Here is a 225817-nt window from a genome sequence, read left to right as displayed (position 1 = left end):
TCTTTACCTGCTCAACCAGAAGCGCGGCACCATCGTCGACTACGAACAGCGCTTCGGCGTTTCGATCGTCGTGGAAGCCGATCATACCGATCACAGCGGGACGCACCACTTCACCATCGAACGTGGCGAAGCCGTGCCGAACCCGGTGAAGATCGAAAGCCTGCTGTCGCTGCTGCCGGAACCGGAAGAAGACGAGTACGTTCCGGAGCCCGAGGATGAAGATGACGAAGAAGTCGTGGCTGCACCGGTTGCAGCTGCAACCGCTGCGGCTCCGCAAGCCGACGCATCGGCCAATGGCGATGAACAGGGCAATCGCAAGCGCAAGCGCCGTCGTCGCCGTCGCGGCAAGAACGGCCAGAATGGCGAAACCAACGGCACCCAGGCTTCCGGCATGGAAGACGAGGGTGACGAGGACGAAGGCGACGAGGGTGACGACGACGCTGCCGAAGGCGGCAGCGAAGCTGTTGCTGCAGACGCCGATGCCAATGGTGACGACGCCCAGAAGCGCAAGCGCCGCCGTCGCGGCAAGCGCGGTGGCCGTCGCAACCGTCCGGGCGAAGAAGGCTCGCTCGAGGCCGGCGATGAAAATGGCGAAGAAGGCGACGACGCCGAAGAGACTGACGGCGTGACCGAAACCGCTGAGGAAGCGGCTGACGAACGCGTCGTCGAAATCTCTCCGTCGATGGCGGCCGTCGATGCGACGGAAGAGGCCCCTGCGGCCCCTGCCCCGAAAGCGCGCCGGACCCGCAAGGCCAAGGTGACGCCAGAGACGGTCGAGCCGGCTATGACTGAAGCCGCTGCGGCGGCCGTGGTTGCCGAAACGATTGCTGCCGAAGTCGCGGCGCCGGTTGTTGCCGAAGTCGTTGAACCTGCTGCTGCGCCGATCGCCGCGCCGACTGAGACGCCGGCTGCCGACCTTGTCTCCGAGGAGACTGTCGTCGAGGATAGCAAACCTGCTCGTGCCAACCGCGAGTCGAACGTCACATCGTCCGAGCCCGTCATCACGTCGGTCAAGACGTCCGACGAGAATGGCGAAGCGGCCAAGCCCAAGAAGGGTGGCTGGTGGCAGAAGCGTGGTTTCTTCTGAGCCGCAGCTGACAATCAAGACTGAAAAAGGCCCCGTCTCGGGGCCTTTTTTATGTCGTCGATACAGCGTTCGTGGGCCGTCAGGCGTGACGGGTACGCTGCATGACCAGCGTCGGCTTCTCGAGGAAGATTGCGTCGTGACTGCGGACATATCCGCATTTTTCGGCCACCCGAACAGAGCCCTCATGCGTCGGATCGAAGATCGCGACCGTGTGTTCGCCGAGGAAATTCCGATCGGCCCAATGGTGCGCCGCTTTGACGATTTCCGTGGCCAGACCCTTGCCATGGGCGCTGGACACCAGCGCCCATCCGGCTTCGGGCACATTGCCCAGCGGCGGGCTGATTTCACGCTGATAATCGGCAAAACCGGTGTCACCCAGATATTCCCCGGTTTCCCGGTCCTCGACGGCCCAGTAGCCAAAGCCGAGGGCTTGCCAGTGGCCCATGTAGCGCAGCAGTCTCGACCAGGTCTCAGACGGTGCGGACGGTCTGCCGAGGATGAAGCGCACAACCGCCTCCTCGGCCCACATGGCGGTCATCGCTGCGAAATCCTCAACCCGATGTGCGCGCATCCGCGTCCGTTCGGTCAGAATTTCCGGCGCGACGATCAACGGTCGCGCGACGAGATGCTGAAACAACAGCCTGCTCCTTTCCGCGAGGATGGCTTGCTGGAAGTCTTCCTCAGATCTTGATTCAACACATTGGTAAACTGATTCCGCAAATGGGCCGAAGTCCCTGATGCAGAATCTTTTTCGCTCATTGCCTAAATACTCAACCAAGCCACGCAGCGAGGCGATCCGTCGCCTCGACCATCTCCGCCATGGTGCCCGCATAAGACAGCCGCAGCGCCAGATGCCCGTCGACCGGATCGAAATCCATGCCCGGCGTCGTCGCGACATCGATCTCGGCCAGCATGCGTCTGGCAAAGGCCATGCTGTCATTGGTGTAGCGGGTGGCATCGACATAGGCATAGAAGGCGCCATCCATCGGCGACAGCAGCGGCAGGCCGAGTTCCGGCAACCGGCGCATGAGGAAGTCGCGATTGGCGCGGCAGCTTTCCTTGTAGTGCTCCAGTTCCTCGGTTGCACCCAAGGCGGCAATCGCGGCGATCTGCGACAGTTCGGGCGCGGAGATGTAGAGGCTCTGGGCAAGGCATTCGATCGGCCGCACAAGCTCTTCCGGCAGCACCATCCAGCCGATCCGCCAGCCGGTCATGCAATAATACTTGGAGAAGGAGTTGATCACCACGGCTTGGGTACCGATCGTGAGGGCTGAGGCCTCCTCGGCGCCATAGGTCAGGCCATGATAGATCTCGTCGGAAATCAGCGTGATCGCGTGGCTCTCGCAATAATCATAGACGGCCCGGAGCTGGGCGGCCGTGGTCACCGTTCCGGTCGGATTGGCGGGGCTGGCGAGCAGCACCCCCTTCAGCCGCAGACCCGCTGCCGATTGGGCCCGCTCCAGGCTTTCCGGCGTCAGGGTATAACCCGTCTCGGCGCTGACCGGCACTTCGACAACGACGAGGCCCAGGGCCGAGAGGATGCTGCGATAGGCTGGATAGCCGGGGCGGGCAATGGCGACCGCATCGCCGACATCGAAGAGCGACAGGAAGGCGAGATTGAAACCGGCGGACGAGCCGGTGGTGATCATGATACGGCCGGCATCGACATCGATGCCGTGACGGTTGCGATAGTCATCGGCCAGCCCCTGGCGCAATGCACCGAGCCCCAAGGCATCCGTATAGCCGATCCTGCCCTCGATCAGGGCCGCCTGGGCAGCGGTCAGGGCAGCCCTGGGTGCCGGATGGCCGGGCTGGCCGACCGCCATGGAGATGACCGGCTTGCCGGCCTGGCGACGCCGTGTCGCCTCGGCGAGGATATCCATGGCATGAAAAGGCTCGACTGCGCTGCGTTTTGAAATGGAAAGCACGGAATGGACGCTCCTGTCATCGAAATGCGCCTGACATTTGCCGCAAAGCTGCGGCCTTCACAATGGCGAGAGGGACAAAGCGCCGGCGATTTTGCGATTTCGCTTGCCTGAGGCAAGGGTTAGGTTACCCATGCCCACCGCCCGATATCGCCTGGGCCGATTGCCTGCTGGCAGAATTCAAGACGAGGAAAGACATGGCTCTGAATTTCAAGACGATCGCCGCCACGGCACTGGTTCTCCTTCCGGCCATGCTGCCCAACCCGGCCAACGCGCTCGACGAGACGCAGAAGAAGGAAATCGGCGAATTCGTCCGCGAATACCTGATCGAAAATCCGGAGATCATGCTCGACGTGCAGGATGCGCTGCAGAAGAAGCAGGAAGAGGCACGGCTGAAAAAGGCTTCCTCCGCCGTCGCCGACCACAAGGATGCGCTGTTCTCCTCGGAACATGACATCGCCATCGGCAATCCGAAGGGCGACGTGACGCTGGTCGAGTTCTTCGACTACAATTGCGGCTATTGCCGCCGCGCGCATGACGACATGAGCGCGCTCCTGGAGAAGGACAAGAACATCCGTTTCGTGCTGAAGGAATTCCCGATCCTCGGTCCGGAATCGGTCGCCGCGCACAAGGTATCCGACGCGGTGCGCAAGCTTTCGCCGGAGACCTATCCGGACTTCTTCCATGCGATGATGACGTCGGAAGGCCGCGCCTCGGAAGAGAGCGCCATTGCGATCGCGGTCGGCCTTGGCCTGACCGAAGAGGCCCTGCGGGCGAAGATGAAGGACAGCCCGAACGAGGCTTCGGTGCAGGAGGCCTATCAGCTGGCCACCAGTCTCGGCATCACCGGAACGCCATCCTATATCCTCGGAAACGAGGCCGTGTTCGGTGCTGTCGGCTCCGAGGCGCTGGAAGCCAAGGTTGCCAATATGCGCTCCTGCGGCAAGGCCACCTGCTGACGCTCGATCGGCTCGGCCCGGCGACAGCCGTTCCCGCCTTAACCCTAGTGGCATTTTCCGGGGAAGGTCCTTCGCTATTGTGGCAAAGGGCTTTCCCTGCAAGGCCGCGCGGTCTATAGGAGGCGGTTGAAAACCGACGGAACTGTAGATGACAAAGACCATTTTTGTTCTGAATGGCCCCAACCTGAATGCCCTCGGCAAGCGGGAACCGGGGATCTATGGCGGCAAGACGCTCGCCGATATCGAGGCGGACTGCAAGGCAGCCGGCCTGGAACTCGGGCTAGAGGTTGATTTCCGCCAGTCGAACCATGAAGGCGTGCTGATCGACTGGCTGCACGAGGCCGGCGAAAAGGCTGGCGGCGTGGCCTTCAATGCGGGCGCCTATACGCATACGTCCGTGGGCCTGCATGACGCGATCCGCGCCATCTCCGTGCCGGTGATCGAAGTGCATATCTCGAACGTGCATGCACGCGAGGAATTCCGCCACAAATCGATGATAGCGCCCGCCGTCAAAGGGGTTATCTGCGGTTTTGGCCCCTTAAGTTACATCCTGGCGCTGCAGGCGCTGAAAAACATCACGCAATAACAAGAATACAGGACATCATCCATGGCTGAGAAGAAATCGGGTATCGATCAGGCGCTGATCCGTGATCTGGCGAACATCCTCAACGAAACGGATCTGACCGAGATTGAAGTCGAGCAGGACGCGCTGCGCATCCGCGTTTCGCGCAACGGCACGCAGGTGATGATGCCGCAGATGCAGGCCTATGCACAGCCGGTTGCTGCTGCACCGGCCGCCGCTGCCGCAGCCCCGGTTGCCGCGGCCCGCGACCTGTCCAAGGCCCTGACCGCGCCGATGGTCGGCACCGTCTATCTTTCGCCGGCTCCGGGCGCCCGCGCCTTCGTTGAAGTCGGCGCGACCGTCAAGGAAGGCCAGACCCTCCTGATCATCGAAGCGATGAAGACGATGAACCAGATCCCGGCCCCGCGTTCGGGCAAGGTTGTCGAAATCCTGGTCGAAGACGGCAGCCCGGTAGAGTACGGCGAGCCCCTCGTCGTCATCGAGTAAGCTGATGACCGCTATTTCAAAGATCCTCATCGCCAATCGCGGCGAAATCGCCCTGCGCGTGCTGCGCGCCTGCAAGGAACTCGGCATCGCAACCGTTGCCGTGCATTCCACCGCTGACGCCAATGCCATGCATGTGCGCCTGGCCGACGAAAGCGTGTGCATCGGCCCGCCGCCGTCGCGCGACAGCTATCTCAACATTCACCAGATCGTTGCTGCCTGCGAGATCACCGGCGCCGACGCAGTCCACCCGGGCTACGGCTTCCTGTCGGAAAATGCCAAGTTCGCCGATATCCTCGACGCGCATGGCATCACCTTCATCGGACCGACCGCCGAACATATCCGCCTGATGGGCGACAAGATCACGGCGAAGAAGACCGCGGTCGAGCTTGGCATTCCCGTGGTTCCGGGCTCTGACGGCGAAGTCCTGCCGGAGAACGCCCTGGAAATCGCCCGCCAGATCGGCTTCCCGGTTCTGATCAAGGCGACCGCCGGTGGCGGTGGCCGCGGCATGAAGGTGGCAAAGACCGAAGACGAGCTGGAAGAGGCCGTTTCGACCGCCCGCTCCGAGGCGCTCGCCGCCTTCGGCAACGATGCCGTCTACATGGAAAAATATCTCGGCAAGCCGCGCCATATCGAAGTGCAGGTGGTCGGTGACGGCGCCGGCAACGCGATCCATCTCGGCGAACGCGATTGCTCGCTGCAGCGCCGCCACCAGAAGGTCTGGGAAGAAGCCAATTCCCCTGCCCTCAATGTCGAGCAGCGGATGAATATCGGCCAGATCTGCGCCGATGCGATGAAGAAGATGAAGTACCGGGGCGCCGGCACGATCGAATTCCTCTACGAAAACGGCGAGTTCTTCTTCATCGAGATGAACACCCGCCTGCAGGTCGAGCATCCGATCACCGAAGCGATCACCGGCATCGACCTCGTGCACGAACAGATCCGCGTTGCATCCGGCGCCGGCCTCTCGGTCACGCAAGACCAGGTGGTCTTCTCAGGCCATGCCATCGAATGCCGCATCAATGCCGAGGACCCGCGTACCTTCGTGCCGTCGCCCGGCACGATCACGCATTTCCATGCACCGGGTGGTCTGGGCGTTCGCGTCGACAGTGGCGTCTATGCCGGCTACAAGATCCCGCCCTACTATGACAGCCTGATCGGCAAGCTGATCGTGCATGGACGCACGCGCGTCGAATGCATGATGCGCCTGCGCCGCGTGCTCGACGAATTTGTCGTCGACGGCATCAAGACGACATTGCCGCTGTTCCAGGACCTCGTGTCCAACCAGGACATCGCCAATGGCGACTACGACATCCACTGGCTGGAAAACTATCTGGCCGAAACATCGGCCTGATCGACTATGGCTGGGCGGCGCAGCAGGGACCAAGGGATCACACCGGAGCTCCTGCTGCGCGCCTACTCCATCGGGCTCTTCCCGATGTCGGATTCGGCCGACGATCCCGAATTGTTCTGGGTCGAGCCCGAGATCCGGGGGATCATTCCCCTCGATGATTTCCACGTTTCCAAAAGCCTCGCCAAGGCGATCCGCCGAAAGCCGTTCGACATCCGCTTCGACACGGTGTTCGACACGGTGGTGGAAAAATGTGCCGAAGAGGCGGACGACCGCCCGAGCACCTGGATCAACCAGCAAATTCGCGAGCTCTACGGCGCCCTGCACCGGCTCGGCCATGCCCACAGCGTCGAAGCGTGGGAGGGCGACGACCTGGTCGGCGGGCTTTACGGCGTCTCGCTGGGCTCGGCCTTTTTCGGCGAGAGCATGTTTTCCAGGCGCACCAATGCATCGAAGATCTGCCTCGTGGCGCTGGTGGAGCGGCTGAAGGAACGCGGGTTCACGCTGCTCGATACGCAGTTCACCACGGAGCATTTGAAGACGTTTGGGGCGGTGGATATTTCGAAGGCCGCGTATGGGCTGTTGCTGGAGAAGGCGATGGAGGGTGGGACGGTTGGGTTTTGAGGGGTCAGATCAAGACAAGACTTCACGAATAAAGGCTGCAGAGGGTGTCGGAAAACTCGTACCCGACGACACTATCAACCTACCCAGTTCAATACCGGCCTACAGATTTCTTCAATCAGCGCTACGGCTCTATCCACGTCAGTTCCGATTCTATTTTTCTTTTCAAGCTCACCAACTCCTTCCCAGATATCCGCTATCAGTTCCTCAGTCAGCGCTCTATCAATTTGGTCATGATCAGTAGCCCATTTTACCAAGAGTGAGGACGATACCCTCACCCTGTGAAGGGCTTCTTGCAAAAGTAAAAAAGCTTCTTCAGCTTTCGGCCCAAAATGAGCGTGACATGTAGTTCGTCTCGCAAAGAATGCGCTTATAAACTCGTTCTCGGTATTCAATCGCTCTGTCGGAACATAGTAGGTATCACGAAGTCGCTTTATCTGCTCTTCTTCACCTCCTTGTTGAACGCGAGTACTCCCCTCGTCTCCGAAGGCCGCACCATTCCGGACATACTTCAGGAGCGACCTAAACCGGTAAGCATCGGCTAGAAATTGTTCCGCGATATCGAACCGACGTTTGAAAACCGCCTGCTGTTTATCGTACTCGAATTTTTGGCGTGCCAGCACTTGGTCTGACTCTATTTTTTCACGGTGAAGGCCAATTGTGGTCGATCGCGCTACGAGCATACCAATGACCGTGATTACCCCGGAAACACCAGCGGCAACTACCGCCGGGCCGATCAAAGCCCCAAATTCCATCTTTCACCTCAGCGTTTTATAAATTAGCCATCCTTCTCCCTCACCCCCGCCGCGCCGCATCAATCTTCGCCACGTCAATCTTGCCCATCTCCATCATCGCCTCGAACGCCCGCTTGGCCTCGTCTCCACCCGCCGCCATGGCTTCGGTCAGGGTGCGGGGCGTGATCTGCCAGTTGATGCCCCATTTGTCCTTGCACCAGCCACAGGCGCTTGTCCGTCCGCCATTGCCGACGATGGCGTTCCAGTAGCGGTCGGTCTCTTCCTGGTCGTCGGTCGCGATCTGGAAGGAAAAGGCTTCCGAGTGCTGGAAGGCGGGGCCGCCGTTCAGGCCCATGCAGGGGATGCCGGCGACAGTGAAGTCGACGGTCAGCACGTCGCCTGCCTTGCCGGAGGGATAGTCGCTTGGTGCGCGGTGGACGGCCAATACTTCCGAGTCGGGGAAGACCTCGGCATAGAAGCGGGCGGCGGCTTCGGCGTCCTTGTCGTACCAGATGCAGATGGTGTTCTTGGGGATTTTCATGGTGTTTCCTCCCGGGATACAGACATGCCTGCATTGCATGCCGGTCGGGCGGATGCGTCAAGGGGGAAATGGCAGGGGAATGGGCGTCGTGTTGGGGGTACCCCCCTCTGCCCTGCCGGGCATCTCCCCCACAAGGAGGGAGATCGGACTGCGGAACGCCTCAGTTGGTCGTCAAATCCGCCGTCTCGCCGAAGGCGATGATCAGCTTGGGGCTGGTCATGTCGCCGCTTTCCTCGTCGACCTGGATCGAATAGGCGGCGACGCCGAGGTGGCGGGCGGACATGGCGGTGGCGATCTTTTCGGCCGAGGCGGCGCTCGAGGCCTGGCGCATCTCGCCGGGCACGACATTGCCGCGGTTCTTCTTGAAGGGAAGGACGATGAATTTTTCGGAGAGGGACATGGTGGGAGAACTCCTGTTCGTTCTCTTCCTGTTCTCTATTGCCGGTTATGTCAATCGTTAAGCGTCGGAGCAGGCACTGCCCCGCACCCGCGCTTGCCGATCGGCGGGCATCTGCCCGAGAGCGGAGCGGCAGCGGATGAAACTGCGCCATCGGCCTTCTAGCCTGCCGGTCATTCCTCCCCGACACGATGTGCGGGCGGAGAGTGCTGCGGCCTAGTAGAGCCCGGCACCTGCGGGCGGTGTCAGGACAGGAGGCTGCGGCGCCTGCCCCTGCGACCCGGGATCGTACAACCCGGGATCGCTGTCCTGCGGGACATCGGCTGGTGGCAGGGTTTCGCCGAAGGTCTCCTCGGGGATCTCCTGCGGCGCTTCGAGCGGCGGGACAGCGGTGGGTGCGGGCTCTGCTGGTGCGACCGGTGCTGCTACGCTCGGATCGCCGGCGGGCTGCGTGGCGGCTGGAACTGTCGCCGGCGTTTCGGCAGCCTTGACCGGTTCGGGCGCCGCCTGAACGGCCTTCACGCCGAGGGGAGCAGGAACCTCCGAACTCGCCTTGCAGCCGGTCAGCCAGACGTCATAGATCGCGTGCTCGACGGCGTTCAGCGCCGGGCTGTCGGCAAACATCCAGCCGGAAAAGATGCGGCGGATCTTGCGGTCGAGGGTGATTTCGTCGACCTCGATGAAGGCGTCGATCTTCTGGGCTTCGGTCTCGTCGCGCGAATAGCAGACCTTCGGCGTGACCTGAAGGGCGCCGAACTGCACCGTCTCGTTGACATAGACGTCGAAGCTGGTGATGCGGCCGGTGATCTTGTCGATGCCGGCGAATTCGGCAACGGGATTTTCGAGGCGCGCGGCATGGGCGGGTGTCGAGACGCAGACGGCGGTCAGGAGTGCAGCGCCCAGGGCCGAAAGCGCCATAGCAGGCAAACCGCTGTTTCGTTCCGGACGCTTCATCTGCCGCTCTTTCACAGTCAATTCATCTCAGGCCCAGATACGACAAGGGCCTCACGAAAGAGGCCCTAACGGCGAATTATGGCCAAATCGGGTAATCGTCGCCGGCTGATCAGTTGCCGGGCGTCCAGGCGTCGTAGTCGCCGGTGACGCGCGGACGCTCGCCGGCAACGGCGATCGAACCCGGCGGACGGTAAGCGGCAGAGGTGCCGGTCAGGTTTTCGCGATGCGGGAGCTGCCATTCGGCGGCCTTGTAACTGTCCTTCGGCGGGGCGACGTCGGTGCGATAATGCATCCAACCGTGCCAGCCGGGCGGGATCTTCGACGCGTCGGCATAACCCTTGTAGATCACCCAACGGCGCGGGAGGCCGAACGATGTCGTGCCGCCCTCATAGTAGACATTGCCTGCTTCGTCTTCGCCGACGCGCTTGCCGTTGCGCCAGGTGAAGAAGCGGGTACCCATGGTCTGACCATTCCACCAGGTGAAAATTTGCAACAGAAACTGCTTCATGTCGTGTCCTTGGATTCAAGCCGAAGCCCTTCATACGGATGCACGGACGATAGTCGGCACCGTATAATATCTTCTTGCTTATGCCGCCTTGCCTTCTGCTTGTCCAGTGATTCGCGGTCGCACCCCCGTCATTTCAGCTTCAACTTGAAGCCCAGATGACTGGGCGCAAAACCGAGCCGCTGGTAGAAGCGATGCGCATCGGTGCGCGCGGCATTGGAGGTGAGCTGGACAAGCCTTGCCCCCTCGGCACGGGCGCGCTCGACGGCAAAACCGATCATGAGGGCGCCGATCCCCTGCCCGCGGCAGTCGGCCCGTGTCTGGACCGCCTCGATGATCATCGAGGATGATCCGCGCGCGGTCATCGTGGTGGTGATCATCGTCTGGAACGTGCCGACGATTTCGCCGTGTTTCTCGGCCACATAGAGAGTTTCATTCGGCGAGGCCGCGATGCGGGCAAAGGCAGACAGATAGTCCGGCAGCGCCTTCGGGTCGGTGGTGTCGCCATGACCGCCCAGCGCGTCATCGGCAAACAGCGCGGCGATCTGTGCGACGTCTTCCGGCCGCGCGACGCGTATCCGCACATCTGTATCCTGCATGCAAAGCCTCTCCCGATCTCTTCAAGACGCGCAGAGCTACAGTGCGGTTCGCGACAGTTTGATGACGGCCAAGAGCCGAAAGCCCATTAGAGAAGCGGCTTTTCCATGATGAGCGCTTCGATGCCACTGTTGGGGCCGCCGCAGTTCTTCGTCCTGTCAACTTCAACGAAGCCATGCGCCTCGTAGAAGGCGACGGCGCCTGCGTTCTTCGGCTCGACTTCGAGCCGCATGATCTCGGCATCGGGAAAGCAGCTCTCGATCTCGGCGAACAGATCGCGGCCGATGCCCTGGCGCTGGCAATCGGGATGCACGTAGAGCTGGTAGAGCATCGCCGTCTTGGCGAGCTTGTCCGACATGGCGGCAAAGGCCATGCCGCCGATGCGCTTGCCATTGTCGGCGACGAGAAACTCGCCGCCCTTCTGGTGCACCCGCGCCTTGAGCGCCACCGGCGAATGCCAGCTGTCGATCAGTTCCTTGACCTTTGCCGGCCCGTAGAGCGCGTCATAGGTCGCGTGGAACGTCGTTGCGAGCAGCGACCGAAGCTGCTGGATATCGCCTTCACCTGCGGTGCGGACGAAATACAAGAGCCTACTCCTCGACGATGCCGAGCTTGGCCTTGACCAGCGCCTGGACGGCCTGCGGGTTGGCCTTGCCACCGGTGGACTTCATCACCTGGCCGACAAACCAGCCGGCGAGTGTCGGCTTGGCCAACACCTTGGCGACCTGATCCGGGTTGGCGGCGATGATCTCGTCGACGGCACGCTCGATGGCGCCGGTGTCGGTGACCTGCTTCATGCCGCGGGTCTCGACGATTTCGGCCGGATCGCCGCCTTCGTTGAAGATGATCTCGAACAGGTCCTTGGCGATCTTGCCGGAAATGGTCTCGGCCTTGATCAGGTCAATGATGCCACCGAGCTGGGCGGGGGAAACTGGAGTCTCTTCAATGCCTTTGCCGGCTTTGTTCAAGGCGCCCAGCAGGTCGTTGATGACCCAATTGGCGGCGATCTTGCCATCGCGGCCTTCGGCCACGGCTTCGAAATAGTCGGCGATTGCCTTCTCAGACACCAGAACCGAGGCATCATAGATCGACAGGCCAAGCTCGGCGACGAAGCGGGCCTTCTTGTCGTCCGGCAGTTCCGGCAGATCCTTCTTCAGGTTCTCGATGAAGGCATCGTCGAATTCGAGCGGCAAGAGGTCCGGATCGGGGAAGTAGCGATAGTCATGCGCGTCTTCCTTCGAGCGCATCGAGCGCGTCTCGCCCTTGCCCGGATCGAAGAGGCGGGTTTCCTGGTCGATCGTGCCGCCATCCTCGATGATGGCGATCTGGCGACGGGCTTCGTATTCGATCGCCTGGCCGATGAAACGGATCGAGTTGACGTTCTTGATCTCGCAGCGCGTGCCGAATTCGCCGCCGGGCTTGCGCACGGAGACGTTGACGTCGGCGCGCATCGAGCCCTCATCCATGTTGCCGTCGCAGGTGCCGAGATAGCGCACGATCGAGCGCAGCTTGGTCATATAGGCCTTGGCTTCGTCCGAGGAGCGCATGTCGGGCTTGGAGACGATTTCCATCAGGGCGACGCCGGAACGGTTCAGGTCGACATAAGACATGGTCGGATGCTGGTCATGCATCGACTTTCCGGCATCCTGTTCGAGATGCAGGCGCTCGATGCCGATCTCGATATCCTCGAACTGGCCCTGGCGATCGGGACCGAGCGAGATCACGATCTTGCCCTCGCCGACGATCGGGTCCTTGAACTGCGAGATCTGGTAGCCCTGCGGCAGGTCGGGATAGAAATAGTTCTTGCGGTCGAAGATCGAGCGCTTGTTGATCTGGGCCTTCAGGCCGAGACCCGTGCGCACGGCCTGGGCCACGCATTCCTCGTTGATGACGGGCAGCATGCCGGGCATGGCGGCATCGACCAGCGAGACGTTGGAGTTCGGCGCATTGCCGAACACCGTCGACGCACCCGAAAACAGCTTGGAATTGCTCGTCACCTGGGCATGGACTTCCATGCCGATGACGATTTCCCAGTCGCCTGTGGCGCCGGGGATGAAGCGTTTGGGATCGGGTGTGCGCGTGTCTACCAGGGTCATCGGATGCTCGTGTCATGCGTGGGTTTATAGGCTCGTGAGGTAGAACAAATGGGCCGGCGGTGCAAGGCTTGTGACGTCCGGCCTGTCTCAGGGTCGTGGCAAGGCCTACGGAGGAAATCGCTTAACCGGGATGGAATAAGCTGCCGGCCATGGCAAGCGAAACAATCCTCACCGTGGCCGCGCTTGCGGCGCTCTACAATGTCTTCGTGTTTGGCATCTACGCCTTCGACAAGCTTGCCGCACGCAAGGGCAGTTGGCGGGTCAGGGAAAGCACGCTGATCTTCCTCGCCGTGCTCGGCGGCGGGACCGGGGCCTTTTTCTGTCAGCGCCTGTTGCGACACAAGACGCGCAAACCACCATTTCGCCTGTTGTTGCCGATCCTGTTCGTCCTGCAGTCCACAACCGGGCTGATCCTGCTGCTGGTGCCGGACCAGGTGTTTGCGGCAGCAGGATACCTGGGTGCTCTCACGCCGCTGCACTAGAACTCCTGCCCATACCCCAGTGGCTCAACCGCCACCAACTGCTTCGACAGACCGACGGACTGGACGTCGCGATCGAGCTTCGGGTTGTAAGCAATGGTCAGCCAGTTTACGGCATAGCCGTGTTTCTCGAAGAAGCCGATCGCTTCGCTGTTCATGGCATGGGTCTGCAGGCTGGCCTTGTCGAAGCCCTGCCGCACGATCTCGGCCTCTATCGCCTCCAGCAGCGCGGATCCCAGCCCCAGGCGCTGCTGGTCCGGATCGATCCAGAAGTCTGTGATGTTCTCGTCGAGATCCTCGCGGGCAGCCCATCCGGCAGCAAAGCCGCCCCGGTCGGCCACCATGATCGTCACCCATCCCTGATGGGTAAAATGACGGAAGGAGGCACGAGCATTGTCCACCATCGACCGTGTGTCGCCTACCGGGATCATCGCCTTTTCCCAGGCGCGGACACCGATCTCGGCCAGCAAATCCGCTTCTTCGAGCCTTCCGCTCCGGATGGTGATCATCGACGCTCCACTTGTTGACGACAGTAGACCATCCCGTGTGAGGTTTTTCCAGTGGTGCGCCGCGGCACAAATTTAACTCCGGATAAATCTCAGATAGTTCAACCACATAGAGAATTCCGCTCAGAGCTTGATTCACACTTTTGGCACCGGACCGCACACATCTGGATGAACGCTGATTCGCCTGCGCTGTCGGGAGAATGCACCTAAAGCGGTCGCTCCAGCCGAACCTTCTCGACATCCATCTGCATCGCCTGCGATCGCTCCATGCCGCGCCAGACAAGACGGAAGCCGCAGCGTTCATACAGGCGGATGGCGCCGCTGTTGCCAGCATGGGTGGCGATGCGCGCCATCTCGATGCCCTCACGCTTCATCAGAGCGAAGGCGTGTTCGAGCAGGGCCTGTCCAACGCCCTGCCCTTGACGGTCAGGCGCAACCCACAAATCGGAAATGTAATCGGGATCGCCGTCGCGAGCCGTCCAGCCGACGATTTTGCCGCCTGTTTCAGCGACAACTATTGCCGCGACATTGTCTGCCGGGAAGTCATGGAAGGCTTGGCGAACCTGTTCCGAGATCGCGACGCCGAAGCTGTTCAGAACCGGATTGGCGGACCAGGCGGCAAATCCGGTTTCGCCGACGCTTTGGGCGTCGGCGACGGTCATTGGTCGAATGTGAAACTGGATTACCACCACTTCGCCGGTGTGAACGTGCCGGCGGCCTGCTCGATGACATGGGCGGTCCTGAACAGGGTTTCTTCGTCGAACGGCTTGCCGATGACCTGGAGGCCGAGCGGCAGGCCCTTGGAGTCGAGACCGGCGGGAACGGAGATGCCCGGCAGGCCGGCCATGTTCAAGGTGATGGTGAAAACGTCCTGCAAATACATCTTGACCGGATCGGCTGCCAGTTCCTTGTCGCCGATAGCGAAGGCCGACGACGGGGTGATCGGGGCGAGAATGGCATCGACGCCGGCATTGAAGACAGTTTCGAAGTCGCGCTTGATCAGCGTGCGGACCTTCTGGGCCTTGAGGTAATAGGCGTCATAATAACCGGCCGACAGGACATAGGTGCCGACCATGATGCGGCGCTTGACTTCCTTGCCGAAGCCTTCGGCGCGGGTCTTCTCGTACATGTCGGCAATGTCCTTGCCGTCGACGCGCAGGCCGTAACGCACGCCATCGTAACGGGCGAGGTTGGACGAGGCTTCGGCAGGCGCGACGATGTAGTAAGCCGGCAGGGCGTATTTGGTGTGCGGCAGCGAGATATCGACGATCTCGGCGCCGGCATCCTTCAGCCAGGCGATGCCCTGGGCCCAGAGCTTTTCGATCTCGTCCGACATGCCGTCGACGCGGTATTCCTTCGGAATGCCGATCTTCATGCCCTTCAGGGATTGGCCGAGGGCTGCTTCGTAGTCCGGCACCGGCAGATCGACCGAGGTCGTATCCTTGGCATCGACGTTGGCCATCGACTTCAGCAGGATTGCGGCATCACGCACGTCGCGGGCGATCGGGCCGGCCTGATCCAGCGACGACGCATAGGCGACGACGCCCCAGCGCGACACGCGGCCATAGGTCGGTTTGATGCCGACGGTGCCGGTGAAGGCGGCAGGCTGGCGGATCGAACCGCCGGTATCGGTCGCGGTGGCCCCGGCACACAGATGGGCGGCAACGGCTGCGGCCGAGCCACCGGACGAGCCGCCGGGCACCAGCTTTTCATCCGAGCCCTTGGCCTTCCATGGATTGACCACCGGGCCGTAATAGGAGCTCTCGTTCGACGAACCCATGGCGAATTCGTCCATGTTGAGCTTGCCGAGCATCACAGCGCCAGCGTCCCAGAGGTTCTGGGTGACGGTCGATTCGTATTCCGGCTTGAATCCGTCGAGGATGTGGCTGCAGGCCTGGGTGTGCACACCCTTGGTGGCGAACAAATCCTTGACGCCGAGCGGGATGCCTTCCAGCACGCCGGCCTTGCCGTCGGCGATGCGGGCATCCGAGGCCTTGGCCATGTCGAGCGCGATCTCGGGCGTCACGGCGACATAGGCGTTGATTTCAGGGTTGGCGGCCTCGATTGCCTGGATATAGGCCTGGGTCAGTTCGACGGCCTTGATCTCCTTCGCGGCCAGTTTGGCGCGGGCTTCGGCGATGGTGAGGCTGGTCAGTTCGGTCATGGTCGGTTCACTTCAGACTGTCAGCGCCTTTGACAGGCGCAATAGGGAGAGGATGCGGCAGCGGACAAGCGGCAGGCGAGGCCCGCGCTTATTCGACGACCTTCGGCACCATGAAGAAATTGCGGTCGGTCTGTGGCGCATTGGCGACGATGGCGTCTGCCTTGTTGCCGTCGGTGACGACGTCATGACGCTTTTTCATCGCCATCGGCGTCACCGATGTCATCGGCTCGATACCGGTGACATCGACTTCGGACAATTGCTCGACGAAACCGAGAATGCCGTTCAGTTCGCCGGTCATGCGCTCTGCCTCCTCCTCGCTGACAGCGATGCGGGCAAGGCGCGCGACGCGCTTGACGGTTGCGAGATCAACGGACATCGGCATTCTCCAGATAAGCTGTTTTCTTCGCTATAATGGCCGTCAAGCGCGGGTGCAACGGGGATTTGTCAGAGCTGCAGGGCAAGACCGGCCGAAGGGGTGACAACCTTGGTGCGCGTGCCCTCCATTCCCGCGACGAATTTCTCCGGCGTCTGGTCGATAATCGGGAAGCTGCCATAGTGACAGGGAATGGCCGTCTTGAAGTCGAAGAAGCGCTGGCAGGCGAGCGCTGCAACCGCGCCGCCCATGGTGAAACGATCGCCGATCGGAACCAGACCGATGTCGGGCTGATGCAGTTCGTGGATCAGCTTCATGTCGGAAAAAATGTCGGTGTCGCCCATATGCAGCAGCGAGGCATCGCCGTCGAAATGCAGCATCAGACCATTGGCACTGCCGAGCGAATGTGAAACGCCGTCCTCGGTCAGTTGTGCCGACGAGTGCAGGGCGTTGGTGAAGGTAGCGGAAAAGCCCTCGAAATGCACGGTGCCGCCGGTGTTGCCCATCTCCAGCTTCTCGACGCCCTTGGAGCCCAGCCAGGCGGCCAGATCGGCATTGGCGAGCACAGTCGCGCCGGTGTCCTTTGCCAGGCGGATCGTATCGCCGACATGGTCGCCGTGACCGTGTGTGAGGAGAATATGGGTAATGCCGGACGCCGTGTCCTTGGCATCAAGGCCGGCGAAGCCCGGATTGCCGGTCAGAAACGGATCGATCAAGATGCTCGCCTTGGAGGTGTCGAGCCGGAAGGCGGAATGGCCGAGCCAGGTGATCTTCATGAATAACTCCTAGAATAACGTCGAAAGGGTAACGGGTTCCCTCGCCATCAGATATGGCATATGCGCGTGACGGATAGTAGGCACGAGCGAGAAAGACCGGAAAACAGAAATGACGACGCTGACCCTCGAGGAACTCGCCGAACAACTGCTGCCGAACCAGGCGATTGCCGGTCTCGATCTCGGCACCAAGACGATCGGGCTCTCTGCATCGGACCTTGGCCGGCGCTTTGCCACGCCCCGCCCTGTCATTCACCGGACCAAATTCACCCAGGATGCGGTGGTGTTGCTGGCATTTGCCGAGAAAGAAAAGATTGCAGCCTTCGTCATCGGCCTGCCGACAAACATGGACGGATCGGCGGGGCCGCGCGTCCAGGCAACACGCGCCTTTGTCCGCACGATGTCGGAAAAGACCGACATACCTTTCATCTACTGGGATGAACGGCTGTCGACCGTTGCCGCCCAACGGGCGCTTCTGGAAATGGATGTGTCACGCGCCAAGCGCAAGGAGCGGATCGATTCGGCGGCGGCCAGCTTCATTCTTCAGGGTGCACTGGACAGGCTGTCCATGCTGGCACGCGCCTCGGATGAGACCGGCTCAGACTTTTCCTGACGCGCCTTCCACCATGCGATGATCTTCTTGCGGCGGCGAAAGCCGATGATGGCAAAGAGGACGGCGCTGTCGACCACGATCGCGCGCATGACCAGCGGCGGAATGGTTTCCGGCGGAATGCCCAGAACATTGCCATAGATCTGGAAGACCAATTCATGGGCCTGGCGGGTCAGCATGAAGATGCCGAAGCTCATGTCGTAATAGGACAGACTGTACCAGGTGCCGAGAAGCACAATGGGCGTCGCCCATAAAAGCAGGAAAGTCTTCATGCCGTTTCTGCCTTTCGCACAGACGGCGAATCATTCGCCGCCGGCCAGTTTTCCACCAGCCATTTCAATGCCGCCATCAACGTCAGCGCGACCGCAGGAACGGCAATATCGAGCGCCAATCCCGCAAAGAAGACCATCATCATGATGGTCAAGATCAGTCGTACCGACGCGTCACCCGTCACTGCCCTGCCCTTTAACGTCTGTCCCATGGCAAAGTTGCAGCGTTCGGTCCTACGACGCAACGTAAACCCTTTGTTAAGGTTAACGGCGATTGGGGATAAGTCAGAGCAAGGCGTTGGCGCACGAGCGCCCATCCCCTGTTTCAGCAGTTGCCAGCCTGCGGCCCGCCCTTTAACGGTTGCGCTGCCAATTCGCGCGTCCGGACATTTTTCATGCTGATCATCTTCGAAAGCATCCTGCCGATCTTCCTGCTGGTCCTGATCGGTGTCGTGCTCAAGCGGACGCCGCTGATCAACGACAGCTTCTGGGGCGGGCTGGAGCAGTTCGGCTATTATGTGCTGTTTCCAGCACTTCTGTTCGAGACATTGGCGACAACCAATTTTTCCGCGATGAACAGCGGCAGCGTCAGCCTTGTCTCGCTGCTCGCGGTGGGTATCATGTCGGGCGTTTGTCTGGCACTCTGGCCGCTTCTTCGCAACAGAGGCATGGGCGCCCCTGCCTATACCTCGATCTTCCAGACGGCGACGCGCTGGAACGGCTTCATGGCACTGGCGATTGGCGAAAAGCTCGCCGGCCCGGAAGGCCTTGCGGTCATCGCCGTGATCATGGCGGCAATCATCGTTCCGCTCAATCTGATCAATGTCGGCATCATGGTTTGGTTTTCCGGCCGGGGTCGCAGCTTCAAGGCGTTTGCCCTCCGAATCATCACCAATCCGATCATCATCGGCTCGGCGCTCGGCGTTGTCGTCAATGTGCTTGGCATCGGGATCTACGATCCGTTGATGACCACGGTCGAGCTTGTCGCCGCCTCATCGCTCAGCCTGGGCCTGATCAATGTCGGCGCGGGACTGCGCATCCAGGATGCGCTGAAGCCGCAGCCGGCCATTATCCTTTCGGTCTTCCTCAAGCTGATCCTGTTTCCGGTGGTTTCCGTCGGACTGGCGCTCACCTTTGGTCTGAGCGGCGAAACCGTGGTGATGATGGCTCTCGGTGCCGCCGTACCGACGGCGATGAACGGCTATGTGCTGGCCAAACAGATGGGCGGCGATGCCGAGCTTTATGCGGCAGCGGCCACCGTACAGACGGTCGCCGCCTTCTTCACCATTCCAGCCGTACTTTACCTCGCCGCTCAGGTGGCGGCGGGATAAAGCAGGTCCAGCACGTAGCGGGCGTCGAAACGGGCGTCGAGAACGCCATAGGTATGGCGCCACCCGCCCGCCAGGCGGGTTTCCAGGAAGGCATCGGCGATCTTGCCGGCGCCGAGCCGGTAAAGTTCAGCGGCACCGGCGGCAAGCGCCAGCTGCTCGATCAGAAGGCGACCGGCGCCCTCGTCGCGTTCAGCCAGAGCCGTCGCTGCACGCAGGACTTCGACGGTCTTCTTGCCGGATGCGCCGAGATCACGCTCAAGCCCGGCAAACAGAGTCTCGAAGAGATCCTTGCCGCGGTTGAGCACACGCAGCACGTCGAGCGCCATGACATTGCCGGAGCCTTCCCAGATCGCGTTGACCGGCGCCTCGCGGTAGTGGCGGGCAATCGGACGCTCTTCGACATAACCGCTGCCGCCGATCGATTCCATCGCTTCATAGATCAGGCCGGGGGCGATCTTGCAGATCCAGTATTTGACCACAGGCGTCATAACACGGGCATAGGCCGCATCCACCGGATTTTCGCGAGCACGGTCGAAGCTGTCGGCAAGGCGGAAGGCGAGCGCTGTCGCTGCTGCCACATCCAAAGCCATGTCGGCCAAGACCCGTGTCATCAGCGGCTGGTCGATCAGCTTCTTGCCGAAAACGGTACGACCGCGCACATGATGAACCGCTTCGGCCATCGAGGCGCGCATCATGCCGGCAGAGGCCAAGGCGCAATCGAGACGGGTCAGCGTCACCATGTCGAGAATGGTGCGTACGCCATCGCCAGGCGTGCCGAGAAGGAAGCCGAAGGCCTCGTCGAACTCGACCTCGGAGGACGCATTGGAGCGATTGCCGATCTTGTCCTTCAGGCGCTGGAATTCCAGGCCATTGGCAGAACCGTCCTCCAGCAGGCGCGGCACGAGGAAGCAGCCCATGCCATCCTTGGTCTGGGCCAGCATGACGAAGGCATCGCTCATCGGCGCTGACATGAACCACTTGTGGCCCGAGAGGCGGTAGATGCCCTCGCCTACCCGTTCGCCGCTCGTCGTGTTGGCACGCACATCGGTGCCACCCTGCTTTTCTGTCATACCCATGCCGATGGTGACGGCACTTTTCTGCATCGGCGGCTTGTTGGCCGAATCGTATTTGCGCGACAGGATCTTCGGCGTCCATTCCTTCTGCACAGCCGGCGACGCGACAAGCGCTGCCACCGAGGCGCTGGTCATGGTCAGCGGGCAAAGATGGCCGCTTTCGAGCTGGGCGGTGAGGAAGAAGCGGACGGCGCGTGCCTTATGTTCGTGGCCGCGGGCGTCCGTCTGGTTCTCCCAGACGGAGCAATGCAGGCCCGACGACATGGAGCGGCGCATCAACGCGTGATAGGCCGGATGATATTCGGTGACGTCCAGCCGCTCGCCGCGCACGCCATGGGTGCGCAATTGCGGTGGGCTGGCATTGGCCATGCGGGCCAGTTCCTGCGCCTCGGGCGAGGTGACGTATTTGCCGACCACATCATATTCGTCCCGAAGCGAGCGGGCGAGCGTTGAGGTCAGATCGACGAGAAGCGGATCGGATCGGTAGGCATTGACACCGGACCAGGGCTTGGGCTGGTTCAGGGCGGCGAGTTTTTCTTCAGTCCGGTTCATTATGGTCATGCCGTTCTACTAGCGCAAAGAATTTCGTTTAACATGGGGAACGCGCCGCAATCCACATAGCATATGCTTGCCCGGCCGCCTGCCAGTCATTATAGACCGCGTGACATCTACGGAGGGCGTCCATGGTCTTCTTTCCCCACCGCCATCTCATCGGCATCAAAGGCCTTACCGAACAGGACATCACGTTCCTGCTCGACAAGGCGGACGAAGCCGTGAAAATCAGCCGCCAGCGGGAGAAGAAGACCTCCACCTTGCGCGGTCTTACCCAGATCAATCTGTTTTTTGAAGCCTCTACCCGGACGCAAGCCTCATTCGAGCTCGCCGGAAAGCGGCTTGGCGCCGATGTGATGAACATGTCGGTCGGCAATTCGTCGGTGAAAAAGGGCGAGACGCTGATCGACACGGCGATGACGCTGAACGCCATGCGGCCGGACGTGCTGGTGGTGCGCCACTCGTCGGCCGGGGCTGCTGCCCTGCTCGCCCAGAAGGTCGCCTGCTCGGTGGTCAATGCCGGCGACGGCCAGCATGAGCATCCGACCCAGGCGCTGCTCGACGCGCTGACCATCCGCCGTGCCAAGGGCAAGCTTTCGCGTATCATCGTTGCGATCTGCGGCGATGTGCTGCATTCGCGCGTGGCGCGCTCCAACATTCTTCTTCTCAACGCCATGGGTGCCCGCGTCCGGGTCGTGGCTCCGGCGACATTGCTGCCGGCCGGCATTGCCGACATGAGCGTGGAAGTGTTCCACGACATGAAGGAAGGCCTGAAAGACGCCGACGTCGTGATGATGCTGCGCCTGCAGCGCGAGCGCATGGCCGGCGCCTTCGTGCCGTCGGTGCGGGAATATTTCCACTTCTACGGCCTCGACGCCGAAAAGCTGAAATATGCCAAGGAGGACGCCCTGGTCATGCATCCCGGCCCGATGAACCGCGGTGTCGAAATCGCGTCAGAAGTGGCCGACGGCCCGCAGAGCGTCATCGAGCAGCAGGTGGAAATGGGAGTTGCCGTGCGTATGGCCGTCATGGAGACATTGCTGCTGTCGCAAAACCACGGTCCGCGCAGCGAGGGAATGGGCGCATGATGAAACCGCTCGTCTTGAAGAATGTCCGGGTTCTCGATCCTTCGCGCAAGCTTGACGAGACCGGCACGATCGTCGTCGGTGCCGACGGCAAGATCCTGGCAGCCGGCGCTGACGCGCTGAACCAGGGCGCGCCTGGCGGCGCCGAGATCCGCGACTGCAGTGGCCTCACCGCCATTCCGGGCCTTGTCGATGCACGGGTCTTTGTCGGCGAACCCGGCCATGAACATCGCGAGACGATTGCGTCTGCCAGCCGCGCCGCGGCGGCCGGCGGCGTGACGTCCTTCATCATGATGCCGGAAACCGACCCCGTTATCGACGACATCGCCCTGGTCGAGTTCGTCAAGAAGACGGCGCGGGATACGGCGATCGTCAATGTCTATCCGGCAGCGGCCCTGACCAAGGGCATGATCAGCGCCGAGATGACCGAGATGGGCCTGCTGCAACTGGCCGGTGCCGTCGCATTCACCAATGGCCGCCACGGCCTGAACGACAGCCAGGTGCTGCGCCGGGCGATGACCTATGCACGCGAATTCGATGCCGTGATCGCGCTCGAGACGCGCGAGAAATATCTGGCAGCCAATGGCGTGATGAACGAAGGGCTGTTTGCCAGCTGGCTCGGCCTGTCCGGCATCCCGAAGGAAACCGAAATCATTCCGCTGGAGCGCGATCTGCGCATCGCCGCCCTGACCAGGGCGAAATATCACGCTGCCCAGATTTCGGTGCCGGAATCGGTCGAAGCCATTCAGGTCGCGCGCAAGCGTGGCGCCAGGGTCACCTGCGCAATCTCGATCAATCATCTGTCGCTGAACGAAAACGACATCGGCGAATATCGCAGCTTCTTCAAGCTCTATCCGCCGCTGCGCTCGGAAGACGACCGCATGGGCATGGTGCAGGCGATTGCCGACGGCAGCATCGACATCATCGTCTCGTCGCACGATCCGCAGGATGTGGATACCAAGCGCCTGCCGTTTGGCGAGGCTGCCGACGGGGCGAGCGGACTTGAGACCATGCTGTCGGCGGCATTGCGCCTTCATCACGCTGGCCATGTGCCGCTGATGCGGCTGATCGATGCCATGTCGACAAGGCCGGCCGAAATCTTCGACCTTCCGGCCGGCACGCTGAAGCCGGGCGCAAGCGCCGATATTGCCCTGATCGATCTCGACGAGCCGTGGCTTGTGTCGAAGGATCAACTGGTGGGGCGTTCGAAGAATACGCCGTTTGAGGATGCGCGCTTCTCGGGCCGTGCGGTCGCGACCTATGTCGCCGGGCGCTGCGTGCACGCACTCGCATAAGATAAGACAGTCAGGGGGAAACACGGTGCCTAGCGTCAATTATCTTGCCATCGGCTGGCCGGCGCTTATCGCCGTGCTCTCACTGGGATACCTGCTCGGATCCATCCCCTTCGGCCTGTTGCTGACCCGAATGGCCGGTCTTGGCGATCTGCGCTCGATCGGCTCCGGCAATATCGGCGCGACCAATGTGCTGCGCACCGGCAACAAGAAACTTGCTGCCGTCACGCTGCTCCTCGATGCATTGAAAGCCACAGCTGCGGCTGTGATCGCGCAGATGCTGTTCGGCCAGAATGCCGGGCTGCTGGCGGGCTTTGCCGCCTTCATCGGCCATCTCTTTCCGATCTGGCTCGGCTTCAAGGGCGGCAAGGGCGTGGCAACCTATATCGGTACGCTGCTCGGCGTCGCGCCGATGATGGTTCTGGTCTTTGCGGCGGTCTGGCTCGCGGTTGCCTTCATCAGCCGCTACTCATCGCTGTCCGCTCTCATCGCCACACTTGTCATTCCGGTTGTGTTGTGGATACTTGGGGTTGAAGAGGCTGCACTTGTGACCGCGGCCATGACCGCCATAACCTTCTGGCGCCACAGACCGAATATCGAACGGCTGATCGCCGGAACCGAAAGCAAGATCGGACACAAGGGCTAGGAGAGCCATGCCGGACGATAGCGCAAGACGAAAAGGGATTGCGCTGACGGACCGGCAGAGGATCGCCTGGCTGAGACTGATCCGCAGCGACAATGTCGGGCCCGCCACCTTTCGCGATCTGATCAACCATTTCGGCTCTGCCGAATCCGCCCTCGAAGCCCTGCCGGAACTGTCGCGGCGGGGCGGTTCGTCCAGAACCATCCGGATCGCCAGCATCTCCGATGCGGAGCGCGAACTGGACATTGCGCATCGTTTCGGTGCCCGCTTCATCGGCATCGGCGAGCCGGACTATCCCCAAGCTCTGCGCCAGATCGATGGTGCCCCTCCCCTGATCGCGGCAAAGGGCGACCTTGCCGCCGCAGAACTTCCGGCGGTCGGCATTGTCGGTTCTCGCAATGCCTCGATCAGCGGCGCGAAATTTGCCGCGATGATGGCGCGCGATATCGGCCAGGCCGGATACGCGATCGTCTCCGGCCTGGCACGCGGGATCGATGCCTCCGCCCATCGGGCAAGCCTCGATACCGGAACAATCGCGGCCATGGCCGGCGGTCTCGACCAGCCCTATCCACCGGAAAACATCGATCTGCTGCGCGCCATCTGCGACGGGCGCGGACTGGCGATTTCGGAGATGCCATTTGGCTGGGAACCACGAGCCCGCGATTTCCCGCGGCGCAACCGGCTGATTGCCGGCACGGCTCTCGGCGTGGTCGTCATCGAGGCGGCCGCCCGGTCCGGCTCGTTGATCACCGCACGACTGGCTGGCGAATTCGGCCGACTGGTGTTTGCCGTTCCCGGCTCACCCCTCGATCCTCGCTGCGAAGGCACCAACGGCCTGCTGAAGGACGGCGCTACCGTGACGACACGGTCTTCGGATGTACTTCAGGCGCTGGCACCTTTGTCGCGGATCGATCTGTTCCGGCAGCCGGAAGCGGATGAACCTGGCGATGAAGATGGCAGCAAACGGGCCATGGCGGCGCCGCCGAATGACGATGAACGCTCGATCATCGTCGATGCACTTGGGCCGACACCTGTCGAGATTGACGACATCATCCGGCATACGGGCCTGCCGGCATCGTCCGTCTATCTGGTCCTCTTGGAACTGGACATCGCCGGTCGGCTAGATCGGCACGCCGGGGGATTTGTTTCGCTGACCATGGCCGAGTGACAACGCACGACGTCCCGATTGCACGTCACCGGCTTCGACGTAAGCCATTTCGATCAGGTAACACAGCATCTCGGCACCTTCGCTTTCGGCGACGCCGCGCAACTCGCCCAGCATCTGCCGGATGTAGGCAATGTTCGCCATCGTGCTGGGTTCGCGACCATTTATACCGATCGGCTCTCTTGCCATCCTACATTGCTCACAGTTGCAGACGCTGTCGCTGACAGGCCGTCTTCGTTCCCATAGATGCACGATAGCGCAATTCTTAAAAATTGCAAATTACTGCAAAACTCTCATTGGTTGCATCACGTTGCAAACGCGGAAAATCGACTTTGCCCCTTGACCGCAGCGCTTTCGACCTCCATGTCGGAAAATCGGTATTCCAAAGCCGAGGCACTGTGCTGCCGATTGAGAGCACTGATGAAGGCGCAAAGAAGCAATGAACGTCGTAGTTGTAGAATCCCCGGCCAAAGCCAAGACGATCAACAAATACCTCGGACCGGGGTATAAGGTGCTCGCTTCGTTCGGCCATGTGCGCGATCTGCCGGCCAAGGACGGATCGGTACTTCCCGACAACGACTTCGAAATGCTTTGGGAGGTCGACACGGCGTCGGCCAAGCGGATGAAGGACATCGCCGATGCGGTCAAGTCCGCCGACGGACTGTTTCTCGCAACCGACCCGGATCGCGAAGGTGAGGCGATTTCCTGGCATGTGCTCGACCTTCTGAAAAAGAAGAAGGTGATCGGCGACAAGCCGGTCAAGCGCGTCGTTTTCAACGCGATCACGAAAAAGGCCGTGCTCGATGCCATGGCCAATCCGCGCGATATCGATACACCGCTGGTCGATGCCTATCTGGCCCGCCGCGCGCTCGACTATCTCGTCGGCTTCAATCTGTCTCCGGTTCTCTGGCGCAAGCTGCCAGGCGCCCGTTCGGCCGGCCGCGTGCAGTCGGTGGCGCTGCGCCTGGTCTGCGATCGTGAAAACGAGATCGAACGGTTTGTTGCCGAAGAATACTGGAACATATCTGCTCTCTTGAAGACGCCGCGCGGCGATGAATTCGAGGCCAAGCTGGTTTCTCATCTCGGCAAGCGCATCCAGCGCAATTCGGTGACCAATGGCGATCAGGCCGCGACGATCAAGGCGCTGCTCGAGGGCGCGCGCTACGCCGTGGACAGCGTCGAAGCCAAACCGGTCAAGCGCAATCCGGGCGCTCCGTTTACGACCTCGACCCTGCAGCAGGCCGCCTCATCTAAGCTCGGCTACTCGGCCTCGCGAACGATGCAGATTGCGCAGAAGCTCTATGAGGGCATCGACATCGGCGGCGAGACCGTCGGTCTGATCACCTATATGCGTACCGATGGCGTGCAGATGGCGCCGGAGGCGATCGATGCCGCCCGCGCCGCCGTTGCCGACCAATTCGGCCCGCGTTACGTGCCGGAAAAGCCGCGTTTGTATTCAACCAAGGCAAAAAATGCCCAGGAAGCGCACGAAGCCATCCGTCCGACCGAGTTCAGCCGGTCGCCGGACAAGGTCCGTCGTTTCCTCGATGCCGACCAGTTGAAGCTCTATGACCTGATCTGGAAGCGCGGCATCGCCAGCCAGATGGCGTCGGCTGAAATCGAGCGCACCACCGTCGAGATCCTTGCCGACAACAATGGCGAAAAGGCCGGCCTGCGCGCCGTCGGTTCCGTCATTCGTTTCGATGGCTTCATCGCCGCCTATACCGACCAAAAAGAAGAGGGCGAACCCGTCGAGGATGGCGACGACGAGGATGGCCGCCTGCCGGAGATCAATGCGCGCGAGGCCTTGGCCAAGCAGAAGGTCAATGCCAGCCAGCACTTTACCGAACCGCCGCCGCGTTATTCGGAAGCCTCGCTGATCAAGAAGATGGAAGAACTCGGCATCGGCCGTCCGTCCACCTATGCCGCGACGCTGAAGACACTTTCCGACCGCGAATATGTCATCATCGACAAGCGCAAGCTGATCCCGCATTCCAAGGGCCGGCTGGTGACGGCTTTCCTCGAAAGCTTCTTCACGCGCTATGTCGAATACGACTTCACGGCGGATCTGGAAGAGAAGCTCGACAAGATTTCAGCCGGCGAGCTCAACTGGAAGGACGTTCTGCGCGACTTCTGGACGAATTTCTTCGGCCAGATCGAAGACACCAAGGAACTGCGTGTCACCAATGTTCTGGATGCGCTGAACGAAGCGCTGGCGCCTCTGGTGTTCCCGAAGCGCGAGGACGGCTCGGATCCGCGTATCTGCCAGGTCTGCGGCACAGGGAACCTTTCGCTCAAGCTCGGCAAGTACGGCGCCTTTGTCGGCTGCTCGAACTATCCGGAATGCAACTTCACCCGCCAGCTTTCCTCCGAAAACGGCGCGGAAGCGGAAGCCGGCAGCAACGAGCCGAAGGCTCTCGGCAAGGATCCCGTCACCGAAGAAGAGATTTCGCTGCGGTCCGGCCGGTTTGGGCCCTATGTCCAGCGCGGCGACGGCAAGGAAGCCAAACGCTCCTCGCTGCCCAAGGGCTGGTCTCCGGCAGACATCGATTTCGACAAGGCGCAGTCACTGCTTGCCCTGCCGCGCGAGGTGGGCCTGCATCCGGAAAGCGGCAAGTTGATTTCGGCCGGCCTCGGCCGCTACGGGCCGTTCATCCTGCATGAAGGCACCTATGCCAATGTCGAGAGCATCGAGGACGTGTTCACCATCGGCCTCAATCGTGCGGTCACAGTTCTGGCTGAAAAGCAGAGTAAGGGACCGGGCGGACGAGCCGCCGCCGTCGCCCTGAAGGAACTGGGCGACCATCCCGATGGCGGCGCGATGACGGTTCGCGAGGGACGTTATGGTCCTTACGTGAACTGGGGCAAGGTCAACGCCACGCTGCCGAAGGGTAAGGAGCCGCAGGCGGTCACGGTCGAAGAAGCGCTGCTTCTGATCGCCGAACGCATCGCCAAGGATGGTGGCGGCAAGGCCAAGGCAAAGAAGGCACCGGCCAAAGCGGGTACCAAGACCGCAGCAAAAACGACAAAAACCACCAAGGCGAAGGCTGCCGATGGCGCCGAGACCAAGCCGAAGAAGACATCTGCCGCCAAGCCGAAGGCCAAGGCGGCCAGCAAAACGAAGAAGAGCTGACATTGACCAAACTGCCGCCTGAACATGGCCACTCGACCGGTCCCGCCAATCGCAAGGCTCGGCGGGCGGCCAATGCGGCAGCTGGAGCCGTGCCGGACAAGCCGGTGATCATCCATGGCGAGGTGCCGCCACGCGATATTCTGATGCAGTTCATCACCGACAATCCTGACCGGGCCTCCAAGCGCGAGATCGCCAAGGCATTCGGCTTGAAGGGTGAACAACGCGTCGAGTTGAAACAGGCGCTGAAGGACCTCGAAAACGACGGCATGCTGACCAAGAACCGCAAGACGCTGGCGCGTCCCGGTGCCCTGCCACCCGTGACTGTCCTCGACATCACCACCCGCGACAAGGATGGAGACCTGATCGGCCGTCCGGCGGAATGGCCGGAAGAGCTTGGCGCCGCACCAGCGGTGTCCATCCGACAGTCGAGCAGCGACCGCTCCAAGGGCAAGTCACCCGTCGGCGGACTTGGTGATCGGGTGCTGGCGAAGATCTTCCCGTCCAAGGACCGGGCCGGGCCTGCCTATACAGCCCGTGTCATCAAGATCATCGACAAACAGCGCGGAGCCCTGCTCGGTGTCTTGCGTGCCATGGCAGACGGCGGCGCGCGCCTGATGCCGATCGAACGGCGTGGCGAAGAGCTGCAGATCGATGCGGCGGATCTTGGCGAGGCCAAGGACGGCGATCTGGTCGAAGTCGAGGTCGCGCGCTCCAGCCGGCTTGGCCTGACGCGCGCGCGCGTGCTGAACGTGGTGGGTTCGGTCGCCACGGAAAAGGCGATCTCGATGATCGCCATCCATGCGCATGGCATTCCCTATATCTTCCCGCAGTCGGTCATTGCCGAGGCGGAAGAGGCAAAACCCGCCTCGATGTCGCATCGCGAGGACTGGCGCGATGTGCCGCTGATCACCATCGATCCGGCCGACGCCAAGGACCACGACGATGCCGTTTATGCCGAGCCGGATCCTTCACCGGACAATCCAGGCGGCGTGATCGTCACGGTGGCGATTGCCGATGTTTCCTATTACGTACGGCCGAAATCGGCGCTCGACCGCGAGGCGCTGAAGCGCGGCAATTCGGTCTATTTTCCCGATCGCGTCGTGCCGATGCTGCCCGAGCGCATTTCCAACGATCTCTGCTCGCTGCGCGAAGGCGTCGATCGTCCGGCGCTTGCGGTGCGCATGGTCTTTTCGCACGAGGGCCGCAAGGCGGGCCATACGTTCCATCGCATCATGATGAAGAGCGCCGCCAAGCTCTCCTACCAGCAGGCGCAGGCAGCGATCGATGGGAAGCCTGATGATAAGGCCGGGCCGCTGCTCGAACCTATCCTGAAGCCGCTCTGGGCGGCCTATGCGACGCTGAAACGCGGGCGAGACCGGCGCCAGCCGCTCGAACTCGACATGCCGGAGCGCAAGATCATCCTCAAGGAAGACGGCACCGTCGACCGTGTGCATGTTCCCGAACGGCTCGATGCGCACAAGCTGATCGAAGAAATGATGATCCAGGCGAATGTTGCGGCGGCAGAAACGCTGGAAACAAAGCGCCAGCCGCTTGTCTACCGCATCCATGACGCGCCGACGCTCTCCAAGCAGGAGGTGCTGCGCGAGTTCCTGGCGACGATCGGCTTCTCGCTGGTGAAGGGCGGCAATCTGCGCTCCAACTCGTTCAACGGCATCCTGGCCAAGGCGGTCGATACGCCACACCAGATCATGGTCAACGAGATGGTGCTGCGCAGCCAGAGCCAGGCGATCTATAGCCCTGAGAATATCGGCCATTTTGGTCTCAACCTGCTGAAATACGCCCACTTCACCTCGCCGATCCGCCGCTATGCCGACTTGATCGTGCATCGGGCGCTGGTCGGGTCGCTGGGCCTTGGCGAAGGCGGCATCACACCGGAGGAAGAGGCAAGTCTCGACGATATCGCCGCCGAGATCTCGACCTTCGAGCGTCGTGCCATGGCGGCCGAGCGCGACACGATCAACCGACTGATCGCGCATCATCTCGCCGGCCGGATCGGCGAAGAATTCGATGGCCGGGTTTCTGGCGTGACCAAGGCGGGCCTGTTCATCAGCCTGCCGCAATTTGGCGCGGACGGCTTCGTGCCGGTGTCCACGCTGGGCCGCGACTACTATATCTACGATGAAGCGCATCAGGCGCTGGTCGGCGAAAGGACCAGTCTCGGCTACCAGCTCGGCGACAGCGTCGAAGTCAAGCTGGCGGAAGCAGCGCCGCTTGCCGGCGCCTTGCGGTTCGAAATGCTGAGCGAAGGCCGAAAGCTGCCGGTCGGCACCCGGTCTTTCCACAAGTCAGGCCAGAGATCCGGCCGCCCGGGCGGGAAAAAACCCGGAACACGACCCAATCGCCCCAGACGGTGACAGCTGTCACCACGGAGATGACGGACATGACATTGAACCCACTGGATGCGGCCCAGGCGAATGGCAAGCCGACGGAGGGCGCAGCCCAATACGGGGGTGGCGCTCAGGTTGAGCGGCCGCTCGGCCGCTCGATCAAACGCGGCATGCTGAACAGTTGTCCGGCTTGCGGTTCGGGAAAGCTGTTTCGCAAGTATCTGAAGGTCGTGGACAATTGCGCTGCCTGTGGCGAGGCCTATCATCATCACCGAGCAGACGACCTGCCTGCCTATCTGGTGATCCTGGTACTCGGCCACGTGCTGGTCGGTGGTTTCATGCTGACAGATCTCGCGTTTCCAGCGCCCGGTTGGGTGCATTTCGCCATCTGGGCCCCTATCGGGGTGATTGCCTCGCTGCTCAGCCTGCAGCCGATCAAGGGCGGAGTTGTCGGCCTGCAATGGGCGCTGAAGATGCACGGGTTCAGCGGACGCGAGGACGAAGTCGAAGAGATCGGTCCGGCGCACGGGGATTGAAGGTCCCTCAGCCGCGTCGTCACATTAGCTTTAATCTTATGCCTGTGTTTACCGATAGAAACAAAACTCGCCGCCGTCTGAACCCGATTCGCTCTGGCGGACGGGGTTTCGGCCACTTGACTTGCGCGCGATTTGCAGTCTGAACATGTCGCAGTCCTTATGGACATCCTGGGAGATAGATACGCACCAATGCCATTCGACATGCCCCATTCCCTGTTGCCCAACCCGGACATTCCTTCGTATTCCTGCCGCGCAGTCTGCTGTTTTTGCCTGAGGGCGCTGCATGTCTGAGCAGACGAACGGGCTAAACGGCCATCGCGACGATATTCACTGGCCGTCGCTGTTTGCTGCAATCTCCGCAATTTCGGCCGTCGGCATCGCCATTGGACTGGGTCTGCCACTGCTCAGCATCATCCTGGAAAAACGTGGCATCTCCTCAACGATGATCGGGTTCAACTCGGCCATGGCCGGCATTGCGGCGATGATCGCTGCGCCGATCTCGACCAAGATGGCACATGCGTTCGGCGTCGCGCGGACCATGCTCTGGGCCGTCGTGCTGGCCGCCATCAGCGCCGTCGGCTTCTATTATGCCGAACAGTTCTGGATGTGGTTCCCTCTGCGGCTGGTCTTCCATGGTACGACGACGACACTGTTCATCCTGTCGGAATTCTGGATCAACGCCGCCGCCCCGCAGAGGCGCCGTGGGCTGGTTCTCGGCATCTATGCAACAGTTCTCGCCGTTGGCTTTGCATCAGGCCCCCTGCTCTTCTCTGTGATCGGCAGCGATGGTCTGCTGCCCTTCCTCATCGGCGCGATAGCCATCCTGGCGGCGGCAATCCCGATCTACATCGCCCGTAACGAAAGCCCCATCCTGGACGAAAAACCCGAGCGCCATTTCCTGCGCTATATCTTCCTGGTGCCGAGCGCGACGGTGGCGGTCTTCGTCTTTGGCGCTGTCGAAGCAGGCGGGCTATCCTTGTTTCCGATCTACGCCACGCGCACCGGCTTCACAGAGACCCAGGCCGCGCTATTGCTGACCGTCATGGGTATCGGCAACATGGTGTTCCAGATCCCGCTCGGCCTTCTGTCAGACCGGATGAAGGATCGCCGGCTGTTGCTGTCGGCGCTGGCCATGATCGGCCTTGCCGGGTCGCTCGCCCTCCCCTGGTTGTCATCAAACTGGCAGTTGATGGCCGTAGTCCTCCTTTTCTGGGGCGGCAGCGTGTCGGGGCTCTACACAATCGGTCTCAGTCATCTCGGTTCACGACTCACCGGCGCAGACCTTGCGGCGGCCAATGCCGCCTTCGTTTTCTGCTACGCGGTGGGGACCGTCGCCGGTCCACAGGCAATCGGTGCGGCGATCGATATCTCCGGCAATGACGGTTTTGCCTGGGCAATAGCGGGTTTCTTTGCCCTCTATGTCGTTGTTTCCCTGGGGCGTTGGCTTTTTAGCCCGAAATAGACTTGACTTTTCGGGCGCGATTTGTAGTTTCGCGCCAGATTTGCCGGGGGCCTCGTTCAGTCGTCCACGGCTTAGTTTATTAGAGGCAGGACGACCATGGCCAAGGCTACAACCATCAAGATCAAGCTTCTGTCGACGGCCGACACGGGTTTCTTCTACGTTACCACGAAGAACAGCCGTACGATGACGGATAAGATGAACAAGACGAAGTATGACCCGATCGCGCGCAAGCACGTCGAGTTCAAGGAAACCAAGATCAAGTAAGCCTTGATCTTTTCCTTTCAAAAAGGCGTGTCACGCGAGTGACGCGCCTTTTTCTTTTGGGGCTGACTGGCGACCGCCGATTGATCATGTGCTGAAAATAAAAACACCGGCCTCCTCACGGAGACCGGTGTTTTTAGATAAGGGGGTCGGTCGGCACACAAACACGGCACGAGGAACCGTTTTGGACGTTGCATACCAACCGACCGACCCCACGACCCAGGAGATGCGGCGGACCTGAGCATCATGGGGTATCAAGAACCTCTTCGAGAGGTTTTGTTCCACACAGTCAAAATCACTCAACTAGAGAAAAAAATCAACACTTTATTAACCGCGGGACAGTCAGCGATTCAATTATGGTTAAATTAACTATCAAGGATTGCGCATAGACTGGGCGAAAGACAATTAAAGTAAAATTTTTACTTGGCATTGACCAAGGTTTCCCTGAGTATAGGTGAAGTTAAATCCCGCAGAAACGCGATTAACAACATACTCCCGACGCGGAGCGGCCGTATACACACCAATTTTTATAATATGTTTGAGCTGGAACGCGGAACAAGGCGCGCGGGAGTGTGTCCTTGAGGACACTATGGGCAAATTAATAGTTGTCGGCCTTCAGAAAGTAGGCTTTGTAACTGCTCAAAATCCCATCAGCATTCGAAATGTCTGCTCAGTTGAACGGCAGACCACAAAGCTGTGAACAAGCACATAATCGACGACCCGCAGGGCCAACGCAACACCCTGATTTTAGTAATGGATTTTCCGCCCTCCGCGATCTGCTCAAGCAGCGGCGGCGACTACCCGATTGCGGCCCGAGTTCTTTGCCTCGTAAAGCGCCCGGTCTGCCTGTTTCAAGAGCTGTTCAGGCGTGACGATGCCTGGCCCCATCGTTGCGATACCCATCGACGCGGTCAGCATCAGGGACTTCTCGCCGGATCGAAGCTGGAAGGGCCGCGCTTCGATCATGCCGCGCAAGCGCTCGGCGACCACGGTTGCGACTTCGGCCGATGTGTCCGGCATGACAACGACAAATTCCTCGCCTCCGTAGCGGCAGGCGAGATCGGCGCCCCGCACAGTGCCTCGGATACGTCCGGCAAATTCCTTCAGGACTTCATCGCCCGCATCGTGGCCGTGAACATCATTGACCTGTTTGAAGCGGTCGATATCCGTGATGCAAAGCGTCAGCGGCCTTCCACGCGCCATGGCGCGGGCAAACAGCGTCCGCAGGTGGTTGTCGAGATACCGTCGATTGTGAAGGCCCGTGAGCCCGTCCGTGACGGCCAGCTCCACAGTCTGGCGCACGCTGTTGCGTAGCTGATCATTGATGCGCTTGCGGCGTACCTGGGTCAGCGTGCGGGCAACCAGTTCATTCGGATCAAGCGGCCTGACGATATAGTCATTCACGCCCAGATCGAGCGCCCGGATGATCATCTGCTCGTCCCCCTGCTCGGTGATCAGCAGGATCGGAATGAAACGCGTGCGCTCCAGCGACCGCAGTTGCGAGCAAAGCCGCAACGGATCGTAGTCATCGAGATTGCAGTTGACGATGACAAGGTCAAAGACGTTTTCGGACGCCTCAAACACGGCAGCCTGAGGATCCGACATGGCGCTGACCATCGCGATCGGCTTCAGGGATTTGATGATGCGCTCCTGAGAGGCGCCGCGGCTGTCGACCAGCAAGATCTGCGCAGGTTCGTCCAGACGCCCGTCATGCAGACGCAGTGCGTCCTCGATGCCGGCGTGGCGGGTCTCGTCGGAACGGATCCGCAATTCGTCGGCGAGTGTCTTCAGGCGGACGAGACTTTTCACCCGTGAGATCAGTTGCAGGTCGTTGACCGGCTTGGTCAAGAAATCGTCGGCACCCGCTTTCAAGCCGCGGACCCGGTCGGAAGGCTGATCGAGTGCCGTCACCATGACGACAGGGATATGGGCGGTGCGCGGATTGGACTTCAATCGTTCGCAGACCTCGAACCCATCCATTTCCGGCATCATGATATCGAGCAGGATAACGTCCACCTGCGTGCTGTCGCAGATATTGAGCGCGTCACGACCATTGTCCGCGGTCAGCACTTCGAAATACTCAGCCATCAGCCGAGCCTCGAGCAGCTTCACATTGGCAGGGATATCGTCGACAACAAGGATACGCGCGGTCATGGCTGGTTTCCTTACGCGTCCCCAAGATAGGTCTTGATGGTCTCGATGAATTTCGGCACCGAGATAGGCTTTGACACATAGGCCTCGCAACCACCCTGGCGGATACGCTCCTCGTCACCTTTCATGGCAAAGGCGGTGACAGCAATGACCGGGATCACATGCAGGTCCGGATCTTCCTTCAGCCACTTCGTCACTTCAAGGCCGGAGACTTCCGGCAACTGGATGTCCATGAGAATCAGATCCGGCTTATGCCGACGGGCCAGATCCATGGCTTCCATGCCGTTACGCGTCTGCACGGTCTCATAGCCGGAGGCTTCGATAAGATCGCGGAAGAGCTTCATGTTCAGCTCGTTGTCTTCGACAATCATTACCTTTTTCGGCATTCACCCGGTCCCTTATCCCGCACCCTTCAGATCTTCAACGCGAGATCCGGCGGCGGGTTGCATCTTCCGTCATCACGCATGGTAGTGCTATTTGGTTTCGAAATCGGTAATTCGACAGGCAGACAGGAAAAGACTTCATGAAAAACAGGCATATAAACCAGGATGCCGAAGCAACGGCCGTGGCTGTTCTGGGCTGGCTCGCCAGCGAGCCCGAGATGCTGTCGCGTTTTCTGGCGCTTTCCGGCGTGCGGCCGGACCAGATGCGCCAGGCCATCAATGATCCCGGCTTTCTCGCCGGGATGCTGGATTTCCTGATGGCACATGAACCGACGCTGATGGCCTTCTGCGCGGCAACAGAGACGAAGCCGGAGACCGTCATTGAGGCTGCACAGCACTATTCCCAGCCGTCCCTCGATTCCGGGCAATACTGATGCTTGCCAAGATCTCGGAGATCCATCTCACCGATAGACCACTGATCGTCTGTGATGTCGATGATGTCGTGCTGCAATTTGCGACGCCATTCGAAGCCTTCCTTGGAAGCCGCGGTCATCGCCTCCTGCCGCGCTCCTTCAAACTTGCCGGAAACATCGTCTCCCTGCTCGATGAGAGCATTCTGGATACGACCGCCGTCCAGGCGCTCATCGATGATTTCTTCATTGCCCAGGAACGCTGGCAGACACCCTTTGCCGAAGCGATCGATACCCTGCATGCCCTGGCCGGCAACGCGGATCTGGTCTTTCTGACAGCCATGCCGCCGCGGCACGCGGATGCACGCCGCCGGCTGCTCGACCAACTCACCCTCAGCTTTCCGCTGATTGCTGCCGATGAAGCCAAGGGTCCGCTGGTGGCGGCACTGCATGCGGACCGTTCCCTGCCCGTCGCCTTCATCGACGACATGGCGCATAACCTGCGGTCGGTCGGCGATCATGTGCCCAATTGCCTGCTCGTTTACATGCCGCCACCGGTCGAGATCCACAAATTCGCGCCACCACCGCCAGAGCATGTGCGCCGGGCGGCTGGCTGGATCGACGCGAAGGACATGATCGCCCTCCATTTCGGCATCTGAGCCTCGTCTCGTGGCAACCAAAGGAAAATGGTGGCTGACGGGAGATCGTTTCCCGACATGACTTGTGTGATGAGAAACATGCGCTACTGTGGCCATGTTCAATATTTGTTCCTGTCATGACCCACACCGAACCACAGTTTCCGGGCTTTTGCCGTGACTGCCTCAAGGGGCAGCCGGACGGCCGCAAGCGATGTCACGCCTGCGGAAGCCCGAGGCTTGTCTATCATCCGGAACTGCATCAGCTGACGCTGGCCCATGTCGACTGCGATGCGTTCTATGCCTCGATCGAGAAACGCGACAATCCGGAGTTGGTCGACAAACCGGTGATCATCGGTGGCGGAAAGCGCGGCGTGGTCTCGACGGCCTGCTATGTCGCACGCATTCACGGCGTGCGCTCGGCCATGCCGATGTTCAAGGCGCTGGAAGCCTGCCCGCAGGCCGTCGTGATCCGTCCGGACATGGAGAAATATGTTCGGGTCGGCCGCGAAGTGCGGGCGCTGATGGAGGAACTGACGCCGCTGGTTCAGCCGATCTCGATCGACGAGGCATTTCTGGAGCTGAAGGGCACGCAACTCCTGCATCACGAGCCGCCGGCCATGGTGCTGGCCCGCTTTGCCCGACGGGTCGAGCAGGAAATCGGCATCACCATTTCTGTCGGGCTATCTTACTGCAAGTTTCTGGCCAAGGTGGCTTCCGACCTGCAGAAACCGCGCGGCTTTTCGGTGATCGGCGAGGAGGAAGCCGTGCGGTTTTTGTCCGACAAGCCCGTGACGATGATCTGGGGCGTCGGCAAGGCCTTTGCCACCACGCTGGCGCAGGACGGCATCCGTAGCATCGGCCAGTTGCAGACCATGGACGAAACCGACCTGATGCGGCGCTACGGCGTCATGGGTCAGCGGCTGTCGCGGCTGTCGCGCGGGATCGATGATCGCGACGTGCATGCCAACGAGGCGGCCAAGAGCGTATCGGCGGAAACGACGTTTTTCGAGGATATCAGCCGGGCGGACGACCTGATCAAACACCTGCGGGAACTGTCGGAAAAGGTGGCGTGGCGCTTGAAGCGTCACGGCATCGCCGGACAGACCGTCGTCCTGAAATTGAAGACATCGGATTTCAAGACGCGAACGCGAAACAGAAAGCTGGATGATCCGACGCAGCTCGCCGACCGGATCTTCCGCACCGGCCTGTCCCTGCTGGAAAAGGAAACCGACGGGACGCGCTTTCGCCTGATCGGCATCGGGGTCAGCGATCTCCAGGACCCCTCGGTCGCCGATCCGCCCGACCTGGTCGATGCGCAGGCGTCACGACGGGCAGCAGCCGAGGCGGCGATGGACAAATTGCGGGACAAGTTCGGCAAGGGTACTGTGCAGACCGGCTATACCTTCCCGTCCAAACGATCCTAGGACAAGTCCATTGCAGAGTGCTTCGCAAAGCCAGATTGTCAGACCCAAGCGCGCACCACTTGCACGGCGCAAATCGCTGCGGATCTTTCGCATGGCGGCGTCGCATCGGCGCAATATGCCCAATGACGTCATGCTCGGCGTGGTGCTGTCCTTCGTTGCCGGTGCGATCAATGCCGGCGGATTTCTGGCGATCGGCCAGTATACATCGCATATGACCGGCGTGGTTTCATCGATCGCGGACAATCTGGCGCTTGGCCTTGTCGGACTTGTCGGTGTCGGTCTGACGGCGCTGATCTTCTTCACCGCCGGTGCCGCCTGCGCAGCGATCCTGATCAACTGGGCCAGACGCCACGCGAGGCGCCAGCAATATGCTTATCCACTGGCGCTCGAATCAGCCCTGCTGATCACCTTTGGTGCCATCGGGGCTACCCTGCCACATGCACCGATCATGGTGATGGTCATTGCGCCGTTGCTGTGCTTCATCATGGGCCTGCAGAACGCGACCATCACCAAGATCTCCGGCGCCCGTATCCGCACGACACACCTCACTGGCATGGTGACCGATATCGGCATCGAGCTTGGCAAACTCGGCTACCGAAAGGTCGCGAGGCTTGCGCACCATGCCCCTGTGATCGCCGACGGCAAAAAGCTCGGAGTGCTGGTCCCGATCGTGCTGGCTTTCTTTCTCGGCGGTCTCGTCGGTGCCGTCGGTTTCAAGCATCTGGGCTACGGCTTTTCCCTACCGCTGGCGGCACTGCTTCTGGCGCTGGCCTCGCCGCAACTTCGGCCTCGCATGTCCCGCGCCGTCTGACACCCCTCCCCCACTGTGGACAAATCGTGCAGCAAAGTCACAGTCGCGTGTTTGCGCATTTGGAAACGTCCGGACGAAACTTTTCTTAAACTTCACGACATAGGATCGGCGCCATCCAGTATTGCGTATCAACGGTCGGTCCATGTTCCAGCGTTTTGTCTTCACCTTCGCTCTCTGCCTTGCCACCAGCACGGCGCTCGTCTCGCCAAGCCTTGCGAATGGATCGGGCCCGCTGCAGATTTATGTGTCGAAGGCCGACCAGATGCTCACAGTCTATGACGGAGACCAGATCGTTGCCACCTCCAAGGTCTCGACCGGAAAAGCCGGACATACAACGCCTTCCGGCGTGTTTTCGATCCTCGAGAAGCGCAAATATCACGAGTCGAATCTCTATTCGAACGCGCCGATGCCGTTCATGCAGCGACTGACCTGGTCCGGCATCGCCCTGCACGAGGGCAAGGTGCCGAACTATCCCGCCTCGCATGGCTGCGTGCGCCTGCCGGCCGGGTTTGCCAAGTCGCTTTTTTCCATGACCGAACGCGGTGCGCATGTGATCATCACCGATGATCCGGTGGCGCCGCGCCCGCTGTCACATTCGACGCTGTTCGTGCCGCGCATACCGGTTGCCGACGGCCAGTTGCTGTCGGATGTTCAACTGCGGCCCACGACGATCGACGCATCGCTGAAGCCGGTCGAAGTGGCGATGAACCAGCTGCCTCCTAAAGCGGGTGCATCCGCCTCGCTGATCCTTGAGGAAGACGAGCCGGCCCTCAGGATCCTGATCACCCGGCGCAGCCAGCGCGAACAAGTGTTCGACGTGCAACGCCTGCTTGCCGATCTCGGCTTCGATATCGGCATTCCAGACGGACTGATGGGCTCAAAGACCATGGCGGCGGTCAAGGGCTACAAACGATGGAAGTCGATCGAGAAGGATGGTGCCATCCTGTCGCCGGTCTTCCTCGAAGCGCTCTACACGTCCGCCGGAAAAGGCACGCCGCCGGCCGGCCAGATCATGATCCGCCAACAATTCAAGCCGCTGTTCGAAGCGCCAATTTCGATCGCCAATCCGGAGCTTGCGCTCGGCACGCATTTCATCGAGGCGACCTCAGTCGACCGCTTCAAGGGCAAGGCCGAATGGCGCTCGGTCACGCTGGAAAACCATCTACCCGCCCAGGCGATGAAGCGGTTGGGCATTACGACACCGGCCGACGATCAGTCTGTCTTCAGCGTCGAAGCTGCACTCGCCCGGATCAATATGCCCGGCGACATCCGCGCCAAGATCGAGACCATGCTCAGCGAGGGCACGTCGATCACCATTTCGGACATGGGTCTCGGCATGGAAACAGGGGACGGAACCGATTTCATTACCGTGACACGGCCGGTGCCCAGAGGCTGAGCGTCAGCTCACCAATTCCACGTCCAGCACGCCCGGTGTCGAGCGCATCGCGGCGGCGATCTCCGGCGAGATTCGGAACTTTTCCGTCAGTTCGACCTCGATCTCGCGCATGCCGTCATCCTTGATGACAATGAAAGAGACAAGGCCATCACCGCGGGCGTTCAGATGGGCAGCGACCGCGCGCAAAGGCCCGGAATCACGAACGTAGACGCGCATCGCCTTCTGCATGCGGATCGATTGTTCCTCCAGCGACTGCGCCGTCTGGATGCGCAGACCGATGCCTTCCGGGCGCTCCTCGGCTGCCACCAGGATGACCAAGGATTTGCCGGATTCCAGCAGGTCGCGATATTGATTGAGGCCTTCCGAGAACAGCACGGCTTCGTATTGGCCCGACGCATCGGAGAAGGTGACGATGCCCATCTTGTTGCCGGTGCGGGTCTTGCGCTCCTGCTTGGAGATCACGGTGCCGGCAAGCCGGCCGGCCGTTGCGCCCTGTTTTACCGCGACGGAGAAATCGGCAAAATTCTGCACCCGCAGCTTGTCGAGCAGCGAACGGTAGGCATCAAGCGGGTGGGCCGAGAGATAGAAGCCGAGCACCTGGAACTCGCGCATCAGCTTTTCCGACGACAGATACGGCGTATAGGGCGCAAAGGCGATGCGTTCCGGGCCGCTCGCACCGCCTGAGCCGAACATGTCGGACTGGCCGCTGACGGCATTTTCCTGGGCGCGCTGGGCATAACCCATGATCCGGTCGAGACTGCCGCTCATTTCGGCCCGGTCATGGCCGAAACAATCGAAAGCGCCGGCGGAAATCAGGCTTTCGAAGACGCGGCGATTGACCTGCTTGGGATCGATGCGCAGGCAGAAATCCTCGATATCGGCAAAAGGCGTGTCGCCCCTCACCTCTACGATATGATCGACGGCCGCTTCGCCGACGCCCTTGATCGCGGCCAGCGCGTAGAAGATCCTGTTCGGACCGGTCTGGAAATGGCGGAACGAGGTCTGCACCGACGGCGGCACGACCTCGATGCCGAGGCGCCCGGCATCCTGGCGGAAATCCACCAGCTTTTCGGTGTTGGACATATCGAGCGTCATCGACGCGGCCAGGAACTCAACCGGGTAATGCGCCTTCATGAAGGCGGTCTGGTAGGAAACGATCGCGTAGGCTGCGGCGTGCGACTTGTTGAAGCCGTAATTGGCGAACTTGGCCAGCAGTTCGAAGATGTTGCTTGCCTGCGGCTTGGAGACGCCGTTCTTCACCGCGCCGTCGACAAAACGGGCGCTCTGCTGGTCCATCTCCGCCTTGATCTTCTTGCCCATGGCGCGGCGCAGAAGATCGGCCTCGCCGAGCGAATAGCCTGACAGGACCTGGGCGATCTGCATGACCTGTTCCTGGTAGACGATAACGCCCTGGGTTTCCTTCAGCAGATAATCGATCGACGGATGGACCGATTCGATTTCCTCTTCACCGTGCTTGCGGGCGTTGTAGGTCGGGATATTTTCCATCGGGCCTGGGCGATAAAGCGCGACCAGCGCAATGATATCCTCGATACAGTCGGGCCGCATGCCGATCAGCGCCTTGCGCATGCCGGCACTTTCCACCTGGAACACGCCGACGGTTTCGCCACGCGACAGCATTTCGTAGGTCGGCTGGTCGTCGAGCGGGATCGCCGCCAGATCGACCTTGTGGCCGCGCTGCTCGACGACGAAATCGACCGCGGTCTTCAGAACCGTCAAGGTCTTCAGGCCGAGAAAGTCGAACTTGACGAGGCCCGCCTGCTCGACCCATTTCATGTTGAATTGGGTGACTGGCATGTCCGAGCGCGGATCGCGATACATCGGGACCAGCTTCGACAATGGCCGGTCGCCGATAACGATGCCGGCGGCATGGGTCGAGGCGTGGCGATAGAGGCCTTCGATCTTCTGGGCGATATCGAGCAATCGGCCGACAACCGGCTCCTTGTCGATTTCCTCCTGGAATTTCGGCTCTTCCTCGATGGCCTTGGACAAAGGCGTCGGATTGGCCGGGTTGTTGGGAACCAGCTTGCAGATACGGTCGACCTGGCCGTAAGGCATTTCCAGCACACGGCCGACATCGCGCAGAGCCGCACGGGCCTGCAAGGACCCGAAGGTGATGATCTGTGCCACCTGCTCGCGGCCGTATTTCTGCTGGACGTAGCGAATTACCTCTTCGCGGCGATCCTGGCAGAAGTCGATGTCGAAGTCGGGCATCGAGACGCGATCCGGATTGAGGAAGCGTTCGAACAGAAGAGAGAAGCGCAGTGGATCGACGTCGGTGATGGTCAATGCATAGGCGACCAGCGAGCCTGCACCGGAACCACGGCCTGGCCCGACCGGAATATCGTGCTGCTTGGCCCATTTGATAAAGTCGGCAACGATAAGGAAGTAGCCGGGAAACTTCATGCGCTCGATAACGGACAATTCGAAATCGAGCCGCTCGCGATATTCGTTCTCCGCGTAGCCCTTGGCCATGCCGAGCGTTGCCAGACGCATGTCAAGGCCTTCGACTGCCTGCCGCCTAAGTTCGAGGGCTTCCTCGCGCTCCGCCTCCTGCGGATCATCACTGCCGCCGGTGAAGCGCGGCAGGATCGGCTTGCGCGTGTCGAGGATGAAAGAGCAACGCCGTGCAATCTCGATCGTATTGTCGAGCGCTTCCGGCAGATCGGAAAAAAGCTCAACCATTTCGGCCCGGCTCTTCAGATAATGATCCGGGGTCAGGCGAAACCGGTTGTCGTCCGAGACGATGGCGTTGTGGGCCACCGCCATCAGGGCGTCATGGGCATCGTAGTCGGCACGCGAAGGGAAGAAGGCCTCGTTGGTCGCGACCAGGGGCAAATCATGATCATAGGCCAGTTGCACCATGCGGCGCTCATGGCTGCGGTCGTAGTTGCCATGACGCTGCAGCTCGACATAAAGCCGATCGCCAAACAGCGCCTTCAGCGCCAGAAGCCGGTTCTCGGCCTGCGCCTTGTGGCCGTCCTTCAACATCAGGTCCACAGGGCCGTCGGATGCGCCGGTTAGCGCAATCAGCCCTTCGGTGCCCGCCTCTTCGAGCCAGGACATCTTCACATGCACCGCGTGACCGGCATCGCCGCCGAGATAGGCGCGACTGACGATATCGACCAGACGCTCATAGCCTGCCGGATTGGCAGCCAGAACGACAAGCGAAGGCAATTTGGCCACATGGCCATTGCGCTTCTCGCCCGACGCGTCCTCCATATCGATCGACAGCTGACAGCCAATGATCGGCTGTACGCCGTCGCCGATCGCCTTCTGGGAAAATTCGAGCGCAACGAAGAGATTGTTGGTGTCGGTGATCGCAATGGCAGGCTGGCTGTCGGAAACCGCTTTACCCAGGATCTTTTTCAGCGGCAAAGCGCCTTCCAGGAGCGAATAAGCCGAGTGCACCCGAAGATGAACAAAACCGGGGCTTCCACCCAAGAGATCGGAAGCGTCCTTGCCGCCGCTTGCTTCGCCCATCGGGTCTATCCTCACGCATTCTGAATCGGCGCGATTTTCAACGTTCCAAGATGCGAAGTCCAGCGGAGTTTGCTCCGGCAAAGCCTCTCTCTACAGCTTTGCCGGAAGAGTTGTCAGAGCGCCAACATGATCAGCGACATGCTGCCAACGAACATGGCTAGGGAGGCGAATGCAGCAACGTCACGAAGTATTTCGGTCATGTCTGTCTCCTGTCTCTTTATGTTTTTAATTTGTTCTCTTTCTGTTCTGTTGTCAACCAAAAAAAAGCCCATTGCAAGCGGAACAAAATCCACCTCGCAATGGGCCTGGTCTGCATCCTGATGGATCAGGGGTGGAATTCGACAATCTTTCCGTCGACCAATGTCACGCAGCGATCCATGCGGCGGGCGATCTCGTGGTTGTGGGTTGCGATCATCGCCGACAGGCCAGACTGGCGCACCAGCGCCTCCAGCGCCGAGAAGACATAGGATGCCGTTTCCGGATCGAGATTGCCGGTCGGCTCGTCGGCCAGGAGAACCAGAGGTGCGTTGGCAACCGCACGCGCGATTGCGACGCGCTGTTGTTCGCCGCCCGAAAGTTCGGCCGGACGATGCTCCGCCCGCGGGCCGATGCGCATGTAGTCGAGAAGCTGCTTGCCGCGCTCCTTGGCTTCGGCATGCGGCAGACCGGCAATCAGCTGCGGCATCATCACATTTTCAAGCGCGGTAAATTCCGGCAGCAGGTGATGAAACTGATAGACGAAGCCGACGGAATTGCGCCGGATCGTCGTGCGCTGTTCATCGCCAAGGTCATGGCAGGCGATACCACCCACTGTCACCTCGCCTGCATCGGGATGCTCCAGCAGGCCTGCGATATGCAAAAGTGTCGACTTGCCTGTGCCTGATGGCGCCACCAGCGCCACCGTTTCACCGGTTCTCAAGGTGAAATCGGCCCCCTTCAGAATGGAAAGCACGGTTTCGCCCTGGCCATAATGGCGGTCGATGCCGGCAAGCGAAAGAACAACGTCGTTGGCCATCGGGTTCGGCATCCTTATTCGTAGCGCAATGCCTGCACCGGATCGAGGCGCGAGGCCCGCCAGGCAGGGAGGATGGTCGCGAGGAACGACAGGCTGAGCGCCATGACCACCACCGAAATCGTCTCGCCGACATTCATGTCGGCGGGCAGCTGGCTGAGAAAATAGAGTTCCGGATCAAACAGCACCGTGCCCGAGACCCAGGAAAAGAACTGGCGGATCGATTCGATGTTCAGACAGACCAGTACACCGAGCAGGACACCGGCAAACGTGCCTGTCGTGCCAATGGCAGCACCCGTCATGAAAAAGATGCGCATGATCGCGCCGGACGTTGCCCCCATGGTGCGCAGGATGGCGATGTCGCTCGCCTTGTCCTTGACCAGCATGATCAGGCCGGAAATGATGTTGAGCGCGGCGACGAGCACGATCAATGTCAGGATCATGAACATGACGTTGCGTTCGACCTGCAGCGCCGAGAAGAAGGTCTGGTTGCGCTGGCGCCAGTCGGTGATGAAGATCTGGCGGCCGGCCGCCTGCTCGATCAGCGGGCGCAGGTCATCGACGGCGTCCGGATCTGAAATGAACAGCTCGATCGACTGGACGATGCCTTCGACGTTGAAATAAAGCTGCGACTCCTCAAGCGGCATGTAGATGATCGACGCGTCGTATTCCGACATGCCGATCTCGAAGATGCCTGACACCGGATAGGACTTGACCCGCGGGTTGACACCCATCGGCGTCACGTCACCCTCCGGTGAAACAAGCGTGATCGTGTCGCCGGCGCTCAGGCCCAACTGGGCTGCCATGCGCGAGCCGATCAGCACGCCCTCGCCGGCATTGAAACCGGCCATGTCGCCGGAGCGGATATTGCTGGCGACAACGGTGAGCTTGGCAAGATCCTCGGGACGGATGCCACGAACCAAGGCGCCGGTACCTGCCCCTTCCCGCCCCGAGGCCAGCGTCTGGCCTTCGACAAGCGGCAGAGCCATGGTCACGCCTTCAACCGCCGAAAAGCGGCTGGCAAGATCGGCATAGTCGTTCAGCGGCTGATCGATCGGTTGTACGACCATATGGCCGTTGATGCCGAGAATGCGTGAGACCAGTTCGGTGCGGAATCCGTTCATCACCGCCATGACAATGATCAGCGTCGCCACGCCGAGCATGATGCCGACGAAGGAAAAGCCGGCGATCACCGAAATGAACGCCTCCTTGCGCCGCGCTCTCAGGTAGCGCCAGGCGACCATGCGTTCAAAGGCGGAAAAAGCCCTCGCGGCGGTGCCCTTTTGGGCTGTGCCCGTCTCGTTGCCAGCGGCTTTGCTCGCCATGGTGTCTCCCTGCTTTCGCCCTTAGGCAGTCAGCTTGTTGATCGCCGCTTCGATCGTCATCGTCTCGCGCGCTCCGGTCTTGCGGTCCTTGAGCTCGATTTCGCCAGAGGCGACCGAGCGAGGACCGGCAATGATCTGCACCGGCACGCCAATCAGGTCTGCCGTGGCGAACTTGGTGCCTGCGCGATCATCGGTATCGTCGAGCAGAACATCCTTGCCGGCCTTGAGCAGGGCGGCGTAGAGCGTTTCGCATGCGGCGTCGCAAGCCTCATCGCCTGCCTTCATGTTGATCACGGCAGCATCGAACGGCGCAACAGATGCCGGCCAGATGATTCCGTTGTCGTCATGCGAGGCTTCGATGATGGCGGGAACAAGGCGTGACGGACCAATGCCATAGGAACCCATGTGGACAAGGTGTTCCTTGCCGTCCGGACCCTGGACCTTGGCGCCCATCGGTTCGGAATATTTGGTGCCGAAGTAGAAGATGTGACCGACCTCGATGCCGCGGGCGGACAGACGATCGCTGTCGGGGATCGCGTTGAACGCCGCCTCGTCATGCATTTCGGATGTCGCGGCATAGACCGAGGTCCACTTGTCGAAGATCGCCTGCAGGCCGGCAACGTCGTCGAAATCGGTATCCTCCGGCGGGATGTCGAAATCGACGAAAGCCTTGTGCGAGAACACTTCCGACTCGCCGGTATCGGCCAGAATAATGAATTCATGGCTGTGATTGCCACCGATCGGGCCGGTATCGGCGCGCATCGGGATCGCGCGCATGCCGAGACGGGCGAATGTGCGCAGATAGGCGGCGAACATCTTGTTGTAGGAATGGATCGCATCGGCCTGGGTCAGGTCGAAGGAATAGGCATCCTTCATCAGGAATTCGCGCGAGCGCATGGTGCCGAAACGCGGACGGATCTCGTCGCGGAACTTCAACTGGATATGATAGAGGTTGAGCGGCAGGCTCTTGTAGGACTTGACCGATGAGCGGAAAATGTCGGTGATCATTTCCTCGTTGGTCGGGCCGTACAACATCGGGCGGTCCTGCCGGTCCTTGATGCGCAGCATTTCCTTGCCGTAGTCCTCGTAGCGTCCGCTCTCCTGCCAGAGTTCGGCCGACTGCAGCGTCGGCATCGAAAGCTCGATGGCGCCGGCGCGGTTCTGCTCTTCACGAATGATCTTGTTGACCTTGTCGAGCACGCGCTTGCCAAGCGGCAGCCAGGAATAGATCCCCTGGCTCTGCTGACGGATCATTCCGGCCCGCAGCATCAGACGGTGGGAGACGATTTCGGCTTCCTTCGGGTTTTCCTTCAGGATCGGCATGAAATAGCGCGACAGACGCATAACAATTTCCAGCTGGTTGAAGATCCCGGCCAAATGGCGGAATCAGCGATTGAATTGGGATATCCGGATGCGTTCATAGCCGTTTCAGCATCCGATGAAAACCCGCAAGCGGCATCGCGCTCTTTCACCCACAAGCGGTCGTCAGAGCCACAAAAAAGCCAGAGGCGCAGTGGCGAATGCTGGAGTTTCATGGCAGTTCTGCGACATTTCAGGCCAATGCGATTTTTTTCGGTGACTGTAGCATTTATGCAAATTTTAGGGGTGACAACGTCCATGGATTGGGCTAGTTTCAGCCCATAAAAGAGGCAGGGAGTTCAAATTCTTGCCATTGTCGCGGTAAAGTCTTGGGAGGATCAGATCTTAGGCGCGCTTGTCGCAGCCCCTTAATTGGTGAAGGATCACGCGATTATTTGAACAAGGTCTTCACAGACCTTGTTTTTTTTTGGCCTGTTGAAAGAGCATGAAATGCGGCAGGCGTCGCTGCCACTCTTCAAAAGGACCACTCTAAAACCCAGACTGTTACTTGCCGAATTCCGGGAGAATTCTGGGCAAGTCGTTGACGCTGATGCCGAAATACGTGCTCGCCACGTACCAGCCGCCATAGATCAGTGCCGAGACGATGGTCGTCGTCATCATGACCCGAAGGCCGCGAAAGCGGGTCGGCGCACTGGCAACGGTGCCCGGAACCACATTCCCATCTTCCGCTTGCGTGCGAAGGCCGATCGGCAGGACGACAAACAGCGTTAGCCACCAAATGACGAAATAGACCGCCAGCGCTGAAATGATCGCCATATGCCTGTTCTCCACTAGCCGCGCGTGCGGCCCATCTTGCATGTGGGCCCAGTATGAGCCCGATACCGGACACGCCGGTTGCTATAATGCCTTGGAGCCCGCGGCACAAAGGACAAAGCGACGCATCAGACCTGTTCGAGCTCGATCAAGGTTCCGTGGAAATCCTTCGGGTGAAGGAAAAGAACCGGCTTGCCATGGGCGCCGGTCTTCGGATCGCCGGATCCGAGGACCCTTGCGCCGGCTTCGATCAGTTGATCGCGCGCGACCAGAATGTCATCGACCTCATAACAGATATGATGCATGCCGCCATCGGGATTTCTGGCGAGGAAGGCCGCTATCGGCGAGCCTGTGCCCAATGGCTCGAGCAGTTCCACTTTGGTGTTTGGCAGCTCGACAAAAACCACAGTCACCCCGTGCTCCGGCAAGGCCTGCGCCTGTGAAACCTTCGCCCCCAGCGTATCCCGATAGCTTGCGGTGGCGCGCGCGAGATCGGGAACGGCGATGGCGATGTGATTGACCCGACCGAGCATACTGCTTCTCCTCGAAAATCGATGCGGGGACACTAAAGTGGTTGCCCCCGCGCCGTCCCTCAAACTTTGGTCAGGAAGACAGTGACGATCGGCTTCTTGCCCCAAGCTTCATTGGCAGCAGAGCGCACAGCGCGCCGGACGGCTTCACGAACCATTTCGAGTTCCTTGCGGCGGGTGCGCGGAATGCTCTCGACGGCGCCGAGAACGGCGTCATACAGCGTATCCTCCATATCTTCGCCCTCATGGTCGAGTTCGGGAAGACCGAACGCCACGACATCAGGGTCACCGACAAAGTCGTAACGGCTATCGAGAAGAACATTGATTGCCACATGACCGGCAAAGGAAAGACGCTTGCGATCCGCAATGCCCATTTCTTCGAGGTCGCCAACCAGTCTCCCGTCCTTGTAGACGCGACCGAACGGGGCTTTTCCGATCACTTCGACGTCACCTGGCGCAAGACGCAGGATGTCGCCGTTGCGCACTTTCGGCACCGTCTCGATACCGGCCTGACGGGCAAGTTCGCCCTGGGCAACCAGATGCGCCGCCTCGCCATGAACCGGCACAAGGATCTTCGGCCTGGTCCACTCATACATCTTCAGCAACTCGTTGCGGCGGGGATGTCCCGACACATGCACCAGCGCCTCGCTATCGGTGACGATATGCACGCCCTGCTCGACCAGACCATTCTTGATGTCCTGAATGGCCTTTTCGTTGCCCGGGATTGCGCGAGACGAAAAGACGACCGTATCGCCTGAGGCAAGAGCGACATTGCGCATCTCATCACGCGACAGCTTTGCCAGCGCTGCGCGCGATTCACCCTGGCTACCGGTCAGGATGACGACAACCTTGTCGCGCGGAATAAAGCCGAATTCATCCTCGGCGATGAATGGACGCAGTCCTTCCATGATGCCGATATCCTGGGCGACAGCCGTGACGCGCTTCAGCGAACTGCCGAGCAGCAGCACTTCGCGACCCGCGGCTTCTGCCGCCAGGGCGATCGAGCGGATACGCCCGACATTCGACGAGAAGGTGGTAATCGCAACGCGGCCTTCGGCGGCCTCGATAATCTTGCGCAGGCCCTCGGACACTTCCTCTTCCGAGGGCGAAACGCCATCGCGCAACGCGTTGGTCGAATCGCACATGACAGCCAGCACGCCTTCATCGCCGACGGCGCGGAAGCGCTGCTCATCGGTGATCGGGCCGAGCGACGGATTGTGGTCGATCTTCCAGTCGCCGGTATGCACCAGATTGCCAAGTGGCGTGCGGATGATCAGCGACATCGGCTCCGGGATCGAGTGATTGACGCCGATCGCCTCGATCGAGAAAGGACCAACATTGATCGTATCGCCGGCCTTGAACGGCGTGATCGGAATTTCGGCACGGCTGCCCTCGTAGGCGCGCTTGGCTTCGAGCATGCCGGCGGTGAAGCCCGAAGCATAGACCGGGACGTTCAGGCCCGGCCACAAATCGTTCAAGGCGCCGTAGTGGTCCTCGTGCGCATGGGTGATGATGATGGCCTTGAGGTTCTTCTTCTGCTTCTTGATGAAGCTGATATCGGGGAAGACCAGATCGACACCGGGCAGTTCGGGACCGGCAAAGGTCACGCCGCAATCGACCATGATCCATTGACGGTTTGCGGCCGGGCCGTAGCCGTAAAGCGCGAGGTTCATCCCGATTTCACCCACGCCGCCAAGCGGCAGGAAAACCAGTTCGTCGTTGTTAGCCATTCTTTTTCCTGATCCAGTTTACCCGAAAAACACATCACCTGCGGCGATGGACATGGTTCCATCAGCACCGCGGTCGAGCAATAGAACTCCCTTATCATCGATTCCGGCAAAGGTCCCGGGAATCGAGCGATCCGGCAGATTGACAGTTATTTTCTCGCCAAGGCCGCATGCGACAGCGCGCCAACGTTTGACGATCACAGCAATGCCCCTGCCCTGATCCCAGATGGAGATGGCGTCCGTCATCTCGGCAAACAGGTGGGCAAAGACTTCCTCTGGCGAGATCGAAACACCTTCGTCCGCAAGCGACGTCACCGGATAAAGCGTATGGTCGGGACGGGCGACGATGTTGATGCCGATGCCGATCACCAATGCGGTGCGTCCATCGGCAAGCTTTTCCGCTTCCATCAGGATGCCGGACGTCTTGCGCCGACCGATCAGCACATCGTTCGGCCATTTGATTTCGACCGGAGCCGAGCCAAACGGCATGACGGCGCGAATGGATGCATGAACGGCTGTGGCCACGGCAAGCGGTAGGGATGCGAGATCCTCCATCGGCGCCGGATCGATCAGCAGCAGCGACGCATAGAGATTGCCACGCTCGGAAACCCAGGCCCGTCCGCGGCGGCCACGACCACCGGTCTGGCATTTCGCCGTCACCCAGAGGAAACCAGAATCGCCCGCGCGAGCGCGGGCGAGACATTCAACATTGGTGGACGAAACTTCGTCCAACTGCTCGTGCCGGAAGCTATCGATCGACAACCGGCGTGATCGGTCGACGCCTGTCAATTAAACAGCGTCTTTGCAGCCGCTTCAGCCGCCGTGCCGAGCGGTCCGCCGAAGACGACATAACCGACGACAAACAGACCGGAGAGACCGAAGACCAGACGAAGTTCACCAGCCGTGCGGGCGAACTCACCCTTGGCTTCATCGAACCACATGACCTTGATGATGCGCAGGTAGTAGTAGGCGCCGATGACCGAAGCCAGCACACCGATGATCGCCAGCGCATAAAGCTTGGCTTCGATCGCCGCGACGAAGACGAAGTACTTGGCGAAGAAGCCTGCCAGCGGCGGAATGCCGGCCAGCGAGAACATCAGCGCCGTGAGGACGAAGGCCATGAACGGACGTGTGGTCGACAGACCGGCGAGATCGTCGATGTTCTCGACATTGCCGCCTTCCTTCTGGCGCATCGCCATGATGCAGGCGAAGGTGCCGAGCGTCATGACGAGATAGATCGCCATGTAGAGCAGCACGCCGGACACGCCGCCGGCGGTGCCGGCTGCCAGACCAACGAGCGCATAGCCCATGTGGCCGATCGAGGAATAGGCCATCAGACGCTTGATGTTGCGCTGGCCGATGGCCGCGACCGAACCCAGAACCATCGAAGCGATCGAGATGAACACGACGATCTGCTGCCATTCTGCGAAGATCGGCAGGAAGGCGTCGATGACGATACGGACGAAGATCGCCATGGCGCCGATCTTCGGTGCGGCTGCCAGAAAAGCGGTGACCGGGGTCGGTGCGCCTTCATAGACGTCCGGCGTCCACATGTGGAACGGAACGGCGGAGATCTTGAAGGCAAGGCCGGCCATGATGAAGACCAGACCGAAGATCAGGCCGAGCTGCGGTTCGCCTGCCGACAGGACAGCCGCGATTTCGTCGAAGCCGGTATTGCCGGTAAAGCCATAGACCAGCGACATGCCATAGAGCAGCATGCCCGACGACAGTGCACCGAGAACGAAATACTTGAGGCCGGCTTCGGTGGAGCGCAGGCTGTCGCGATTGATGGCGGCCACGACATAAAGTGCAAGCGACTGAAGTTCGAGTGCCAGATAGACCGAGATCAGGTCATTGGCCGAGATCATCAGCATGATACCAAGGGTCGCCAGAACCAGAAGGACCGGGAATTCGAACTTGTCGAGATGATCGTTCTTGGCATGGCCGACAGCCATGATCATGGCGGTGATCGAACCGATCAGGGCCAGGATCTTCATGAAGCGCGCGAAGCCATCGGCGATATAGGCACCGTTGAAGGCTTCGCCCTCGCCCGAGAACCAGATGACGCAGACGCCGGCCGCGAGCAGCAGCGCGACGGCCAGGCCCGTGACGGTACCGGTCGCCCGATCGCCCGAAAACACGCCGATCATGAGCAACGCAAGCGCGCCGAGGGCGAGGATCAGTTCCGGCGTGACCAGATGCAGGCTTGCGATGAGAGTTTCAACGGTCATATCCAAAGGATCCTGTCGTCAGTTCGCAGTCAGCGCCAGGGACTGGGCTGCTTGCAAGGCTGCGGAATAATTGTTCACCAAGTTGTCGACCGAAGCGCGCGTCACATCCATGATCGGAGCCGGATAGACACCGAAGAAGATGGTCAGCACGATCAGCGGGTAGAGAATGAGCTTCTCACGACCTGACAGATCGAGCATGGCCTTGACGCTTTCCTTCTCCAGCGCACCGAAGACGACCCGGCGATAGAGCCAGAGCGAATAGCCGGCCGAGAGAATAACACCGGTGGCGGCAAACAGCGCGACCCATGTATTGGCGCGGAAGACGCCGATCAGGGTGAGGAATTCACCGACGAAGCCGGACGTGCCCGGAAGGCCGACATTGGCCATGGTGAAGACCATGAAGGCAACGGCATATTTCGGCATGTTGGTGGCCAGGCCACCATAGGCGGTGATCTCGCGGGTATGCAGACGGTCATAGATGACGCCGACGCAGAAGAAGAGCGCGGCCGAGACGAAGCCGTGGCTGATCATCTGGAAGATCGCGCCCTGGATGCCCTGCGCATTAGCGGCAAACGTGCCCATGGTGACGTAGCCCATGTGGGCGACGGACGAATAGGCAATGACCTTCTTCATGTCGTCCTGCATCATGGCCACCAGCGAGGTGTAGATGATGGCGATGACCGACAGGGTGAAGACGAGCGGCGCGAAATAGTCGGAGGCCAGCGGGAACATCGGCACCGAGAAGCGCAGCAGGCCGTAGCCGCCAAGTTTCAGGAGGATGCCGGCCAGGATCATCGAGCCGGCGGTCGGCGCCTGCACGTGGGCATCGGGAAGCCAGGTATGCACCGGCCACATCGGCATCTTCACCGCGAACGAGGCGAAGAAGGCAAGCCATAGCCATGTCTGCATCTGCGGCGGGAAGTCATGGGCCAGCAGCTGGGAAATATCGGTCGTGCCGGCATCCCAGTACATCGCCATGATCGCGAGCAGCATCAGCACCGAGCCGAGCAGCGTGTAGAGGAAGAACTTGTAGGAGGCGTAGACGCGGTCCTTGCCACCCCAGACACCGATGATGATGAACATCGGGATCAGGCCTGCTTCGAAGAAGACGTAGAACAGCACGATGTCGAGCGACACGAAGACGCCGATCATCAGCGTTTCGAGCAGCAAGAAGGCGATCATGTATTCCTTGAGGCGCTTCTGGACCGAATTCCAGCTCGCCAGGATGCAGAACGGCATCAACAGCGTCGTCAGCACGACGAAGAGCATCGAGATGCCGTCGACGCCGACATGGTAGGCGATGCCGGTGCCGAGCCAGTCATGCTTTTCGACCATCTGGAAGCCGGTATTCGCATTGTCGAAGCCGATCCAGATGAACAGCGAGACGACAAAGGTGAAGACCGTCGTCAGCAGCGAGACATTGAGAATGTTGCGCCGACCAAGGGAAGTGTCACCGCGGGTGAGCAGCAGCAGCGCCACGCCAACCAGCGGCAGAAAGGTGACCGTCGAGAGAATTGGCCAGTCGGTCATCAGAAGGAACTCCCGAGCATCATCCAGGTAATAAGGGCGGCGACACCGATCAGCATCGCGAAGGCATAATGATAGAGGTAGCCGGACTGCAGGCGGACAACCCTCTGGGTCAGACCGGCAACAGAGGCAGCAACGCCGTTCGGGCCGTAAGCATCGATGGTGGCTACGTCACCCTTCTTCCACAGGAAGCGGCCGAGCGCCTTGGACGAGCGAACGAAGAGGAAGTCGTAAAGCTCGTCGAAATACCACTTGTTGAGCAGGAACTGGTAGAGCATCCACTGCTGCTCGGCGAGCTTCTTCGGTGCCGACGGGTTCTTGATATACATGTACCAGGCGGTGACGAAGCCGATGAGCATCGCGACGAACGGGCTGAGGGCAACCCAGGCCGGCACGTGATGGAACTCGTCCACCAGCTCGTTTTCCGGCAGGGTGAACAGCGCGCCCTTCCAGAAGTCGGCATAGTGGTGGCCGAAGAAATAGCCTTCGAACACGACACCGGCAAAGATCGCACCAATGGCGAGCAGGACCAGCGGCAGAAGCATCACCGTCGGCGATTCATGCACGTGATGCATGACGTCGGCCGATGCGCGCGGCTTGCCGAAGAAGGTCATGAACATCAGGCGCCACGAGTAGAAGCTGGTGAACAGAGCAGCAATCACCAGCATGGCGAAGGCAAAGCCCGCGATCGGCGAATGCGATGCATAGGTCGCTTCGATGATCACGTCCTTGGAGAAGAAGCCGGCAAAACCGATCGGCGTGAAGGGAATGCCGACGCCGGTAATGGCGAGCGTGCCCAGCAGCATCATGGCAAAGGTGACTTTGATATGCGGACGCAGGCCACCCATGTAGCGCATGTCCTGCTCGCCATCGACGGCATGGATGACCGAGCCGGCGCATAGGAACAGGAGCGCCTTGAAGAAGGCATGGGTGAACAGGTGGAAGATGGCGGCGCCGTAGGCACCGACGCCGAGCGCGACGAACATGTAGCCGAGCTGTGAGCAGGTCGAATAGGCGATGACGCGCTTGATGTCGTTCTGCACCAGACCGACCGTCGCGGCGAAGAAGGCGGTGATCGCACCGACCAGCGTGACAACGGTCAGCGCATCCGGCGACAGTTCGAACAGCGGCGACATGCGGGCGACGAGGAAGACGCCGGCAGTGACCATGGTCGCGGCATGGATCAGCGCCGAAACCGGGGTCGGGCCTTCCATGGCGTCCGGCAGCCAAGTGTGGAGAAGGAACTGGGCCGACTTGCCCATAGCGCCCATGAACAGCAGCAGGCAGGCGCCGGTCAGGGCGTGACTGCGGTCAAGCTGCATGCCGAAGAGGTTCATAACCACTTCCGGCGAGCCTGCACCTTCGGGCGGCAGATAGGTCTGGGCAGCGGCAAAGATCGTTTCGAAATTGATCGAACCGAACATGACGAAGACGCAGCCGATGCCGAGGATGAAGCCAAAGTCTCCGACGCGGTTGACGATGAAGGCTTTCATCGCGGCAGCCGATGCAGACGGCTTCTTGAACCAGAAGCCGATCAGCAGATAGGAGGCCAGACCCACGCCTTCCCAGCCGAAGAACATCTGCAGCAGGTTGTCGGAGGTGACCAGCATCAGCATCGCGAAGGTGAACAGCGACAGATAGGCAAAGAAACGCGGACGATGCGGATCGTGATGCATGTAGCCGATCGAATAGACGTGAACCAGGGTCGAGACCGAGTTCACCACGATCAGCATGACTGCCGTCAGCGTGTCGACGCGCAGCGCCCATTCGACATCGATGCCGCCGGACTGGATCCAGCGCAGGACAGGTACCTTGATGACTTCATGTGCTTCGTGGCTCATCGCCACGTTGAAGAAGACGATCCAGGACAGGAGCGCGACAATGATCATCAATCCTGTGGTGACGTATTCCGAAGCCTTGGCGCCGATCTGGCGACCAAACAGGCCGGCGATGAGCGCACCGATAAGGGGGAGAAAGACGATAGCCTTGTAGATCAGCATAGCCGTATCAGCCCTTCATCACGTTGACGTCTTCGACGGCGATCGAGCCGCGATTACGATAGAAGACCACCAGGATCGCAAGGCCGATCGCAGCTTCCGCCGCTGCCACCGTCAGGATGAACAGCGCGAAGACCTGGCCGACGATGTCGCCGAGGAAGGCAGAGAAGGCCACCATGTTGAGGTTGACGGCCAGAAGGATGAGTTCGACCGACATCAGGATGATGATGACGTTCTTGCGGTTCAGGAAGATGCCGAAGACCCCGAGGGTAAAGAGAATGGCACTGACCGTCAGGTAGTGGGAAAGACCGATTTCCATGATTTACGTTCCTTGACCTCGTGCTCGGCTCAGACGCCCTGGCCCGGCTTGACCTTGACCACCTTGACGGCGGTCTCGGGCGAGCGGGCAACCTGGCGGGAAATATCCTGCCGCTTGATGTTTTCGCGGTGACGCAGGGTCAGGACGATCGCCCCGATCATTGCCACCAGCAGCACCAAGCCGGCGATCTGGAAATAGAAGATGTAATGTGTGTAGAGCACGTCACCGAGCGCCTGGGTGTTCTGCCGTTCCGACAGAGCCGGGATCGGCAATGTAATTGCATCCTTGGCCGCAGGGCTGATGACGCTGCCGCCGATCACGAAGACCAGCTGGGCTGCGACGATCAGACCGATCAGCGATGCCATCGGCGCGTATTTTGCGGCACCTGCGCGCAGCTCGGTGAAATCGATATCGAGCATCATGACGACAAACAGGAAGAGAACCGCCACGGCGCCGACATAAACGACAAGGAGGATCATCGCCAGGAATTCAGCGCCCGTCAGCAGGAAGAGACCCGCCGCATTGACGAAGGTGAGAATGAGGAACAGGACCGAATGGACCGGATTCCGAGCCGATATCACCATGAAGGCCGAAGCCACGGCGACAATGGCGAAGAGATAGAAAAAGAGAGCCTGAAGACCCATGTTGGTGCCTTTTCATCTTCCCCCGGACGAGGGCCCTGCCCCGCCGCCCGATAAGACATGACCGATATCCCCACCGGCATGCCCGTTACAAACATCAATGCTCTGGCGGGGCCCAATGCCTCGCCCGAGCGACTTGATCCTAAAGGATCAGCGATACGGAGCGTCGAGCGCCAGGTTGCGCGCGATTTCACGCTCCCAGCGGTCGCCGTTGTCCAACAGCCGTGCCTTGTCGAAATAGAGTTCCTCGCGGGTCTCGGTGGCGAACTCGAAGTTCGGACCTTCGACGATCGCGTCGACCGGGCAGGCTTCCTGGCAGAAACCACAATAGATGCACTTCACCATGTCGATATCGTAACGCACCGTGCGGCGGGTGCCGTCGTTGCGGCGCGGGCCAGCCTCGATGGTGATAGCCTGGGCAGGACAGATCGCCTCGCACAGCTTGCAGGCGATGCAGCGTTCTTCGCCGTTCGGATAACGGCGCAGCGCATGCTCACCACGGAAGCGCGGGGAGATCGGCCCCTTTTCGAAGGGGTAGTTAATCGTCGCCTTCTGCCGGAAGAAGTAACGCATCGAGAGGAAAAACGCCCCGACAAATTCCTTCAGGAAAAGTGCGTTGATAGCCTGTGAAAGAGCAGCCATCCTAATCTCCTAATCAGCCGAGTTTCCGGGTGGACATGATCATGCCCAACCCATCAGCTTCAGCACGAATGCAACGATGACGACCATGGCGAGCGAGAGCGGCAGGAATACCTTCCAGCCCAGACGCATCAGCTGGTCGTAGCGGTAACGCGGAACGAAGGCTTTCACCATGGCGAACATGAAAAAGACCATGGATGCCTTGAGCACGAACCAGATGATACCCGGGACCCAGTTGAGGAACCAGACGTCGACCGGCGGCAGCCAGCCTCCGAGGAAGAGGATCGTGGTCAGCGAGCACATCAGCACGATGGCTGCATATTCGCCGAGCATGAACATCATGTAGGGGGTCGAGCCGTATTCGACCATAAAGCCGGCGACGAGTTCGGATTCGGCTTCAGGAAGGTCGAAGGGCGGGCGATTGGTTTCCGCCAGTGCCGAGATGAAGAAGATCACGAACATCGGGAACAGCGACAGCCAGTGCCAGTCGAGGAAGGATGCCGGGAGCCCCATCATCGTGCCAAGGCCGTCATGCTGCGCCATGACGATGTCGGTCAGGTTCAGCGAGCCGACGCAGAGCAGTACGGTGACGATGACGAAGCCGATCGAGACTTCGTAGGACACCATCTGCGCCGCAGAGCGCAGCGCACCGAGGAATGGGTATTTCGAGTTCGAAGCCCAGCCGCCCATGATGATGCCGTAGACTTCGAGCGACGAGATGGCGAAGACGTAAAGAATGCCGACATTGATATTGGCAATCACCCAGCCATCCGCGACCGGGACAACCGCCCAGGTGGCCAGAGCCAGCGTCACGGCAACCAGCGGCGCGAGAAGGAAGACGCCCTTGTTGGCGCCGGCCGGAATGACCGGCTCCTTGAAGACGAACTTCAGCAGATCGGCGAAAGACTGGAACAGACCCCAGGGGCCAACGACGTTCGGGCCGCGACGTAGCTGAACGGCCGCCCAGATCTTGCGGTCTGCGAGAAGGATATAGGCAATGAAGACGAGCAGGCAGACCAGCAGCAGAAGCGACTGGCCGATCATGATGGCCGCCGGCCACACATAAGTGGAAACGAAATTATCCATGGTCCCCTGCCCTTACTCTGCCGCAGCCTTGAAATTGTTGCGGGCCAATGCCGAGCACTCGGCCATGACGGCCGAAGCGCGCGCGATCGGGTTCGTCAAATAGAAGTCTTTGATCGGCGACGCAAACAGAGACTTGCCCATCTTCCCGGCTTTTTTCGCCAGTGCAGCAATATCGGCCGAAGAGCCCGGCGCGACTTCGTCGATCTCGGCGAAATGCGGGTAGGCCTCATAGAGCTTTGCACGGAGCTGGGACAGCGAATCGAACGGCAGCTTCTTGCCGAGCACGTCGGAAAGCGCACGCAGGATCGCCCAGTCTTCGCGGGCCTCGCCCGGTGCGAAGCCGGCGCGGTTGCCGATCTGGACGCGGCCTTCGGTGTTGACCCAGGTGCCGGACTTTTCGGTGTATGTCGCGCCCGGCAGAATGATGTCTGCGTTGTGAGCACCATTGTCGCCGTGGCTGCCGATGTAGACGACACATTTGGCGGTCTTGGCGGAAAAGTCGAGTTCGTCGGCGCCGAGCAGGAAGACGACGTCGAGCGACGACAGCATGGCGCCGGCGGCAACAGCGCCTTCGCCCGGCACGAAGCCGAGGTCGAGGCCACCGACACGTGCGGCGGCGGTGTGCAGGACGGAGAAACCGTTCCACTCGTCGGTCAGCGCACCAACGGCATTGGCAAGCTTTGCGGCATTGGCGAGAACGGCCGCACCCTCGGCACCGATCAAGGCGCCCTGGCCGATGATGATCAGGGGGTTCTTGGCAGCGGTCAGCTTTTCGACAAAGCTGTTCTTGCCGGAGACCAGTTCGGCCAGCGTCTCGGTGCCGGCACCGAGATACTCATACGGATAGCGCAGATCGCCAGCTTCGCCGATCACCGCGATCGGCAGGCCGCCACGACGCCAGCGCTTGCGGATGCGGGCATTGAGCACGGAAGCTTCGTAGCGCGGATTGGCACCGACGATGAGGATCGCATCGGCGGCTTCGATGCCTTCGATGCTGGCATTGAAGATGTAGCTGGAGCGGCCACGCGACGGATCAAGTGCCGCCCCATCCTGGCGACAGTCGGTATTGGCCGAGCCGAGCGAGGTGAGCAGCGACTTCAGCGCATACATTTCTTCAACGGACGCCAGATCGCCGGCAACGGCGCCGATCTTGTCCGCCGATGTGGAGGCAACAGCCGACTTGACCGCCGCAAAGGCTTCCGCCCAGCTGACCGGCTGCAGACGGCCATCCTTCTTCACGTAAGGACGGTCGAGACGCTGGGTCTTCAGACCATCCCAGATGAAGCGGCTCTTGTCGGAGATCCACTCTTCGTTGACCTGTTCGTTGACACGCGGCATGACGCGCATGACTTCGCGGCCGCGGGTATCGACGCGGATCGCCGAACCGAGGGCGTCCATGACGTCGATGGATTCGGTCTTGCCGAGTTCCCACGGACGGGCGGTGAAAGCGAACGGCTTGGAGGTCAGCGCGCCGACCGGGCAGAGGTCAACGACGTTGCCTTGAAGCTCGGACGTCATCGCCTGCTCGAGATAGGTGGTGATTTCGGCGTCTTCGCCACGGCCGATCAGGCCGAGTTCGGCAATGCCGGCGACTTCGGTGGTGAAGCGGACGCAGCGCGTGCAGTGAATGCAGCGGTTCATCACGGTCTTGACCAACGGCCCGATATACTTGTCTTCGACGGCGCGCTTGTTCTCGGTATAGCGCGAGCTGTCGATACCAAACGCCATGGCCTGGTCCTGCAGATCGCATTCGCCACCCTGGTCGCAGATCGGGCAATCCAGCGGGTGGTTGATCAGCAGGAATTCCATCACGCCTTCGCGGGCCTTCTTGACCATCGGCGTGTTGGTAAAGACTTCCGCCAGTTCGCCGTTCGGGCCACCGCGGATATCGCGCACGCCCATGGCGCAGGAGGCTGCCGGCTTCGGCGGGCCGCCCTTCACCTCGACAAGGCACATCCGGCAATTGCCGGCGACCGACAGACGTTCATGGAAACAAAAGCGCGGGACTTCAGCGCCGGCTTCCTCACACGCCTGCAACAGCGTGAAATGATCCGGAACCTCGATCTCTTTGCCGTCGATCTTCAGCTTTGCCATATTCGCCTTCCTGCCTCACGCGCACCGCGCACTTTGCCGGAGATTTCTCTTCCGACCGGCTCAGCGCCCATCCGCAGATGTTGCGCCCTCGCCCGTTCATTTCCCCCGGTCAGCCCCGTCGCCACCGCGCCGTCCGACCGTAACCTTATTTGCCTGAGCGGACCTTGCCGCCCGAAAGACGGCGGGCCTGCCCCGCCCAATCATCCCGCAGCACACGGCCGTCGAGACCAATATCCTTGTCCAAGGCGGAAAGCGCCTCTTCGCCGAGATCTGCAATCTGGGCAAACCGGCTGATGCCCCTGCCGATCAGAACCTGCTCGAGCTTCGGGCCAATGCCTTCGATCTTCTTCAGATCGTCTGCCTTGCCAGAGGCTTTTGCCTTGGCTTTCGCCACTGGCGCCGGAGCCGGCTTGTCACCGGCCGAAACCTTGGCAACCGGTGTTTTCACCGCAACCGGCTTGGACGGCGCCGGCTTCGCCACAACACGCTTCGCGACCTTGACCGGAGCCGCTTTGGTTTTCGCCTGCGGCTTGACCGACGGCTTGGCCGCTACAGGCCCTGTCGCTTCAGTCGAAACCTGCGGCTCGGATTCCTCGGCAGCCTTGCGATCTTCCTCGATCTTGCGCGCCAGTTTGCCGGACGCATCCATGGCGCCCTGCAGCGAGCCGAAGAACAGGTTTGTCATATGCGTCGCAAGTCCGAAGCCAATCGCGGTTGCTGCCGCCATGGCTGCTGCCGGATTGCTCATCAGCGGGTTCAGTGTTTCTGCCAGACGCGCGGCATCGACCGGATCAACCGGCTTGCCTTCCCCCGTCTTGTCAGAACCGCTGACCATCGCTCCAGACCCTTCGTTCGCCTTACTCGGCGGCTTCCATGACGACGCCATGTGCAATGGCGTTGCGTGTATACTGATCGATGCGCGCCTCGATTTCCGGACGGAAATTGCGGATCAGCCCCTGGATCGGCCATGCGGCCGCATCGCCAAGCGCACAGATGGTGTGCCCTTCGATCTGTTTGGTCACCTGGAACAGCATGTCGATTTCGCGCTTCTGGGCATTGCCCCTCACCATGCGTTCCATCACCCGCATCATCCAGCCTGTGCCTTCGCGGCATGGCGTGCACTGGCCGCAGCTCTCGTGCTTGAAGAAGGCCGAGATACGCCAGATCGCCTTGATGATATCGGTCGACTTGTCCATGACGATCATACCGCCGGTGCCGAACGAAGACTTCACTTCGCGAAGACCGTCGAAGTCGAGCACGACATCCATCATGTCCTCAGCCTTGACGACCGGGCAGGATGCGCCGCCGGGAATTACAGCGAGAAGGTTGTCCCAGCCGCCGCGGATGCCGCCGCCGTGTTTCTCGATCATTTCGCGGAAGGTGATGCCCATGCTTTCCTCAACCGTGCAGGGACGGTTGACGTGGCCGGAGATCATGAAAAGCTTGGTGCCGACATTGTTGGCGCGGCCGAACGAAGAGAACCAACCGGCACCGCGGCGCAGGATCGTAGGGGTTACCGCGATCGACTCGACGTTGTTGACCGTTGTCGGGCAGCCGTAGAGGCCCATATTGGCCGGGAACGGCGGTTTCAGGCGCGGCTGGCCCTTCTTGCCTTCCAGGCTCTCGAGAAGTGCCGTTTCCTCGCCGCAGATATAGGCGCCGGCGCCGTGATGGACGTAGATGTCGATGTCGTAGCCGAGCTTGTTGTTCTTGCCGAGCAGGCCAGCGTCATAGCACTCATCGATCGCCGCCTGCAGTGCTTCACGCTCGCGCATGAACTCGCCACGGACATAGATATAGGCCGCATTGGCGCCCATGGCGAAAGACGCGATCACGCAGCCTTCGATCAGCGTATGCGGATCATGGCGCAGGATGTCGCGGTCCTTGCAGGTGCCGGGCTCGGATTCGTCGGCATTGACGACGAGGTAATGCGGACGACCGTCCGATTCCTTCGGCATGAACGACCACTTGAGGCCGGTCGGGAAGCCGGCGCCACCGCGGCCGCGCAGACCCGAGTTCTTGACCTCGTTGATGATCCAGTCACGACCCTTTTCGAGGATCTGCTTGGTTCCATCCCAATGGCCACGTGCCATGGCACCCTTCAGGGACTTGTCCTTGAGGCCATAGATATTGGTAAAGATGCGATCCTGATCTTTCAACATATCACTTTACCTCTCAGCGCGGCTTCTTGCCGAAGACTTTGATGTATTCGGCTTCGCCGCCCTTGGCGAGCGCCTTGGCCTGCTTGACCCAGTCGTCACGCTCGATGCGTCCGGAGAACTTCAGATAACCATCGACCCATTCGCGCTCGGCCTTCTTCCACTTGGAAATCTGCTCGAACTTGTAGATGCCGAGACCGTTCAGCGTCGCCTCGATCTTCGGACCGACGCCCGAAATCATCTTCAGGTCATCGACTGCGTCCGGCTTTTCGATGCCGGCCGGGCGGTTCTTGTCTTCCAGCGAAGGCTTTTCGCTACGAGCCGTATCGGCATTGTCGCCCTTGACCTTGATGTTTTCCGCTGCAGCCTTCTTGTCGGTTGCGGGGGTCTTCAGCTTGGCATCGGTTTCCGGAGCATCGGTGACCGGCTTGGCAGCATTGGCCGGCGGCACGGATGCAGTCACGGCAGGTGCCGGTGCGGCTTCGACTTGTGCGGCCGGTGAATCCTGAAAACGGATCGGCTCGATCGGCTCGATCAGCGCGGTCGGACCGCCTGCTGCGGCGGAGAAGACGCGATCGATCTGCGGGCCGGGCTTGATATCGGAGCCCTTGCCTGCATCAAAACGGTCGATGATGTGCTCGAGCTGGGTCGGCGTCAGGTCTTCGTAGCTATCCTTGAAGATCATGATCATCGGTGCGTTGACGCAGGCGCCCTGACACTCGACCTCTTCCCAGGACAGCGTTCCCGATTCATTCAGTTCGAACGGATCGTGATGGATCTTCGACTTGCAGACCTTGATCAGGTCTTCTGCGCCGCGCAGCATGCACGGCGTGGTGCCACAGACCTGGATGTGTGCACGGGTGCCGATCGGCCGCAGCTGGAACTGGGTGTAGAAGGTCGCGACCTCCAGCACCCGGATATACGGCATGTCGAGCTTTTCAGCGACGAATTCAATCGCCGCCTTCGTCACCCAGCCATCCTGCTCCTGCGCCCGCATCAACAGCGGGATGACCGCCGATTGCTGGCGGCCTTCCGGGTATTTGCGGATGGTGGCGTCAGCCCAAACGGCATTTTCCGCATTGAAGGAAAAGCCTGCCGGCTGAAATTGCTCTTCGGCTAGTCGACGAACGGACATACTTCCTCACGCCTTGTATCAGTTTATGGAACCACACCGCGTATTCGTCACATTGGCGAATTCGCAGGCATAGGCCGACTTATCTTTCTGCAGGAACACGAACAGCTTCGAGCCGGTCCAGGACGAGCTCTTGATTTCATATCCCTGCTTGATGAGATTTGCCATCGATGCCGATGACTTGCTCGCCGTCACGTCGCTTTCCTGCGCCACCGCAGCGGAGGCACAGACAAAAGCAGCGATCGCGACAAGGGTCTTCAGCATCAGCGGTCAACTTCCCCGAACACGATGTCCAGCGAACCCAGGATGGCGGATACGTCCGCCAGCTGGTGGCCGCGGCAAATGAAATCCATCGCCTGGAGATGGGCATAGCCCGGGGCGCGGATCTTGCAGCGATACGGTTTGTTGCTGCCATCGGAGACGAGATAGACGCCGAATTCGCCCTTGGGCGCTTCAACGGCCGCATAAACCTCGCCCTCGGGCACATGGTAGCCTTCGGTGTAGAGCTTGAAGTGATGGATCAGGGCTTCCATCGACCGCTTCATCTCGCCGCGCTTGGGCGGAACGACCTTGCCGTCCAGCGCCGAGATCGGGCCGACCCTGGCATCGCCGAGCAGACGATTGACGCATTGCTTCATGATCTTCACCGATTCGCGCATTTCGAACATGCGGATCAGATAACGGTCGTAGCAGTCGCCATTCTTGCCGACCATCAGGTCGAAGTCGAGATCGGCGTAACATTCGTAAGGCTGGGACTTGCGCAGGTCCCAGGCGGCACCGGACCCACGGACCATGACACCGGAAAAGCCCCAGGCCCAGCAATCATCAAGGGTGACAACGCCGATATCGACATTGCGCTGCTTGAAGATGCGGTTGCCGGTCAGAAGATCGTCGATATCGTCGAGGGTCTTCAGGAACGGATCGCACCATTTGCCGATATCCTCGACCAGTTCGTGCGGCAGATCCTGGTGAATGCCGCCGGGACGGATATAGGCCGAGTGCATGCGGGCGCCACAGGCGCGCTCATAGAACACCATCAGCTTTTCGCGCTCTTCGAAACCCCAGAGCGGCGGCGTCAGCGCACCGACGTCCATCGCCTGCGTGGTGACGTTCAAAAGATGCGACAGGATACGGCCGATTTCCGAGTAGAGAACGCGGATCAGCTGGCCGCGGATCGGGATCTGCAGACCGAGCAGCTTCTCGACGGCCATCGAATAGGCGTGTTCCTGATTCATCGGCGCGACATAGTCGAGACGATCGAAATACGGCAGCGCCTGGAGATAGGTCTTGGTCTCGATCAGCTTTTCGGTGCCGCGATGCAGCAGGCCGATATGCGGGTCGACGCGCTCGACGATTTCACCGTCGAGTTCCAGCACGAGGCGCAAGACCCCGTGTGCGGCCGGATGCTGCGGACCGAAATTGATGTTGAAGTTGCGGACGTTGTGTTCTGTCATGGCCCAAACCTTCCGCTTAACTGGTCGCCTTCTCATCGCCCGGCAGCACGTAATCCGTGCCTTCCCATGGCGAGAGAAAGTCGAAATTCCGGAATTCCTGCTTCAGTTCGACCGGCTCGTAGACAACGCGCTTGGCATTGTCATCGTAGCGGACTTCAACAAAGCCGGTGGTCGGGAAGTCCTTGCGCAGCGGATGCCCCTCGAAACCGTAATCGGTGAGGATGCGGCGCAGGTCCGGATGGTCGGTAAACAGGATGCCGTACATGTCCCAGGTCTCGCGCTCGAACCAGTCGGCGCCCGGGAACACAGGACAGGCCGACGGAACCGGCTTGAACTCGCCGGTCGCGACCTTGATGCGGATGCGCTGATTCTGGCGCGGCGACAGCAGGTGATAGACCACCTCGAAGCGGTCTTCGCGCTTCGGATAGTCGACGCCGCAGATGTCGATCAGGTTGACGAACCCGCACTGGACATCGTCGCGCAGGAAAGTCAGCAGCGAGATGATGTTTTCCGCCTTGGCGGTCAGCGTCAATTCGCCATAGGTGATTTCGCTCGTCGCGATCAACGCGCCGCGCATTTCCTTGAGGTAGGATGCCAGCTCGTTCAGGGCTTCAGTCATTCTCTTGTCCCTTCGCCTTACCGCTCGATCGTTCCGGTGCGCCGGATCTTCTTCTGCAGCAGCAGCACTCCGTAAAGAAGCGCCTCTGCCGTGGGGGGACAGCCTGGCACATAGATATCGACCGGCACGACGCGGTCGCAACCACGCACGACGGAATAGGAATAGTGGTAATAGCCGCCGCCATTGGCACAGGAACCCATGGAGATGACGTAGCGCGGCTCCGGCATCTGGTCATAGACCTTGCGCAGCGCAGGCGCCATCTTGTTGGTCAGCGTGCCGGCAACGATCATCACGTCCGACTGGCGCGGCGAGGCGCGCGGCGCAAAGCCGAAGCGCTCGACGTCGTAGCGTGGCATAGACAGCTGCATCATTTCGACGGCGCAGCAGGCGAGACCGAAGGTCATCCACATCAGCGAGCCGGTACGGGCCCAATTGATCAGCTCGTCGGTCGACGTAACCAGAAAGCCCTTGTCGGCGAGCTCATTGTTGATCTCGCCGAAGAAGGCATCATCGCTGCCGATGGGCTTGCCGGTATTGGGGTCAATGATGCCCTTGGGCTGCTGGGCGACCAGCGTGTTGGACTGGATCACTCCCATTCGAGCGCCCCCTTCTTCCATTCGTAGATAAAGCCGATGGTGAGCACAAAGAGAAAGGCCATCATCGACCAGAGACCAAACCAACCGATTTCACTGAAGGACACGGCCCATGGAAACAGGAAGGCCACTTCGAGATCGAAGATGATGAAGAGGATCGACACCAGATAAAATCGGATATCGAACTTCATGCGCGCATCATCGAAGGCGTTGAAGCCGCATTCATAGGCCGAAAGCTTTTCCGAATCAGGCGCCTTGTAGGCAACGGCAAATGGCGCGATCAACAGCGCCAGGCCGATGACAAGGGCTATACCGATGAAGATGGCGATCGGAAGGTAGGAACTGAGAAGTTCAGTCATCATATCACCCTGCTTGTCTCTAATGCCGGGAAGCATCTGGGGCGGAGCCGACAAGCCGAAAGAGAGTTGTAACGAGCCGTGGTTAGCGCAGCCTGTCGGTCAGCGCAAGTCCAACCAAAGCCTTTTCACCCGATACCCGAGCACACCTTACCAGCGGGTAAAATGGGTGTCGCGCGAAATCCGCTTTAGATATGATTGAAAACAAATTTAATTCGGGAAAGAGGAGGAGTGGCGCGAGTGACGGGGCTCGAACCCGCGACCTCCGGCGTGACAGGCCGGCACTCTAACCAACTGAGCTACACCCGCGCATTTTGGATACCTTGATATCCGATCTCCTCGGCAGCCAAGTGACTGCCCTGCTTTTGCTTTTTCTGGGAATGGCGCGAGTGACGGGGCTCGAACCCGCGACCTCCGGCGTGACAGGCCGGCACTCTAACCAACTGAGCTACACCCGCGTATTTCCAGATGAGGAGTAAAGCGCTCCTCGCCGAGCGGGCTAACCCGTTCGATGAGCGGCTAACTAAGGCGTTCGTCTGGGAGTGTCAAGCAGCTTTCAAGACAAAACTGCGAGCAAGTCATTTTTATCCAAAGCCCCCTTCCCGACCCCGATCATGCATTCGGGTTCGCGACAACGGGACGCAGGGCAAGGCTCCCAATTTTCCGGGCTTTTTCACAAGAGCCCGATGAACCGCCAGTAAAAAAAACAAAAAAACTTCACAAACGCTCTTGCGGATTTTCGCCGATCCGCATAGATCACGGCCACCGACGCGGCGGACATGATCCGGTCAGCGAGCGGGCGATTAGCTCAGTTGGTAGAGCGCCTCGTTTACACCGAGGATGTCGGCGGTTCGAGTCCGTCATCGCCCACCATTTCTCACCCTAGTTTAATTTGATTGCTTGACGTTTTGCTTCTTGAGCAACCGTATTCGCATTGGGCCGGGCGGGTATCGCTCCACTTCAAAGGCACCTGCCTTTTTCACCAACTCGCTCAGTTTCTTGTATCCGTAGGTTCGCGGATCAAAGTCGGATTTCAAGTTGGAGAGTTGCGTGCCTAAAGCACCCAGATGGACCCAACCGTCCTCGCTCTCCATGTTTGCTAGTATCTTCTTGATAATCGGGGTCGCCGCGCTCGGTGGCTTCAGCGGCAACGCCGGCTTCGAATCGCTATCGGAGACCACCTGTTCCACGAGATTTTCTGTATAAATGAACCGGCGGCACGCCTGCCTGAAACTTTCGGGTGTCTTTTGTTCGCCGAAACCGAAGACATCGATGCCCTGCTCTCGAATCCTTGCTGCTAAACGCGTGAAATCGCTGTCGGATGACACGAGGCAGAAGCCGTCGAGCCGACCGCTTAGCAGCAGATCCATCGCGTCGATCACCAATGTGATGTCCGAGGCGTTTTTGCCCGAAGTGTAAGCGAATTGCTGTTGGGGGATGATCGCGTGCCGCGTGAGGACGTCCGTCCACCCCTTCGACCTCGCATGGGAAAAGTCACCATAGATTCGCCGGACGCTTGCCTCGCCGATTTGCGCTATTTCTTCAAACAGTCGATCGGCAATTTTTGATGATGTATTGTCGGCGTCGATCAGGACAGCCAGGCGCGGCAGACGAATATTTGCGGCCAATTCCATAAGCTCCTTTGTCTCTGAGACTTACCTCAGATAATCAGCCTATGGTGCATTTAGTGACGGCGCATGCAAAGCAGAGTTGTTTTTCTCGGTAAACAACTGGTCATCAAACGAGCGGTCAGAAAAAAGCCCGCCGGAGCGATCCGACGGGCTTTCGACTTGTCTGCGCCTCAAACCCTCAAGCAAACGGCTCGGCCGGCCCCCTCGCCGGGTCGGTGAACCAGTGGGCACCGGCATCGCTCATGTAGATGTGATCCTCGAGCCGGATGCCGTAGCGGTCGGGGAAGACGATCATCGGCTCGTTGGAGAAACACATGCCGGGCGCGAGCCGGGTCTGGTTGCCGCGCACGATATAGGGTTCCTCATGGATCTCGAGGCCGAGGCCATGGCCGGCGCGATGCGGCAGGCCGGGCAGCCGGTAGTCCGGGCCGAGACCATGGCTGGCGATCAGCGCACGGGCGGCATCGTCGAGGCTGCCGCAGGTGGCACCGAGCTTTGCCGCATCGAACACCGCCTGCTGGGCTGCGCGCTCGATCGCCCAGTTGCGGGCAAAATCGGCATCGGGCGTATCCAGCACATAGGTGCGGGTCAGGTCTGAGTGGTAGCCGTCGAGCCGGCAGCCGGTATCGACGAGGATAACGTCGCCGGACTGGTAGGTCTGCTCTCCGTCTGCGCCATGCGGGAGCGAGGTCGCCGCCCCGAAAGAGACGATGCAGAAGCTGGAGCCGCCGGCAGCGCCCAATTCACGGTGCTGGTCGTCAATGAAGCGCACGACCTCGGAGGCGCGTATGCCGGGGCGAATGAAGGCATAGGCCCGGCGATGCACTTCGAGGGTGAGGTTCATCGCATACTGAATGATGGCGATCTCGGCATCGGACTTGCACAGGCGGATATCGCGAATCAGCCGTCCACCGTCCAGGAGCCGGTCAGGGCCAAGTTTCGAAGCCAGCGCATGATAGATAAACAAAGGCATGGCATCGTCGAGTGCCAGCCGATCGCCCTGCCCCAGCAGCCGTGCCACGCATTCTGCGCCGCTTTCGTCTTCCTGCCAAAGAGCGATATCGCCATCGAGCTTGGCGAGCGTCTCGACCTTGCTCTGCTCGAAGCCGGGAACGATGTAGGTGAGCCCGGTCTGCGTCACCAGCGCGCCGACCAGGCGCTCGCTGGCGTGCCAGACCATGCCGGTGAAGTAGCGCAGGCTTTCGGTCGAGCCGAGCAGAAGCGCATGGACATTGGCCGCCTGCATGGCAGCGCGAAGCCGGGTCAGCCGCTGCTCCCGCTCAAAATTGGCGATCGGGGCGGGACGAAGGGAGGCAGTCATGGCAATTCCTTGGAGAATATCAAAGATGGTGGCGTCAGAGGCGCGGCATGGACACGGCGTTGCCATAGGCGCGGGAGACGTATTCCTGGATCTGGTGGACGATCTGGGCGGCATGGGCGGTCGCCAATTCATCGGCGCGCTCGACATCGCCGCTGACGATCGCCCGGATCATGTCCTCGTGCTCATCGACGTATTGGCGCGGCAGGCGATCGTCGAAAGTCGAGTAATACAGACGCAGGATTCGCCGTCCCTCGTCGAGCAGCCGGGCGAAGAAACTGGTGTAGTAGCCATTGCCCGCACGCTCTGCGATGGCGACATGAAATTCGCGATTGGCCTCGATCATGGCAAAGGCGTCCTGGGCAGCGACAGCCTCGGTGAATTCGCGCTGGCGCCTGTGGATCATGTCCATGCCGGCCTTGCCGCTCTTTTGCGCAGCACCTCGGGTGGTTACCCGGTACATCAGCGTCAGAGCCTCGAAATAGGTCGGCAGGGTGGAAAAATCGATGACGGCGACGATCGTGCTGCGATTGGGCAGCGTCGTGACCAGGCCCTCCGAGGCCAGCCGCAACAGAGCTTCGCGCACCGGCGTCCTCGACATGCCGAAATGTTCGGCCAGCGTCACCTCGTCGAGCGGGCTTCCCGGCGCCCGGGCCATGGCCAGAATGTCCTGGCGCAAGGTGCTGTACACCGTCTGGCTGCCGGAGCCGCGTGCACGCGCTCCTTCGACCACATTGCCATCCTTGATCTCTTCCATCGCACCCATCCGCTTCGTCGCACCTTACCCGGCGCCATGAGCCGCCGGATGTGGATCAAGCTCATCCGGCTTCCCGGGAGAAAGTCAAGGTCGGGACGAAGCGCAAGCCGACTGCCTGGTGTCAGGGTTGCGGTAGATCGAGCGTATGGCGAAGACGCCGGTGCTCTGCTTCATCGAGCGAAAAGCGCCACATGATGGCAATGGCGGCAAGTTTGGGCATGATCGGCAGCCATGCGTAAAGACCGCCGAGGACCGACAGCGCCGGACCGGTCTGGGTGGCGTTCAGGTCGCCGACGAAGCCTGCCAGATCGAGAAGCGGAAAAACGACGCCGGCCGAAAGGGCGACGGCCAGCTTGGTGATAAAGCTCCAGGCAGCGAAGTAAAGACCCGATCGCTGTTCGCCGGACCGGGCCGTATCATTGTCGATCACGTCTGCCTGGATGGCCGGCGGCAAGGTCAGGTCGAAGCCGAGCAAGAGGCCCGTCGAAACGCAGACGACGGTGAAAAGAATGACGTCCCCCTCCCCGAGGAAGCCGGCGGCGGAAAAGATCAGGCAGGCAGCGAGCATGGCGAGAGACCAGGCACGATGTTTGCCCAGCCGCGCCGCGCACCAGACAGCCAGCGGAATACCGGCAATCGCACTTAGGAAATAGGCAAATAGCAAAGGGCCTTGCAGTGCCGGCACACCAAGCCGCTCGCCGACAAAGTAGATGAACAGCGACGCCGGCACGGCATTGGCAAAGCTGTTGAGGAGGAACGCTGCCGCTAGGCGGAGAAAGGGGCGATTGCCGGCCAGGTGCTTCAGGCTTTCACGTAGCGACAGACGACGTCGGGAGACGTCGGTCGGTTCGGGGACCATCGCCACGGTCGTCAGGCCGGCAAGCGGCAGGACGATCGCAATGAAGACGGCGATCCACGCCAATCCGTGAAAACCCTGTGCCGTATCGAGGCCACCGATGAAAGGCAGCGAAATGGCGAGCAGCGAGCCGATCAGCGTTGCCCCTTCCCGGAATGCCGACAGCCGGACGCGCGCCTGATATCCCGTCGCCAGTTCGGCGCCCCAGGCGGTATACGGCAGAAGCGTCCAGGTGGCGCCGATCGACAGCGCCGTGCCCCAAAGCCCGAGATAGGCGAGGCCCGCATCCTGCGGCGGCCAGAACAGCATGAAGGCGGCAAGCGCGGTCAGCGGCAGCGACAGGGCGAAAAAGATACGCCGGCGACCGTGGCGATGGGCAAAACGATCGGAGAGCCAGCCGAAAAGCGGATCGGTCACCGCATCGACCAGCCGGATCGCCAGCAGCACCGCGCCGATGGCGGCAAGTGAGATACCGAAGTTTCCGGCATAGAATGTGGGAACGACAATATAGAACGGCAGGGCAATGGCGGCGAGCGGCACTGCGGGCAACGCATAGAGCGCCAACAGACGCTTTGCGGGCATAACCTCATCTTGGGAAGAAGTCATCGAGATCGTCATGGAGGCCTCGCCAGTGCGGTCGCAAGACCGAGTTCTGCAAGGCAATACGGTCTGGACGTTGATCCGGTTTTCAGCCGATCACGGCGAGGCCCCGTTCGACCGGCTCAGATGACCGATGCAAGCTTGAACACGGGCTGCAACTGACGGCGGAACGGGAAGAGCAAAAGTTTGATCACCTGACGGATGGCAAACAGCGCAAGGCTTGCGGCAAGGCCCGCCAGTGCTGCAGTGAGCGCGTAGAGTTCCCAGCCGATCGTCAGCAGGCTGCGGCCGAGAAATTTCATCACCGCCGTGGTGCCATCGCCGAAATGCAGCCCGACACGCTGCAGCCGGCGCAGGTCGGACGGTCCGTCCGCCAGCGACAGCGCCTGGAACGCCGCGCGCGGGCCACCGGCCGTGCCGATTTCCCCCAGAGCGCGCGCGTCATCGACGAGGCTGCTCGCCGCTTTCGGGTCGATGACACGAGCGGCGATCGTGCGGGCGCGCGACAGGCCCAGGGCGCCCTCGTCGGCAGCCGTGGCAATCTCCCGGCGCAGGAGCTTGGTATCGACCACCCGGCCGGCGGTTTTCGTCAGATAGGCTGCGAACGGACGGCTCATCCGGCCGGCACGGCGGACATTCTTGACGACGGCAAGTCCGGCATCGGCGACACCGGCTGCGCCCGCCGTGCCGTAGGTCGCAGCCGTCAGACCAAGCCCGACACCCGACAAGGTGAGCAGGACCGGATCATAGTCGCCACCGCCGACAAGTTTCAAACCTTCGACGGAAAAGTCGCGCAGATCGCCAAAGCCGATGAGATCGCTGGTGACCGAGCCGGCAATCTCTGAACCGCTGTCTATCGAACCAAAGACAAAGCCGTTTGCCACGCCACTGCCGGTGACGAATGCCCGGCGCAAAAGCGTACCCTCGGCACGTTCGCCCAGATCCATCGGCAGATGGTGCCCCTCCTGAACGGCCAGTTTGTAGAGACTTCCGGCATAGTCATAGTCATCCGCGGCAACGGCAGTCTCGATCTCGTTCCGGAACGCGTCCGTCGAGGCGAATGCCAGCCGGTACTGCGCGAGCGAGACGGGATCGACAAGGCCAAGCGCGAGGCTGCTGCGATAGACGGGCAAGGCCGCCTCCCAAACGGCAAAGCCCGCGATGCAAAAGGCCGCCAATCTTGCGAGGCGCAGGAGTGCATAAACAGGCATCATATCTCGTCGATCCGGCCGGAGCGTTCCACAGTGTAAGCGCCTACCCCCCGTTCACGGTGTTTTTGCGACGTGACACGGTGTTCGCCGTTGACCCATGCCCGCCCCTGCGCCAATTGGTAGCCGCAACGACATTTCAGGGAGATATTCATGAGACAACATGCTTTTGGCCGCACAGAATTTACGGTGAGCGATATCGGTTTCGGCGCCTGGCAGATCGGCGGGTCCTGGGGAGAGGTCTCCGAGGCGGATGGTCGTGCCGCGCTTAATGCAGCGCTTGATGCTGGCATGACGTTCATCGACACCGCCGACGTCTATGGCGACGGCCGGTCGGAGCGGATCATTGCCGACGTGCTGAAGGCGCGCGGCGGTAAACGGCCGATGGTGGCATCCAAGGCAGGACGTCGGCTCAATCCGCATGTGGCGGACGGCTATACCAAGGCCAATATCGAAGCCTTCATCGATCGCTCGCTGCAGAACCTCGAGATCGACAGCCTCGACCTGGTGCAGTTGCACTGCCCGCCAACCGAGGTCTACTACCGTCCCGAGATGTTCGAGGGTCTTGAAGAGATCCGCAAGGCCGGCAAGATCAAGCATTACGGCGTGTCGGTCGAAAAGGTCGAGGAAGCGCTGAAGGCGATCGAATATCCGGGTGTCGTCAGCGTCCAGATCATCTTCAACATGTTCCGCCAGCGCGCCGCCGGGCTGTTTTTCCAGGAAGCCAAGCGCCGCAACGTTGCGGTGATCGCGCGCGTGCCGCTGGCAAGCGGACTTCTTTCGGGCAAGATCACCGCTGCCACGCAGTTTGCCGCCGAAGACCATCGCAACTTCAACCGCAATGGCGAAGCCTTCGATGTCGGCGAAACCTTTGCCGGCGTGCCGTTCGAGACCGCGCTTGCCGCTGTCGAGGAAATCCGAAAGCTGGTGCCGGCCGGCAGCACCATGGCTGCATTCGCGCTGCGCTGGATCCTCATGCACGAGGCGGTCACGGTCGTGATCCCCGGTGCGCGCAACGGTGAACAGGCCAAGGCCAATGCCGCAGCGTCAGACCTTGCCGCGCTTTCCGCAGACGTCATGGCGGCCGCCAAGGACACCTATGATCGGCTGATCGCACCGCATGTGCATCATCGCTGGTAGTCGCAGGGCCAAGACCTGAACGAAAAAGAGGCCGGGTGAGCGATCACCCGGCCTCTTCTGATTCAGATGGTGGCAGATCCGCGAGGGATCAGTTGGTGCCCTTGAGGTTGACCTGCCAGAACAGGGTCTCGCCGGACGAATCATCGACGCCGTCGTTGTCGGTCACGGCAAAGGCATTGCCAGCCGCGTCGAAGGCGAAGCCTTCCAGCTTGTCGACGACATAACCGTTGGTGGCCGCCTTCAGGTCGGGCAGGAAGTCATGCGCTTCCTGCTTGGTGACGAGCGGCAGCTTTTCGCCGAGCTTGGCCGGCTTCAGGTCGGCGATGGCTACGGTGTAGAGCTTCTTCAGCTTGGCATTGTCGCCAACCTGGTTGTCGCGCTCGACGATGTAGAGCTTGCCGTCATGCGCGGTGATCTCGGACAGGCCGACCCAACCGGCTTCGGTCTTGTCGAGCGGGTAGCTGACAGCGCCCCATTCCTTGGCCTTGATGTTGTAGGAAACGAGCTTGGCAGTGCCCTTCTCGTCGTCCTTCCATTCGCGCTGCACGGCCATCCACAGGGTCTGGTCGTCGCCTTCGCCAACGGAAGTGATGCCTTCGAGGCCGAAGCGGGTCTGGCCTGCCAGAAGTTCGACTGGGAAGCCGATCTCCGACTTGATCTCGCCCTTGGCATCGACATTGTAGATGCCGTGGCCGACAAGCTTGGCCGGATCACCTTCGGAGGCGAGCCAGAAGCCGCCCTTGCCGTCCAGTGTGATGCCTTCGATGTCCAGCTTCTGGGCTGCCTGGCCACCACGGGTGACCGGCAGGGCTGCGGTGATGACGGCAGGCTTCTGCGTTGCGTCGACCGTGAAGATGGTCGGTTGCGCCGAATAGAAGCTGTCGTTGACGGCGTAGAGCGTTCCCGCCTTTTCGGCATCGCCGACGAGACCGGACAAGGCACCCCATCCGATCGGCGCACCGTCGACGATATCGGAGCGGATCATCGGATAAGCGGGCGTGCCCTCGGCCAGTTCATACAGCATCACATGCGAGCGTGGGCCCCCGTCTTCGCCAAGGTCCACTTCATTGGCGGTGGCGAGCAGGTTGCGACCCGGGATGGCGACAGCGCCTTCCGGAGAGACGCCCGACGGCAGCAACTGCACAAGTTCCGGCTCGGCACCGGTGTCCTTGTAGACGCCGACGACAGAAGCGCGCTCGGACAGCACGAAGAAATACTTCTGGTCGCCGAAGGTGGCTGCTTCCAGGCCTTCGAGCTCGACGCCCTTGGACTTGGCGCGCTTGTCTGGGAAGTGGCCGATCTGGGCAATGGCCAGCTCCAGCGAAGCGCCGGATTCGTAAGCAACTTTGCCGGTCTTGTCGAAGATGGTGAAGCTGCGCGATCCGCCTTCATAGTCGCCTTCGTTGGCAACGACGAAACGGTTGTCGTCGAGCCACTTCAGGGCGTCAGGCTCGCGAAGCACGCCTTCCTTCTTACCGGTGAACTTCAGTGCGCCATCCGACTTGGTGTCGATGCCGTCGAGGTCAACAGTACCTGCGGTGAAATGGGTCTTCACTTCGCCGGTCTTGCCGTCGACGATGACGATCTCGTTGTTTTCCTGCAGCGTCACGGCGATTTCGCCGAGGCTGTTGATCGAGACGAATTCCGGCTCCGGATCATCACCGGCAATGCCAGCGAGACCGGTCATGACAACATGCTTCAGCGACGCGCAATCGACCGTGCCGTCCTTCAGGCCGACGATGACAAGATCACCGGCTGGCATCTGCGGCAACTTGCCTTCGTTCAGCTCTTCGTCACGCTCGTTCTCGATCGCGACGACGGCGAATGTCTTGTCCGGGGAGATCGCAACCGAATCCGGCTGACCGCCGAGATCGCAGGTCAGGTCGATCGCCTTGGACGCGATATCGACGACGGCCAGGCGGCCCGACGGCTTGACCTTGCTCTCGGATGTATTGACGGCCACCAGGACCTTGTTGCCGATGGCCGAAACCGATGTCGGCTCGCCATCCATCATCAGGGCGCCAGCGGCCTTGGGGGCCTTGGCGTCGGTGATGTCGACGAAGCCGATGCCGCCGAGCGGGCTGTCGGAATAGACCAGCGTCATGCCGTCTTCCGAAGCTGTGATGATTTCGGCCGACGTGGTCGAGAGCTTGTCCTTGTCGGCCGGCAGATTGGTGGCGACCGGGAAGGCGGCAATACGGTTGAAGACCTGTTCAGCTGAGGCGGGCAGCGCCACGGATGCGAGAAGAGCCGCCGTCAGGGCGACACGGGAAATACCAAACGTCATGGGGAAACCTCCTGTTTCCGAAAAATGGGAACAGGAGGCTTTTGCGTCATGTGAATGACAGGCGGATGACAATAGCCGTCGCTGCGGACACCAACGCTGAGTTTAGTTCGATCGCGCCTCGCGACCGGCTTCGCGCAACATCAGGAAGAGCGATGCGCAGAGAATCAGCAGAGCCCCAATCCACAGATAACCGCTTGGGGCATAGCCGAAGACCAGCCAGCCGGCGAAGACATTCAACGGCAGCTTCAGATCGTCGAAAGGCTGAACATAGGCGGCATCCGCAGCATTGTAGGCCAGCGTCAACAGATATTGGCCGATCGCGGTCAAAAGGCCCGCCGCCAGCAGCAGCCATAAAGCCAAACCTTCCGGGATGACGAAGCCGGAGGCCATGGCGAGGCCGGCGTTGATTGGCGTCAACAGAACTAGGAGCCAGACCGTGATGGTTTCCGGCGCTTCGAACTGCGTCAGGTTCTTCATCAGCAATGAAGATCCACCCCATAGGAGGGCGGAGAGGACAGGCAGCAGAGCAGGCAGCGAAAAGCTGTCGGACCAGGGCTGGAGAATGATCATGGCGCCAACGAAACCAACAAAGGTTGCGAGCCAGCGGTCAGGGCCGACGATTTCCCCCAGAAAGAGACGGGCGCCGATGATGATGAAGAAGGGCGACGTCATCACCAGTGCGATTGCCTGCCAGATCGGCACGGTGGCAAGACCCATGACCCAGGCCTGAACGCCGAAGGCGGCCAGCAAAACGCGAAAGGCGTGGCGCAACGGATAGTCGGTGCGCATGGCCTTCAGACCGAGGCGAAACAACAGCGGCAGGGAGAGAACGAGGGCAAAGCCATATTGCCAGAACGCCGTCGAGGCGGCCGGGAAGCCGAGCGTCATGGCAAGCCACTGGGTCACGACATTGAGCACGGCAAAGGCGATGCCCGCCAGAACCATGAAGGCGGCGCCGGTGAAGGCGCGGGAGCGGAAGAGCGACAAGGAGCTCTGATTCATGTCCGTTTTCCTTTTGCGAAGGACCAACACAAATCAGGACAGATGAGGTGACGACAGAACCGCCCGAAACCGGGCGACAAGACGGCAAATCGCGTTCACCCGGCAAGCCGGACGAGACCGCGATCGATGACCTCATTCTCTTTCATCCGGACTATACCGTCGGCTCCGGAATCACACCGGATCTGCTGACCCTGCCCTTCCGACGCTGCCGTGAAAGAAACAGGCGCTCGCGGGCTTGGGGATCCCCTTACCGCCGGTGGGGAGTTGCACCCCGCCCTGAGAACGAATGCCGGCAAACCGGCTCGCAAGGAATATGGCAAGGTTTGCTGCAACGCAAGACGGGCAAAAGAAAGCCCGGCACAATGGCCGGGCTCAAGTCTTGTCTGCGACCACCGTAAAACACGGGGCGGCTTACCGTTCTCCCTTAGGAGTTGACGGCGTCCTTCAGGCCCTTGCCGGCCGTGAACTTCGGAACGTTGCGAGCCGGAATATCGACTTCAGCACCGGTGGACGGGTTGCGGCCCTTGGAGGCTTCGCGACGAGCCACGGTGAACGCGCCGAAACCGGCGAGACGGATGTCACCGCCGCTCTTCAGTTCAGCCTGGACCGTTTCAAAAACGGCATCGACGGCAGAGGCCGCATCGGCCTTAGTCAGGCCAGCCTTCTCGGCAACCGCGGATACGAGTTCGTTCTTGTTCATGTTTCCACCCTTTCTGATTGGTATGAAACGACTCAATGGATAAGTCGGGCGGAGAATACGAATGCTTCTGCCCTGCGCAACTCAAAAGCACCCGAATACCCCGGAAAACAAGCCATTCCCGAGACTTTTCACAAAAAAGGCTGGCATAAATGCCAGCCTTTTTCGTTGTTTTTCGCCTTTATGGCGCAAGCATGGCAGAAATGCCTCAGTGAGCGATCGCCGCACCGGTTTCATCGACGCCTTCGACGGTGCCGATGGCAGGCGTTTCAACGGTGCCATCCCACTCGATTGGGTCGGGCACACGCAGCAGCGCATGGCGAATAACCTCGCCCATGCGCGACACCGGAACGATCTCGAGATTGTTCTTCACATTGTCCGGAATGTCCGCCAAGTCCTTGGCGTTTTCTTCCGGGATCAGAACCTTCTTGATGCCGCCACGAAGCGCTGCGAGCAGCTTTTCCTTCAGGCCACCGATCGGAAGCACGCGGCCGCGCAGGGTGATTTCACCCGTCATCGCCACGTCCTTGTTGACCGGAATACCGGTCATGATCGAGACGATCGCCGTTGCCATCGCCACACCGGCCGACGGACCATCCTTCGGCGTCGCACCTTCCGGCACGTGCACGTGGATATCCGACTTGTCGAAGCGCGGCGGCTCGATGCCGAAATCGACGGCGCGCGAGCGGACATAGGATGCCGCTGCCGAAATCGATTCCTTCATCACTTCCTTCAGGTTGCCGGTTACGGTCATGCGCCCCTTGCCCGGCATCATCACGCCTTCAATGGTCAGCAGTTCGCCGCCCACTTCCGTCCAGGCCAGACCCGTGACGACACCAACCTGATCCTCGCCTTCCGCTTCGCCGTGGCGATAGCGCGGAACGCCGAGATATTCGTTGATGTTGGCACCGGTCACGGCAACCGAGGTCACCTTGCCCTTGATGATCTCGGTGACCGCCTTGCGGGCGAGCTTCATCAATTCGCGTTCGAACGAACGCACACCGGCTTCGCGGGTGTACTGCTGGATGATCGCCATGATCGCACTGTCTGCAACGGAGAATTCCTCCGGGCGCAGGGCGTGTTCCCTGATCGCCTTCGGCAGAAGGTGACGCTTGGCGATTTCCAGCTTTTCATCCTCGGTGTAGCCGGCGATGCGGATGATCTCCATGCGGTCCATCAGGGGGCCGGGAATATTCAGCGTATTCGCGGTCGTGACGAACATCACGTTGGACAGGTCGTATTCGACTTCCAGGTAGTGGTCCATGAAGGTCGAGTTCTGTTCCGGATCCAGCACCTCGAGCAGCGCCGAAGACGGGTCGCCGCGGAAATCCATGCCCATCTTGTCGATCTCGTCGAGCAGGAAGAGCGGGTTGGATTTCTTCGCCTTCTTCATCGACTGCACGATTTTGCCGGGCATCGAACCGATATAGGTCCGACGGTGACCGCGGATTTCCGCTTCGTCACGAACGCCGCCCAGCGCCATGCGCACATATTCGCGGCCGGTCGCCTTGGCGATCGACTTGGCAAGCGACGTCTTACCAACGCCCGGAGGTCCGACGAGGCACAGGATCGGTCCCTTGAGCTTGGTCGCACGGGCCTGCACCGCCAGATACTCGACAATGCGTTCCTTGACCTTGTCGAGGCCGAAATGGTCCTCATCGAGGGTCTTTTCAGCAAGGTTGAGATCAACCTTGACCTTGGACTTCTTGTTCCATGGCAGACCGAGCAGCCAGTCGAGGTAGTTGCGAACAACCGTTGCCTCGGCTGACATCGGGCTCATGTGGCGCAGCTTCTTCAGCTCGGCGTCGGCCTTTTCCTTGGCTTCCTTGGAAAGCTTGGTCTTGGCGATGCGCTCTTCCAGTTCGGCCATCTCATCGCGACCGTCTTCGCCGTCGCCGAGTTCCTTCTGGATCGCCTTCATCTGTTCGTTGAGGTAGTATTCGCGCTGGGTCTTCTCCATCTGGCGCTTGACGCGCGAACGGATGCGCTTCTCGACCTGGAGAACCGAAATCTCGCCTTCCATGAAGCCAAGGGCCTTTTCAAGGCGCGTCTTGACGCTCACCGTTTCGAGCATTTCCTGCTTTTCGGTGATCTTGATGGACAGGTGCGAAGCGACCGTGTCGGCGAGCTTCGAGTAATCCTCGATCTGGCTCGCGGCACCCACGACTTCCGGCGAGATTTTCTTGTTCAGCTTGACGTAGTTTTCGAATTCGGAGACCACCGAGCGCGAAAGCGCTTCGATCTCGACGGCATCTTCTTCCGGCTCGGCTAGAACATGGGCGGACGCCTCATAATAATCTTCACGAGCGGTGTACGATTCGATCTTGGCGCGCGCGCGGCCTTCGATCAGCACCTTGACGGTGCCATCGGGCAGCTTCAGCAGTTGCAGGACATTGGCGACCGTACCGACCTCGTAAATGGCGGAGGGCGACGGATCGTCGTCACTGGCGTTGATCTGTGTGGCCAGCATGATCTGCTTGTCGGAACCCATCACCTCTTCAAGAGCGCGGATGGATTTTTCACGGCCGACGAACAAAGGCACGATCATGTGCGGGAAGACCACGATGTCGCGCAAAGGCAGCACCGGATAGGTATTGCTCTCGTGTGCAGCAGACGTTTTCGGCATTTCACTTCCTTTCCGAGGTCCCGATGTAACCCGGGACTTGATGCCTGCCCCCGAAGGCGACCGGCATATTTCTTGCTCCCCCAACAAGTGGAGTGGCGGCATGCGTTATTCAAGCCTGACCGAAGGTGCGGTCGCGAATCTGTGACGACAGCATGACAGAGTGCGTCGAACTTTTACACTAATCACTTAGGCTGGTCCGAACCATGCGTGCATGTCTGAATGCGCTGTGGATTAAAGCGAAGAAGATAAGGGATAACGCGGGCGAAAATCGGACGCATACGTCCGAGCAAGACCACGCTGACTACCGATTCCAATCCAAGCCTATCGCAAGCGACATCCATCGCGCGCGCATGCACGATAGAATTCCCCGCAAATTCATGACGATACAAAAAAGGCCCGCCAACATGGCGAGCCTTTTGTGATTGTGTCAGCTCAACTTGCCTACGCGGAAGCGTTGGCTTTTTCTTCCTGCCGATCCGCATAGATGTACAGCGGGCGCGAGGAGCCCTTGACCACATCGTCGGAGATGACGACTTCGCGGACACCTTCGAGTTCCGGCAGTTCGAACATGGTGTCGAGAAGGATCTTCTCCATGATCGAGCGCAGGCCGCGGGCACCGGTCTTGCGGGTGATCGCCCTCAGCGCGATCTCACGCAGTGCGTCCTCGTGGAACGTCAGTTCGACGTCTTCCATCTCGAACAGGCGCTGATACTGCTTGACGAGCGCATTCTTCGGCTCGGACAGGATCTGGATCAAGGCGTCGGCGTCCAGATCTTCGAGCGTTGCCAAAACGGGCAGACGACCGATGAATTCCGGGATCAGGCCGAACTTGACCAGGTCTTCCGGCTCAAGTTCACGCAGCACTTCGCCAACGCGACGATCTTCCGGCGAAGTGACCGTCGCGCCGAAGCCGATCGAGGTCTTTTCGCCGCGGGCCGAGATGATCTTGTCGAGACCGGCAAAGGCGCCGCCGCAGATAAACAGGATGTTCGTCGTGTCGACCTGCAGGAATTCCTGCTGCGGATGCTTGCGGCCACCCTGCGGCGGGACTGAAGCAACCGTGCCTTCCATGATCTTCAGCAGCGCCTGCTGCACGCCCTCGCCCGAGACGTCGCGGGTGATGGACGGGTTGTCAGACTTGCGGCTGATCTTGTCGACCTCGTCGATATAAACGATGCCGCGCTGGGCGCGCTCGACATTGTAGTCGGCCGACTGCAGCAGCTTGAGGATGATGTTCTCTACGTCTTCACCCACGTAACCGGCTTCGGTCAGAGTCGTGGCATCCGCCATGGTGAAGGGAACGTCGATGATGCGGGCGAGCGTCTGGGCAAGATAGGTCTTGCCGCAGCCGGTCGGACCGACCAGCAGGATGTTCGACTTCGCAAGCTCGACATCGCCACCCTTGGAGGCATGCGACAGACGCTTGTAATGGTTGTGGACCGCGACGGACAGGATCTTCTTGGCCTGCTTCTGGCCGATCACGTATTCGTCGAGGATCTTGATGATGTCCTGCGGCGTGGGAACGCCCTCGCGGGACTTGACCATCGAAGACTTGTTCTCTTCGCGGATGATATCCATGCAGAGTTCGACGCATTCATCGCAGATGAATACCGTCGGTCCGGCAATCAGCTTCCGGACCTCGTGCTGGCTCTTGCCGCAGAAGGAACAATAAAGGGTATTCTTGGAGTCACCGCCGTTGCTTCCGCTGACTTTGCTCATGTCTTTATCCTTCCAGCACGCCGCGCCACCGCGTTGTTGCGGCAGGGCGATCACTCAAACCGTCCGGCTCCGACCACCACCGATGGCCGAAACCCTTTCCGATCAGGAGCTACTAGCCGATCCGAGCAAGACCCGGAACGGCGGCAACGAAAACCCCTTAACGCGGCAGACTATGTCATAAGAATTCAACATAGCCTTAATTCTACTATTAGCGCTTTCGCGCCGACTTTAAACCCCTCGGCTGTTCACATCCTGCGGCGCCTCATGGCGCTGGAGGATAAGCCGCAATGGTATCAGGCCGACGGAGCTGCACCTTCAACTTCAACACGCGACGTCAGAATACGGTCAATCAGACCCCATTCCTGCGCTTCGCTTGCTTCCATGAAATGGTCACGGTCAAGCGTGTTTTCCACTTCTTCGAGCGTGCGACCCGTGTGCTTCACGTAGATCTCATTGAGGCGACGCTTCATCTTAATGATGTCACGAGCATGGCGCTCAATGTCGGACGCCTGCCCCTGGAAGCCGCCCGAAGGCTGATGCACCATGACACGGGCGTTGGGCGTCGCAAAGCGCATGCCCTTTTCGCCGGCTGCCAGAAGCAGCGAACCCATCGACGCCGCCTGACCGACGCACAGCGTCGATACGGCCGGACGGATGAACTGCATCGTGTCGTAAATTGCCATGCCTGCGGTGACGATGCCGCCCGGCGAATTGATGTAGATGGCAATTTCCTTCTTGGGGTTTTCGGCCTCAAGGAAGAGCAACTGGGCACAGACCAGCGACGCCATGTTGTCCTCGACCGGACCGGTCAAGAAGATGATCCGCTCCTTCAGCAGTCGGGAGAAGATATCGTAGGAGCGTTCGCCGCGATTGGTCTGCTCCACGACCATCGGCACCAGAGCCAGGGCGGTATCAACGGGATTTCTCATGTCGGTCCTTTATCAGCTTCTCCCCGGCACCGATCGGCGGCGGGAATCACATAAAATCTGTCAACCCCTACATAGAGTGTCCGCACCCTGACATTCAAGACGCGAGAGAGGGATATCCTTAATGGTGCCACACAGACCACAGCCACCCGACTAGCGGGTTTGCGAGGCTTTTGCCAATGGCAAGGCAAAGCATCGGCGGCGGTTCACAAGAAAGGGCTAACATGGTGAATCTTCGGTAATTCCTGGTCTCTGCGAAAATGCCACAGCCCCTCAATTCTGCGGTTTTTCGTAGCGACTGCTTAACGCATCTGGATCATTTTAGCATGGAAACTGCTTGGACTAATTTTAGGATTGTTCGCCGTGCTCGATGTGAAGACGGCGTTTCTGCTCTGGGTTACCCAGACCGGAACGTTTTCGATTCTCTTGATCGCGATCTGGCGGCATGCTCCCAACCAAAGACATTACCTGTGGTTTGGCCTCGGATTTGCCGCTCACGCGCTTGGCCTCGGTCTTGTTGCAACCCGCAACGAGATTCCCGATTTCATGTCGATTCAAGTTGCCAATTTCATCTCGCTCCTGTCCTTCAGCTGCTGGGCGGTGGGCTTGGCGAGTTTTGACAGACGGCGGCCACCGCGCCTGTTTCTGCTTCCGCCGCTGCTGTGGACGGCGGCAAACCTGCTACCCTTCATTCGCGCAGAGTTTGCCTACCGCTTTGCGGTTTACGACATCGCCTCCAGCGTGGGCTTTGGCATCATGGCCTACACCGTCAGCAAATCGGCCTTCAGCACCGCTTTCTACCGGCAGAAGCTGGCTGCGGTCTGGATCCTGCAGGCGATCAGCGGCATCGTGTTTGCCGGTCTCGTCGTCACGCGCATGCCGAACGGTTTTCAGGACCTGACCATCAAGGCTTATGTGGGCATGGTCGCAATTGTCGGCTTCGTCACAGCCACCGTCATCCTCGCCAAGATGCTGATGGATCAATCCGAAGCAAAACTTCAGGAACTGGTCCGCACCGATCCCCTTACCGGAGCCCTCAATGGGCGGGGTGTGAACGAGGCGTTCGATGAGATGATGACACGGGCAGAAAAGCCGGCCATTGCACTGCTGCTGTTTGATCTCGATCATTTCAAGCAGATCAACGACCAATATGGCCACCAGACAGGCGACCTGGTGTTGTGCGAGTTTACGCGGCTGTGCACGTCTCTCTTGCCGCAAGGTTCCGCCTTCGGGAGGACCGGCGGTGAAGAGTTCGCGGCCGTGCTGTCCGTCACCGGCGCCCGAGATGCGGCACTTGTCGCCGAGACCACTCGTCTTGCACTGGCGGAGAAACGAATTCCGGCCGGAGCTGTCTCAACGGCGGTCACAGTCAGCATCGGCATCGCGGTATCGGCGATGGCCGACGCCAATCTCGATAAGCTGATGACAAATGCCGACAAGGCGCTCTACAAGGCCAAGGGTAAGGGGCGTAACCGCACAGCGGTCACGAACGGCGAGCGTGTCGTAACCGTACCGCACGGACGCACGGATGCACTCGACGACCAAGCGGACCGGCACGTCGCGATTCTCAAGCGCCTTGCTGCTTTTGCCGCGCCGGATGATCACTAATTCGCCGCCACCATACCCTTTGCCCTTCCTCTTCTTTGCGCTAGACAACCTCCATGACCGAGCTTTCATTTCTCTCGATAGATCCAGCGACCCGCACCGTGTCCCTTGATGCCCAGGATCCTTGCTTCTACAGCGACCCAAATCGCGCCTACGCCGCACTGCACGCCGCATGTCCAACCTTTTACTGGGCAGAACAGAAAGCATGGTTCTTCACCGGCTACGATCACGTGAATGCCCTGCTGCGCGACCGGCGATTCGGTCGGCAGATTCTGCATGTGGCCACGCGCGAAGAGCTCGGCATGCCGGAGCCTGCGCCACACACCGCGCATTTCGACAAGGCGGAGCTGCATTCCCTGCTAGAACTGGAACCTCCCGAACACACCCGGCTTCGCACCTTGGTCAACCGCGCCTTTGTCTCGCGCCATGTCGAGAAGATGACACCGGAAATTGCCGAACTGGCCAATCAACTGATCGACCGCTTCGAAAAAGACGGCGAAACGGAGTTGCTGTCATCGTTCGCCGACATCATTCCGGTGACGATGATCGCGCGGATGCTGGGCATTCCCGAGGAGATGGGACCACAGCTGCTGAAATGGTCGCATGACTATGTCGGCATGTATATGTTCAAACGCACCCGCGCCGACGAAGACGCTGCCGACCGCTCATCAAAGGAATTTGCAGATTATATACGCGGCGTCATCGCCGAACGGCGAGCGACACCCGAGGACGATCTGCTCAGCCACATGATCCATACGGAGCACAAGGGCCAGTATCTGACCGAGGACGAGTTGATCTCGACCACGATCGTGCTGCTGAACGCGGGCCACGAGGCGACCGTGCATCAGATCGGCAATTCGGTCAGGATCATTCTCGAAAGCGGGCTGGATCCCAAGGACCTGTTTGCGGATGCCAAGGCAACCGAGCGGACCGTCGAGGAAACGCTGCGCATCTGCGCGCCCGTGCATATCTTCCAGCGTTACTGCCTCGAGCCATGCGAAATCGACGGCGTATCGCTCAACCGAGGCGACAAGGTCAGTCTGATTCTGGCCGCGGCCAATCTCGACCCGCACAAGTTCAGCGATCCGCTGCGCTTCAAGCCTGCGCGCGACGACGGCGCCAACCTTTCGTTTGGCGCAGGCATCCATTTCTGCATCGGCGCGCCGCTGGCTCGACTGGAGCTGAACATCGTGCTGCCGCTGCTCTTCAAGCGCCTACCCGGCGTCAAAATCGCAGCCAAGCCCGTGGTCAAGGATGTCTATCATTTTCACGGTCTGGAGCGTCTCGATCTGGCCTGGTAGGCGCTAGACAGCCGACCTCAAGCACGGGTGCCATATCGCTCTGCGGGCAGACGATGCGAGAGATGCGGGCCGAGAGCCGCGCGGCCGGCATTGAATGTCGAGAGAAGCGATACGTCAGCCAAGGACGGAATTGTCACCAGTTCTCCCTGGTCGAGGCCGGCCAGCGCTGCAGAAACCATGTCATCGACATCCATGACGCGCTCTGGATCAATATGGTCGAAACTGCTGCCGACACGGTCGAAGATTTCGGTACGCGTCAGGCCGGGTAGGACCGCCTGAATACGCACGCCGCTGTCCGCCAGTTCATGGGCGAGCGCCTGGGTCAGCGCCAGCACAAAGGCCTTGGACGCTCCGTAGGTACCGTTGAAGATTTCCGGCGCCAAAGCGACAACCGAGGCAATGTTGATGATGGAGCCCCTGCCCCGCGCCTTAAAGGCCTGCGCTGCGGCCACAGCCAATCGGTTGGCCGCAGTGACGTTGATGGCGATCATCCGGTCGAGATAGTCGATGTCACCGTCGAGCAAATTTCCATTCGGGCCGATACCGGCATTGTTCGCCAGAAGCGTGATCGTCGTGTCCTGACGCAGCCGCTCTTCAACCTTACGCACGTCACCTGCGATGGTGAGGTCGGCGGGCAGCACATCGGCGGCAACGCCGAAGGCGGCCTTGAGCTCAGTTGCCAAGGTGTTCAGCCGGTCCTTGTCACGGGCAACGAGCACCAAATCATAGCCACGCGCAGCAAGCTTGCGGGCATAGGTGGCACCAATGCCCGACGAGGCACCGGTTACGAGGCCGGTTCCGGGCGCAGTTGAACGTGCTGTTTCGGAGGTCGATGTCATGGCTTTGTCCTTACCGTTGGAAATTACTGGTATATACCACTATATATGTGGGAGACGTTTCAACGATGCAAGGGATCGCCGAAAAAACTTTCATTTTTCGAGACAGCAACCTAGATCGTCAGCAGGCAATATTGGCCCGCAGGCGGCGGAAAGACGATCATGACCAAGGACGACGGCATCTGGAATCACTGCACAAACAGCGCGATCAGGCGAACGGCACGACGTCTGGGCCAATTCTATGATGAAATCATCAGCCAATCAGGCCTCAAAAGCACGCAATTCTCGCTGATGTCGCAGATATCCCTCAGCGGCGAGCCATCGCTCAAAACGCTAGCCGACGCACTGATCATGGATTTGTCGGCGCTCGGCCACACTTTGAAACCGTTGATCCGGGACGGACTTGTCGAACTGGTCGCCGACGACAAGGACAGGCGGGTCAAGCGTGCGCGCCTGACGGCCGTGGGACAAACGAAACACGCGACGGCGCTCGCCATGTGGAGAGATGCGCAAGGCCGCTTCGATCAGACCTTTGGCTCGGAGGAATCCGCCAGATTGCGCCAGACCTTGGCCGCAATCTCATCGATGGACCTTGCCCCCAAAACTCAGCCCGAAAAATAACGTGACGGGTTACATCCAGCTGGTGCCATCGCCGGCATGGCAACCGTATGGCGGCAAAGTGTTGGCAAAGGTTTCATGCAAACGGTCACATCCCCATTTACGGATCGGCTCCGGCATGCGGCTGTTCAGTTCGATGCCGACCTCCTGGTAGGGGCTTTCGGTGTTGGTGATGTAGCGATACCACTGGAAGCCGGCGAGCATGAACCCGACAAAAGCGACGATAAAGACGAGTCGGAGAATTCTCATGGCAACACCTCTTCGGAGAAGCGGCGACATCTATCCCTGCGGTCGCTGCCTGGGTAGCGCGCTATGGCTGTTTCCACAGATAGACGCGGATCCCGGCAACGCAGCCAGCCTCACAGGCGAATGACATAGTCCTTGCGAGTCGTTTCAATGACTTCCCAGCTTCCCTTGAAGCCCGGCCTGAGGATCAGGCGGTCACCGGCCTTCAGGTGGATCGGCTCTCCTCCATCTTCAGTGACGATCGAATAGCCTTCGAGCATGTGGAAATACTCCCATTCGTCATAGACGATGCGCCACTTGCCCGGGGTCGACTGCCAGATACCGGAATAGATCCCGCCTGCGGCCTCCTCGACGTTCCAGGTGGTAAAGCGGGGATTGCCGGACAGCAGCCGATCGGCTGCCGGCGCGCCCTCCTCCGGCTCGATTGCCGACGTGTCGAACGACTGGACATGGTTCATGCTGGGCTCCGAACTGCCGAGGAGAATGCGAGCGGCATCGGATGATGCCGCTCCTGTTGGGTCTTTAGATCGCCGCCAGGGACTGCTGCAGGTCGGCGACAATATCGTCCGCATCCTCGATGCCGATCGAAAGGCGCACCACATCCGGACCGGCACCGGCGGCGACCTGCTGCTCTTCGGTCAACTGCGCATGGGTCGTCGAGGCCGGATGGATGATCAGCGATCGGGTATCGCCGATATTGGCCAGGTGCGAAAATAGCTGCAGACCACCCACCAGCGCCTTGCCGGCCTCCAGGCCGCCCTTGATGCCGAAGGTGAAAACGGCGCCCGCGCCTTTCGGTGCATAACGCTTCTGCAGCGCATTGTTCGGATCATCCGCAAGGCCCGAATAGTTGACCCAGGCGATCTTCGGATGGCTCTTCAGCCAAGTCGCGACCTTGAGCGCATTGTCGCAGTGGCGTTGCATCCTGAGCGGCAGCGTTTCGATGCCGGTCAGCAGAAGGAAGGCGTTCATCGGCGCAATTGCTGGGCCGAGGTCACGCAGACCGAGTACGCGGCAGGCTATGGCGAAGGCGAAATTACCAAAAGCCTGGTGCAGGACCAGACCGGAATATTCCGGACGAGGCGTCGACAGCATCGGATATTTGCCTGGAATCGCCGACCAGTCGAACGTGCCGCCATCAACGATGACACCGCCCATCGAGTTGCCATGGCCACCGAGGAATTTGGTGGCCGAATGCACGATGATGTCGGCACCGTGCTCCAGCGGACGTACGAGATAGGGGCTCGCCATGGTGTTGTCGACGATCAATGGCAGGCCGTGACGATGGGCCACCTCGGCAATTGCCGCGATATCGACAAACGTACCGCCCGGATTGGCAAGACTTTCAATGAAGATTGCCTTGGTCTTGTCGTCGATCAGAGCGGCGAAACTCTCCGGATCGGCCGGATCGGCCCAGCGCACCTGCCAGTCGAAATTCTGGAACGCGTGGCCGAACTGGTTGATAGAGCCACCGTAAAGCTTCCTTGCCGCGACAAAGTTTTCGCCCGGCTGCATCAGGCTGTGGAAGATCAGCAACTGCGCTGCGTGGCCGGAGGCCACGGCAAGGGCGGCCGTGCCGCCTTCGAGCGCCGCAACACGCTCTTCAAGCACGGCCTGCGTCGGGTTCATGATACGGGTATAGATATTGCCGAACTGCTTGAGGCCGAAAAGGGCAGCGGCATGGTCCGAATCGTTGAAGACGAAAGCGGTCGTCTGATAGATCGGCGTGATGCGCGCACCGGTGGTCGGATCCGGCTGGGCACCGGCGTGAACGGCGAGCGTGGCAAATCCCGGATTGTTGTCGGACATCGTTTTACCCTCCCTTATTGGTGATGCGGATCATAGAGCCTCGCCGAGGCTTGTCAGCCAGCAAAATTCCAATCTCAACGTTTGGTGGAGAAAATTCCTCCTTGATCGAGGTCAAGGCGGATCGACGCGGCCGATGGGACCATCACTTCAGATGATGGAGACAGCCATGACCCTTGCTATTGCAGATCCGATCCGCCACTCACTCGTCCAGGTCTTATCCTGGTTTGCCAGGGGTTGGGAGGCAACAGCCGAGGCCGATATCCTGGCGGCCTTGAGCGAGCGTGAGCTTGAGGCACTGGCCCAGGATTGCGGCCTATCAACCCGCCAGCTCGTCGCTTTGGTCAAAGCCGGCCCGCACGGGACCGACGAAATGCCGCAGATGATGCGGGCGCTCAACATCGATCCGACCGAAGTCGAATTGCGCATGAGGAGGGTGTTTCGCCAGATGCAGACGACATGTGCTGCCTGTGGCGCCAAGGATCGCTGTCGGCGCGACCTGGCGGATGCCGTCGCTGAGCAATCCTTCTTGGATTATTGCGGCAATGCCGAAACATTGAACGCGCTTCGGGCGGACCCTGACCTTCAGCCGGAACCCTGACGAATTCAAAGACCGAGGCGCGGAATTTCGATCGCCGGGCAACGATCCATGACCACCTTGATACCCGCCGCCTCGGCGGGTTCCACGGCAGCGTCATCGCGCACGGAAAGCTGGCCCCAGATCACCTTGGGCCGCGACGATAGCGCCAGCGCATCGGAGACGACCTCACCCAGATATTCCGGCGCCCGGAAGACGTCGATCATGTCGATCTCATCCGGGATGTCCGCAAGGCTCGCATAGACCTTCTGCCCCAGTATCTCCTTGCCGGCTTGGCCCGGATTGACCGGGATCACCGTGTATCCTTTCGACAGGAGATACTGCATGACTCCGAAACTCGGTCTATCCGCCTTGGGAGACGCTCCGACCAGAGCGATTGTGCGGGTCTCGTCGAGGATCGCAGCGATGTAGTCGTCTTCGTAGTTGTCATGATCGGCCATGGCATGCTCCTGAACTGGTTGTGACGCTCTGGTCGCGGCTTCCTTGAGCACTACATGGGTAGAGCGCAACACAAGGGCAAGGCAAACGGTTCATGTCGATATGGGCAAGGGTGGCTGAAACCGCATGGCGCGCTCGCAATGACAAGGAGTTAGGCATGATCATGAAACGTTTCGCTGTGGCGCTTCTGGCGATCAGTTCAGCCTCGCCGGCGTTGGCGATTTCCCGCTACAATTCACTATCGCTGACCTGCGACGCGGCGCGACAAAAAGTGATCAACGAGGGCGCTGCGGTCCTGCGCTATCCATCGACACGGGTGAAGGGCATGACGCTCTATGATCGCTACGTGACACGCAATGAGCAATGCGACGCCCACGAATACGCCGAACGGTCCTATGTCCCGACGCGCGACAATCCGCGTTGCCCCGTTCTCAATTGCCAGACCTATGATCCGGTGGACGGCAACGGCATATTCGGCAAGCCAAGGATCCGCTTCTAAGCGGCACAAAGGCGCTCGTCGTCACGCGGCACGCGCCGGAAGCTTGCCTCCGCCGTGAGGTTGATGGGTGATCTCGTATACCAGCGGATATTCACTGACCAGGGAACGGTTCATAACCATTCTGATCCCCACCGCTTCCGCTCTTGCAGCTGCCGCGTCATGGCGCACGCCCAGTTGCCCCCAAATCGCTTTCGGTTGCACGGTCAGCGCGAGCACCTGATCGACGACCGTGTCCAGATGCTCTGAGCGGCGGAACACATCCACCAGATCGATGGGATCCGGGATGTCGCTCAAAGCCGCATAGACCCTTTGCCCGAGGAGCATTTCTCCCGCGTGATTGGGATTGACCGGAAAGACATGGTAGCCCTTGCCGAGCAGGAAGCCGCAGATCCAGTGGCTTGGGCGATGATCACCGGTCGAGGCGCCGACAACCGCGACATTGCGCGATGTGGCGAGAATATCGGACAGATAGGCATTCTCATAGGTGTCGTGGTTCATGGCTCATTCCTCCCGACCCATGCGTGGGCCTGCCAATGTACCGTTCCCGTGCTCCCATGACTGTTATAGTCCTGCTTCGTTAAGCGGACCTCGCTGTGATCGATAAAATGCCGACGATCAGTCCGGCAAGACCACGTGGCCATGTTCATCGAATGGGAAGAAGGGATTGTGGGCAATTTCCCAGAGATGGCCGTCGGGGTCGGCGATGTAGGCAGAATAACCGCCCCAAAACACCTTTTCAGGCGCCTTCACCACGGTCGCCCCGCAAGACACGGCGAATTTCACCACAGCATCGACGCCAATGTCGCTGGCGACGTTGTAGGCCAGCGTCACCCCGGAAAATCCGACCGGTGTGTTTTCGACACGCGCATCGTCGGCCAAAGCCTGACGTGAAAAAAGGCCGAGCACCGTTCCCTTCAGCTGTATAAATGTGACGTCCTCGTTGGATGCCGACGATTTCGACCAGCCGAGCCGTTGATAGAATTCTGTGCTGCGCGCCACATCGGCAACGCCGAGGGTAATGAGTGAAATTCGACGTTCAAGCGACATGCACATCTCCGCAAAATGTCGCCTGCCGATACGTTCGGTTTATGTTTTCATTATGTTCATGCAAATATTAGCGTCATCACAGGTTGCGACTTTGTATGTAGTACAATCTTTCATAATTCAGTCAGATTTTGTGCATTTGCATTTGCAATGAACATTTTCCGGTCTCCAGCATGTAAAAAAAATGATTGGCGGCGAACGCTCCATGGACAAAATGCAACGGTAGCGCGGCGAAAATGTTCGTCACAGCATCGCGTTCTGGGCCTTTCGTCCGCCGAAACACTCAAAAAAACACGTCGCAGCATGGGGTAAAATAACACCACACAACTAAGTCATTGATTTTGTTCGCGCAGACGCTGGAGCCAGCATGCGCAACAGCTTGACCGCGTTTTCGTTGCAGATTATACACCGCCACAGATCGCGGCCCCTCGGGACCGCTTTCTTTTTGCATTCTTCGGAATGCGACCCAAGCAACAAGAAACGCCCGATCGTTCGCCATAAGGACGATCAGGGATCAAGCTGAAAGAGACCTCAATGTCTACCTTCGTTCAGAAGCCTGCAGAGGTGGAGAAGAAGTGGATCATCATCGACGCCGAAGGGCTCGTTGTTGGTCGCCTCGCCACCATTATCGCCACGCACCTGCGCGGCAAGCACAAGGCCACCTATACACCTCACGTTGATGATGGCGACAACGTCATCGTGGTCAACGCCGAGAAGGTTGTTCTTACCGGCAAGAAGTATTCGGACAAGACCTACTACTGGCACACCGGTTATCCGGGTGGCATCAAGGAACGTACTGCCCGCCAGATCATCGAAGGCCGCTTCCCGGAGCGCCTTCTCGAGAAGGCTGTCGAGCGCATGATCCCGCGCGGCCCGCTCGGCCGTCGCCAGATGAAGAACCTGCGCGTCTACGCCGGCTCCAACCATCCGCATGAAGCCCAGCAGCCCGTCGCTCTCGACGTCGCCTCGCTGAACAGCAAGAACACAAGGAGCGCCTGATAATGGCCGATCTTTCTTCCCTGAAGGACCTTGCCCCGGCACAGGACGCAGCTCCGGCTCACGTCCGCAAGGTCGACTCGCTGGGTCGCTCCTACGCCACCGGCAAGCGCAAGAACGCCGTCGCCCGCGTCTGGGTCAAACCGGGCACCGGCAAGATCACGATCAACGGTCGCGAATTCCGCACCTATTTCGCCCGTCCGGTTCTGCAGATGGTTCTGCAGCAGCCGATCGTCGCAGCTGCCCGTGATGGCCAGTTCGACATCGTCGCGACCGTCGCCGGCGGCGGCCTGTCCGGCCAGGCCGGTGCAGTTCGTCACGGTCTCTCGAAGGCCCTCACCTACTTCGAACCGGGCCTGCGTCCGGTCCTGAAGAAGGGTGGCTTCCTGACCCGCGACAGCCGCGTCGTCGAGCGTAAGAAGTACGGCAAGGCGAAGGCCCGTCGTTCGTTCCAGTTCTCCAAGCGTTAATCGCTGGACAACCGGAAACGGAAAACAAGGCGGGGCTTCGGCTCCGCCTTTTTTCGTTCGGAGGGATTGCAACAGCGGCACTGTCGCCGTCCTTCCCGTTGCACCCCGACGCGCCACATTCTAGCTTGTGCCCAAACACCGCAGTTGGAGAGACTTTCGCATGGCGAGCAAATCGATAGACAATGCCTTTACCGCCAAAGCCGTGCGCGGTGCCGCGACCGATCCCACCTATGCGGGTGCTCTCTCCTTCATGCGCCGTCCCTATTCCAAGGCAGTGGAGGGCGTCGATGCCGTGGTGCTCGGCATTCCTTTCGACGCCGCGGTGTCCAATCGTCCCGGTGCCCGCTTCGGACCGCAGGCAATCCGCCGCGCCTCGGCAATCTTCGACAATGATCCGCAATATCCGTTTGCCCGAGACCTGTTCGAGCAGATGGCGGTGGTCGATTACGGCGATGTTCTGCTCGACTACGGCAATCACCAGGAGACGCCCGGCCTGATCGAACAGGAAGCGGCCACGATTCTTGCCTCCGGCGCCTATCTGCTCGGCCTCGGCGGCGATCATTTCGTCACCTGGCCGCTGCTCAAGGCCCATGCCGCAAAGCATGGGCCGCTGGCGCTGGTGCATTTCGATGCGCACCAGGACACCTGGGACGACGACGGCAAGCGGATCGACCACGGCTCGTTCGTTTGCCGGGCGGTCCGCGAGGGCGTTATAGACCCGGCCCATTCGATCCAGATCGGTATCCGCACGGAAGCGCCGGAGGATTTCGGCATCAAGATCCTGCATGGCTACACGGTCGAAGACCTGTCCGCCCAGCAGATCGCCGACCAGATCCTTACCCATGTCGGCGATCGGCCGGTCTATCTGACCTTCGACATCGATTGCCTCGATCCTGCCTTTGCGCCCGGAACAGGAACACCGGTTGCGGGGGGCCCCTCCTCGGCCAAAATGCTGTCGGTCTTGCGCAAGCTCGGCAGCCTCGACATTCGCGGCTCCGACATCGTCGAGGTGGCGCCAGCTTACGACCATGCCGATATCACCGCCATTGCCGGTGCAACGGTGGCGATGTATATGCTGGGACTTAAGGCCGAACGACTGGCTGCATGCCGTTAACAAACTGAATCAAACGGCGGATAAAGTGATTCTGCCTGTTATCGTAACCTTCTGATTTTGTGGACAAAGACATGAGCGCGAAAATCTTCATCGATGGCGAACACGGAACCACCGGGCTGCAGATCCGCACCCGCATGGCCGGCCGCCGCGATGTGACGCTGCTGTCGATCCCGGAAGCCGAACGCCGCAACGCCGCCATGCGCGAAGACCTGCTGAACGGCGCTGATATCGCCATCCTGTGCCTGCCGGACGATGCTTCCAAGGAGGCTGTCGCCATGCTGTCGGGCAATAACAAGGTGCGGATCATCGACACGTCGACGGCCTACCGGGTTGCGCCGGACTGGGCCTACGGCTTTGCCGAAATGGACAAGGCGCAGGGCGACAGGATCAAGTCGGCGCGCTACGTCGCCAATCCGGGCTGCTACCCGACCGGCGCCATCGGCCTGATCCGGCCGCTGCGCGCAGCCGGCATTCTGCCGGACGGCTATCCGGTCTCTGTCAATGCCGTGTCCGGCTATACCGGCGGCGGCAAACAGATGATCGCGCAGATGGAGGACGTGAACCATCCCGAGCACCTGGCGGCCAACAATTTTCTCTATGGCCTGCCGCTCAAGCACAAGCATGTGCCCGAGATGACCATCCATGGCCAGCTCGACCGTGCTCCCCTCTTTGCGCCTTCGGTCGGCCGCTTTGCCCAGGGCATGATCGTCCAGGTGCCGCTGTTCGTCGAAGACCTCGCAGACGCTATGTCGCTGGAGAGCATCCATGCGGCACTAGTGGAACATTATGCCGGCCAGACCGTCGTCACGGTCGTGCCGCTTGCAGACAGCGCCAAGCTTGCCCGCGTCGACGCCGAAGAACTGGTCGGCCAGGATACGATGAAGCTTTACGTCTTCGGCACGCCGGGCGGCGCGCATGTCAACCTCGTTGCCGTGCTCGACAACCTCGGCAAGGGCGCGTCGGGCGCTGCTGTACAGAACATGGACCTGATGCTCTCGGCCTGAGATCGTCTATCGCGCTCAGACTTTAGATTTGGCTGAGATTCAATCCCTGACTTCCAGCGCCAGCGGTTTGGGCAGTTCGCCGTAGAAGCCACGCCAGTGCGCTATGGCGAAGGCAAGCACCACCAGCGCACCGCCCTGATGGGTGAGACCGGCATGGAGCGGGACCTGCGTGATCAGGGTGACGATACCGATGACGGCCTGGATGCTCACGAGGGCAAACAGGACGACACTGCGGCGCGCATGGGTGGTTTCGGCATCGGCCTTTAGCGACTGTGTCATGTGGAGGAGAGCCGCGGCAAACAGCAGATAGGCGCCGATACGATGGACGAACTGCACCGTCTTCGGGTTTTCGAAGAGGTTGATCCACCACGGCTGCTGAATGAAAAGGTCAGTCGGGATCAAGGCTCCGTCCATCAACGGCCAGGTGTTGTAGGAGTATCCTGCATCGAGACCAGCCACCAGGGCACCCAGATAGATCTGGAAGATGGTCAGTGCGACCAGGATGCCGGCGAAACGGCGTGATCCGGCGGTCGGTGCAGCATCATTGCTGTGCGGCGTCAGGCTCCGCATGATCCAGACGCAACCGGAGAAGATCAGACAGGCGATGATCAGATGCGTGGCAAGCCGGTACTGGCTGACATCGACGCGCACGCTGAGGCCGGACGAGACCATCCACCAACCGATGAAGCCCTGAAATCCGCCCAATGCCAGAAGGCCGACCAACGGCAGACGCAATTGGCGCTCGATGCGCCCGGTGAGCCAGAAAAACATCAGCGGCAAGGCAAACACGAGGCCGATCAGGCGTGCGAGAAGACGGTGCGCCCATTCCCACCAGAAGATGGTCTTGAACTCGTCCAGCGTCATGCCCTGATTGATCTGCTGATATTCCGGGATCTGTTGGTAAAGCTGAAATTCCTCTTGCCATTCGGCAACGGAAAGCGGCGGAATGGCGCCGTGGATCGGTTTCCACTCCGTGATCGACAGGCCGGAATCGGTCAGGCGCGTGGCACCGCCGACCAGGACAAGACAGAAGAGCGTTGCGATCACGACGCCGAGCCAGATCCGGATCGTCCGGCGATTGGCATCAACCCGCTTTATTTCCCGGCGGACATCCATCTCGTTTCCGCTCATCGCAACTGTCATTCGTCAAAACCCCTTTTCGAGACTTGCTCTTCAGAAGAGTTGATTTGCATCACTTGGGTGTGCAAAACAACCCCGACCGTTTGCGGCAAGCGGTCGCGTCACCGCGCGCCCTGCCGCGATATCGACGGAAGCAAAAGGATATGCCATGCCCATCAGACTGCGCAAATTCATCGGCACTGTTCTGATCATCATCCTGGTTCTTGTCTACGCGCTGCTGGCGACCACAATCGCGACTGCAACGCTCGCCGCGTCGCCGTGGTGGGTTCATGTGCTCTACTTCACGCTGACCGGTGTCCTGTGGATTCTACCGGCAATGCTGATCATCAGGTGGATGGCCGGCCCGATCCGCAAATAGGTTCGCGCACCCACTTTAACCCTCTGTTCACCGCATTCACCGGCAATTCAAACGTCGGTCAGCTGCGCTAACCGAATTTTGCCAATCGGCGGCTAGCCTCGTCCCGGCGTATTCGTTCGGACGGGAGATCGCGCGTGCAAGCATTACGACCAGAGACAAAGGCAACAGCGGGGACCGTTGCGGTTGACGCAGCCTCTGTGCGGCTGACGCTTCGCGCGCACGATACCATGTCCGTTGTGCAACACGACTGGCGCCTTCTCGAGGCCGATCCTCGCAATTCCTTGCATCAAGGCTATGACTGGTGCTGCGCGTGGGTCAAGACCCACGGCCATCCGCTCGCCATCGTCGAGGGCCGCGTTGATGGTGTGCTGGCGTTTCTGCTGCCACTGGAAATCCAGCGCCTGAACATGGTTCGTTGCGCCCAGTTCATCGCGACACGTTTCACCAATTTCAACAGTGGACTGTTCTCCGCCGATTTCCGCGCCAAGGCTCCGGGTATTCCGGCGGCCGAAATGACCAAGGCTCTGCGCGAAGCGCTGTCAGGCCGGGCCGATTTGATCAGCCTCTGCAACATCCCCTTGGAATGGTGTGGCGAACGTCACCCTCTGGCGGAACTGGCAACGGTCGAGAACCAGAACCATTCCTTCCAGTTGTCGCTGGGTGCGGACATGGACCAGACCATTGCGCCGCTCAACGCCAAGCGACGCCGGAAGAAATATCGGGGACAGGTCCGCAAAATGGAAAGTGCGGGCGGTTTCGAGCATGTGCGAGCCATATCCTCGGCGGACAAGGCTCGCTTTCTGGAACTGTTCTTTGCCCAGAAGTCCGCGCGTTTCAAAGCTTTCGGCCTGCCGAATGTATTTCAGGCGCCCGAGACTCAGGCATTCTTTCACATGCTGCTCGACCTCGATCGCGGTGGCTTGGATGTTCCGCTCGAACTGCATGCGATCCGTCTCAAAGGAGAGAACGACGGAAAGATTGCCGCCATTGCAGGGCTGTCACGCAAGGGAGACCATGTCATCTGCCAATTCGGCTCGATCGACGACACGCTGGTTCCCGAGGCCAGCCCAGGCGAGCTGTTGTTCTGGCTGATGATCGAACGCAGTTGCCACAATGGCGCTGCACTCTTCGATTTCGGCATCGGCGATCAGGAATACAAGCGGAGCTGGTGCACGCAGGAAACCGTGCAGCACGATATCCTGCTGCCGCTGACAGCATCTGGGCGTCTGGCGGCGTTCACCCAAAGAGGCGTGACGCGAACCAAGGCGGCGATCAAGGGCAATGCACATCTCTATGCGCTGCTGCAGCGTTTGCGGGCACAGGCGACGACGGCCTCGGGCAAACCCACAGCCGTCGACGGTTGATCAAACGGAAGATCAGGCCGCGTCGCGGTCACGATCATCGGGCGTGGGCACACTTGCGGCCATCAGAACCAGATCCGAATAGCCGGCGCTTTCGAACGCCGCCATGATTTCGGCAAGCTCCTCCGGATTGGGCTCGGGGGCGGAGAGAATGATTTCATGCGTGCCGCTGCGGCTGAGACGTGCAACGCCTTCGGCATTGGCCGGACCGCATTCGACAAGAACCATGTCATAGGCGTCAGCGAGCGCATCGACGATCATCGACAACCGATCCGCGCCGCGCATCGCCTGACGAATATCCGAATTGCCCTGCGGAATGATATCCGCACCCGACAGGCGATCCGGATGGATCGTATCGGCAAAGGCGGCGTCGCCGCACAAGAGATCGGTGACACCGGCCAGATCCGGATTGGGTGCCATCAGCAATGTCGGGCAGGCAGACCCGGTCATGTCGACGAGAACCACCCTGACGCCGCGGGCAGACAGTTCACGTGCCAAGAGGACAGTACCCGTCGAACCATCATCGCCCGAAGGCGATATCGCAAAGGCAATTCGGGTCTGCTCGTCGATCAGATAGGTCGCAACGGCAGACACCGAGAATTCGTCTTCCTCTTCGGCTGCGGTGGCAACCGGCGCATCGTCATCATCGCGGTTTTCCGGTTCAAGATCGAGAAACTGCTCCATCTCCTCCGCCAAGGCATTGTCGGCAGGCGTTTCGATCTCGTTTGCGGACACCGCAACCGGAGCCGGAAAAACAGGAGACGATGGGTTTGTCAACGGTGGGTCGAAGGTATCACCGGGCTCGCGATCTTCTGCGCGGTTGTCCGTCGGCCTCAATGCCCGACCACTGAAGAGCTCCAGCATCATGACCAGAACCGCGCTCAGGATGAGCGTTGCCAGGGCGGCGACGATGGTGATCGGGATAACCTTGGGGAAATTCTGTTCGGAGGGCTCGATCGCGCTCGAGACAACACGCGCATCCGCAGGGCTTGCCCCCTCCCCGAGACGGCTTGAAGCCTCGCGATAGCGCGCAAGATAGGTTTCCAGCAACTGGCGCTGGGCCGCAGCCTCCCGTTCGAGGGCATTCATACCCACCTCGTCTTCGCCCGCCCGGGCGCTGTCTGCCTTGACGGAGTTCAACTGGGCGATCAACTGGGTTTCGCGTTCGCGGGCAACCGCCGCGTCATTCTCAAGGCTGGCGGCAATCTTGGAGGATTCGGCCGCAATCTGCTCGCGGATGCCGGAAAGCTGCGCGCGCAATGCCTTCATCTGCGGGTGGCCATCCAGCAAGGTGGTCGACAGATCGGATATCTGGCCGCGTATCTGGGATTCCGTCGTCTTCAACCGCTGGACCGATTCCGATCCGGCGACGGCGTCCAGCGTATCTGTCGGCCTGCCGCTTTTCACGGCGGCCAAGACGTTCTGTGCCTTGGCCTCCGCATCGGCCCGTTCGCCGCGCACACGTGCCAGTTCGGACGATATATCCGACAACTGCTTGGCGCTGAACGAAGACGAATCGGTGCCCAGCGGCATCAGCCCGGCAGAGGAGCGATATTCGGCAACCTTCTGCTCGGCATCGCGAACTTTCTCGCGCAGATTGGCAATCTCGGTCTCCAGCCAGCGAACCGCGTCGGAATTACTGTCGAGTTTCGCGCCGCTCTGCAGCGAGCGATAGACGTCGATGATCGCATTCGGAACAGCTGCCGCCAGCGCCGGATCCTTCGAGGTGAACTCGATACCGATCACGCGCGACTTTTCGACCTGGTAGACCTGCAGCTTTTCCTTGAAGGCCTTGAGCACTCTCTGCTCCGGCGGCAGTTCGAGCGGGTTGCTCTTCAGGCCAAACAGGACAAGAAAATCGGATATGGCCGACGGCTTGGTGTCCGGGTCGAATTCCTCGCGCTCATAGAGCTTCAGATCGCGGGCGACCTGCTTCATCAAGTCGACAGACTGTAAAAGCTGGACCTGGCTGACGATATTAAGTTCGTCCGACGGCGGCTCGCTTGTGCCCGAGGCCGTGCCCGGCGATGAAAATGTCGGCTGTTGCGGCTCGATCAAAACCCGCGCGTCGGCCTCATAAGTCGGATCCATCAGGCTCGCGCCGACAAAGGCCAGCGCTCCGGTGAGTGCGGTTGCGGCCAGGATCGTTCCCTTCCGCGACCAGACGGCACGGAAAAGCTGCGCGAGATCGATATCCACGTCCTGATGACCGTTGCCTAAACTCGACATGCCCAACTCCCGGTACAAATTCGGGCCAAACGTAAATGAACATGGTAACTCAACCGTTAATAGTTGCGGCTGGCTGTCGATCCGGCCGAGACTGAGCGATCGACGCGTCCTTCTTTACCCGGTGTTAACCCTAACCGATTGATAACGGGGCAACGAATTGAATGATCGGGAGCGCGTCGGCGCATGGCAAGGGCTGGTACAAACGGGATATTGTTGCTCGCGGCAGCAGTTCTGTCCGCGGGACTTGCTGGTTGTGCGGGATATCGCCCGGCGCCGAAAGTCTTTCATGAGGCGACCATCCAGCCTTACCGGCTGGACAGTGGCGACCGTCTGCGCGTCACCGTGTTCGAGCAACCAAGTCTCAGCAATACATATACCGTCGACCAAGCCGGCTATATCGCCTTCCCGCTTGTCGGGCAGGTCCCGGCCCGCGGTGCGTCTCTGACCCAGCTCGAAGGCGCCCTCGCCCAGAAGCTCAAGCAGGGCTACCTGCGCGATCCGGATGTCACCATCGAGATCGACCGCTATCGCTCGATCTTCATTATGGGTGAAGTTGGCCAGGCCGGGCAATATGCCTATGTGCCCGGCATGACCATCATCAACGCCATCGCTGTCTCCGGTGGCTTTTCCAGCCGCGCCAACCAGCAGGATGTCGATGTCACCCGCAAGATCAATGGACAGATCCTGACCGGACGCGTGCCGATCACCGATCCGATCCTCGCCGGCGACACGATCTACGTTCGTGAGCGGCTGTTCTGATCTATGCAGGAGACGGGATCACTTCGCATCGTTCACTGCTTCAGATCGCCCATCGGTGGAATTTTTCGCCATGTGCGCGATCTGGCTGAATACCATAGCCGGGCCGGACACCAGGTCGGTATCGTGTGCGACAGCTCCACCGGCAGCGAGCATGAAGACAAACTTTTCGCGCAGATCGCTCCCTATCTCTCGCTTGGCCTCACCCGGATGCCCATTCGGCGCTCGGTCAGCCCCGGAGATCTCGCTGCGCTGATCAAAAGTTACAAGAAAATCGAGGAATTGCGGCCTGACATTTTGCATGGGCACGGCGCCAAAGGCGGTGTGCTTGCGCGGGTCATCGGCTCAGCCTTGCGGGTTAAAAGGTATCGCGTTTCCCGCTTCTATTCGCCCCACGGGGGCAGCCTGCACTTTTCCAGCACCAAGCTTTCAGGCAAAGCGGTGTTTACGATCGAGCGGGTGCTTGAGCATATGACGGAAGCGATTTCCTTTGTCTGTGACTACGAGCGCAATACCTACGAGACCAAGATCGGCAAACCGCGCTGCGACGCGGCACGTATCTATAACGGCATCCGGGACGACGACTTCGAGCCGATCCCGACGGGTGCCGACGGGGTCGATTTGCTCTATGTCGGGATGCTGCGCGATATGAAGGGACCCGATGTCTTCATCGAGGCTTTTGCCCAAGCCGAAAAACTCGTCGGTCGGCCGCTGAAGGGACTGGTTGTCGGCGATGGTCCCGACAAGGCACGATACCAGATCATGCTTGAACGAATGGGGCTTTCCGCCCGCGTCGACGTGTTGCCCGCCATGCCGGTGAAGCAGGCCTTTGCAAAATCCGACATCATCGTTGTGCCGTCGCGGGCAGAAGCCATGCCCTACATAGTGCTGGAGGCTCTGGCTGCCGAAAAAACCGTGATCGCATCCCGCGTCGGCGGCATTCCGGAGGTCCTCGGCGCAACCAGCGAAGCGCTGGTGGAGCCCGGCGATGCCACGGCTTTGGCCCGGATCATGGCAAAAGCCATCCTCACCCCTGCCTGGGGGGCCGACACGATGCCTAAGCGCCAGCAATTCCAGTCGCGCTTCTCCGCGTCGGTGATGGCCAATGAAATCGAAGCCCTCTATCGCAGACACTTGATCGTGTCTTAACCGGCGGAGACCGCACTGCGCCAGATTGGCACAGAATGTCGTCATTTGACCGCAAAGCCTCAAACGTTTCTTAGGACCTTGCTGCTAGCGTTCGCGCACCCACATGCGAGAGCGAGCAATGAACAAGGTTGATAAGCCAGACGCATTCGACCTCGGCGCCATGCGCCAGAGGGCGAGCGAGGCAGCCAGGGATCCTGACGCTGCCAAGGGCCCGACAGAACCGGTCGAGATCAGCGCACTTGCACGGCAGATCGCCGGCCAATACAGCGACGTCAATTATTCGCCGTCAATCATCATCGGTCAGCTTCGCTTCCTCGAATTTTTCAGCCTGTTTGCCATAGCGCTCGCCGCCAATTTCTTCTTCGCGCTCGAGCCCTACGATCATCTCATGAGCTCGGCGGTCAACGGCGTTGTGATTGCGGCTCTGGCGCTGGTGCTGATGCAGGCTGCCGATTGCTACGATGTCTCCATCGTGCGGACACCGATGCGATTCATGGGCCGTGTGCTGGCCAGTTGGATGGCCGCGGTCGCCATGACTGCGTTGGTCAACCTGCTTTTCCTGACCAATGACGCCCATTACCGCACCATCCTCGCGGCCTGCTTCGTGCTCGGCGCAGCCTATCTGTTCATCGAGCGCAACCTCATTGGTTTTGGCATCCGCCGATGGGCAAGAAACGGCGTGATGGAGCGTCGGGCAGTGATTATCGGCGGTGGCAAACCGGCAAAGGACCTGATCCGTGCGCTGGAGCAGCAGCCGGAAAATGACATCCGCATTTGCGGCATCTTCGATGATCGCAATGCCCAGCGATCGCCGGACATGATCGCCGGATATCCAAAGCTCGGCACGGTGGCCGAACTGGTCGAGTTTGCCCGGCTTGCGCATATCGACATGCTGATCATTTCTCTGCCGCTCAGCGCCGAAGCGCGCATCATGCAGTTGCTGAAAATGCTCTGGGTATTGCCCGTCGATATTCGATTGGCGGCGCATTCGAACAATCTGCGCTTTCGCCCGCGTGCCTATTCGCATGTCGGCGCAGTGCCGCTGCTCGACATTCTCGACAAGCCGATCCGCGACTGGGATTCTGTGGCGAAACGGGCTTTCGACATCTTTTTCAGCATTCTAGCTCTGCTGTTGCTCTGGCCGGTGTTCATCGGCGCAGCACTTGCCGTGAAATTGAACTCGAAAGGCCCGGTCTTCTTTGTTCAGAAACGCCATGGCTTCAACAACGAGATCATCAACGTCCTCAAGTTCCGCTCGATGTATACCGAGATGAGCGATCCGACGGCGCGCAACGCGGTGACCAAGAATGACCCGCGTGTCACCTCTGTCGGCCGGTTTATCCGCAAGACATCGATCGACGAATTGCCGCAGATCTTCAACGTTCTGCGCGGTGACCTTTCCCTCGTCGGTCCGCGCCCGCATGCCATTCTCGGCCAGACACGCGACAAGCTCTATGGCGACGTCGTCGAGGGCTACTTCGCCCGCCACCGGGTCAAGCCGGGCGTGACCGGCTGGGCGCAGATCAACGGATGGCGCGGCGAGATCGATACCGATGACAAGATCAAGTTTCGCACGGCCTATGACCTCTACTATATCGAGAACTGGTCATTGCTTTTCGATCTCAAGATCCTGTTCCTGACGCCGATCCGTCTGCTCAACACGGAAAATGCCTATTGAGCTCGATCGCCGCCCATCCGCCGGCTGCATTCAGGCCGCAGGCAGCGGCCATGCAGATCATCGCGTCATCTCTGATTGCGTTCGGCGTGTTCCTCTCCGGATTCGTGATCTCCGAACCGGCGCCATATGAATTGCTGATGGTCGTACAGGTGGCGTTATGGTTCCTGCTCGGGCTGAAAATCTCGCGCGCGGTCGCCCCGCTGCTTGCGCTTCTCCTGACCTTCAATGTGGGCGGCATGCTGTCGCTGACCGTGTTGCGCGATATCGTCACGGACCAGGTCCTTTATGTCGCCGTATCGATTTTCCTGGCCATCACCGCCGTTTTCTATGCCGCGATCATCGAAGACCGCCATCAGCGGCTGAAGCTGATCTTCCAGGCCTGGGTGGCTGCGGCCGTGATCACCGGCATGCTTGGCATCCTGGGATATTTCCATGCTTTCCCGGGTGCCGAGATCTTTACCCGATACGACCGCGCCATGGGCGCATTCCAGGACCCGAACGTGTTCGGCCCGTTTCTGGTCGGTCCCATGCTCTACCTGATGCATGGTCTCCTGACCGGGCGCCTTGTTGACGCACCCTTGCGCATTGTCGGCATGCTGATCATCGCCTTTGCCGTCTTCTTGTCATTCTCCCGCGCAGCCTGGGGACTGTTCCTGTTTGCGGCACTGGCGCTTGTCTTCATCATGCTGCTGAAGGAACGCACCAATGCATTTCGGCTGAAGATCCTGATGCTGTCGCTGGCGGCCGTCGCGATGATCGTACTCGCCCTGGTCGTCGCGTTGCAGTTCGAGAAGGTCCGAGACCTGTTTCTTGCGCGAACGCAACTGGTCCAGGATTACGATGGCGGTCATCTCGGCCGGTTCGCCCGCCACAGGCTCGGGTTCGAAATGGCGATGGAGCGGCCACTCGGCATCGGGCCGATGATGTTCAGCAAGATCTTTCCGGAAGACGAACACAATATCTGGCTCAAATCGCTGATGACCTATGGCTGGCTGGGCTTTGTATCGTATGTGACGATGATCCTCTGGACCTTCGCGATGGGCTTTCGCTACCTGCTCCGCGACCGGCCATGGCAGCCCTACCTGATGGTGTCCTGGATCGTCCTGGTCGGACACATGCTGATCGGCAACGTCATCGACACCGATCACTGGCGGCATTTCTATCTCATCCTAGGAATCGTCTGGGGGTGCGGCGCATTGGAATGGCGTTACCAGAGGCAAAAGCGGACGAGCCGGAGAGCCATCACCTAAAATCACGGTGAGGATTTGATTCTGGCGCCACCTGCGCCATATTAGATCTTATGATCTCAGCCGCTCAAATTCGCGCAGCCCGCGCCTTTATCGATCTGACCATAGACAAGCTGTCTGCAGCAAGCGGCGTTTCGGCGCTGATGATCCTGCAGATCGAAACCGAGCGTGCCTATGATGCCGGACCGGAAGCCTACGGGCTTCTCCAGTCGGCACTTGAAGAGATGGGCATCGCGTTTCTGGAAGCAGGACAAGGGGGCGAAGGCGGAGAAGGCATCCGCCTGAACCGTCGCCCGCACGAAGTGGATGGCATTCGGCCGGAGAACCTCAACGCCACGAACGACGATTAATTTCATGATGGATGGAACAAAGCAATGTTCCATCACTTACCTGCCTGAAAGACACAGACAGGAGAATTTCATGAATCGAAGCAATGGCCTCTACCTCATCATCGGTGCACTCGTCGTGGCCGTCGTCGGCCTGGGTGCCTACGTCTATCGCGAGGAAAGCAAGCCGCAGGGCGTTGAACTCCGCATCGGCGAAAACGGCGTATCGGTGGAAGAAAACTGAGCGCTAGAACTTGAGCTACACCGGCTTGATAAAGCTTCGATAGAACTGCACGGGGGCGCTTACGGCGCCCTCAAGCATATAGGGCTGGCGCTCGCTCGTCCCTGCCCGGCGCGTCACCGGGAGTCCATGATCAAGACCGTCGATCATCCGAAACTCGACCAGCACCCTGCCATCGCCATCCTTCCAGATGCGTGACTTTCCGTTGGCGGTCGCCACTTCAACGCCGTGCTGTTCCGTGAGACCATAGAGATCAAGCCACTGTGACAGGCTTGCCTCAGCGTTCACCGGCGCGACCACCTTATCTGCGCTGCCGTGCCATATGGAGACCGCCGGCTGGGCCTGCGTGTCCGGGCGAACCTGGCGGATGAGATCGCCCCACTCCGAAGCGCTGCGATTGGCTCCTGATTTCATCACGGACAGGGCGGTCATTGCATCCCGGGCAGATCCATAGGGCAAACCACCAACGATCTGACCGGCGGCAAACAGGTCCGGATAGGTGGACAACAAGGCGACCGTCATCGCGGCGCCCGCAGACAAGCCCTGAATGAATATGCGATCCGGCATGATGCCGTGCCGCTTTGCCGAATGCTCGATCATCTGGCGGATCGACATGAGCTCGCCGCGGTCCCTGGCAACAGCACTCGGGCGAAACCAATTGAAACAGAGGTTCTGATTATTTTGCTTGGTCTGTTCCGGGTAGAGAAGGACAAACCCCTTCTCGCGCGCAAGACGGCTCCAGCCGCTGCCGTGATCAAAGCCCGCGGCTGTCTGCAGACAGCCGTGCAGCACGACCACGAGCGTCGCGCGTTCAGCCTTGGCGGCGGCAGCCGGGGCGAATTCCAGCATGCGCAGACGGCCTGGATTGGTGCCAAAGGAAGGCACTTCGACCAGCCCGGACCGGCCCGCCCGGGCGCGCGGCGCAGGCTTGGGCGTGTCTGCTGTCGGCAAGACACGCATGGCAGCGGTCAGCTTTCGGCCCCACTTGCGCTGTTCCCGCAGGATCGACGATAGCGGCATAGGGATCTTGAAGCGCATCGGGCTCTCGCTCTTTGTCAGTCTCTATCATCGCATATAATGCTGCATTGCAGCAAACACAGGACACGAGGCGAGAAAAAATGGTTCTTACGGGCAGAGCCCGCATTTCTATCTGTGACGAAAATGGAAAACTACTGGGATATCAAGGAGTAAATGGTCGGGGCGGCCGGATTTGAACCGACGACCCCTTGACCCCCAGTCAAGTGCGCTACCGGGCTGCGCTACGCCCCGACCCGCCTATAAGGCAAGTTTTCTTTAGACAGTCAGTCGGAGCGGTGCAAGGGGAAACTCGGAAACGGCTGAAAAAATCGCAGCAGCTATCATTACTTCAATCGGGCCATCAGGGCCTGAACCTCCAGCAGACGGCGACGATCTTCTTGATCCTCGCTGTCGATCGCATAGCAGGTGCTGTCCATGCAGAATCGCGTCACCTTGAGCGGCTGGGCGTCCGGATCGAACTGGCATTCGATCTCCTGGTCAAGCTCGGTGTCTTTCGCATCCAGCTTGGTCGAATAAGTCAGCCTGGCGCCTGGCGGGCTCAATTCAGGAAAGGATTGGACCACACCAATCCTCAACTCCTTCACCATGAGCATACTTTTCGCGACGAAGACGCATGCATCTTCAACTGTCTTTGGTGCCGGCGTCGATGTCTGGGCAAATACGGGCACAACAGAAGCCGAGTGTGCGAGCAGAGCTGCAGCGAAAAAATATGATTTCATGATACCTCGCATGTGACGCTAATGGTCGTAAACGAGGAAGAGCCCGAGAGGTTCCCTGGCACCCTGCGGAAAGGCACCCGCGGCCAGAGATGGCCGATCTGTTCGGCGTTATCGAACCTGATCGAGCAGGCGTTTGCATTCGAGCAGATCGAACAGCGCCTCTTGCAGCAACGCGCGATCTTCCTTGCCGATAGCGCCCTTGCCCACGGAGATTTCCGATGCGTCGTCGCTGCCGCTGCCAAATCCAAAGAAACGACCGCTTGCGCGGATCTTCGGACGTCCGACGAGTTGATCCTCATCCAAGCCGCCGCCGAGCTTAGGGTCTTCACCCTTGGCAGCATTTGCGGCCACAAGGGCTTCCATCGTCGCCACATCGCCGGTGGCGACAGCCATGACAAACTTGTTGCCATTGGTCTTCAGCAGCTTCTGGACGCCTTTGATCGTATAACCCTGATCGTAGAGCAGGTTGCGGATGCCCTTCAGCAGTTCGACGTCATCGGGTCGGTAGTACCGTCGGCCACCGCCGCGCTTCAGCGGCTTGATCTGGGGAAAGCGGGTTTCCCAGAAGCGCAAGACATGCTGCGGCAGATCGAGATCATCAGCCACTTCGCTGATGGTGCGGAAAGCATCCGGGCTCTTGTCCAATTGCATTTCACCGCTCCTCATGCGTCAGGCTAACGACCTGCCTCGCTCATCGCTGCGCAGTTCAACGACTTACCGCAACTCTTCTCAAGCGTTGCGCGATGGCGGACGAAATGCGCCGCCAAGATTGCCTATGCGGCGGGGTTCACCGGCTTCTGCTTGGCCTTGCGGGAAATATGAGCGCGCAAAATACGCTGTTTCAGGACATTCGACGCCTTGAAAGTCATAACCCGGCGTGGGGAGATCGGAACCTCCTCGCCGGTCTTGGGATTGCGGCCGATACGCTCGTTCTTGCTGCGCACCTGAAAGGTGGCAAAGGACGAAAGCTTGACCATTTCGCCCCGCACGATCGCGTTGCAGATTTCGTCGATCACCGTTTCGACAAGCTCAGCCGATTCTGTGCGTGACAGGCCTACTTTCCGGAAGACCGATTCAGCCAAATCCGCACGCGTCACTGTCTTCCCGGCCATAGTTCTCGCCCGCCTAAATCAATGATCTTGTTGAATTCCGTAAAGACTATTGTCCTTAACGGCGACGGTCAAGCGCTTGTTGATGCCCAATTTTTGGCATTTGACTACCAGCGCAGCAGGACGGCGCCCCAAGTGAAGCCGCCACCCATCGCTTCGAGCATCACAAGGTCGCCCTGCTTGATGCGACCGTCACCGGCAGCGGTTGCCAGTGCCAAGGGAATCGATGCTGCCGAGGTGTTGCCGTGGAGATCAACCGTGATCACGACTTTTTCGGACGGGATGCCCAATTTCTTCGCCGACGCGTCGATGATGCGCTTGTTGGCCTGGTGCGGAACCAGCCAGTCGATATCGCCGGCTGTCGTGCCTGTCGCATGAAATGCGGCCTCGATCACATCGGTGATCATGCCGACGGCATGCTTGAAGACTTCGCGGCCTTCCATGCGCAGATGGCCGACAGTGCCTGTGGTGGACGGGCCGCCATCGACATAGAGTTTCTCACGATGGACGCCATCCGAGCGCAGATTGGTGGTCAGAACGCCGCGGTCCGCTGTCGTGCCTGCCCCTTCTGCCGCTTCCAGTACAATGGCACCCGCGCCATCACCGAATAGCACGCAGGTGGTTCGATCGTGCCAGTCGAGAATTCGGGAGAATGTTTCGGCGCCGATCACCAGAACGCGCTTGGCCATGCCACCGCGAATGTAGAGGTCGGCGGTCGACAGCGCGTAGATAAAGCCCGAACAGACTGCCTGTACGTCAAACGCAAAGCCATGATGCATACCGAGCCGGTTTTGAATGTTCACCGCCGTTGCCGGGAATGTATTGTCCGGCGTCGACGTCGCGCAAATGATCAGATCGATGTCGGCCGAGGTCAGCCCAGCACGATCAAGCGCCTGCTGTGCGGCTGCGGCGCCCAGCGATGCTGTGGTCTCGCCTTCGCCGGCAATGTAGCGCTGGCGAATGCCCGTGCGCTGCACGATCCATTCATCAGACGTTTCCACCAAACCCTCAAGCTCGCCATTGGTCATCACCCGCTTCGGGAGCGACGCTCCGAAACCGCGAACAACAGAACGAATCATTATGTTTCCTACCTAGTGTTCATGCGGCTTCGGGGCCCGCTGGAGACGGGTGCCGGGCATGATATTTTTTCAAATCGTTTTCGATCTTTTGCGTCAGCCCGTTGCGGGCCATGTCATAGCCGACGTCGATGGCTGCTGCAAAGCCCTCAGCATCCGTGCCGCCATGGCTCTTGATGACGATGCCGTTCAGACCGAGGAACACGCCGCCATTGACCTTGCGCGGGTCCATCTTGTCGCGCAGGCGGTCAAAGGCGCCCTTGGCCAGCAGATAGCCCAGCTTGGCCACCAGTGTCCTCGACATCGCCGCGCGCAGGTATTCGGCGATCTGGCGGGCCGTGCCCTCTGCGGTCTTCAAGGCGATATTGCCTGTGAAGCCTTCTGTCACGACCACATCGACGGTGCCCTTGCCGAGATCGTCGCCTTCGACAAAACCATAATAATCAATCGTGTCGAGCCCGGCTTCGCGGATCAGACGACCGGCCTCCTTCACTTCTTCCTGTCCCTTGATCTCTTCCACGCCGACATTGAGCAGGCCGACCAAAGGACGCTCGATTTCGAACAAAGCGCGCGCCATGGCGCCCCCCATAAGGGCAAAATCAAGCAATTGCTGGGCGTCGGCACCAATCGTCGCGCCGACATCGAGGACGATGCTTTCGCCGGAGAGCGTTGGCCAAATCGCTGCGATCGCCGGACGTTCGATGGTCGCCATCGTGCGCAGGCAGAACTTTGCCATCGCCATCAACGCGCCGGTATTGCCAGCCGACACGACCACATCCGCCTGCCCGCTCTTCACCGCTTCGATCGAGCGCCACATGCTGGAGATGTAGCGGCCACGACGCAAAGCCTGGCTCGGCTTCTCGTCCATGCCGACAGACACTTCGCAGTGGTGGAAGACCGATTTCGCCTGGAGCTTCGGATACTGCGCCAGAATCGGCAAACAGCGTTCCTGCTGCCCGTACAGGATGAAACTCACATCCGGGTGACGATCAAGCGCCTTGGCAGCGCCGGGTATGACGACTTCGGGACCAAAGTCGCCGCCCATGACGTCGAGAGAAATTCTGATCACTGAAACCTGACCCTTCTTCTTCGCTGCCTAGCGAAATTTCGGCCAAAATACCGCTTTTGTGTCCATGCACAACCCACCCAAGGGAGCAGATGGGGCCTGATCAGTCCTTTTTCCAGTCTTTCAGCACAGCAAACGGAGACGGCTTGCGGTCCACGTCCTCAGCACTCTCAATATGCGCCGCAAACTCGGCACCCGGCTTTTTCGGATAGGGATCAATGCCCAGCGCGGCAAATTCGGCAACCAGTTCACCAGCATCGATCGTATCGCCGACAAAGGTTTCCGGCAGGTCGGGACCATCCGGATCCAGCACCATCTCGCCGGCACCATCGGCAACGATTCGGGCAAGCTTGGAGCCTTCCGGGACGAAGATCTGGTCAATTTCCTGATCGACCGTCGATACAACCGGTTCCAGTGTCACGACGCAAGCCTGGACGATTTCACCGGAGACACGTCCGGTGATGCGAACGCCGTCCTTCTTCCAGCGCGCGATCTGGAGTTCGGCGGACAGGCTGTTGACACCTTCGATATTCCAGACGTTCGCCAGTGCCTGGCGCTCGCGCTCATCCGCCGCGAGGCGAACCCGCACGGGGTTTGCCGACACATGACCGACCTTGACCAGGTAACTGAATGCTGCGGCTTCGCCGCTTTTGTTTGAGCTCATATCAATTCAATCCTTCCGCCGATGCGGCGGGTACGGCAATTGGCGCATGTCCCGTTTCAATCTGCACTTCCTCAATCCCGGCCAAGGCGCGCTCCGCAGCAAACATCCAATCGGCGACGGACCGCATGGACGGTGCGGCATCGCCGGCCTCCGGATGCAGGTTGCGGCGCAGAGCCGCTTCGAGCGCGGTGGCGTTGTTTTTATCGAGCGCTGCGGCATAGGATTCAAGACGACCGTAGTACATGCCGGCCAGCTTCTTCATGCGTTTTGGCACGCCCTGATCACCAACGCCTAGCTCTCGAATGGAGTGATCGACGTCCTCAAAAAAGGCGTCGATGATCTCCTGCGCAATCTCCTGTCCGCTACGATCAGACTTTGCCGTGCGACGGAAATAGAGAATCAACATGATCGACAGCATCTCGAAGCGGCCCATGACCGTATCGGGCACATGCATGTCGAGATAGAAGGCCGGTGCTCGCGCAGCCGATGTCAGCGCCGCATATTGGCGCTCAACGATCGCCCTGTTGTTTCTTTTCTTCCGAAAGAAGCCGAATACCATCCAATTCCACCAAAAAGAGCCTGCCGAACGGGTCGGCCCGCACGTGGTCGTGTTGCATGATTGCGAAAGCTGGTTTACCGAAGCAGACGTGAATTGCAATGCCGTTCTGGAACGCCTTTGCCGCATCCTGCGGCAGTATGGCGCTGAAAAGTGCGGAAAACCATGGTGTTGGCTTCGTCTTTTCCCCGGAAAGGACACAATGCTATGCGCAGAAGCGATGCGGCACTCAAGGGTGCCATCGACAGTCATGGGAGACGTGCGTGGAAATTCGGATTTTCAGATCGGACAGCAAGGTTCTGAGCTCGACGGCCCTTGCCGTGGCGCTCGCCATCAGCGGCCTTTCCGGTTGCCAAACCTCCGAAGTCTTCCACAACGGCTATGTGGTTGATCAGGCAGCACTCGACCTCGTTCCCGTCGGCTCGAGCCGCGAACAGGTTCTGCTGTCGCTCGGCACGCCATCGACCACCGCGACCTTCGAAGGCGAGGTCTTCTACTACATCTCGCAGAAGCGCACACGCTCGGTTGCGTTCATGAAGCAGAAGCTGGTCGAGCAGCAGATCCTGGCGATCTATTTCGACAAGGACGGCATCGTCACGCAGCTTGCCAATTACACCCTGCAGGATGGCAAGGTCTTCGATTCGATCTCGCGCACCACGCCGACCGGCGGCAAGGACCTCACATTCATCCAGCAGCTGCTTTCGGGCGGCGGCAGCGCGGCCAACAGCATCAAGAACGTGCTGGGTGCCGGCGGCGGCCTGGACGGCAGGTAAGTCTCATCGCATTTCCAGAATACAGAAAACCGCGGAAGACCATTCCGCGGTTTTCTTTTGTGTGCAATGTGGATCAGTGGGCGAGGACGGCCAGCAGCAACAATGCGACAATGTTGGTGATCTTGATGGCCGGGTTGACGGCAGGACCTGCCGTATCCTTGTAGGGATCGCCGACGGTATCACCGGTAACGGACGCCTTGTGGGCATCCGATCCCTTCAGGTGGCGGACGCCATCCTTGTCGATGAAACCGTCCTCGAAGCTCTTCTTGGCATTGTCCCAGGCGCCGCCGCCCGATGTCATGGAGATCGCCACGAACAGGCCGTTCACGATGACGCCAAGCAGCGAGGCGCCGAGGGCGGCAAAGGCGGACGCCTTGGAGCCCGAGATCAGCAATACGCCGAAATAGACGACCAGAGGCGCCAGCACCGGCAGCAGTGACGGGATGATCATCTCGCGGATCGCCGCCCGGGTCAGGATATCGACGGCGCGGCCATAGTCCGGCTTCTCGGTGCCCTGCATGATGCCCGGCTTTTCGCGGAACTGCCGGCGGACTTCCTCGACGATCGAACCGGCGGCACGACCGACGGCCGTCATGGCGATGCCGCCGAAGAGATAAGGGATGAGGCCGCCGAAGATCAGGCCGGCGACGACATAAGGGTTCGACAGGTCGAAGGAGATCACGCCCATATCGGCAAAGTAGGGATATTGGGCGCTGTTGGCGGCAAAATACTGCAGGTCGTTCGAATAGGCGGCAAAAAGCACCAGGGCGCCGAGACCGGCCGAGCCGATCGCATACCCCTTGGTCACGGCCTTGGTTGTATTGCCCACGGCATCCAGCGCATCGGTCGACTTGCGGACTTCCGGCGGCAGGCCGGCCATTTCGGCAATACCGCCGGCATTGTCAGTGACAGGTCCAAAGGCGTCAAGTGCGACGATCATGCCGGCAAGGCCAAGCATGGTGGTGACGGCGATGGCCGTGCCGAACAGGCCGGCGAGCTGATAGGTGGCAATGATGCCGCCGACGATGACGATGGCCGGCAGAGCGGTCGATTCCAGCGAAACGGCAAGGCCCTGGATGACGTTGGTGCCATGGCCGGTGACCGAGGCCTGGGCGATCGAATTGACCGGGCGCTTGTTGGTGCCGGTGTAATATTCGGTGATCACCACGATCAGCGCGGTGACGACAAGACCGAGGATGCCGCAGAAAAAGAGATTGAGGCCGGTGATGTCCATGCCGGCAACGGTGCCGATCGAGCCCCAGCCGATTGTCAGAGACGTGGCAAGCGCCAGACCGCCGATCGACAGAAGGCCGGTGACGATCAACCCCTTGTACAGTGCACCCATGATCGAACCGTTGGTGCCGAGCTTGACGAAGAAAGTACCGATGATCGAGGTGATGATGCAGGCGCCGCAAATGGCCAGCGGATAGATCATGGTGATATCAAGCGCTGCGGATCCGGCAAAGAAGATCGCGGCCAGAACCATGGTCGCCACGACGGAAACCGCATAGGTTTCGAAAAGGTCGGCCGCCATGCCGGCGCAGTCACCGACATTGTCGCCGACATTGTCGGCAATGGTTGCCGGGTTGCGCGGATCGTCTTCGGGAATACCCGCTTCGACCTTGCCGACGAGGTCACCGCCGACATCAGCGCCCTTGGTAAAGATACCGCCGCCCAAACGGGCAAAGATGGAAATCAGCGATGCGCCAAAGCCAAGCGCGACAAGCGAGTCGATGACCTCGCGCGATCCGCTTTCATGACCGAGCATGGCCGTCAGGATATAGAAATAGATGGAGACGCCGAGCAGGGCGAGACCGGCAACAAGCATGCCGGTGATTGCGCCGGACTTGAAGGCGATGTCGAGGCCGGCAGCCAGGCTGTGCGACGACGCCTGCGCCGTGCGCACATTGGCGCGAACAGAGACATGCATGCCGATGAAGCCGGCAGCGCCCGACAATACGGCACCGATCAGGAAGCCGATGGCTGCCAGACCGGACAAAAGGAACCACGTGGCAACGAACACCACGGCACCGACGATCGCGATGGTCAGGTATTGACGAGCGAGATAGGCCTGCGCACCTTCGCGAATATAGCCTGCGATTTCCTGCATCCGGGCATTGCCCTGGTCAGCCGCCAGCACTGAGCGCGTCGCCCAGACTGCGTAGACCACCGACAATAACCCGCATAAAATTACGCCTAAAAGAACCGTCATTCGCAATACCCTCCCGTATTGCCCGCGCCTCACTCTTCGCGGGCGGTGTCACGCAGAATCAAGACCCCTCCTCCGAGACCTCGTCGACGCGAGGCGAGATTGCGTTGCACTTTCCTTTGCGTCAAGTGCGCATCTCTTGCGGGAGAAATGGCTCAGGCGGGTTTGCGGGAGGCGGCACGCATCTGCAGCAGGACCAGAACGAGGCAGAGAATTGTCACAGGCCAGATGACCAGGTTCATCACAGACCAGCCAAAGGCGGTGAAGACCTTACCGGACGAGAAGGAGGACAGGGCGACGGTCGAAAACAGGATGATGTCGTGGAAACCCTGGACCTTGTCTGCTTCGGCCGGACGGTAGCTCGATGCGACGATGGCCGTTGCGCCGATGAAGCCGAAGTTCCAGCCGATGCCAAGCAGCACCAGGGCACCCCAGAAGTTCCACAGCTCGATGCCCCAATGGGCCACCACCGCACAGGACATCAGTATCAACAGGCCGGCCGCGACGATCTTTTCAGGCCCGAAGCGGGAAATCAGCATGCCGGTGAAAAAGCTCGGGGCGAACATGGCAATGACGTGCCACTGGATGCCGAGCGTGGCGAGTTCGGTTGAAAAACCACAACCTATGACCATGGCGAGCGGCGCGCCGGTCATCATGAAGGTCATCAGGGCGTAGGAGCCGATGCCACAAACCATGCCGGTCATGAAACGCTGGGTCATGACGATTTCGCGCAGCGAGCGCGTGGGCTCAGAGGCTGCGGAGGTTTTCGCGCTGAGGACCGGCAGTTTCAAGAAGTAGAGAAAACCAATTGCAGTCAGCAGCAGCGGCACAAGACCGAGGAAGGCACCGGCAAACGTGACCGGTGCGAGGCTGTCCTTTAGCCAGATGGCGATCTGCGGGCCGACAATGGCCGATACGATGCCAGCCGCCAGTATCCAGGAAATTGCCTTGCCCTTGTAGAAACTCGGCGAGGCATCGGCAGCAGCAAAACGGATCTTCTGGGTAAAACCGGCAGACAGTCCCATCAAGACCAAGGCGACGACAAAAAGCCAGAAGTTCGCCTGTACGAGCGCAAAAGCAGCCAGTGCACTGCCCGTCGCGCCCGTCAGGGCGCCAATCATGAAGCTTTCGCGCCGACCGAGGAGGCGCGATGCTGCCGCCACGGCAATGGCACCCAGGGCGATACCGACATTGAAGCCCGTCAGTGGAGCCGTGGATAGGGACTTGTCGGCACCGAGCATCTGGAAGCCGGCAAGGCCGCCCACCGAAAAAGCCAGCGGTGGAGCGGCACCCAGGATCGCCTGGGTCACAGCCAGAAGGGTGACGTTCCGCTTGGCCGTCGCAAGTTGACCGTCCAGCCCCGCGTTCGACGTCCCGTCCATGCCCTGCCCTGCCTTATTTTTGCGCCGGTGCGCGCACCTGCTTTGCAATGCGATCAAGCACGGCATTGACCAGCTTCGGCTCGTCGTCCGAGAAGAAGGCCTGCGCGATCTCGACATATTCCGTTACGATAACCGCAATGGGCACGTCCTTGCGCTCGATCAATTCGAACGTACCGGCACGCAGGATTGCGCGTACCGTGCTGTCGATGCGCGACAGCATCCAGTCGTCCTGCAGGGCTGAACGGATCATCGGGTCGATCTTGGTCTGGTCACGCACAACGCCGGCCACGATGGAACGAAACCAGGATGCGTCGGCCTTGAGATAGGTATCGCCGTCGACTTCCTGGCCGAGGCGATGTGTCTCGTATTCCGCGACGACTTCGAGCACCCCGGTGCCGCCGATATCCATCTGGTAGAGTGCCTGCACGGCCGCAAGCCGGGCTGCGCCGCGCTGGTTTGCCGTCTTGGCCGGCTGCTTGTCTTCGGTCGTCATCGATCAGCTACCCAGTTTGTTCTTCAGCGCGATCATGGTCAGCGCTGCACGGGCAGCAAAACCGCCCTTGTCCTTTTCCGAACGCTTGACGCGCGCCCAGGCCTGCTCTTCGTTTTCGACCGTCATGATGCCATTGCCGATGGGAAGCGATTCCGAGACGGCAAGGTCCATGAGGGCACGAGAGGACTCGTTGGACACGATGTCAAAATGATATGTTTCGCCACGAATGACCATGCCCAGCGCAACGAAGCCGTCATAGACGGTGCCTTCATCGTCCGAAGCATCCAGCGCCATGGCGATCGCCGGCGGAATTTCGAGTGCGCCAGGCACCGTGATGATGTCGTAAGTGGCGCCGGCTTCTTCGAGCGCTACGCGTGCACCATCCAGGAGTGCATCAGACATATCGTCGTAGAAACGTGCCTCGACGATCAGCAAATGCGGCGAAGCCGTCTTCTTTCCCATAACCTGATCCGATCTTGAATGTGATTGTGGCCCACGGCCAAACAGAAACGCGGTCAAACCACGCTGTTTCACGGAAGGCAAGTGTTTTTCGGCCAGCACGCCTCTCCGAAATCTGTGGCCTTATCGACGGGTTGCGGGCCAATGGCGCAACCGCACGTTTCGGCACGCGCTAATGCGGGCAAAAACGTGTCGAAGATCATGACAAATCTTTAATGGAATTCAGTGCCTTACCGGCTGGATTTTGCCGCAATCCGATCCCAGCTTCAACCTTGCAAGCGAGCGACGGAATTCCCCGCCATCGCAGCTTCCCTTGAAAGGATGAGGACAATGAATCGCTTTGCATCCGCACTCAGCGCATCGGCCATCTCGGCACTCGCCTTTGGTGGCGACAGCTATGCTGCCATGCCGGCCACCAGCATCACCACTGGCACCCCTGGCCCGCAACAAATCGAACAGACGATCACCGGACTGACCGCCAACCATTTCGATATCATTCGGCTCGATGAATTGGACAAGGAAGATCCCCTTCTGCAAAAGTTCGAGACCGTCGCGCCAGGCTCGCAGGAAGCCAGAATGATCCAGGCTTCGGTGATTGCCAACAAGTCGCTGTCCCGGAGACTCGAGTCGGAAAGGGTGGAACTGACCAATATCGTCGGCGCCGAACGCGCCAACGACGGTACCGTCACCTTCTATCTCCGCTAGCTGACCCCTCCTCTCCCCGTGCCGTTCTCCATCCCCCGCGCTCCCGGCGCGGGGGTGCATGTTGCCATAGGCGGAACAAAAACGGCCAACTGCGTGTTGTCTGAGTGCCGAGACGGAAAAATGCTCCGGCGGATGCAGTCATATAAAACAGGAGGTCATCATGGGACGCAGTATTCTTCTCTGGCTGGTTGGGGTGCCGATCCCGATCATCATTCTGATCATGCTGTTCTGGCGCTAAGGCGTCAGAGCCAAGCCGAGGCCGGAAGGCGCTCGAACACCAACAGCTGATCGGAGCCAAAAGTCTCCGATCGCTGCAAGGAAAATCCCGCCGGAGGTCGATCGCCGAGAATTGGCGAGGCTATGCCTTCCCCAAGGTTTCCAGTACCGCGATACAGATGAATGTGGTCGACCAGCCCTTGGCTGAGGAAATTCGCGGCGACGCGCGCGCCACCCTCAACCATCAGCGAAGACACGCCCCTGTCTGCCAGCCGAAGCAACAGGTCTTCGATGCCATCTACCTCAACAATCTCCACACCCAGCGCCTCAAGCGCCTGACGATTGCCGACGGCTCCCACGCTTGCGGCCAGAAGTACGGGCACCTCGTGTGCCGTCTGCGCAAGCCTGGACGAGGGCGAAAGTTCGAGATTGCGATCCAGCACGATCCGCAGAGGCGACGTATGCTCAAGACCCGGCAGCCTGACCGTCAGGTCGGGATCGTCGGCATTGGCAGTCCCGATACCCACCAGGATCGCATCGCTTTTCGAACGCAGCCGATGAACCTCGGCGCGAGCTTCGGGGCCCGTGATCGCAACCTGCCCGGCACCGACCTTGCCCAACATGCCATCGGCAGAAACCGCAAGCTTGAGAGTCACTTGCGGCCGTCCCTTTGTCTGACGTGTGAGATAACCGGACATTGCCTCGCGCGCCTCGCGCTGGAGAATGCCCGTGGTCACCTCGATACCGGCATCCGCCAATATCTGCAGACCCCGCCCGGAAACCCGGGGGTCAGGATCGGCCACGGCGACAACCACACGCGATATTCCAGCCGCGATCAGCACGCCCGCGCAAGGCGGGGTCATTCCATGATGAGAACAGGGCTCAAGGGTGACATAGGCTGTCGCCCCCCTCGCCCGTTCACCCGCATCGGCGATTGCCTGGGGCTCGGCATGCGGCCGTCCGCCCGGGGCTGTGACGCCGCGGCCGACAATCTCGTCATTGCTGACAATAATGCAGCCAACGGAGGGATTGGATGCCGTCTGGCCAAGATGGGTCAGCGACAGGCTGATCGCCTCCCGCATGAACACCTCATCCTTTGCCGTGACGGACAAGGGATCAGTCCACCCCGTTGTCGCGCGAGATCTTTGCGTTGATCTCGGCGATCACATTCTCGAAGTCTTCGGCATGAGAGAAATCGCGATAGACGGAGGCGTAGCGGACGAAGCCGACGTCATCGAGGCTCTTCAGGGCCTCGAGCACCTGAAGGCCGATTGCCTCCGAAGAGATTTCGGTCTCACCGGAGCTTTCCAGTCGGCGAACGATGCCGGATACGGCACGTTCGATACGGTCGCGGTCCACAGGACGCTTGCGCAGCGCGATCTCGAAAGACCGCACCAGCTTGTCGCGATCGAAGGGCGCCTTGCGGCCCGTCTTCTTGGCAACCATCAACTCACGCAGTTGCACCCGCTCGAACGTGGTGAACCGACCACCGCAATCCGGACAAATGCGACGCCGACGGATGGACGTATTGTCCTCCGCCGGTCGCGAATCTTTCACCTGTGTTTCATCCGAGCCGCAGAAGGGGCAACGCATCAGCCTTTGGCCTTACATGTAGGGGTACATCGGGAAACGGCCGCTGAGAGCGACGATCTTTTCGCGGACACCTGCCTCGACAGCAGCATTGCCTTCGTCTGAATTGGCAACCTTCAGGCCGTCCAGAACCTCGACGATGAGGTTGCCGATTTCCCTGAATTCCGCTTCCTTGAAACCGCGTGTCGTACCGGCCGGCGTACCGAGGCGGACGCCCGAAGTGACAAAGGGCTTTTCCGGATCGAACGGAATGCCGTTCTTGTTGCACGTGATGTAGGCACGACCGAGTGCCGTTTCGGCGCGCTTGCCGGTGGCGTTCTTCTTGCGCAAGTCGACCAGCATCAGGTGGTTGTCAGTGCCGCCAGAGACGATATCGAGGCCGCCGGCGACCAGCGTTTCCGACAGGGCCTTGGCGTTCTTGACGATCTGGGCGGCGTAGTCCTGGAATTCCGGCTGCAGCGCTTCACCAAAGGCAACGGCCTTGGCGGCGATCACATGCATCAGCGGTCCACCCTGGAGACCGGGGAAGACGGCCGAATTGAACTTCTTTGCCAGATCCTCGTCATTGGTCAGGATCATGCCGCCGCGTGGGCCGCGCAGCGACTTGTGGGTCGTGGTGGTGGCAACATGGCAATGCGGGAATGGCGACGGATGCTGGTTGCCGGCGACGAGACCGGCGATATGGGCCATGTCGACCATGAGATAGGCGCCGACTTCGTCAGCAATCTCGCGGAAGCGCTTCCAGTCCCAGATGCGGGAATAGGCGGTGCCGCCGGCGATGATCAGCTTCGGCTTGGTCTTGCGGGCCGATTCGGCAACCGCGTCCATGTCGAGCAAGTTGTCGCCTTCGCGGACGCCATAAGAGACAACGTTGAACCACTTGCCGGACATATTGACCGGCGAACCGTGGGTCAGGTGACCGCCCGAATTGAGATCGAGGCCCATGAAGGTGTCGCCCGGCTGCAGGAGCGCCAGGAACACGGCCTGGTTCATCTGGCTACCAGAGTTCGGCTGGACGTTGGCGAAGTTGACGCCGAACAGCTTCTTGGCGCGCTCGATGGCCAGCTCCTCGGCGATATCGACGAACTGGCAGCCACCGTAGTAGCGCTTGCCCGGATAGCCTTCGGCATATTTGTTGGTCATGATCGAGCCCTGTGCTTCCAGCACCGCACGCGAGACGATGTTCTCGGATGCAATCAGCTCGATCTCGTGGCGTTGGCGACCAAGTTCTTTCTCGATCGCACCAAAAATCTCCGGATCGGACTCGGCTAGGGGGCGAGAGAAGAAGGCATCGGTATTCGACATGATCGCAGGCTCCTCAAAGAGTTTGATGCAGTGGGGTATTAACGTTCCGCAGGGCCGAGGGCAATACGATCAGCGACATTTGCGCATCAAATGACGCGGCTCCAAAGATCACGGGTGGAGGCCGGCCGCTCGGGACGAAAAAAGCCGCGTCCTGAACGGACGCGGCGATAATTTTCCGTCATGCAAACCGGCTTATTGCGGCAGCATATCGTCTTCCAGAGATCCGGATACCTGCTCGACGCCGATATTGGCCTGCAGGGCCAGCTGCGCATCGCCATCCTTCTGGTAAATGTCGTCACGGAACTGCACCACCTGGTCCTTGGCAGACCACGCCGTGATGTAGACGATATAGACAGGCACTTCCTGGGCAAGCTTGATCGGATTGTTCTGGCGGGTCGAGATGACCCGTTCGATTTCCTGACGCGACCAGCCAGGCGTATCGCGCAACAGCCAGGTAACCAGGTCGCGAACGTTCTGAACGCGCATGCAGCCCGAAGACTCGAAGCGCATCAGCTTGTTGAACAGGCCCTGCTGGGGCGTGTCGTGCATGTATTCGTTGTTCGGGTTGTGGAAGTTGATCTTCGTCGAGGACATCGCGTTGATCTTGCCCGGGTCCTGACGGAACATCAAATTCGGTGCCTTGGGGGCGTGCCAATCCACGCTTTCCGGCGACACTTCGTTGCCCTGACCGTCAATCAACCGAATGTTGTTGCGCGTCAGGTAGGTCGGATCCTTCTGCATCAGCGGCACGATGTCCTTTTCGACGATCGAGCGTGGCGCGGTCCAGTAAGGGTTCAGAATGACTTCGTAAATCTTGGAATTGATCGTGTGGGTCGGACGGTCGATACGGCCGACGACTGCCGTGTTGCGCAGCGCGACGCTGTCATTTTCCACCGCTTCGACATAAGCGGCCGGAATGTTGACCATCAGGTAACGCGGACCGAGATCTCCCGACATCGACTGCAGGCGGATAAGATTGGTGTTCAACTGGTTGAGGCGAACATCCGCGCTGACGTTCAGAGCCTTGACGGTAAACTCGCCAAGAACGCCATCTTCCGGCAAGCCGTGACGTGCCTGGAAGCGCTTGACGGCACCGTCGACATAGCTGTCGAAGGAGTTGGACATGCCCGCTTCCTGGGCCAGATCGCCCGAAATCATCAGACGCTGGCGAAGGGCCTGCACCGACGGATCGGTGACGCCGAGACGTAGCTTGACCTGCGGATTGACCGCCGGCCAGCCGCCATTCGACACGATCGATTGGTATTGGGCAATTGCCTGCTGCATGTTGGTGGCACTGTTGCCGCTGATCATCGGCGTATTGGATGCCACGGCCGTGACTGTGCGCGAAGCCTGGGCATCGAACTGGTCATCCCAGTTGCCGCGGCGCGGCGCATTGATCAATTCGTCGATAGCCGTCTGGGCCAAAGCCTGCCCTGCAATCGCCGCGACACCGACAGCGCCAGCGCCCCGCAGCAGCGATCGGCGCGAAAGATCAACAATTCCAGACTTTTTGGACATATTTCCTACCGTTTCGTTCTGACACACATGGAAACGCATAGCGCGCCATGGTTAACAAAGAGACGCTTTTTATGCAGATCAGGACGAGCCACAGCGTCGGGCGGAGGCATGGAAGCACTCCAATTCACTACCTTGGCGGTCCCATAGCAATATGGCCAATTCGTGTCAGGGCAGCGGGCTGTCACAACACTGTGTTCGCGTCAGACTTTGCGTGATCGGCAAACGGCAAAACGGATGCTTCACTGGAAGCATCCGTGTTTGGCGGTGGATCGCGTGACTGGAGGTGCCGGAAACAGCGGCGTCCTAGAGGCGGTAGGCGATCGAGTCGTTCCAGAAGCGGTCGAGGCGCTGCAGGAGCTTGTTCATTTCGGAGAATTCATCCGCCCCGATACCGCCGACCTTCTGGATCGAGCCCATGTGACGCTCATAAAGCTTGGCGACGGTTTCAGCGATTTCCTGGCCGGCGTCGGTCAGGCTGATGCGGACCGAGCGACGGTCGACACGCGAACGCTGGTGATTGATGAAGCCGAGGTCGACGAGCTTCTTGACGTTGTAGGAGACGTTCGAGCCAAGGTAGTAGCCACGCGAGCGCAACTCGCCGGCGGTCAGCTCGGAATTGCCGATGTTGAACAGGAGAAGAGCCTGGACAGCGTTGATGTCGCTGCGACCCTTGCGGTCGAACTCATCCTTGATAACATCGAGAAGGCGGCGGTGGAGACGTTCCACCAGATGCAGGGACTCCAGATAGAGCGAGCGGATTGCTTCTTCCTGCGGATCGAGAGTTGTCGGCTGCGGCTTGAGCTTCGTGTTCATATCGGTCTGCCTCACTGTTTTGTTTGGCGGTGTTGGTTTTTTCTCCCGCCTTAGTGAGGACCATATCCAATGCGCATAAAATTCTATTTAAAACGCAGGCTTAACAGAGGCTTACCAAAGCCAGTGATGCAATCAGAGTAAATCAACCGTTACGCTATCCTGCTTGTGTCTGCTTTCGAGCCACAACGCCAGGCGGAACGCCATGTACACCAGCGCGACAACGCTGTGCAGGACAATGGCAAGAGGATTGCGGCCGAAGATCTCTGGCCAGACACCGAACATCAGGATCTGCCCACCGGCTGCGAGAACCCAGATGACAGGGCCCCAGGAACCACCCAACCACAGACCGAGTGCGGCCACAGGAAAAACCACGGCGAGCCCGGCTGCCGCGACGCGCCATGGCAAGTTCAAGAGATCGAAGCGGCCTGAACCGGCGTGACTGTAGCCGACAAGCATCGACCAGTATTGCAGACCGAACCAGAGGCAGGCGACGGCAACGACGCGCAGGAAGATCACGAAGATGGTCTCCGTCAGGCTGCGTTTGGGCGAATTCGGCGAATCAGGTTCCATCGGCGCAGGATAGGCGCTGGAGCCTTCGGCCGCCAACTGGATTGCCCTGCCCTCCCCAGACCTTTCCATCCGCGCGCCCTTCCCGGCAAAATTGACGCCCCTGCGTGCCGATGCTCCGCGGTGGGACAATTCGTCCGCCCCAAAATGGACCATGGACGGCCTACAACGGTTTTGCTGGCGGCAGCGACATGATATCAGCGGCAGACGACAAGACGAGGACATCCCATGCATGACAAGACACATCTGGTCGATGACGTAACCGGGCACCGGCGCATGCGACGCAATCGCAAGGCGGACTGGACGCGCCGTCTGGTGCTGGAAAACCGGCTGACCGTCGACGACCTGATCTGGCCGATCTTCGTTGTCCCGGGCGATGGCATCCTCGAGCCGATCGCGGCCATGCCGGGCGTCAACCGGATGAGCGTGGACAAGGCCGTCGAAGCCGCGAGAGAGGCCGCCGATCTCGGTATTCCTGCGCTGGCAACCTTTCCAAATGTCGGGATGGACCTGCGCGATCAAACCGGCTCGCAGATCCTTGAGGCCAACAACCTGCTCAACCAGGTCACAGCCGCGATCAAAAAAGCCGTCCCGAATATCGGTGTGATTACCGATGTCGCACTTGATCCCTTCACCAGCCACGGCCATGACGGCATCCTGCGCGATGGCGTCATCGTCAATGACGAGACGGTCGAGCAATTGGTCAAGGCGGCTATCCTGCAGGCCGATGCCGGATCCGACATCATCGCCCCATCGGACATGATGGACGGCCGCATCGGCGCGATCCGCCGTGGCCTTGACGCCGCCGGTCACCAGGATGTCGGCATCATGTCCTATGCGACGAAATTCGCGTCCTGTTACTATGGCCCCTACCGCGAGGCGATCTCGACCAGTGGCCTGCTGAAGGGCGATAAGAAGACCTATTACATCGATCCGGCCAACGGCACCGAAGCGCTGCGCGACGCCGCCCTTGATGTCGAAGAAGGGGCCGACATGCTGATGGTTAAGCCTGGCCTGCCCTATCTCGACATCTGCTGGCGGATGAAGGAAGCCTTCGGCCTTCCGGTTTTTGCCTATCAGGTCTCTGGCGAATACAGCCAGATCAAGGCCGCCGCCGCGAACGGCTGGATCGACGGCGAGCGGGCGATGCTGGAAACGCTGCTTTCGTTCAAGCGCGCCGGCTGCGATGGCATCCTCACCTATTTTGCCGTAGAGGTTGCCCGGCATCTGGCGAAAAAAGGCTGATGTTCTCAGCAATATTGTATTTGGGCTGCCTCTCACCATATTTGAGAGGCAACCCACAAGGAGCCCACCATGAGCCTCGATAGCAACCCGATTTATGCCGCCCCCGAAGACTGGCGTGCCTATAGCGGCGTGTTGTCTCGGCGTGTCTTCGCCTTCATCATCGACTATGTGCTGGTGGCACTGCTGTGGATCCCGGCGGCCGTTGTCGTTTTCTTTCTCGGCATCCTGACTCTTGGTCTTGGCTGGCTTCTTTACCCGATCCTGTTCTTCGTCGTTGCCGGTCTCTATTTCGGCATGTCGCTGGCCGGCATCGCGCAGGCAACGCCGGGTATGCGTGCCATGGGCATTGCCATGGTGCGCCTCGACGGTCGCAAGATCGATTTCGTCACCGCCATTGCGCATCTCGCGCTGTTCTGGATCCTCAACTCGATCCTGACGCCGCTGATCCTGCTGGCCGGTCTGTTTATCGAGCGGTCGCGGCTGGTGCATGATCTGCTGCTTGGTACGGCGACGATCCGTACGGCTTGAACCCGTCATTCCAGGCCTGGCCCAAGAATACACTCCGGCAAAACACACCGGAGTGTTGACCTTTTTCAATCTTGCGCCATCCTAGCCAAATCATGACAGGCACGAGGATTCTCTACAGCGTCAGATGAATACCCAAACCTCTCCATCTCCCCAGTTCTATCTCACGGCTCCGGCGCCGTGTCCCTATCTGGCGGGAGAAATGGAGCGGAAGGTTTTTACCCATCTGGTTGGACAGCGGGCCACGGAAATGAACGACCTTCTCACACAGGGCGGGTTCCGACGGTCGCAGAACATTGCCTATCGACCGGCCTGCGAAAGCTGCCGCGCCTGCGTGTCCGTCCGCATCCTCGTCAACGAATTTGCGCCCAGCCGTGCCTTCCGCAGGGTCGCGGCGAACAACCAGGACGTGGTCGCAACCATCTTTCCGGCCCAGCCGTCGACCGAGCAATTCTCGCTGTTTCGCGCCTATCTCGATGACCGGCACCCGCGTGGCGGCATGTCGGACATGTCGGCGCTCGATTACGCGATCATGATCGAAGACAGCCACGTGCAAACGCGGGTGATCGAATATCGTTTGCGCAGTCCGGGTGACGGTCTATCGCCGCACCCGAAGGGCGAGTTGATCGCCGTTGCCCTCACCGACCTGATGAGTGACGGGTTGTCGATGGTCTATTCCTTCTTCAACCCGACTATGGACCGACGCTCGCTCGGCACGATGATGGTGCTGGACCATATTGCCCGTGCCAAAGCGCTGGGGCTGCCGCATGTGTATCTCGGCTATTGGGTGCAGGGGTCACACAAGATGGGCTACAAGACCCGTTTCCAGCCGCAAGAGCATCTGCTCAATCAGGGCTGGACACGGTTTGATCCCGAGGCGGATATCGAGAGATAAGCCGATCAATTTCCATCTACCGGCCGTCTCGTTTCGTAACGGTTCGCCCCTCCGCCGCCGAAATTGCGACGGAGGGGCGTATCGTTTCAGGACAGTTTGCGGATGATGCCGTACACAATGTTCCGGTTCTGACCGAAGCGTAGTGAGCACTCGACATCAAGACCTTCCGTCGCTGCGCGCATGATCCGCCACATATCTTCTTCCGAGCGCAGCAAGAGGGCCCAGTTCATGAAGGTTTCCATGTAGCCGTCGTCTGGGACTTCCTCCGAAAAGTTCGCGAACAGGAAGGTACCATTGGGCTTCAGCATCTGCAGGCAACGCTGCGAAAGCTTGATAGCAACTTCGTCGGCAAGGTAGTCATAGAGACCGGCGGCGTAGACGAAGTCGAAGGTGCCGAGGGTCTGTGCGCGGGTCAAGACGGTGCGAACGGAACCGTTGACCGATTCAACCGCCGTTCCGGCGAATTCGCTGGCAACGGCACCGACGCTCAAGGGGTCTTGATCCAGTGCAAGCCAACGTTTGATCGCCTTGTCTTTCAGCGCCTGAGACATACTGCCTTCGCGCAGATGGCCAGACGCAATCGTCAGGATTTCGGCCTCGCCACCCCGGGACGACGCGACATCGTCGACAAACTGGGCCAGTAGATCCCGGCGTTCACGTACGGCGACGCAGGCTGGCGACTGGCTGGTGAAGGCGTGAACCTCCTTGCCCATCGGGCTTGCCGCATCCAGCATCGGCTGGACAGACGGGTGACCATAGATGAAGTCGAGAAGGCCGGCATCGCCCGAATAGCCGCGCGGCTTCTCGAACGACCAGCGGGTGAACGGATCCTCGTGGAAATGGCGCGCAATGGCGTGGCGCTGCACCAAGGGAATGAGTTGCTCCCAAACCTTGGGAGAATAGCGGCTGCGCACCCCGTGTAGGCCCGTCAGCAAACGGAGCATGATCTGGCCGACCGGCGTTTCCTGTTCGAACTGCTGCTCCGCCATCCGAAGGTGCAGTGCCGTTTCGGCACGCGCTTCCGTCAGTTCCTTGTCCGTGACAGTTGTCGAAGTTGAAAACACCGTCGCCGCAATGGAGTGGGGCGTGATGAGGCTCTGCCCGTCGAATGCAATTTTCACGTCGCTCACATTTCGCTCCTTTTTAAGTCAAATCTGATATTAATTGTTTGTAAACCATAATCGGATAAGCCGATAAGTGCACTCCGAATTTAGTCAGACTTTAAAACATAGTTAACACTTGAGCGAGCTAGTGTATCATAGCGCCCGGCTTGCGCCTGACGATGGAGTCATGATGAATCGGGTCATCAAGAGCCCAACACACGGAAATCGCGATAAAAATTCGCAGATGCAGGGCGCGCAGGAGCCAGGCGCGAATTGGGCTGACCGTCAGAGATACAGCCCACCGGCAGTCGATGCGAAGAAGCTTCCAGCTTCGGCCCTTAAAGCGCTCTATCACACACATCGCAGCAAGATTCAGCTGAGGCAGACCCAACAAGGGCTCTACTTCGCGGTCCTCGTATATCTTCTCTTCGGTGCAGCCGATGTACTATTGATTCCCGACGTAGCCATGCAGACGGTCACGGCCCGCCTGATCGTTGCCATATCATCCATGGCGGTCATGGGTGTCTTGGTAGCGCGGCATGTCGATCTCAAATGGATCGATCTCAGCTGCGCAGCGACAGTCGTGATGGGCTATCTGGCGTGGCTGATCCCCTCGACTCAGACGACGGCAGAGGACGCCTTCCGCTATTACATGCTCTTCGGCACGATTTTCATGATGAGTGCCAACCTGTTCTTCAACCTCGTGTTCCGTTTGTCGGTCCTGACTTCCGCCACCATTCTCGTCATCTTCCTATGCAGCATGCTGTTCTCGCCCCCGCTCTCGCTCGGTGGGAGCACGGTGGTGGTCCTGTTCTACATTTCCTGCTTCCTGTTCACGTCCTATGTAAACTGGAAACTCAACAAAGAGCGCTACAACGTCTTCCTTAATGCGATAGAAGCCGCGCACCAGCACAACGAGGCTCAGAAACGCGGAGAAGCGCTGGAACGGCTTTCGAATACGGATTACCTGACCGGTATCGAGAATCGGCGCGCCATTGACAGACGATTGCGGGACTACTGGGGCGCCTGGACCAACGAAGGCACCGGCTTTGCCGCGATCCTGGTCGATGTCGACTTCTTCAAGAAATACAACGATTTCTACGGTCACCAGGCGGGTGACCGTTGTCTTATTCTGGTTGCCAATGCACTTCAGGAAGCACTGACGCCGTTCAACGCGTCGCTTGGCCGCTACGGCGGCGAGGAATTCATTGTCCTGGCGCAACTGGCCAAGCGCGACCAGGTCTCCACGCTTGCGGAAGTCATTCGCAGCACTGTCGAAAGACTTAACCTGGTGCATGACCAGCGTCGCGACGGACAGGCGGTGGTTACGGTCAGCGTCGGCGCGTCCTATACGAGACCGAACTCCGGACCAAAGCTCGAACGCATCATCGACGAGGCGGACCGGGCGCTTTATTCCGCCAAGGCCAACGGACGCAACTGTATCCGGCTTTTCAATCCCGACGATCCGCTCAGCAGCGACGACAACGAGAATATCGCGTCGCTCTTGCGAATGGCCGTCAAGAAGGATCTGGTCAAGCTGGTTTATCAGCCAATCCAGAATCTTCGCACCGGCAAGCTTGAGGCGGTCGAGGCCCTGATGCGCCTGCAAATGATCGACGGAACGCCGATTTCACCGGGGCAATTCATTCCGATCGCCGAGCGCACCGGCTCGATACTGGAACTCGGCCTCTGGGCAATCCGCAGGGTTTGCACCGAAATGCTGGCACCCGGCCATATTCCGCTGTCGAGCGTCAACGTCTCCGCCATCCAGCTCAAGTCACGCGGGTTTGCCCTCGCTGTGTCGACGATCCTCGAGGAGACCGGCGTCAAGGGTGAGCGGCTTGCCTTCGAGATTACCGAGGGTATCGACATGGAAGGCCAGTCGGATGTCATCCGCTGCATCAAGGACCTTGAAGCCCTTGGCATCCGGATATGGCTGGACGACTTCGGCACCGGATTTGCCGGCCTTTCCTGGCTTCGACTTTTTCCTTTCGACACGGTCAAGATCGACCGCTCCTTCCTGCAGGATACCGATCAGCCGCATGGACGCTCGATGCTGGAAGACATCATCCGCCTCGTGCGCAATCGCGGCCATAAGATCCTGATCGAAGGACTTGAAACACCGGAACACGTGGCGCTGATGCATGAGCTTGGCATCGAGCATGGACAAGGTTTCTATCTCGGACGGCCGGCGCCGGTAGCGGATTTCAAGGACTTGGCGAAGCTGCCTGCAGCCGTCGGACGCTGAACCCGGCGGTCGAACTCAAGTCAAAGCCTGACAATGCAAAAAGCCGGTCGTGATGCGACCGGCTTCAATTCTCTATACTGTTCCTGGCGATCAACCGGCGAACTTGCCACTGCGCGGGAAACCCTTCGGCACCGTGCGGCCGGCCGTGGCACGGTCGGCCAGCCATTCGACCAACTCATCCTTGGTCTTGGTAAAGGTGCGGCCAGCCGAATCTTCCCAGGTCAGGCCGTCCGCGATGGCAAAACACTTCACGTCGGAAATGCCGCCATCCTTGTAGCGCTGCAGGCGCACACCCTTGCCGCGGGTCATTTCCGGGATCTGGGCGAGCGGGAACACAACCATCTTGCGATTTTCGCCGACGACAGCGATATGATCGCCCGTGACGGTGACAACCAGCTTTGTCTCATCGGGCATGCCGACATTCATGATCTGCTTGCCCTTGCGGGTATTGGCGACCATCTCGCCCTCTTGCACGATGAAGCCATTGCCGGCTGTCGAGGCGAGGAGCAGCTTGCGGGCCGGATCATGGACGAAGGCCGTCAATACATCCTGGTCATTTTCCATGTCGACGATGATGCGCAGCGGCTCGCCGTGTCCTCGGCCGCCCGGCAATTTGTCACCGCCGAGGGTGTAGACCTTGCCGCCGGTGGTCACCAGCAGGATCTTGTCGGTGGTCTGGGCCGGGAAGGCCACGCGCAGCCCGTCGCCTTCCTTGAAGGTCAACGACGACGTATCGGAAATGTGGCCCTTCAGCGCACGAATCCATCCCTTTTCGGAGATGACAACGGTGATCGGTTCCTTCTCGATCATCGCCTGCTGGATGGCTTCGATATCGGCTTGCGGCGCATTCGAAAACAACGTGCGGCGGCGACCGAGCTCGGTTGCCTTGGCATACTTCTTCTTGACCTCGCCGATCTCCCAGGCAACCGTTTGCCACAGCTTTTCGGTCGAGGCGAGCAGAGCTTCAATCTCGGCTTTTTCGGCCGAGAGTGCGTCGTGTTCCTTGCGGATCTCGAATTCCTCGAGCTTGCGCAAGTTGCGCAGACGCATGTTGAGGATGGCTTCGGCCTGAACGTCGCTCAGATCCCACTTGGCGACCATCACCGGCTTCGGCTCGTCTTCCTCGCGGATGATGCGGATCACCTCATCGAGGTTGAGATAGGCGATCAGCAGGCCACCGAGAATTTCCAGACGCCGGTCGATCGCCGCCAAGCGGAAGCTCGAACGACGAACCAGCACGTCCTTGCGGTGGTCGAGCCACTCGGTCAGCACTTCGTTGAGCGCCATGACCCTGGGCACCTTGCCCATGGACAGAACGTTCATATTGAGCGGAATGCGGCTTTCGAGTTCGGTCAGCTTGAACAGCGATTCCATCAGAATGGTCGGATCGACGGTGCGGCTCTTCGGCACCAGAACGACCCGCACATCTTCGGCCGATTCATCGCGAATGTCTTCGAGAAGCGGCAGGCGTCGGGCGATCAGCAGTTCGGCAATCTTTTCGATCAGGCGCGATTTCTGCACCTGGAACGGGATCTGGGTGATGATGATCTGATAACCGCCGCGGCCGAGATCCTCCGTCTCCCACTTGGCGCGGACACGGAAACCGCCGCGACCGGTGCGATAGGTTTCCAGCATGCTTTCGCGGCTTTCGACGATGATGCCGCCGGTGGGGAAATCCGGACCCTCGATGCCACCTTTTTGTGGATTGGCCGGATCGGCCAGCAGTTCCTCGACGGATGCGCCGGGGTTCTTGATCAGGTAGAGTGCCGCGTCGCAGAGTTCATGCGCGTTGTGCGGCGGGATCGACGTCGCCATGCCGACCGCGATGCCGGACGAGCCATTGGCAAGAAGGTTCGGGAAGGCTCCCGGCATGACGACGGGTTCGTCGTCTTCCTCGTTGTAGGTCGGGCGGAAGTCGACAGCGTCCTGATCGATGCCTTCGAGCAGCAGCGCCGCAACGTCGGTCATGCGGGCTTCGGTGTAACGATAGGCAGCCGCACTGTCGCCATCAATATTGCCGAAATTGCCCTGGCCGTCGACGATCGGATAACGCTGGGAGAAGTCCTGCGCCAGGCGGACCAGCGCGTCATAAACCGACTGGTCGCCATGCGGGTGGAATTTACCGATGACGTCACCGACGATACGGGCGCATTTCTTGAAGGCCGAGTTCGGGCGGATGCCCATCTCGCTCATCGCGTGAATGATGCGGCGATGGACCGGCTTGAGGCCGTCGCGCACGTCGGGCAGCGCCCGGTGCATGATTGTCGACAGCGCATAGGCAAGGTAGCGTTCTTCGAGCGCTGCCTTCAGGTCCACTGGCTGGATGTGATCGCCCCCGTCGCCGGGCGGAATTAGATTTGTCCCCATGCTCCCTGCCTAGCCGAGATATCGCGCAACGGCAAGGAATCCGGGGATTCTGGCTGTGGATTAAGGGCATGTGATCCATGTCACGAAACAAAGTCCGCTTCTCGCTTGCCGCGGAAAAGCGATGGAACTTTTTACAATCCCTCATATAAATGACACGGATTTCATGCCCAGTGTCGAAACACCGGCCATTCTTACAGAGGAACACTCTATGACGATCTATCGCTCCACCCGGATCCTGCTCGCCGGAGCCGCCCTGAGCGCCCTTTCCAGCCAGGCCTTTGCCCTAGACGGCCAGGACCTGCTGAAAAAGCTCAATGCCGCATTTGCGACCGGCGGCACGGTCATTTCCGCTGATTCGGTTGAAGTGAGCGGAGAAGACGTCCTGCTGAAGGGTGTGAAATTCACCGTCAACGGCTCGACCGACAGCCCGTTGAAGCTTGAGCAACTGACGCTCGAGGGCGTCAGCGAAGAAGATGGCGGCGCCTATTACATCGACCGCGTCGAATTCCCAGAGGTCGACATGACCGAGGAAAAATCGACGTTCTCGATCTCGGACCTCTACCTTGCCGGCGTGTTCATTCCGGGCGACGTCAATGCCACCGGCATCGACTCGATGATGTTCTACGAGGAAGCCCATAGCGGTCCCGTCAATGTCACCGTCGATGGCAAGCAGGTGTTCTCGATGAACGAGGCGACCGGCACCATGAGCCTGTCGGAAGACGAAAAGACAATCTCGTTCGAAGGGTCGGCCACCGCGATCAAGGCAGACCTGACCGTGGTCGAAGATCCGAAGAGCAAGGAAACCATCGACGCGCTCGGACTGCAGACGCTCGACGGCAATCTGAGCATGTCGGGCAGTTGGGAGATCGACAGCGGCACGATCGATATCGAAGACTATTCGGTCGATTTCGCCAATATCGGCAAGCTCAGCCTGTCCTTCGGCATGTCCGGTTATACGCTTGATCTGGTCAAGCAGATGCAGGAACAGGCGCGCACCATGCAAACCGATCCGAAGAACGAGCAGGCGCAGCAGGCCGCAGGCCTTGCCATGCTCGGCCTGGTGCAGCAACTGTCGCTGATCAACGCCAAGGTCCGCTTCGAAGATGCCGGCATCACCAAGCGGGGCCTCGACTATGCCGGCAAGACCCAGGGCACCGACGGTGCGCAGATGGGCCAGATGATCAAGGGCATGCTGCCGATCCTGCTGGCGCAGGCCAAGCTTGGCGCTCTGCAGAATGAGGTCTCCACCGCCGTCAACGCCTATATCGACGATCCGAAGGCACTGACAATTCTGGCGCAGCCGGCCAATCCGGTCGCCTTCCCGATGATCATCGGTGCCGCCATGGGCGCACCGGAAAGCATTCCGGCCCTGATCGGCGTCAAGGTCACCGCGAACGACTGAAGTCGCTCATCGCCAAGGTCAATATTGAAATCCCGGATGTCCGTATCCGGGCTTTTTCCTTGAAACGTACCAAAGAAAAAGGCCTCGGATCATCAATCCGAGGCCTCTTCAGTTCAACGCTCCATCAGAGCAATCAGTCCTTCTTCGGCTGCGGCACGACGCGCAGCGCGAGTTCGCGCAACTGGGTCGGCGTTGCCGGCGACGGGGCGCCCATCAGCAGGTCCTGGGCCTGCTGGTTCATCGGGAAGATCGAGATCTCACGCAGGTTCTTCGCGCCAACGAGCAGCATGATCACGCGGTCGACACCGAAGGCACAACCACCGTGCGGCGGTGCGCCATACTGGAAGGCGCGGTAGAGGCCGCCGAAGCGCTCTTCCACGTCCTGCTGGCTGAGGCCAACCTTTTCGAAGGCCTTGACCATCAATTCCGGCGACTGGTTACGGATCGAGCCCGAGGCGATTTCGAAGCCGTTGCAGACCGCGTCATACTGATAGGCCTTGAGCGTCAGCGGATCCTGGCTGTCGAGCGCCTCCATGCCGCCCTGCGGCATCGAGAAGGGGTTGTGGGCGAAGTCGATCTTCTTGTCTTCCTCGCTCCATTCATAGAACGGGAAGTCGACGATCCAGCACATTTCGAAACGGTCACGGTCGACGAGGTTCAGTTCCTCGCCGGCGCGGGTGCGGGCTTCACCGGCAAACTTGTAGAATTTCGACGGTTCACCCGCGACGAAGAAGCAGGCGTCGCCGGCTTCGAGGCCAAGCTGGGTGCGGACAGCTTCGGTGCGCTCTTCGCCGATATTCTTGGCGAGCGGGCCGGAGCCGACGATCTTGCCGTCCTCTTCCTTCCAGAAGATGTAGCCGAGGCCCGGCTGACCGGTCCCTTGCGCCCAGGCGTTCATGCGGTCGCAGAACGCACGGCTACCACCGGTCTTGGCCGGGATCGCCCAGATCTCGACCTTCGGGTTGGAGGCGATCATGCCGGCGAACACCTTAAAGCCCGAGTCGCGGAAGTGGTCGGTGACCTCTTCCATGACGATCGGGTTGCGCAGGTCCGGCTTGTCGGAACCATATTTGCGGATCGCGACGTCATAAGGAATGCGCGGCCACTTCTGGGTTACCGGCTTGCCTTCGGCAAACTGTTCGAAGACCGAGGTCATCATCGGCTCCATGGTCTCCCAGACATCTTCCTGGGTGACGAAGCTCATCTCGACGTCGAGCTGGTAGAATTCGCCCGGCAGACGGTCGGCGCGCGGGTCTTCATCGCGGAAGCAAGGCGCGATCTGGAAATAGCGATCGAAACCAGCGACCATCAGCAACTGCTTGTACTGCTGCGGCGCCTGCGGCAGCGCGAAGAACTGGCCTTCGTGAATGCGCGAAGGCACGAGGAAGTCGCGCGCGCCTTCCGGCGACGAGGCGGTCAGGATCGGCGTGGTGTACTCGGCAAAGCCGGCCTCGCCCATGCCCTTGCGCATGGCAGAGACAATCTGGGTGCGCTTGACGATGTTCTTGTGCAGCGTCTCGCGGCGCAGGTCGAGGAAGCGGTACTTCAGGCGCACGTCTTCCGGATAGTCGGGTTCGCCGAAGACCGGCAGCGGCAATTCCTTGGCTGCACCGAGAACTTCGATTTCCTGCGCGTAGAGTTCGATCTCGCCGGTCGCCATCGTCTTGTTGGTGGTGTCTTCCGAGCGGGCCTTGACGAGGCCGTCGATGCGGATGACCCATTCGCCGCGCACGGTCTCGGCCATCTTGAACGCCGGGCTGTCCGGGTCGGCGACGACCTGGGTGATGCCGTAATGATCGCGCAGGTCGATGAACAGAACGCCGCCATGGTCACGGACGCGATGGACCCAGCCGGAGAGACGGACGGTCGAGCCGACGTCGGACTTGCGGAGTGCGGCACAGGTGTGGCTGCGGTAACGATGCATGGTCAGGTTTCCCGATGTATGACGGCCAAAAAGGCGCTTCTTTGAGCAGCACGCGGCCGATAGAAAATCGGGCGGAAAAGCGCATGGTGCGCCTGATTTGTCAAGGCTGAAGGCAAAATGCCCCGGTGTCCTTTGGCGCCAACCGGCTCAACGGCTCGGCGCCTTCCCATCGGTTTCGTTGATGTGCCCATTCAATGCTTTTGCTGTTGTCCGAGGCGCAGGCGACTTATTGTCGGCCAATTGATCCGGGATAGACCGTCTGATTCCCCCACCGCTCGCGCAGAAAAAACCAGTTCATGTATGACATCCGTCCGCTCATCCCCCTTCTTCTCACAGCTGGCATTCTGATCGGGGGCAATGGCCTGCAGGGTACCTTCATATCGCTGAGAGCACTCGAAGAGGGGTTTTCGCCTTCGGTGATCGGCATGATCGGCACCGGCTATTTCATCGGTTTCGTGATCGGTTGCATCTACGTCACCAAGATCATGCGCTCGATCGGCCATATCCGCACCTTCTCGGCGCTCGCCGCCATCGCATCCGCCGCATCGATCATGATGGTGATGGTGATTGATCCGGTCTCCTGGTTTGCCATGCGCCTGATCCAGGGCATCTGTTTTGCCGGGCTGTTTGCCGTCGTCGAAAGCTGGCTGAACGCGCGCGTGACCAATTCCACAAGAGCACGCACGCTGTCGATCTACCGTTTCGTCGACCTCGGCTCGGTCACGGCAGCGCAATACCTGATTCCGGTCTTTGGCCTGAGCGGCTTCGACCTTTTTGCCATCATCTCGATGGCGCTGACACTCTCGCTGGTGCCGATCTCGTTTGCCGATCGCACCAGCCCTGCCCCGCCGCAGGACGTGAAATTTGATATCAAGGTGCTGTGGTCGGTCTCGCCGCTGGCCACCGTCGGCTGCATCATCGTCGGCCTGACCAATTCCAGCTTCCGGTCGCTCGGCCCGATCTATGCCGACGGCATCGGCATGTCGGTCACCGGCATTGCCACCTTCATGAGCATCGGCATCTTTGCCGGCATCGTGTTGCAGTATCCGCTCGGACATTATTCCGACAAGCTCGACCGGCGTGTCGTGATGCTGATCGCCACGTTCGGGGCGCTCGCGGCCTGCATCTTCCTCGCCTTCTTCGCTGGCGAAAGCGAGCTTTTCAATTTCATCGGCATCTTTGCATTCGGCGCATTCGCCATGCCGCTCTATTCCCTGTGTTCCGCCCATGCCAATGACCATGCCGCACCGGGGCAGCATGCACTGGTATCGGCCGGCACCCTGTTCTTCTGGTCGGTCGGTGCCGTCATCGGGCCGCTGTTTGCATCCTTCCTGATCGATGCCTTCGGACCACATGCGCTGTTTACCTACATGATCGTCGTGCTGGCCTTCTTCATGGGCTATACATTCTTCCGGATCACCGCGCGCGAAGGCGTGCCTACGGAACAGCGGCGCATGCGCTTTCGCAATCTTCTGCGCACCTCGACCTATTTCACCAAGCTTGCCGCGCCGCCGTCCGAAAGAGACGACTGACGACCTGCGACAGCATGGTCGTGTCTGCTCTATTGCTGAAATCACGCCTCAACTTTAGAACAGCGGAAACCATTCGGAGGCTCCCGTGTTTCGTCCCTCGCGCCGCACCCTCTTGAAATCCGCGGCCGTCGCCGGTGCCTATGGTGCCGGCATGGCCTTTCTGCCGCGCATCCATGCGGCGCTTGCGGCACCCGATCCGATCCGGCTCGAAGCCCGCGGTATCGAAGCAATGCTCGATGGCAAGGCACCGACGCGCCAGGTGATGAGCTACAGCGACGGCCGATCAATCGATGCCGCGCCCCCGGTCCTGCGCGTCCAGCGCGGTGAAAAATTCGCCGCCACGCTGATCAACACCCTTGACGAGCCGACCACCGTGCACTGGCACGGCATCCGCCTGCCGAACGACCAGGACGGCGTGCCCTTCCTCAGCCAGCCTTATGTCTATCCGGGCGACCGGTTCGACTACGCTTTCAGCCCTCCCGATGCCGGCACCTTCTGGTACCACCCGCATTGCAATACCTTGACGCAGATGGGCCGGGGGCTGGCCGGCATGCTGATCGTCGAGGACAGGAACGATCCGGTGTTCGACGGCGAAGTGGCGCTCAACCTGCGTGACTGGCGGCTGGGTGGCGACAGCCAGTTCATCGACCAGTTCAAGCCGCGCGATGCGGCCAAGACCGGCACATTCGGCACCGTTCGCACCGCCAACTGGCAGCTCACGCCGACCTATGACGCGCCAGCGGGCGGACTGGTGCGCCTGCGCATTGTCGCCTCGGACGTTACCCGTATCTTTAATCTCAAGCTTGACGGCGCCGAAGCCGACATCATCGCCATCGACGGCCATCCGGTACCGGAACGCCTACCGCTCGACATGGTGGTGATCTCGCCCGGACAGCGGCTCGATCTGGCGGTTCGCATGCCGGATCATGAAGGTAGCCTTGCCACGTTGACGGACATCCGGCCGTCCTCGCCGAAAGTGGTGGCGAGCCTGCGCTCCGTCGGCCCGTCGCTGAAGCGCAACCTGGGCGACCTTGGTCCGCTTTCGGCCAATGCCGGTATCGAGATCGACATGGCCAGCGCCACCGAAATCCCGCTTCTGCTCAGTGCCACGGCCGAAAACGCCGCCCGGGACAGCATTTGCGGAACGCTGGGCTATTCCTTCTGGGCGATCAACAAGAAGCCATGGCCCGGCGACAGCGCCGATCCGATGGACCCGATCGCGGAGCTGAAACTCGGAAAAAGCTACATTTTCAATGTCGAGAACGTCACGCCGCATGCGCATCCGATCCATCTGCACGGGATGAATTTCAAGGTCATCGCCTCGAACAAGGGCAGCATTCAACAACCGCTGGTCTCCGACACCTATCTGATGTTGCCGGACGAGAAGGTGCGACTGGCTTTGGTCGCCGACAACCTTGGCGACTGGGTCTTCCATTGCCATATCATCGAACATCAAAAGACCGGGATGACCGGCTATATGAGGGTGGTTTAAGGTCATGGATTCTTCGACGGACATGTCGGCGACAATGCGCATCCACCAGCCCTATCCGGGTCTGTTTGCCTATTACGACGGGCGCATCGCCGGAAAGCGGCTGCATTCTCCGGAACCGAACTGGCTCGACGACGGCGCCTATAGCCTCGGCGTCGCCAGCTTCGCCCTTGTGTCGGGCCATGAGGCGCTGGTCTATGACACCCATATCTCGCTCGATCATGCGCGCGCCATCCGCCGCCATCTCAAAAGCCTGGGCGTCACGTCGATCCGGGTGGTGATGAGCCACTGGCACACCGACCATGTTGCGGGCAACGGGGGCTTTGCCGACTGTCCGATCCTCGCCAACAGCCTGACGATCGAGACGCTGAAGGCCAAGCGCGAGGTTCTGGAAAACAAGACACCGCCGATCATGCCGGTGGTGATGCCGACAGAGAGTTTCGACAGGCAACTGTCCCTGACCATCGGAAGCTGGACCGTTGAACTGCTGCAATTCGATATCCATAGCGCCGACGGCACCGTGCTGTTCATCCCGGCGATGGGCGTGCTGCTGGCGGGCGACACGTTGGAAGACACGGTCACCTATATTTCCGAGCCGGAGCATATCCATCGGCATATCCACGACCTGAAACGGATGGCCGAACTGCCGATCCGGCGCATCCTGCCCAATCACGGTGCGGAAGAGATCATTGCCGCCGGCGGTTATCCGCCCTCGCTGATCGAGGCGAACCGCCTCTATCTCGAGCGTCTGCTTTCCCGCATAAACGATCCGCATCTCGGTGAAGATAGCCTCGCCGTCTTTGCCGAACCGGAGATTTCATCCGGAGCCACCATCTATTTCGCACCCTATGAGGAGGTGCATCGGCAGAACATCGCTGTCCTGCGCGGCGCGCTCCCGGATGAATAGTGGCGAATTAGTGGCTGCAAAGCGGGGTCGCATGCGCCTTTGGCACCCGTTCATATTGACATCGCCGGCCAGAAGGGAAAGTAAGGTTGATCCGTATTTTTCCATGACCGAGACGAAATGATCGATACCACTGCCGCGCTTGAGGAGGCTTGCCGCCAACTCGCCAAATCCGATTTCATCACGATCGACACGGAATTTCTCCGCGAAACGACCTTCTGGCCTGAACTCTGCCTGATCCAGATGGCGAGCCCGGACTTCGAGGCGATCGTTGATCCGATGGCCAAGGGTCTGGATCTGGCGCCGTTCTTCGAGCTGATGGCCAATACCGCCGTGGTCAAGGTCTTCCATGCCGCCCGGCAAGACATCGAAATCATCTTCCATCTCGGCAATCTCATCCCGCATCCGATCTTCGACACGCAGGTGGCGGCGATGGTCTGCGGCTTCGGCGACTCGGTCTCCTATGACCAGCTCGTGCAGAAGGTGAAGAACGTGCATATCGACAAGAGCTCGCGCTTCACCGACTGGAGCCGCAGGCCTTTGTCGGAAAAGCAGCTCGATTATGCGCTGGCCGATGTCACCCATCTGCGCGACTGCTATATCAAGCTGAAGGCCGATCTCGAGCGCGAAGGCCGCGCCGAATGGCTGACCGAGGAAATGGCCATCCTCGAATCCCGCGATACCTACGACCTGCATCCCGACCAGGCCTGGCTGCGTCTGAAGATGCGCCTGCGCAAGCCGCAGGAACTGGCCGTCATGCAATATGTCACCGCCTGGCGCGAACGCGAGGCGCGCGCGCGCAATGTGCCGCGGTCGCGTGTCCTGAAAGACGATGCGATCTATGAGATCGCCCAGCAGCAGCCTAAGGATACGGAAGCGCTCGGCCGCTTGCGGACAATTCCGAAGGGCTGGGAGCGCTCGACCGCCGGCGCCGTCATCGTCGAACAGGTCAATGCAGCCCTCGCCCTGCCGAAATCCGAAATGCCGCATGTCCAGCGCCACACCCATGCACCGGAAGGTGCACAATCCGCCGTCGAACTGTTGAAGGTGCTGCTGCGCCTGACGTCCGAGAAACATGGGGTTGCGTCCAAAGTCATCGCCAATAGCGAAGACCTGGAACGCATTGCCGCCGAAGGCGAAAATGCGCCGGTGGCCGCACTTCAGGGCTGGCGCCGCGAATTGTTCGGCGATCTGGCACTGAAGCTGATTTCCGGTGGCGTCGGTCTTCGTTTCGTCGACAAGCGTGTCGAAGCTGTGGAATTTTGAGCGGTGACGGCGCTCACTTTGCGGCATGCAAGACCGGATGACATCGGGTTTGTCATGGCAACCGAACGTTTGCCGGGCTATGACAGCTTCATCGGCCAATACAGCGAAGCCGAGCACCAAAGCAACATGGCATCGGCCGCCTTTTGTTACCTGATTGGGCAAGACGATGACGAAACACCGATCGGCTTCGTCATCCTGAATGATCTCGACCGCCGCGACGGCAATATCTGTGTCAAGCGGATCGCGGTCGCCACGCCGGAAAAGGGCTATGGCTCGAAGCTTCTGATGGCGGCCGTCGAATATGCCTTCCGCGAGACCCATGCCTATCGGTTGTGGCTGGACGTCGTGCGAGAAAACGCCCGTGCCCGCGCCGTTTATGGCCGGACCGGTTTCATCGAAGAAGGCACAATGCGGCAAGCGGCCGTGATGCCTGATGGCAGTCGCACCGATATGCTGATGATGTCGATGCTCCGGCCGGAATGGGCCGCCAAACAAAGCGATTGAAGCCATGGAACTTCCCTCCCCGCTGCGTGCCGCCGTCGACCAGATGCTGGCCGGGGAGCCGCTTGAGCGGCTGGCCAAGGCCAGTGCCCTGTTGTCCGACCGTTATCGCCGCGAAGTGCGCGATGGCCGGTTTCACATCGATGATGCCCTTGCGGCAAAGGCGTATCTGGCGACACGCATGCCGGCGACCTATGCCGCCGTGCGCGCGGCCCTGTCGATGGTCGAGGACGTCGCTCCCGACTTCGAGCCGCGGACCCAGATCGATCTCGGCTCCGGTCCCGGCACAGCCTTCTGGGCAGCGCAGGATGCATGGCCGCAGATGCAGTCCGCCGACATGGTCGAGGCCAGCGCGGCGATCCGCAGCGTCGGCGATGCGCTGGCCAGGCACGCAACGGTTCCCGCCCGCTGGCATGCCGGCGACGTGACGGCAAAGATCCCCCCGCTTGCGCCCGCTGATCTCGTGACGCTTGCCTATGTGCTGGACGAACTGCCGCCCGCAACCATCTCTGCCGTCACGACAAAGCTCTGGGCGCTGACCACCAGCATGCTGGTCATCATCGAGCCTGGCACGACAGCCGGCTGGCAGCGTATCCTTGCCGTTCGCGAGACGCTGAAGGCTGCCGGCGCCCATCTGGTTGCACCGTGCTCGCATGAACAAGACTGTCCGATCGCGGTGCCGGACTGGTGCCACTTTTCGCGGCGCGTCGCCCGCTCAAGGGTGCATCGGCTGGCGAAGGGGGCGGAGGTGCCGTGGGAGGACGAGAAGTTCATCTTCATCGCCGTATCGCGCTCGCCCGTCACACTGTCCGGCGCGCGCGTGCTGTCACCGCCGCGTGTGTCGGGTGGCGTCGGCCGCGTCAAGCTCTGTCGCACCGACGGGTCGGCGGGCGAGGTCACACTGAGCAAACGTGACGGCGATGCGTTCAAGCAGGTCCGCCGTGCCGATTGGGGCGATCGCATCGACCTGGAGACCTGAGCCGTGACGATCACACTGGATATCACGCTTGCCGAAAGCCTCGCCGCCATTGCCCTCGGCCATGTCGGCCGCGAATATCCAAACCAGATCTCGCACGGGCTCGATGGACCGCAGGATGCGCAGGTACCGTCGCAACTGCATCCGATCTTCTACGGCAGCTATGACTGGCATTCCTGCGTGCATGGCTACTGGACGCTGGCGCGGCTGTTGCGGCTCTATCCCGGCATGGTCCATGCCGAGGCCATCCGCCGCCTGTTCGACACGATGCTCACCGATGGCAAGGTTGCCGGCGAATGTGCCTATTTCGACCGGCCCTCGGCGCGCGGCTATCAGCGTCCCTATGGCTGGGGCTGGCTGCTGAAGCTTTCGACCGAATTGCACGGGCATGAGAATGCGCTGTGGAGTGCCACGCTTTCACCGCTGACGCAGCGCATCGTCCAGCGCTTCAACGACTTCCTGCCGATCGCGACCTATCCCGTGCGGGTGGGAACGCATTTCAACACGGCCTTTGCGCTCCGGCTGGCGACAGACTATGCCCAGACGGCAGGCGACGACGAACTGCTTTGCCTGTTGCAGAACACGGCCCTGCGCTGGTACGGCACCGACCATGACTGCACCGCCTGGGGCGAACCTTCCGGCGACGACTTCCTGTCCTCGACCCTGATCGAAGCTGAATGCATGCGGCGACTGATGCCGGCCAAGGACTTTGCCGACTGGTTCGATCGCTTCCTGCCTGATCTTGCTCGCCAGGAACCGGCTGTCCTGTTTTCACCGGCGCGGGTGTCGGACCGCTCCGACGGCAAGATCGCCCATCTCGACGGACTGAACATCAGCCGTGCCTGGTGCTGGCGTTCGCTAGCGGGTTTTCTGCCGGCCGATGATGCGCGCCGTCCCCTGCTGCTGACGGCGGCCGATACGCATCTCTCTGCCGGTCTAGGGCATGTCGCGGGTGACTACATGGGTGAACACTGGCTGGCGAGCTACGTCATGCTGGCCTTGACGGAGACACCAGCATGAACCTTCCCTTGATAGCAGGACAGGTCATCGTTGCAGGCCAGGCCGAAGGCGAAATTCTCTACAGCGATGTGCCGCTCAGCTTCTGGGGCGGCGTCGATCCGACCACCGGCGAAGTGATCGACCGGCATCATCCACTCAGTGGCGAGACGCTCGCCGGTCGCATCCTGGTAATTCCGAGCAGCCGCGGTTCGTGCTCCGGCAGCGGCGTCATTCTCGAGCTGATCCTCAACGGCCATGGGCCCTCGGCCATCCTGCTGGAGCGCCCCGAAGCCATCATCACGCTTGGCGTGATCGTCGCCGAGGAAGTGTTCGGGCGGTCGATCCCCGTCCATTGTCTGGGCACGGAAGCCTTCCACGCGCTCGCCGACATGAGCCTCGTCCAGGTCTCTGATACCGCATCCGATCTGTCCAACGCGCCAGCCTCTCAGATTACCCTGTCGGCCAGGGATCAAGCACTGCTTGACGGGCGCCACGGCGAAGCGGCACAGGTTGCCATGCGCATCGTCCTGCGCATGGCTGCCATCGAAGGTGCTGCCGAACTCATCGATATCACCCAGGCCCATATCGACGGCTGCATCTATACGGGGCCTGGCGGGCTCGCGTTTGCCGAACGGTTGCGCGATCTCGGCGGCAAGGTCACCGTTGCGACCACGCTCAATGCAATTTCCGTCGATCAGCGACGCTGGCGGAGCCAAGGCATAGAGAGCGGCTTTGGCGAGGCGGCCAGCCGACTGGCCGACGCCTATGTCGGCATGGGGGCGCAACCGAGTTTCACCTGTGCGCCCTATCTGCTCGACACGGCACCGAAACGTGACGAACAGATCGTCTGGGCCGAATCCAATGCCGTGGTCTATGCCAACAGCGTGCTCGGCGCCCGCACGATGAAATATCCCGACTATCTCGATATCTGTATCGCCCTGACCGGCCGGGCGCCCAAAGCCGGCTGCCATCTCGACGCGGAGAGGCTACCGAAACTGCGTATTAGCCTTCCACCTCTTTCGGAAGTCGATGACAGCTTCTACCCGCTGATCGGCTATCTCACCGGCCTGCTCGCGGCCGATGATATTCCGCTCATTGACGGCATGGCGGATCTTGCGCCGGACAGTGATGACTTGAAAGCCTTTGGTGCCGCCTTTGCGACGACCTCCGGCGCACCGATGTTCCATATCGCCGGCGTGACACCCGAAGCGCGCGATGCCGACGACTTCAGGGCGCTGTCCATTCGCCGCGTCGTGGTCAGTCAGGCCGACCTGCTGCGGGCCTGGGGCGAGCTGAATGGCGCACAAGCCGGCCCGGTGGAGCTCATCTCGCTTGGCAATCCGCATTTCTCCGCAACGGAAATCGCCCGGCTGGCGACACTCTGCGCGGAGAGAACCAAACATTCGGATGTGGCGGTCATCGTCACCTGCGGTCGCTGGACGCTCGAGCAAGCGCGAAAATCCGGCCATGTCGCCGACCTGGAGCGCTTCGGCGTGCAATTCGTTGCCGACACCTGCTGGTGCATGATCGTCGAGCCACTGATCCCACGGCACACAAAGACGATCATGACCAACTCGGGCAAATATGCTCATTACGGCCCCGGGCTAACCGGCCGGACCATGCGTTTCGGCAGCCTGGCGGATTGTGTGGACGCGGCCGTTTCGGGGCTGGACCTCGACCGCCTGCCCGACTGGATCGCTGCGCCTTGAATGAATGTCAGCCGTGCATTTTCGCACCCTTGGTGATCTTGTCGGCAAGCTTCTTGTCCGTACGCAGTGCAATGCCGACCACTTTGGCGTCATCCGGTGCAAATTCCGCAAATATCCTGCGGTTGTCGGCGTCGTGACCGGTCGAAAACATCTCCGCGACATAGAGCGAGCACGGCACCTCGCGCGCCAGCGCACGGCGATGAATGGCTCGCACCGTCTCCTGATCGCCCGACAGGACCACCATGGGCTGGATGCAGAGCGGATTGTAGACATGGCCGGCGGCATCGCGGTAAGGCTCGCCGAGCAGGCTGCTGTTGGCCCCAACTATGCCGCTGACCAGAAAGGCGGTAACATTGAGTTTCTGCCAGGTAAGCAAATCCTCCCTGAGGACAATGACGATTTTGGTGTCGAACATGAAGCGCTCCGAAGCGGGCTGGTTTGATAATGAGGCGCAGCTTGCAAGCCCCGCCTGCGATGGTCTTGAACGTTCGTGCAGTTCGGTTGACCTCATCCGGACCGGCGCCGAGACCCGCGGGATCGAACGCATCGAGGCGATGTTCTACGGCAACCAGTTTTCTCCGCACAGGCACGATACCTATGCGCTCGGGCTAACGCTCAGCGGCGTCCAGACATTTGCCTATCGCGGCATGTCCCGCTTCAGCATGCCGGGCAATGTCATCGTGCTCCACCCCGACGAGCTACACGATGGCGGAGCCGGCACAGAGGTCGGGCTGCACTACCGGATGATGTATATCCCGCCGGAATATCTGCGCGAGGCCGGTGCTGGTGGAGCGACGGCGCTGCCCTTCGTCGCCAATCCTGTGCTTTCCGATGCCGGTCTCGCCCAGGCATTGGCAGAAGCCCTGGCGGATCTCGAGAACCCGATCGGTGATCTTGCCCATGCCGATCTGCTGTCACGGATCGCCGATGGCATTGGACGCCATGCGCAGGAGACACCCAGGCTGTCGCCCAGGGCCGAGCGGGCGGTGCAGAAGGCCTGCGTCTATCTTCGCGACAATGCGACGACGACCGTACTGTCGGAAGACCTCGAAGCGGTCACCGATCTCAACCGCTATTCGCTCGCCCGCCAGTTTCGTCTGGCCACCGGCACCAGCCCGCATCGCTACCAGGTCATGCGCCGGCTGGAACAGGCAAAGCGCCTGATGCTGAAGGAAGTGTCCATCGCCGAGGCGGCCATCGCGGTCGGCTTTGCCGACCAGAGCCATCTCACCCGGCATTTCAAGGCATCCTACGGTATGCCGCCCGGCCGATGGCTGATTCTGGCCAGTCAGGGCAGACCTGTTCACAGTCACTGAAACTTCATCGAACGGCAATCCGTGCGACATCAAGCCTGCCTAAGCATGCGGCGTTCCATCCTTCCCAAAAAAGGTGACGCCATGAAAAAGGCCCTTCTGACTTCCGTATCCCTTTGCCTTCTGTTTTCCGCCCCGGCCATGGCCGAGGAAAAAGCCTATTCCGCCAAGCTCGTTTCTCATGCCATCCTGCCGGCCAACACGATCATCGCGGCACCGGCCGATGCGCCGGCGCACCTGAAGACATCGGGCAAGTTCACCACCGCCGATCGCAAGCGCACGGACGGGCTCGGCACCGTTCCGGGCAAGGACGGCGTTCGCGAAACCGGCCTGAAAATGCCGTTCGACGGCCAGGCCATGCAGGGCTTTTCCGGCATCAAGACTATGGAGGACGGCACATTCTGGAGCCTGTCCGACAACGGCTTCGGCTCGAAGATCAATTCCAGCGATTCCATGCTGATGCTGCATCATATCAAGTTTAACTGGGATGCCGGCAAGGTCGAGCCGATCGAGACCGTGTTCCTGTCGGATCCGGACAGACGAGCTCCCTTCCCGATCGTCATGGAAGGTTCCGACAGCCGCTATCTGACCGGCGCCGACTTCGACGTCGAATCGATCCAGCCGGTCGCCGACGGCTTCTGGGTGGGCGAGGAATTCGGCCCCTATCTGCTGAAGTTCACCAAGGACGGCAAGCTGACCGATGTCATCGCCACCAAGGCCGGCGAGATCGAAGTGAAGTCGCCGGACAATGTGACGCTGGTCGTGCCGGCCAATCCGACGGCGAAGATGCCGGTCTTCAATCTCAAGCGTTCCGGCGGCTATGAAGGCCTTGCCATGTCGAAGGACGGAGCCAAGCTTTACGGCCTGCTCGAAGGTCCGCTCTATCTCGAAGACGGTTCGGTCGAGAAGGCGGATGGTCTGACCGCGCTGCGCATCATCGAGCTGGATGTCGCCTCCAAGGCCTGGACCGGTCGCAGCTGGCTCTATCCGCTGTCGGAAGGCGGTGAGGCAATCGGCGACTTCAACATGATCGACGCCACGACGGCGCTTGTGATCGAGCGCGACAATGGCGCCGGCACGGCGGAGAAGGCCTGCGCCGACCCCAAAGCACCGGCCGCCGATTGCTTTACCGTTCCAGCCAAGCACAAGCGCATCTACAAGATCGAGATGTCGGATGAAAACGTCGGAAAGGCCGCGCGCAAGATCGGCTACATCAATCTGATGAAGATCGAGGATCCGGACAACAAGAAGCTGCAGGGCGGCGGCGAAGGCTTCCACGACATGCCATTCGTGACCATCGAAGACGTCGATGTCGTCGATCCGACCCATATCGTCGTCGGCAACGACAACAATCTGCCGTTTTCGGCCGGTCGTGCGCTGGACAAGGCGGACGACAACGAGTTCGTTCTGCTCGAAGTCGGCGACTTCCTCTCGGCCAAGTGAGCCGAACAATCTGCTCGCCAGACATGAAAGGACCGGGTTTGCACCCGGTCCTTTTTCGCTTTTGTGTGTCTGCGCTTTATTCGAACCTGAAAACCAGTCGCTTACCGGTCAGCTTGGCCAACTGTTGCAAGCGTCCATCCAGGCGTTCGCCGGCGAAATCGAAGTATTCGTGCGGAACGACGAATTCGAGATCGATATCGGGTCGTTCAGACCGCTGGAAGCGCAGATTGTGCACGACGCCCGGCATCGAGGCAGAGAAGAGATAGACGACGCGCAGAAGCCCGCCCAGAAGCTTCGCGCGCTCGAGCAGACGCTCGGTCGCGATCGCGGCCAGTGGGCCAGTCCGGCCATCGTCGTAAAGCCCTTCAAAACGGTAGTAATTGGTCAGGGCGATGAAGGCGCGCCCTGGATGCGTGATGCCGACAAAGGAGGAATGGGCGATCACGTTGAGCGCCTGCAGACCACGATAGTCCGGATGGGCGCGCCAGCTGATATCGGCGAGCAGGCAGGCTGCCTGGCGATACCGGGCGTCTTCTTCCGTTTCGTCGATGTCGAACTGCGGCATCATCTGCCCGGTCCAATCTGCCAGTTCGCGCGCATGTTCCGGGGAACGGGCACGCAGGATTGCCAGTTCGTCAGCCGCTTCGACCAGAGGGTCGAGCGCCTTTTCGTCTTCGGACAAAAGCGAATAGAGATATCCCTCGCGCACGCCTTGCGCCGAAAAGCAGACGCTTTTCGGCCGCATGACCTCGATCACTTCCCGCAGCGCCACGGCACCGAACGGGATCAACGTGCGGCGGTTCTTGGAGATTGTTGCCCAGGCCGGGTCGCGGCTGTTCGTGCCGGCAATGATCTCCTCGAGGAAGAAGGCGATCTCGTCATAAGCAAGCTCATAACCCTGCATCATGTGCAGCGGATATTTGCGGATTTCCATATGCAGCTTGGCAATGTTGCGCCACGTTCCACCAACGGCATAGAAGGTCCGCCCCTGGCCGTTCCGCAGCAATTGCGCATCGCCGACCAGCTTCCTGGCAAGGAGCCGCGCTTTCGGCAGCGAGCCAGCCACGGTCTCGGACAACCGCAATCCACCGAGCGGAAGCGTAATACCCTTGCCGAAGTCGCGGCCGCGGATATCGATCAGTTCGAGCGAGCCGCCCCCAAGGTCGCCCGCGATGCCGTCGGCGTGGTGAAAGCCGCTAATGATGCCAAGCGCCGAATAGAGCGCTTCTTCCTCGCCGCTCAAAACCTGGATCTCGTGGCCGAGAATTGCTTCCGCGCGTGTAATGAAGTCGGCACCATTGGTCGCGTCGCGGGCTGCGGCGGTCGCGAGCACATACATCCGGCTCGCCTGCGCCTGTTTCGACAGCGCATTGAAGCGCCGCAGGGCTAGCAGCGCACGCTCAACGCCTTCGTCATCCATGCGGCCAGTTGTGGCCAGACCCTTGCCCAGTCCGCACAGGACCTTCTCATTGAACAGGACCGTAGGTGCACGCGACAGGCCCTCATAGACCACGAGACGGATCGAGTTGGAGCCGATGTCGACGACAGAAACAGGGGCGATACCAGGCAGACGCCCCCGCGCTTCAGATCTTGTCATGAAGTTCCAGTTTTATCGTTTCCTGCCGGAAATCAGACCGGCGATCAGTTTCGGTGCGCTCGATTTCAACGCTTCACCCCGACCCGACAGGCTTGGGTTGGTCATGAAATAGTGCTGCGCGTTGAACGGTTCCTCACCCTGCCGCACCTCAATGCGACGAGACGTGCCATCGGCCAATATCTCGTAGCTCTGCTGATTGTCAATCAGATTGCCCAGCATGATCTGTGACAAGACCTGCTCATGCACGGTCGGGTTGATCAAGGGTACCAATGTTTCCACGCGTCTGTCGAGATTGCGCGGCATCATGTCGGCCGAACCGATATAGACAAGCGCCTTTTCCGACGGCAGGCGGTGACCGTGGCCGAAACAGAAGATGCGGCTGTGCTCAAGGAAGCGGCCGACGATGGACTTCACCCGGATATTTTCCGAAAGGCCCTGCACCTGCGGCCGCAGGCAGCAGATGCCGCGAATGACCAGATCCACCTCGACGCCAGCCTGGCTTGCCCGATAAAGCGCATCGATGATGTCCGGATCGACCAGAGAATTCATCTTCATCCAGATTCCGGCCGGCAGACCGTTCCTGGCGTTCTGGGTTTCCTCCTCGATGTGACGAAGGATGCGTGGACGAAGCGTATAGGGCGAGACCGCCAGCTTCATGCTTTCCTCGGGCTCGCCGTAGCCGGTGATGAAATTGAAGATATTCGCCATGTCATGGGCGATCTTCGGATTGCAGGTGAAGAAGGACAGGTCGGTGTAAATCTTTGCCGTGATCGGGTGGTAGTTGCCGGTGCCGAGATGGCAATAGGTTCGCAGCTTGCCGTCTTCCCGGCGCACGACCATCGACATCTTGGCGTGGGTCTTCAGTTCGATGAAGCCAAAGACGACCTGGACGCCGGCGCGTTCCAGGTCGCGGGCCCAGCGGATGTTCGCCTCTTCGTCGAAGCGGGCCTTGAGTTCGACCAGCGCTGTCACCGATTTCCCGGCATCGGCGGCATCGATCAGGGCGCGGACGATCGGGCTGTCATTGGATGTGCGGTAGAGGGTCTGCTTGATCGCCAGCACGTCCGGATCGCGCGCCGCCTGGAGCAGGAACTGCACGACGACGTCAAAGCTCTCGTAGGGATGATGAACGATCATGTCCTTTTCGCGGATCGCGGCCAGGCAGTCGCCGGCATGTTCGCGCACGCGTTCTGGAAAACGGGCATTGTAGGGTTCGAAGCGCAGGTCCTGGCGTGGCGCCTTGCAGATCTCGGAAATGGTATTGAGCGCGAGAAGACCCGGCAGAACCGCGACACGATTGTCCGGCACATTCAGTTCATGAACAACGAACTGGCGCAGAGCCACCGGCATTTCGCTGTCGACCTCGATGCGGATAACCGAGCCGCGCCGGCGACGTTTCAAGGCCGTTTCGAAGAACCGCACCAGATCTTCAGCCTCTTCCTCCACCTCGATATCGCTGTCGCGAATGATACGGAAGGTGCCGAAACCCTTGACCTCGTAGCCCGGATAGAGCCTGTTGATGAAGAGGCCGACGACATCCTCAAGCGTGATGTAGCGGATCGTCTGGCCCTGGTCCTGCAGGCGGATGAAGCGGTCGAGCGTCGGCGGCAGGCGTAGCAGCGCGGTCATCGGTTCGCCGGTGCGGCTGCTGGCCAGTTGAAGCCCCATGGAGAAGCCGAGATTGGGGATGAAGGGGAACGGATGGGCCGGATCGATCGACAGCGGCGTCAGAACCGGGAAGATCGAATCCTCAAATGTGTTGGCCAGCCAGTTGCGATCTTCGTCCGACAGGGCTGCCGGACGGACGATCAGGATCTCCGCCTGGGCGAGATACTGCTGCAGAACAGCGAGCGAGGCTTGCTGCTCCATCTGCAGGTTGTCGATTTCCTTCAGGATGTCATTGAGCTGCTCGGCCGGCGTCTTGCCGTCGGGGCTCCTGATGGTGATGTTCTGACGCACCTGGCCTTCCAGACCTGCGACGCGCACCATGAAGAACTCGTCGAGATTGGCGGCGGAGATCGACAGGAAACGTACGCGTTCCAGCAAGGGATGGGCAGTGTTGAGGGTCTCTTCAAGAACGCGACGATTGAACTGCAGCCAGGAGAATTCGCGGTTGATGAAACGCAGCGGGCTGTTCATCAAGTCATCCGGCGTCAGCACCTCGGCTTCGCCGTGGCCGTCCATCTCGGTTACCGCAGAATCCATAATCCCGTCCCTTCGTTATTCTTTGCTGGCCGAATATAACAGTTTGACGACAGATCTGTGACGGCTACCCTTCGTCCGCAGTCGCGTCGAGCGCCTCAAGCACCTCAGCCGCCAAGCTCCGGGTGATCCGCACGCGGCGGGCAAGCGCAAGCTTGTCCAAACGATCGACAACCTCCTGTGCTGCCGAAAAAGAACGCTCCATCCGTTGCACGATATAGCCGACAATCTTGTCATCGATATAAAGCTGGCGGTCGGCAAACAGTTTCATGATCACCTGGCCGAGCAGACCTTCATCGGGTGTACCGATCTCGACCACGGTCGCGGCCTTCAGCCGTGACCGCAGGTCGGCCAGCGAGACATTCCACGATGGCGGAAAGCTGCGCGAGGTGATCAGCAGCGCGGTGCCATGCTGCTTGACGCTGTTGATGACGTGAAACAGCTCGACCTCGTCGAATCCGTGGCGGTCCGCATCCTCGAACACCACCGGACCAAGGGCGGCCACAGCCGGTGCATCGCGCCCAGGCTGGGGATCGATATCCACCGCACCACTCTGCTGGCGAAAGATGTCGGCGAGGTGCGACTTGCCCGAGCCTGCCGGCCCGGTCAGCACGACGACCGGCGCTGGCCATTCGGGCCAGCTGTCGATCATGGCCACAGCTGCAGCCAGCCGTTCGGACACAAGCAGGTCGTCGCGGCCGGTCGCCGATCCATGATCGAAGACAAGCGGCAATTGTTCAGCGGTACCGCGCCGCTCTGTGGGCTTCCTGACGTCAGCCATTTACTTCTCTGTCGTCTGCGCCGGAATCTCGATCACCGGAGGCTTCGGCTCTCCGGCGATTTCAATCACCGCGCCGTAGTAGAGATCGCTCTCAAGATACCGCGACAGCGCGAACCGGACAAGCACGCCGACGGCTGCTGCCGCCGGAACCGCGACCAACACGCCGACAAAGCCGAACAGGGAGCCGAAAGCAAACAGGGCAAACATCAACCAGACGGGATGCAGGCCGACACTTTTGCCGACCAGTTTTGGCTGCAGGATATTGCCCTCGAGAAACTGGCCGAAGAAGAAGATACCGGCAATGAAGCCGATCCAGAGGTAGTCCGGCCAGAACTGGACGAGCGCCACGCCAACCGCCAGCAAAAGGCCGACCGTCGAGCCCACATACGGAATAAAGCTGATCAGGCCGGTGAAAAAGCCGATCAAAAGACCGAAATTCAGCCCGGCCAAGGACAGCGCAACGGCATAGAACAACCCGAGGATCAGGCAGAGCGAACCTTGACCACGAACAAATCCGGCAATGGTGTTGTCGAGTTCGGTCGCCAGTTTACGCACGGTCGCGAGCTGGCCGCGCGGCACCCAGCCGTCGACCTTTGCGATCATGCGATCCCAGTCGAGCAACAGGTAGAAGGCGACAACGGGCGTGACAACCAGAAGCGAAACGATGTCGAGCAATGCCTTGCCGGAATTCCAGATCTGCTCGACCAGCGTACCAAGAAAGCCGACGCCCTCGCTGATATAACGGGAGAAATTCCCCTTGATCGTATCCATCTGGCCGTTCAACCATTCCGGCAGCCAGGAGGCATTAGACGTGGCAATGAAGGTCTGCAACTGCGTCATGTAGCCGGGCACGCGCTCGATGAAATCATTCAACTGGCTGGCCAGGATCGGAATGATGATCATCAGCGACAGGGCGAAGACGATGACAAAGGTGACAAGGATGACGACAGTCGCCATCAGCCGGCTCAGTCCCAGGCGCTCAAGCCTGTCGGCCACCGGATCGAGAAAATAGGCAAGCGCCATGCCTGCAATGAAGGGCAGCAGGATCGAGCTGAACATCAAGAGGAAGAGAACGAAGACGACCAGTGCGACGAGCCAGAACATCACCTGACGCCTGAGGCCAATCCCGCTTATATACTTCGGCATGTCTGTTTCCCATTTTCATCCGTCGAACGTCATTTGTGCGACGCAACCGATCTTTCTCTAGCAGCAGATAGATCGCGCCGGAACCCTCGGTCAAGAATGTGACCTGCCGAGGGCCGGATCTCAGTCGCCTGCAGCAGAATTGGCAGGAAATCGGGGCCTAATTCTCGTCGCGGCTTGCATCTCCGGCCTCTTCATGCAATGGCCAGCCAAACTCTCTTAGGATCGGAGACACGGATGAGCCAGGCTGGCAAGAACGGTTTGACCTACAGTGATGCAGGCGTCGACATCGACGCTGGAAACCTGATGGTCGAGAAGATCAAGCCGGCCGTGCGTTCGACGCGCCGTCCGGGCGCTGACGGCGAAATCGGCGGTTTCGGCGGTCTGTTTGACCTGAAGGCAGCCGGCTTCAACGACCCGATCCTGGTGGCCGCCAATGACGGCGTCGGCACCAAGCTGAAGATCGCCATCGACGCCAATATCCATGACACGGTCGGCATCGATCTTGTCGCAATGTGCGTCAACGATCTCGTGGTCCAGGGCGCCGAGCCGCTGCTGTTCCTCGACTACTATGCCACCGGCAAGCTCGACCCGGACCAGGGTGCGGCGATCGTCCAGGGCATTGCTGCCGGTTGCCGCGAGGCAGGCTGCGCGCTGATCGGCGGCGAGACCGCGGAAATGCCGGGCATGTATTCGCATGGTGACTACGACCTTGCAGGCTTTGCCGTGGGTGCTGCCGAGCGCGGCGAACTGCTGCCGGCGGGCGACATTGCCGAGGGCGATGTGATCCTCGGCCTGTCCTCATCCGGCGTGCATTCCAACGGCTTCTCGCTGGTGCGCAAGATCGTCGAGCTTTCCGGCCTTGGCTGGGACGCCCCTGCCCCGTTTGCCTCCGACAAGACGCTGGGCGAAGCCCTGCTTGCGCCGACCCGCATCTATGTGAAGCCGTTGCTGAAGGCGATCAAGGAAACCAAGGCGCTGAAGGCGCTCGCCCATATTACCGGCGGCGGCTTTCCGGAAAACATTCCGCGTGTGCTGCCGAAACATCTTGCCGCCGAGATCGATCTGTCGTCGATCCGGGTCCCGGCCGTCTTCTCCTGGCTCGCCAAGACCGGCGGCGTGGCCCAGAACGAGATGCTGCGCACGTTCAACTGCGGGATCGGCATGATCGTCGTCGTATCGGCCGAAAATGCCGACACGGTCAAGGCCGCGCTTGAGGCCGAAGGTGAGACCGTTGCCCGTCTCGGACGTATGGTCGCGCGTGAAGACGGCGCTCATGGTACGATCTACAAGGGCACGCTCGCCCTATGAGCCAAGCCCGCAAGCGCATCGCTGTCTTCATTTCCGGCAGCGGATCGAACATGCTGGCGCTGGCAAAGGCCTGCGAGGCGTCGGACTTTCCGGCGGATATCGTCGCCGTGTTTTCCGACAAGCCAACGGCCGGCGGCATCGCCAAGGCTCAGGCGCTCGGCATTGCCATACATGTTTTCGAGCGCAAGGGCTATCCGAGCAAGACCGAGCACGAGGCGGCAATCCTTGCTGCCCTTGACGCGGTCGCACCGGATTTCGTCTGTCTGGCGGGCTATATGCGGCTGCTGTCAGGCGAATTCATCCAGCGCTATGAGGGCCGGATCCTCAACATCCACCCTTCCCTGCTGCCGCTGTTTCCCGGCCTGCACACGCATCAGCGTGCACTGGACGCCGGCGTGATGGTCGCCGGATGCACGGTGCATTTCGTTACCGAGGGCATGGACGAAGGTCCGGTGATTGCCCAGTCCGTCGTGCCGATCGTGCCCGGAGACACGGCCGATGATGTTGCGGCCCGCGTCCTGACCGTCGAGCATACGAGTTATCCCCTAGCCCTGCGCCTTGTCGCGGAAGGCAAGATCCGGATGCTTGCCGGCGGCAAAGTCGAACGCCAGACTTATGTCGGCGATCCTGCTGCAAAACTGATCAGTGCTTGAAACTCAGGCGTTCCACATGGCGCCCAGACTGCGATAGATCATGTAAACCGCCACGACAGAGACAACCGCCGCGAAAACGCGGTTGAGCGTGTTCTTGTGCGCGGCGAGCCGGCTTGAGACGAGCGTTCCAAGCAAGCCACCAATCAACCCACCGAAAATGAACTCGGCCGCCAGCGTCCAGTCCACCAGTCCCGACCAGGCATAATTGACTGCGGTCGCCAGCCCGAAGGCGCTGACTGCCAGAAGCGAGGTCCCGACCGCATTGATCATTGGCATGCCTGTTGCCAACATCAAACCCGGCACGATCAGAAATCCGCCACCGATACCGAAGAAGCCGGAAACGGCGCCCGTGACCAGCGCGACGGCTCCCGTTACCATGCACATGCGGAGATCCATCGGGCGCGGTGCGGCGGTGACCACACGTTTCGGACGGGCCATCAAGGCGGCAACCACGAGCATGATCAGTCCGAACAAAAGCAGCAGTCTTGTTCCGTCGACCGCCTTGCCCAGCGAAGACCCGCCCAGTGCGCCAATCACGCCCAAGACCGCAAACACCAGACCGCACCACCAGCGAACATGGCCCTTTGCAGCGTGACCGGCAAAATTGATCAGGGCATTGGCCGAGACCGCAAGCGCACCCGTGCCGATCGCGACATGCGGCTCGGAAACGCCGACGACATAGAGCAACAACGGGGTTGCCAGAATGGAGCCGCCACCGCCGAGAAGTCCGAGCGCAAAGCCGACGATTCCGCCGGAGCCAATGGCAGGAAGGAGGGTCGCGATCATGCGATTTTTCCGGCGACAAAGCGGTCGTGAATGACCATGCCCATCAGCATCGTCACGACGAAGAGCAGCGTAGCGCCGTAGCCCATCGACAGCGCGGCAACCGCCGGCCCCGGGCACAATCCGCCAAGCCCCCAGCCGATGCCGAAGATTGCGGAACCGAGAATCAGCGGCCGGTCGATTTCGGCTTTTGTCGGCAGGTTGAATTTGTCGGCCAGCACCGGACGCGCCATGATCTTGACGATCAGCATGCCGGTCATGGCGACCATCACGGCGCCGCCAAGCACGAACATCAGGCTTGGATCCCAGGCGCCGAAGATATCGAGGAAACCCTGGACGCGTGCGGGATCAAGCATACCCGACAGCGCGAGACCGAAACCGAACAGCGTTCCACATGCGATAGACGCAAGCGCTTGGGAATAGGGGGTTTTCATAGACTGCCTCGCATCAGAGTAACCGTGATCATGCCGGTCGCCAGAAATGTGATGACGGCGGCAAGCGAACGGGGAGAAAGCCGGGCAAGCCCGAGCACGCCATGGCCGCTGGTGCAGCCCGAGCCCATGCGCGAGCCGAAGCCAACCAAGAGGCCGGCGACGGCGATCAGCGGCAATGAGGCGGTGATGGTGACGGCCGGCCATTCGGCGAAAATCGCCATAAAGAGAACCGGGCCGAGCATCAGGCCGACAACAAAAGCGGCATTGATCAGAATGCTCGTGCCTTGGGCCAAACGCCCGACGATGCCGCTGATGCCCGCTATGCGGCCGTTCAGGATCAGGAAGAGGATCGCCGAAAGGCCGATCAGCGCGCCACCGGCCAGGGATTGCAGATACTGGGTCATTCGGTGATGTCCTCCGCACAAAAAATGGTAAACAGCGACGCGATCAACTGCGCGGTCTTCGCCTCGACGAGACGATAGAAAATCTGCTTGCCGTCGCGGCGGGTTTCGACGATCCCGGCCTCGCGCAGAACCGTCAGCTGTTGCGAGAGGGTGGGCTGATGCACGTCGAGTTCCTCCTCCAACTGGCTGACGGAATATTCACCCTGCACGAGGGTACAGACCAACATAAGACGGACAGGATGGGCGAGTGTCTTCAGGTGCTCCGCCACCTCCGTTGCCCGGTTCTTCATGATCTCCGGGCTCGGAATGACACGGTTTCTGGCTTCCAGCAGCTTCACCACGCACCTCCCTCCAGCGCATCGAGCGGGATCTTGAGATAACGACGGCCATTGTTTTCCGGCTCCGGCAGACGGCCACCGCGGACATTGACCTGCAGCGCATGCAGGATCAGCTTGGGCATGGCGAGCGTTCGGTCACGGGCCTGGCGCAGCTGGATGAACGCCTGCTCGTTGATGTTGGCGAGGTGCGCATTGGATCGTTTCTGTTCACCAACGGTGCTTTCCCAACGCGGATGCCGGCCGCCAGGTTGATAATCGTGGCCGGTGAAGACCCGTGTCTCGTCCGGCAGGGCAAGAATCTCCTGGATCGAAGTCCAGAGAACATCTGCGCTGCCGCCTGGAAAATCGGTGCGGGCCGTACCGCTGTCAGGCATGAAGATCGTGTCGTGCACAAAGGCTGCGTCGCCTATGACATACGTAATCGAGGCAAGCGTGTGGCCAGGCGAAAACATCACCGCGGCATCGATCGAGCCGAGCTTGAAACTGTCGCCCGGCTTGAACAGCCGATCCCAATAGGAACCGTCGGTCCGCAATTCAGGCCAGTTGTAGATATCCTTCCATAGCATCTGGACATCGACGACATGGTCGCCGATCGCCGTCTGGGCTTCGGTCTTCGACTTCAAGTAATGTGCTGCGGACAGATGATCGGCGTGCGGATGGGTATCGAGGATCCACTCCACGGTCAGCCCTTCGTGTGCGACATAGGCTAAAATGCGATCCGCGTTGTCCGTCGAGGTCCGTCCAGACTTTTCGTCATAATCCAGGACGGGATCGATGATGGCGCATTTGGACGTCTGCGGATCGGAGACGACATATTGCACGCTCCAGGTGCGCGGATCGAAGAAACCCTTGACCTGCGGACGGCGGGCGGCGCGGCGGTCGAGAAATGCCAGCGCCGCGGTCATGTCCATGCCATGGCGATCGCCGAGTGCCAGCACCTGATCACGCGTCATGCGGCCGTCGATGACTTCAATGATGGCGTGAAGCGCAAGCGCCCGATGCCCGGTGCGGCAATGCGCCAAAACCGGACCCTTGTCATGCCGGGCCATGGCCGCGCGAAAAGCATCAACATCGGCATCGGTCAACCCGGACAGGGTCAGCGGAATGAATATGTAGGACAGTCCCGCCTCGGCAGCGGCGTCTTTTTCGGCGCGCGTGCCGATGCCTCCCTCCTCGCCCTCCGGGCGCAAATTGACAAGGGCCGAAAATCCAGCCTCCCCCAGGCGTTCAATTTCAGCCGCAGATGGCTGCGCCGCAATGGAAAGATGATCGTTGATGCGCGTGGTGAACATGGCAATGTCCTCGGTTTATCAATATACATAATTACATATTGTATATTGACGGTTTGTTCAAGTCCTCTCCGTTATGGATTTTTTGCCGAGGGCGTATGGCGTGCATAAAGCAAAGATTAACCAAGATCGTACAACTTGAAACTGTCCCTCCCGCTCAGGACTACGTGATGATGTATGCGATCTGCCTCCGCCCGGCCTTCATGACCCTTGTGCTGCTCGCAACGCCGATTGCGGCCGTCTCGCAGGACCGGCTTTACACGTCTTCCGATGGTGCGGTGTCGTTCCAGGCCGGGCTTGGCATCGCCAACATCAAGGCTGGCGAATATGTCTATGACGGCGACCACAAGCTCAGCCAGCTCGACTGGGAGAGCAAGGGCGTGAAGGTCGGCACGCTCGGCACCGAGATCGAGCTTGGCTACAAGTGGCGCATGAAGGGTCGCATCGATGTCAGCATCAGTGGCAATGGCGAGATGGAAGACCGCGACTGGATGGATTATTCAAACGACGACTGGACCCATCAGTCGCTGCATCCGGACACAAAGCTCGGCCACTATGTCAACGTCACGATCGAGGCGGATCGCGCGCTGGTCGACAATGGCTCAACCCGCATCGCACTCGGCGGCGGCGCCGGCTATACCGACGCCAAATGGAAGTCCTATGGCGGCAGCTATATCTACAGTTCCAGCGCCAGCTCGCTCTACGACACCGTCGGCACGTTCGATCCCGATGAAAAGGGGATCAGCTATCGCCAGAAAATCCCGGTCGCCTATCTCAGTGCCAGCGCCGAGCAAAAAATCGGCGCGTTCAGCGTCTCCGGCAGCATGCGCGGCGGCATGGCCTTCGGCTTTGACGGTGTTGATGACCACTGGATGCGGGATCTGCGCTTCTTTGACGAGGTCAAGATAGCGCCGATGGTCGGGGCAACCGCCTCTGTCGACTATCGTTTCCTGCCGATGGCATCGATCTATCTGTCTGGCAGCTTCGACAAGATGTTCGAAGGCAAGGGCGACACGCGCGTGGTTCATACGCCGACCAGCCTGCAGGCGATCTATGCCGATACCGCCGGCGCCGACTATCAGGTGGTTTCGGTATCGATGGGCCTCAAAGGCCAGTTCTGAGGTCTGGCGGTCACCTCAGCCGGCGCTCATGCGCGCGCGGCCACTGCTTGAAGCGCCGCCCACTGCAAAAGCATGATGGTTTTCGCGTCGACAATTTCGCCGCGGACGATCATCGCAAGCGCTTCGTCGAACGGCAATTCGACGACCTCCAGGTCTTCCTTCTCCTCGGCAAGGCCGCCACCCGCCGCGACACGATCCGCCTCGACGACCGTGGCATAGAAGCTGTGCAGCTTCTCGGTGACGGACCCCGGCGACATATAGGGTGCGAATGCCTTTCGGACCGACGTGACCCTGTAGCCGGTTTCCTCAAAAGCCTCGCGGATCGCCGCCTCTTCTGCCGTCTCGCCATCGTCGATGAAACCGGCGGGAACCTCGAGCAGGAAAGGATGATCGCCCATCAGATGGGCGGGAATGCGCAACTGCCTGACCAGCGTCACGGTATTCGTCTCGACATTGTGCAGCAGGATGCCGGCGGCCTCGCTGCGATCGAAGACCTCCCATTCGAGGCGATGCGGCTTTCGACCTTCGCGGAAGAAATCGAAGGTGACGCGGCGCAGGTGGCTCCAGCCTTTCCACAGCGTCTTGTCCTCGACGATGGAAATGCTGCTCTTGTCAAAAATGCTCATGATGAAGTGTCTTGCCTGTTAAATCACGTTGTCGCCCGGATGCCTAAACCGTTCGGAGCCAGACCTTGTTGTCGTGGAAGGCCGCGCCGCCATGGGGAGCGGCGGCATCGGCACCGGTCAGGACGTTGATGCCCTCGCCGTTGAGATGGGACTTGTTCGGCCACAGGCCTTCGGCGACCAGAACGCCGGTCTTGACCGCCTCGGTCACCTTTGCATGGATGCGCAACTCACCACGCCCGTTGCCGATCCGGACGATGTCGCCGTCGTTTATGCCGAGAGCCACTGCATCGGCAGGGCTGACCATGACCTCGGGACGTCCCTCCTTGTCGCGCGAGGTCTTGGTCTCGGCAAAGGTGGAGTTGAGAAAGTTGCGCGCCGGCGATGTCGCAAGCCGGAATGGATGCTCGGCATCGGCAAGCTCGATCAGGTCGACCTGGTCCGGGAACACCGGCAGCGCCTTGACCGGGCCAAACGAGCCGAGCACGGCCGGCGGCTTGTTCGGCGCGGGCGTGCCTTCCCAGTCGGGCCTGAAACGGAACTTGCCGTCGGGATGGGCAAAGCCATTGAGGTAATGCGCATCCTCGAAGGCCGGCTGGCAGTCGAGCCACTTTTCCTCGGCCAGCGTATCAAAGTCCGGCTTGCCGCTGACATAAAGCATGCGCTCGATATGATCGCGCTCGGTCAAACCAAAGCCTGGACGGTCGGCCACCCCGAGCCGCCTCGCCAGTTCCTCGATGACGAAGAGGTTGGTGCGCACGGTGTCCGGCGCATCGACAAGCTTCGGCCCGAGCAGGATATGGCTCTGGCCGCCGCCGCGGTAGATGTCGTCATGCTCGACGAACATGGTCGCCGGCAGCACGATATCGGCAAGCTCCGCCGTCTCGGTCATGAATTGCTCGTGCACCGCGACGAAAAGATCGTCGCGCCGGAAGCCCTGCTTTACCAGCCGCTGTTCGGGCGCAACATTGATCGGATTGGTATTCTGGATGATCATGGCCGTCACCGGCCCGCGATGGCGCAGCGCCTCGGCGTCGCCGGTCAGCACCCGGCCGATCTGCGACTGGTCGAGCATGCGGATATCGGGATCGACCATGGCCGAGCCCATCAGCTCCGCCTTGTTCAGCTGGAAGATATCGCTGTTGGAGTGGAACGCGCCGCCACCTTCATGCTGCCAGGAGCCCAGGACCGTTGCGAGCGACAGGGCCGCATGCATGGACACCGCACCGTTGCGGCTGCGGGTGAAGCCGTAGCCGAGGCGAAAGAAGGTCTTGCTCGTTTGGCCGATATGGCTGGCGAAGGCTTCGATCTCCGCAACCGACAGGCCGGTAATGGCCGCGGCCCATTCCGGCGTCTTGTCCTTCAGATGCGCTTCGAGGCCGGCCGGGTCATCGGCGAATTTCGCCATGTAAGCGCGGTCGGCATAGCCGTCGCGGAAAGCGATGTGCATGGCGGCGCAGGCGAGCGCCGCGTCGGTGCCCGGCCTGACGATCAGTGCCATGTCGGCCTGCTTCATCGTCGGGTTGTCGTAGACATCGATAACGACGATCTTGGCGCCGCGATCCTTGCGGGCCTTGATCGCATGGGTCATCACATTGACCTGGGTCGCGACCGCATTGGTGCCCCAGATCACCACGCAATCCGACACAGCCATCTCGCGGGGATCAGGTCCCCGCAGGGTTCCGGTTCCCATCACATAGCCGGTCCAGGCCAGATTGGTGCAGATGCTGCCGAAGAAGCCGGAATAACGCTTGGCGTGGCGCAGCCGCTCGATCGAATCGCGCTGCACCAGCCCCATGGTACCAGCGTAGAAATAAGGCCAGACGGCCTCGCTGCCGTGCTTCTGCTCAGCCTTGACGAAGGCATCGGCTATCTCATCGAGCGCCGCTTCCCAGGTCACGTCCTGCCACTGTCCCGCTCCCTTGGCGCCCGCGCGTCGAACCGGCTTCATCAAACGTTCGGGATGATAGAGGCGCTCGGCATAGCGGGCGACCTTGGCGCAGATGACGCCGGCGGTGTAGCTGTTTTCCGCGGCACCGCGAACGCGGCCGATCCTGCCGTCCGGTGTCAGATCGACATCGAGCGCACAGGTGGATGGACAGTCATGCGGACAGGCCGTATGACCAACGGAACGATTGCGGATGGGGCTCTGGATATTCATGCCATTTTTATAGGGCATGGCGTGAGAGCTCAAAAGCCCCATTCGAACAAATCATCAAAGCCATCGGAACCGTTCATGAATTATCGCCACATCTATCACGCGGGCAATTTCGCCGATGTCTTGAAGCATCTCGTGCTGTCGCGGCTGATCGTCTATCTGCAGCAGAAGGACAAGGCGTTTCGGGTGCTCGACACCCATGCCGGGATCGGGCTCTACGACCTTTCCTCGGAAGAGGCGCAGAAGACCGGCGAATGGCTGGAAGGTATCGGCAAGGTCATCGATGCAGAGCTGCCGGCCAAGGTCGCCGAAATCATGCAACCCTATCTCGACGTGGTGAAAGCGCTCAACCCCGATCGGGAGCCGAATGGACCGCTGACGCTCTATCCCGGTTCGCCGAAACTGTCGCGTGATCTGTTTCGCCCCCAGGACCGGCTTTCGGCGATGGAACTGCATCCCGATGATTCCCGCGCGCTGGCCCGCCTGTTCGAGGGGGATTTCCAGGTTCGCGTGACCGAACTCGATGGCTGGCTGACGCTCGGTGCGCATCTGCCGCCGAAGGAAAAACGCGGCATCGTGCTGATCGATCCGCCGTTTGAAATCGAAGGCGAATACGAGCGGCTGGTCGAAGGGCTGGCCAAGGCACATCGCCGGTTTGCCAGCGGCGTCTATTGCCTGTGGTATCCGATCAAGAAGGGCGCACCGATCATCGCCTTCCATGACGCCTTGAAGGCGCTGGAGATCCCGAAAATGCTCTGCGCTGAACTGTCGATCAAGAGCGACCGCGACCAGACCGGCCTTTCCGGCACCGGGCTGATCATCGTCAACCCGTCCTTTACGCTGAAGGACGAGCTGCACGCGGCGCTTCCCGAACTGAAGCGCCTGATGGCGCTGGATCGTTATGCCTCGCATCGCTGCTTCTGGCTGCGCGGCGAAGACTGAGACCACGACCGGGAGGCAGCGATGGCCATGCGTTCCTATGCCGGATTTCTCGCGCTCGGCGCCTTGGTAATTGGGGCTGCGGTCTATGGTCTCGTTCCGCAAACGGCTCCGACCGGCAGCACAGCGGACACCGTCGCCCCGGCCCAGAAACCCGTTGTGACGCCATCGAAACCGAAGCAGGAAGTCTCGCAGTCGGGCACCAAAGCCGCAGTGCCTGAAGGCGACGGCTTCGACTTCTATGTCCTGTCTTTGTCCTGGTCGCCGACCTTCTGCCAATCCAATGGCTCGGCCCGCAACCGCGATCAATGCGGACCCGACAAGCGTTTCGGCCTGATCGTACATGGGCTTTGGCCGCAGTATGAACGCGGCTACCCAGAAAGCTGCCTGACCAGCCAGCCCCAGCAGGTGCCCATGGGCATGGGCCGTCGGCTGATGGATATCATGCCGGGCATGGGATTGATCGGTCACGAATGGCGCAAGCACGGCACCTGTTCGGGCCTTGCCATGGCGGACTATTTTTCCGTGCTGAGGCGGGCATTCGAAACAGTGCGCATTCCCGACGAGCTACGTCGGACAGGCTCGCAAAAGCGAATGTCGCCGCAGTCGCTCGAAGATGCTTTCATAAAAGACAATCCGGGGCTGGCGCGCTCGGCAGTGGCCGTCACCTGTGATAATCAACGACTCGACGAGGTCCGCATCTGTTTCAGCAAGGCGCTGGATTTCCGCGCCTGCCCCGAGGTCGACGCGAACGCTTGCCGCCGATCGGAGCTGACGATACCGCCTATCCCATAAGACAACGAGACATACTGGAAAACGCCGATGAAGCTGCTATTTGCTCCCGCCTCGCCCTATTCTTCGAAAGTGCGAATGGCGGCACGCCACCTTGGCATTCCGTTGGAGGACGTTCGGGTCAACACGGCGGAGAACCCATCCGAACTGTTGAACGCCAATCCGCTCGGCAAGATTCCGGCGCTGATCACCGATGACGGCGACGCCGTCTTCGACAGCCGCGCCATCATGCAATACCTGCACCGGATCGGTGGCAAGGCTCTCTATCCCAAGAAGGACAAGAAGCGCACCGAAGCGGAAGTGCTTGAGGCGCTGGCCGACGGCATCAGCGACTGCCTGCTGGCGATCGTCTACGAGAAGCGTTTCCGTCCGCCGGAACTGGTCAGCCAGGCGGCGATGGATCGGCAGTGGGAAAAGGTCAATCGCGGCCTGGACCATCTGGATGCGCATCTGCCGAAGATCGGCAAGAAACTGCATGGCGGCCATTTTGCACTGGCGGCCCTGCTTGGCTACCTGATGCTACGCTTTCCGGGCGAATGGGAAGGCGGACGGACCGCACTGACGGAATGGCCGGCCAAGTTCGCCAAGCATTTCGAGGCCTACCCGGCCCTGCGCCCCAAAGCCTGATCCTGAACCTGCAGCAGGACAACAAAAAAGCCGGGGCAAAACCCCGGCTTTTTCGAAGACTGCTGATCGGATGGATCAGAACTTGACGCCCATACCAACCTTGACGGAGTGGTCGTCGAAGCCCTTGGACACGGTGCCCGAGCTGAGTTCGAAATCACGCTTCTGGTAGTCCGAGTAGCGGTATTCGACGCGCGCAGTGATGTTGTTGGTGACCATGGCTTCAACACCGGCACCGACCGTGTAACCGGCAGCGATGCGTTCGTCGTTGGAAGCGCCGTCTTCCATCTCATGGTTGGCAACAGCCAGACCGGCCGTACCATAGAGCAGGAAGGGGTTCATGTCGTAACCAACGCGGCCGCGGATCGAGCCGTTGACGCCCTGGGTGCCGGTCAGAGCGGCACCGTTTGCTGCGGTGCCGGCGCTGCCGTCTTCGCCGTTGTAACCGAGGTCGGCTTCAGCACCGTAGACGATCTGGCCGTTCTGCATGTTGTAGCCGCCGTAAACCGAGCCGCCGAGGCCCTTGGCGTCGCGACCGCCGTTCGAACCGGTGAACTTGCCGAAGTCGTAGGTGGCGGCGCCGCCGAGGTAAGCGCCAGACCAGCTGCCGGCCGGGGCCGAGTAGCTTTCAGTCGCAGCCGGTGCTTCCGGGATCTGATCGATCGCGTCGGCAGCCTTAACAGCCTGGAAAGCGACGAGTGTGGTTGCAGACGCGATGAGCATCATCTTGAAGGTACGCATAAATAGTCTCCTTTCGGTTCTCGACCGCGCTTACGAATAACCAACGGCGGCCTGAACGATATCTTGGGTATTCCCTGCCCGTTCCGACTAAACAAATGGACGCCAATTGAGGAAATGAAAGAGCCGAAATGTGAATTGATTGTGGCATCCGCATGACGAAATTTGGATGTTGCTTCACCGCAACAGGGTATTTATTAACCTTAACAAATTCTTTACGTGAAAAATTGATGTTTATCCAAAATTATATTTGAGGATATTGAAGTACAAGCCGAATCAAATCACAGAGAACAATTTCAGAAGCGCTGTTCAATTTCTCCAACGACGCCATATATGCAGCGCAACACATCGATCACCAAGGTTAAACGCCATGCAGACGAGCATACCAAAAGCTGCCCTCGTGACCGGATCAGCAAAAAGACTTGGACGGGTGATTGCCGAGGACCTCGCACGCCATGGTTTTGCCATCGCTCTGCATGCAAACACATCAATCGGCGAGGCCGAGGCGTTAGCGGCCGCAATGCGGGCCGATGGACATCGTGTCGTGGCGCTCAAGGCAGACCTGACCGATGTCGGGGAGACCGCCTCCCTGATGAGCCGGGCAAATGCCGAAATCGGGCCGATCGGGTTGCTGGTCAACAATGCCTCCGTCTTCGAGCATGACGACGCCCACGAATTCGACGGCGAGCGATTCGCCCGGCATTTCGACATTCACGTCCGGGCGCCGGCGATCCTGTCGGCGGCGTTCGCCAACACCCTGCCCGATTCGTTGTCAGGCCTGATCGTCAACATCATCGATCAGCGTGTTCTGGCGCTAAAGCCAACCTTCTTTTCCTACACATTGTCAAAATCAACTTTGTGGACGGCGACCCGGACCATGGCCCAGGCTTTCGCGCCGCGCATCCGCGTCAACGCGATCGGACCAGGTCCAACGCTGATCTCGGATCGGCAAAAGCTTGAGGACTTCGAGGCCCAGGTCGACAGCCTGCCCCTCAAACGCGGCCCGTCCCTTGAGGAATTCGGCCGCACCATCCGCTTTCTTTTTGACACGCCATCGATCACCGGCCAAATGATTGCCCTGGATGGGGGACAGCATCTGATTTGGCCGGGATCGAACGGCGCGGAGATTGTTGAATGACCGGAGGAAAGCTGCCTGACGGCGGTGTTCTCTACGACGGAACCGAAGATGACGACGATGGCACCATCGTCGAGAGTGACGCTCTGCGCGTACCGCTCAGCATCGACTGGAACGAAGGCGATCTCAACGCCACCGATCTCACCGGCGCCGATCTGATCGCTGAATTCGTCAAGCAGTTGCCGAACAGTCCCGGCGTCTACCGGATGATGAACGGCGATGGCGACGTGCTTTACGTCGGCAAGGCGCGCAGCCTCAAGAAACGTGTCAGCAACTACGCCCAGGGCCGCCTGCATTCCAACCGCCTGACACGCATGGTGCGTGAGACAAGCCACATGGAATTCGTCACGACCCGGACCGAGGTCGAGGCGCTGCTGCTGGAAGCCAACCTGATCAAGCGGCTTCGGCCGCGCTACAATGTGTTGCTGCGCGACGACAAGAGTTTTCCCTATATCCTGATCACCGGCGACAGCCGGGCGCCGGCGATCTACAAGCATCGCGGCGCACGCGCCCGCAAGGGCGACTATTTCGGCCCGTTTGCCTCCGCTGGCGCCGTCGGCCGCACGATCAATTCGCTGCAGCGTGCCTTCCTGCTGCGCACCTGTACCGACAGCGTGTTCGAAACCCGGACGCGCCCCTGTCTTTTGTATCAAATCAAGCGATGCTCCGGTCCCTGTACCCGTGAAATCAGCGATGAGGGCTATGCTGAGCTGGTCACGGAAGCGAAGGACTTCCTTTCCGGCAAGAGCCAGAACGTCAAGGAATCGATCGCGCGCGCGATGAACGAGGCATCAGAAGAACTCGATTTCGAGCGCGCCGCCGTATTTCGCGATCGCCTTGCCGGCTTGTCGCATGTGCAGAGCCATCAGGGCATCAATCCCGCCGGAGTTGAGGAAGCGGATATCTTCGCCATCCATCATGAGGGCGGCCTGACCTGCATCCAGGTGTTCTTTTTCCGCACAGGTCAGAACTGGGGCAACCGGGCCTATTTTCCCAAGGCCGATCCGCAATTGACCAGCGCGGAAGTGCTGAGTGCCTTTCTGGCACAGTTCTACGACGACAAACCCTGCCCGCGTCAGATCCTCTTGTCAGAGGGGATTGACGAACAGGATTTGCTGGCTCTCGCTCTGTCCGAAAAGGCCGGATACAAGGTCGCCGTTCTGGTCCCGCAGCGCGGCGAGAAGAAAGATCTGGTCGAGCATGTCGTCGCCAATGCCCGCGAAGCGCATGGCCGAAAGCTTGCCGAGACAGCGTCGCAGTCGCGCCTGCTGCAGGGTCTGTCGGAAACCTTCGCCCTGCCCTATGTCCCACGCCGCATCGAGATCTACGACAACTCGCATATCATGGGCACCAATGCCGTCGGCGGCATGGTGGTCGCCGGGCCGGAAGGTTTCGTCAAGGGTCAGTACCGAAAGTTCAACATTCGATCGACCGACATCACGCCGGGGGACGATTTCGGCATGATGCGGGAGGTGATGACGCGGCGTTTCTCGCGACTGCTGAAGGAAGAGGGAAAACCGGACCGCTCGATCGCTCCCGACGACAGCGCCGAAGCGCCCTTCCCCGCCTGGCCGGATGTCATCCTCATCGACGGCGGCCAGGGCCAGATGAGCGCCGTGCGCAAGATCCTCGACGAACTCGACATCACCGACAGCGTGATTGCGATCGGTGTGGCAAAGGGCGTCGATCGCGACGCTGGCCGCGAGCGTTTCTTCGTCGCCGGCAAGCCGGATTTCACCCTGCCGCCACGCGACCCGGTGCTCTATTTCGTCCAGCGCATGCGCGACGAGGCGCACCGGTTTGCGATCGGCACGCATCGGGCACGGCGCAAGAAAGAAATGGTGAAGAATCCGTTGGACGAGATTTCCGGCATCGGCCCGACGCGCAAGCGCGCGCTGCTCCAGCATTTCGGCACGGCGAAGGCAGTTTCTCGCGCAGCGATGAACGACCTGATGGCGGTCGAGGGCATTTCCGAGACGGTTGCCCGGCTGATCTACAATCATTTTCACGAAAGCGCTGCCGATTGACGCCGCAAAGCGCAATTCGGCCGCAGAAAATGGTAAAAAGGAATCAGAATTCTTGAGTTGACGCAGCGAAGGCAAAACCGTCATCTAGGCGTCGCATCACTTTCCAAAGTCAGGGCATCATGGCATCGCGCGCATACAATATCCCCAATCTCCTCACCTACGCCCGCATTCTGGCCGTGCCGCTGATCGTCGTCTGCTTCTTTATCGAAGGGCGGCTGGAAAGTTCGGATTTTGCCAGGTGGACCAGCCTCGGCCTGTTCGTCGTCGCCTCCTTCACCGATTATCTCGACGGCTATCTCGCCCGCATCTGGAACCAGACCTCCAATATCGGCCGCATGCTTGACCCGATTGCCGACAAGTTGCTGATCGCGTCGATCCTGCTGCTGATGGCCGCCGACGGCACCATCGCCGGATGGTCGCTGTGGGCAGCCATCACCATCCTTTGCCGCGAGATCCTGGTTTCCGGCCTGCGCGAATATCTGGCAGCCCTGAAGGTCAGCGTTCCCGTCACCCGGATCGCGAAGTGGAAAACGGCCGCCCAGATGGTGGCGCTGGCCTTCCTGCTCGCCGGCCCTGCCGGCGACAAGATCCTGCCGTACACGACGGAACTCGGTATCACGCTGCTGTGGATCGCCGCCATCCTGACCATCTATACCGGCTATGACTATTTCCGCGCCGGCGCCAAGCATATGGTCGATTGAGATGGTCAAGCTCGTCTATTTCGCCTGGGTGCGTGAACGGATCGGCAAGGGCGAGGAAGAACTGGACCTTCCCGCCTCGGTGGTGACGGCCGGCGATCTGATCGCGCACCTGGCAACGCTTGGCGAAGGTTACGAATCAGCCCTGCAGTTCCCGAATGCGATCAGGGTTGCCATCAATCAGGAACATGTCGAGCACGACGAGGCGATCGCAGGCGCCAGCGAGATCGGCCTGTTTCCGCCGATGACGGGTGGCTGAGGTGACCGGCGCCCAGACCGTTGACCCGGCTGTTGTTCCTGTCATCCGCGTCCAGCGCGAGGATTTCGATCCGGCACTGGAAAGCAACAGACTGACGCAAGGCCGGCACGACATCGGGGCGCTGGTTTCGTTCGTCGGCCTGTGCCGCGACGAGGCGGGCAGCCTGCAGGCATTGGAGCTTGAACATTATCCCGGCATGGCGGAAACGGAGATGTCCCGCATCGCCGGACTGGCGATCAAGCGGTTTTCACTGCTCGGCTTGACGGCCATTCATCGGCATGGACGGATCGAACCCAGCGAACAGATCGTGCTGGTGATTGCCGCCGCCACGCATCGCCAAGCGGCCTTTGACGGCGCCAACTTCGTCATGGATTTCCTCAAGACGTCTGCCCCCTTCTGGAAGAAGGAGCATGGCAAGGACGGTACGAGCGGCGATTGGGTTGCTGCCAAGGATGCCGACGACACGGCCCGCGACCGCTGGGCCGCCGTCAAGGAATAACCCGCTCGCGACGGCTGAAGACCAGGACGGCGATAAGCGCCGAGATGATGACGGCATCGCGCCAGGCCATTGCGCCATAACCGCTCCACAGCGTTTCCGCCAAACCGACGGCCGCCGCTCCCAATGCCGAGCGCAGCGGCACCGATATGCCGCCGGCAGCGGCAATCAGCACAACCTTCAGGCCGAACATCATGCCGGCTCCAAAATCCATCGTGCCATAGACTGTGGTTGCCGAAAGGCCGGCTGCGGCCGCAGTCACGCTTGCGGCAACCAGTGACAGGACAAAGACCAGGTCGGCGTCAACGCCGCAGAGCCGCGCCGCCGCGGGATCCTGGCTGACGGCCTGCCACAACCGTCCGGCGCGTGACGTGGCCAGCAAAAGCTGCCCTGCAGCAATGATCGCCAGCATGATGGCGATATGAACGCACTGCATGATGGTCAGGCTGACCGAAAAATCGTCGAACTCGGCGAAGATGATGCGCTGATTGCCCATCGGCGGCAGCCAGAGCGTTCGCGTGTCCAGTGCCAACCGCGCCGTTTCCGACAGCAAAAGCACCACGGCAAGCGAGGCTACGATCACGGCATTGGGTGAACCTCTGTGCAGAGGCCGCATGACATGACGGGCAAACGTCCAACCCGCAAAGACCGTATAAGAAAAACCGACCGCCAATCCAAAGCCTAGGGCTGCGGGAAACACAAGAGTGAAGGCATTCCAGCCAATGTCGGTAAACAGCAGACAGATCTGCCCGGCGAAGGCGAACAGCGCGCCATAGGTGATATCGGCGCGGCGCGTGACACCAAATGCGATGGAATAGCCAAACGCGAGGCAAGCATAGAGGGCCGCAATCGGAAGCGCGTTCAACAGTTGCTGCAGCAGATAGGCCATTTCCCTCTCCTGTCACATTTATAACTGTCTAAACCTGTTTTACCAGTTATGTTACCAAGATGGATTTTTCCTGGACCCCACACCGTTTTTCCGGTGGAGCGCTGGCGCTTGACGTCGCCAACAGCGTCATACTCAGACACGACCCGGATCGCCGCCGCGATCGTTTTGCGGTCGCGCAACAGCTTGACGATTTTGCCGGTGTCGCGCCCTCGCTGTCGGCCGAGGGGCCTCAGTATGGGGCAATGACGCCGGTGCAGCCGGCAAACCGGCAGGCATTCCTGCATTTGCGCGAGGCGATCGATCGCTATTTTCGGGCACGCACGCTGGGGGTTGCGGAGCGCGGCTATCTCGCGACACTACTTGAAGCCACTGCCGAAAACCTGCGGCTGGCACCGTCAGAGCATAGCCTTGAATGCGGCACCGCGCGTTCGGCGCTTCGGCTGATCACCGAACCCGCACCGGACCGAATGAAAATCTGCGGCAATTGCGGTTGGCTCTTTCTCGACCGCAGCAAGAACAAGAGCCGTTTCTGGTGCGACATGGCCGTTTGCGGCAACCGTGCCAAGGCCAACCGACACTATCATCGGAAGAAGCTGGAGACGCGGCCATGAAGACGGTTGAGAAGGCATCGGTCTCATTGGCGCTTCTGATGGCAACAGTCACCGCTCTTTCCGGATGCCAGCGCGACGTTGACGACGAACCACTGAAAGTGTCCGGTCATGTTTTCGTATTCAATTACCGGGTGGCGCGGTCCACCTATCTGGTGACGCTTGCCAAGGAGGCGCCCCTGCCTAACGACAGCTTTGTCGAGGCACGTTTTGAGAACCCTGCGGGAGGAGCACCGCTGGTGACCCGCTCAAAAATATTCCCGCTCTGGGACAAGGTGTCGCTGGAAAGTCCGCCCGTACATTGCGTGGTCAAGGATCGACCCTATGCGGTCTCGATCCGTATTCTCGATGGCCAGAACACGCTGATCCAGCAGATCGAGACGACCGTGACATCGACGCTGGACCAAAGCGTCCTGCCAACGAAACCGCTGGTCGTCGGGCCGGTCTATACGCCCAATCCGGAGGTCTATCGGCCCGATGGTTCGGCGGATTATGGGGCGGAAACCGGATGCCCGGGCACGGCCTCGAAGGGCTGATACTGAGCCCTGCCCAACAAAAAAACCGGAGCGTTTCTGCTCCGGTTTGATCAATGCAATCAAGTCGCTAAGGCAGTAGCCTCAGGTTTTGATTCAGCCGACGATCTCGGTGTCGGAGAACCAGTACTTGATTTCTTCTGCAGCGGTTTCCGGAGCGTCCGAACCGTGAACCGAGTTCTCGCCGATGGAGAGAGCGTGGGTCTTGCGGATCGTGCCCTCGTCGGCATTGGCCGGGTTGGTGGCGCCCATGATTTCGCGGTTCTTCAGGATGGCGTTCTCGCCTTCGAGAACCTGAACGATGGTCGGGCCGGACGTCATGCCTTCAACCAGTTCGCCGAAGAAAGGGCGTTCCTTGTGAACGGCGTAGAAGCCTTCGGCTTCGCGGGTGCTCATCCAGACGCGCTTGGAAGCGACGACGCGCAGGCCGGCGTCTTCGAGCATCTTGGTGATGGCGCCCGTGAGGTTGCGCTTTGTTGCGTCCGGCTTGATCATCGAGAAGGTGCGTTCAATCGCCATCAGTCTCATCCTTGTTTGTGTCATCGGGAAAGTGGGCGGTATCTAACCGCCCCGAATCACGAAAACAAGGGGGATCTGCGAATTTCACAGCTCCGTCACAATGCGGGCTTTCGGGCAGAATGCTTTGTGGCGCACCAGTTTTCAAGCAATCGCCCGGGCAGCACCCTGATAAAGGTCCAGGCAACGCTCGAACCATCGTGCCACCGGATCATCTGAAGGAAGATGCAGCGAGCCGCTGGTGAGGCGCAGCCATTGCAGAGCGCCAAACAGGATATAGTCGGCGAACAAAGGTGCCTCACCGCCGATAAAGGGCTGGAAGCCGACCATGTGGCGCATCGGCATCAGCCGTTCCGGCAGGATCGCGATTGCCTCGTCACGGCTGGCCCTGACCTCTTCCAGCGTTTTGCCGAGCCGGGCTTCGCGGCTTGTGCGGAAATAGGCCTGGTCGTCCGGCGCAAGCATGGAATGGATGTCCGACAGGGCGATGCGAGTGATCACCGGATGCAGCAGGGTCAAAGCATAGCCTTCGACGAAACGGGCCAGCGCCTTGCCACCCTCGCCGCCGAACAGGCTGGGTTGGTCCGGATAAGTCTGTTCAAGATAGAGCGCGATCTGGAAGCTGTCGGAGATCAGTTCCTGGCCATCACGCAGGACAGGCACGGTCTTGGAAATCCCGCCTTCGATTTTCGGGATCGCGGTAAACGGCAGCGGTCGCTCCTCGTAGCTGAGCCCCTTATGGCGCAAGGCCATGACGATCTTCCAGCAATGGGGCGAGAAAGGCCGTGCTGCATCGGCGCCACAGAGAGAATATAGGGTGCGAGTCATGGTGTACTCCAAATGGAAATCGGAAACAGACAAGCCGAACAGGGTGACAAAATCAAATCAGCAAATTTCATCGGTCCCATCACACCGATAGAAGCAGTCTTCGGCTAGCATGAGGCAAAGTGTTAAAACTCGACGAGGCACAACATGGATCACTACCGGATGTTCGCCGCCTACAATGCATGGGCCAATACACTGCTCTACGAGGCCGCCGCGGATTTGACGGACGAGGAACGGGACCGGGATACCGGCGCGTTCTTCCGCTCTTTGTCTGGAACCCTGAACCATCTGGTGACCGCCGACCGGGTCTGGCTGCACAGATTTACCGGTCAAGGCCCGCAACCGACTTCGCTCGATGCGCGTGCTGCGGACACGTTTGCCGATCTTTGGGCCGCACGACGGACGGAGGATGCGCGCATAACAGCCTTTGCGGAAGGCCTGACACCCGAAGCGCTAGCTGCCACGTTTCACTATAGCCCGATCACCAAACCTGAACCCGTCTCGCATAAGCTCGGGCCGGCGGTGGCGCATTTCTTCAACCACCAGACCCATCATCGCGGACAAGCGCATATGTGCCTGACGGTTCTGGGTAGGCCATCACTCAGTCTGGATATGATCTATTTCCTGCGTAGCGCAGCACCCGTGTATCTCTGACAAAGGGCCGCATCGCTGCAATCACGGCCATATCACCTGCTGCGCGTGAAAAGCATGGGTTAACCGCGTTTGCTTGGATTTCGCCGGATTTAACCCTTTGACAAACGCATATCCGTTAGTCCTCAGGGCAACAAAGGGACATGGCGGGGGACGAAGTGAGCATGGAAGGGTCAAAGCAGCAAAGGCTTGCACGATCGGCAACGGCAACGGTCGATCCGTTGCCGAAGATTGCGGCGTATATGGCGCGCCACGGCATTGCCGGATTGCCGCGCAATTTCGAACTGGCTCACGAAGCCTTCAGCGGTCAAAACCCAGAGCTTGCACGTGAACTTGCAGCGCTTGGCGTGCAACCCAGCCAGCACAACCTCGACCAGCTTGGTCTCAAGCATCGACTTGCAGTACATTGCGGAGTGCAGGCGGAACGTCTTCACGCGGAAGCAGTGACGACACTTTCTCGGATCAAGGACCAGATCACGCTCGGCCTGACGCAGAAGCGCAGCTTCGCCCGGTCCGTCGAAACGGTGGCTGAGGCGGTCAAGGACGACCTGGGCCAGGGCATCGAGCAACTTTTGGGCGAACTCGATCTTCTGTCATCCGTCGCGATCCAGATGGTAAAGGCGGAAACCCAGTTGGTCCATGACATCGCAGCGGGCGTGGATGTGCTCACACAAGCGGACCGTGCGGCGCGGGCAGCAAAGGGGCTGGCGCTCCGCGATCGCCTGACGGGGCTGCCGAACCGTGCCGCCTTCTTTCAGCAGCTTGAGGACGTCTACGGCACCGCGAGCTCAGGTGCAGCACTAATCCTGATCGAGATCCCCGACCTTGCCGGCATCCAGCATCAATACGGTGAAGAGGCGGCAACCAAGTTGATCAGAAAGCTTGCCGCTATCTTCCGCAAGACGATCAAAAAGCACGATTACCTGGCGCGCATCGAGGTCGGCACGTTCGCATTCCTGTTCAGCGATGTCAGTGCAGACGATGCGCATGTCATCGCCGAGCGACTTTTCAGTGCGGCGGAAAACAACCTGGTATTCGCCACGGAGAACAGCCAGGACGCTGTTGGACTTGCGCTGGCGATCGGCCATGCACTGAGCGCCGAAGCCAATGACGGGCTGCAATTGCTGGTGCTTGCGGAGATAGCTGTGCAGGTGGCCCGTGCCAATCCACGCCAGCCGATCATCGGCCATCGCGCGACGAGCGGCAGGGTCGCCTGATCGCGGATCCGTTCACACGCTTGCCTTTGGCCGAAACATCGGCCAAAACGCCGCCATGATCACGATCAACGACATCTCAGCCCGCATCGCCGGGCGTCTGCTTATCGACCACGCCACGGTCTCCCTGCCTGCCGGTACCAAGGCCGGTCTGGTCGGCAAGAATGGCGCCGGAAAATCGACGCTGTTCAAAATCATCACAGGCGACCTGTCAGCCGAGACCGGCAATATCTCGATCCCGAGAAATGCCCGTATCGGTCAGGTGGCGCAGGAAGCGCCGGGCACGGAAGAATCGCTGATCTCGATCGTGCTTTCGGCCGACAAGGAACGGGCAGCCCTGCTGGCGGAAGCCGAGCATGCGACGGATCCACACCGGATCGCCGAGATCCAGACGCGGCTTGCCGATATCGGCGCGCACTCAGCCGAAGCGCGTGCCGCCACCATCCTGTCGGGCCTCGGTTTCGATCATGAGGCACAGCAGCGCCCGGCCTCGTCCTTTTCCGGCGGCTGGCGCATGCGCGTCGCGCTCGCAGGCGTGCTGTTCTCCGAACCCGACCTGCTGCTGCTCGACGAACCGACCAATTATCTCGACCTCGAAGGTTCGATGTGGCTGGAAGACTATGTGCGACGTTATCCGCACACGGTCATCATCATCAGCCATGACCGCGACCTCTTGAACACCGCGGTCAATTCGATCGTGCATCTCGACCAGAAGAAACTCACCTTCTATCGCGGCGGCTATGACCAGTTCGAACGGCAGAAGGCCGAAAACGACGAATTGCAGACCAAGGCCAAAGTGAAGAACGATGCGGCGCGCAAGCACCTGCAGAGCTTCATCGACCGCTTCAAGGCCAAGGCAACCAAGGCCAAGCAGGCGCAGAGCCGCGTCAAGGCACTGGAACGCATGGGCACGGTCGCGGCCGTGATCGAGGATCACGTCCAGCCGATCACCTTCCCCGCTCCGGAAAAGCAGCCGGCGTCGCCGATCATCGCCATCGCAGGCGGCGTGGTCGGCTACGAGCCGGGCAAGCCGATCCTGAAGAGCATCAACCTGCGCATCGACAATGACGACCGCATCGCCCTGCTCGGCTCGAACGGCAATGGCAAGTCGACCTTCGCCAAGTTCATTTCCGGACGACTTCAGGCCCAGGCCGGCGAACTGAAACTGGCCCCGTCCCTGAAGATCGGCTTCTTCGCCCAACACCAGCTGGACGACCTGATCCCGGACCAGACCCCGGTCGAGCATGTGCGGCGTTTGATGCCGACCGAACCGGAAGCCAAGGTTCGTGCCCGCGTCGCGCAGATGGGCCTGCTGACGGAAAAGATGGCGACGCCCGCCAAGGACCTGTCGGGCGGTGAAAAGGCGCGGCTGCTGATGGGCCTTGCCGCGTTCCACGCCCCCAATCTCCTGATCCTCGACGAGCCGACCAACCATCTGGACATCGACAGCCGCAAGGCGCTGATCGAAGCGCTGAACGACTACGAGGGCGCGGTCATCCTGATCAGCCATGATCGTCACCTGATCGAGGCGACCGTCGACCGGCTGTGGCTGGTCAACAATGGAACCGTGACCAGTTTCGACGGCGATATGGAAGAGTATCGCAGCCTGATCGTTTCGTCCGGCAAGAAGTCTGTCGAGAAGGAAAAGACAGACGTCGGTGCCGAGCAGGTCAACAAGGCAGAACAGCGCAAAGCCGCCGCAGACAGGCGCGCCAGTCTTGCTCCGCTGAAGAAAAAGATCAATGAAATCGAGTCCGTAACCAAGAAACTGGAGACGTTGATTCAGGCGCTTGATGCAGAGCTTGCGGATCCGGTGCTGTACGAAAAGGCCCCGGCCAAGGCTGCGGAAAAGGCCAAGCAGCGCGGCGAGGCAGCGGCCAAACTGTCGGCTGCCGAAGAACAATGGCTGGAGCTGTCCGCCGAATACGAGGACGGCATGGCCGGCTGATTGCCGGCTAAGCGCCGGCTCGCCGATGTCTTCATCCTAGATCGGGGTCAAGGTATGGAACTGGGATTGAAGACGATAGGCTTCAGGGCTTCTTTTCCCAGCGACCTTCCGTCGTCTGCTGCCAATAGGTCAATGCATGCCCCTCTCCCTTGAGGCGCTTCCATTGACCACGCGCGGCCTCGAGCTGCTGCTGATCATAGCCGTCGAAAACGAAGACAACGCGATCGTAGTCGAGGACCGCTGGCGGCTCGGCACCGTCGATCATGAAACGCACGGTCGCGTTGTTGATATTGTCAGGCAGGATCGTCAGCAAGATCGGCTGGGTATCCGGCGCCTCTCCATCATCGGTGCCATGCGGCAGGAAGCTGTCTTCCCGGTAGACCCACAAATGCTGATCGAGCGCATCACGCAGATCCTCATCGCTGGTCTGGACCGTGACCCTCCAGCCGCGCTCGATGCTTTTCTCCAGCAGCGGCGGGAGAGCATCCTCCAGCTTTGATTCCGTCAGGTGATAAAAGAGTATTTCTGCCAAAAGCCCTGCCCCTTCCGATCTCAGGCTTCGTAGCTGGCGCGAACCAGCTCGTCGAGCAGACGCACGCCGAAGCCGGAGCCCCAGGACTGGTTGATCTCGTCCGACGGCGAGCCCATGGCCGTGCCGGCAATGTCGAGATGCGCCCATGGCGTATCCTTGACGAAACGCTTGAGGAACTGTGCGGCGGTGATCGAACCCGCATGACGACCACCGGTGTTCTTCATGTCGGCGAATTTCGAATCGATCAGCTTGTCGTAGTCCTTTCCGAGCGGCATGCGCCATAGCCGTTCGTTGCTCGCCAGGCCAGCCGAGAGCAGGTTTTCCGCGAGTTCATCATCGTTGCAGAAAAGACCGGCATGCAGGTTGCCGAGTGCCACCAGGATAGCGCCGGTCAGCGTTGCGAGATTGATCATGAATTCCGGGGCGAAACGCTCGTTGCAATACCAGAGCGCATCGCAGAGAACGAGACGGCCTTCAGCATCGGTGTTGATGACTTCGATCGTCTGGCCGGACATCGAGGTGACGATGTCACCCGGACGCTGCGCATTGCCGTCGGGCATGTTTTCGACAAGCCCGATGATACCGATGACATTGGCTTTCGCCTTGCGCGCGGCAAGCGTATGCATCAGACCCGTCACGGCGGCGGCACCGCCCATGTCACCCTTCATGTCCTCCATGCCACCGGCCGGCTTTATCGAAATGCCGCCGGTGTCGAAGACGACGCCCTTACCGATAAATGCGATCGGCTTGTCCTTGGCCTTGCCGCCATCCCATTTCATGATCACAAGGCGCGGCGGACGCACCGAGCCCTGGGCAACGCCGAGCAAAGCACCCATGCCGAGCTTCTTCATGTCCTTTTCGGTCAGGATCTCGATCTCGACGCCGAGTTTCTCGAGTTCCTTGGCCTTCGCGGCAAATTCCAGCGGGCCGAGGATATTGGCAGGCTCGTTGACCAGGTTGCGGGCCAGAATGACGCCCTCCGCGACCGCTTCGGCATCGACAAATGCCTTCTTCGCAGCGGCGGGATCCGCCGTGACGATGGCAACCTTGACCGTCTTTTCATTGGCCTTGGAGTCGTCGTCCTCGCCTTTCTTCGTCGTCTTGTAGTTGTCGAATTTGTAGGCGCGCAGCATCATGCCGAGCGCGAAATCGGCGGCAGCCTTCGGAGTCACCACGAGATTCGGCACATCGAGATAGACAGTCACTTTTTCCGCACCCTTCAGCGCCGCCATCGCGACACCGCCGGCACGAAGCCAGTCATGGGGCTTCAGCGCTTCGGCCTTGCCGAGCCCAACCACCACCAGCCGATCCGCTTCCGAGCCGTGTGGGGCAACGATATCGAGCGTCGCCATGGCTTTACCCGTGAATTTTCCGACCTTTGAGGCACGCGCATACACGCCAGCCGGATCCGCATCCGCCAAACCTGCCGGCGTCTCGGCCTCGGCCGTCTTGAGCAAGATTGCAACGCCGCCCGTAACGGCCTGGGACTTGGTAAAGGCGATAGAGAGCTTGGTGGACATGGTGCTTCCCTTGACGTGGATAGGGCTAATAAATGTGTGGCGATCTTCGCCTTTTCCGCCGCGAAGGCAAGGGCACGCATTTACCTAAGTGGCTGTATCCCCGTCTGATCTGGTGTCGAGACCGCCCGAAAGCGCCGGCACTGCGGTGTGGAAATCACGCTGTTGAAAAAAAACAGATTATGAAGGCGGAAAAAAACCTGTTCGCGGTCGCCAAATGGCCGCAAGCGTCGTAGAGACAAGCTCCTAAATCGCAGACGGGCCTCCCGGTTCGTCTTCAGGAAACCGTATGAAGCTTCTTGAACTCTATATCCTGCGACGTGTCGTGCAGATGTTCCTCACCGCCTTGCTGCCGGTGCTGGCGATCATTTGGACGACTCAGGTGCTGGCACGCATCAATCTGGTCACAGATAGCGGCCAGTCCGTGGGGTCATTCATGACGCTTGCGACGCTGATCCTGCCGACGATCGTCTCTGCGGTCCTGCCGTTTGCGCTGGTGATCGGCATCACGCAGACACTGACGGCGATGAACAATGATTCCGAGCTTGCGGTCATCGATGCAGCTGGCGCCTCGCGCGCCACCATCCTGCGGCCGATCATCAGCATGGCAGTCATCCTCAGCGTCTTTTCCTTCGCCATGATCAATTTTGTCGAGCCGAAAATGCGGGTCAATGTGCGTGAGATGATCGCGGCCGCCTATGCCGACCTGCTCTCGACCGTTATCGAGGAGAAATCTTTCCGTCGGTTGGATGAAGGCCTGTACATCCAGATTTCCGAGCGCCAGGGCCGTATCCTGAAAGGACTGCTGGTTGCCGATTCCCGCGACCCGTCCTCGGCCTTCATCTACTATGCCCGTGAAGGTGCGGTGGAAGAAAACGGCCAGGCACTTTTGATGCGCGACGGCGAGGTTCAGCGCAAGACCGTGGAAGGCAACGTCACAGTCATCCGCTTCGACTCCTATTCCTTTGACCTCTCCGAGCTTTCAAGCAACCGAGGACAGGCGCGCCTGAATTCCGGCGACCGGGACCTGGCATTCCTCCTCAATCCCGATCCCAATGATCCGCAATACACAGAGCGTCCCGGGAAATACCATGCCGAGCTCCACCGGCGCATGAGCGTCTGGCTCTTTCCGCTGGCCTTTGCCATGATCTCTCTCGTGATCTGCGGGGACGCGCGCTCGCATCGTGAAGCACGACTGCATCCGATGGCAGCCTCTCTGCTTTTGACGCTCGGGCTTTTCTGGTTGTCCAACTATACGGTTTCGCTGGCGGAACAGGCGAGTGCAACCACGCCGTTGATCTACCTGGTTCCGCTGTCAGCCATAGTCCTGTCAAGCTTTGTCCTTTACAGCGGCAAGCGCCTGAGCCTGCCCAAGCCGATGGCCAATGCACTGACGCGGCTTCAGACCCGGCTGCGCAAGCTTGCGCCCCAGGATGAGAGTTCCAATGCCGGAGGTGCGGCATGATCCGGACACTCGGTCGCTACTTCTTCCGCCGATACATGATGACCGCCTTCTGGTTTTTCCTCGGCGTTACGTCCCTTGTCTTCCTGATCGATTTTACCGAATCGTCTGGACGCTTCGGCTCCCTGCCCGGTGCTTCGGTGACAGGTACCTTACTTTTGACAGCGCTGCGTCTGCCGCTGATCATCCAGCAGACCGTTCCCTTCATCGGTCTTTTTGTCGGCATGACCACCCTGATTGCGCTCAACCGCAAATCCGAGCTTGTGGTCGCGCGCGCAGCCGGTATCTCCGCCTGGCAGTTCATGACGCCATTCGTGTTCGGCGCCTTCCTCATCGGGCTTGCCACAACCTTGCTGATCAATCCGCTTGCTGCCTATGGGCAGGGCAAGGCTCTGTCGCTGGAGGCCGAATGGCGCGAGGGCTCCAATCGCACCACGACAGTGTCCGTGCCATGGCTGCGGCAGATCAGTGGCGATACCGACGTCGCCATGGGTGCCAGAACCGTTCTCGAGGACGGAACACAACTCGTCGATGCCGTGCTCATTCACTTCGATTCCGAAGGGCGAATTGCGCTGCGGCAGGACGCACGCACGGCAAACTTGAAAGATGGTTACTGGCTGCTTAACGACGTTCTGGAGACCCGTCCCGGAGAGATGCAGAAAAGGCTCGCGACAGCCCAGGTTGCTACAAATCTCCAGAAGGACTTCATCCAGGAACGTTTGGCACAACCGGAAACCGTTGCTTTTTATGATCTTTTTCAGAAAATTCGAGTGGCGCGTTCGTTCGGCGTGCCAACACAGGCTTTGGAGACGCAGTTCCACTCGCTGCTCTCCCTTCCGTTTCTTCTCGTTGCAATGACCCTCATCGCCGCAACCGTGTCCATAAAGTTCAGCCGGTTTAACCAATCCCGCTCTGTTATTCTGGGTGGAATCGTTTCAGGCTTCGTGCTTTATGTCGCAACAGTGCTTGTGAAAGCATTCGGAAGCAGCGGCGTGATGCCGCCATATGTTGCGACCTGGGTACCAGTTGTCGTAGCGATGGCATTGGGGGCAACGATTCTGCTTCATAAGGAGGATGGTTAGTGGCGGTAAAAGACCGCGGGAATATCAGAAGGCTCACGGTAGCCCTGCTGACGAGCGTTGCTGTGTGTGCGTTTGCGCCTGCAGAGCAATTCGCTTTCGCGCAGGATGCGAGCCAGACCTCCGCACTGAATCCCAATCTTCCTGAAGACGCCAAGCTGCTGCTTGCCGCCAACGAACTCATCTATGACAAGGATGCCGAGCGGGTTTCCGCGACCGGCGCCGTGCAGATCAATTATGCGGGCTACCAGATGGTTGCCAGGCGTGTTGACTATGATCAAAAGAGCGGGCGCGTCACCGCATCCGGAAATATCGAGCTGATCGAGCCGGGCGGCAACCGGATCTACGCCGAGTCGCTCGACGTGACTGACAATTTTGCCGACGGCTTTATCCAGGCGCTCAGGATCGAGACGTCCGACAATACACGTGTCGTCGGCGAAAGCGCCGAACGGGTTGGCGGCACGCAGATGATCCTGCACAAGGGCGTCTACACCGCCTGCCTTCCATGCGCCGACAATCCGGAACGCCCGCCGCTCTGGCAGGTCAAGGCCGAGCGCGTTGTCCAGGACGGCAAGAAGCACACCGTGCGGCTGGAAAAGGCGCGCTTCGAACTGTTCGGCTATTCGTTGGCCACGCTGCCTTTCATCGAAGTGCCGGATAATACGGTCAAGCGGAAAACCGGCTTCCTCTTCCCCGAAATGCGGACCTCCGAGAATCTCGGTTTCGGCATTGCCGTTCCCTACTACATCGCCATTGCGCCTGATCGCGACGCCACCATCACGACGACCGGCTATACCGATCAGGGCGCGTTGCTCGAAGTCGAGTTGCGTCAGCGTTTCGAAAAGGGCGAGGCCAATTTGCGCTTCGCCGGCATCGATCAGATGAACCCCGACCGTTTCACCGCAAATACCAGCGATGCGAACCGAGACGTGCGTGGGCTTGTCGCGTCCAAGGGAGCGTTTCGGATCAATCCTCGCTGGACATTCGGCTGGGATGTGATGCTGCAAAGCGACAACAACTTTGCGCGAACCTATTCGCTCAACGGCCTCGACGAATCCACGCATACGAATACCGCCTACCTGACGGGTCAGGGCGAACGTAACTTCTTTGACATGCGCGGCTATTATTTCGACGTGCAGGATGCCGACGTCAACGACACAGCCGAAAAGCAGCAGGCTGTCGTGCTGCCGTCGATCGACTACGACTACTACGCGCCAGAGCCCGTGGCCGGCGGCCAGCTTTCCGGTAAGCTGAACTTCACGTCTTTGTCACGGTTTGATGGTGACGAGACGTTGATCGACACAAACGGCGATGGAATCGGCGATTTTACCCGCTTTCGCGGTCTGAAAGGCAACTCCACACGCCTATCCGCCGAAGCGGAATGGGAACGGACGTTCAGCGCTCCGGGCGGACTGCAACTCACGCCTTTGTTTGCCGCGCGTGGCGACGCATTCGGCCTGTCGATGGATGCGCCGGTGGGCTACACCGGAAATTACACGACCGATGACGCCGCCACCCGCTACATGCTGACTGCGGGCCTTGAGGCGCGTTATCCGTGGCTGGTCACAACCAACAATAGCAGCCATATCTTCGAGCCGATTGCGCAGATCTACGTGCGCAATGACGAGCAGATGGCCGGCGAATTGCCCAACGAAGATTCACAGAGCTTCGTCTTCGATGCGGCCAACCTGTTCGAGCGTGACAAATTCACCGGCTATGACCGCGTCGAAGGCGGCACACGTGCCAATCTCGGCATTCGCTATACCGGCAGCTTCGACAATGGTGTGGGCCTGCGCGGCATCCTCGGCCAGTCCTTCCATCTGGGTGGGGTAAACTCGTTCACAACCGATGATCTCGTCGCCGTCGGCTCGGAGTCAGGCCTGGAAACCGATGCGTCCGACTACGTGGCTCTGGCCGGTATCGACCTGCCGTTCGGCGTGTCGCTCAGCACCAGCGTCCGACTCGACGAAAAGACGCTGGAACTGCGTCGCACCGATGCAACGGCCGCCTATACGTCGGATCGTCTGCAGACGAGCCTGACCTTTACCCAGCTCGACGCACAACCGGAATACGGGTTTAAGGAAGAAAATCAGGCCATCAGTTCGTCGGCTTCGGTCAAGATCAACGAGTTCTGGTCGGTCTATGGCTCGGTGAACTATGACATTGATGCCGATGTGTTCAACCGTCGCAGCATCGGTATTTCCTACGCTGACGAATGCACCGTCCTGTCGATTGGCTATACCGATAAATACGATCCGGACGACTCGTCTGCGAGCGACTGGACGATTGGTGGTCGACTGGTCTTCAGGACACTCGGCGAGATCAAACTCAGCGACAATTCGTTCGAGTAGGCGATCGTCCAGCTGAGGTCATTGTTTTGCCGCATGGATTGTGCAATTCCTGCGACAGTCTATTGGTCAACACGAAGAAATTGAACCGGTCAGCCAATCTGGGCTGTTCGGGGAAAGGATTACAGATGGCTTCTGCGAAACAAGGGACAAGCTTCATGCTTGCCGCAGTGATCGCGCTGTCCCTCAGTGTCAGCCCCACATCGTTCACTGCTCCGGCGGCGGCGGCAACATCGGTTGTCGCAGTCGTCAACAAAACGGCAATCACCAGCGGCGACGTTGCGCGACGGGCAGCATTCCTGCGCCTGCAGCGCCGCGGTGGAAACACGCAGAAACTCGCCAAGGAACAGCTTGTCGACGAAGCCCTGAAGCGGCAGGAAATTTCGCGCGTCGGCATGTCGGTCAGCACGACCGACGTCGATGCAGCGTTTGAACGCTTCGCCGCGTCCAACAAGATGACCTCATCGCAGCTCAGTGGCGTTCTCGATCAGGCCGGCGTCGGTGCCGCGCATTTCAAGGCCTATATCGCGGTGTCGATGAGCTGGCCGCGACTGGTCAATGCCCGCTATGCGGCCGGCTCGAAGAACAAGCTCTCCAACCAGGAGCTTGTGACCCGACTGTTGGAAAACAAGCAGAAGCCTGTGACCACCGAGTACTTCCTGAAGCAGATTATCTTCGTGGTTCCTGCGTCGAAGAAGGGTATTGCCGGCAAGCGCAAGGCTGAAGCCGAGAAGTCGCGCGCCTCGTTCCCGGGCTGCGATCAGGCCATGGCCTTTGCAAAGAACTACCTCGACGTATCCGTACGCGATCTTGGTCGCGTGTTGGAACCGGAACTTCCGCCGGATTGGAAGCCCCTGATCGAGAAGGCAAATGGCGGAACGACAGCCACACGCGTGACCGAGCGCGGCGTCGAATACCTGGCAATCTGCAACCAGCGCGAGGTATCCGATGACCTGGCGGCCGAGGTCGTTTTCCGCGCCGAAGATCTCGGCAAGGAAAGCAAGGGCGAAAATCCGGATTCAGACAAGTATCTCGAAGAGCTGCGATCCAAGGCTCAGATCGTCATTCAGTAACAAGGCCAAAGCCGAGATATGACCGATGCCCTTCTTCCGCTCGCGCTGAGCCAAGGCGATCCAGCAGGCATTGGTCCGGATATTGCGCTGCAAGCCTGGCTTCGACGTGATGCGCTTGATCTGCCGCCTTTTCTCTATATCGGCGATGCCGAGGTGCTTCGCGTCCGCGCGCGTCAACTGGAGATTGACGTCAGGCTCCAGGAGGTGGACGTCGCTGAAACCGCCACGGTGTTTGGTGCGGCCCTGCCCGTTTTCCACATTCCGACCGGCACCGAGGTCTTGGCCGGATCCCCGCATGTTGCGAATGCAAAGGGCACCATCGGCGCGATCGAAACAGCCGTACAGCTCTGCTTCGAGGGCAAGGCGCGAGGTGTCGTCACCAACCCGATTGCCAAATCGATCCTCTACGAAGCAGGCTTCGGCTTTCCAGGTCATACGGAATTCCTTGCCGATCTCGCAGCGAGGCAGGTCGGTCATGCGGTCAAACCCGTGATGATGCTAGCTGGACCGAAGCTGCGCGCCGTGCCTGTCACGATCCACATTGCAATCAAGGACGTGCCCCAGGCGCTGACACAGGCCGGCATCGTCGAAACCTGCCGGATCATCGCGCATGATATGCGCCAACGTTTCGGCATTGAGGCACCGCGGCTTGCGGTGGCAGGGCTGAACCCGCATGCGGGAGAAGGCGGCGCCATCGGCCACGAGGATGACGATATCATTCATCCGGCGATCCGGACCTTGCGCGACGAGGGCATCGATGCCTTCGGACCCCTGCCTGCCGACACGATGTTCCATGACGAAGCGCGTCAGCGCTACGATGTGGCAGTCTGCATGTATCACGATCAGGCCCTGATCCCGGCAAAAGCGCTCGGTTTTGACGACAGCGTCAATGTCACGCTTGGGCTGCCCTTTGTGCGCACCTCGCCGGATCACGGCACCGCCTTCGGGCTTGCCGGAACCGGCCTTGCCCGCGAGCATAGCTTGGTCGCCGCTATCCGAATGGCTGACCAGATCAGCCGCATATCGAAAGTACAGTCCTAATGGCCGCACTGGATGGTTTGCCGCCGCTTCGCGACGTGATTGCCAAGCATGGCCTGGATGCGCGCAAGGCGCTTGGACAGAACTTCCTGCTCGACCTCAACCTTACGCAGAAGGTTGCGCGGACGGCTGGCTCGCTGGAAGGCGTCACCGTCTTCGAAGTCGGCCCGGGTCCCGGTGGATTGACGCGGGCCATCCTTGCGCTTGGAGCCAAGAAGGTGATCGCCGTCGAGCGCGATCCGCGCTGCCTGCCGGCGCTGGCCGAAGTGGCTGAACACTATCCCGGCCGTCTCGAGGTGATCGAAGGCGATGCCCTGAAAACCGATTTCGAGGCGATGGTGCCGGAAGGCCCGGTCAAAATCATTGCAAATCTGCCGTATAACGTCGGAACGCAGTTGCTGGTGAACTGGCTGCTGCCGAGGCAATGGCCGCCCTTCTGGCAGTCGCTGACGCTGATGTTCCAGAGGGAAGTCGGGCAGCGCATTGTCGCCAATGAGGACGACAACCATTACGGCCGGCTTGGGGTTCTGTGCGGCTGGCGCACCGAGTCGCATATGGCCTTCGACGTGCCGCCCCAGGCGTTCACGCCACCGCCCAAGGTCACCTCGACGGTGGTTCACCTGACGCCGCGGCTCAATCCGCTGCCCTGTGATCCCGACAAGCTCGAGAAAGTCACCATGGCGGCATTCGGTCAACGACGTAAGATGCTACGCCAGAGCCTGAAGCCCGTGGGCGGTGAGGCCTTGCTGGCGAAAGCCGACATTGACCCGCAACGCCGGGCTGAAACGCTGAGCGTCGAGGAATTTTGCCGGCTCGCCAATCTGCTGTGAACTGCTGTCCTGCGCGGACATCGATGCTTGTAAACCAGGTAGCCGCTCGGCCCTCAGGCGCCTGTGTGCGATTTCAAACAATAGTCCTGCCCGCCAAGGCACAGGCAAATTTCTTCCGCCAGTCGGCACTGTAGCGCTGCCGCCTGATGATCCTGGGTGCTCTCAATCTTCCGGCGTTCGAGATCAGCATGAAAACGACGCGGATAAGCGAGATCGCGGACCTTGAAACATGAAATATTCCCCCATGCTCTGGTTCACGGCTAACCTGCCCGCTGCGCCGAGCTTTCGGCTGGCAACGATCTTGACGGCAGGGTCGGCTTAAGCCCAACCAATCTGTAACTCGGACTTTGAGGAAAACGACGTGGTGCAATCTCGACCGAATATCCTGATCCTGATGGTGGACCAGTTCAACGGAACTCTCTTTCCCGACGGGCCTGCCGAATTCCTCCACGCACCGCATTTGAAGGCTCTGGCTAAGCGCTCCGTGCGTTTCGCCACCAGCTACACGGCGAGCCCTCTCTGTGCCCCTGCCCGCGCCTCCTTCATGTCCGGCCAATTGCCGAGCCGCACGCGGGTCTATGACAATGCGGCGGAATTCGCCTCAGACATCCCGACCTTCGCACATCATCTGCGGGCTGCGGGCTACCAGACAAGCCTGTCCGGCAAGATGCATTTCGTCGGGCCGGACCAGTTGCATGGCTTCGAGGAGCGACTGACCACCGACATCTATCCGGCCGACTTCGGCTGGACGCCGGATTACACCAAGCCCGGCGAACGGATCGACTGGTGGTATCACAACCTCGGTTCGGTCACCGGCGCCGGTGTCGCCGAGATCACCAACCAGATGGAGTATGACGACGAGGTCGCCTATCATGCGAACCGCCGGCTTTACGATCTGTCGCGCGGCCAGGACGATCGCCCGTGGTGCCTGACTGTCAGCTTCACCCATCCGCACGACCCCTATGTCGCACGGCGCAAATACTGGGATCTCTATGAGAATTGTGCGGAACTCGATCCGAAGGTTTCGCCCATCCCCTATGAGGAGCAGGACCCGCATTCCAAGCGCCTGATGGATGCCTGCGACCACACGGCCTTTGCGATCACCGACGAGGATATTCGCCGCGCCCGCCAGGGCTATTTCGCCAACATCTCCTATGTCGATGACAAGATCGGCGAGATCCTCGACGTGCTCGATCGCACCCGCATGGCGGACAATACGGTGATCCTGTTCGTCTCCGATCATGGCGACATGCTGGGCGAGCGTGGTCTGTGGTTCAAGATGAACTTCTTCGAAGGCTCCGCCCGCGTGCCATTGATGATGTGCGTGCCGGGCGTTGAGCCGCGGCTGGTGACGCAGCCCGTCTCCACCCTTGATGTGACGCCGACGGTCGCTGGCCTTGCCGGCATCGATATCTCGACGCTCGCCCCCTGGACCGACGGCGAGGATCTGATGCCGCTGGCGACGGCGACAGGCGGACGCGGTCCGGTGCCGATGGAATATGCGGCTGAGGGCTCGATCGCACCACTCGTCGGCATCCGCGACGGCCGGTTCAAGCTGACCCTCTGCGACGTCGATCCGCCGATCCTGGTCGATCTGGACGCCGATCCGCAAGAACTGGTCAATCTGGCCGATGATCCGGCCCATGCCGGGGTTTTCGCGCAGTTGAAAGCCAAGGCGTTGGCGCGTGGCGATCTTTCACGCTTCGATGCCGCCGTCCGCGAGAGCCAGGCGCGCCGCCATGTCGTCTATGCAGCATTGCGCAACGGCGCCTACTTCCCGTGGGACTACCAGCCGCTGCAAAAGGCGTCCGAGCGCTACATGCGCAACCACATGGACCTGAACATCCTGGAAGAAAGCCAGCGCTTTCCGCGGGGCGAATAGTCGAAAAAGCCGGCACAGGGTGTTCTTCCTCCCTGTGCCGGCACAAAAACGGGGCAAAAGCCTGTGGTCAGGCGATTAGGCCCTCGACGAAATCGAACAGGCCATGGCGACGGTCGCGGCGCAGGCGCTCGGCCTTGACGATCGACTGCACGGCGTCGAATGCCGCCTGCAGATCGTCATTGACGATCACGTAGTCGTATTCGCGCCAATGGGCGATCTCGGCGCGAGAATTGGCAAGACGCGTCTGGATGACCTCCTCCGTGTCTTCGGCACGGCGATGCAGGCGCGACTGCAGTTCGGCCATGGTCGGCGGCAGGATGAAGATCGAGACGACATCGGCCGACATCTTTTCCTGCAACTGCTGGGCGCCCTGCCAGTCGATATCGAACAGCATGTCGCGGCCCTCGCCCATCGCCGTTTCCACGGCTTCACGCGGCGTGCCGTAGTAGTTGCCATGCACCTGCGCCCATTCCAGCAGCGAGTCGCTGTCGCGCAGGCGCTCGAATTCGCGCTGGGAAACGAACTGGTAGTGCACGCCCTCGATTTCACTCTGGCGACGCTGGCGGGTGGTCACGCTGACCGACAGGCCGATCTGCTTGTCCTTGTCCATCAGCGTGCGGGCAATGGTGGATTTGCCGGCGCCGGACGGCGAGGAAATGACCAGCATCAGGCCCCGCCTGGCGATCTTGACGTGTGCAGGCGCAATGTCGGCCATGAACTACTCCAGATTTTGAACCTGTTCCCGGAACTGGTCGATGACGACCTTGAGTTCGATGCCGGCGGAGGTCACTGCGACGGCATTTGATTTGGAACAGATCGTATTTGATTCTCGGTTAAATTCTTGTGCTAGGAAATCGAGTTTGCGGCCGATCGGACCGCCTGCGGCCAGTAATTCGCGCGCGGCGATCACATGCGCCTTCAGCCGGTCGATCTCCTCACGCAGATCGGCCTTGGTGGCAAGCAGGGCAATCTCGGAATGCAGTCGGTCGCGATCAAGGCCGGATGTGTTGTCGAGAATGGCGGCCAGCTGGTTTTCCAACCGGCGACCGATCTCTTCCGGGTGGCGTGAGGGATCGGCTTCGATACGAAGCGCCAGATCCTCGATCCGGGTGATCTGGTCTTCGAGCACCCGGCGCAAGGCATCACCTTCGCTGGCGCGCATCTCGACGAGTGCTGCAACAGCCCGCTCGAGGCCTGCGACAATGTCGCCATCACGGGCAGCGATCGCTGCCTCGTCATCCGCAGCCTCGCGCAGATCCACAAGCCCGCGGATCGACAGGAGCGTATCGAGGCGCAGCGGTGCTGGATCGATCAGGTCGGGGCCGAGTTCATCGCGCAAACGTAGCACCGCATCGAGCGCATCGCGGTTGAGCACCGCTTCCACCCGGTTCTCGCTCACGGTGAGCGAGAGTGCCACCTGCAAATTGCCGCGCGTCAGGCGCTCGGTGACCAGGCGCCGAACCTCTGTCTCCAAGTGCTCAAGCCCCTGGGGCAAACGCGGACGGATATCGAGACCCTTGCCGTTGACCGAGCGGAACTCCCAGGCCCAGCGGTAGCGCCCGGTCGTTCCCTCGCTGCGGGCAAAGCCCGTCATGGATTGCAGCATCATTGGCCGTGCCCCCTTGCCCGGTCGTCAGTTCTACTTGGCCTGCGGATCCACTTCCGGTGCAACATCCAGTGTTGCAGGCGGATTGGCGGCACGTTCTGCCTCGAGTTTGCGCCAACGACGGACATTGGCATTGTGCTCTTCGAGCGTGGCGGCAAACACGTGTCCCCCGGTGCCGTCCGCAACAAAATAGAGATCCTGGGTCTTCCACGGATGCGCGACGGCTTCAAGCGCTGCACGGCCCGGATTGGCGATCGGTGCCGGCGGAAGGCCCTTGATCACATAGGTGTTGTAGGGCGTTTCCTTCTTGATGTCGGACTGGAAGATCGGCCGGTCGGCTGGTTTTCCATCGCCGCCGAACAGGCCATAGATGATCGTCGGGTCAGACTGCAGGCGCATACCCTTTGCCAGGCGGTTGATGAAGACGGATGCCACATGGGCACGTTCGTCATCCTTGCCGGTTTCCTTCTCGACGATCGAGGCGAGCGTGATGAACTCTTCCTTGGTCTTGACCGGAAGATCCGGATCGCGGCGTTCCCAGATCTGGTCGATCAGGCGCTGTTGTGCCGCGGCCATCTGGCTGACGATCTCGGCCCGATTGGTGCCGCGCGAGAACTTGTAAGTATCCGGCCGCAGGCTGCCTTCGGCCGGCAGTTCGGTCGGCAGATCACCTTCCAGGATCGGATCTTCGGCCAACCGCTGGAACATCTGCTTGACGGTCAGGCCTTCCGGCAGAGAGACCGAATACAGGATCGACTTGCCCGAGCGGAGCAGTTCGGTCACTTCCTTCATCGACGCGCCAGCCTTGACCTCGTATTCGCCGGCCTTGAGCGTGTCGCCCTCGTCCAGGTAGGTCGCCGTCACATAGCGATAGATGCGGGCGTCGGAAACGATGTTGTTGCGCTCGAGATTGTTGGCAATCTCAGCCAGTCCCGCACCGCTTCGCACGACGAAATTGGTATTGGTCGCCAGCGGACCCGGCTTTTGGTAGCTGTCCATGATGTAGAAGAAACCGGCGACCGCGACCACGCCGACGAAGACGATCATCGTCATGACGAAGTTCAGGAAGATGACAACCTGGCTGCGGGCCTTGCGCGAACGACGCGGCGGCTGCGGCACACGTTCCGGGCGCAGTGCCTCGTTTGGTGACTTCGGAATGATCGGCCCCTTTGTCGTTGCCTTGGCTTCGGCCTCGCGGCCAAAGGAAACACCGTTGTTCTGGCTACCGCCGTTCTGGCTGTTGTCGGTCACCGGCAATCCTTCTTTGTTTCGCTGTCGCTGCTCTTTCAGCCAGCAATGCGGCAAAATCCGGGTTTGCGCGCAACGCAGTGCGTCGGGACGGTGCACTGGGCGGGCGTCAGATTTCTATCCGCAAAAAAGGGGTGCGGGCAAGACCGGCACCCCCGTCATTCAATCCAATGGCAAGGTCAAAGGCTGCCTGGAGGCAACCGTTGCCTCTTTCGCCTCAGGCTTCGTAGCGGCGCAGGACCAGCGAGGCATTCGTCCCGCCGAAGCCGAAGGAATTCGACAGGGCAACATTGATGTCGCGCTTGCGGGCCTTATGCGGCACGAGATCGATCGCGGTCTCGACCTGCGGGTTGTCGAGGTTCAACGTCGGCGGCGCGATATTGTCACGGATCGCCAGCGCCGAGAAGATCGCCTCGACGGCGCCGGCGGCACCGAGAAGATGGCCGATCGCCGATTTTGTCGAGGACATCGAGATCTTCGAAGCGTGTTCGCCAACCAGGCGTTCAACGGCGCCGAGCTCAATCGTGTCGGCCATGGTCGAGGTGCCATGGGCGTTGATATAGTCGATATCGCCAGCCGTCAGACCGGCACGCTTGAGCGCCATGGTCATGCAGCGGAAGGCGCCATCGCCGTCTTCCGACGGTGCGGTGATGTGGAATGCATCACCCGACAGGCCATAGCCGACAACTTCGGCATAGATTTTGGCGCCGCGCGCTTTGGCGTGTTCGAGATCTTCCAGAACGACAATGCCAGCGCCCTCGCCCATGACAAAACCGTCGCGGTCCTTGTCATACGGGCGCGAAGCCTTGGTCGGATCGTCGTTGTGGGCGGTCGACAGCGCCCTGCAGGCGGCAAAGCCGGCCAGCGAAATGCGGCTGATCGGCGATTCCGTGCCGCCGGCGACCATGACGTCGGCATCGCCGAGCGCGATCAGACGGGCGGCATCGCCAATGGCGTGCGCGCCGGTCGAACAGGCCGTAACGACGGAATGGTTCGGGCCACGCAGCTTGTGGCGGATCGATACCTGGCCCGAGGCCAGGTTGATCAGGCGACCGGGAATGAAAAACGGCGACAGCCGGCGCGGACCCTTGTCGCGGAGGATGTGACCGGCTTCGACGATGCCTTCCAGACCGCCAATGCCCGAGCCGATCAGAACGCCGGTGGCGCACTGGTCGTCATAGGTCTTGGGTTCCCAACCGGCATCCTTCAGCGCCATGTCGGCGGCTGCAATGGCGTAAATGATGAAATTGTCGACTTTGCGCTGCTCTTTCAGCTCCATCCAGTCGTCGGGGCTGTAAGCACCCTCGCCTTCGGTTGGAATGCGGCAGGCAATCTTGGCCGGGAGGTCATCGACCTGAAATTCGGTGACGAGGCGCGCGCCGCTCTGGCCAGCCAGAAGGCGTGTCCAAGTCAGTTCCGTTCCGCATCCGAGAGGAGATACCATGCCGGTACCGGTGATAACGACACGTCTCATCGTCCGAGCCCATCCCACGCTTTTGACCGCAGTCTTTTAAATACAGCAAGGCCCGCATGTCGCGGGCCCCGGCAGGATGGGTGGCCTCGGCCACCCTCCCGCATTATGTCAGTCGATTAGGCCTGAGCCTTCTCGATGAACTTGACAGCGTCGCCGACCGTCAGGATCGAGTCTGCTGCATCGTCCGGAATTTCAACGCCGAATTCTTCTTCGAAGGCCATGACCAGTTCGACAGTGTCGAGCGAGTCGGCGCCCAGATCGTCGATGAAGCTCGCGCCTTCGACAACCTTTTCAGCGTCTACGCCGAGATGATCAATTACAATTTTCTTCACGCGTTCTGCGATATCGCTCATGTCGGTTTCCTCGACCTTCTTAATCTCAGAGGGTGCCGTAATGGCTTCCCTGCCCTGCATTAGCCGGTGATCGTCTAAGACCCCACCAGCAAACCCGATCTGCTCCGCCTAGAGCAGTTTATACAAACAAAAGCATAAACTTCGGCCCATAGAACGGAACGACTGTTTACAGTCATGGCCCGCTTAACACGGTTTACCCGCGCCGCAAAGCCAGAAATTCGCCCGCAGCCCTTGCTCAACATGCAATTGCCGCAAACGAAATCCAAGCGCCCGAAGGCGTCAGATCATCGCCATGCCACCGTTGACGTGCAAGGTCTGGCCAGTCATGTAGCCCGCCTCGGTGGAAGCGAGATAAAGAACGGCTGCGGCGATGTCCGAACCGGCGCCCATGCGCTTCATCGGGATCGCGCCCATGATCGCTTCCTTCTGCTTCTCGTTGAGCTTGCCGGTCATGGCGCTCTCGATAAAGCCTGGCGCAACACAGTTGACCGTCACGTTGCGGGTGGCGATTTCCTGGGCGAGCGACTTGGAGAAACCGATCATGCCGGCCTTGGAGGCACAGTAATTGGCCTGGCCCGGATTGCCGGTTACGCCGACGATCGAGGTGATGTTGATGATGCGGCCATAGCGGCGGCGCATCATCGGATGCGTCAGTTCGCGGGTCAGGCGGAAGACGGAGGTGAGGTTCACTTCCAGAACCGCGTCCCAGTCAGCGTCGCTCATGCGAACGAAAAGGCCGTCCTTGGTGATACCGGCATTGTTGACGAGGATATCGACGCCGCCGAGTTCGGCCTCGGCCTTTTCGCCAAGCGCCTTGACTTCGTCCCGGTCGGACAGATTGGCCGGAAAGATATGCACGCGCTCGCCGAGTTCTGTGGCAAGCGCCTCCAGCTTCTCGACGCGGGTGCCGTGCAGGCCGACGATAGCGCCCTGTTTGTGCAGCAGGCGGGCGATCTCTTCGCCAAGGCCACCGGTTGCGCCGGTAACGAGGGCCTTGCGGCCGGTCAGATCAAACATGATCGCGTTCCTTATGGATCCAGGATTATCGTATCAGCCGTTCAGCGCAGCAAACGCTGCGTCGATATCGGCCGGCGTGTTCACGGCAATGCCGGAAAGATTCTTGTCGATGCGGCGTGCAAGACCGGTGAGGACCTTGCCGGAGCCGATTTCATAAAGCGTGGTCACGCCATTGGCGGCAAACCATTCGACCGTCTCGCGCCAGCGCACCTGGCCGGTGACCTGTTCGACCAGCAGGCCGGCGATCTCGTCGGCGGACATCACCGGGGCGGCACGGACATTGGCGATCAACGGCACGACCGGATCATGCTTTGCAACGCCTGAAAGCGCGTCGCGCATGGCATCGGCTGCCGGAGCCATCAGTGCCGAATGGAAGGGTGCGGAAACCGGCAGCATGATGGCGCGCTTGGCGCCCTTTTCGGTTGCCAGAGCCGCTGCCTTTTCGACAGCCGCCTTGCCACCGGAGATGACCAGCTGGCCACCGCCATTGTCATTGGCGATCTGGCACGGGCCGATAGCCGCGGCTTCGGTGCAGATCGACTGAACATCGCCGTGCTCCAGGCCGATGATCGCCGCCATGGCACCCGCGCCGACCGGAACCGCGGCCTGCATGGCATTGCCGCGGATACGCAGAAGACGGGCGGTGTCGCCGATCGAGAAGGTACCGGCTGCGCACAGCGCCGAATACTCGCCGAGCGAATGGCCGGCGACAAAGGAGACCTTCGATTTCAGGTCGAGACCCTTGGCTTCGAGAACCCTGATGACGGCCATGGAAACGGCCATCAGGGCCGGCTGGGCATTGGCGGTCAGGGTCAGCGTTTCTTCCGGGCCGTTCCACATGACGTCGGACAGCTTCTGGCCAAGCGCCTCGTCGACTTCCTCGAAAACGACGCGCGCTTCGGGATAGGTATCGGCAAGGTCCTTGCCCATTCCAACGGCCTGGCTGCCCTGACCGGGAAAGGTGAATGCGACTGTCATGGGCTTTTCTCCCTGGGTTTTTCCCTTCCAATTCACATTCTGACCTTGCGAGTCAAGCCTTGGAACATCCATAGGCCCGCAGCAAGCGGCGCAAGTCACAGGCATATTGTGGTGAGATTGCCGTGCAAAGCCATCTTGCGGTGCGTCAATTTCCCACTAAATTGTGTGGCAACCTTCCAAGGCCCTTTTCGGGCGACTTTCCATATTCGAGGCATATCTGATGAAAATGAACCGGCTCGGCCGCACCGATATCCATGTTTCCGAAATCTGCCTCGGCACCATGACCTGGGGCTCGCAGAACACCCAGGATGAAGCCTTCGAGCAGATGGACTATGCGCTTGCGCATGGCGTCAATTTCTTCGACACGGCGGAACTCTATCCGACGACACCATTGTCGCCCGCGACCTATGCCGACACCGAGCGCATGATCGGCAACTGGTTCGAAAAGACCGGCAAGCGAAAGGACGTCGTCCTGGCAACCAAGGTTGCGGGTGCCGGACGAGAATACATCCGTGGCGGCGCGCCGATCACGGCGCAATCGCTTCTGGATGCCGTCGACGCCAGCCTCTCGCGGCTAAAGACGGACTACATCGACCTTTACCAGATCCACTGGCCGAACCGCGGCCATTTCCATTTCCGCGGCGCTTGGAACTACGATCCCTTTGCCCAGGATAAGACGCGCACCGAGGACGAGATCAGCGAGAAGCTCGAGGCGCTTGGCGCCTGCGTCAAGGCCGGCAAGATCCGGGCGATCGGCCTGTCGAACGAGACGACATGGGGCACGCAGAAGTTTCTTTCCCTTGCCGAACAGAAAGGGCTGCCGCGCGTCGCCACGATGCAGAACGAATATAACCTGCTCTACCGGCACTTCGATCTCGACATGGCGGAACTGTCGCATCACGAGGATGTCGGCCTGCTTGCCTATTCGCCGCTTGCCGGCGGGATCCTGTCGGGCAAATATCTCGGCGGTGACAAGCCTACCGGCTCGCGCGGCACCATTGGCGATATCGGCGGACGTCTCGTCTCCTATCAGGAACCTGCAACCCGCACCTATGTAGAACTCGCGAAGACACATGGGATCGATCCGTCGGCCATGGCTCTTGCGTTTTGCCTGACGCGCAAATTCATGGCCTCTGTCATTATCGGTGCGACCTCGATGGCACAGTTGAAGATCGATATCGGTGCTGCTGACCTGAAACTCTCCGACGAGATCCTCAAGGAGATCGCCAAGATTCACCGCCTCTATCCGGCAACGATCTGACTTCGGGCGCTACCGAACTCCGACAACACTTCCCCAGGGGCGGCGCCATGAAAATTGGGCGCCGCCCTTGCCTTTCCAGCAAATGCGCGTATAAGCCGCGCTGTTCACAACACCCGGTCTCATGGCTGGTGGCTGAACGGAGGGCCGGCTTTCGCAAGGGAGCCGCAGGAACCGAAGGGTTTTCCGGCCTCCCGTGTCTCCGCTCTCGACCGTCTCGATACAACAGCTTTTCTTGCCTTGGCCTTATGCCATTCAGGAGCAGTCGTTGAGGCTTAGCGCCGGATCCGGGTGACGACAAACGCAAGAAAGGCAAAGCTATCATGGCTCTTTACGAACATGTACTCCTTGCCCGACAGGATATGTCCGCACAGCAGGTTGATGCCCTCGTAGAACTCTACAAGGGTGTTATCGAAGCAAACGGCGGCAAGGTCGGGCGTGTAGAAAACTGGGGCCTCAAGTCCCTGACCTACCGCATCAAGAAGAACCGCAAGGCTCACTACGCTCTCATGGACATCGAAGCACCGGGTGCTGCGATCCACGAGATGGAGCGCCAGATGCGCATCAACGAAGACGTTCTTCGTTACATGACCATCGCTGTGGAAGCCCACGAAGAAGGCCCGTCTGCAATGATGCAGAAGCGCGACCGTGACGACCGTCCGCGTCGTGATGGCGACGATCGTGGCCCGCGCCGCGAAGGTGGCTTCGGCGATCGTGGTCCGCGTCCGGACCGTGCACCGCGCGAAGGTGGCTTCGAGCGTCGTCCGCGCGAAGACCGCGCGTAATCTGAGCAAAAGGAGAAAACACAATGGCTGATGCATCCTCTTCTCAGGCACGTCGTCCCTTCCATCGTCGTCGCAAGACCTGCCCCTTCTCGGGCGCCAATGCACCGAAGATCGACTACAAGGACGTCCGTCTCCTGCAGCGCTACATTTCCGAGCGCGGCAAGATCGTTCCTTCGCGTATCACCGCAGTTTCCCAGAAGAAGCAGCGCGAACTGGCCCAGGCCATCAAGCGCGCCCGTTTCCTCGGCCTGCTGCCTTACGTCGTAGCATAATCTGATCAGAAGCCTGCCGGTCACCGATCGGCGGGCTTCATCCCTTCCGCGTTGGGCGCGGATCGGAACCAATGCCTGGGGACACTGCTTCATGCGCTGCATGAGCGACTTCAGGTGAAATCCCATGCTGGGGACCGGCTTCAGGATCTGAGTCCGATTTTTCCCCTAACTGCTTGAACCAGCAGGACAGCGACATTGCAAAAACTGGACGGAAAATTGCTGATGACCGGCGTACTCGCCGGTATTACCGCCGCACTTCTGGTGCTGGGCGCGACCGCACAGCCGTCTCTTGCATCCATTCTCTATGCAGCATCCGCCCTGCCCGTGCTGATCGTCGGCCTCGGCTGGGGCAATCTTGCCTCGATCGCCGCGATCGTCACGGCTGCCGCCCTTGGCGCCGTCAGCGTGTCGCCGATGTTTGCCATCGGCATGGCGCTGTTTACGCTGGCGCCTGCCGGTTGGCTCGCGCATCTGGCAAGCCTGGCGCGACCAGCCGCTGAAATCGGCGGGCCTGACAATCTGATGGCATGGTATCCGCTCTCGGACATCCTGCTGCAACTCTGCGCCTTCGTGGCTGCAGCGGTCATCCTGCTCGGCATCATCATCGGTTTCGGCCCGGAACTGACGGGACAACTCGTCGATGCCCTGACGACCGCGATGAGCACGCAGGATCCGGCGATGTTGCCTGACCCGGCCGCACTGGAACAGCTGAAGCGCACTATGTTGCTGCTTTTGCCGATCATTCAGGGTGGCACATGGGTGATCCTGCTGTTCACCATGTACTACATCGCCATGCGGGTCGTTTCGGCGTCGGGTCGCGCCCAGCGTCCGCGCGAGAATATTCCGTCGGCCCTGCGCATGAACCGCAATGCGGTCTTCATCTTCCTCGCCGGCATTCTCGCCTGCTTTGCCGGCGGTGTGCCCGCGATGATCGGTGCCACGGTCTGTGGCACATTCGGCGCGGGTTTCCTGATTTCGGGCTTTGCCTCGCTGCATCTGCGCTCGCAAGGCAAGGACTGGCGCCTGCCGGTGCTGATCCTCGCCTATCTCTCGGCGATCATGCTGCTACCGCTTCTCATTCCCCTGATCATCGGCCTGGCGGATACACGCCGTGCCGTTGCCCTGACGCCGGCCCAAAAGGCCGACACGCCTCACGACGACCAACCGTAACCCAACTCTGAAAGGAAAAGATCATGAACGTCATTCTTCTTGAACGCATCGCCAAGCTCGGCCAGATGGGCGAAACCGTAAAGGTAAAGGACGGCTTTGCCCGTAACTACCTGCTGCCGCTCGGCAAGGCACTGCGCGCAAACGCTGCCAACAAGACCCGTTTCGAAGCCGAGCGCGCAACGCTCGAAGCCCGTAACCTCGAGCGCAAGTCGGAAGCCCAGACCGTTGCCGACGCCCTCGAAGGCAAGTCCTTCATCGTCGTCCGTTCGGCTGGCGAAACCGGCCAGCTCTACGGTTCTGTTGCTGCTCGCGACGTTGTCGAGATCCTGGCTGCCGAAGGCTTCAACATCGGCCGCAACCAGGTCGAGCTGAACACACCGATCAAGTCGATCGGCCTGCACAGCGTTGTTCTGCACCTCCATGCAGAAGTCGAAAAGGCTATCGAGCTGAATGTTGCCCGTACGGCTGAAGAAGCCGAGCGCCAGCAGAAGGGCGAAAGCCTGACTTCGGCCGACGCCATCTACGGCATCGACGAAGATGCGCTTCGTCCGGAAGACTTCTTCGATCCGGACGCAGACCGCGACGGCGACGACGAATAAGCCTCACGGTTTATCCACATGAAAATGCCCGGTTCGAGATCTCGAACCGGGCATTTTTCGTTGAACCATCCCGAATATGGGTCGCCACGCGTTGAGGTGTGCGGCACGTTCATTCAGAAGGACGCCCGCCGCAAGCAACAACAAAATGCTGCCCTTGATGGAGCTGGCCAAAATCAACACAGTTGAGCGTGCGGAGCCAGCTGTCATGCGCCGCGAGATCCCAGGGCCGCGCTGCGATTCTCGCCAAAGCGAGTCAAGAAAAACATTGAGAAAAGAGCAGAGCCTGTGGAAACTTGGGATGAGTTCGAAAAGCTCAATGGCCCCATCCCCGGGACCGTCCAAAGGTTGAATTGCTGTTGACTTGAGCGGCGGCTGCGGACAAACCCATTGCACAATCCGATAGTCCGACATGAAGAAGAAACGGTAGACCGCTATGAGCGATGCATTGCGAAAAATTGCTCCAGCACCACAGGGCGAACCGCTCTACAGGGAAGCTCCGAACAATATCGAAGCCGAACAGGCTTTGCTTGGCGCGATCCTGGTCAACAATGATGCCTATTACCGCGTCTCCGACTTTCTCAAGCCGCCGCATCTCTATGAGCCGCTGCACCGCAAGATCTTCGAGGTTGCCTCGGAAATCATCCGCATGGGCAAGACCGCAAACCCCGTCACAATCAAGACCTTCCTGCCAGCCGACCAGCGCGTCGGCGATCTGACGGTCGCCCAGTATCTGGCGCGCCTCGCCTCTGAAGCCGTCACCATCATCAATGCGGAAGACTACGGCCGGGCGATCTACGACCTGGCGCTGCGCCGCGCGTTGATCACGATCGGCGAGGACGTCGTCAATATCGCATATGACGCGCCACTCGACATGCCGCCGCAGTCGCAGATCGAAGACACCGAACGGCGCCTATTCGAACTGGCGGAAAACGGTCGCTACGACGGCGGCTTCCAGTCGTTCAACGATGCTGTCGCTTTGGCCGTCGACATGGCCGGTGCAGCGTTCGAGCGCGACGGCAATCTTTCGGGCATCTCGACGGGCATCATGTCGCTCGACAGCAAGATGGGCGGCCTGCAGCGCTCCGACTTGATCGTGCTCGCCGGGCGTCCGGGTATGGGCAAGACCTCGCTTGCCACCAACATCGCCTGGAATATCGCCGCATCCTACGATCCGGAAGTCATGCCGGACGGTTCGATGAAGGCCAAGAACGGCGGCGTCGTCGGCTTCTACTCGCTCGAAATGTCGTCCGAACAGCTCGCCACCCGTATCATGTCCGAGCAGACGGAAGTCTCCTCGTCGAAAATCCGCCGCGGCGACATTACCGAGCATGACTTTGAAAAACTGGTGGGCTTCTCGCAGACCATGCAGAAGGTGCCGCTGTTCATCGACCAGACCGGTGGTATTTCCATTGCCCAGCTGTCAGCCCGCGCACGCCGCCTCAAGCGCCAACGCGGCCTCGACTGCCTGGTGGTGGACTATATCCAGCTGATGACCGGCTCCGGCAAATCCGGGGAAAACCGCGTTCAGGAAATCACCCAGATCACCACCGGCCTGAAGGCGCTCGGCAAGGAACTCAATGTTCCGATCATCGCGCTGTCGCAGCTGTCGCGTCAGGTCGAAAGCCGCGAAGACAAGCGTCCGCAGCTTTCCGACCTTCGTGAATCGGGCTCGATCGAGCAGGACGCCGACGTCGTGCTGTTCGTGTTCCGCGAGGAATACTACGTCAAGAACCTCGAACCGCGCGATATGGGCGATCCGAAATACCCCGAATGGGAACAGCTGATGGACAAGGTCAAGGGCACGGCCGACGTCATCATCGCCAAGCAGCGTCACGGACCGACCGGCACCGTCAAGCTCGCCTTCCAGGCGGAGTTCACCCGCTTTGCAGATCTCGCCGAGCCGAGCTTCACCCAGTATGAAGAGGCGTGACGGTTTCAACCGGCATGCATTTGCAGCGATAAAGCCTATACGCCGAGCCAGCGCAGGAGCGCGACGGTCAAGACACCCGCTGTTGCCGCAGGCAACAGCGGCAGGCGGAGTGCAGCTACGGCCGTGACCGCGCAGGCCACGGTTTCTGCCCATCCGGCTGCCAGCGCGGTGGGCGTCACCACAGCCATCAGGACAGCCGGAGGCACGACGCCGAGCGCCTTTTGCGCCCTGTCGCCAAGATCGAGCCGCCTGACCAGCAGCGAGCCGGCCAGTCGCGTGAACACCGTGGCGACCATCATCGCGACGATGGCGGCCAATGTCGTCAGATCAAGGCTCATGCCGTCTGCTCCTTGTGGGCGAGCGGCACGAAGGCTGCGCCGAGACCGGCTAGCGCGCCGGCTGCGATATACCAGGCACCGGGCACGAGGTGATAGACAACGAGCGAGGCGGCCGCGCTGGCGATCAAGACGAGCCCCGTTTCGCGACCCTTCCAGAAGCCCATCAGCAAGACGATGAAAACTGCCGGAAAGGCGAAATCGAGTCCGAAAACGGCCGTGTAGCCGATCACCTTACCCAGCAGAGCACCGGCCAGGCTGGAGACGACCCAGCCGCAGTAGAAGGGCAAGGCAAGGCCTACATAGAATGCCGGGCGCAGGACCGTGGTCCGCGCCCTTGCCTCGGCCACTGCCCAGATCTCGTCGGCCATCACAAGCAGCGACGGCAGTTTTTGCCACGCGTGAAAACGACCAAGGCTGCGCTCCAGCGATGCCCCCATGAGGATGTGACGCAGGTTGACCAGCAGGGCCGCAAAACCAAGGGCTGCCCAGGAGGCCGGATGCGTCCACAGGTCCATGGCGACGAATTGTGAGCCGCCGGCAAATACCAGCGCACTCATAAGCCCAACTTCCAGAGGCGAAAGCCCCTGCCCCACCGCCACGGTTCCGAAAACGAAACCGATGGGTACCGCGGCAAACAGCAGTGGCGCTATGGCGCGCAGTCCACTGAGGAATTCGCGCCGGAACGATATGTCGTGCATTGGAGACCTCCTGATGCCCGCGGTCCTAAAGATCCGGCGCATGGCGGTCTTGAACGAAAGTGACTATCGCCGATACTTGCCTGGCGTCAGGCCTGTGCGTGCCTTGAAATGGCGGGTGAAATGCGCCTGATCGGCAAAACCGCAGGCCAAGGCGGTGTCGGCGGGGCTCTCTCCGCTGCGCAGCAGATGGCGGGCATGACGGATGCGCAGATCGGTCTGATAGGCATGCGGCGTGATGAAATAGTGCCGGCGGAAGGCCCGGATCAGATGGGCACGACTTAGCCCCGCCTCGCGCGCCAGCCCCTCCAACCCGATCTCCTGATCGAAATGTGCGAGAATATAGTCGCGGGCACGGCGCACGCCGACAGGCTCGGAGAAGTTCTGCGGAACGATGAACGCGCTGCCATGGCGGGAGAACATCGCCGACAACACCGTGTACATGCTCTCTTCGCTCTCCAGTTCGCTTGATCCATCCTCCAGTCTGCTGTGCGCGCGACTGAATGCCTCGGCCAGGTGCGGATCGACCAGCAACTGCCTGGAAAAGCTGGGCGTTCCGTGAAAGGCGCGTTCGGTCGCCTCCTCCAGGATCTCGGTAAACAAGGCAACGTCCGGATACACCATGCGGTACCGATAACCTTCATCGGCGCCGGGCTGGCCATCATGCGTTTCGCCCGGATTGATCAGGTAGAGCGCTCCTGGCCCGGTATGCGCTCGCTCGCCTCGGATCATCGCAACCTGGCATCCGGCCTCGATCGCGCCAATGGAAAATGTGTCGTGCGAATGCGGCGAGAACTCATGCGTGATGAAGGTGGCCGCCATGCATTCCATGTTGCGGAACCGCTGGTCGCGCCAGAACCGCGTGCGTTCGGTCTGAACGGTCGGCATGGCGTCGGTGGCCTGTCTCTGTGAAACGTTGTGCATTGCGGAATTCTATCTCCAGCCGGCATTCCAGTCTTGAAGAAAAGTGCTAGGGTCCGAGCCAAGATCCTTACAGCATTTTCCGGTCCTCGATGCCCCAATTTTCCGACCTCACCGACGTCTCCGACGCCTTCCTCAGCGCGCCGCTGCGGCTGACCGTTGACCTGCAGGCGATTGCCGAGAACTGGCGGGAGATGGCCAGACGTTCGGGCAAGGCGCGAACCGGAGCCGTGCTGAAGGCCGATGCCTATGGACTGGGTATCGAGGATGTCGGCGAAACGCTATATATGGCCGGCGCCCGCGACTTCTTCGTCGCCGTTCCCTCCGAGGGTGAAACCCTGCGCATCTATGCGCCCGAGGCACGGATCTTTGTGCTGTCCGGCATCTGGCCCGGTGTCGAACACTTCTTTTTCGACAACGACCTCGTCCCGGTGATCGCCTCTGAAGAACAGCTTGCTTTCTGGATGGCGGCGGTGTCCGAACACGGCGACCATCCTTGCGCGCTGCATGTCGATACCGGCTTCAACCGGCTTGGCCTGCCCCTGGCCGATGCGCTGATCCTCGCAGACGATGTCTCGCGGCCGGCGAGCTTTTCGCCGGTTCTCGTGATGAGCCACCTTGCCTGCAGCGACGATCCGGCATCGGCGATGAACCGCCAACAGCTTGAGGCTTTCCGGCAGGTTAGCGAGGCTTTCGAAGGCATTGATTCAAGCCTTGCAGCTTCTGCCGGAACCTTTCTCGGCGCCGACTACCATTTCGACCTGACCCGTCCCGGCATAGCACTTTACGGCGGCGAGGCGGTCAACGGCGTAACCAACCCGATGCAGCCGGTCGTCAAGGCAGAAGCGCGCATCCTGCAGGTGCGCGATGCCAAGGCTGGCGAGACCGTCAGCTATGGCGGCACCTGCACCCTGTCGCGCGACAGCCGTCTCGCCATTGCCTCTGTCGGCTATGCCGATGGTTATCTGCGCAACCTCTCCGGCCATGGCGTTGCCCTGCGCAACACCGGCATCGCCGGTGCCTACGGCTTCATCGCGGGACACAAGGTTCCGGTCGTCGGGCGTGTTACCATGGACATGACCATCTTCGATATTACCGACGTGCCGAGTGCTGCCATTGCAGCCGGCGACTATATCGAGCTGTTCGGCTCCAACATCCGGCTCGACGACGTGGCGCGAGCCGCCGGCACGATCGGCTATGAAATGTTGACAGGGCTCGGTTTGCGCTACGAGCGGCACTATATCCCGACCGAGATTTAGCTGTAGCCCCGCAGGTTTTGTTCTGCTATTGTTCCGTTGCTCGGAATGCTTTTCAGGCGCCACGGAGAAGAATCGTGCCCCCTATTCGATTGAACAAGAATGACGAGACCTTCGTTGATGAACAGGTGAAGTCCGGCGTCTATGGTAGCGCGGAGGAAATGATTAGCGCTGGCCTCGGCAAACTTCGCGAACAGGACTCAGAGACACTGCGCCTGCTCATTCAGGAAGGAATCGACGATATCGAAGCCGGTCGCTTCCACATCTACGAGACAGCCGAACAGTTTCTCGCCGATATTCGCCCAACCACAGATGACGACTGACAAGCGCAAGGTCCGATGGTCCTCAAAGGCCAGAAAGGATCTTCGGGAGATCTATCGCTATATAGCCAAGTACAATCCGCCAGCAGCCGAGCAATTCGCGATCAGCCTGCATAATCAGATCAGCAAGTTGGCATCGCTCGGCCTCACTGGAATCCAAGACGATACCCAATCCGACATTCGCGTTTTTGTGTTTCGGGAGCGCCGTTTCTACATCCGCGTCACCGACACCGCGATTTCCATTCTTCGGGTCGTACACGGCCGCCAGGATCAGGCGTCAATCGACTTCATAGACAACGAAAAGACTGACGAAAACTGACTTCATGGCAAAAGTAAAAACCCAATTCATCTGCCAGAACTGCGGCACCGTTCACAGCCGCTGGGCAGGAAAATGCGAAGGCTGCGGCGAGTGGAACACCATCGTCGAGGAAGATCCGATGGGCGGGATCGGCGGCGGACCGGGCAAGACGCCGAAAAAGGGCCGCGCGGTGACGCTAACGGCCTTGTCCGGCGAGATCGAGGAAGCGCCCCGAATTCCGACCGGCATGGCGGAACTCGACCGGGCGACCGGCGGTGGCTTTGTCCGTGGCTCGGCTGTCCTGATCGGCGGCGATCCGGGCATCGGCAAGTCGACGCTTCTGATGCAGGCGGCCGCCGCTCTTTCACGCAAGGGCCACCGGGTCATCTATGTTTCGGGCGAAGAAGCCGTGGCGCAGGTACGCCTTCGTGCCCAGCGCCTGGGGGCTGCCGACACCGATGTTCTCCTGGCTGCCGAAACCAATGTCGAAGATATCCTGGCGACGATCTCGGAAGGCAAGCGACCCGATCTGGTGATCATCGATTCGATCCAGACCCTGTGGAGCGACACGGCCGACAGCGCGCCGGGCACCGTCACCCAGGTCCGCACCGGCGTTCAGGCGATGATCCGCTTTGCCAAGCAGACGGGTGCCACCATGGTGCTTGTCGGCCATGTGACCAAGGAAGGCCAGATCGCGGGGCCCCGTGTCGTCGAACACATGGTCGACGCCGTGCTTTATTTCGAAGGCGATCGCGGCCATCATTACCGTATCCTGCGCACCGTGAAGAACCGGTTCGGGCCGACCGACGAAATCGGCGTTTTCGAAATGTCCGACAAGGGCTTGCGCGAAGTCGCCAATCCCTCCGAACTGTTCCTCGGCGAACGTAATGCAAAGGCTCCCGGTGCTGCGGTCTTTGCCGGCATGGAGGGCACGCGTCCGATCCTGGTCGAGGTGCAGGCGCTGGTGGCGGCGACGTCGCTCGGCACGCCGCGCCGTGCCGTGGTCGGCTGGGATTCCAGCCGTCTTGCGATGATCCTTGCTGTGCTGGAGGCGCATTGCGGTGTCAGGCTCGGACAGCACGATGTCTATCTGAATGTCGCCGGCGGCTACCGGATCTCCGAACCGGCTGCCGACATGGCCATTGCATCGGCGTTGGTTTCCTCGCTTGCCGGTCTTGCCCTTCCGGCCGATTGCGTCTATTTCGGCGAGGTCAGCCTGTCAGGCGCGGTGCGACCGGTTTCGCATACGGGCCAACGGTTGAAAGAGGCGGAAAAGCTTGGTTTCTCCGCTGCGGTATTGCCGGCTGCCTCGGCCGAACTGCCAAAAGGTTCGACGGGCAAATGGAGGGAAGTGGACAGCCTTCCCGATCTTGTGGCGCAGATCGCCGGTTCCCGGTTGAAAGCGCCCAACGATCAGGAGGATGGTTGATCCGTTCCGACGCGTGATATTACGCGCTCAGGCGGTGTCGCGGTGACAATCATGCCGGTCTAGGCCGGCAGTCTTGGAGTTGGTATTTATGCCCATTACGATTTTTGACGGTATCGTCATCGGCGTCGTGCTGTTTTCAGCGGTGCTGGCGATGGTGCGCGGCTTTTCGCGCGAAGTGCTTTCCATCGCAAGCTGGGCCGGTTCGGTTGCCGCCGCCTACTATCTCTATCCGCTGCTGGTCCCGTATGTGAAAAACTATACCAGCGATGATCGGATTGCGATCGCGGGTTCGGCCGGCATCATCTTCCTGATTGCGCTGATTGTCATCTCGTTCATCACCTCGCGCATTGCCGACTTCATCATCGACAGCCGCATTGGCGCACTGGACCGGACTCTCGGCTTCCTGTTTGGCGCCGCACGCGGCATTCTGCTTCTCGTCGTCGCCGTGGCCTTCTGGAACTGGCTGATCGACGTCAAGCAGCGCCCCGACTGGGTCAACAATTCCAAGTCGAAGCCCTTCCTCGATGCTCTGGTTCTGAAGCTGGAGGCCGTGCTGCCGACTGATATCGAACCACAGATCCGCGCCCGCATCCTGGGCCGCGAAGAGACGGCGCCGGCAACGGACGGGCAAACGGCACCGGCCGAGCAGGCTCCAGCAGAAAATGCTCCTGCCGATACCACACCCGCGGGCGAGGCACCGGCCGAGAATTGAAATTTGCGCGACGACCGGTCGCGTCCTATATACCACCCAGACGCCGCCGGATCGGGACAGACCGGCGGCTTATCTGTTACAGGCGTTGCTTGCTATATCTGTCCCCGCGAACAAAGGCGACTTGCCATGAACCACTTCATCCCTACCGACGTCGTATACGGTGCCGAGGACGACAAGTTTCATGAAGAATGTGGGGTCTTCGGTATCCTGGGACATACCGATGCGTCGACGCTGACAGCGCTCGGCCTGCATGCACTCCAGCATCGCGGCCAGGAAGCAGCCGGTATCGTCTCGTTCGACGGCCGACAATTCTATACCGAAAAGCACATGGGCCTCGTCGGCGATCACTACACCAACCCTGTGACCATCGCCAAGCTGCCGGGCTCGATGTCCATCGGCCATACGCGCTATTCGACGACCGGTGGAGTTGCCATGCGCAATGTCCAGCCGCTGTTTGCCGAACTCGAAGAAGGCGGCATCGCCATTGCCCACAACGGCAATTTCACCAACGGCCTGACGCTGCGCCGCCAGATCATCGCCACCGGCGCCATCTGTCAGTCGACCTCCGATACCGAAGTCGTGCTGCATCTCATCGCCCGTTCGCGCCATGCCTCGACCGCCGATCGTTTCATCGATGCCATCCGCCAGATGGAAGGCGGCTATGCGATGATCGCGCTGACCCGCACCAAGCTGATCGCCGCGCGCGACCCGATCGGCATCCGGCCGCTGGTCATGGGCGAGCTTGACGGCAAGCCGATCTTTGCGTCCGAGACCTGTGCGCTCGACATTATCGGCGCGAAATTCATCCGCGACGTCAGGAATGGCGAAGTGGTGATCTGCGAGATCCAACCGGATGGCTCGATCGCCATCGAATCGCGCATGCCGGCCAGACCGCAGCCGGAACGTCTCTGCCTGTTCGAATACGTCTACTTCGCCCGCCCCGATTCGGTTGTCGGCGGACGCAACGTCTACACGACCCGCAAGAATGCCGGCATGAATCTCGCGATTGAAGCGCCTCTCGAGGGCGATGTCGTGGTGCCGGTCCCAGACGGCGGCACGCCGGCGGCCCTGGGTTATGCCCAGCAGAGCGGCATTCCGTTCGAATACGGCATCATCCGCAACCACTATGTCGGCCGTACCTTCATTGAGCCGACCCAGCAGATCCGCGCCTTCGGCGTGAAATTGAAGCATTCGGCCAACCGGGCGATGATCGAAGGAAAGCGTGTCATTCTCGTCGACGATTCCATCGTGCGCGGCACCACGTCACTGAAGATCGTGCAGATGATCCGCGATGCCGGCGCCAAGGAAGTGCATGTTCGCGTCGCCAGCCCGATGATCTTCCATCCGGACTTCTACGGCATCGACACGCCCGACCGCGACAAGCTTTTGGCCAACCAGTATGCCGACGAGGCGGCGATGGCGAAGTATATCGGTGCGGATTCGCTGGCCTTCCTGTCGATCGACGGCCTGTACAAGGCTGTCGGCGGCGAGGCGCGCGATCCGGCCAATCCAAAATTCACCGATCACTATTTCACCGGCGACTATCCGACCCGCCTTCTGGACAAGGAAGGCGAGAAAATGGTTGGCCGCAAGGAATCCATGCTCGCCGCCAACGGCTGAGACCACAGACAACAGGCCGCAGACAACAGGACTGACCATGACCATCGACCTTACGGGCCGGATTGCGCTCGTCACCGGCGCCTCGCGCGGCATCGGCTATTTCACCGCGATCGAGCTTGCCAAGGCCGGCGCCCATGTCATCGCCTGCGCTCGCACTGTCGGCGGGCTGGAAGAGCTGGATGACGCGATCAAGGCGGTCGGCGGCTCGGCAACGCTGGTGCCCTTCGACCTGTCCGACATGGCGGCCATCGACCAGCTCGGCGGCCATATCTTCGATCGTTGGGGCAAGCTCGACATCGCCGTGCTCAATGCCGGCGTGCTCGGCGTCATTTCGCCGATCGGACATATCGAAGCCAAGGTCTTCGACAAGGTCATGACGATCAACGTGACGGCGACCTGGCGGCTGATCCGTTCGCTGGAGCCGCTGCTGATCAAGTCCGATCAGGGGCGTGTTCTGATCCTGTCTTCGGGTGCTGCCCGCAAATGCCGGCCGTTCTGGAGCGCCTATTCCGCCTCCAAGGCCGCCGTCGAGGCCCTGGCCCGCACATGGGCTGGCGAGACACAGCGCCTGCCGCTGCGCATTCTTTCTGTCGATCCTGGCGCCACCCGCACCGCCATGCGCGCTCAGGCCATGCCCGGCGAAGATCCGGCCACCCTGCCCCATCCTTCGGAAGTCGCCGCCAAGCTTTTGCCGCTGGTTGGCGCGGAGCAGACGGAAACCGGCAAGCTCTATATCCTCCGCGAAGGCAAGATCGTCGACTATCGGATGCCGGAGTAAACACCGGGTTCGTGCTGGCAGGCGATGACCACCCGTCATCGCCGCCGTTTCCGCATCCGTGATGGAAGATCCCATGCGCCCCAGAGACATTGCCTCCTACACCTTCCTGGCATTCGCCTGGGGCCTTTCCTTCGTTCTGCTTTTACATGTGGTAGCCGCCTTTGGCTGGATCGGCGCGGTGACATTTCGCTCGCTAATTGCCGGCGGATTGCTGCTGGCCGTGGCGCGGCTGACGCGGCGCAGACTGGTATTTCACGCCGGCTGGCTGCCGCTTGCAGTCGTTGGCGCCACCACGGTTGCCGGACAACTGATCGGGCTGTCCTATGCAACACCGCGGATCGGCACGGCGATGGCTGCGATCTTCGTCGCGGCAATTCCCCTGTTTTCGATGATCATTGCCCAGATCTGGGGGCTTGAGCGGATCACGCCGGCGCGCATCGCCGGGCTGGTGCTCGGCACGATCGGCATCGTCATGCTGGTCGGGTTTCCGGCAACGCCAGTGGACTGGACCTTTATCCTCGGCTGTGGCGCGATGCTGCTGTCGACCTTCTCCGCCGCCTTCGGCAGCAATTATGCCAGCCTGCATCTGAAAGGCACCGGGGCATGGGAGGTGACCATCGGCTCGTTCGTCGCCGGCGGCATGCTCACGCTGCCGCTGCTCGCCTTCGTGCCTGTGCCGGGTGTTCCCGCCCCGATCGACTATCTCTATCTTGTGGCGCTCGCCGGCCTGATGAGCGCCTTGACCTATGTGCTCTATTTCGACCTCGTCAAAAGCATCGGCCCGACACCGGCGATCAGCGTCGAATTTGCCGTGACCGTCGTTGCCGTCCTGGTCGGCGCGCTGGTGCTGGACGAGCCGCTGAGCGTCCTTCAATTGATCGGTGGTGCGGTGATCATCGCGGGTTGCGCGCTGGTTCTCGGGCTTTTTCCGCTCAGGCGTGTTGCCAAGGTGCGTGGCTGACCGGCGCATGATCGCGATCTTGCCCGAGTGGTCGGCCATCTACAGACGCCGTCCGAACTAGGCAAAACAACCAAGGCATCGGTAAAATTCGCAACAAAAGACGGCTTCTGCGCGCCTCCTCAAGGTATGCATGCCCCTTGACCTAATCGCGGCCCCGCGCCATAACACCGGCCATGAAAACGACCATCTGCATCTGCTGGATCATTATTCGCTAGCGCACTCGCTGGCCCGGCCGTTTTCGTCTCCTGAAAAGCCCAAGATGACAAACGACCCGGTCCAGCCGGATGGTTTTGTTATGGGAGACAGGAATGCCGACGGGCCTCAAGCTTTACAACACACTCGCGCGCGAGAAGGTCGATTTCGAGCCGATCGACCCCGACAATGTGCGCATGTATGTCTGCGGTCCGACGGTCTATGACTTTGCCCATATCGGCAATGCGCGGCCGGTCATCGTCTTCGACGTGCTCTACCGACTGCTGCGCCATCTCTATGGCGACACGCATGTCACCTATGCGCGCAACATCACCGATGTCGACGACAAGATCAACGCGCGGGCGCTGCGCGATTTCGGGCAACAGATTGCCGATTGCAGCATGTCGCTGAATGCCGCGATCCGCGCCGTCACCGGCAAGACGGAAAGCCAGTTCCATGCCGATGTTGCAGCGCTCGGCTGCCTCAAGCCGACGGTGGAGCCACGCGCGACCGACAATATCAGCCAGATGGTCGAGATCATCCAGCGACTGCTCGACCAGGGCCATGCCTATGTGGCGACAGGTTCGGAAGGACGCGAGGTTCTGTTTGCCACCGCCTCGATGGCCGATTACGGCCAGTTGTCGAAGCGCAAGCTCGAAGACCAGCAGGCCGGCGCGCGCGTCGCGGTCGAAGCGCACAAGACCAACCCCGGCGATTTCGTGCTGTGGAAACAGTCGACCGATACCGAGCCGGGCTGGCCGGGCAGTTTCACCTTTGAAGGCGAGACCGTCGCCATCCATGGCCGTCCGGGCTGGCATATCGAATGCTCGGCCATGGCTAACCGCTACCTCTGGGAAGAGATCAAGGACCGGCTTTCGCCCAAGGGCAAGGCGCGGCCGCACCAGTTCGACATCCATGGCGGTGGGCTCGACCTGATTTTCCCGCATCATGAAAACGAGATCGCCCAGTCCTGCTGCGCCTATGACACCGACGTCATGGCCAATGTCTGGATGCACAACGGCTTCGTCCAGGTCGAAGGCCGCAAGATGTCGAAGTCGGACGGCAATTTCGTCACGATCAATGAGTTGCTCGAGACGGACACCTTCGGCGGCCGAAAATGGCCGGGCGAGGTGCTGCGATTGGCCATGCTGATGACGCACTACCGCCAACCAATTGATTTTACGGTAGAGAAATTGCTGGAAGCCAGAGCTGCGCTAGCCAAATTTAGAAAGTGGGCATTCGCGGCGGAAGAAGTGGGCTTCGTCCCAGACTACGATCCACAGGCTTTGCATCATGATGTGGAAACGGCACTGCTGGACGATCTCAATACCCCGCTAGCAATCGCATCTCTCCACCAACAGGTCTCTGAACTAGCGGATCGCGACGCTCAAAAATCTTTGGGACACGACAAACGCCTCGCACAATTTCGCCAATGCCTGAGGCTTTTGGGAATCTCCGTGGATGCCGACGTTCTCAGCGACGATCTCTCGGCGGCGGTCGATGCCCTCGTCGCAATGCGCCTTGAAATGCTGAAAACGAAGAACTTCACTGAGGCCGACAAGATCCGCGACGATCTTGCCACCCGGGGCATCCAGCTCAAGGACGGCAAGGACAAGGAGACCGGAGAGCGGGTGACGACCTGGGAGGTCAAGCGGTAGGATGACGTTGTTACCGTGGCATACCCCCCTCTGCCCTGCCGGGCATCTCCCCCACACGGGGGGAGATCGGGTTGTTGCGCGGCACTGCCTTTCCAAGAAGCTTTATCGATTGGTAGGCGAACGTTCAAAGCCGAGTGAGATTTCCCCGTCAGAACACTGGCATCACGTCTACGCTACAGAAGATAATCCGGCGGCGGCCGCCTGGCTGATCTCCCCCCGTGTGGGGGAGATGCCCGGCAGGGCAGAGGGGGGTAATCTCCGCACGCTCAACCTCCCTCTTGAGTTGCACGACAAGAAAGCACAATCTCCGTTGAGGTCATCCTCTTCCACGGAGGCTTGCATGCCGCACATGCCGATACCTCCCGCGCGACGCGCCAATGCGCGGCGCATGCGCAAAGCAATGACCGATGCCGAGTCGCGGCTGTGGAATGCCATCAGAGCCCATAGGTTGATGGGGCTCAGCTTTCGCCGCCAGATGCCCATCGCCGGCTATATCGTTGATTTCGCCTGCCCCGACCATCGGATTATCGTGGAACTCGACGGGTCCCAGCATGCCGACGAAAATGCCGCACACTATGACCGGATGAGGACGGCCCGTCTCGAAGCCGATGGCTGGACGGTTCTGCGCTTCTGGAATGACGACGTATTGCGCGACATCGAAGGTGTCTGCCTGCATATCGTGACCGTTGCTGGCGAGGGACGGCGATGATGGCAAGTATGGGCTTATTAATGTCGGAGTTCAATTTCAGCCTCACGGCATGGGGCACCCCCCTCTGCCCTGCCGGGCATCTCCCCCACACGGGGGGAGATCGGGTTGCTGCGCGGCACTGCCTTTCAAAGAGGCCAGATAATTTAGCAGCCCGGCCGAGCAAACGTCACAGCTGTGTTACTGACAAAAATCTGGCGGCGGCCGCGTGGCCGATCTCCCCCCGTGTGGGGGAGATGCCCGGCAGGGCAGAGGGGGGTAACGCGACCTGCAAAGCGAGACTAGCTGAAACCATCCAGACAGCGGGGCCTGCCCAATGACCTTCACGCATTCCGGCGGATGCCAGTGCGGCGCGGTGCGGTTTCGCGTGACCGGTGTGCTGACGGACAGTTCGATCTGTCATTGCCGGATGTGCCAGAAGGCCTTTGGCGCCTATTACGCGCCGCTGGTTTCGACCCGCGGGGCGCAGCTCGAATGGACGCGCGGCGAACGGAAAACGTTTCGCTCGTCGAATTTCGCCCTGCGCGGCTTTTGCGGCGATTGCGGTACGCCGCTGACCTATGAGGCGCCGGACGGGATCGCCATTGCCGCCGGCGCATTCGACGATCCGTCGCTTTTGCCGCCCGTGGTGCAGTTCGGCGTCGAGGGCAAGATCGGCTTTGTCGACCAATTGCATCTGCTGCCCGGGCACACGACCGAGGAGGATGCCGAACAGGCGCCCTTCGTGCTGGAGGTCGTGTCCTATCAGCATCCCGATCGCGACACCGAGCGCTGGCCGGAGGACAAGGCGTGACAAAAAACAACCCAAACCCGAATATGCAAATGCCGAAATGGCTGCTCTGCGGACTGATCGCCAAGGGCGTGATCGTGGCGGCCGTCATCGCCGGCGTGGTAATTTACGTGATGTTCCAGTGAGGAGAGCGGCATGAGCGAGATCTTTTCCGGCGGTTGCCAATGTGGCGCAGTGCGGTTTCAGGCCGAGAAACTCGGCCGGCCGTCGATCTGCCATTGCCGCATGTGCCAGAAGGCGTTTGGCAGTTTCTTTGGTGCCCTTGTCACCGCCGATCATGCGCATCTGACGTGGACACGGGGCCAGCCGATGCTGTTTCGCTCCTCGGCCAAGGTGAAGCGCGGTTTCTGCAGCAAATGCGGCACGCCGCTGACCTATCATCATGGCGAGGGTATCGAGATTGCCATCGGCGCCTTCGACAACCCGGCAAAATTCGAACCGCAGGTCCAGGTCAATCACCATCACCGCCTGCCGTGGATTGATCACGTGTTCGAAAAGCCAGCCTATACCAGCCCGGAGATGGAGGCGCATTTCGCCTCGATCGAAAGCTTCCAGCATCCCGACCATGACACAGCCGTCTGGCCGCCGGAGGATCAGGCATGACACGCCAAGTGCATTCCGGTGGCTGCCAGTGTGGCGCGATCCGTTACAAGGTGGCCGGTGAACTCGGTTACCCACATATCTGTCACTGCCGCATGTGCCAGAAGGCGGGCGGCAATTTCTTCATGGCGCTGGCCGGGACGCGGGCCGAGAACCTTCTGATGATGCGCGGCGAACCGCGCTGGTTCCGCTCGTCCGACCCTTGCGGCCGCGGCTTTTGTGAGAACTGCGGCACGCCGCTGCTCTTTCGCACCGTCGGCTCGCCCTATATCAGCGTGACGATCGGGAGCCTCGACAGACCGGAAGCGGCCGTGCCCGTCTCGCAGGACGGTGTGGAATCGCGCCTGTCCTATTTCGACAAACTTTTCAGCCTGCCGGAAAACCCGACGGACCGCTCCGATCTGGCGGATGGCAACGCCGTGATCAGCGCGAGCAACCACCAGCATCCCGATCATGACACGGTGGTCTGGCCGCCGAAAAAGGACTGACCATGACGAATGAATTGCGGGGCTTCTATCCGGAAATCGAACCTTTCGAGACCGGTTTCCTCGATGTTGGCGATGGCCATACGATCTACTGGGAACGCATCGGCACCAGGGGTGCAAAACCTGCAGTCTTCCTGCATGGCGGTCCGGGCGGGGCATCGAACCCGACCCAGCGACGGGTGTTCGATCCGGCACTGTATGACGTGATCCTGTTCGACCAGCGCGGCTGTGGCAAGTCGACCCCGCATGCGGGGCTTGAAGCCAACACGACCTGGCATCTGGTTGCCGATATCGAGCGGCTGCGGGAACTGATGAGTGTCGAGCAATGGCTGGTGTTCGGCGGTTCCTGGGGCTCGACGCTGGCGCTCGCCTATGCCGAGACCCATCCGGAGCGGGTTTCCGAACTGGTGCTGCGCGGCATCTATACACTGACCAAGGCGGAGCTTTCCTGGTACTACCAGTTCGGCGTCTCGGAGATGTTTCCCGACAAGTGGGAACGCTTCGTCGCCCCGATCCCGGAAAGCGAGCGCCACGACATGATGCGCGCCTATCGCACGTACCTGACCGGCGACGACGCCCAGAAACAACTGGAATGCGCCATCGCCTGGAGCACCTGGGAAGGCGAGACCATCACGCTGCTGCCGAACCCGGACTATGCCGCCCATTTCGGCGAAGATGACTTCGCCATCGCCTTTGCGCGGATCGAAAACCATTTCTTCGTGCATGCCGGCTGGCTGGAGGAAGGGCAGTTGCTGCGCGATGCCGATAAGCTGAATGACATTCCGGGCGTCATCATCCATGGCCGCTACGACATGCCCTGCCCGGCGAAATATGCCTGGGCGCTCGCCAAGGCCTGGCCGAAGGCGGATTTCCACCTGATCGAGGGTGCTGGGCATGCCATGCTCGAGCCCGGCATTCTCGACCAGTTGATCCGCGCGACGGACCGGTTTGCGGGGAAGATTGCGTAAGTAAGAAGAATTTGCCCCTCACCCTGGCCCTCTCCCCGCAAGCGGGGAGAGGGAACGGAAATGGCAGCGGCAACAGCCTTCTCCCCGCCTGCGGGGAGAAGGTGGCGGCAGCCGGATGAGGGGCCATGCGACACAAGAATTGCCTCGGGAGGCACACGAATGACACGCGAAAAGATCTATCTGTTCGATACGACGCTGCGGGACGGCCAGCAGACGCCGGGCATCGACTTTTCCGTCGAGGACAAGATTTCAATCGCGGCCATGCTGGACGAATTCGGTATCGATTATGTCGAAGGCGGTTATCCGGGGGCAAACCCGACGGATACGGCCTTCTTTGCCAAGAAGCGCACCAGCCGCGCCGGCTTCGTCGCCTTCGGGATGACCAAGCGCGCCGGCATCTCCGCCTCCAACGATCCGGGCCTCACCCAGTTGATCCAGGCGAAGAGCGACGCTGTCTGTCTGGTCGCCAAGAGCTGGGATTATCACGTCAAGGTGGCGCTCGGCTGCACCAACGCGGAGAACCTCGAGAGCATTGCCGACAGCGTCAGGGCCGTGGTCGCGGCAGGCAAGCTTGCCATGGTCGACTGCGAACATTTCTTCGACGGCTACAAGGCCAATCCGAGCTATGCACTGGCCTGCGCCAAAGAAGCCTATTCTGCCGGTGCCCGCTGGGTGGTGCTCTGCGACACCAATGGCGGCACCCAGCCGCCGGAAATACGCGAGATCATAGCGGCCGTGATTGCCGCCGGTATTCCCGGCAGCGCGCTCGGCATCCATGCCCATAACGATACCGGACAGGCCGTTGCCAATTCGCTGGCCGCCGTGGAGGCCGGCGTGCGGCAGATCCAGGGCACGCTGAACGGGATTGGCGAGCGCTGCGGCAATGCCGATCTCGTGACGATCATCCCGACACTCTGTCTGAAGGAAGCCTACACGTCGCGCTTCGAGACCGCGATCGACCGGGACAAGCTCGTCGGCCTCACCCGCCTGTCGCGGGCCTTCGACGAACTCCTGAACCGCTCGCCGAACCACCAGAGCCCTTATGTCGGCGGATCGGCCTTCGCCACCAAGGCTGGCATTCATGCCTCGGCGCTCCTCAAGGATCCGAAGACCTACGAACATGTCGAGCCGGAAAGCGTCGGCAATTTCCGCAAGGTCATGGTGTCGGACCAGGGCGGCAAGGCGAATTTCCTCAACGAGTTGAAGCGCCGCGGCATCACGGTGGCGAAGGATGATCCGAAGCTCGACACGCTGATCTCCGTCGTCAAGGAGCGGGAGGCCTCGGGCTATGCCTATGAAGGCGCTGACGCTAGCTTCGAGCTCCTGGCGCTGAAGACGCTCGGCACCGTTCCGGATTTCTTCGCCGTCGACAGTTTCCGCGTCATGGTCGAGCGCCGCTTCGACAGCCATGGCCGGCTGAAGACGGTCTCGGAAGCCGTTGTGCGGGTGCTGGTCGATGGCGAAACGGTGATGTCGGTGGCCGAAGGCGACGGACCGGTCAACGCGCTCGACATCGCGCTGCGCAAGGATCTTGGCAAGTACCAGCACGAGATCGGCGATCTGGAACTGGCAGACTACAAGGTGCGCATCCTCAACGGCGGCACCGAGGCGATCACCCGCGTGCTGATCGAATCCACCGATGCGAGCGGCGCCCGCTGGTGGACGGTCGGTGTGTCAGAAAACATCATCGACGCCTCGTTCCAGGCGCTGATGGACAGTATCATCTACAAGCTGATGAAGAACCGGCAAATGGCAGGGCAGATCGCCGCCGAGTAAAGGCGGCGATCCAGCTGTCGTCTCACACTGCCGGTGGGTTCAGGCGCGCGAAACCTTCCTGACGGTAGTAGGGGAAATGCGGATAGGCGGCATCCGTGACGCTTGCCGCATCCAGCCGTGCGATCTGCTCGGCCGTCAGGTTCCAGCCAACCGCGCCGAGGTTCTGGCGCAGCTGCTCCTCGTTGCGGGCGCCGATGATCACGGACGACACCGTCGGACGCTGGAGCAGCCAGTTGAGCGCGACCTGCGGAACCAGCTTGCCGACTTCAGCGGCAATCTCATCCAGCGCATCGACAATACGGTAGAGCCGTTCATCGTCGACCGGCGGACCAAAGGCAGCGGTCTCGTGCAGGCGGCTCTTCTCCGGCAGCGGCGTGCCTCGGCGGATCTTGCCGGTCAGGCGGCCCCAGCCGAGCGGGCTCCAGACCATGGCGCCGACGCCCTGGTCCTGCCCGAGCGGCATCAGGTCCCACTCATAGTCGCGGCCGACCAGAGAATAATAGACCTGGTGGGCAATGTAGCGCGGCCAGCCGTGGCGATCGGCGGCGGCGAGCGACTTCATGATCTGCCAGCCGGCAAAATTGGAAGCGCCGACATAGCGGACTTTGCCCGCCGTCACCAGCCGATCGAGCGCGGCCAGCACCTCTTCGACCGGGACCGACGCGTCGAAGGCGTGCAGCTGGAGCAGGTCGATATAGTCGGTGCCCATGCGCTTCAAGGCGGCATCGACGCCGGTTGCGATGCGGCTGGCGGAGGTGCCGTATTCGGCCGGCCCATCGCCCATGGGAAGGCCGAGCTTGGTGGAGATCAGCACATCATTGCGCCGTCCCTTGATCGCCTCGCCCAGCACCGTTTCGGAAGCGCCGGCCGAATAGACGTCGGCCGTGTCGAAGAGGTTGACCCCGGCTTCGAGGCAGATATCGACCAGCCGGCGGGCTTCTGCGGCATCGGACGTGCCCCAATTGCCGAACAGCGGACCGGAGCCGCCGAATGTACCGGCACCAAAGCTCAAGACCGGAACCCTGAGGCCCGAAGCCCCCAATTGACGATATTCCATAGGATTATCCTTTCTGTATACGGATGACATGATTGCTGCTTGATCAGGCAGCCGCGTGCTGCCCACGCGGGCTCGGCCGGTCGAGACGGGTTGCGATAATCGACAGGACGAGGGCAGCCAGCGGGAAAGCGGCGGCCACCAGCGGCAGCGCTGCCAGACCGGGGCCCTGTTCAATCGCCAGTCCACCAACCCAGGCGCCGATGGCATTGCCGAGGTTGAAGGCGGCAATGTTGAAGCTCGACGCCAATGCCTGGCCTGCGCCTTCCGCCTTTTGCAGGACGCGCATCTGCAAAGGTGCGACGGTCGCAAAGCCTGCTGCGCCGACAAGGCCGACAAAGGCGATGGTCAGGATCTTGTTGTCGAGAACCACGGTCATGGCGGCGAGCGACAAAGTCAGGACTGCCAGGGTCACCAGGACGGAACGGTCGAGATTGCGGTCGGCCAGCTTGCCACCGAGGAGATTGCCGACGATCAGACCACCGCCGAAGACCAGCAGGATCGGCGAGACGGCGGCCGCCGAAAAGCCGGTGATCTCGGTGAGGACCGGGGCAATGTAGGTGAAGACGGTGAAGACGCCGGCATAGCCGAGGACCGTGATCGCCAGACCTGCGAGAACCTGCGGACGGGCCATGGTGGCGAGATCGGCGCGCCAATCCTGGGCTTCGGGCTTCTGCTCATCGCGGGGCAGGAAGATCGCGAGCACGGCGAGCGCCACGATGCCGACGATGGCAACGGCCCAGAAAGTTGTGCGCCAGCCATATTCCTGGCCGAGCCAGGTACCGAAGGGCACGCCGGCGATATTGGCGACCGTCAGGCCGGTGAACATCACGGCAATGGCGGATGCCCGGCGTTCCGGGGCTACCAGCCCGGTTGCGACGACCGAACCAACACCGAAGAAGGTGCCGTGGGCAAGCGCTGCAACAAGTCTTGCAGCCATCAGGGTTTCGTAGTTTGGCGCCAGCGCACAGGCGATATTGCCGATGGTGAAGATGACCATCAGTGCGATCAGCACCGTCTTGCGCGGCAAGCGGCCGGTCAGGGTTGTGAGGATCGGTGCGCCGAAGACGACACCGAGGGCATAGCCGGAAATCAGCAGACCGGCGGCCGCTATGGAAACGCCGAGATCGGCGCCGACATCGATCAGCAGGCCCATGATGACAAACTCCGTGACGCCGATACCGAAGGCGCCGACTGTCAGGGCATAAAGAGCAAGAGGCATGGAAGTGCGTCCTTGTTGGATGAGATGCACTCCAGATAGACATCCAACGCTCGGTGAAATAGTCTGCGATAAAGCACAACATTCATGAATTGAATTCACACTATGGCACGGCAGGACATCAACAGATCCGGTGAAATGGAAGTCTTCGTCCAGGTGGTGGAACAAGGAGGCTTTTCTGCCGCCGCCCGCTTTTTCCGCATGACGCCATCGGCGGTCAGCAAGCTCGTCGCCCGGCTGGAAACGCGGCTCGGCACACGGCTGGTCAGCCGCTCGACCCGCAAACTGCTGCTGACGCCGGAAGGACGCAGTTTCTACGAGCACTCGGTGCGCATTCTGGCCGATATCGAGGAGGCCGAGCGCAGTGCCGCCAATCTCGATGATCCGCGTGGCCTGATCCGGATCAACACCAGCGCATCCTATGGCACGCATGTGCTGGCACCGATACTCGCGCAATTCCTGGAGCAATATCCCGGCATTTCGGTCGAAGTGATCCAGACCGATCTCGTCGTCGACCTGCTGGCAGAGCGGGCCGACATCGCCATCCGCGCTGGCGACATGCGCAATTCCAGCCTGGTCGCGCGCAAACTCGGCGAGACACCTTTGGTCATCGTCGCTTCGCCCACCTATCTGGCACGCCATGGTGTGCCGGAAACCGCATCCGATCTGGAGCGTCACAGCCGGTTGGGGTTCGGTTATGTGCGGGTGCACCGCGAATGGTCCGCGCCGCAAGGCGACGCGATCGTCGAGGTGCCCGTGACCGGTCGCCTCAGCGCCAGTGATGGCGAAGCGCTCCGGCATTTCGCCATCGGCGGTGCCGGCCTTGTGCGGCTTGCCCGCTTTACCGTCGCAGAGGACCTGAAGGCCGGCCGGCTGGTAACCGTGCTCGATGATCCACGCACCCGGCGCAGCGAGCCCTTTCATGCCGTCTATGTCGGCCAGGGCGGCCATCTGCCGGCGCGAATCCGGGTGATGCTCGATTTTCTCGCCCAATATGGGCGGATATCGTAGAACGCCCGGGGACCACCAACGCGGTCGTATCTCGCTGAAACAATCATCAACGGAATGAATTTGTCCATCACAGCCCGTTTGACTAAGGCGATGGCTTTGAGGGAGAAAACACCATGGCAACCGAAAATGCCGCGCCGGTGGCAAAAAATGAAGACTCGGCCAGCGGGTTCGCTTTCGCCCTCTCCGCCTATTTCCTCTGGGGCTTCCTGCCCCTCTACATGAAGGCTGTCGGGCATATTTCGCCGACAGAGGTAATCGCCCATCGTATTCTCTGGTCGGTTCCCGTTGCGGGCCTGATCCTTCTCGCGCTCCGGCGCATGGACGACCTGAAGCTCGCCTTCCGCAGCCCGCGCATGCTGGGCATGGCCGCCGTCACGGCCTTCCTGATCAGCATCAACTGGGGCATCTATGTCTGGGCGATCGGCGCCGGCCATGCACTGGATACGGCGCTCGGCTATTTCATCAATCCGCTGTTTTCCGTCTTTCTCGGCGCCGTGCTGCTGAAGGAAAAGCTGAAACCCGCCCAGATCGCGGCGCTGGCGCTGGTGGTTGTCGCTGTCGTCATCCTGACGGTCGATGCCGGCCGCCTGCCGATCGTCGCCCTCTGCCTCACCTTCTCCTGGGGGCTCTACGCCTTTTTCCGCAAGACACTTCCGATCGGCCCGAACCAGGGTTTCCTGCTCGAAGTGCTGCTGCTGGCTCCGTTTGCGCTGTGCTACGTCATCTATCTGGCGATGACCGGACAAGCGCATTTCGGTACCAACACAAGCGATACCGTGCTTCTGGCGGCGAGCGGTCTGGTCACAGCGATCCCGCTGATCCTCTATGCCAATGGCGCAAAGCTTCTGAAGCTGTCGACCATCGGCATCATGCAGTATATCGCGCCGACGATGATCTTCCTGATTGCGGTGTTCATCTTCAAGGAGCCTTTCGGCACGGCGAAGATGATCGCCTTCCCGCTGATCTGGGCGGCACTGTTCATCTATTCTTGGTCGATGTTGCGCGACTACCGCGCGCGCTAAAGACTATAGCGGAGACGGGCGATGCAGATCAGCGACATAGCGTTCGGCACGACCGACTGGGCTTCAGTCGAAAAGACCGAGCACAAGGGCGAGACCGGGTCCGCGACATGGCAGACGCGCCGGTTCGGCGACATCCGGGTGCGCATGGTCGAATATACGCCGGGTTACCTGGCCGACCACTGGTGCGTGAAAGGTCATATCCTTCTGTGCCTCGAGGGTGAGCTGACAACCGAGCTTGAAGACGGGCGCGTCTTCGTTCTCAAACCCGGCATGACCTATCAGGTTGCCGACAAGGCCGAGCCGCATCGCTCATCGACCGCAATCGGCGCCAAGCTTTACATCGTCGACTGAGGTTGCGCCCAAGCCTCAAAGCTTGGAAATAATCGCCGCTTCGCCTTCGGGATTGGCGCTCATGTCCCAGCGATCGATGATTGCCGGGACGATATCCTCAACCTGATCGATGACCAGCGGGCGGACCCGGTGTGCCGTGTGGATGAAACCGGCCGCCGACATGTGGTCGATCAGTTCCAGCATCGGCTTCCAGAAATCGTTGATATTGGCAAAGACCATCGGCTTGGCGTGCCTGCCGAGCTGGCCCCAGGTCATGATCTCGACGATCTCTTCCAATGTGCCGATACCGCCGGGTAGCGTGACAAATGCATCCGAGCGTTCGAACATCGCGTGCTTGCGCTCGTGCATGTCCTGCGTGATAATCAGTTCGCTGAGCTGGCCGAGTGAATGGCGCGTCGCCTCCATGTCGACCAGGAATTCGGGAATGATGCCTGTGACCTGGCCGCCGGCAGACAGAACGCCTGCGGCGACGGCCCCCATGATGCCCTTGGTACCGCCACCATAGATCAGGCGAATGTTGTTTTCGGCAAGCGATCGGCCCAACTGGCGGCCGGCTTCCATAAAGGCAGGATCGCGTCCGGGCTGAGAGCCACAGTAAACGCAAACGGATCGAATCGTGGAGTTATGCTCTGTCATACCCACAAAAGACTATTTGCCGTCGGTCAGGTCAACAAATTTGGCTAAAAAGCCTTGTGCATTCGGCCAGAATCACGCGGCCCCGCTTGTCGTAGCCATCGGATAACGCTAGCAATTCCAATGGATATGGCGGATGTACCGCTAGGAGACTGTTGAGATGAAGAACCGCGCCCTTTGGCTGGTCCTGTTCGTGCTTGCCATTGCAACCATGTTGATGGTGTTTGTCGTGATGCCGCGCCTCAATCCGACGGACGCATCGGCGCCGACGGTGACGGCTGCCGCCGATGCGGCAAAGGCAATCGCCGACAAGGCCTCTGCAGCAGCAGAGACCGTCGCTGGTGACATCGCCACCGTGGCCAGTGAAAAGATGGATCGCCTCAAGGCCGAAGCCGTCAAGGCCGTGGACAGCATTTCCGCTCTCTTTGCCGACGGCCGCACGCCCGGTGTCGAAGCCTATAGCGCGGCGAAGACACTGGCCCAGGGTGCCATCGCCGCCTTGGCCGCCATTGAAATTCCCGAAGGTCTGGACGAAAAAATCGGCGGCGCTCTGAAGTCGGCACAGGCCGATGCGGCCAAGGCGCTGGCGATCATCCAGCAATTGCCGGCCGATCCCGCCAAGGCGGCCAGCATGATCGGCTCGATCAAGGATGCCCTGCTCGGCAAGCCGGTCGAGACTGCCGCAGCAACCGATGCAGAGGCTTCTGTACCGCGCTTCGATGTGCTTCGTGTCGAACCG

General features: G+C 60.4%; 223 protein-coding genes, 4 tRNA genes, 1 pseudogene and 1 riboswitch (2 of these 229 only partly in view). Of the genes and pseudogenes, 108 read left to right on the top strand and 120 right to left on the bottom strand.

What is annotated here, in order from left to right:
* On the top strand, window positions 1-1087 hold the end of the coding sequence (locus LQ231_RS10210; protein ID WP_230171261.1) for a ribonuclease E/G. 1871 nt of this gene lie to the left of the window's left edge; 1087 of the gene's 2958 nt are visible here — the last part of the coding sequence; its start codon lies beyond the left edge, outside the window; the stop codon is at window positions 1085-1087.
* A 79-nt stretch (window positions 1088-1166) separates the two neighbouring features.
* Here the strand turns inward: LQ231_RS10210 and LQ231_RS10205 are convergent, their stop codons facing one another.
* Together LQ231_RS10205 and LQ231_RS10200 are read right to left on the bottom strand one after the other, a co-directional pair.
* Window positions 1167-1724 (bottom strand): GNAT family N-acetyltransferase, encoded by a 558-nt coding sequence (locus LQ231_RS10205; protein ID WP_230171260.1) that lies wholly within the window; start codon window positions 1722-1724, stop codon window positions 1167-1169.
* A gap of 133 nt (window positions 1725-1857) precedes the next feature.
* Window positions 1858-3015, bottom strand: a complete 1158-nt coding sequence (locus tag LQ231_RS10200; protein ID WP_230171259.1) for an aminotransferase class I/II-fold pyridoxal phosphate-dependent enzyme — start codon at window positions 3013-3015, stop codon at window positions 1858-1860.
* Window positions 3016-3209: 194 nt separating this feature from the next.
* Between LQ231_RS10200 and LQ231_RS10195 the strand changes: the two genes are divergently transcribed.
* From LQ231_RS10195 to aat, 5 genes are all read left to right on the top strand, one after another.
* On the top strand, window positions 3210-3971 hold the full coding sequence (locus tag LQ231_RS10195) for a DsbA family protein (protein WP_230171258.1): 762 nt from the start codon (window positions 3210-3212) through the stop codon (window positions 3969-3971).
* A 148-nt stretch (window positions 3972-4119) separates the two neighbouring features.
* Window positions 4120-4557 carry a type II 3-dehydroquinate dehydratase gene (gene aroQ, locus LQ231_RS10190; RefSeq protein ID WP_230171257.1) on the top strand — a complete coding sequence of 146 codons (438 nt, stop codon included), beginning with the start codon at window positions 4120-4122 and terminating at the stop codon, window positions 4555-4557.
* Window positions 4558-4578: 21 nt separating this feature from the next.
* Window positions 4579-5040: an acetyl-CoA carboxylase biotin carboxyl carrier protein gene (gene accB / locus LQ231_RS10185; protein WP_230171256.1), complete on the top strand. Its 462-nt coding sequence runs from the start codon at window positions 4579-4581 to the stop codon at window positions 5038-5040.
* Window positions 5041-5044: 4 nt separating this feature from the next.
* The gene (gene accC / locus LQ231_RS10180; protein ID WP_113141038.1) at window positions 5045-6394 is read left to right on the top strand and encodes an acetyl-CoA carboxylase biotin carboxylase subunit; all 1350 of its coding nucleotides are present in this window, start codon (window positions 5045-5047) and stop codon (window positions 6392-6394) included.
* A gap of 6 nt (window positions 6395-6400) precedes the next feature.
* Complete coding sequence (aat, locus tag LQ231_RS10175; RefSeq protein ID WP_230171255.1) at window positions 6401-7015, top strand: leucyl/phenylalanyl-tRNA--protein transferase; 615 nt, start codon at window positions 6401-6403, stop codon at window positions 7013-7015.
* A 74-nt stretch (window positions 7016-7089) separates the two neighbouring features.
* Here the strand turns inward: aat and LQ231_RS10170 are convergent, their stop codons facing one another.
* From LQ231_RS10170 to gatB, 8 genes and pseudogenes are all read right to left on the bottom strand, one after another.
* Entirely contained in the window at window positions 7090-7767 is a 678-nt protein-coding gene (locus tag LQ231_RS10170) for a hypothetical protein (RefSeq protein WP_230171254.1), read from the bottom strand.
* A gap of 40 nt (window positions 7768-7807) precedes the next feature.
* Complete coding sequence (locus LQ231_RS10165) at window positions 7808-8281, bottom strand: VOC family protein (protein ID WP_230173306.1); 474 nt, start codon at window positions 8279-8281, stop codon at window positions 7808-7810.
* 166 nt (window positions 8282-8447) lie between these two features.
* Window positions 8448-8687: a hypothetical protein gene (locus LQ231_RS10160; RefSeq protein WP_007599287.1), complete on the bottom strand. Its 240-nt coding sequence runs from the start codon at window positions 8685-8687 to the stop codon at window positions 8448-8450.
* Between the two features lie 510 nt (window positions 8688-9197).
* A pseudogene (locus LQ231_RS10155) lies at window positions 9198-9638 on the bottom strand (DUF2155 domain-containing protein); the annotation flags it as partial.
* A gap of 109 nt (window positions 9639-9747) precedes the next feature.
* Complete coding sequence (locus tag LQ231_RS10150) at window positions 9748-10146, bottom strand: NADH:ubiquinone oxidoreductase subunit NDUFA12 (RefSeq protein WP_230171253.1); 399 nt, start codon at window positions 10144-10146, stop codon at window positions 9748-9750.
* A gap of 128 nt (window positions 10147-10274) precedes the next feature.
* A complete protein-coding gene (locus LQ231_RS10145) occupies window positions 10275-10742 on the bottom strand; it encodes a GNAT family N-acetyltransferase (protein ID WP_230171252.1) in 468 nt (155 codons plus the stop codon).
* An 86-nt stretch (window positions 10743-10828) separates the two neighbouring features.
* Complete coding sequence (locus tag LQ231_RS10140) at window positions 10829-11326, bottom strand: GNAT family N-acetyltransferase (protein WP_230171251.1); 498 nt, start codon at window positions 11324-11326, stop codon at window positions 10829-10831.
* A gap of 4 nt (window positions 11327-11330) precedes the next feature.
* Window positions 11331-12836 carry an Asp-tRNA(Asn)/Glu-tRNA(Gln) amidotransferase subunit GatB gene (gene gatB / locus LQ231_RS10135; RefSeq protein ID WP_230171250.1) on the bottom strand — a complete coding sequence of 502 codons (1506 nt, stop codon included), beginning with the start codon at window positions 12834-12836 and terminating at the stop codon, window positions 11331-11333.
* A gap of 149 nt (window positions 12837-12985) precedes the next feature.
* Between gatB and LQ231_RS10130 the strand changes: the two genes are divergently transcribed.
* Entirely contained in the window at window positions 12986-13318 is a 333-nt protein-coding gene (locus tag LQ231_RS10130; protein ID WP_230171249.1) for a DUF1294 domain-containing protein, read from the top strand.
* Here LQ231_RS10130 and LQ231_RS10125 read toward each other — a convergent pair.
* From LQ231_RS10125 to LQ231_RS10105, 5 genes are all read right to left on the bottom strand, one after another.
* On the bottom strand, window positions 13315-13824 hold the full coding sequence (locus tag LQ231_RS10125) for a GNAT family N-acetyltransferase (RefSeq protein ID WP_230171248.1): 510 nt from the start codon (window positions 13822-13824) through the stop codon (window positions 13315-13317). The genes LQ231_RS10130 and LQ231_RS10125 overlap by 4 nt on opposite strands.
* A gap of 203 nt (window positions 13825-14027) precedes the next feature.
* A complete protein-coding gene (locus tag LQ231_RS10120; protein ID WP_230171247.1) occupies window positions 14028-14483 on the bottom strand; it encodes a GNAT family N-acetyltransferase in 456 nt (151 codons plus the stop codon).
* A 20-nt stretch (window positions 14484-14503) separates the two neighbouring features.
* Entirely contained in the window at window positions 14504-15985 is a 1482-nt protein-coding gene (gatA, locus tag LQ231_RS10115) for an Asp-tRNA(Asn)/Glu-tRNA(Gln) amidotransferase subunit GatA (protein ID WP_230171246.1), read from the bottom strand.
* Between the two features lie 88 nt (window positions 15986-16073).
* Complete coding sequence (gene gatC, locus LQ231_RS10110) at window positions 16074-16361, bottom strand: Asp-tRNA(Asn)/Glu-tRNA(Gln) amidotransferase subunit GatC (RefSeq protein WP_113141025.1); 288 nt, start codon at window positions 16359-16361, stop codon at window positions 16074-16076.
* Between the two features lie 68 nt (window positions 16362-16429).
* Entirely contained in the window at window positions 16430-17134 is a 705-nt protein-coding gene (locus LQ231_RS10105; protein ID WP_230171245.1) for a metal-dependent hydrolase, read from the bottom strand.
* A gap of 109 nt (window positions 17135-17243) precedes the next feature.
* Here LQ231_RS10105 and ruvX point away from each other — a divergent pair, with 109 nt between their 5' ends.
* Window positions 17244-17744 (top strand): Holliday junction resolvase RuvX, encoded by a 501-nt coding sequence (ruvX, locus tag LQ231_RS10100; protein ID WP_230171244.1) that lies wholly within the window; start codon window positions 17244-17246, stop codon window positions 17742-17744.
* Here the strand turns inward: ruvX and LQ231_RS10095 are convergent.
* Both LQ231_RS10095 and LQ231_RS10090 read right to left on the bottom strand, forming a co-directional pair.
* Entirely contained in the window at window positions 17675-18013 is a 339-nt protein-coding gene (locus LQ231_RS10095; RefSeq protein ID WP_113141023.1) for a DUF6105 family protein, read from the bottom strand. The genes ruvX and LQ231_RS10095 overlap by 70 nt on opposite strands.
* Window positions 18010-18222 (bottom strand): hypothetical protein, encoded by a 213-nt coding sequence (locus tag LQ231_RS10090; protein ID WP_192814352.1) that lies wholly within the window; start codon window positions 18220-18222, stop codon window positions 18010-18012. The genes LQ231_RS10095 and LQ231_RS10090 overlap by 4 nt, the downstream gene beginning before the upstream one ends.
* A gap of 183 nt (window positions 18223-18405) precedes the next feature.
* Here LQ231_RS10090 and LQ231_RS10085 point away from each other — a divergent pair, with 183 nt between their 5' ends.
* Window positions 18406-19341 carry an AEC family transporter gene (locus tag LQ231_RS10085; RefSeq protein WP_230171243.1) on the top strand — a complete coding sequence of 312 codons (936 nt, stop codon included), beginning with the start codon at window positions 18406-18408 and terminating at the stop codon, window positions 19339-19341.
* Here the strand turns inward: LQ231_RS10085 and LQ231_RS10080 are convergent.
* Window positions 19323-20975, bottom strand: a complete 1653-nt coding sequence (locus LQ231_RS10080; RefSeq protein WP_113141021.1) for an acyl-CoA dehydrogenase family protein — start codon at window positions 20973-20975, stop codon at window positions 19323-19325. The two genes, LQ231_RS10085 and LQ231_RS10080, sit on opposite strands and share 19 nt — an antisense overlap.
* Window positions 20976-21097: 122 nt before the next feature.
* Here LQ231_RS10080 and LQ231_RS10075 point away from each other — a divergent pair, with 122 nt between their 5' ends.
* From LQ231_RS10075 to dprA, 4 genes are read left to right on the top strand one after another with little or no spacing between them, the layout of a single operon-like run.
* On the top strand, window positions 21098-22054 hold the full coding sequence (locus LQ231_RS10075; RefSeq protein ID WP_230171242.1) for an aspartate carbamoyltransferase catalytic subunit: 957 nt from the start codon (window positions 21098-21100) through the stop codon (window positions 22052-22054).
* Complete coding sequence (locus tag LQ231_RS10070) at window positions 22051-23346, top strand: dihydroorotase (protein WP_230171241.1); 1296 nt, start codon at window positions 22051-22053, stop codon at window positions 23344-23346. Before LQ231_RS10075 ends, LQ231_RS10070 begins: the two co-directional genes overlap by 4 nt.
* A gap of 25 nt (window positions 23347-23371) precedes the next feature.
* On the top strand, window positions 23372-23989 hold the full coding sequence (plsY, locus tag LQ231_RS10065; RefSeq protein WP_113141018.1) for a glycerol-3-phosphate 1-O-acyltransferase PlsY: 618 nt from the start codon (window positions 23372-23374) through the stop codon (window positions 23987-23989).
* Window positions 23990-23996: 7 nt separating this feature from the next.
* The gene (gene dprA / locus LQ231_RS10060; RefSeq protein WP_230171240.1) at window positions 23997-25154 is read left to right on the top strand and encodes a DNA-processing protein DprA; all 1158 of its coding nucleotides are present in this window, start codon (window positions 23997-23999) and stop codon (window positions 25152-25154) included.
* On the opposite strand, the gene LQ231_RS10055 is transcribed toward dprA, so the two are convergent.
* Window positions 25107-25340 carry a hypothetical protein gene (locus LQ231_RS10055; RefSeq protein WP_230171239.1) on the bottom strand — a complete coding sequence of 78 codons (234 nt, stop codon included), beginning with the start codon at window positions 25338-25340 and terminating at the stop codon, window positions 25107-25109. The genes dprA and LQ231_RS10055 overlap by 48 nt on opposite strands.
* A gap of 250 nt (window positions 25341-25590) precedes the next feature.
* On the opposite strand from LQ231_RS10055, the gene topA reads away from it, so the two are divergent.
* The 5 genes from topA to rpmG all read left to right on the top strand — a co-directional run bounded on the left by topA (window position 25591) and on the right by rpmG (window position 32894).
* Window positions 25591-28284 carry a type I DNA topoisomerase gene (gene topA, locus LQ231_RS10050; protein ID WP_113141016.1) on the top strand — a complete coding sequence of 898 codons (2694 nt, stop codon included), beginning with the start codon at window positions 25591-25593 and terminating at the stop codon, window positions 28282-28284.
* Between the two features lie 89 nt (window positions 28285-28373).
* Window positions 28374-30659, top strand: a complete 2286-nt coding sequence (gene rnr / locus LQ231_RS10045; protein ID WP_230173304.1) for a ribonuclease R — start codon at window positions 28374-28376, stop codon at window positions 30657-30659.
* Between the two features lie 26 nt (window positions 30660-30685).
* Window positions 30686-31168: a DUF983 domain-containing protein gene (locus LQ231_RS10040; protein WP_230171238.1), complete on the top strand. Its 483-nt coding sequence runs from the start codon at window positions 30686-30688 to the stop codon at window positions 31166-31168.
* Between the two features lie 283 nt (window positions 31169-31451).
* Window positions 31452-32630, top strand: a complete 1179-nt coding sequence (locus tag LQ231_RS10035) for an MFS transporter (RefSeq protein WP_113141015.1) — start codon at window positions 31452-31454, stop codon at window positions 32628-32630.
* Between the two features lie 96 nt (window positions 32631-32726).
* Window positions 32727-32894, top strand: a complete 168-nt coding sequence (gene rpmG, locus LQ231_RS10030; RefSeq protein ID WP_007599340.1) for a 50S ribosomal protein L33 — start codon at window positions 32727-32729, stop codon at window positions 32892-32894.
* A gap of 777 nt (window positions 32895-33671) precedes the next feature.
* Here the strand turns inward: rpmG and LQ231_RS10025 are convergent.
* Window positions 33672-35045, bottom strand: coding sequence for a PleD family two-component system response regulator (locus LQ231_RS10025; protein WP_113141014.1), 1374 nt, complete (start codon window positions 35043-35045; stop codon window positions 33672-33674).
* 11 nt (window positions 35046-35056) lie between these two features.
* Window positions 35057-35428 (bottom strand): response regulator, encoded by a 372-nt coding sequence (locus tag LQ231_RS10020; RefSeq protein ID WP_007599342.1) that lies wholly within the window; start codon window positions 35426-35428, stop codon window positions 35057-35059.
* Between the two features lie 137 nt (window positions 35429-35565).
* On the opposite strand from LQ231_RS10020, the gene LQ231_RS10015 reads away from it, so the two are divergent.
* The 5 genes from LQ231_RS10015 (at window position 35566) to LQ231_RS09995 (ending at window position 40104) form a co-directional block, all read left to right on the top strand.
* Entirely contained in the window at window positions 35566-35859 is a 294-nt protein-coding gene (locus tag LQ231_RS10015) for a DUF3572 domain-containing protein (protein ID WP_113141013.1), read from the top strand.
* Complete coding sequence (locus tag LQ231_RS10010) at window positions 35859-36494, top strand: hypothetical protein (RefSeq protein WP_230171237.1); 636 nt, start codon at window positions 35859-35861, stop codon at window positions 36492-36494. Before LQ231_RS10015 ends, LQ231_RS10010 begins: the two co-directional genes overlap by 1 nt.
* A 116-nt stretch (window positions 36495-36610) precedes the next feature.
* Window positions 36611-37897, top strand: a complete 1287-nt coding sequence (locus LQ231_RS10005; RefSeq protein WP_230171236.1) for a DNA polymerase IV — start codon at window positions 36611-36613, stop codon at window positions 37895-37897.
* A 91-nt stretch (window positions 37898-37988) separates the two neighbouring features.
* The gene (locus LQ231_RS10000; protein WP_230171235.1) at window positions 37989-38708 is read left to right on the top strand and encodes a YoaK family protein; all 720 of its coding nucleotides are present in this window, start codon (window positions 37989-37991) and stop codon (window positions 38706-38708) included.
* 142 nt (window positions 38709-38850) lie between these two features.
* Window positions 38851-40104 carry a L,D-transpeptidase family protein gene (locus tag LQ231_RS09995; protein ID WP_230171234.1) on the top strand — a complete coding sequence of 418 codons (1254 nt, stop codon included), beginning with the start codon at window positions 38851-38853 and terminating at the stop codon, window positions 40102-40104.
* 3 nt (window positions 40105-40107) lie between these two features.
* On the opposite strand, the gene dnaE is transcribed toward LQ231_RS09995, so the two are convergent.
* From dnaE to LQ231_RS09865, 26 genes are all read right to left on the bottom strand, one after another.
* Window positions 40108-43605, bottom strand: a complete 3498-nt coding sequence (gene dnaE / locus LQ231_RS09990) for a DNA polymerase III subunit alpha (protein ID WP_230171233.1) — start codon at window positions 43603-43605, stop codon at window positions 40108-40110.
* 325 nt (window positions 43606-43930) lie between these two features.
* Window positions 43931-44620, bottom strand: a complete 690-nt coding sequence (locus LQ231_RS09985; RefSeq protein WP_230171232.1) for an ABC transporter ATP-binding protein — start codon at window positions 44618-44620, stop codon at window positions 43931-43933.
* 14 nt (window positions 44621-44634) lie between these two features.
* Complete coding sequence (locus LQ231_RS09980) at window positions 44635-45942, bottom strand: lipoprotein-releasing ABC transporter permease subunit (protein WP_230171231.1); 1308 nt, start codon at window positions 45940-45942, stop codon at window positions 44635-44637.
* 21 nt (window positions 45943-45963) lie between these two features.
* The gene (proS, locus tag LQ231_RS09975; protein WP_230171230.1) at window positions 45964-47286 is read right to left on the bottom strand and encodes a proline--tRNA ligase; all 1323 of its coding nucleotides are present in this window, start codon (window positions 47284-47286) and stop codon (window positions 45964-45966) included.
* 519 nt (window positions 47287-47805) lie between these two features.
* Window positions 47806-48078 (bottom strand): DUF1467 family protein, encoded by a 273-nt coding sequence (locus LQ231_RS09970; RefSeq protein WP_230171229.1) that lies wholly within the window; start codon window positions 48076-48078, stop codon window positions 47806-47808.
* Window positions 48079-48203: 125 nt separating this feature from the next.
* Window positions 48204-48608, bottom strand: coding sequence for a methylmalonyl-CoA epimerase (gene mce / locus LQ231_RS09965; protein ID WP_230171228.1), 405 nt, complete (start codon window positions 48606-48608; stop codon window positions 48204-48206).
* A 59-nt stretch (window positions 48609-48667) separates the two neighbouring features.
* The gene (locus LQ231_RS09960; protein WP_230171227.1) at window positions 48668-50335 is read right to left on the bottom strand and encodes a ribonuclease J; all 1668 of its coding nucleotides are present in this window, start codon (window positions 50333-50335) and stop codon (window positions 48668-48670) included.
* A gap of 18 nt (window positions 50336-50353) precedes the next feature.
* Window positions 50354-51121, bottom strand: coding sequence for a biotin--[acetyl-CoA-carboxylase] ligase (locus LQ231_RS09955; RefSeq protein WP_230171226.1), 768 nt, complete (start codon window positions 51119-51121; stop codon window positions 50354-50356).
* Window positions 51118-52563, bottom strand: a complete 1446-nt coding sequence (gene nuoN / locus LQ231_RS09950; RefSeq protein WP_230171225.1) for an NADH-quinone oxidoreductase subunit NuoN — start codon at window positions 52561-52563, stop codon at window positions 51118-51120. The genes LQ231_RS09955 and nuoN overlap by 4 nt, the downstream gene beginning before the upstream one ends.
* Before the next feature lie 18 nt (window positions 52564-52581).
* Window positions 52582-54093 carry an NADH-quinone oxidoreductase subunit M gene (locus tag LQ231_RS09945; protein WP_113141001.1) on the bottom strand — a complete coding sequence of 504 codons (1512 nt, stop codon included), beginning with the start codon at window positions 54091-54093 and terminating at the stop codon, window positions 52582-52584.
* Window positions 54093-56090, bottom strand: coding sequence for an NADH-quinone oxidoreductase subunit L (nuoL, locus tag LQ231_RS09940; RefSeq protein WP_162742595.1), 1998 nt, complete (start codon window positions 56088-56090; stop codon window positions 54093-54095). The genes LQ231_RS09945 and nuoL overlap by 1 nt, the downstream gene beginning before the upstream one ends.
* Before the next feature lie 7 nt (window positions 56091-56097).
* Window positions 56098-56406, bottom strand: a complete 309-nt coding sequence (nuoK, locus tag LQ231_RS09935; RefSeq protein WP_113141000.1) for an NADH-quinone oxidoreductase subunit NuoK — start codon at window positions 56404-56406, stop codon at window positions 56098-56100.
* A 29-nt stretch (window positions 56407-56435) separates the two neighbouring features.
* The gene (locus LQ231_RS09930) at window positions 56436-57050 is read right to left on the bottom strand and encodes an NADH-quinone oxidoreductase subunit J (RefSeq protein ID WP_230171224.1); all 615 of its coding nucleotides are present in this window, start codon (window positions 57048-57050) and stop codon (window positions 56436-56438) included.
* A gap of 147 nt (window positions 57051-57197) precedes the next feature.
* Window positions 57198-57689, bottom strand: coding sequence for an NADH-quinone oxidoreductase subunit NuoI (nuoI, locus tag LQ231_RS09925; RefSeq protein WP_007599695.1), 492 nt, complete (start codon window positions 57687-57689; stop codon window positions 57198-57200).
* 39 nt (window positions 57690-57728) lie between these two features.
* Complete coding sequence (gene nuoH, locus LQ231_RS09920; protein ID WP_113140998.1) at window positions 57729-58772, bottom strand: NADH-quinone oxidoreductase subunit NuoH; 1044 nt, start codon at window positions 58770-58772, stop codon at window positions 57729-57731.
* A gap of 12 nt (window positions 58773-58784) precedes the next feature.
* Window positions 58785-60866, bottom strand: coding sequence for an NADH-quinone oxidoreductase subunit NuoG (gene nuoG / locus LQ231_RS09915; protein ID WP_230171223.1), 2082 nt, complete (start codon window positions 60864-60866; stop codon window positions 58785-58787).
* Between the two features lie 145 nt (window positions 60867-61011).
* Window positions 61012-61701: a hypothetical protein gene (locus LQ231_RS09910; protein ID WP_230171222.1), complete on the bottom strand. Its 690-nt coding sequence runs from the start codon at window positions 61699-61701 to the stop codon at window positions 61012-61014.
* Between the two features lie 22 nt (window positions 61702-61723).
* Window positions 61724-63028 (bottom strand): NADH-quinone oxidoreductase subunit NuoF, encoded by a 1305-nt coding sequence (nuoF, locus tag LQ231_RS09905; RefSeq protein WP_230171221.1) that lies wholly within the window; start codon window positions 63026-63028, stop codon window positions 61724-61726.
* A gap of 13 nt (window positions 63029-63041) precedes the next feature.
* Window positions 63042-64160, bottom strand: coding sequence for an NADH-quinone oxidoreductase subunit E (locus LQ231_RS09900; RefSeq protein WP_113140994.1), 1119 nt, complete (start codon window positions 64158-64160; stop codon window positions 63042-63044).
* Between the two features lie 18 nt (window positions 64161-64178).
* Entirely contained in the window at window positions 64179-64421 is a 243-nt protein-coding gene (locus LQ231_RS09895; RefSeq protein ID WP_113140993.1) for a hypothetical protein, read from the bottom strand.
* Window positions 64421-65611 carry an NADH-quinone oxidoreductase subunit D gene (locus tag LQ231_RS09890; protein ID WP_113140992.1) on the bottom strand — a complete coding sequence of 397 codons (1191 nt, stop codon included), beginning with the start codon at window positions 65609-65611 and terminating at the stop codon, window positions 64421-64423. Before LQ231_RS09890 ends, LQ231_RS09895 begins: the two co-directional genes overlap by 1 nt.
* A gap of 16 nt (window positions 65612-65627) precedes the next feature.
* The gene (locus LQ231_RS09885; protein WP_113140991.1) at window positions 65628-66230 is read right to left on the bottom strand and encodes an NADH-quinone oxidoreductase subunit C; all 603 of its coding nucleotides are present in this window, start codon (window positions 66228-66230) and stop codon (window positions 65628-65630) included.
* A 17-nt stretch (window positions 66231-66247) separates the two neighbouring features.
* The gene (locus LQ231_RS09880) at window positions 66248-66826 is read right to left on the bottom strand and encodes an NADH-quinone oxidoreductase subunit B (protein ID WP_007601786.1); all 579 of its coding nucleotides are present in this window, start codon (window positions 66824-66826) and stop codon (window positions 66248-66250) included.
* Window positions 66817-67182, bottom strand: a complete 366-nt coding sequence (locus LQ231_RS09875; protein WP_037073464.1) for an NADH-quinone oxidoreductase subunit A — start codon at window positions 67180-67182, stop codon at window positions 66817-66819. Before LQ231_RS09875 ends, LQ231_RS09880 begins: the two co-directional genes overlap by 10 nt.
* Before the next feature lie 229 nt (window positions 67183-67411).
* Window positions 67412-67488, bottom strand: a tRNA-Asp gene (locus LQ231_RS09870).
* 72 nt (window positions 67489-67560) lie between these two features.
* Window positions 67561-67637, bottom strand: a tRNA-Asp gene (locus LQ231_RS09865).
* Between the two features lie 339 nt (window positions 67638-67976).
* Here LQ231_RS09865 and LQ231_RS09860 point away from each other — a divergent pair.
* Window positions 67977-68052 (top strand) — tRNA-Val (locus LQ231_RS09860).
* 14 nt (window positions 68053-68066) lie between these two features.
* Here the strand turns inward: LQ231_RS09860 and LQ231_RS09855 are convergent.
* The 5 genes from LQ231_RS09855 to LQ231_RS09835 all read right to left on the bottom strand — a co-directional run bounded on the left by LQ231_RS09855 (window position 68067) and on the right by LQ231_RS09835 (window position 73555).
* A complete protein-coding gene (locus tag LQ231_RS09855) occupies window positions 68067-68813 on the bottom strand; it encodes an NYN domain-containing protein (RefSeq protein ID WP_230171220.1) in 747 nt (248 codons plus the stop codon).
* 175 nt (window positions 68814-68988) lie between these two features.
* On the bottom strand, window positions 68989-70131 hold the full coding sequence (locus LQ231_RS09850; protein ID WP_230171219.1) for a Xaa-Pro peptidase family protein: 1143 nt from the start codon (window positions 70129-70131) through the stop codon (window positions 68989-68991).
* Between the two features lie 34 nt (window positions 70132-70165).
* Window positions 70166-70885, bottom strand: a complete 720-nt coding sequence (locus tag LQ231_RS09845; protein ID WP_230171218.1) for a GntR family transcriptional regulator — start codon at window positions 70883-70885, stop codon at window positions 70166-70168.
* 121 nt (window positions 70886-71006) lie between these two features.
* Window positions 71007-72323 carry an MFS transporter gene (locus LQ231_RS09840; protein WP_230171217.1) on the bottom strand — a complete coding sequence of 439 codons (1317 nt, stop codon included), beginning with the start codon at window positions 72321-72323 and terminating at the stop codon, window positions 71007-71009.
* A 140-nt stretch (window positions 72324-72463) separates the two neighbouring features.
* Window positions 72464-73555, bottom strand: a complete 1092-nt coding sequence (locus LQ231_RS09835) for a hypothetical protein (protein WP_230171216.1) — start codon at window positions 73553-73555, stop codon at window positions 72464-72466.
* A 147-nt stretch (window positions 73556-73702) separates the two neighbouring features.
* Here LQ231_RS09835 and LQ231_RS09830 point away from each other — a divergent pair, with 147 nt between their 5' ends.
* Window positions 73703-74689: an aldo/keto reductase gene (locus tag LQ231_RS09830; RefSeq protein ID WP_230171215.1), complete on the top strand. Its 987-nt coding sequence runs from the start codon at window positions 73703-73705 to the stop codon at window positions 74687-74689.
* 88 nt (window positions 74690-74777) lie between these two features.
* On the opposite strand, the gene LQ231_RS09825 is transcribed toward LQ231_RS09830, so the two are convergent.
* The 6 genes from LQ231_RS09825 to clpP form a co-directional block, all read right to left on the bottom strand.
* Window positions 74778-76976, bottom strand: a complete 2199-nt coding sequence (locus LQ231_RS09825) for an esterase-like activity of phytase family protein (protein WP_230171214.1) — start codon at window positions 76974-76976, stop codon at window positions 74778-74780.
* A 102-nt stretch (window positions 76977-77078) separates the two neighbouring features.
* The gene (locus LQ231_RS09820) at window positions 77079-77978 is read right to left on the bottom strand and encodes a DMT family transporter (RefSeq protein WP_230171213.1); all 900 of its coding nucleotides are present in this window, start codon (window positions 77976-77978) and stop codon (window positions 77079-77081) included.
* 130 nt (window positions 77979-78108) lie between these two features.
* Window positions 78109-78266: riboswitch (FMN riboswitch) on the bottom strand.
* 136 nt (window positions 78267-78402) lie between these two features.
* Window positions 78403-78678, bottom strand: a complete 276-nt coding sequence (gene hupB / locus LQ231_RS09815; protein WP_007606160.1) for a DNA-binding protein HupB — start codon at window positions 78676-78678, stop codon at window positions 78403-78405.
* Between the two features lie 205 nt (window positions 78679-78883).
* A complete protein-coding gene (gene lon / locus LQ231_RS09810; RefSeq protein ID WP_230171212.1) occupies window positions 78884-81301 on the bottom strand; it encodes an endopeptidase La in 2418 nt (805 codons plus the stop codon).
* A gap of 441 nt (window positions 81302-81742) precedes the next feature.
* Window positions 81743-83020 (bottom strand): ATP-dependent Clp protease ATP-binding subunit ClpX, encoded by a 1278-nt coding sequence (gene clpX, locus LQ231_RS09805; RefSeq protein WP_113140982.1) that lies wholly within the window; start codon window positions 83018-83020, stop codon window positions 81743-81745.
* Between the two features lie 293 nt (window positions 83021-83313).
* Window positions 83314-83949, bottom strand: coding sequence for an ATP-dependent Clp endopeptidase proteolytic subunit ClpP (clpP, locus tag LQ231_RS09800; protein ID WP_113140981.1), 636 nt, complete (start codon window positions 83947-83949; stop codon window positions 83314-83316).
* Window positions 83950-84309: 360 nt separating this feature from the next.
* Between clpP and LQ231_RS09795 the strand changes: the two genes are divergently transcribed.
* Both LQ231_RS09795 and LQ231_RS09790 read left to right on the top strand, forming a co-directional pair.
* Window positions 84310-85554, top strand: coding sequence for a GGDEF domain-containing protein (locus tag LQ231_RS09795; RefSeq protein ID WP_230171211.1), 1245 nt, complete (start codon window positions 84310-84312; stop codon window positions 85552-85554).
* A gap of 53 nt (window positions 85555-85607) precedes the next feature.
* Window positions 85608-86852: a cytochrome P450 gene (locus tag LQ231_RS09790; protein WP_230171210.1), complete on the top strand. Its 1245-nt coding sequence runs from the start codon at window positions 85608-85610 to the stop codon at window positions 86850-86852.
* Window positions 86853-86869: 17 nt separating this feature from the next.
* Here the strand turns inward: LQ231_RS09790 and LQ231_RS09785 are convergent, their stop codons facing one another.
* Window positions 86870-87691 carry an SDR family oxidoreductase gene (locus tag LQ231_RS09785; RefSeq protein WP_230171209.1) on the bottom strand — a complete coding sequence of 274 codons (822 nt, stop codon included), beginning with the start codon at window positions 87689-87691 and terminating at the stop codon, window positions 86870-86872.
* 159 nt (window positions 87692-87850) lie between these two features.
* On the opposite strand from LQ231_RS09785, the gene LQ231_RS09780 reads away from it, so the two are divergent.
* The gene (locus LQ231_RS09780; protein WP_230171208.1) at window positions 87851-88309 is read left to right on the top strand and encodes a MarR family winged helix-turn-helix transcriptional regulator; all 459 of its coding nucleotides are present in this window, start codon (window positions 87851-87853) and stop codon (window positions 88307-88309) included.
* A gap of 9 nt (window positions 88310-88318) precedes the next feature.
* Here LQ231_RS09780 and LQ231_RS09775 read toward each other — a convergent pair whose 3' ends face one another.
* From LQ231_RS09775 to LQ231_RS09765, 3 genes are all read right to left on the bottom strand, one after another.
* Window positions 88319-88555, bottom strand: a complete 237-nt coding sequence (locus LQ231_RS09775; RefSeq protein WP_230171207.1) for a hypothetical protein — start codon at window positions 88553-88555, stop codon at window positions 88319-88321.
* Window positions 88556-88665: 110 nt separating this feature from the next.
* Window positions 88666-89010 carry a cupin domain-containing protein gene (locus tag LQ231_RS09770; protein ID WP_230171206.1) on the bottom strand — a complete coding sequence of 115 codons (345 nt, stop codon included), beginning with the start codon at window positions 89008-89010 and terminating at the stop codon, window positions 88666-88668.
* Between the two features lie 64 nt (window positions 89011-89074).
* Complete coding sequence (locus LQ231_RS09765) at window positions 89075-90361, bottom strand: O-acetylhomoserine aminocarboxypropyltransferase (protein ID WP_230171205.1); 1287 nt, start codon at window positions 90359-90361, stop codon at window positions 89075-89077.
* Window positions 90362-90527: 166 nt separating this feature from the next.
* Here LQ231_RS09765 and LQ231_RS09760 point away from each other — a divergent pair, with 166 nt between their 5' ends.
* Window positions 90528-90959 carry a DUF6455 family protein gene (locus LQ231_RS09760; protein WP_230171204.1) on the top strand — a complete coding sequence of 144 codons (432 nt, stop codon included), beginning with the start codon at window positions 90528-90530 and terminating at the stop codon, window positions 90957-90959.
* 5 nt (window positions 90960-90964) lie between these two features.
* Here LQ231_RS09760 and LQ231_RS09755 read toward each other — a convergent pair whose 3' ends face one another.
* On the bottom strand, window positions 90965-91396 hold the full coding sequence (locus tag LQ231_RS09755; RefSeq protein WP_230171203.1) for a CoA-binding protein: 432 nt from the start codon (window positions 91394-91396) through the stop codon (window positions 90965-90967).
* A 161-nt stretch (window positions 91397-91557) separates the two neighbouring features.
* Between LQ231_RS09755 and LQ231_RS09750 the strand changes: the two genes are divergently transcribed.
* Complete coding sequence (locus LQ231_RS09750) at window positions 91558-91893, top strand: hypothetical protein (RefSeq protein ID WP_113141084.1); 336 nt, start codon at window positions 91558-91560, stop codon at window positions 91891-91893.
* 21 nt (window positions 91894-91914) lie between these two features.
* Here LQ231_RS09750 and LQ231_RS09745 read toward each other — a convergent pair whose 3' ends face one another.
* Both LQ231_RS09745 and LQ231_RS09740 read right to left on the bottom strand, forming a co-directional pair.
* A complete protein-coding gene (locus tag LQ231_RS09745; RefSeq protein WP_230171202.1) occupies window positions 91915-92391 on the bottom strand; it encodes a CoA-binding protein in 477 nt (158 codons plus the stop codon).
* 117 nt (window positions 92392-92508) lie between these two features.
* On the bottom strand, window positions 92509-92940 hold the full coding sequence (locus LQ231_RS09740; protein WP_113140972.1) for a VOC family protein: 432 nt from the start codon (window positions 92938-92940) through the stop codon (window positions 92509-92511).
* A gap of 531 nt (window positions 92941-93471) precedes the next feature.
* Between LQ231_RS09740 and rplM the strand changes: the two genes are divergently transcribed.
* From rplM to argC, 4 genes are all read left to right on the top strand, one after another.
* Window positions 93472-93936, top strand: coding sequence for a 50S ribosomal protein L13 (gene rplM, locus LQ231_RS09735; RefSeq protein WP_230171201.1), 465 nt, complete (start codon window positions 93472-93474; stop codon window positions 93934-93936).
* 2 nt (window positions 93937-93938) lie between these two features.
* Entirely contained in the window at window positions 93939-94403 is a 465-nt protein-coding gene (rpsI, locus tag LQ231_RS09730; protein WP_113140970.1) for a 30S ribosomal protein S9, read from the top strand.
* Window positions 94404-94563: 160 nt separating this feature from the next.
* A complete protein-coding gene (gene speB, locus LQ231_RS09725; RefSeq protein WP_113140969.1) occupies window positions 94564-95517 on the top strand; it encodes an agmatinase in 954 nt (317 codons plus the stop codon).
* A gap of 71 nt (window positions 95518-95588) precedes the next feature.
* Entirely contained in the window at window positions 95589-96521 is a 933-nt protein-coding gene (gene argC, locus LQ231_RS09720; protein ID WP_230171200.1) for an N-acetyl-gamma-glutamyl-phosphate reductase, read from the top strand.
* A 39-nt stretch (window positions 96522-96560) separates the two neighbouring features.
* Here argC and LQ231_RS09715 read toward each other — a convergent pair whose 3' ends face one another.
* Window positions 96561-97664 (bottom strand): COX15/CtaA family protein, encoded by a 1104-nt coding sequence (locus LQ231_RS09715; protein ID WP_230171199.1) that lies wholly within the window; start codon window positions 97662-97664, stop codon window positions 96561-96563.
* A 145-nt stretch (window positions 97665-97809) separates the two neighbouring features.
* On the opposite strand from LQ231_RS09715, the gene LQ231_RS09710 reads away from it, so the two are divergent.
* Complete coding sequence (locus tag LQ231_RS09710) at window positions 97810-98019, top strand: DUF2842 domain-containing protein (protein ID WP_113140964.1); 210 nt, start codon at window positions 97810-97812, stop codon at window positions 98017-98019.
* Window positions 98020-98246: 227 nt separating this feature from the next.
* Entirely contained in the window at window positions 98247-99383 is a 1137-nt protein-coding gene (locus tag LQ231_RS09705; RefSeq protein WP_230171198.1) for a GNAT family N-acetyltransferase, read from the top strand.
* Between the two features lie 12 nt (window positions 99384-99395).
* Here LQ231_RS09705 and LQ231_RS09700 read toward each other — a convergent pair whose 3' ends face one another.
* Window positions 99396-101609, bottom strand: a complete 2214-nt coding sequence (locus LQ231_RS09700; protein ID WP_230171197.1) for an exopolysaccharide transport family protein — start codon at window positions 101607-101609, stop codon at window positions 99396-99398.
* 183 nt (window positions 101610-101792) lie between these two features.
* On the opposite strand from LQ231_RS09700, the gene LQ231_RS09695 reads away from it, so the two are divergent.
* The 6 genes from LQ231_RS09695 to LQ231_RS09670 all read left to right on the top strand — a co-directional run bounded on the left by LQ231_RS09695 (window position 101793) and on the right by LQ231_RS09670 (window position 107009).
* Window positions 101793-102368 carry a polysaccharide biosynthesis/export family protein gene (locus LQ231_RS09695; protein ID WP_113140962.1) on the top strand — a complete coding sequence of 192 codons (576 nt, stop codon included), beginning with the start codon at window positions 101793-101795 and terminating at the stop codon, window positions 102366-102368.
* A 3-nt stretch (window positions 102369-102371) separates the two neighbouring features.
* Window positions 102372-103514: a glycosyltransferase family 4 protein gene (locus LQ231_RS09690; RefSeq protein ID WP_230171196.1), complete on the top strand. Its 1143-nt coding sequence runs from the start codon at window positions 102372-102374 to the stop codon at window positions 103512-103514.
* 118 nt (window positions 103515-103632) lie between these two features.
* The gene (locus tag LQ231_RS09685; RefSeq protein ID WP_230171195.1) at window positions 103633-105192 is read left to right on the top strand and encodes an undecaprenyl-phosphate glucose phosphotransferase; all 1560 of its coding nucleotides are present in this window, start codon (window positions 103633-103635) and stop codon (window positions 105190-105192) included.
* Window positions 105189-106442 (top strand): O-antigen ligase family protein, encoded by a 1254-nt coding sequence (locus LQ231_RS09680; RefSeq protein ID WP_230171194.1) that lies wholly within the window; start codon window positions 105189-105191, stop codon window positions 106440-106442. Before LQ231_RS09685 ends, LQ231_RS09680 begins: the two co-directional genes overlap by 4 nt.
* Before the next feature lie 50 nt (window positions 106443-106492).
* Window positions 106493-106789 (top strand): hypothetical protein, encoded by a 297-nt coding sequence (locus LQ231_RS09675; protein ID WP_113140958.1) that lies wholly within the window; start codon window positions 106493-106495, stop codon window positions 106787-106789.
* Between the two features lie 70 nt (window positions 106790-106859).
* Window positions 106860-107009: a hypothetical protein gene (locus LQ231_RS09670; RefSeq protein ID WP_007598321.1), complete on the top strand. Its 150-nt coding sequence runs from the start codon at window positions 106860-106862 to the stop codon at window positions 107007-107009.
* Between the two features lie 15 nt (window positions 107010-107024).
* On the opposite strand, the gene LQ231_RS09665 is transcribed toward LQ231_RS09670, so the two are convergent.
* The 9 genes from LQ231_RS09665 to LQ231_RS09625 all read right to left on the bottom strand — a co-directional run bounded on the left by LQ231_RS09665 (window position 107025) and on the right by LQ231_RS09625 (window position 113237).
* Window positions 107025-108044, bottom strand: coding sequence for a PHB depolymerase family esterase (locus tag LQ231_RS09665; protein WP_230171193.1), 1020 nt, complete (start codon window positions 108042-108044; stop codon window positions 107025-107027).
* 154 nt (window positions 108045-108198) lie between these two features.
* Window positions 108199-108275, bottom strand: a tRNA-Pro gene (locus LQ231_RS09660).
* Window positions 108276-108367: 92 nt separating this feature from the next.
* On the bottom strand, window positions 108368-108775 hold the full coding sequence (locus LQ231_RS09655) for a hypothetical protein (RefSeq protein ID WP_230171192.1): 408 nt from the start codon (window positions 108773-108775) through the stop codon (window positions 108368-108370).
* A gap of 96 nt (window positions 108776-108871) precedes the next feature.
* Window positions 108872-109408: a MerR family transcriptional regulator gene (locus LQ231_RS09650; RefSeq protein WP_113141082.1), complete on the bottom strand. Its 537-nt coding sequence runs from the start codon at window positions 109406-109408 to the stop codon at window positions 108872-108874.
* Window positions 109409-109536: 128 nt separating this feature from the next.
* Window positions 109537-109875 carry an integration host factor subunit alpha gene (locus tag LQ231_RS09645; RefSeq protein ID WP_113140955.1) on the bottom strand — a complete coding sequence of 113 codons (339 nt, stop codon included), beginning with the start codon at window positions 109873-109875 and terminating at the stop codon, window positions 109537-109539.
* Between the two features lie 104 nt (window positions 109876-109979).
* Complete coding sequence (locus tag LQ231_RS09640) at window positions 109980-110951, bottom strand: beta-ketoacyl-ACP synthase III (protein ID WP_230171191.1); 972 nt, start codon at window positions 110949-110951, stop codon at window positions 109980-109982.
* Between the two features lie 19 nt (window positions 110952-110970).
* Complete coding sequence (gene plsX / locus LQ231_RS09635; protein WP_113140953.1) at window positions 110971-112017, bottom strand: phosphate acyltransferase PlsX; 1047 nt, start codon at window positions 112015-112017, stop codon at window positions 110971-110973.
* Between the two features lie 100 nt (window positions 112018-112117).
* Window positions 112118-112678 carry a DUF177 domain-containing protein gene (locus tag LQ231_RS09630; RefSeq protein WP_230171190.1) on the bottom strand — a complete coding sequence of 187 codons (561 nt, stop codon included), beginning with the start codon at window positions 112676-112678 and terminating at the stop codon, window positions 112118-112120.
* A 1-nt stretch (window position 112679) separates the two neighbouring features.
* Window positions 112680-113237, bottom strand: a complete 558-nt coding sequence (locus tag LQ231_RS09625) for a ubiquinol-cytochrome C chaperone family protein (RefSeq protein ID WP_230173302.1) — start codon at window positions 113235-113237, stop codon at window positions 112680-112682.
* 260 nt (window positions 113238-113497) lie between these two features.
* Between LQ231_RS09625 and LQ231_RS09620 the strand changes: the two genes are divergently transcribed.
* A complete protein-coding gene (locus tag LQ231_RS09620) occupies window positions 113498-114007 on the top strand; it encodes an outer membrane protein assembly factor BamE (RefSeq protein WP_230171189.1) in 510 nt (169 codons plus the stop codon).
* Between the two features lie 73 nt (window positions 114008-114080).
* Here LQ231_RS09620 and LQ231_RS09615 read toward each other — a convergent pair whose 3' ends face one another.
* The 4 genes from LQ231_RS09615 to ribH all read right to left on the bottom strand — a co-directional run bounded on the left by LQ231_RS09615 (window position 114081) and on the right by ribH (window position 118553).
* Entirely contained in the window at window positions 114081-116219 is a 2139-nt protein-coding gene (locus tag LQ231_RS09615; protein WP_230171188.1) for a sodium-translocating pyrophosphatase, read from the bottom strand.
* A 152-nt stretch (window positions 116220-116371) separates the two neighbouring features.
* Window positions 116372-117598, bottom strand: coding sequence for an MFS transporter (locus LQ231_RS09610; protein ID WP_230171187.1), 1227 nt, complete (start codon window positions 117596-117598; stop codon window positions 116372-116374).
* 13 nt (window positions 117599-117611) lie between these two features.
* Window positions 117612-118091 (bottom strand): transcription antitermination factor NusB, encoded by a 480-nt coding sequence (gene nusB, locus LQ231_RS09605; RefSeq protein WP_230171186.1) that lies wholly within the window; start codon window positions 118089-118091, stop codon window positions 117612-117614.
* A gap of 3 nt (window positions 118092-118094) precedes the next feature.
* Window positions 118095-118553 (bottom strand): 6,7-dimethyl-8-ribityllumazine synthase, encoded by a 459-nt coding sequence (ribH, locus tag LQ231_RS09600; protein ID WP_113140947.1) that lies wholly within the window; start codon window positions 118551-118553, stop codon window positions 118095-118097.
* A gap of 327 nt (window positions 118554-118880) precedes the next feature.
* Between ribH and LQ231_RS09595 the strand changes: the two genes are divergently transcribed.
* Window positions 118881-119255: a hypothetical protein gene (locus tag LQ231_RS09595; RefSeq protein ID WP_230171185.1), complete on the top strand. Its 375-nt coding sequence runs from the start codon at window positions 118881-118883 to the stop codon at window positions 119253-119255.
* Window positions 119256-119497: 242 nt separating this feature from the next.
* Here LQ231_RS09595 and ribD read toward each other — a convergent pair whose 3' ends face one another.
* The 6 genes from ribD to LQ231_RS09565 form a co-directional block, all read right to left on the bottom strand.
* Window positions 119498-120583, bottom strand: coding sequence for a bifunctional diaminohydroxyphosphoribosylaminopyrimidine deaminase/5-amino-6-(5-phosphoribosylamino)uracil reductase RibD (gene ribD / locus LQ231_RS09590; protein ID WP_230171184.1), 1086 nt, complete (start codon window positions 120581-120583; stop codon window positions 119498-119500).
* 4 nt (window positions 120584-120587) lie between these two features.
* Window positions 120588-121064, bottom strand: a complete 477-nt coding sequence (gene nrdR / locus LQ231_RS09585) for a transcriptional regulator NrdR (protein WP_007608880.1) — start codon at window positions 121062-121064, stop codon at window positions 120588-120590.
* Window positions 121065-121076: 12 nt separating this feature from the next.
* Window positions 121077-122366, bottom strand: a complete 1290-nt coding sequence (gene glyA / locus LQ231_RS09580; RefSeq protein ID WP_113140944.1) for a serine hydroxymethyltransferase — start codon at window positions 122364-122366, stop codon at window positions 121077-121079.
* A gap of 192 nt (window positions 122367-122558) precedes the next feature.
* Window positions 122559-123884: a L,D-transpeptidase family protein gene (locus LQ231_RS09575; RefSeq protein WP_230171183.1), complete on the bottom strand. Its 1326-nt coding sequence runs from the start codon at window positions 123882-123884 to the stop codon at window positions 122559-122561.
* Between the two features lie 303 nt (window positions 123885-124187).
* Window positions 124188-124697 carry a MarR family winged helix-turn-helix transcriptional regulator gene (locus LQ231_RS09570; RefSeq protein ID WP_113140942.1) on the bottom strand — a complete coding sequence of 170 codons (510 nt, stop codon included), beginning with the start codon at window positions 124695-124697 and terminating at the stop codon, window positions 124188-124190.
* A gap of 132 nt (window positions 124698-124829) precedes the next feature.
* On the bottom strand, window positions 124830-125267 hold the full coding sequence (locus LQ231_RS09565) for a DUF6163 family protein (RefSeq protein WP_113141080.1): 438 nt from the start codon (window positions 125265-125267) through the stop codon (window positions 124830-124832).
* A 225-nt stretch (window positions 125268-125492) separates the two neighbouring features.
* Between LQ231_RS09565 and hemB the strand changes: the two genes are divergently transcribed.
* From hemB to LQ231_RS09550, 3 genes are all read left to right on the top strand, one after another.
* On the top strand, window positions 125493-126509 hold the full coding sequence (gene hemB / locus LQ231_RS09560) for a porphobilinogen synthase (RefSeq protein ID WP_113140941.1): 1017 nt from the start codon (window positions 125493-125495) through the stop codon (window positions 126507-126509).
* 69 nt (window positions 126510-126578) lie between these two features.
* Window positions 126579-127037, top strand: coding sequence for an RDD family protein (locus LQ231_RS09555; RefSeq protein ID WP_230171182.1), 459 nt, complete (start codon window positions 126579-126581; stop codon window positions 127035-127037).
* Between the two features lie 124 nt (window positions 127038-127161).
* Complete coding sequence (locus LQ231_RS09550; RefSeq protein WP_113140939.1) at window positions 127162-127929, top strand: arginyltransferase; 768 nt, start codon at window positions 127162-127164, stop codon at window positions 127927-127929.
* An 86-nt stretch (window positions 127930-128015) separates the two neighbouring features.
* Here the strand turns inward: LQ231_RS09550 and LQ231_RS09545 are convergent, their stop codons facing one another.
* Window positions 128016-129059, bottom strand: a complete 1044-nt coding sequence (locus LQ231_RS09545; RefSeq protein ID WP_230171181.1) for a class I SAM-dependent methyltransferase — start codon at window positions 129057-129059, stop codon at window positions 128016-128018.
* Between the two features lie 439 nt (window positions 129060-129498).
* Here LQ231_RS09545 and LQ231_RS09540 point away from each other — a divergent pair, with 439 nt between their 5' ends.
* Complete coding sequence (locus LQ231_RS09540; protein ID WP_230171180.1) at window positions 129499-131280, top strand: GGDEF domain-containing protein; 1782 nt, start codon at window positions 129499-129501, stop codon at window positions 131278-131280.
* Between the two features lie 90 nt (window positions 131281-131370).
* On the opposite strand, the gene parC is transcribed toward LQ231_RS09540, so the two are convergent.
* Window positions 131371-133647: a DNA topoisomerase IV subunit A gene (gene parC / locus LQ231_RS09535; protein WP_230171179.1), complete on the bottom strand. Its 2277-nt coding sequence runs from the start codon at window positions 133645-133647 to the stop codon at window positions 131371-131373.
* Window positions 133648-133855: 208 nt separating this feature from the next.
* Between parC and LQ231_RS09530 the strand changes: the two genes are divergently transcribed.
* Window positions 133856-135049, top strand: a complete 1194-nt coding sequence (locus LQ231_RS09530; protein WP_230171178.1) for a hypothetical protein — start codon at window positions 133856-133858, stop codon at window positions 135047-135049.
* Window positions 135050-135182: 133 nt separating this feature from the next.
* Here the strand turns inward: LQ231_RS09530 and aspS are convergent, their stop codons facing one another.
* Window positions 135183-136973 (bottom strand): aspartate--tRNA ligase, encoded by a 1791-nt coding sequence (gene aspS / locus LQ231_RS09525; RefSeq protein ID WP_230171177.1) that lies wholly within the window; start codon window positions 136971-136973, stop codon window positions 135183-135185.
* 296 nt (window positions 136974-137269) lie between these two features.
* On the opposite strand from aspS, the gene LQ231_RS09520 reads away from it, so the two are divergent.
* From LQ231_RS09520 to LQ231_RS09485, 8 genes are all read left to right on the top strand, one after another.
* Window positions 137270-138505, top strand: coding sequence for an MFS transporter (locus LQ231_RS09520; protein WP_113140934.1), 1236 nt, complete (start codon window positions 137270-137272; stop codon window positions 138503-138505).
* A gap of 85 nt (window positions 138506-138590) precedes the next feature.
* On the top strand, window positions 138591-139997 hold the full coding sequence (locus LQ231_RS09515) for a multicopper oxidase family protein (protein WP_230171176.1): 1407 nt from the start codon (window positions 138591-138593) through the stop codon (window positions 139995-139997).
* 4 nt (window positions 139998-140001) lie between these two features.
* Window positions 140002-140901, top strand: coding sequence for an MBL fold metallo-hydrolase (locus LQ231_RS09510; protein WP_230171175.1), 900 nt, complete (start codon window positions 140002-140004; stop codon window positions 140899-140901).
* Between the two features lie 117 nt (window positions 140902-141018).
* Complete coding sequence (rnd, locus tag LQ231_RS09505; protein WP_113140931.1) at window positions 141019-142164, top strand: ribonuclease D; 1146 nt, start codon at window positions 141019-141021, stop codon at window positions 142162-142164.
* Between the two features lie 3 nt (window positions 142165-142167).
* Window positions 142168-142668: a GNAT family protein gene (locus LQ231_RS09500; RefSeq protein WP_290371352.1), complete on the top strand. Its 501-nt coding sequence runs from the start codon at window positions 142168-142170 to the stop codon at window positions 142666-142668.
* A gap of 4 nt (window positions 142669-142672) precedes the next feature.
* Window positions 142673-143644, top strand: a complete 972-nt coding sequence (locus tag LQ231_RS09495; RefSeq protein ID WP_230171173.1) for a small ribosomal subunit Rsm22 family protein — start codon at window positions 142673-142675, stop codon at window positions 143642-143644.
* A gap of 3 nt (window positions 143645-143647) precedes the next feature.
* Window positions 143648-144661 carry a DUF2891 domain-containing protein gene (locus tag LQ231_RS09490; RefSeq protein WP_230171172.1) on the top strand — a complete coding sequence of 338 codons (1014 nt, stop codon included), beginning with the start codon at window positions 143648-143650 and terminating at the stop codon, window positions 144659-144661.
* Window positions 144658-146349 (top strand): aconitase X, encoded by a 1692-nt coding sequence (locus LQ231_RS09485; protein ID WP_230171171.1) that lies wholly within the window; start codon window positions 144658-144660, stop codon window positions 146347-146349. Before LQ231_RS09490 ends, LQ231_RS09485 begins: the two co-directional genes overlap by 4 nt.
* A 7-nt stretch (window positions 146350-146356) precedes the next feature.
* Here the strand turns inward: LQ231_RS09485 and LQ231_RS09480 are convergent, their stop codons facing one another.
* A complete protein-coding gene (locus tag LQ231_RS09480) occupies window positions 146357-146764 on the bottom strand; it encodes a DUF2000 family protein (RefSeq protein WP_230171170.1) in 408 nt (135 codons plus the stop codon).
* Here LQ231_RS09480 and LQ231_RS09475 point away from each other — a divergent pair.
* Window positions 146763-147665, top strand: a complete 903-nt coding sequence (locus tag LQ231_RS09475) for an AraC family transcriptional regulator (protein ID WP_230171169.1) — start codon at window positions 146763-146765, stop codon at window positions 147663-147665. The two genes, LQ231_RS09480 and LQ231_RS09475, sit on opposite strands and share 2 nt — an antisense overlap.
* Before the next feature lie 81 nt (window positions 147666-147746).
* Window positions 147747-149105 carry an esterase-like activity of phytase family protein gene (locus LQ231_RS09470; RefSeq protein ID WP_230171168.1) on the top strand — a complete coding sequence of 453 codons (1359 nt, stop codon included), beginning with the start codon at window positions 147747-147749 and terminating at the stop codon, window positions 149103-149105.
* 76 nt (window positions 149106-149181) lie between these two features.
* On the opposite strand, the gene ppx is transcribed toward LQ231_RS09470, so the two are convergent.
* The 4 genes from ppx to LQ231_RS09450 form a co-directional block, all read right to left on the bottom strand.
* A complete protein-coding gene (gene ppx, locus LQ231_RS09465; RefSeq protein ID WP_230171167.1) occupies window positions 149182-150702 on the bottom strand; it encodes an exopolyphosphatase in 1521 nt (506 codons plus the stop codon).
* Between the two features lie 12 nt (window positions 150703-150714).
* On the bottom strand, window positions 150715-152907 hold the full coding sequence (locus LQ231_RS09460; RefSeq protein WP_113140924.1) for an RNA degradosome polyphosphate kinase: 2193 nt from the start codon (window positions 152905-152907) through the stop codon (window positions 150715-150717).
* Between the two features lie 64 nt (window positions 152908-152971).
* Window positions 152972-153685 carry a DnaA regulatory inactivator HdaA gene (gene hdaA, locus LQ231_RS09455; RefSeq protein ID WP_230171166.1) on the bottom strand — a complete coding sequence of 238 codons (714 nt, stop codon included), beginning with the start codon at window positions 153683-153685 and terminating at the stop codon, window positions 152972-152974.
* Window positions 153686-154831: an AI-2E family transporter gene (locus LQ231_RS09450; protein WP_230171165.1), complete on the bottom strand. Its 1146-nt coding sequence runs from the start codon at window positions 154829-154831 to the stop codon at window positions 153686-153688.
* A 234-nt stretch (window positions 154832-155065) separates the two neighbouring features.
* Between LQ231_RS09450 and purM the strand changes: the two genes are divergently transcribed.
* Entirely contained in the window at window positions 155066-156139 is a 1074-nt protein-coding gene (gene purM / locus LQ231_RS09445) for a phosphoribosylformylglycinamidine cyclo-ligase (RefSeq protein ID WP_230171164.1), read from the top strand.
* Window positions 156136-156792 carry a phosphoribosylglycinamide formyltransferase gene (gene purN / locus LQ231_RS09440; protein WP_230171163.1) on the top strand — a complete coding sequence of 219 codons (657 nt, stop codon included), beginning with the start codon at window positions 156136-156138 and terminating at the stop codon, window positions 156790-156792. The genes purM and purN overlap by 4 nt, the downstream gene beginning before the upstream one ends.
* 3 nt (window positions 156793-156795) lie before the next feature.
* Here the strand turns inward: purN and LQ231_RS09435 are convergent, their stop codons facing one another.
* Genes LQ231_RS09435 through blh form a run of 5 tightly spaced genes read right to left on the bottom strand, consistent with a single transcriptional unit; the run spans window position 156796 to window position 160043 of the window.
* Entirely contained in the window at window positions 156796-157578 is a 783-nt protein-coding gene (locus LQ231_RS09435) for a sulfite exporter TauE/SafE family protein (protein ID WP_230171162.1), read from the bottom strand.
* Window positions 157575-158009, bottom strand: a complete 435-nt coding sequence (locus LQ231_RS09430; protein ID WP_230171161.1) for a YeeE/YedE family protein — start codon at window positions 158007-158009, stop codon at window positions 157575-157577. Before LQ231_RS09430 ends, LQ231_RS09435 begins: the two co-directional genes overlap by 4 nt.
* Complete coding sequence (locus tag LQ231_RS09425) at window positions 158006-158413, bottom strand: YeeE/YedE family protein (protein ID WP_230171160.1); 408 nt, start codon at window positions 158411-158413, stop codon at window positions 158006-158008. The genes LQ231_RS09430 and LQ231_RS09425 overlap by 4 nt, the downstream gene beginning before the upstream one ends.
* Window positions 158410-158703, bottom strand: a complete 294-nt coding sequence (gene bigR / locus LQ231_RS09420) for a sulfite-sensing transcriptional repressor BigR (RefSeq protein WP_230173300.1) — start codon at window positions 158701-158703, stop codon at window positions 158410-158412. The genes LQ231_RS09425 and bigR overlap by 4 nt, the downstream gene beginning before the upstream one ends.
* A gap of 44 nt (window positions 158704-158747) precedes the next feature.
* Window positions 158748-160043, bottom strand: a complete 1296-nt coding sequence (gene blh, locus LQ231_RS09415) for a bifunctional sulfur transferase/dioxygenase Blh (RefSeq protein WP_230171159.1) — start codon at window positions 160041-160043, stop codon at window positions 158748-158750.
* A 167-nt stretch (window positions 160044-160210) separates the two neighbouring features.
* Between blh and LQ231_RS09410 the strand changes: the two genes are divergently transcribed.
* Window positions 160211-161161, top strand: a complete 951-nt coding sequence (locus LQ231_RS09410; protein WP_230171158.1) for an omptin family outer membrane protease — start codon at window positions 160211-160213, stop codon at window positions 161159-161161.
* A gap of 26 nt (window positions 161162-161187) precedes the next feature.
* Here LQ231_RS09410 and LQ231_RS09405 read toward each other — a convergent pair whose 3' ends face one another.
* The gene (locus LQ231_RS09405; RefSeq protein WP_230171157.1) at window positions 161188-161787 is read right to left on the bottom strand and encodes an NUDIX domain-containing protein; all 600 of its coding nucleotides are present in this window, start codon (window positions 161785-161787) and stop codon (window positions 161188-161190) included.
* A 43-nt stretch (window positions 161788-161830) separates the two neighbouring features.
* A complete protein-coding gene (locus LQ231_RS09400; RefSeq protein WP_230171156.1) occupies window positions 161831-163945 on the bottom strand; it encodes a molybdopterin oxidoreductase family protein in 2115 nt (704 codons plus the stop codon).
* A 75-nt stretch (window positions 163946-164020) separates the two neighbouring features.
* Between LQ231_RS09400 and LQ231_RS09395 the strand changes: the two genes are divergently transcribed.
* From LQ231_RS09395 to LQ231_RS09385, 3 genes are read left to right on the top strand one after another with little or no spacing between them, the layout of a single operon-like run.
* Window positions 164021-164884: a 23S rRNA (adenine(2030)-N(6))-methyltransferase RlmJ gene (locus LQ231_RS09395; RefSeq protein WP_230171155.1), complete on the top strand. Its 864-nt coding sequence runs from the start codon at window positions 164021-164023 to the stop codon at window positions 164882-164884.
* A 21-nt stretch (window positions 164885-164905) separates the two neighbouring features.
* Window positions 164906-165676: a ribonuclease T(2) gene (locus LQ231_RS09390; RefSeq protein ID WP_230171154.1), complete on the top strand. Its 771-nt coding sequence runs from the start codon at window positions 164906-164908 to the stop codon at window positions 165674-165676.
* A 27-nt stretch (window positions 165677-165703) separates the two neighbouring features.
* Window positions 165704-166300 carry a glutathione S-transferase gene (locus LQ231_RS09385; RefSeq protein WP_230171153.1) on the top strand — a complete coding sequence of 199 codons (597 nt, stop codon included), beginning with the start codon at window positions 165704-165706 and terminating at the stop codon, window positions 166298-166300.
* A gap of 75 nt (window positions 166301-166375) precedes the next feature.
* On the opposite strand, the gene LQ231_RS09380 is transcribed toward LQ231_RS09385, so the two are convergent.
* Entirely contained in the window at window positions 166376-167023 is a 648-nt protein-coding gene (locus LQ231_RS09380; RefSeq protein WP_230173299.1) for an outer membrane protein, read from the bottom strand.
* 382 nt (window positions 167024-167405) lie between these two features.
* Here LQ231_RS09380 and LQ231_RS09375 point away from each other — a divergent pair, with 382 nt between their 5' ends.
* The 5 genes from LQ231_RS09375 to LQ231_RS09355 all read left to right on the top strand — a co-directional run bounded on the left by LQ231_RS09375 (window position 167406) and on the right by LQ231_RS09355 (window position 171653).
* On the top strand, window positions 167406-168173 hold the full coding sequence (locus LQ231_RS09375) for an SDR family oxidoreductase (protein WP_230171152.1): 768 nt from the start codon (window positions 167406-167408) through the stop codon (window positions 168171-168173).
* Window positions 168170-170197, top strand: a complete 2028-nt coding sequence (uvrC, locus tag LQ231_RS09370; protein ID WP_230171151.1) for an excinuclease ABC subunit UvrC — start codon at window positions 168170-168172, stop codon at window positions 170195-170197. The genes LQ231_RS09375 and uvrC overlap by 4 nt, the downstream gene beginning before the upstream one ends.
* Before the next feature lie 119 nt (window positions 170198-170316).
* Complete coding sequence (gene pgsA, locus LQ231_RS09365) at window positions 170317-170898, top strand: CDP-diacylglycerol--glycerol-3-phosphate 3-phosphatidyltransferase (RefSeq protein WP_007608954.1); 582 nt, start codon at window positions 170317-170319, stop codon at window positions 170896-170898.
* A gap of 1 nt (window position 170899) precedes the next feature.
* A complete protein-coding gene (moaD, locus tag LQ231_RS09360) occupies window positions 170900-171154 on the top strand; it encodes a molybdopterin converting factor subunit 1 (RefSeq protein WP_113140906.1) in 255 nt (84 codons plus the stop codon).
* Between the two features lies 1 nt (window position 171155).
* Window positions 171156-171653, top strand: coding sequence for a molybdenum cofactor biosynthesis protein MoaE (locus tag LQ231_RS09355; RefSeq protein ID WP_230171150.1), 498 nt, complete (start codon window positions 171156-171158; stop codon window positions 171651-171653).
* On the opposite strand, the gene LQ231_RS09350 is transcribed toward LQ231_RS09355, so the two are convergent.
* Window positions 171643-172539 (bottom strand): branched-chain amino acid ABC transporter permease, encoded by an 897-nt coding sequence (locus LQ231_RS09350; RefSeq protein ID WP_230171149.1) that lies wholly within the window; start codon window positions 172537-172539, stop codon window positions 171643-171645. The two genes, LQ231_RS09355 and LQ231_RS09350, sit on opposite strands and share 11 nt — an antisense overlap.
* Window positions 172540-172598: 59 nt before the next feature.
* On the opposite strand from LQ231_RS09350, the gene LQ231_RS09345 reads away from it, so the two are divergent.
* Entirely contained in the window at window positions 172599-173150 is a 552-nt protein-coding gene (locus LQ231_RS09345; RefSeq protein WP_230171148.1) for a CGNR zinc finger domain-containing protein, read from the top strand.
* Window positions 173147-173683, top strand: coding sequence for a hypothetical protein (locus tag LQ231_RS09340; RefSeq protein WP_230171147.1), 537 nt, complete (start codon window positions 173147-173149; stop codon window positions 173681-173683). The genes LQ231_RS09345 and LQ231_RS09340 overlap by 4 nt, the downstream gene beginning before the upstream one ends.
* A 93-nt stretch (window positions 173684-173776) precedes the next feature.
* Here the strand turns inward: LQ231_RS09340 and ndk are convergent, their stop codons facing one another.
* Together ndk and LQ231_RS09330 are read right to left on the bottom strand one after the other, a co-directional pair.
* Window positions 173777-174199: a nucleoside-diphosphate kinase gene (gene ndk / locus LQ231_RS09335; protein ID WP_007608969.1), complete on the bottom strand. Its 423-nt coding sequence runs from the start codon at window positions 174197-174199 to the stop codon at window positions 173777-173779.
* A gap of 141 nt (window positions 174200-174340) precedes the next feature.
* Window positions 174341-175024 (bottom strand): glutathione S-transferase family protein, encoded by a 684-nt coding sequence (locus LQ231_RS09330; protein ID WP_230171146.1) that lies wholly within the window; start codon window positions 175022-175024, stop codon window positions 174341-174343.
* Between the two features lie 144 nt (window positions 175025-175168).
* Here LQ231_RS09330 and LQ231_RS09325 point away from each other — a divergent pair, with 144 nt between their 5' ends.
* The 3 genes from LQ231_RS09325 to abc-f all read left to right on the top strand — a co-directional run bounded on the left by LQ231_RS09325 (window position 175169) and on the right by abc-f (window position 178834).
* Window positions 175169-175675 (top strand): DinB family protein, encoded by a 507-nt coding sequence (locus tag LQ231_RS09325; RefSeq protein ID WP_113141074.1) that lies wholly within the window; start codon window positions 175169-175171, stop codon window positions 175673-175675.
* Window positions 175676-175836: 161 nt separating this feature from the next.
* The gene (locus LQ231_RS09320; RefSeq protein ID WP_230171145.1) at window positions 175837-176889 is read left to right on the top strand and encodes a GGDEF domain-containing protein; all 1053 of its coding nucleotides are present in this window, start codon (window positions 175837-175839) and stop codon (window positions 176887-176889) included.
* 55 nt (window positions 176890-176944) lie between these two features.
* The gene (gene abc-f / locus LQ231_RS09315; protein ID WP_230171144.1) at window positions 176945-178834 is read left to right on the top strand and encodes a ribosomal protection-like ABC-F family protein; all 1890 of its coding nucleotides are present in this window, start codon (window positions 176945-176947) and stop codon (window positions 178832-178834) included.
* Between the two features lie 82 nt (window positions 178835-178916).
* On the opposite strand, the gene LQ231_RS09310 is transcribed toward abc-f, so the two are convergent.
* Complete coding sequence (locus LQ231_RS09310) at window positions 178917-179366, bottom strand: DNA polymerase III subunit chi (protein ID WP_230171143.1); 450 nt, start codon at window positions 179364-179366, stop codon at window positions 178917-178919.
* A 20-nt stretch (window positions 179367-179386) separates the two neighbouring features.
* Window positions 179387-180886 carry a leucyl aminopeptidase gene (locus LQ231_RS09305; protein ID WP_230171142.1) on the bottom strand — a complete coding sequence of 500 codons (1500 nt, stop codon included), beginning with the start codon at window positions 180884-180886 and terminating at the stop codon, window positions 179387-179389.
* 286 nt (window positions 180887-181172) lie between these two features.
* Here LQ231_RS09305 and LQ231_RS09300 point away from each other — a divergent pair, with 286 nt between their 5' ends.
* The 7 genes from LQ231_RS09300 (at window position 181173) to betC (ending at window position 190595) form a co-directional block, all read left to right on the top strand.
* Window positions 181173-182348, top strand: coding sequence for an LptF/LptG family permease (locus LQ231_RS09300; RefSeq protein ID WP_230171141.1), 1176 nt, complete (start codon window positions 181173-181175; stop codon window positions 182346-182348).
* Window positions 182345-183427: an LPS export ABC transporter permease LptG gene (gene lptG, locus LQ231_RS09295; protein WP_230171140.1), complete on the top strand. Its 1083-nt coding sequence runs from the start codon at window positions 182345-182347 to the stop codon at window positions 183425-183427. Before LQ231_RS09300 ends, lptG begins: the two co-directional genes overlap by 4 nt.
* Complete coding sequence (locus LQ231_RS09290; RefSeq protein WP_230171139.1) at window positions 183427-185775, top strand: LPS-assembly protein LptD; 2349 nt, start codon at window positions 183427-183429, stop codon at window positions 185773-185775. Before lptG ends, LQ231_RS09290 begins: the two co-directional genes overlap by 1 nt.
* A 125-nt stretch (window positions 185776-185900) precedes the next feature.
* Complete coding sequence (locus LQ231_RS09285; protein WP_230171138.1) at window positions 185901-186845, top strand: peptidylprolyl isomerase; 945 nt, start codon at window positions 185901-185903, stop codon at window positions 186843-186845.
* An 18-nt stretch (window positions 186846-186863) separates the two neighbouring features.
* On the top strand, window positions 186864-187886 hold the full coding sequence (pdxA, locus tag LQ231_RS09280; RefSeq protein ID WP_230171137.1) for a 4-hydroxythreonine-4-phosphate dehydrogenase PdxA: 1023 nt from the start codon (window positions 186864-186866) through the stop codon (window positions 187884-187886).
* A complete protein-coding gene (gene rsmA / locus LQ231_RS09275) occupies window positions 187886-188713 on the top strand; it encodes a 16S rRNA (adenine(1518)-N(6)/adenine(1519)-N(6))-dimethyltransferase RsmA (RefSeq protein WP_230171136.1) in 828 nt (275 codons plus the stop codon). The genes pdxA and rsmA overlap by 1 nt, the downstream gene beginning before the upstream one ends.
* A 361-nt stretch (window positions 188714-189074) precedes the next feature.
* Window positions 189075-190595 carry a choline-sulfatase gene (gene betC, locus LQ231_RS09270; RefSeq protein ID WP_290371351.1) on the top strand — a complete coding sequence of 507 codons (1521 nt, stop codon included), beginning with the start codon at window positions 189075-189077 and terminating at the stop codon, window positions 190593-190595.
* A 67-nt stretch (window positions 190596-190662) separates the two neighbouring features.
* On the opposite strand, the gene gmk is transcribed toward betC, so the two are convergent.
* From gmk to fabD, 7 genes are all read right to left on the bottom strand, one after another.
* Window positions 190663-191310 (bottom strand): guanylate kinase, encoded by a 648-nt coding sequence (gene gmk, locus LQ231_RS09265; RefSeq protein ID WP_113140891.1) that lies wholly within the window; start codon window positions 191308-191310, stop codon window positions 190663-190665.
* Between the two features lie 3 nt (window positions 191311-191313).
* Window positions 191314-192204: a YicC/YloC family endoribonuclease gene (locus LQ231_RS09260; protein WP_230171135.1), complete on the bottom strand. Its 891-nt coding sequence runs from the start codon at window positions 192202-192204 to the stop codon at window positions 191314-191316.
* A gap of 30 nt (window positions 192205-192234) precedes the next feature.
* Window positions 192235-193452 (bottom strand): endolytic transglycosylase MltG, encoded by a 1218-nt coding sequence (mltG, locus tag LQ231_RS09255; protein ID WP_230171134.1) that lies wholly within the window; start codon window positions 193450-193452, stop codon window positions 192235-192237.
* Between the two features lie 214 nt (window positions 193453-193666).
* Window positions 193667-194923, bottom strand: coding sequence for a beta-ketoacyl-ACP synthase II (fabF, locus tag LQ231_RS09250; protein ID WP_230171133.1), 1257 nt, complete (start codon window positions 194921-194923; stop codon window positions 193667-193669).
* Between the two features lie 116 nt (window positions 194924-195039).
* Window positions 195040-195276, bottom strand: coding sequence for an acyl carrier protein (locus LQ231_RS09245; protein WP_027507378.1), 237 nt, complete (start codon window positions 195274-195276; stop codon window positions 195040-195042).
* Window positions 195277-195555: 279 nt separating this feature from the next.
* Window positions 195556-196293, bottom strand: a complete 738-nt coding sequence (gene fabG, locus LQ231_RS09240; RefSeq protein ID WP_113140888.1) for a 3-oxoacyl-[acyl-carrier-protein] reductase — start codon at window positions 196291-196293, stop codon at window positions 195556-195558.
* Window positions 196294-196326: 33 nt separating this feature from the next.
* On the bottom strand, window positions 196327-197271 hold the full coding sequence (fabD, locus tag LQ231_RS09235) for an ACP S-malonyltransferase (protein ID WP_230171132.1): 945 nt from the start codon (window positions 197269-197271) through the stop codon (window positions 196327-196329).
* Between the two features lie 220 nt (window positions 197272-197491).
* Between fabD and LQ231_RS09230 the strand changes: the two genes are divergently transcribed.
* From LQ231_RS09230 to LQ231_RS09205, 6 genes are all read left to right on the top strand, one after another.
* Entirely contained in the window at window positions 197492-198532 is a 1041-nt protein-coding gene (locus LQ231_RS09230) for an aldo/keto reductase (protein ID WP_230171131.1), read from the top strand.
* Window positions 198533-198852: 320 nt separating this feature from the next.
* A complete protein-coding gene (rpsF, locus tag LQ231_RS09225) occupies window positions 198853-199314 on the top strand; it encodes a 30S ribosomal protein S6 (protein WP_007609011.1) in 462 nt (153 codons plus the stop codon).
* 23 nt (window positions 199315-199337) lie between these two features.
* The gene (gene rpsR, locus LQ231_RS09220) at window positions 199338-199586 is read left to right on the top strand and encodes a 30S ribosomal protein S18 (RefSeq protein ID WP_003502063.1); all 249 of its coding nucleotides are present in this window, start codon (window positions 199338-199340) and stop codon (window positions 199584-199586) included.
* A 195-nt stretch (window positions 199587-199781) separates the two neighbouring features.
* A complete protein-coding gene (locus tag LQ231_RS09215) occupies window positions 199782-200756 on the top strand; it encodes a DUF2232 domain-containing protein (protein WP_230171130.1) in 975 nt (324 codons plus the stop codon).
* Window positions 200757-200779: 23 nt separating this feature from the next.
* Entirely contained in the window at window positions 200780-201355 is a 576-nt protein-coding gene (gene rplI / locus LQ231_RS09210) for a 50S ribosomal protein L9 (protein ID WP_113140884.1), read from the top strand.
* Window positions 201356-201788: 433 nt separating this feature from the next.
* On the top strand, window positions 201789-203285 hold the full coding sequence (locus tag LQ231_RS09205) for a replicative DNA helicase (protein WP_113140883.1): 1497 nt from the start codon (window positions 201789-201791) through the stop codon (window positions 203283-203285).
* A 35-nt stretch (window positions 203286-203320) separates the two neighbouring features.
* Here the strand turns inward: LQ231_RS09205 and LQ231_RS09200 are convergent, their stop codons facing one another.
* From LQ231_RS09200 to LQ231_RS09190, 3 genes are all read right to left on the bottom strand, one after another.
* Window positions 203321-203623, bottom strand: a complete 303-nt coding sequence (locus LQ231_RS09200; protein WP_230171129.1) for an AzlD domain-containing protein — start codon at window positions 203621-203623, stop codon at window positions 203321-203323.
* Complete coding sequence (locus LQ231_RS09195; protein ID WP_230171128.1) at window positions 203620-204321, bottom strand: AzlC family ABC transporter permease; 702 nt, start codon at window positions 204319-204321, stop codon at window positions 203620-203622. Before LQ231_RS09195 ends, LQ231_RS09200 begins: the two co-directional genes overlap by 4 nt.
* Window positions 204322-204384: 63 nt before the next feature.
* Window positions 204385-205242: an AraC family transcriptional regulator gene (locus LQ231_RS09190; protein WP_230171127.1), complete on the bottom strand. Its 858-nt coding sequence runs from the start codon at window positions 205240-205242 to the stop codon at window positions 204385-204387.
* 89 nt (window positions 205243-205331) lie between these two features.
* Between LQ231_RS09190 and alr the strand changes: the two genes are divergently transcribed.
* The 16 genes from alr (at window position 205332) to cimA (ending at window position 219788) form a co-directional block, all read left to right on the top strand.
* Window positions 205332-206498 carry an alanine racemase gene (alr, locus tag LQ231_RS09185; protein WP_230171126.1) on the top strand — a complete coding sequence of 389 codons (1167 nt, stop codon included), beginning with the start codon at window positions 205332-205334 and terminating at the stop codon, window positions 206496-206498.
* A 74-nt stretch (window positions 206499-206572) separates the two neighbouring features.
* Window positions 206573-206818, top strand: coding sequence for a type II toxin-antitoxin system ParD family antitoxin (locus LQ231_RS09180; protein WP_230171125.1), 246 nt, complete (start codon window positions 206573-206575; stop codon window positions 206816-206818).
* Window positions 206808-207134: a type II toxin-antitoxin system RelE/ParE family toxin gene (locus tag LQ231_RS09175; protein WP_230171124.1), complete on the top strand. Its 327-nt coding sequence runs from the start codon at window positions 206808-206810 to the stop codon at window positions 207132-207134. Before LQ231_RS09180 ends, LQ231_RS09175 begins: the two co-directional genes overlap by 11 nt.
* Window positions 207135-207138: 4 nt before the next feature.
* Window positions 207139-208542 (top strand): DNA repair protein RadA, encoded by a 1404-nt coding sequence (gene radA, locus LQ231_RS09170; protein ID WP_230171123.1) that lies wholly within the window; start codon window positions 207139-207141, stop codon window positions 208540-208542.
* Window positions 208543-208630: 88 nt separating this feature from the next.
* Window positions 208631-209254, top strand: a complete 624-nt coding sequence (locus LQ231_RS09165; protein ID WP_230171122.1) for a CvpA family protein — start codon at window positions 208631-208633, stop codon at window positions 209252-209254.
* A 126-nt stretch (window positions 209255-209380) separates the two neighbouring features.
* Window positions 209381-210874, top strand: coding sequence for an amidophosphoribosyltransferase (gene purF, locus LQ231_RS09160; RefSeq protein WP_230171121.1), 1494 nt, complete (start codon window positions 209381-209383; stop codon window positions 210872-210874).
* Window positions 210875-210911: 37 nt separating this feature from the next.
* Window positions 210912-211652, top strand: a complete 741-nt coding sequence (locus LQ231_RS09155; protein WP_230171120.1) for an SDR family NAD(P)-dependent oxidoreductase — start codon at window positions 210912-210914, stop codon at window positions 211650-211652.
* A 73-nt stretch (window positions 211653-211725) separates the two neighbouring features.
* Window positions 211726-212613 (top strand): DMT family transporter, encoded by an 888-nt coding sequence (locus LQ231_RS09150; protein WP_230171119.1) that lies wholly within the window; start codon window positions 211726-211728, stop codon window positions 212611-212613.
* A gap of 308 nt (window positions 212614-212921) precedes the next feature.
* Window positions 212922-214463, top strand: coding sequence for a cysteine--tRNA ligase (gene cysS / locus LQ231_RS09145; RefSeq protein ID WP_230171118.1), 1542 nt, complete (start codon window positions 212922-212924; stop codon window positions 214461-214463).
* A gap of 340 nt (window positions 214464-214803) precedes the next feature.
* A complete protein-coding gene (locus tag LQ231_RS09140) occupies window positions 214804-215172 on the top strand; it encodes an endonuclease domain-containing protein (protein ID WP_230171117.1) in 369 nt (122 codons plus the stop codon).
* 313 nt (window positions 215173-215485) lie between these two features.
* Complete coding sequence (locus LQ231_RS09135; protein WP_230171116.1) at window positions 215486-215962, top strand: GFA family protein; 477 nt, start codon at window positions 215486-215488, stop codon at window positions 215960-215962.
* Window positions 215959-216084: a hypothetical protein gene (locus tag LQ231_RS27200; RefSeq protein WP_290371350.1), complete on the top strand. Its 126-nt coding sequence runs from the start codon at window positions 215959-215961 to the stop codon at window positions 216082-216084. The genes LQ231_RS09135 and LQ231_RS27200 overlap by 4 nt, the downstream gene beginning before the upstream one ends.
* A gap of 10 nt (window positions 216085-216094) precedes the next feature.
* Window positions 216095-216562, top strand: coding sequence for a GFA family protein (locus LQ231_RS09130; protein ID WP_230171115.1), 468 nt, complete (start codon window positions 216095-216097; stop codon window positions 216560-216562).
* Window positions 216559-217047 carry a GFA family protein gene (locus LQ231_RS09125; RefSeq protein ID WP_230171114.1) on the top strand — a complete coding sequence of 163 codons (489 nt, stop codon included), beginning with the start codon at window positions 216559-216561 and terminating at the stop codon, window positions 217045-217047. Before LQ231_RS09130 ends, LQ231_RS09125 begins: the two co-directional genes overlap by 4 nt.
* A gap of 2 nt (window positions 217048-217049) precedes the next feature.
* Window positions 217050-218012, top strand: coding sequence for a prolyl aminopeptidase (gene pip / locus LQ231_RS09120; RefSeq protein ID WP_230171113.1), 963 nt, complete (start codon window positions 217050-217052; stop codon window positions 218010-218012).
* 159 nt (window positions 218013-218171) lie between these two features.
* Window positions 218172-219788 (top strand): citramalate synthase, encoded by a 1617-nt coding sequence (cimA, locus tag LQ231_RS09115; RefSeq protein ID WP_230171112.1) that lies wholly within the window; start codon window positions 218172-218174, stop codon window positions 219786-219788.
* Between the two features lie 22 nt (window positions 219789-219810).
* On the opposite strand, the gene LQ231_RS09110 is transcribed toward cimA, so the two are convergent.
* On the bottom strand, window positions 219811-220845 hold the full coding sequence (locus LQ231_RS09110) for an aldo/keto reductase (protein WP_230171111.1): 1035 nt from the start codon (window positions 220843-220845) through the stop codon (window positions 219811-219813).
* 43 nt (window positions 220846-220888) lie between these two features.
* Window positions 220889-222064, bottom strand: coding sequence for an MFS transporter (locus tag LQ231_RS09105; RefSeq protein WP_230171110.1), 1176 nt, complete (start codon window positions 222062-222064; stop codon window positions 220889-220891).
* A gap of 102 nt (window positions 222065-222166) precedes the next feature.
* Here LQ231_RS09105 and LQ231_RS09100 point away from each other — a divergent pair, with 102 nt between their 5' ends.
* The 3 genes from LQ231_RS09100 (at window position 222167) to LQ231_RS09090 (ending at window position 224445) form a co-directional block, all read left to right on the top strand.
* Window positions 222167-223072 (top strand): LysR substrate-binding domain-containing protein, encoded by a 906-nt coding sequence (locus LQ231_RS09100; protein WP_230171109.1) that lies wholly within the window; start codon window positions 222167-222169, stop codon window positions 223070-223072.
* Window positions 223073-223185: 113 nt separating this feature from the next.
* Entirely contained in the window at window positions 223186-224094 is a 909-nt protein-coding gene (gene rarD / locus LQ231_RS09095) for an EamA family transporter RarD (RefSeq protein ID WP_113140861.1), read from the top strand.
* Window positions 224095-224115: 21 nt separating this feature from the next.
* Window positions 224116-224445: a DHCW motif cupin fold protein gene (locus tag LQ231_RS09090; protein ID WP_230171108.1), complete on the top strand. Its 330-nt coding sequence runs from the start codon at window positions 224116-224118 to the stop codon at window positions 224443-224445.
* A gap of 15 nt (window positions 224446-224460) precedes the next feature.
* Here the strand turns inward: LQ231_RS09090 and LQ231_RS09085 are convergent, their stop codons facing one another.
* Window positions 224461-225081: a TIGR00730 family Rossman fold protein gene (locus tag LQ231_RS09085; RefSeq protein ID WP_230171107.1), complete on the bottom strand. Its 621-nt coding sequence runs from the start codon at window positions 225079-225081 to the stop codon at window positions 224461-224463.
* Between the two features lie 157 nt (window positions 225082-225238).
* Between LQ231_RS09085 and LQ231_RS09080 the strand changes: the two genes are divergently transcribed.
* Window positions 225239-225817, top strand: the start of a protein-coding gene (locus LQ231_RS09080; protein ID WP_230171106.1) for a LysM peptidoglycan-binding domain-containing protein. The gene runs 1464 nt beyond the window's last position; 579 of the gene's 2043 nt are visible here — the first part of the coding sequence; the start codon lies at window positions 225239-225241; its stop codon lies beyond the right edge, outside the window.

This window comes from Rhizobium sp. CECT 9324, assembly GCF_918741265.1.
GTDB lineage: Bacteria > Pseudomonadota > Alphaproteobacteria > Rhizobiales > Rhizobiaceae > Allorhizobium.
Note: the sequence above shows the minus strand (reverse complement) of the source record. Positions and strands in the feature narration are given on the sequence as shown.

Excerpts from the sequence above, each read along its gene's own strand:
- LQ231_RS10195 (WP_230171258.1), top strand. The coding sequence starts at position 3,210 with ATGGCTCTGAATTTCAAGACGATCGCCGCCACGGCACTGGTTCTCCTT.
- aroQ (WP_230171257.1), top strand. The coding sequence starts at position 4,120 with ATGACAAAGACCATTTTTGTTCTGAATGGCCCCAACCTGAATGCCCTC.
- accB (WP_230171256.1), top strand. The coding sequence starts at position 4,579 with ATGGCTGAGAAGAAATCGGGTATCGATCAGGCGCTGATCCGTGATCTG.
- accC (WP_113141038.1), top strand. The coding sequence starts at position 5,045 with ATGACCGCTATTTCAAAGATCCTCATCGCCAATCGCGGCGAAATCGCC.
- aat (WP_230171255.1), top strand. The coding sequence starts at position 6,401 with ATGGCTGGGCGGCGCAGCAGGGACCAAGGGATCACACCGGAGCTCCTG.
- LQ231_RS10170 (WP_230171254.1), bottom strand. The coding sequence starts at position 7,767 with ATGGAATTTGGGGCTTTGATCGGCCCGGCGGTAGTTGCCGCTGGTGTT.
- LQ231_RS10160 (WP_007599287.1), bottom strand. The coding sequence starts at position 8,687 with ATGTCCCTCTCCGAAAAATTCATCGTCCTTCCCTTCAAGAAGAACCGC.
- LQ231_RS10150 (WP_230171253.1), bottom strand. The coding sequence starts at position 10,146 with ATGAAGCAGTTTCTGTTGCAAATTTTCACCTGGTGGAATGGTCAGACC.
- LQ231_RS10145 (WP_230171252.1), bottom strand. The coding sequence starts at position 10,742 with ATGCAGGATACAGATGTGCGGATACGCGTCGCGCGGCCGGAAGACGTC.
- gatB (WP_230171250.1), bottom strand. The coding sequence starts at position 12,836 with ATGACCCTGGTAGACACGCGCACACCCGATCCCAAACGCTTCATCCCC.
- LQ231_RS10130 (WP_230171249.1), top strand. The coding sequence starts at position 12,986 with ATGGCAAGCGAAACAATCCTCACCGTGGCCGCGCTTGCGGCGCTCTAC.
- LQ231_RS10125 (WP_230171248.1), bottom strand. The coding sequence starts at position 13,824 with ATGATCACCATCCGGAGCGGAAGGCTCGAAGAAGCGGATTTGCTGGCC.
- LQ231_RS10120 (WP_230171247.1), bottom strand. The coding sequence starts at position 14,483 with ATGACCGTCGCCGACGCCCAAAGCGTCGGCGAAACCGGATTTGCCGCC.
- gatA (WP_230171246.1), bottom strand. The coding sequence starts at position 15,985 with ATGACCGAACTGACCAGCCTCACCATCGCCGAAGCCCGCGCCAAACTG.
- gatC (WP_113141025.1), bottom strand. The coding sequence starts at position 16,361 with ATGTCCGTTGATCTCGCAACCGTCAAGCGCGTCGCGCGCCTTGCCCGC.
- LQ231_RS10105 (WP_230171245.1), bottom strand. The coding sequence starts at position 17,134 with ATGAAGATCACCTGGCTCGGCCATTCCGCCTTCCGGCTCGACACCTCC.
- ruvX (WP_230171244.1), top strand. The coding sequence starts at position 17,244 with ATGACGACGCTGACCCTCGAGGAACTCGCCGAACAACTGCTGCCGAAC.
- LQ231_RS10095 (WP_113141023.1), bottom strand. The coding sequence starts at position 18,013 with ATGAAGACTTTCCTGCTTTTATGGGCGACGCCCATTGTGCTTCTCGGC.
- LQ231_RS10090 (WP_192814352.1), bottom strand. The coding sequence starts at position 18,222 with ATGGGACAGACGTTAAAGGGCAGGGCAGTGACGGGTGACGCGTCGGTA.
- LQ231_RS10085 (WP_230171243.1), top strand. The coding sequence starts at position 18,406 with ATGCTGATCATCTTCGAAAGCATCCTGCCGATCTTCCTGCTGGTCCTG.
- LQ231_RS10080 (WP_113141021.1), bottom strand. The coding sequence starts at position 20,975 with ATGACCATAATGAACCGGACTGAAGAAAAACTCGCCGCCCTGAACCAG.
- LQ231_RS10075 (WP_230171242.1), top strand. The coding sequence starts at position 21,098 with ATGGTCTTCTTTCCCCACCGCCATCTCATCGGCATCAAAGGCCTTACC.
- LQ231_RS10070 (WP_230171241.1), top strand. The coding sequence starts at position 22,051 with ATGATGAAACCGCTCGTCTTGAAGAATGTCCGGGTTCTCGATCCTTCG.
- dprA (WP_230171240.1), top strand. The coding sequence starts at position 23,997 with ATGCCGGACGATAGCGCAAGACGAAAAGGGATTGCGCTGACGGACCGG.
- LQ231_RS10055 (WP_230171239.1), bottom strand. The coding sequence starts at position 25,340 with ATGGCAAGAGAGCCGATCGGTATAAATGGTCGCGAACCCAGCACGATG.
- topA (WP_113141016.1), top strand. The coding sequence starts at position 25,591 with ATGAACGTCGTAGTTGTAGAATCCCCGGCCAAAGCCAAGACGATCAAC.
- LQ231_RS10040 (WP_230171238.1), top strand. The coding sequence starts at position 30,686 with ATGACATTGAACCCACTGGATGCGGCCCAGGCGAATGGCAAGCCGACG.
- LQ231_RS10035 (WP_113141015.1), top strand. The coding sequence starts at position 31,452 with ATGTCTGAGCAGACGAACGGGCTAAACGGCCATCGCGACGATATTCAC.
- rpmG (WP_007599340.1), top strand. The coding sequence starts at position 32,727 with ATGGCCAAGGCTACAACCATCAAGATCAAGCTTCTGTCGACGGCCGAC.
- LQ231_RS10025 (WP_113141014.1), bottom strand. The coding sequence starts at position 35,045 with ATGACCGCGCGTATCCTTGTTGTCGACGATATCCCTGCCAATGTGAAG.
- LQ231_RS10020 (WP_007599342.1), bottom strand. The coding sequence starts at position 35,428 with ATGCCGAAAAAGGTAATGATTGTCGAAGACAACGAGCTGAACATGAAG.
- LQ231_RS10015 (WP_113141013.1), top strand. The coding sequence starts at position 35,566 with ATGAAAAACAGGCATATAAACCAGGATGCCGAAGCAACGGCCGTGGCT.
- LQ231_RS10010 (WP_230171237.1), top strand. The coding sequence starts at position 35,859 with ATGCTTGCCAAGATCTCGGAGATCCATCTCACCGATAGACCACTGATC.
- LQ231_RS10005 (WP_230171236.1), top strand. The coding sequence starts at position 36,611 with ATGACCCACACCGAACCACAGTTTCCGGGCTTTTGCCGTGACTGCCTC.
- LQ231_RS10000 (WP_230171235.1), top strand. The coding sequence starts at position 37,989 with ATGGCGGCGTCGCATCGGCGCAATATGCCCAATGACGTCATGCTCGGC.
- LQ231_RS09995 (WP_230171234.1), top strand. The coding sequence starts at position 38,851 with ATGTTCCAGCGTTTTGTCTTCACCTTCGCTCTCTGCCTTGCCACCAGC.
- dnaE (WP_230171233.1), bottom strand. The coding sequence starts at position 43,605 with ATGGGCGAAGCAAGCGGCGGCAAGGACGCTTCCGATCTCTTGGGTGGA.
- LQ231_RS09985 (WP_230171232.1), bottom strand. The coding sequence starts at position 44,620 with ATGGCCAACGACGTTGTTCTTTCGCTTGCCGGCATCGACCGCCATTAT.
- LQ231_RS09980 (WP_230171231.1), bottom strand. The coding sequence starts at position 45,942 with ATGGCGAGCAAAGCCGCTGGCAACGAGACGGGCACAGCCCAAAAGGGC.
- proS (WP_230171230.1), bottom strand. The coding sequence starts at position 47,286 with ATGCGTCTGTCGCGCTATTTCATGCCGATCCTGAAGGAAAACCCGAAG.
- LQ231_RS09970 (WP_230171229.1), bottom strand. The coding sequence starts at position 48,078 with ATGGCGATCATTTCAGCGCTGGCGGTCTATTTCGTCATTTGGTGGCTA.
- mce (WP_230171228.1), bottom strand. The coding sequence starts at position 48,608 with ATGCTCGGTCGGGTCAATCACATCGCCATCGCCGTTCCCGATCTCGCG.
- LQ231_RS09960 (WP_230171227.1), bottom strand. The coding sequence starts at position 50,335 with ATGGCTAACAACGACGAACTGGTTTTCCTGCCGCTTGGCGGCGTGGGT.
- nuoN (WP_230171225.1), bottom strand. The coding sequence starts at position 52,563 with ATGACCGTTGAAACTCTCATCGCAAGCCTGCATCTGGTCACGCCGGAA.
- LQ231_RS09945 (WP_113141001.1), bottom strand. The coding sequence starts at position 54,093 with ATGACCGACTGGCCAATTCTCTCGACGGTCACCTTTCTGCCGCTGGTT.
- nuoL (WP_162742595.1), bottom strand. The coding sequence starts at position 56,090 with ATGCTGATCTACAAGGCTATCGTCTTTCTCCCCCTTATCGGTGCGCTC.
- nuoK (WP_113141000.1), bottom strand. The coding sequence starts at position 56,406 with ATGGAAATCGGTCTTTCCCACTACCTGACGGTCAGTGCCATTCTCTTT.
- LQ231_RS09930 (WP_230171224.1), bottom strand. The coding sequence starts at position 57,050 with ATGGGTCTTCAGGCTCTCTTTTTCTATCTCTTCGCCATTGTCGCCGTG.
- nuoI (WP_007599695.1), bottom strand. The coding sequence starts at position 57,689 with ATGGCTGCTCTTTCACAGGCTATCAACGCACTTTTCCTGAAGGAATTT.
- nuoH (WP_113140998.1), bottom strand. The coding sequence starts at position 58,772 with ATGGATAATTTCGTTTCCACTTATGTGTGGCCGGCGGCCATCATGATC.
- nuoG (WP_230171223.1), bottom strand. The coding sequence starts at position 60,866 with ATGGCAAAGCTGAAGATCGACGGCAAAGAGATCGAGGTTCCGGATCAT.
- LQ231_RS09910 (WP_230171222.1), bottom strand. The coding sequence starts at position 61,701 with ATGGTCAGCGGTTCTGACAAGACGGGGGAAGGCAAGCCGGTTGATCCG.
- nuoF (WP_230171221.1), bottom strand. The coding sequence starts at position 63,028 with ATGTTGAAAGATCAGGATCGCATCTTTACCAATATCTATGGCCTCAAG.
- LQ231_RS09900 (WP_113140994.1), bottom strand. The coding sequence starts at position 64,160 with ATGTCCGTTCGTCGACTAGCCGAAGAGCAATTTCAGCCGGCAGGCTTT.
- LQ231_RS09895 (WP_113140993.1), bottom strand. The coding sequence starts at position 64,421 with ATGCTGAAGACCCTTGTCGCGATCGCTGCTTTTGTCTGTGCCTCCGCT.
- LQ231_RS09890 (WP_113140992.1), bottom strand. The coding sequence starts at position 65,611 with ATGACAGAACACAACGTCCGCAACTTCAACATCAATTTCGGTCCGCAG.
- LQ231_RS09885 (WP_113140991.1), bottom strand. The coding sequence starts at position 66,230 with ATGACTGAAGCCCTGAACGAGCTGGCATCCTACCTCAAGGAAATGCGC.
- LQ231_RS09880 (WP_007601786.1), bottom strand. The coding sequence starts at position 66,826 with ATGGGAGTGATCCAGTCCAACACGCTGGTCGCCCAGCAGCCCAAGGGC.
- LQ231_RS09875 (WP_037073464.1), bottom strand. The coding sequence starts at position 67,182 with ATGACTGAACTTCTCAGTTCCTACCTTCCGATCGCCATCTTCATCGGT.
- LQ231_RS09855 (WP_230171220.1), bottom strand. The coding sequence starts at position 68,813 with ATGGAATTGGCCGCAAATATTCGTCTGCCGCGCCTGGCTGTCCTGATC.
- LQ231_RS09850 (WP_230171219.1), bottom strand. The coding sequence starts at position 70,131 with ATGACTGCCTCCCTTCGTCCCGCCCCGATCGCCAATTTTGAGCGGGAG.
- LQ231_RS09845 (WP_230171218.1), bottom strand. The coding sequence starts at position 70,885 with ATGGAAGAGATCAAGGATGGCAATGTGGTCGAAGGAGCGCGTGCACGC.
- LQ231_RS09840 (WP_230171217.1), bottom strand. The coding sequence starts at position 72,323 with ATGCCCGCAAAGCGTCTGTTGGCGCTCTATGCGTTGCCCGCAGTGCCG.
- LQ231_RS09835 (WP_230171216.1), bottom strand. The coding sequence starts at position 73,555 with ATGATGCCTGTTTATGCACTCCTGCGCCTCGCAAGATTGGCGGCCTTT.
- LQ231_RS09830 (WP_230171215.1), top strand. The coding sequence starts at position 73,703 with ATGAGACAACATGCTTTTGGCCGCACAGAATTTACGGTGAGCGATATC.
- LQ231_RS09825 (WP_230171214.1), bottom strand. The coding sequence starts at position 76,976 with ATGACGTTTGGTATTTCCCGTGTCGCCCTGACGGCGGCTCTTCTCGCA.
- LQ231_RS09820 (WP_230171213.1), bottom strand. The coding sequence starts at position 77,978 with ATGAATCAGAGCTCCTTGTCGCTCTTCCGCTCCCGCGCCTTCACCGGC.
- hupB (WP_007606160.1), bottom strand. The coding sequence starts at position 78,678 with ATGAACAAGAACGAACTCGTATCCGCGGTTGCCGAGAAGGCTGGCCTG.
- lon (WP_230171212.1), bottom strand. The coding sequence starts at position 81,301 with ATGCCGAAAACGTCTGCTGCACACGAGAGCAATACCTATCCGGTGCTG.
- clpX (WP_113140982.1), bottom strand. The coding sequence starts at position 83,020 with ATGAGCAAAGTCAGCGGAAGCAACGGCGGTGACTCCAAGAATACCCTT.
- clpP (WP_113140981.1), bottom strand. The coding sequence starts at position 83,949 with ATGAGAAATCCCGTTGATACCGCCCTGGCTCTGGTGCCGATGGTCGTG.
- LQ231_RS09790 (WP_230171210.1), top strand. The coding sequence starts at position 85,608 with ATGACCGAGCTTTCATTTCTCTCGATAGATCCAGCGACCCGCACCGTG.
- LQ231_RS09785 (WP_230171209.1), bottom strand. The coding sequence starts at position 87,691 with ATGACATCGACCTCCGAAACAGCACGTTCAACTGCGCCCGGAACCGGC.
- LQ231_RS09780 (WP_230171208.1), top strand. The coding sequence starts at position 87,851 with ATGACCAAGGACGACGGCATCTGGAATCACTGCACAAACAGCGCGATC.
- LQ231_RS09775 (WP_230171207.1), bottom strand. The coding sequence starts at position 88,555 with ATGAGAATTCTCCGACTCGTCTTTATCGTCGCTTTTGTCGGGTTCATG.
- LQ231_RS09770 (WP_230171206.1), bottom strand. The coding sequence starts at position 89,010 with ATGAACCATGTCCAGTCGTTCGACACGTCGGCAATCGAGCCGGAGGAG.
- LQ231_RS09765 (WP_230171205.1), bottom strand. The coding sequence starts at position 90,361 with ATGTCCGACAACAATCCGGGATTTGCCACGCTCGCCGTTCACGCCGGT.
- LQ231_RS09760 (WP_230171204.1), top strand. The coding sequence starts at position 90,528 with ATGACCCTTGCTATTGCAGATCCGATCCGCCACTCACTCGTCCAGGTC.
- LQ231_RS09755 (WP_230171203.1), bottom strand. The coding sequence starts at position 91,396 with ATGGCCGATCATGACAACTACGAAGACGACTACATCGCTGCGATCCTC.
- LQ231_RS09750 (WP_113141084.1), top strand. The coding sequence starts at position 91,558 with ATGAAACGTTTCGCTGTGGCGCTTCTGGCGATCAGTTCAGCCTCGCCG.
- LQ231_RS09745 (WP_230171202.1), bottom strand. The coding sequence starts at position 92,391 with ATGAACCACGACACCTATGAGAATGCCTATCTGTCCGATATTCTCGCC.
- LQ231_RS09740 (WP_113140972.1), bottom strand. The coding sequence starts at position 92,940 with ATGTCGCTTGAACGTCGAATTTCACTCATTACCCTCGGCGTTGCCGAT.
- rplM (WP_230171201.1), top strand. The coding sequence starts at position 93,472 with ATGTCTACCTTCGTTCAGAAGCCTGCAGAGGTGGAGAAGAAGTGGATC.
- rpsI (WP_113140970.1), top strand. The coding sequence starts at position 93,939 with ATGGCCGATCTTTCTTCCCTGAAGGACCTTGCCCCGGCACAGGACGCA.
- speB (WP_113140969.1), top strand. The coding sequence starts at position 94,564 with ATGGCGAGCAAATCGATAGACAATGCCTTTACCGCCAAAGCCGTGCGC.
- argC (WP_230171200.1), top strand. The coding sequence starts at position 95,589 with ATGAGCGCGAAAATCTTCATCGATGGCGAACACGGAACCACCGGGCTG.
- LQ231_RS09715 (WP_230171199.1), bottom strand. The coding sequence starts at position 97,664 with ATGACAGTTGCGATGAGCGGAAACGAGATGGATGTCCGCCGGGAAATA.
- LQ231_RS09710 (WP_113140964.1), top strand. The coding sequence starts at position 97,810 with ATGCCCATCAGACTGCGCAAATTCATCGGCACTGTTCTGATCATCATC.
- LQ231_RS09705 (WP_230171198.1), top strand. The coding sequence starts at position 98,247 with ATGTCCGTTGTGCAACACGACTGGCGCCTTCTCGAGGCCGATCCTCGC.
- LQ231_RS09700 (WP_230171197.1), bottom strand. The coding sequence starts at position 101,609 with ATGTCGAGTTTAGGCAACGGTCATCAGGACGTGGATATCGATCTCGCG.
- LQ231_RS09695 (WP_113140962.1), top strand. The coding sequence starts at position 101,793 with ATGGCAAGGGCTGGTACAAACGGGATATTGTTGCTCGCGGCAGCAGTT.
- LQ231_RS09690 (WP_230171196.1), top strand. The coding sequence starts at position 102,372 with ATGCAGGAGACGGGATCACTTCGCATCGTTCACTGCTTCAGATCGCCC.
- LQ231_RS09685 (WP_230171195.1), top strand. The coding sequence starts at position 103,633 with ATGAACAAGGTTGATAAGCCAGACGCATTCGACCTCGGCGCCATGCGC.
- LQ231_RS09675 (WP_113140958.1), top strand. The coding sequence starts at position 106,493 with ATGATCTCAGCCGCTCAAATTCGCGCAGCCCGCGCCTTTATCGATCTG.
- LQ231_RS09670 (WP_007598321.1), top strand. The coding sequence starts at position 106,860 with ATGAATCGAAGCAATGGCCTCTACCTCATCATCGGTGCACTCGTCGTG.
- LQ231_RS09665 (WP_230171193.1), bottom strand. The coding sequence starts at position 108,044 with ATGCGCTTCAAGATCCCTATGCCGCTATCGTCGATCCTGCGGGAACAG.
- LQ231_RS09655 (WP_230171192.1), bottom strand. The coding sequence starts at position 108,775 with ATGCGAGGTATCATGAAATCATATTTTTTCGCTGCAGCTCTGCTCGCA.
- LQ231_RS09645 (WP_113140955.1), bottom strand. The coding sequence starts at position 109,875 with ATGGCCGGGAAGACAGTGACGCGTGCGGATTTGGCTGAATCGGTCTTC.
- LQ231_RS09640 (WP_230171191.1), bottom strand. The coding sequence starts at position 110,951 with ATGATTCGTTCTGTTGTTCGCGGTTTCGGAGCGTCGCTCCCGAAGCGG.
- LQ231_RS09630 (WP_230171190.1), bottom strand. The coding sequence starts at position 112,678 with ATGAGCTCAAACAAAAGCGGCGAAGCCGCAGCATTCAGTTACCTGGTC.
- LQ231_RS09625 (WP_230173302.1), bottom strand. The coding sequence starts at position 113,237 with ATGGTATTCGGCTTCTTTCGGAAGAAAAGAAACAACAGGGCGATCGTT.
- LQ231_RS09615 (WP_230171188.1), bottom strand. The coding sequence starts at position 116,219 with ATGACGGTTCTTTTAGGCGTAATTTTATGCGGGTTATTGTCGGTGGTC.
- LQ231_RS09610 (WP_230171187.1), bottom strand. The coding sequence starts at position 117,598 with ATGGACGGGACGTCGAACGCGGGGCTGGACGGTCAACTTGCGACGGCC.
- nusB (WP_230171186.1), bottom strand. The coding sequence starts at position 118,091 with ATGACGACCGAAGACAAGCAGCCGGCCAAGACGGCAAACCAGCGCGGC.
- ribH (WP_113140947.1), bottom strand. The coding sequence starts at position 118,553 with ATGGGAAAGAAGACGGCTTCGCCGCATTTGCTGATCGTCGAGGCACGT.
- LQ231_RS09595 (WP_230171185.1), top strand. The coding sequence starts at position 118,881 with ATGAATCGCTTTGCATCCGCACTCAGCGCATCGGCCATCTCGGCACTC.
- nrdR (WP_007608880.1), bottom strand. The coding sequence starts at position 121,064 with ATGCGTTGCCCCTTCTGCGGCTCGGATGAAACACAGGTGAAAGATTCG.
- glyA (WP_113140944.1), bottom strand. The coding sequence starts at position 122,366 with ATGTCGAATACCGATGCCTTCTTCTCTCGCCCCCTAGCCGAGTCCGAT.
- LQ231_RS09575 (WP_230171183.1), bottom strand. The coding sequence starts at position 123,884 with ATGTCCAAAAAGTCTGGAATTGTTGATCTTTCGCGCCGATCGCTGCTG.
- LQ231_RS09570 (WP_113140942.1), bottom strand. The coding sequence starts at position 124,697 with ATGAACACGAAGCTCAAGCCGCAGCCGACAACTCTCGATCCGCAGGAA.
- LQ231_RS09565 (WP_113141080.1), bottom strand. The coding sequence starts at position 125,267 with ATGGAACCTGATTCGCCGAATTCGCCCAAACGCAGCCTGACGGAGACC.
- hemB (WP_113140941.1), top strand. The coding sequence starts at position 125,493 with ATGCATGACAAGACACATCTGGTCGATGACGTAACCGGGCACCGGCGC.
- LQ231_RS09555 (WP_230171182.1), top strand. The coding sequence starts at position 126,579 with ATGAGCCTCGATAGCAACCCGATTTATGCCGCCCCCGAAGACTGGCGT.
- LQ231_RS09550 (WP_113140939.1), top strand. The coding sequence starts at position 127,162 with ATGAATACCCAAACCTCTCCATCTCCCCAGTTCTATCTCACGGCTCCG.
- LQ231_RS09540 (WP_230171180.1), top strand. The coding sequence starts at position 129,499 with ATGCAGACGGTCACGGCCCGCCTGATCGTTGCCATATCATCCATGGCG.
- parC (WP_230171179.1), bottom strand. The coding sequence starts at position 133,647 with ATGGGGACAAATCTAATTCCGCCCGGCGACGGGGGCGATCACATCCAG.
- LQ231_RS09530 (WP_230171178.1), top strand. The coding sequence starts at position 133,856 with ATGACGATCTATCGCTCCACCCGGATCCTGCTCGCCGGAGCCGCCCTG.
- aspS (WP_230171177.1), bottom strand. The coding sequence starts at position 136,973 with ATGCATCGTTACCGCAGCCACACCTGTGCCGCACTCCGCAAGTCCGAC.
- LQ231_RS09520 (WP_113140934.1), top strand. The coding sequence starts at position 137,270 with ATGTATGACATCCGTCCGCTCATCCCCCTTCTTCTCACAGCTGGCATT.
- LQ231_RS09510 (WP_230171175.1), top strand. The coding sequence starts at position 140,002 with ATGGATTCTTCGACGGACATGTCGGCGACAATGCGCATCCACCAGCCC.
- rnd (WP_113140931.1), top strand. The coding sequence starts at position 141,019 with ATGATCGATACCACTGCCGCGCTTGAGGAGGCTTGCCGCCAACTCGCC.
- LQ231_RS09495 (WP_230171173.1), top strand. The coding sequence starts at position 142,673 with ATGGAACTTCCCTCCCCGCTGCGTGCCGCCGTCGACCAGATGCTGGCC.
- LQ231_RS09485 (WP_230171171.1), top strand. The coding sequence starts at position 144,658 with ATGAACCTTCCCTTGATAGCAGGACAGGTCATCGTTGCAGGCCAGGCC.
- LQ231_RS09475 (WP_230171169.1), top strand. The coding sequence starts at position 146,763 with ATGAAGCGCTCCGAAGCGGGCTGGTTTGATAATGAGGCGCAGCTTGCA.
- LQ231_RS09480 (WP_230171170.1), bottom strand. The coding sequence starts at position 146,764 with ATGTTCGACACCAAAATCGTCATTGTCCTCAGGGAGGATTTGCTTACC.
- LQ231_RS09470 (WP_230171168.1), top strand. The coding sequence starts at position 147,747 with ATGAAAAAGGCCCTTCTGACTTCCGTATCCCTTTGCCTTCTGTTTTCC.
- ppx (WP_230171167.1), bottom strand. The coding sequence starts at position 150,702 with ATGACAAGATCTGAAGCGCGGGGGCGTCTGCCTGGTATCGCCCCTGTT.
- LQ231_RS09460 (WP_113140924.1), bottom strand. The coding sequence starts at position 152,907 with ATGGATTCTGCGGTAACCGAGATGGACGGCCACGGCGAAGCCGAGGTG.
- hdaA (WP_230171166.1), bottom strand. The coding sequence starts at position 153,685 with ATGGCTGACGTCAGGAAGCCCACAGAGCGGCGCGGTACCGCTGAACAA.
- LQ231_RS09450 (WP_230171165.1), bottom strand. The coding sequence starts at position 154,831 with ATGCCGAAGTATATAAGCGGGATTGGCCTCAGGCGTCAGGTGATGTTC.
- purM (WP_230171164.1), top strand. The coding sequence starts at position 155,066 with ATGAGCCAGGCTGGCAAGAACGGTTTGACCTACAGTGATGCAGGCGTC.
- purN (WP_230171163.1), top strand. The coding sequence starts at position 156,136 with ATGAGCCAAGCCCGCAAGCGCATCGCTGTCTTCATTTCCGGCAGCGGA.
- LQ231_RS09435 (WP_230171162.1), bottom strand. The coding sequence starts at position 157,578 with ATGATCGCGACCCTCCTTCCTGCCATTGGCTCCGGCGGAATCGTCGGC.
- LQ231_RS09430 (WP_230171161.1), bottom strand. The coding sequence starts at position 158,009 with ATGAAAACCCCCTATTCCCAAGCGCTTGCGTCTATCGCATGTGGAACG.
- LQ231_RS09425 (WP_230171160.1), bottom strand. The coding sequence starts at position 158,413 with ATGACCCAGTATCTGCAATCCCTGGCCGGTGGCGCGCTGATCGGCCTT.
- bigR (WP_230173300.1), bottom strand. The coding sequence starts at position 158,703 with ATGAAGAACCGGGCAACGGAGGTGGCGGAGCACCTGAAGACACTCGCC.
- blh (WP_230171159.1), bottom strand. The coding sequence starts at position 160,043 with ATGTTCACCACGCGCATCAACGATCATCTTTCCATTGCGGCGCAGCCA.
- LQ231_RS09410 (WP_230171158.1), top strand. The coding sequence starts at position 160,211 with ATGATGTATGCGATCTGCCTCCGCCCGGCCTTCATGACCCTTGTGCTG.
- LQ231_RS09405 (WP_230171157.1), bottom strand. The coding sequence starts at position 161,787 with ATGAGCATTTTTGACAAGAGCAGCATTTCCATCGTCGAGGACAAGACG.
- LQ231_RS09400 (WP_230171156.1), bottom strand. The coding sequence starts at position 163,945 with ATGAATATCCAGAGCCCCATCCGCAATCGTTCCGTTGGTCATACGGCC.
- LQ231_RS09395 (WP_230171155.1), top strand. The coding sequence starts at position 164,021 with ATGAATTATCGCCACATCTATCACGCGGGCAATTTCGCCGATGTCTTG.
- LQ231_RS09390 (WP_230171154.1), top strand. The coding sequence starts at position 164,906 with ATGGCCATGCGTTCCTATGCCGGATTTCTCGCGCTCGGCGCCTTGGTA.
- LQ231_RS09385 (WP_230171153.1), top strand. The coding sequence starts at position 165,704 with ATGAAGCTGCTATTTGCTCCCGCCTCGCCCTATTCTTCGAAAGTGCGA.
- LQ231_RS09380 (WP_230173299.1), bottom strand. The coding sequence starts at position 167,023 with ATGATGCTCATCGCGTCTGCAACCACACTCGTCGCTTTCCAGGCTGTT.
- LQ231_RS09375 (WP_230171152.1), top strand. The coding sequence starts at position 167,406 with ATGCAGACGAGCATACCAAAAGCTGCCCTCGTGACCGGATCAGCAAAA.
- uvrC (WP_230171151.1), top strand. The coding sequence starts at position 168,170 with ATGACCGGAGGAAAGCTGCCTGACGGCGGTGTTCTCTACGACGGAACC.
- pgsA (WP_007608954.1), top strand. The coding sequence starts at position 170,317 with ATGGCATCGCGCGCATACAATATCCCCAATCTCCTCACCTACGCCCGC.
- moaD (WP_113140906.1), top strand. The coding sequence starts at position 170,900 with ATGGTCAAGCTCGTCTATTTCGCCTGGGTGCGTGAACGGATCGGCAAG.
- LQ231_RS09350 (WP_230171149.1), bottom strand. The coding sequence starts at position 172,539 with ATGGCCTATCTGCTGCAGCAACTGTTGAACGCGCTTCCGATTGCGGCC.
- LQ231_RS09345 (WP_230171148.1), top strand. The coding sequence starts at position 172,599 with ATGGATTTTTCCTGGACCCCACACCGTTTTTCCGGTGGAGCGCTGGCG.
- LQ231_RS09340 (WP_230171147.1), top strand. The coding sequence starts at position 173,147 with ATGAAGACGGTTGAGAAGGCATCGGTCTCATTGGCGCTTCTGATGGCA.
- ndk (WP_007608969.1), bottom strand. The coding sequence starts at position 174,199 with ATGGCGATTGAACGCACCTTCTCGATGATCAAGCCGGACGCAACAAAG.
- LQ231_RS09330 (WP_230171146.1), bottom strand. The coding sequence starts at position 175,024 with ATGACTCGCACCCTATATTCTCTCTGTGGCGCCGATGCAGCACGGCCT.
- LQ231_RS09325 (WP_113141074.1), top strand. The coding sequence starts at position 175,169 with ATGGATCACTACCGGATGTTCGCCGCCTACAATGCATGGGCCAATACA.
- LQ231_RS09320 (WP_230171145.1), top strand. The coding sequence starts at position 175,837 with ATGGAAGGGTCAAAGCAGCAAAGGCTTGCACGATCGGCAACGGCAACG.
- abc-f (WP_230171144.1), top strand. The coding sequence starts at position 176,945 with ATGATCACGATCAACGACATCTCAGCCCGCATCGCCGGGCGTCTGCTT.
- LQ231_RS09305 (WP_230171142.1), bottom strand. The coding sequence starts at position 180,886 with ATGTCCACCAAGCTCTCTATCGCCTTTACCAAGTCCCAGGCCGTTACG.
- LQ231_RS09300 (WP_230171141.1), top strand. The coding sequence starts at position 181,173 with ATGAAGCTTCTTGAACTCTATATCCTGCGACGTGTCGTGCAGATGTTC.
- lptG (WP_230171140.1), top strand. The coding sequence starts at position 182,345 with ATGATCCGGACACTCGGTCGCTACTTCTTCCGCCGATACATGATGACC.
- LQ231_RS09285 (WP_230171138.1), top strand. The coding sequence starts at position 185,901 with ATGGCTTCTGCGAAACAAGGGACAAGCTTCATGCTTGCCGCAGTGATC.
- pdxA (WP_230171137.1), top strand. The coding sequence starts at position 186,864 with ATGACCGATGCCCTTCTTCCGCTCGCGCTGAGCCAAGGCGATCCAGCA.
- rsmA (WP_230171136.1), top strand. The coding sequence starts at position 187,886 with ATGGCCGCACTGGATGGTTTGCCGCCGCTTCGCGACGTGATTGCCAAG.
- gmk (WP_113140891.1), bottom strand. The coding sequence starts at position 191,310 with ATGGCCGACATTGCGCCTGCACACGTCAAGATCGCCAGGCGGGGCCTG.
- LQ231_RS09260 (WP_230171135.1), bottom strand. The coding sequence starts at position 192,204 with ATGATGCTGCAATCCATGACGGGCTTTGCCCGCAGCGAGGGAACGACC.
- fabF (WP_230171133.1), bottom strand. The coding sequence starts at position 194,923 with ATGAGACGTGTCGTTATCACCGGTACCGGCATGGTATCTCCTCTCGGA.
- LQ231_RS09245 (WP_027507378.1), bottom strand. The coding sequence starts at position 195,276 with ATGAGCGATATCGCAGAACGCGTGAAGAAAATTGTAATTGATCATCTC.
- fabG (WP_113140888.1), bottom strand. The coding sequence starts at position 196,293 with ATGTTTGATCTGACCGGCCGCAAGGCCCTCGTTACCGGCGCAACCGGT.
- fabD (WP_230171132.1), bottom strand. The coding sequence starts at position 197,271 with ATGACAGTCGCATTCACCTTTCCCGGTCAGGGCAGCCAGGCCGTTGGA.
- LQ231_RS09230 (WP_230171131.1), top strand. The coding sequence starts at position 197,492 with ATGAAAATGAACCGGCTCGGCCGCACCGATATCCATGTTTCCGAAATC.
- rpsF (WP_007609011.1), top strand. The coding sequence starts at position 198,853 with ATGGCTCTTTACGAACATGTACTCCTTGCCCGACAGGATATGTCCGCA.
- rpsR (WP_003502063.1), top strand. The coding sequence starts at position 199,338 with ATGGCTGATGCATCCTCTTCTCAGGCACGTCGTCCCTTCCATCGTCGT.
- rplI (WP_113140884.1), top strand. The coding sequence starts at position 200,780 with ATGAACGTCATTCTTCTTGAACGCATCGCCAAGCTCGGCCAGATGGGC.
- LQ231_RS09205 (WP_113140883.1), top strand. The coding sequence starts at position 201,789 with ATGAGCGATGCATTGCGAAAAATTGCTCCAGCACCACAGGGCGAACCG.
- LQ231_RS09200 (WP_230171129.1), bottom strand. The coding sequence starts at position 203,623 with ATGAGCCTTGATCTGACGACATTGGCCGCCATCGTCGCGATGATGGTC.
- LQ231_RS09195 (WP_230171128.1), bottom strand. The coding sequence starts at position 204,321 with ATGCACGACATATCGTTCCGGCGCGAATTCCTCAGTGGACTGCGCGCC.
- LQ231_RS09190 (WP_230171127.1), bottom strand. The coding sequence starts at position 205,242 with ATGCACAACGTTTCACAGAGACAGGCCACCGACGCCATGCCGACCGTT.
- alr (WP_230171126.1), top strand. The coding sequence starts at position 205,332 with ATGCCCCAATTTTCCGACCTCACCGACGTCTCCGACGCCTTCCTCAGC.
- LQ231_RS09175 (WP_230171124.1), top strand. The coding sequence starts at position 206,808 with ATGACGACTGACAAGCGCAAGGTCCGATGGTCCTCAAAGGCCAGAAAG.
- radA (WP_230171123.1), top strand. The coding sequence starts at position 207,139 with ATGGCAAAAGTAAAAACCCAATTCATCTGCCAGAACTGCGGCACCGTT.
- LQ231_RS09165 (WP_230171122.1), top strand. The coding sequence starts at position 208,631 with ATGCCCATTACGATTTTTGACGGTATCGTCATCGGCGTCGTGCTGTTT.
- purF (WP_230171121.1), top strand. The coding sequence starts at position 209,381 with ATGAACCACTTCATCCCTACCGACGTCGTATACGGTGCCGAGGACGAC.
- LQ231_RS09155 (WP_230171120.1), top strand. The coding sequence starts at position 210,912 with ATGACCATCGACCTTACGGGCCGGATTGCGCTCGTCACCGGCGCCTCG.
- LQ231_RS09150 (WP_230171119.1), top strand. The coding sequence starts at position 211,726 with ATGCGCCCCAGAGACATTGCCTCCTACACCTTCCTGGCATTCGCCTGG.
- cysS (WP_230171118.1), top strand. The coding sequence starts at position 212,922 with ATGCCGACGGGCCTCAAGCTTTACAACACACTCGCGCGCGAGAAGGTC.
- LQ231_RS09140 (WP_230171117.1), top strand. The coding sequence starts at position 214,804 with ATGCCGCACATGCCGATACCTCCCGCGCGACGCGCCAATGCGCGGCGC.
- LQ231_RS09135 (WP_230171116.1), top strand. The coding sequence starts at position 215,486 with ATGACCTTCACGCATTCCGGCGGATGCCAGTGCGGCGCGGTGCGGTTT.
- LQ231_RS09130 (WP_230171115.1), top strand. The coding sequence starts at position 216,095 with ATGAGCGAGATCTTTTCCGGCGGTTGCCAATGTGGCGCAGTGCGGTTT.
- LQ231_RS09125 (WP_230171114.1), top strand. The coding sequence starts at position 216,559 with ATGACACGCCAAGTGCATTCCGGTGGCTGCCAGTGTGGCGCGATCCGT.
- pip (WP_230171113.1), top strand. The coding sequence starts at position 217,050 with ATGACGAATGAATTGCGGGGCTTCTATCCGGAAATCGAACCTTTCGAG.
- cimA (WP_230171112.1), top strand. The coding sequence starts at position 218,172 with ATGACACGCGAAAAGATCTATCTGTTCGATACGACGCTGCGGGACGGC.
- LQ231_RS09110 (WP_230171111.1), bottom strand. The coding sequence starts at position 220,845 with ATGGAATATCGTCAATTGGGGGCTTCGGGCCTCAGGGTTCCGGTCTTG.
- LQ231_RS09105 (WP_230171110.1), bottom strand. The coding sequence starts at position 222,064 with ATGCCTCTTGCTCTTTATGCCCTGACAGTCGGCGCCTTCGGTATCGGC.
- LQ231_RS09100 (WP_230171109.1), top strand. The coding sequence starts at position 222,167 with ATGGCACGGCAGGACATCAACAGATCCGGTGAAATGGAAGTCTTCGTC.
- rarD (WP_113140861.1), top strand. The coding sequence starts at position 223,186 with ATGGCAACCGAAAATGCCGCGCCGGTGGCAAAAAATGAAGACTCGGCC.
- LQ231_RS09090 (WP_230171108.1), top strand. The coding sequence starts at position 224,116 with ATGCAGATCAGCGACATAGCGTTCGGCACGACCGACTGGGCTTCAGTC.
- LQ231_RS09085 (WP_230171107.1), bottom strand. The coding sequence starts at position 225,081 with ATGACAGAGCATAACTCCACGATTCGATCCGTTTGCGTTTACTGTGGC.